The organism is Martinezella lusitana, from assembly GCF_014207095.1.
Lineage (GTDB): Bacteria > Pseudomonadota > Alphaproteobacteria > Rhizobiales > Rhizobiaceae > Rhizobium > Rhizobium lusitanum_B.
In genome coordinates this window covers 1-228,893 of the sequence record NZ_JACHBG010000004.1, presented here as the reverse complement: position 1 = coordinate 228,893, position 228,893 = coordinate 1, and the positions used below count along the sequence as shown (strand labels likewise).

The 228,893-nt window shown below is 58.9% G+C and carries 217 protein-coding genes, 2 tRNA genes, 2 other RNA genes, 1 pseudogene and 1 riboswitch (1 of these 223 running past the window's edge); of the genes and pseudogenes, 76 read left to right on the top strand and 146 right to left on the bottom strand.

Annotation, left to right across the window (positions count from 1 at the left end; genetic code table 11):
- The 10 genes from GGD46_RS11455 to GGD46_RS11410 all read right to left on the bottom strand — a co-directional run.
- Nucleotides 1–693, bottom strand: the 5' portion of a protein-coding gene (locus GGD46_RS11455) for an aminoglycoside adenylyltransferase domain-containing protein (RefSeq protein ID WP_246806274.1). 51 nt of this gene lie to the left of the window's left edge; only the first 693 of its 744 coding nucleotides appear in the window; it begins with the start codon at nt 691–693; the stop codon falls past the left edge of the window.
- Nucleotides 694–1,303: 610 nt separating this feature from the next.
- A complete protein-coding gene (locus GGD46_RS11450; protein WP_184703895.1) occupies nt 1,304–1,528 on the bottom strand; it encodes a hypothetical protein in 225 nt (74 codons plus the stop codon).
- A gap of 346 nt (nt 1,529–1,874) precedes the next feature.
- A tRNA-Lys gene (locus tag GGD46_RS11445) sits at nt 1,875–1,950 on the bottom strand.
- A gap of 124 nt (nt 1,951–2,074) precedes the next feature.
- Complete coding sequence (locus GGD46_RS11440; protein ID WP_184704252.1) at nt 2,075–2,992, bottom strand: PhzF family phenazine biosynthesis protein; 918 nt, start codon at nt 2,990–2,992, stop codon at nt 2,075–2,077.
- Nucleotides 2,993–3,060: 68 nt separating this feature from the next.
- Nucleotides 3,061–3,798 (bottom strand): NUDIX hydrolase, encoded by a 738-nt coding sequence (locus tag GGD46_RS11435; protein WP_184703894.1) that lies wholly within the window; start codon nt 3,796–3,798, stop codon nt 3,061–3,063.
- Nucleotides 3,795–4,910: an endonuclease/exonuclease/phosphatase family protein gene (locus tag GGD46_RS11430; RefSeq protein WP_184703893.1), complete on the bottom strand. Its 1,116-nt coding sequence runs from the start codon at nt 4,908–4,910 to the stop codon at nt 3,795–3,797. Before GGD46_RS11430 ends, GGD46_RS11435 begins: the two co-directional genes overlap by 4 nt.
- A gap of 41 nt (nt 4,911–4,951) precedes the next feature.
- Complete coding sequence (locus tag GGD46_RS11425; RefSeq protein WP_184703892.1) at nt 4,952–5,947, bottom strand: isopenicillin N synthase family dioxygenase; 996 nt, start codon at nt 5,945–5,947, stop codon at nt 4,952–4,954.
- Nucleotides 5,948–6,027: 80 nt separating this feature from the next.
- Nucleotides 6,028–7,059: an ABC transporter ATP-binding protein gene (locus GGD46_RS11420; protein WP_184703891.1), complete on the bottom strand. Its 1,032-nt coding sequence runs from the start codon at nt 7,057–7,059 to the stop codon at nt 6,028–6,030.
- A complete protein-coding gene (locus GGD46_RS11415) occupies nt 7,047–8,741 on the bottom strand; it encodes an ABC transporter permease (RefSeq protein WP_184703890.1) in 1,695 nt (564 codons plus the stop codon). The genes GGD46_RS11420 and GGD46_RS11415 overlap by 13 nt, the downstream gene beginning before the upstream one ends.
- Nucleotides 8,742–8,757: 16 nt before the next feature.
- Nucleotides 8,758–9,738: an ABC transporter substrate-binding protein gene (locus GGD46_RS11410; RefSeq protein WP_184703889.1), complete on the bottom strand. Its 981-nt coding sequence runs from the start codon at nt 9,736–9,738 to the stop codon at nt 8,758–8,760.
- 174 nt (nt 9,739–9,912) lie between these two features.
- Between GGD46_RS11410 and GGD46_RS11405 the strand changes: the two genes are divergently transcribed.
- Nucleotides 9,913–10,971 (top strand): aldo/keto reductase, encoded by a 1,059-nt coding sequence (locus GGD46_RS11405; RefSeq protein ID WP_184703888.1) that lies wholly within the window; start codon nt 9,913–9,915, stop codon nt 10,969–10,971.
- Between the two features lie 21 nt (nt 10,972–10,992).
- Here GGD46_RS11405 and GGD46_RS11400 read toward each other — a convergent pair whose 3' ends face one another.
- Nucleotides 10,993–12,222 (bottom strand): PLP-dependent aminotransferase family protein, encoded by a 1,230-nt coding sequence (locus tag GGD46_RS11400; RefSeq protein WP_184703887.1) that lies wholly within the window; start codon nt 12,220–12,222, stop codon nt 10,993–10,995.
- A 158-nt stretch (nt 12,223–12,380) separates the two neighbouring features.
- On the opposite strand from GGD46_RS11400, the gene GGD46_RS11395 reads away from it, so the two are divergent.
- Nucleotides 12,381–12,968, top strand: a complete 588-nt coding sequence (locus tag GGD46_RS11395; protein ID WP_184703886.1) for a bifunctional 2-polyprenyl-6-hydroxyphenol methylase/3-demethylubiquinol 3-O-methyltransferase UbiG — start codon at nt 12,381–12,383, stop codon at nt 12,966–12,968.
- A 97-nt stretch (nt 12,969–13,065) separates the two neighbouring features.
- Here GGD46_RS11395 and GGD46_RS11390 read toward each other — a convergent pair whose 3' ends face one another.
- The 3 genes from GGD46_RS11390 to GGD46_RS11380 form a co-directional block, all read right to left on the bottom strand.
- Complete coding sequence (locus GGD46_RS11390) at nt 13,066–13,821, bottom strand: hypothetical protein (RefSeq protein WP_184703885.1); 756 nt, start codon at nt 13,819–13,821, stop codon at nt 13,066–13,068.
- A 118-nt stretch (nt 13,822–13,939) separates the two neighbouring features.
- Nucleotides 13,940–14,959 carry a ketol-acid reductoisomerase gene (ilvC, locus tag GGD46_RS11385; RefSeq protein ID WP_184703884.1) on the bottom strand — a complete coding sequence of 340 codons (1,020 nt, stop codon included), beginning with the start codon at nt 14,957–14,959 and terminating at the stop codon, nt 13,940–13,942.
- Between the two features lie 44 nt (nt 14,960–15,003).
- A complete protein-coding gene (locus GGD46_RS11380; RefSeq protein ID WP_184703883.1) occupies nt 15,004–15,654 on the bottom strand; it encodes a TetR/AcrR family transcriptional regulator C-terminal domain-containing protein in 651 nt (216 codons plus the stop codon).
- Between the two features lie 177 nt (nt 15,655–15,831).
- Here GGD46_RS11380 and GGD46_RS11375 point away from each other — a divergent pair, with 177 nt between their 5' ends.
- Nucleotides 15,832–16,323 carry a hypothetical protein gene (locus GGD46_RS11375; RefSeq protein WP_184703882.1) on the top strand — a complete coding sequence of 164 codons (492 nt, stop codon included), beginning with the start codon at nt 15,832–15,834 and terminating at the stop codon, nt 16,321–16,323.
- Between the two features lie 19 nt (nt 16,324–16,342).
- On the opposite strand, the gene GGD46_RS11370 is transcribed toward GGD46_RS11375, so the two are convergent.
- Complete coding sequence (locus GGD46_RS11370) at nt 16,343–17,254, bottom strand: AraC family transcriptional regulator (RefSeq protein ID WP_184703881.1); 912 nt, start codon at nt 17,252–17,254, stop codon at nt 16,343–16,345.
- A 199-nt stretch (nt 17,255–17,453) separates the two neighbouring features.
- Here GGD46_RS11370 and GGD46_RS11365 point away from each other — a divergent pair, with 199 nt between their 5' ends.
- The gene (locus GGD46_RS11365) at nt 17,454–18,497 is read left to right on the top strand and encodes an NAD(P)-dependent alcohol dehydrogenase (RefSeq protein WP_184703880.1); all 1,044 of its coding nucleotides are present in this window, start codon (nt 17,454–17,456) and stop codon (nt 18,495–18,497) included.
- Nucleotides 18,498–18,536: 39 nt separating this feature from the next.
- On the opposite strand, the gene GGD46_RS11360 is transcribed toward GGD46_RS11365, so the two are convergent.
- From GGD46_RS11360 to GGD46_RS11350, 3 genes are all read right to left on the bottom strand, one after another.
- The gene (locus GGD46_RS11360; protein WP_184703879.1) at nt 18,537–19,799 is read right to left on the bottom strand and encodes an NAD(P)/FAD-dependent oxidoreductase; all 1,263 of its coding nucleotides are present in this window, start codon (nt 19,797–19,799) and stop codon (nt 18,537–18,539) included.
- Between the two features lie 107 nt (nt 19,800–19,906).
- Nucleotides 19,907–20,482, bottom strand: coding sequence for a PH domain-containing protein (locus tag GGD46_RS11355; protein WP_184703878.1), 576 nt, complete (start codon nt 20,480–20,482; stop codon nt 19,907–19,909).
- Between the two features lie 116 nt (nt 20,483–20,598).
- Nucleotides 20,599–21,063 carry an Lrp/AsnC family transcriptional regulator gene (locus GGD46_RS11350; protein WP_184703877.1) on the bottom strand — a complete coding sequence of 155 codons (465 nt, stop codon included), beginning with the start codon at nt 21,061–21,063 and terminating at the stop codon, nt 20,599–20,601.
- Between the two features lie 162 nt (nt 21,064–21,225).
- Between GGD46_RS11350 and GGD46_RS11345 the strand changes: the two genes are divergently transcribed.
- The 5 genes from GGD46_RS11345 to GGD46_RS11325 all read left to right on the top strand — a co-directional run bounded on the left by GGD46_RS11345 (nt 21,226) and on the right by GGD46_RS11325 (nt 25,539).
- Entirely contained in the window at nt 21,226–21,942 is a 717-nt protein-coding gene (locus tag GGD46_RS11345; RefSeq protein ID WP_184703876.1) for an aspartate/glutamate racemase family protein, read from the top strand.
- 72 nt (nt 21,943–22,014) lie between these two features.
- Nucleotides 22,015–22,944, top strand: coding sequence for a helix-turn-helix domain-containing GNAT family N-acetyltransferase (locus tag GGD46_RS11340; RefSeq protein WP_184703875.1), 930 nt, complete (start codon nt 22,015–22,017; stop codon nt 22,942–22,944).
- An 83-nt stretch (nt 22,945–23,027) separates the two neighbouring features.
- On the top strand, nt 23,028–23,534 hold the full coding sequence (locus tag GGD46_RS11335) for a GNAT family N-acetyltransferase (RefSeq protein WP_184703874.1): 507 nt from the start codon (nt 23,028–23,030) through the stop codon (nt 23,532–23,534).
- A gap of 110 nt (nt 23,535–23,644) precedes the next feature.
- Nucleotides 23,645–24,262 (top strand): TetR/AcrR family transcriptional regulator, encoded by a 618-nt coding sequence (locus GGD46_RS11330; protein WP_184703873.1) that lies wholly within the window; start codon nt 23,645–23,647, stop codon nt 24,260–24,262.
- Nucleotides 24,263–24,324: 62 nt separating this feature from the next.
- Complete coding sequence (locus GGD46_RS11325; protein ID WP_184703872.1) at nt 24,325–25,539, top strand: MFS transporter; 1,215 nt, start codon at nt 24,325–24,327, stop codon at nt 25,537–25,539.
- Here GGD46_RS11325 and GGD46_RS11320 read toward each other — a convergent pair whose 3' ends face one another.
- Both GGD46_RS11320 and GGD46_RS11315 read right to left on the bottom strand, forming a co-directional pair.
- Nucleotides 25,540–26,787, bottom strand: a complete 1,248-nt coding sequence (locus GGD46_RS11320) for an FAD-dependent oxidoreductase (protein WP_184703871.1) — start codon at nt 26,785–26,787, stop codon at nt 25,540–25,542. It lies immediately after the preceding gene.
- 8 nt (nt 26,788–26,795) lie between these two features.
- Entirely contained in the window at nt 26,796–27,212 is a 417-nt protein-coding gene (locus GGD46_RS11315) for a winged helix-turn-helix transcriptional regulator (RefSeq protein WP_184703870.1), read from the bottom strand.
- 138 nt (nt 27,213–27,350) lie between these two features.
- Between GGD46_RS11315 and GGD46_RS11310 the strand changes: the two genes are divergently transcribed.
- Nucleotides 27,351–28,238 carry an SDR family oxidoreductase gene (locus tag GGD46_RS11310; protein WP_184703869.1) on the top strand — a complete coding sequence of 296 codons (888 nt, stop codon included), beginning with the start codon at nt 27,351–27,353 and terminating at the stop codon, nt 28,236–28,238.
- Between the two features lie 342 nt (nt 28,239–28,580).
- Here GGD46_RS11310 and GGD46_RS11305 read toward each other — a convergent pair whose 3' ends face one another.
- The 3 genes from GGD46_RS11305 to GGD46_RS11295 all read right to left on the bottom strand — a co-directional run bounded on the left by GGD46_RS11305 (nt 28,581) and on the right by GGD46_RS11295 (nt 31,110).
- The gene (locus GGD46_RS11305) at nt 28,581–28,853 is read right to left on the bottom strand and encodes a hypothetical protein (protein WP_184703868.1); all 273 of its coding nucleotides are present in this window, start codon (nt 28,851–28,853) and stop codon (nt 28,581–28,583) included.
- A gap of 211 nt (nt 28,854–29,064) precedes the next feature.
- Nucleotides 29,065–29,817, bottom strand: coding sequence for a pyridoxine 5'-phosphate synthase (locus GGD46_RS11300; RefSeq protein WP_184703867.1), 753 nt, complete (start codon nt 29,815–29,817; stop codon nt 29,065–29,067).
- Nucleotides 29,818–29,982: 165 nt separating this feature from the next.
- Nucleotides 29,983–31,110 (bottom strand): ATP-dependent RecD-like DNA helicase, encoded by a 1,128-nt coding sequence (locus GGD46_RS11295; protein ID WP_184703866.1) that lies wholly within the window; start codon nt 31,108–31,110, stop codon nt 29,983–29,985.
- Nucleotides 31,111–31,262: 152 nt separating this feature from the next.
- Between GGD46_RS11295 and GGD46_RS11290 the strand changes: the two genes are divergently transcribed.
- The 3 genes from GGD46_RS11290 to GGD46_RS11280 are packed head-to-tail and all read left to right on the top strand — an operon-like array spanning nt 31,263 to nt 32,981.
- A complete protein-coding gene (locus GGD46_RS11290; protein ID WP_184703865.1) occupies nt 31,263–31,643 on the top strand; it encodes a hypothetical protein in 381 nt (126 codons plus the stop codon).
- Nucleotides 31,627–32,181, top strand: coding sequence for an RNA polymerase sigma factor (locus tag GGD46_RS11285; protein WP_184703864.1), 555 nt, complete (start codon nt 31,627–31,629; stop codon nt 32,179–32,181). Before GGD46_RS11290 ends, GGD46_RS11285 begins: the two co-directional genes overlap by 17 nt.
- Complete coding sequence (locus GGD46_RS11280; RefSeq protein ID WP_184703863.1) at nt 32,178–32,981, top strand: anti-sigma factor family protein; 804 nt, start codon at nt 32,178–32,180, stop codon at nt 32,979–32,981. Before GGD46_RS11285 ends, GGD46_RS11280 begins: the two co-directional genes overlap by 4 nt.
- Before the next feature lie 35 nt (nt 32,982–33,016).
- On the opposite strand, the gene GGD46_RS11275 is transcribed toward GGD46_RS11280, so the two are convergent.
- From GGD46_RS11275 to GGD46_RS11260, 4 genes are read right to left on the bottom strand one after another with little or no spacing between them, the layout of a single operon-like run.
- Nucleotides 33,017–33,388, bottom strand: coding sequence for a nitrile hydratase accessory protein (locus GGD46_RS11275; protein ID WP_184703862.1), 372 nt, complete (start codon nt 33,386–33,388; stop codon nt 33,017–33,019).
- Complete coding sequence (gene nthB / locus GGD46_RS11270; protein WP_184703861.1) at nt 33,375–34,034, bottom strand: nitrile hydratase subunit beta; 660 nt, start codon at nt 34,032–34,034, stop codon at nt 33,375–33,377. The genes GGD46_RS11275 and nthB overlap by 14 nt, the downstream gene beginning before the upstream one ends.
- Nucleotides 34,031–34,678: a nitrile hydratase subunit alpha gene (nthA, locus tag GGD46_RS11265; RefSeq protein WP_184703860.1), complete on the bottom strand. Its 648-nt coding sequence runs from the start codon at nt 34,676–34,678 to the stop codon at nt 34,031–34,033. The genes nthB and nthA overlap by 4 nt, the downstream gene beginning before the upstream one ends.
- 23 nt (nt 34,679–34,701) lie before the next feature.
- Nucleotides 34,702–35,295 (bottom strand): LysE family translocator, encoded by a 594-nt coding sequence (locus GGD46_RS11260; protein WP_184703859.1) that lies wholly within the window; start codon nt 35,293–35,295, stop codon nt 34,702–34,704.
- A 217-nt stretch (nt 35,296–35,512) separates the two neighbouring features.
- Here GGD46_RS11260 and GGD46_RS11255 point away from each other — a divergent pair, with 217 nt between their 5' ends.
- Nucleotides 35,513–36,358 (top strand): aldo/keto reductase, encoded by an 846-nt coding sequence (locus GGD46_RS11255; RefSeq protein WP_184703858.1) that lies wholly within the window; start codon nt 35,513–35,515, stop codon nt 36,356–36,358.
- A 3-nt stretch (nt 36,359–36,361) separates the two neighbouring features.
- Here the strand turns inward: GGD46_RS11255 and GGD46_RS11250 are convergent, their stop codons facing one another.
- The 3 genes from GGD46_RS11250 to GGD46_RS11240 form a co-directional block, all read right to left on the bottom strand.
- The gene (locus GGD46_RS11250; protein ID WP_184703857.1) at nt 36,362–37,393 is read right to left on the bottom strand and encodes a capsular biosynthesis protein; all 1,032 of its coding nucleotides are present in this window, start codon (nt 37,391–37,393) and stop codon (nt 36,362–36,364) included.
- 91 nt (nt 37,394–37,484) lie between these two features.
- A complete protein-coding gene (gene ilvN / locus GGD46_RS11245) occupies nt 37,485–38,057 on the bottom strand; it encodes an acetolactate synthase small subunit (protein WP_184703856.1) in 573 nt (190 codons plus the stop codon).
- Nucleotides 38,058–38,142: 85 nt separating this feature from the next.
- Entirely contained in the window at nt 38,143–39,936 is a 1,794-nt protein-coding gene (locus tag GGD46_RS11240; protein ID WP_184703855.1) for an acetolactate synthase 3 large subunit, read from the bottom strand.
- A gap of 328 nt (nt 39,937–40,264) precedes the next feature.
- On the opposite strand from GGD46_RS11240, the gene GGD46_RS11235 reads away from it, so the two are divergent.
- On the top strand, nt 40,265–42,301 hold the full coding sequence (locus GGD46_RS11235) for an ATP-binding protein (protein WP_184703854.1): 2,037 nt from the start codon (nt 40,265–40,267) through the stop codon (nt 42,299–42,301).
- A 9-nt stretch (nt 42,302–42,310) separates the two neighbouring features.
- Here the strand turns inward: GGD46_RS11235 and miaA are convergent, their stop codons facing one another.
- A complete protein-coding gene (gene miaA, locus GGD46_RS11230; RefSeq protein WP_184703853.1) occupies nt 42,311–43,207 on the bottom strand; it encodes a tRNA (adenosine(37)-N6)-dimethylallyltransferase MiaA in 897 nt (298 codons plus the stop codon).
- On the opposite strand from miaA, the gene serB reads away from it, so the two are divergent.
- Genes serB through GGD46_RS11215 form a run of 3 tightly spaced genes read left to right on the top strand, consistent with a single transcriptional unit; the run spans nt 43,206 to nt 45,266 of the window.
- Nucleotides 43,206–44,096 (top strand): phosphoserine phosphatase SerB, encoded by an 891-nt coding sequence (serB, locus tag GGD46_RS11225; protein WP_184703852.1) that lies wholly within the window; start codon nt 43,206–43,208, stop codon nt 44,094–44,096. The genes miaA and serB overlap by 2 nt on opposite strands.
- A gap of 31 nt (nt 44,097–44,127) precedes the next feature.
- A complete protein-coding gene (locus tag GGD46_RS11220; RefSeq protein ID WP_184703851.1) occupies nt 44,128–44,691 on the top strand; it encodes a GNAT family N-acetyltransferase in 564 nt (187 codons plus the stop codon).
- On the top strand, nt 44,688–45,266 hold the full coding sequence (locus tag GGD46_RS11215) for a GNAT family N-acetyltransferase (protein WP_184703850.1): 579 nt from the start codon (nt 44,688–44,690) through the stop codon (nt 45,264–45,266). Before GGD46_RS11220 ends, GGD46_RS11215 begins: the two co-directional genes overlap by 4 nt.
- 4 nt (nt 45,267–45,270) lie before the next feature.
- Here GGD46_RS11215 and GGD46_RS11210 read toward each other — a convergent pair whose 3' ends face one another.
- The 6 genes from GGD46_RS11210 to GGD46_RS11185 all read right to left on the bottom strand — a co-directional run bounded on the left by GGD46_RS11210 (nt 45,271) and on the right by GGD46_RS11185 (nt 51,586).
- The gene (locus GGD46_RS11210) at nt 45,271–46,986 is read right to left on the bottom strand and encodes a Do family serine endopeptidase (protein WP_184703849.1); all 1,716 of its coding nucleotides are present in this window, start codon (nt 46,984–46,986) and stop codon (nt 45,271–45,273) included.
- A gap of 194 nt (nt 46,987–47,180) precedes the next feature.
- Nucleotides 47,181–48,119 (bottom strand): protease modulator HflC, encoded by a 939-nt coding sequence (gene hflC / locus GGD46_RS11205; RefSeq protein WP_184703848.1) that lies wholly within the window; start codon nt 48,117–48,119, stop codon nt 47,181–47,183.
- Nucleotides 48,116–49,231, bottom strand: coding sequence for an FtsH protease activity modulator HflK (gene hflK / locus GGD46_RS11200; RefSeq protein ID WP_184703847.1), 1,116 nt, complete (start codon nt 49,229–49,231; stop codon nt 48,116–48,118). The genes hflC and hflK overlap by 4 nt, the downstream gene beginning before the upstream one ends.
- Before the next feature lie 163 nt (nt 49,232–49,394).
- Nucleotides 49,395–49,913, bottom strand: coding sequence for a dihydrofolate reductase (locus tag GGD46_RS11195; RefSeq protein WP_184703846.1), 519 nt, complete (start codon nt 49,911–49,913; stop codon nt 49,395–49,397).
- A gap of 96 nt (nt 49,914–50,009) precedes the next feature.
- Complete coding sequence (locus GGD46_RS11190) at nt 50,010–50,849, bottom strand: NAD(P)-dependent oxidoreductase (protein WP_184703845.1); 840 nt, start codon at nt 50,847–50,849, stop codon at nt 50,010–50,012.
- A gap of 170 nt (nt 50,850–51,019) precedes the next feature.
- On the bottom strand, nt 51,020–51,586 hold the full coding sequence (locus tag GGD46_RS11185; RefSeq protein ID WP_184704250.1) for a helix-turn-helix domain-containing protein: 567 nt from the start codon (nt 51,584–51,586) through the stop codon (nt 51,020–51,022).
- Nucleotides 51,587–51,876: 290 nt separating this feature from the next.
- Between GGD46_RS11185 and GGD46_RS11180 the strand changes: the two genes are divergently transcribed.
- Both GGD46_RS11180 and GGD46_RS11175 read left to right on the top strand, forming a co-directional pair.
- Entirely contained in the window at nt 51,877–52,404 is a 528-nt protein-coding gene (locus tag GGD46_RS11180; protein ID WP_184703844.1) for a GNAT family N-acetyltransferase, read from the top strand.
- A 13-nt stretch (nt 52,405–52,417) separates the two neighbouring features.
- Nucleotides 52,418–52,858 carry a DMT family transporter gene (locus tag GGD46_RS11175; protein ID WP_184703843.1) on the top strand — a complete coding sequence of 147 codons (441 nt, stop codon included), beginning with the start codon at nt 52,418–52,420 and terminating at the stop codon, nt 52,856–52,858.
- Between the two features lie 99 nt (nt 52,859–52,957).
- On the opposite strand, the gene thyA is transcribed toward GGD46_RS11175, so the two are convergent.
- On the bottom strand, nt 52,958–53,878 hold the full coding sequence (thyA, locus tag GGD46_RS11170; protein ID WP_184703842.1) for a thymidylate synthase: 921 nt from the start codon (nt 53,876–53,878) through the stop codon (nt 52,958–52,960).
- A gap of 197 nt (nt 53,879–54,075) precedes the next feature.
- Here thyA and ssrA point away from each other — a divergent pair.
- The 4 genes from ssrA (at nt 54,076) to GGD46_RS11150 (ending at nt 55,643) form a co-directional block, all read left to right on the top strand.
- Nucleotides 54,076–54,447, top strand: a transfer-messenger RNA (tmRNA) gene (gene ssrA, locus GGD46_RS11165).
- Nucleotides 54,448–54,568: 121 nt separating this feature from the next.
- Nucleotides 54,569–55,078 (top strand): SspB family protein, encoded by a 510-nt coding sequence (locus GGD46_RS11160; protein WP_184703841.1) that lies wholly within the window; start codon nt 54,569–54,571, stop codon nt 55,076–55,078.
- A 54-nt stretch (nt 55,079–55,132) separates the two neighbouring features.
- Nucleotides 55,133–55,327, top strand: a complete 195-nt coding sequence (locus GGD46_RS11155) for a DUF4169 family protein (RefSeq protein WP_184703840.1) — start codon at nt 55,133–55,135, stop codon at nt 55,325–55,327.
- Between the two features lie 103 nt (nt 55,328–55,430).
- On the top strand, nt 55,431–55,643 hold the full coding sequence (locus tag GGD46_RS11150; protein WP_184703839.1) for a ribbon-helix-helix domain-containing protein: 213 nt from the start codon (nt 55,431–55,433) through the stop codon (nt 55,641–55,643).
- A 136-nt stretch (nt 55,644–55,779) separates the two neighbouring features.
- Here the strand turns inward: GGD46_RS11150 and GGD46_RS11145 are convergent, their stop codons facing one another.
- The 3 genes from GGD46_RS11145 to GGD46_RS11135 form a co-directional block, all read right to left on the bottom strand.
- The gene (locus GGD46_RS11145) at nt 55,780–59,541 is read right to left on the bottom strand and encodes an AsmA family protein (RefSeq protein ID WP_184703838.1); all 3,762 of its coding nucleotides are present in this window, start codon (nt 59,539–59,541) and stop codon (nt 55,780–55,782) included.
- Nucleotides 59,542–59,902: 361 nt separating this feature from the next.
- Nucleotides 59,903–61,315, bottom strand: coding sequence for an FAD-binding oxidoreductase (locus GGD46_RS11140; protein ID WP_184703837.1), 1,413 nt, complete (start codon nt 61,313–61,315; stop codon nt 59,903–59,905).
- 163 nt (nt 61,316–61,478) lie between these two features.
- Nucleotides 61,479–62,375, bottom strand: coding sequence for an AraC family transcriptional regulator (locus tag GGD46_RS11135; RefSeq protein ID WP_409527677.1), 897 nt, complete (start codon nt 62,373–62,375; stop codon nt 61,479–61,481).
- A gap of 14 nt (nt 62,376–62,389) precedes the next feature.
- On the opposite strand from GGD46_RS11135, the gene GGD46_RS11130 reads away from it, so the two are divergent.
- Entirely contained in the window at nt 62,390–62,797 is a 408-nt protein-coding gene (locus tag GGD46_RS11130; protein ID WP_184703835.1) for a DUF2000 family protein, read from the top strand.
- 56 nt (nt 62,798–62,853) lie between these two features.
- On the opposite strand, the gene GGD46_RS11125 is transcribed toward GGD46_RS11130, so the two are convergent.
- From GGD46_RS11125 to GGD46_RS11110, 4 genes are all read right to left on the bottom strand, one after another.
- Entirely contained in the window at nt 62,854–63,522 is a 669-nt protein-coding gene (locus tag GGD46_RS11125) for an OmpA family protein (protein WP_184703834.1), read from the bottom strand.
- Between the two features lie 196 nt (nt 63,523–63,718).
- Nucleotides 63,719–64,693, bottom strand: a complete 975-nt coding sequence (locus GGD46_RS11120; RefSeq protein ID WP_184703833.1) for a flagellin — start codon at nt 64,691–64,693, stop codon at nt 63,719–63,721.
- 287 nt (nt 64,694–64,980) lie between these two features.
- Complete coding sequence (locus GGD46_RS11115; protein ID WP_184703832.1) at nt 64,981–68,115, bottom strand: efflux RND transporter permease subunit; 3,135 nt, start codon at nt 68,113–68,115, stop codon at nt 64,981–64,983.
- A gap of 29 nt (nt 68,116–68,144) precedes the next feature.
- Nucleotides 68,145–69,311, bottom strand: coding sequence for an efflux RND transporter periplasmic adaptor subunit (locus tag GGD46_RS11110; protein ID WP_184703831.1), 1,167 nt, complete (start codon nt 69,309–69,311; stop codon nt 68,145–68,147).
- A gap of 360 nt (nt 69,312–69,671) precedes the next feature.
- On the opposite strand from GGD46_RS11110, the gene GGD46_RS11105 reads away from it, so the two are divergent.
- On the top strand, nt 69,672–72,137 hold the full coding sequence (locus GGD46_RS11105; protein ID WP_184703830.1) for an ATP-dependent helicase: 2,466 nt from the start codon (nt 69,672–69,674) through the stop codon (nt 72,135–72,137).
- On the opposite strand, the gene GGD46_RS11100 is transcribed toward GGD46_RS11105, so the two are convergent.
- On the bottom strand, nt 72,138–73,208 hold the full coding sequence (locus GGD46_RS11100; RefSeq protein WP_184703829.1) for a type I restriction endonuclease: 1,071 nt from the start codon (nt 73,206–73,208) through the stop codon (nt 72,138–72,140).
- Nucleotides 73,209–73,426: 218 nt separating this feature from the next.
- Here GGD46_RS11100 and GGD46_RS34400 point away from each other — a divergent pair.
- Nucleotides 73,427–73,520 (top strand): annotated as a pseudogene (locus GGD46_RS34400) (GIY-YIG nuclease family protein); the annotation flags it as partial.
- Here GGD46_RS34400 and GGD46_RS11095 read toward each other — a convergent pair.
- Nucleotides 73,500–73,862: a helix-turn-helix domain-containing protein gene (locus GGD46_RS11095; RefSeq protein ID WP_184703828.1), complete on the bottom strand. Its 363-nt coding sequence runs from the start codon at nt 73,860–73,862 to the stop codon at nt 73,500–73,502. The pseudogene GGD46_RS34400 and the gene GGD46_RS11095 overlap by 21 nt on opposite strands.
- A gap of 149 nt (nt 73,863–74,011) precedes the next feature.
- Between GGD46_RS11095 and gstA the strand changes: the two genes are divergently transcribed.
- The 4 genes from gstA to GGD46_RS11075 all read left to right on the top strand — a co-directional run bounded on the left by gstA (nt 74,012) and on the right by GGD46_RS11075 (nt 78,234).
- On the top strand, nt 74,012–74,644 hold the full coding sequence (gstA, locus tag GGD46_RS11090) for a glutathione transferase GstA (protein WP_184703827.1): 633 nt from the start codon (nt 74,012–74,014) through the stop codon (nt 74,642–74,644).
- Nucleotides 74,645–75,050: 406 nt separating this feature from the next.
- A complete protein-coding gene (locus GGD46_RS11085) occupies nt 75,051–76,334 on the top strand; it encodes a sugar MFS transporter (RefSeq protein WP_184703826.1) in 1,284 nt (427 codons plus the stop codon).
- 110 nt (nt 76,335–76,444) lie between these two features.
- Nucleotides 76,445–77,068: a bifunctional nicotinamidase/pyrazinamidase gene (pncA, locus tag GGD46_RS11080; RefSeq protein ID WP_184703825.1), complete on the top strand. Its 624-nt coding sequence runs from the start codon at nt 76,445–76,447 to the stop codon at nt 77,066–77,068.
- 80 nt (nt 77,069–77,148) lie between these two features.
- The gene (locus GGD46_RS11075; protein ID WP_184703824.1) at nt 77,149–78,234 is read left to right on the top strand and encodes a glycosyltransferase family 4 protein; all 1,086 of its coding nucleotides are present in this window, start codon (nt 77,149–77,151) and stop codon (nt 78,232–78,234) included.
- Between the two features lie 5 nt (nt 78,235–78,239).
- On the opposite strand, the gene GGD46_RS11070 is transcribed toward GGD46_RS11075, so the two are convergent.
- Both GGD46_RS11070 and GGD46_RS11065 read right to left on the bottom strand, forming a co-directional pair.
- Nucleotides 78,240–79,637 (bottom strand): hypothetical protein, encoded by a 1,398-nt coding sequence (locus GGD46_RS11070; RefSeq protein WP_184703823.1) that lies wholly within the window; start codon nt 79,635–79,637, stop codon nt 78,240–78,242.
- A 128-nt stretch (nt 79,638–79,765) separates the two neighbouring features.
- Nucleotides 79,766–80,656: a LysR substrate-binding domain-containing protein gene (locus GGD46_RS11065; RefSeq protein WP_184703822.1), complete on the bottom strand. Its 891-nt coding sequence runs from the start codon at nt 80,654–80,656 to the stop codon at nt 79,766–79,768.
- Nucleotides 80,657–80,780: 124 nt separating this feature from the next.
- Here GGD46_RS11065 and GGD46_RS11060 point away from each other — a divergent pair, with 124 nt between their 5' ends.
- From GGD46_RS11060 to panB, 3 genes are all read left to right on the top strand, one after another.
- Nucleotides 80,781–81,485: an SDR family oxidoreductase gene (locus tag GGD46_RS11060; protein ID WP_184703821.1), complete on the top strand. Its 705-nt coding sequence runs from the start codon at nt 80,781–80,783 to the stop codon at nt 81,483–81,485.
- Between the two features lie 339 nt (nt 81,486–81,824).
- On the top strand, nt 81,825–82,700 hold the full coding sequence (gene panC / locus GGD46_RS11055; RefSeq protein WP_184703820.1) for a pantoate--beta-alanine ligase: 876 nt from the start codon (nt 81,825–81,827) through the stop codon (nt 82,698–82,700).
- A 1-nt stretch (nt 82,701) separates the two neighbouring features.
- A complete protein-coding gene (panB, locus tag GGD46_RS11050) occupies nt 82,702–83,523 on the top strand; it encodes a 3-methyl-2-oxobutanoate hydroxymethyltransferase (protein ID WP_184703819.1) in 822 nt (273 codons plus the stop codon).
- A gap of 7 nt (nt 83,524–83,530) precedes the next feature.
- Here panB and GGD46_RS11045 read toward each other — a convergent pair whose 3' ends face one another.
- Nucleotides 83,531–83,782, bottom strand: a complete 252-nt coding sequence (locus GGD46_RS11045; RefSeq protein ID WP_184703818.1) for a DUF2164 domain-containing protein — start codon at nt 83,780–83,782, stop codon at nt 83,531–83,533.
- A 242-nt stretch (nt 83,783–84,024) separates the two neighbouring features.
- Here GGD46_RS11045 and GGD46_RS11040 point away from each other — a divergent pair, with 242 nt between their 5' ends.
- Both GGD46_RS11040 and GGD46_RS11035 read left to right on the top strand, forming a co-directional pair.
- Nucleotides 84,025–84,747, top strand: coding sequence for an AzlC family ABC transporter permease (locus GGD46_RS11040; RefSeq protein ID WP_184703817.1), 723 nt, complete (start codon nt 84,025–84,027; stop codon nt 84,745–84,747).
- A gap of 2 nt (nt 84,748–84,749) precedes the next feature.
- Entirely contained in the window at nt 84,750–85,061 is a 312-nt protein-coding gene (locus tag GGD46_RS11035) for an AzlD family protein (protein WP_184703816.1), read from the top strand.
- 50 nt (nt 85,062–85,111) lie between these two features.
- Here GGD46_RS11035 and GGD46_RS11030 read toward each other — a convergent pair whose 3' ends face one another.
- A complete protein-coding gene (locus GGD46_RS11030) occupies nt 85,112–86,947 on the bottom strand; it encodes an aminopeptidase P family protein (RefSeq protein WP_184703815.1) in 1,836 nt (611 codons plus the stop codon).
- Between the two features lie 343 nt (nt 86,948–87,290).
- On the opposite strand from GGD46_RS11030, the gene GGD46_RS11025 reads away from it, so the two are divergent.
- Complete coding sequence (locus tag GGD46_RS11025; protein ID WP_184703814.1) at nt 87,291–87,431, top strand: hypothetical protein; 141 nt, start codon at nt 87,291–87,293, stop codon at nt 87,429–87,431.
- A gap of 212 nt (nt 87,432–87,643) precedes the next feature.
- Here GGD46_RS11025 and GGD46_RS11020 read toward each other — a convergent pair whose 3' ends face one another.
- Genes GGD46_RS11020 through GGD46_RS11010 form a run of 3 tightly spaced genes read right to left on the bottom strand, consistent with a single transcriptional unit; the run spans nt 87,644 to nt 90,296 of the window.
- On the bottom strand, nt 87,644–88,522 hold the full coding sequence (locus tag GGD46_RS11020) for a 50S ribosomal protein L11 methyltransferase (RefSeq protein WP_184703813.1): 879 nt from the start codon (nt 88,520–88,522) through the stop codon (nt 87,644–87,646).
- A 20-nt stretch (nt 88,523–88,542) separates the two neighbouring features.
- Nucleotides 88,543–89,685: an NAD(P)/FAD-dependent oxidoreductase gene (locus GGD46_RS11015; RefSeq protein ID WP_184703812.1), complete on the bottom strand. Its 1,143-nt coding sequence runs from the start codon at nt 89,683–89,685 to the stop codon at nt 88,543–88,545.
- 8 nt (nt 89,686–89,693) lie between these two features.
- Nucleotides 89,694–90,296, bottom strand: a complete 603-nt coding sequence (locus GGD46_RS11010) for an SCO family protein (RefSeq protein WP_184703811.1) — start codon at nt 90,294–90,296, stop codon at nt 89,694–89,696.
- A gap of 453 nt (nt 90,297–90,749) precedes the next feature.
- Here GGD46_RS11010 and GGD46_RS11005 point away from each other — a divergent pair, with 453 nt between their 5' ends.
- Entirely contained in the window at nt 90,750–91,214 is a 465-nt protein-coding gene (locus tag GGD46_RS11005) for a chemotaxis protein CheW (protein WP_034477031.1), read from the top strand.
- Between the two features lie 268 nt (nt 91,215–91,482).
- On the opposite strand, the gene GGD46_RS11000 is transcribed toward GGD46_RS11005, so the two are convergent.
- From GGD46_RS11000 to GGD46_RS10990, 3 genes are all read right to left on the bottom strand, one after another.
- Nucleotides 91,483–91,977, bottom strand: coding sequence for a CreA family protein (locus GGD46_RS11000; protein WP_184703810.1), 495 nt, complete (start codon nt 91,975–91,977; stop codon nt 91,483–91,485).
- Nucleotides 91,978–92,263: 286 nt separating this feature from the next.
- Complete coding sequence (locus GGD46_RS10995; protein ID WP_184703809.1) at nt 92,264–92,707, bottom strand: SRPBCC family protein; 444 nt, start codon at nt 92,705–92,707, stop codon at nt 92,264–92,266.
- Between the two features lie 37 nt (nt 92,708–92,744).
- Nucleotides 92,745–93,068: an ArsR/SmtB family transcription factor gene (locus GGD46_RS10990; RefSeq protein WP_184703808.1), complete on the bottom strand. Its 324-nt coding sequence runs from the start codon at nt 93,066–93,068 to the stop codon at nt 92,745–92,747.
- Nucleotides 93,069–93,386: 318 nt separating this feature from the next.
- On the opposite strand from GGD46_RS10990, the gene GGD46_RS10985 reads away from it, so the two are divergent.
- Nucleotides 93,387–93,923 carry a GNAT family N-acetyltransferase gene (locus tag GGD46_RS10985; protein ID WP_184703807.1) on the top strand — a complete coding sequence of 179 codons (537 nt, stop codon included), beginning with the start codon at nt 93,387–93,389 and terminating at the stop codon, nt 93,921–93,923.
- A gap of 41 nt (nt 93,924–93,964) precedes the next feature.
- On the opposite strand, the gene ligA is transcribed toward GGD46_RS10985, so the two are convergent.
- The 9 genes from ligA to aqpZ all read right to left on the bottom strand — a co-directional run bounded on the left by ligA (nt 93,965) and on the right by aqpZ (nt 106,359).
- Nucleotides 93,965–96,118 (bottom strand): NAD-dependent DNA ligase LigA, encoded by a 2,154-nt coding sequence (gene ligA / locus GGD46_RS10980; RefSeq protein ID WP_184703806.1) that lies wholly within the window; start codon nt 96,116–96,118, stop codon nt 93,965–93,967.
- 122 nt (nt 96,119–96,240) lie between these two features.
- Nucleotides 96,241–97,914, bottom strand: a complete 1,674-nt coding sequence (recN, locus tag GGD46_RS10975) for a DNA repair protein RecN (RefSeq protein WP_184703805.1) — start codon at nt 97,912–97,914, stop codon at nt 96,241–96,243.
- A 12-nt stretch (nt 97,915–97,926) separates the two neighbouring features.
- Nucleotides 97,927–98,796, bottom strand: a complete 870-nt coding sequence (locus GGD46_RS10970) for an outer membrane protein assembly factor BamD (RefSeq protein WP_184703804.1) — start codon at nt 98,794–98,796, stop codon at nt 97,927–97,929.
- 284 nt (nt 98,797–99,080) lie between these two features.
- The gene (gene lpxC, locus GGD46_RS10965; protein ID WP_184703803.1) at nt 99,081–100,037 is read right to left on the bottom strand and encodes a UDP-3-O-acyl-N-acetylglucosamine deacetylase; all 957 of its coding nucleotides are present in this window, start codon (nt 100,035–100,037) and stop codon (nt 99,081–99,083) included.
- Nucleotides 100,038–100,367: 330 nt separating this feature from the next.
- Nucleotides 100,368–102,092 carry a cell division protein FtsZ gene (gene ftsZ, locus GGD46_RS10960; RefSeq protein WP_184703802.1) on the bottom strand — a complete coding sequence of 575 codons (1,725 nt, stop codon included), beginning with the start codon at nt 102,090–102,092 and terminating at the stop codon, nt 100,368–100,370.
- Between the two features lie 103 nt (nt 102,093–102,195).
- On the bottom strand, nt 102,196–103,527 hold the full coding sequence (ftsA, locus tag GGD46_RS10955) for a cell division protein FtsA (RefSeq protein WP_092853246.1): 1,332 nt from the start codon (nt 103,525–103,527) through the stop codon (nt 102,196–102,198).
- The gene (locus GGD46_RS10950) at nt 103,524–104,456 is read right to left on the bottom strand and encodes a cell division protein FtsQ/DivIB (RefSeq protein WP_409527676.1); all 933 of its coding nucleotides are present in this window, start codon (nt 104,454–104,456) and stop codon (nt 103,524–103,526) included. Before GGD46_RS10950 ends, ftsA begins: the two co-directional genes overlap by 4 nt.
- Entirely contained in the window at nt 104,444–105,370 is a 927-nt protein-coding gene (locus GGD46_RS10945; protein ID WP_184703800.1) for a D-alanine--D-alanine ligase, read from the bottom strand. Before GGD46_RS10945 ends, GGD46_RS10950 begins: the two co-directional genes overlap by 13 nt.
- A 302-nt stretch (nt 105,371–105,672) precedes the next feature.
- On the bottom strand, nt 105,673–106,359 hold the full coding sequence (gene aqpZ, locus GGD46_RS10940; RefSeq protein WP_184703799.1) for an aquaporin Z: 687 nt from the start codon (nt 106,357–106,359) through the stop codon (nt 105,673–105,675).
- 254 nt (nt 106,360–106,613) lie between these two features.
- Between aqpZ and GGD46_RS10935 the strand changes: the two genes are divergently transcribed.
- Nucleotides 106,614–107,945, top strand: coding sequence for an MFS transporter (locus GGD46_RS10935; RefSeq protein WP_184703798.1), 1,332 nt, complete (start codon nt 106,614–106,616; stop codon nt 107,943–107,945).
- 92 nt (nt 107,946–108,037) lie between these two features.
- On the opposite strand, the gene murB is transcribed toward GGD46_RS10935, so the two are convergent.
- The 17 genes from murB to GGD46_RS10850 form a co-directional block, all read right to left on the bottom strand.
- Nucleotides 108,038–109,012, bottom strand: coding sequence for a UDP-N-acetylmuramate dehydrogenase (gene murB, locus GGD46_RS10930; RefSeq protein ID WP_184703797.1), 975 nt, complete (start codon nt 109,010–109,012; stop codon nt 108,038–108,040).
- Complete coding sequence (gene murC, locus GGD46_RS10925) at nt 109,009–110,424, bottom strand: UDP-N-acetylmuramate--L-alanine ligase (protein WP_184703796.1); 1,416 nt, start codon at nt 110,422–110,424, stop codon at nt 109,009–109,011. Before murC ends, murB begins: the two co-directional genes overlap by 4 nt.
- Nucleotides 110,421–111,542: an undecaprenyldiphospho-muramoylpentapeptide beta-N-acetylglucosaminyltransferase gene (gene murG, locus GGD46_RS10920; protein WP_184703795.1), complete on the bottom strand. Its 1,122-nt coding sequence runs from the start codon at nt 111,540–111,542 to the stop codon at nt 110,421–110,423. The genes murC and murG overlap by 4 nt, the downstream gene beginning before the upstream one ends.
- A gap of 171 nt (nt 111,543–111,713) precedes the next feature.
- The gene (gene ftsW / locus GGD46_RS10915; protein ID WP_184703794.1) at nt 111,714–112,868 is read right to left on the bottom strand and encodes a putative lipid II flippase FtsW; all 1,155 of its coding nucleotides are present in this window, start codon (nt 112,866–112,868) and stop codon (nt 111,714–111,716) included.
- Nucleotide 112,869: 1 nt separating this feature from the next.
- A complete protein-coding gene (gene murD / locus GGD46_RS10910; RefSeq protein ID WP_184703793.1) occupies nt 112,870–114,282 on the bottom strand; it encodes a UDP-N-acetylmuramoyl-L-alanine--D-glutamate ligase in 1,413 nt (470 codons plus the stop codon).
- Nucleotides 114,283–114,289: 7 nt separating this feature from the next.
- Complete coding sequence (gene mraY / locus GGD46_RS10905; protein WP_184703792.1) at nt 114,290–115,411, bottom strand: phospho-N-acetylmuramoyl-pentapeptide-transferase; 1,122 nt, start codon at nt 115,409–115,411, stop codon at nt 114,290–114,292.
- 11 nt (nt 115,412–115,422) lie between these two features.
- Nucleotides 115,423–116,883 carry a UDP-N-acetylmuramoylalanyl-D-glutamyl-2,6-diaminopimelate--D-alanyl-D-alanine ligase gene (locus GGD46_RS10900; RefSeq protein WP_184703791.1) on the bottom strand — a complete coding sequence of 487 codons (1,461 nt, stop codon included), beginning with the start codon at nt 116,881–116,883 and terminating at the stop codon, nt 115,423–115,425.
- On the bottom strand, nt 116,880–118,343 hold the full coding sequence (locus GGD46_RS10895) for a UDP-N-acetylmuramoyl-L-alanyl-D-glutamate--2,6-diaminopimelate ligase (protein ID WP_184703790.1): 1,464 nt from the start codon (nt 118,341–118,343) through the stop codon (nt 116,880–116,882). The genes GGD46_RS10900 and GGD46_RS10895 overlap by 4 nt, the downstream gene beginning before the upstream one ends.
- A 65-nt stretch (nt 118,344–118,408) precedes the next feature.
- The gene (locus tag GGD46_RS10890; RefSeq protein ID WP_184703789.1) at nt 118,409–120,163 is read right to left on the bottom strand and encodes a peptidoglycan D,D-transpeptidase FtsI family protein; all 1,755 of its coding nucleotides are present in this window, start codon (nt 120,161–120,163) and stop codon (nt 118,409–118,411) included.
- Nucleotides 120,163–120,687, bottom strand: a complete 525-nt coding sequence (locus GGD46_RS10885; RefSeq protein ID WP_184703788.1) for a hypothetical protein — start codon at nt 120,685–120,687, stop codon at nt 120,163–120,165. The genes GGD46_RS10890 and GGD46_RS10885 overlap by 1 nt, the downstream gene beginning before the upstream one ends.
- A gap of 1 nt (nt 120,688) precedes the next feature.
- Nucleotides 120,689–121,714 carry a 16S rRNA (cytosine(1402)-N(4))-methyltransferase RsmH gene (gene rsmH / locus GGD46_RS10880; RefSeq protein WP_184703787.1) on the bottom strand — a complete coding sequence of 342 codons (1,026 nt, stop codon included), beginning with the start codon at nt 121,712–121,714 and terminating at the stop codon, nt 120,689–120,691.
- Nucleotides 121,715–121,728: 14 nt separating this feature from the next.
- Nucleotides 121,729–122,169, bottom strand: coding sequence for a division/cell wall cluster transcriptional repressor MraZ (mraZ, locus tag GGD46_RS10875; protein ID WP_184703786.1), 441 nt, complete (start codon nt 122,167–122,169; stop codon nt 121,729–121,731).
- Nucleotides 122,170–122,599: 430 nt separating this feature from the next.
- An RNA gene (rnpB, locus tag GGD46_RS10870) (RNase P RNA component class A) lies at nt 122,600–122,999 on the bottom strand.
- Between the two features lie 67 nt (nt 123,000–123,066).
- Nucleotides 123,067–124,260 (bottom strand): NAD(P)/FAD-dependent oxidoreductase, encoded by a 1,194-nt coding sequence (locus GGD46_RS10865; protein ID WP_184703785.1) that lies wholly within the window; start codon nt 124,258–124,260, stop codon nt 123,067–123,069.
- Between the two features lie 80 nt (nt 124,261–124,340).
- Complete coding sequence (locus tag GGD46_RS10860; protein ID WP_184703784.1) at nt 124,341–124,898, bottom strand: lytic transglycosylase domain-containing protein; 558 nt, start codon at nt 124,896–124,898, stop codon at nt 124,341–124,343.
- 266 nt (nt 124,899–125,164) lie between these two features.
- Nucleotides 125,165–125,926, bottom strand: coding sequence for an N-acetylmuramoyl-L-alanine amidase (locus tag GGD46_RS10855; protein ID WP_184703783.1), 762 nt, complete (start codon nt 125,924–125,926; stop codon nt 125,165–125,167).
- Nucleotides 125,923–126,630 carry a J domain-containing protein gene (locus GGD46_RS10850; protein WP_184703782.1) on the bottom strand — a complete coding sequence of 236 codons (708 nt, stop codon included), beginning with the start codon at nt 126,628–126,630 and terminating at the stop codon, nt 125,923–125,925. Before GGD46_RS10850 ends, GGD46_RS10855 begins: the two co-directional genes overlap by 4 nt.
- 285 nt (nt 126,631–126,915) lie before the next feature.
- On the opposite strand from GGD46_RS10850, the gene GGD46_RS10845 reads away from it, so the two are divergent.
- The 3 genes from GGD46_RS10845 (at nt 126,916) to GGD46_RS10835 (ending at nt 130,161) form a co-directional block, all read left to right on the top strand.
- Nucleotides 126,916–128,127, top strand: a complete 1,212-nt coding sequence (locus GGD46_RS10845) for a pyrophosphate--fructose-6-phosphate 1-phosphotransferase (RefSeq protein ID WP_184703781.1) — start codon at nt 126,916–126,918, stop codon at nt 128,125–128,127.
- Nucleotides 128,128–128,247: 120 nt separating this feature from the next.
- On the top strand, nt 128,248–128,883 hold the full coding sequence (locus GGD46_RS10840; protein WP_184703780.1) for a LysE family translocator: 636 nt from the start codon (nt 128,248–128,250) through the stop codon (nt 128,881–128,883).
- Nucleotides 128,884–129,018: 135 nt separating this feature from the next.
- On the top strand, nt 129,019–130,161 hold the full coding sequence (locus GGD46_RS10835; protein WP_184703779.1) for a lytic transglycosylase domain-containing protein: 1,143 nt from the start codon (nt 129,019–129,021) through the stop codon (nt 130,159–130,161).
- Between the two features lie 27 nt (nt 130,162–130,188).
- Here GGD46_RS10835 and GGD46_RS10830 read toward each other — a convergent pair whose 3' ends face one another.
- The gene (locus tag GGD46_RS10830) at nt 130,189–131,577 is read right to left on the bottom strand and encodes a serine hydrolase domain-containing protein (RefSeq protein ID WP_184703778.1); all 1,389 of its coding nucleotides are present in this window, start codon (nt 131,575–131,577) and stop codon (nt 130,189–130,191) included.
- Between the two features lie 191 nt (nt 131,578–131,768).
- Between GGD46_RS10830 and GGD46_RS10825 the strand changes: the two genes are divergently transcribed.
- The 5 genes from GGD46_RS10825 to GGD46_RS10805 all read left to right on the top strand — a co-directional run bounded on the left by GGD46_RS10825 (nt 131,769) and on the right by GGD46_RS10805 (nt 137,113).
- Entirely contained in the window at nt 131,769–133,016 is a 1,248-nt protein-coding gene (locus GGD46_RS10825; RefSeq protein ID WP_184703777.1) for a DUF3419 family protein, read from the top strand.
- The gene (locus tag GGD46_RS10820; protein ID WP_409527675.1) at nt 133,013–133,687 is read left to right on the top strand and encodes a class I SAM-dependent methyltransferase; all 675 of its coding nucleotides are present in this window, start codon (nt 133,013–133,015) and stop codon (nt 133,685–133,687) included. The genes GGD46_RS10825 and GGD46_RS10820 overlap by 4 nt, the downstream gene beginning before the upstream one ends.
- Nucleotides 133,688–133,899: 212 nt before the next feature.
- Complete coding sequence (locus tag GGD46_RS10815) at nt 133,900–134,691, top strand: GH25 family lysozyme (protein ID WP_184703776.1); 792 nt, start codon at nt 133,900–133,902, stop codon at nt 134,689–134,691.
- Nucleotides 134,692–134,770: 79 nt separating this feature from the next.
- Nucleotides 134,771–136,015, top strand: coding sequence for a lytic murein transglycosylase (locus GGD46_RS10810; protein WP_184703775.1), 1,245 nt, complete (start codon nt 134,771–134,773; stop codon nt 136,013–136,015).
- Between the two features lie 162 nt (nt 136,016–136,177).
- The gene (locus GGD46_RS10805) at nt 136,178–137,113 is read left to right on the top strand and encodes a DMT family transporter (RefSeq protein WP_184703774.1); all 936 of its coding nucleotides are present in this window, start codon (nt 136,178–136,180) and stop codon (nt 137,111–137,113) included.
- Nucleotides 137,114–137,538: 425 nt separating this feature from the next.
- Here the strand turns inward: GGD46_RS10805 and metF are convergent, their stop codons facing one another.
- From metF to GGD46_RS10785, 4 genes are all read right to left on the bottom strand, one after another.
- Complete coding sequence (metF, locus tag GGD46_RS10800; protein ID WP_184703773.1) at nt 137,539–138,441, bottom strand: methylenetetrahydrofolate reductase [NAD(P)H]; 903 nt, start codon at nt 138,439–138,441, stop codon at nt 137,539–137,541.
- A 1-nt stretch (nt 138,442) separates the two neighbouring features.
- Nucleotides 138,443–139,468: a metalloregulator ArsR/SmtB family transcription factor gene (locus tag GGD46_RS10795; RefSeq protein ID WP_184703772.1), complete on the bottom strand. Its 1,026-nt coding sequence runs from the start codon at nt 139,466–139,468 to the stop codon at nt 138,443–138,445.
- A 190-nt stretch (nt 139,469–139,658) separates the two neighbouring features.
- Nucleotides 139,659–141,308, bottom strand: a complete 1,650-nt coding sequence (ettA, locus tag GGD46_RS10790) for an energy-dependent translational throttle protein EttA (protein ID WP_037151086.1) — start codon at nt 141,306–141,308, stop codon at nt 139,659–139,661.
- A 126-nt stretch (nt 141,309–141,434) separates the two neighbouring features.
- Nucleotides 141,435–142,181: a ribonuclease T2 family protein gene (locus GGD46_RS10785; protein ID WP_184703771.1), complete on the bottom strand. Its 747-nt coding sequence runs from the start codon at nt 142,179–142,181 to the stop codon at nt 141,435–141,437.
- Between the two features lie 165 nt (nt 142,182–142,346).
- On the opposite strand from GGD46_RS10785, the gene GGD46_RS10780 reads away from it, so the two are divergent.
- The 4 genes from GGD46_RS10780 to GGD46_RS10765 are packed head-to-tail and all read left to right on the top strand — an operon-like array spanning nt 142,347 to nt 147,134.
- Nucleotides 142,347–143,279 (top strand): alpha/beta fold hydrolase, encoded by a 933-nt coding sequence (locus tag GGD46_RS10780; RefSeq protein ID WP_184703770.1) that lies wholly within the window; start codon nt 142,347–142,349, stop codon nt 143,277–143,279.
- Between the two features lie 19 nt (nt 143,280–143,298).
- Nucleotides 143,299–144,258, top strand: a complete 960-nt coding sequence (locus tag GGD46_RS10775) for a DMT family transporter (protein ID WP_184703769.1) — start codon at nt 143,299–143,301, stop codon at nt 144,256–144,258.
- A gap of 18 nt (nt 144,259–144,276) precedes the next feature.
- Nucleotides 144,277–145,479, top strand: a complete 1,203-nt coding sequence (locus GGD46_RS10770; protein WP_184703768.1) for a CaiB/BaiF CoA transferase family protein — start codon at nt 144,277–144,279, stop codon at nt 145,477–145,479.
- A complete protein-coding gene (locus GGD46_RS10765) occupies nt 145,476–147,134 on the top strand; it encodes a thiamine pyrophosphate-binding protein (RefSeq protein WP_184703767.1) in 1,659 nt (552 codons plus the stop codon). Before GGD46_RS10770 ends, GGD46_RS10765 begins: the two co-directional genes overlap by 4 nt.
- A 40-nt stretch (nt 147,135–147,174) precedes the next feature.
- On the opposite strand, the gene GGD46_RS10760 is transcribed toward GGD46_RS10765, so the two are convergent.
- From GGD46_RS10760 to GGD46_RS10750, 3 genes are all read right to left on the bottom strand, one after another.
- Nucleotides 147,175–147,519 (bottom strand): RidA family protein, encoded by a 345-nt coding sequence (locus GGD46_RS10760; protein WP_184703766.1) that lies wholly within the window; start codon nt 147,517–147,519, stop codon nt 147,175–147,177.
- A 97-nt stretch (nt 147,520–147,616) separates the two neighbouring features.
- The gene (locus tag GGD46_RS10755) at nt 147,617–147,955 is read right to left on the bottom strand and encodes a TIGR01244 family sulfur transferase (protein WP_184703765.1); all 339 of its coding nucleotides are present in this window, start codon (nt 147,953–147,955) and stop codon (nt 147,617–147,619) included.
- A gap of 72 nt (nt 147,956–148,027) precedes the next feature.
- Nucleotides 148,028–148,867, bottom strand: coding sequence for a DUF4432 family protein (locus tag GGD46_RS10750; RefSeq protein WP_184703764.1), 840 nt, complete (start codon nt 148,865–148,867; stop codon nt 148,028–148,030).
- A 216-nt stretch (nt 148,868–149,083) separates the two neighbouring features.
- Between GGD46_RS10750 and GGD46_RS10745 the strand changes: the two genes are divergently transcribed.
- Entirely contained in the window at nt 149,084–150,529 is a 1,446-nt protein-coding gene (locus tag GGD46_RS10745; RefSeq protein WP_184703763.1) for a L,D-transpeptidase, read from the top strand.
- A 117-nt stretch (nt 150,530–150,646) separates the two neighbouring features.
- On the opposite strand, the gene GGD46_RS10740 is transcribed toward GGD46_RS10745, so the two are convergent.
- The 5 genes from GGD46_RS10740 to GGD46_RS10720 all read right to left on the bottom strand — a co-directional run bounded on the left by GGD46_RS10740 (nt 150,647) and on the right by GGD46_RS10720 (nt 157,292).
- Nucleotides 150,647–151,795, bottom strand: a complete 1,149-nt coding sequence (locus GGD46_RS10740; RefSeq protein ID WP_184703762.1) for an iron-containing alcohol dehydrogenase — start codon at nt 151,793–151,795, stop codon at nt 150,647–150,649.
- Nucleotides 151,792–153,177: an aldehyde dehydrogenase family protein gene (locus GGD46_RS10735; RefSeq protein ID WP_184703761.1), complete on the bottom strand. Its 1,386-nt coding sequence runs from the start codon at nt 153,175–153,177 to the stop codon at nt 151,792–151,794. The genes GGD46_RS10740 and GGD46_RS10735 overlap by 4 nt, the downstream gene beginning before the upstream one ends.
- A gap of 153 nt (nt 153,178–153,330) precedes the next feature.
- Nucleotides 153,331–154,701: a glutamine synthetase family protein gene (locus GGD46_RS10730; RefSeq protein ID WP_184703760.1), complete on the bottom strand. Its 1,371-nt coding sequence runs from the start codon at nt 154,699–154,701 to the stop codon at nt 153,331–153,333.
- 125 nt (nt 154,702–154,826) lie between these two features.
- Nucleotides 154,827–156,398 carry an amino acid permease gene (locus GGD46_RS10725; protein ID WP_184703759.1) on the bottom strand — a complete coding sequence of 524 codons (1,572 nt, stop codon included), beginning with the start codon at nt 156,396–156,398 and terminating at the stop codon, nt 154,827–154,829.
- 126 nt (nt 156,399–156,524) lie between these two features.
- A complete protein-coding gene (locus GGD46_RS10720; RefSeq protein ID WP_184703758.1) occupies nt 156,525–157,292 on the bottom strand; it encodes an N-formylglutamate amidohydrolase in 768 nt (255 codons plus the stop codon).
- 180 nt (nt 157,293–157,472) lie between these two features.
- Between GGD46_RS10720 and GGD46_RS10715 the strand changes: the two genes are divergently transcribed.
- From GGD46_RS10715 to GGD46_RS10685, 7 genes are all read left to right on the top strand, one after another.
- Complete coding sequence (locus GGD46_RS10715) at nt 157,473–158,345, top strand: MurR/RpiR family transcriptional regulator (RefSeq protein ID WP_184703757.1); 873 nt, start codon at nt 157,473–157,475, stop codon at nt 158,343–158,345.
- A 187-nt stretch (nt 158,346–158,532) separates the two neighbouring features.
- Nucleotides 158,533–159,636, top strand: coding sequence for an ABC transporter substrate-binding protein (locus GGD46_RS10710; protein ID WP_184703756.1), 1,104 nt, complete (start codon nt 158,533–158,535; stop codon nt 159,634–159,636).
- 72 nt (nt 159,637–159,708) lie between these two features.
- The gene (locus GGD46_RS10705) at nt 159,709–160,599 is read left to right on the top strand and encodes an ABC transporter permease (RefSeq protein WP_184703755.1); all 891 of its coding nucleotides are present in this window, start codon (nt 159,709–159,711) and stop codon (nt 160,597–160,599) included.
- Nucleotides 160,596–161,384: an ABC transporter permease gene (locus GGD46_RS10700; protein ID WP_184703754.1), complete on the top strand. Its 789-nt coding sequence runs from the start codon at nt 160,596–160,598 to the stop codon at nt 161,382–161,384. Before GGD46_RS10705 ends, GGD46_RS10700 begins: the two co-directional genes overlap by 4 nt.
- Before the next feature lie 11 nt (nt 161,385–161,395).
- Nucleotides 161,396–162,457: an ABC transporter ATP-binding protein gene (locus GGD46_RS10695; protein WP_184703753.1), complete on the top strand. Its 1,062-nt coding sequence runs from the start codon at nt 161,396–161,398 to the stop codon at nt 162,455–162,457.
- Nucleotides 162,458–162,563: 106 nt separating this feature from the next.
- Nucleotides 162,564–162,710: riboswitch (FMN riboswitch) on the top strand.
- A 90-nt stretch (nt 162,711–162,800) separates the two neighbouring features.
- Entirely contained in the window at nt 162,801–163,277 is a 477-nt protein-coding gene (locus GGD46_RS10690; RefSeq protein WP_184703752.1) for a 6,7-dimethyl-8-ribityllumazine synthase, read from the top strand.
- Between the two features lie 136 nt (nt 163,278–163,413).
- The gene (locus tag GGD46_RS10685) at nt 163,414–163,764 is read left to right on the top strand and encodes a VOC family protein (protein WP_184703751.1); all 351 of its coding nucleotides are present in this window, start codon (nt 163,414–163,416) and stop codon (nt 163,762–163,764) included.
- A 5-nt stretch (nt 163,765–163,769) separates the two neighbouring features.
- On the opposite strand, the gene phnF is transcribed toward GGD46_RS10685, so the two are convergent.
- The 4 genes from phnF to GGD46_RS10665 all read right to left on the bottom strand — a co-directional run bounded on the left by phnF (nt 163,770) and on the right by GGD46_RS10665 (nt 166,236).
- Nucleotides 163,770–164,498: a phosphonate metabolism transcriptional regulator PhnF gene (phnF, locus tag GGD46_RS10680; RefSeq protein ID WP_184703750.1), complete on the bottom strand. Its 729-nt coding sequence runs from the start codon at nt 164,496–164,498 to the stop codon at nt 163,770–163,772.
- A 1-nt stretch (nt 164,499) separates the two neighbouring features.
- The gene (locus tag GGD46_RS10675) at nt 164,500–165,186 is read right to left on the bottom strand and encodes a bifunctional 2-polyprenyl-6-hydroxyphenol methylase/3-demethylubiquinol 3-O-methyltransferase UbiG (RefSeq protein WP_184703749.1); all 687 of its coding nucleotides are present in this window, start codon (nt 165,184–165,186) and stop codon (nt 164,500–164,502) included.
- Between the two features lie 121 nt (nt 165,187–165,307).
- A complete protein-coding gene (locus tag GGD46_RS10670) occupies nt 165,308–165,718 on the bottom strand; it encodes a VOC family protein (protein WP_184703748.1) in 411 nt (136 codons plus the stop codon).
- A 92-nt stretch (nt 165,719–165,810) separates the two neighbouring features.
- Complete coding sequence (locus GGD46_RS10665) at nt 165,811–166,236, bottom strand: tautomerase family protein (protein ID WP_184703747.1); 426 nt, start codon at nt 166,234–166,236, stop codon at nt 165,811–165,813.
- A gap of 120 nt (nt 166,237–166,356) precedes the next feature.
- On the opposite strand from GGD46_RS10665, the gene GGD46_RS10660 reads away from it, so the two are divergent.
- A complete protein-coding gene (locus tag GGD46_RS10660) occupies nt 166,357–166,968 on the top strand; it encodes a TetR/AcrR family transcriptional regulator (protein ID WP_184703746.1) in 612 nt (203 codons plus the stop codon).
- A 66-nt stretch (nt 166,969–167,034) separates the two neighbouring features.
- On the opposite strand, the gene GGD46_RS10655 is transcribed toward GGD46_RS10660, so the two are convergent.
- The 5 genes from GGD46_RS10655 to GGD46_RS10635 form a co-directional block, all read right to left on the bottom strand.
- The gene (locus GGD46_RS10655) at nt 167,035–168,039 is read right to left on the bottom strand and encodes an ABC transporter ATP-binding protein (RefSeq protein WP_184703745.1); all 1,005 of its coding nucleotides are present in this window, start codon (nt 168,037–168,039) and stop codon (nt 167,035–167,037) included.
- Nucleotides 168,040–168,051: 12 nt separating this feature from the next.
- The gene (locus GGD46_RS10650) at nt 168,052–169,116 is read right to left on the bottom strand and encodes a Gfo/Idh/MocA family protein (RefSeq protein ID WP_184703744.1); all 1,065 of its coding nucleotides are present in this window, start codon (nt 169,114–169,116) and stop codon (nt 168,052–168,054) included.
- Nucleotides 169,113–169,952, bottom strand: a complete 840-nt coding sequence (locus GGD46_RS33765) for a carbohydrate ABC transporter permease (RefSeq protein WP_184703743.1) — start codon at nt 169,950–169,952, stop codon at nt 169,113–169,115. The genes GGD46_RS10650 and GGD46_RS33765 overlap by 4 nt, the downstream gene beginning before the upstream one ends.
- A gap of 12 nt (nt 169,953–169,964) precedes the next feature.
- Entirely contained in the window at nt 169,965–170,918 is a 954-nt protein-coding gene (locus tag GGD46_RS10640) for a carbohydrate ABC transporter permease (protein WP_184703742.1), read from the bottom strand.
- A 200-nt stretch (nt 170,919–171,118) separates the two neighbouring features.
- Nucleotides 171,119–172,378, bottom strand: a complete 1,260-nt coding sequence (locus tag GGD46_RS10635; RefSeq protein WP_184703741.1) for an ABC transporter substrate-binding protein — start codon at nt 172,376–172,378, stop codon at nt 171,119–171,121.
- Nucleotides 172,379–172,922: 544 nt separating this feature from the next.
- On the opposite strand from GGD46_RS10635, the gene GGD46_RS10630 reads away from it, so the two are divergent.
- Together GGD46_RS10630 and GGD46_RS10625 are read left to right on the top strand one after the other, a co-directional pair.
- On the top strand, nt 172,923–173,807 hold the full coding sequence (locus GGD46_RS10630; protein WP_184703740.1) for a BadF/BadG/BcrA/BcrD ATPase family protein: 885 nt from the start codon (nt 172,923–172,925) through the stop codon (nt 173,805–173,807).
- Entirely contained in the window at nt 173,804–174,568 is a 765-nt protein-coding gene (locus GGD46_RS10625) for a GntR family transcriptional regulator (RefSeq protein ID WP_184703739.1), read from the top strand. Before GGD46_RS10630 ends, GGD46_RS10625 begins: the two co-directional genes overlap by 4 nt.
- A gap of 120 nt (nt 174,569–174,688) precedes the next feature.
- Here the strand turns inward: GGD46_RS10625 and metH are convergent, their stop codons facing one another.
- Complete coding sequence (metH, locus tag GGD46_RS10620; protein ID WP_184703738.1) at nt 174,689–178,465, bottom strand: methionine synthase; 3,777 nt, start codon at nt 178,463–178,465, stop codon at nt 174,689–174,691.
- Between the two features lie 263 nt (nt 178,466–178,728).
- Here metH and GGD46_RS10615 point away from each other — a divergent pair, with 263 nt between their 5' ends.
- Nucleotides 178,729–179,985, top strand: coding sequence for an AGE family epimerase/isomerase (locus GGD46_RS10615; RefSeq protein ID WP_184703737.1), 1,257 nt, complete (start codon nt 178,729–178,731; stop codon nt 179,983–179,985).
- Between the two features lie 47 nt (nt 179,986–180,032).
- On the opposite strand, the gene GGD46_RS10610 is transcribed toward GGD46_RS10615, so the two are convergent.
- Both GGD46_RS10610 and GGD46_RS10605 read right to left on the bottom strand, forming a co-directional pair.
- Nucleotides 180,033–180,521 (bottom strand): heme-degrading domain-containing protein, encoded by a 489-nt coding sequence (locus GGD46_RS10610; protein WP_184703736.1) that lies wholly within the window; start codon nt 180,519–180,521, stop codon nt 180,033–180,035.
- A 59-nt stretch (nt 180,522–180,580) separates the two neighbouring features.
- Nucleotides 180,581–181,519, bottom strand: a complete 939-nt coding sequence (locus tag GGD46_RS10605; protein ID WP_184703735.1) for an ATP-grasp fold amidoligase family protein — start codon at nt 181,517–181,519, stop codon at nt 180,581–180,583.
- 92 nt (nt 181,520–181,611) lie between these two features.
- On the opposite strand from GGD46_RS10605, the gene GGD46_RS10600 reads away from it, so the two are divergent.
- Nucleotides 181,612–183,120, top strand: a complete 1,509-nt coding sequence (locus tag GGD46_RS10600) for an oligosaccharide flippase family protein (RefSeq protein ID WP_184703734.1) — start codon at nt 181,612–181,614, stop codon at nt 183,118–183,120.
- Between the two features lie 5 nt (nt 183,121–183,125).
- On the opposite strand, the gene GGD46_RS10595 is transcribed toward GGD46_RS10600, so the two are convergent.
- Entirely contained in the window at nt 183,126–184,286 is a 1,161-nt protein-coding gene (locus tag GGD46_RS10595) for a glycosyltransferase (RefSeq protein ID WP_184703733.1), read from the bottom strand.
- 326 nt (nt 184,287–184,612) lie between these two features.
- Between GGD46_RS10595 and GGD46_RS10590 the strand changes: the two genes are divergently transcribed.
- From GGD46_RS10590 to GGD46_RS10580, 3 genes are all read left to right on the top strand, one after another.
- Nucleotides 184,613–185,590: a polysaccharide lyase gene (locus tag GGD46_RS10590; protein WP_184703732.1), complete on the top strand. Its 978-nt coding sequence runs from the start codon at nt 184,613–184,615 to the stop codon at nt 185,588–185,590.
- A gap of 127 nt (nt 185,591–185,717) precedes the next feature.
- The gene (locus tag GGD46_RS10585) at nt 185,718–186,014 is read left to right on the top strand and encodes a hypothetical protein (RefSeq protein ID WP_184703731.1); all 297 of its coding nucleotides are present in this window, start codon (nt 185,718–185,720) and stop codon (nt 186,012–186,014) included.
- 304 nt (nt 186,015–186,318) lie between these two features.
- Nucleotides 186,319–186,525 (top strand): hypothetical protein, encoded by a 207-nt coding sequence (locus GGD46_RS10580; protein ID WP_184703730.1) that lies wholly within the window; start codon nt 186,319–186,321, stop codon nt 186,523–186,525.
- A 103-nt stretch (nt 186,526–186,628) separates the two neighbouring features.
- Here the strand turns inward: GGD46_RS10580 and GGD46_RS10575 are convergent, their stop codons facing one another.
- From GGD46_RS10575 to GGD46_RS10515, 13 genes are all read right to left on the bottom strand, one after another.
- Nucleotides 186,629–187,486 carry a sugar phosphate isomerase/epimerase family protein gene (locus tag GGD46_RS10575; RefSeq protein WP_184703729.1) on the bottom strand — a complete coding sequence of 286 codons (858 nt, stop codon included), beginning with the start codon at nt 187,484–187,486 and terminating at the stop codon, nt 186,629–186,631.
- Between the two features lie 149 nt (nt 187,487–187,635).
- On the bottom strand, nt 187,636–187,965 hold the full coding sequence (locus tag GGD46_RS10570) for a hypothetical protein (protein ID WP_184703728.1): 330 nt from the start codon (nt 187,963–187,965) through the stop codon (nt 187,636–187,638).
- Nucleotides 187,966–188,041: 76 nt separating this feature from the next.
- The gene (locus GGD46_RS10565; RefSeq protein WP_184703727.1) at nt 188,042–188,293 is read right to left on the bottom strand and encodes a hypothetical protein; all 252 of its coding nucleotides are present in this window, start codon (nt 188,291–188,293) and stop codon (nt 188,042–188,044) included.
- Nucleotides 188,294–188,459: 166 nt separating this feature from the next.
- Nucleotides 188,460–189,092, bottom strand: a complete 633-nt coding sequence (locus tag GGD46_RS10560) for a hypothetical protein (protein WP_184703726.1) — start codon at nt 189,090–189,092, stop codon at nt 188,460–188,462.
- A 787-nt stretch (nt 189,093–189,879) separates the two neighbouring features.
- Nucleotides 189,880–190,122, bottom strand: coding sequence for a hypothetical protein (locus GGD46_RS10555; protein WP_184703725.1), 243 nt, complete (start codon nt 190,120–190,122; stop codon nt 189,880–189,882).
- Between the two features lie 10 nt (nt 190,123–190,132).
- Nucleotides 190,133–190,801, bottom strand: a complete 669-nt coding sequence (locus GGD46_RS10550; protein ID WP_184703724.1) for a DUF4376 domain-containing protein — start codon at nt 190,799–190,801, stop codon at nt 190,133–190,135.
- A gap of 17 nt (nt 190,802–190,818) precedes the next feature.
- Complete coding sequence (locus tag GGD46_RS10545) at nt 190,819–191,238, bottom strand: hypothetical protein (protein WP_184703723.1); 420 nt, start codon at nt 191,236–191,238, stop codon at nt 190,819–190,821.
- Nucleotides 191,228–191,659 carry a hypothetical protein gene (locus GGD46_RS10540; protein WP_184703722.1) on the bottom strand — a complete coding sequence of 144 codons (432 nt, stop codon included), beginning with the start codon at nt 191,657–191,659 and terminating at the stop codon, nt 191,228–191,230. Before GGD46_RS10540 ends, GGD46_RS10545 begins: the two co-directional genes overlap by 11 nt.
- 4 nt (nt 191,660–191,663) lie before the next feature.
- Complete coding sequence (locus GGD46_RS33760) at nt 191,664–197,600, bottom strand: phage tail protein (protein ID WP_246806273.1); 5,937 nt, start codon at nt 197,598–197,600, stop codon at nt 191,664–191,666.
- Between the two features lie 98 nt (nt 197,601–197,698).
- Nucleotides 197,699–198,127, bottom strand: coding sequence for a DUF6950 family protein (locus tag GGD46_RS10530; protein ID WP_184703721.1), 429 nt, complete (start codon nt 198,125–198,127; stop codon nt 197,699–197,701).
- The gene (locus GGD46_RS10525) at nt 198,124–198,744 is read right to left on the bottom strand and encodes a hypothetical protein (protein WP_184703720.1); all 621 of its coding nucleotides are present in this window, start codon (nt 198,742–198,744) and stop codon (nt 198,124–198,126) included. The genes GGD46_RS10530 and GGD46_RS10525 overlap by 4 nt, the downstream gene beginning before the upstream one ends.
- A gap of 3 nt (nt 198,745–198,747) precedes the next feature.
- Nucleotides 198,748–199,395 carry a hypothetical protein gene (locus tag GGD46_RS10520; protein WP_184703719.1) on the bottom strand — a complete coding sequence of 216 codons (648 nt, stop codon included), beginning with the start codon at nt 199,393–199,395 and terminating at the stop codon, nt 198,748–198,750.
- The gene (locus tag GGD46_RS10515; RefSeq protein ID WP_184703718.1) at nt 199,395–201,905 is read right to left on the bottom strand and encodes a hypothetical protein; all 2,511 of its coding nucleotides are present in this window, start codon (nt 201,903–201,905) and stop codon (nt 199,395–199,397) included. The genes GGD46_RS10520 and GGD46_RS10515 overlap by 1 nt, the downstream gene beginning before the upstream one ends.
- 262 nt (nt 201,906–202,167) lie before the next feature.
- Between GGD46_RS10515 and GGD46_RS10510 the strand changes: the two genes are divergently transcribed.
- Together GGD46_RS10510 and GGD46_RS10505 are read left to right on the top strand one after the other, a co-directional pair.
- Nucleotides 202,168–202,653: a hypothetical protein gene (locus GGD46_RS10510; RefSeq protein ID WP_184703717.1), complete on the top strand. Its 486-nt coding sequence runs from the start codon at nt 202,168–202,170 to the stop codon at nt 202,651–202,653.
- A gap of 273 nt (nt 202,654–202,926) precedes the next feature.
- Nucleotides 202,927–203,328 carry a hypothetical protein gene (locus tag GGD46_RS10505; protein WP_184703716.1) on the top strand — a complete coding sequence of 134 codons (402 nt, stop codon included), beginning with the start codon at nt 202,927–202,929 and terminating at the stop codon, nt 203,326–203,328.
- Nucleotides 203,329–203,729: 401 nt separating this feature from the next.
- Here GGD46_RS10505 and GGD46_RS33755 read toward each other — a convergent pair whose 3' ends face one another.
- From GGD46_RS33755 to GGD46_RS10435, 14 genes are all read right to left on the bottom strand, one after another.
- Complete coding sequence (locus GGD46_RS33755; protein WP_184703715.1) at nt 203,730–204,035, bottom strand: hypothetical protein; 306 nt, start codon at nt 204,033–204,035, stop codon at nt 203,730–203,732.
- Nucleotides 204,036–204,058: 23 nt separating this feature from the next.
- On the bottom strand, nt 204,059–204,460 hold the full coding sequence (locus tag GGD46_RS10495) for a hypothetical protein (protein ID WP_184703714.1): 402 nt from the start codon (nt 204,458–204,460) through the stop codon (nt 204,059–204,061).
- An 83-nt stretch (nt 204,461–204,543) separates the two neighbouring features.
- On the bottom strand, nt 204,544–205,029 hold the full coding sequence (locus GGD46_RS10490; RefSeq protein ID WP_184703713.1) for a hypothetical protein: 486 nt from the start codon (nt 205,027–205,029) through the stop codon (nt 204,544–204,546).
- A gap of 3 nt (nt 205,030–205,032) precedes the next feature.
- Nucleotides 205,033–205,464, bottom strand: a complete 432-nt coding sequence (locus GGD46_RS10485; protein ID WP_184703712.1) for a phage tail terminator-like protein — start codon at nt 205,462–205,464, stop codon at nt 205,033–205,035.
- 36 nt (nt 205,465–205,500) lie between these two features.
- Nucleotides 205,501–205,893: an HK97 gp10 family phage protein gene (locus GGD46_RS10480; protein ID WP_184703711.1), complete on the bottom strand. Its 393-nt coding sequence runs from the start codon at nt 205,891–205,893 to the stop codon at nt 205,501–205,503.
- A 21-nt stretch (nt 205,894–205,914) separates the two neighbouring features.
- Nucleotides 205,915–206,142, bottom strand: a complete 228-nt coding sequence (locus GGD46_RS10475) for a hypothetical protein (RefSeq protein WP_184703710.1) — start codon at nt 206,140–206,142, stop codon at nt 205,915–205,917.
- A complete protein-coding gene (locus GGD46_RS10470; protein WP_184703709.1) occupies nt 206,139–206,495 on the bottom strand; it encodes a hypothetical protein in 357 nt (118 codons plus the stop codon). Before GGD46_RS10470 ends, GGD46_RS10475 begins: the two co-directional genes overlap by 4 nt.
- Complete coding sequence (locus GGD46_RS10465) at nt 206,495–206,992, bottom strand: DnaT-like ssDNA-binding protein (RefSeq protein ID WP_184703708.1); 498 nt, start codon at nt 206,990–206,992, stop codon at nt 206,495–206,497. The genes GGD46_RS10470 and GGD46_RS10465 overlap by 1 nt, the downstream gene beginning before the upstream one ends.
- A gap of 74 nt (nt 206,993–207,066) precedes the next feature.
- On the bottom strand, nt 207,067–208,038 hold the full coding sequence (locus tag GGD46_RS10460; protein WP_184703707.1) for a DUF2184 domain-containing protein: 972 nt from the start codon (nt 208,036–208,038) through the stop codon (nt 207,067–207,069).
- Nucleotides 208,039–208,041: 3 nt separating this feature from the next.
- Entirely contained in the window at nt 208,042–208,512 is a 471-nt protein-coding gene (locus GGD46_RS10455; protein ID WP_184703706.1) for a DUF2190 family protein, read from the bottom strand.
- 27 nt (nt 208,513–208,539) lie between these two features.
- Nucleotides 208,540–209,655, bottom strand: a complete 1,116-nt coding sequence (locus tag GGD46_RS10450) for a DUF2213 domain-containing protein (RefSeq protein ID WP_184703705.1) — start codon at nt 209,653–209,655, stop codon at nt 208,540–208,542.
- A gap of 101 nt (nt 209,656–209,756) precedes the next feature.
- Complete coding sequence (locus tag GGD46_RS10445; protein ID WP_184703704.1) at nt 209,757–211,097, bottom strand: DUF1073 domain-containing protein; 1,341 nt, start codon at nt 211,095–211,097, stop codon at nt 209,757–209,759.
- Nucleotides 211,098–211,143: 46 nt separating this feature from the next.
- The gene (terL, locus tag GGD46_RS10440) at nt 211,144–212,628 is read right to left on the bottom strand and encodes a phage terminase large subunit (RefSeq protein WP_184703703.1); all 1,485 of its coding nucleotides are present in this window, start codon (nt 212,626–212,628) and stop codon (nt 211,144–211,146) included.
- Complete coding sequence (locus GGD46_RS10435) at nt 212,585–212,938, bottom strand: hypothetical protein (protein WP_184703702.1); 354 nt, start codon at nt 212,936–212,938, stop codon at nt 212,585–212,587. Before GGD46_RS10435 ends, terL begins: the two co-directional genes overlap by 44 nt.
- A gap of 365 nt (nt 212,939–213,303) precedes the next feature.
- Between GGD46_RS10435 and GGD46_RS10430 the strand changes: the two genes are divergently transcribed.
- The gene (locus tag GGD46_RS10430) at nt 213,304–214,005 is read left to right on the top strand and encodes a methyltransferase (protein ID WP_184703701.1); all 702 of its coding nucleotides are present in this window, start codon (nt 213,304–213,306) and stop codon (nt 214,003–214,005) included.
- Nucleotides 214,006–214,069: 64 nt separating this feature from the next.
- Here GGD46_RS10430 and GGD46_RS10425 read toward each other — a convergent pair whose 3' ends face one another.
- From GGD46_RS10425 to GGD46_RS10415, 3 genes are read right to left on the bottom strand one after another with little or no spacing between them, the layout of a single operon-like run.
- The gene (locus tag GGD46_RS10425) at nt 214,070–214,735 is read right to left on the bottom strand and encodes a DUF6362 family protein (RefSeq protein WP_184703700.1); all 666 of its coding nucleotides are present in this window, start codon (nt 214,733–214,735) and stop codon (nt 214,070–214,072) included.
- On the bottom strand, nt 214,710–215,126 hold the full coding sequence (locus GGD46_RS10420) for a hypothetical protein (protein ID WP_184703699.1): 417 nt from the start codon (nt 215,124–215,126) through the stop codon (nt 214,710–214,712). Before GGD46_RS10420 ends, GGD46_RS10425 begins: the two co-directional genes overlap by 26 nt.
- Before the next feature lie 57 nt (nt 215,127–215,183).
- Complete coding sequence (locus tag GGD46_RS10415) at nt 215,184–215,471, bottom strand: hypothetical protein (RefSeq protein ID WP_184703698.1); 288 nt, start codon at nt 215,469–215,471, stop codon at nt 215,184–215,186.
- A gap of 661 nt (nt 215,472–216,132) precedes the next feature.
- On the opposite strand from GGD46_RS10415, the gene GGD46_RS10410 reads away from it, so the two are divergent.
- The 3 genes from GGD46_RS10410 to GGD46_RS10400 all read left to right on the top strand — a co-directional run bounded on the left by GGD46_RS10410 (nt 216,133) and on the right by GGD46_RS10400 (nt 218,087).
- Nucleotides 216,133–216,921, top strand: a complete 789-nt coding sequence (locus GGD46_RS10410) for a LexA family transcriptional regulator (RefSeq protein WP_184703697.1) — start codon at nt 216,133–216,135, stop codon at nt 216,919–216,921.
- A gap of 330 nt (nt 216,922–217,251) precedes the next feature.
- Nucleotides 217,252–217,638 (top strand): hypothetical protein, encoded by a 387-nt coding sequence (locus GGD46_RS10405; protein ID WP_184703696.1) that lies wholly within the window; start codon nt 217,252–217,254, stop codon nt 217,636–217,638.
- 53 nt (nt 217,639–217,691) lie between these two features.
- Nucleotides 217,692–218,087, top strand: a complete 396-nt coding sequence (locus GGD46_RS10400; protein ID WP_184703695.1) for a DUF4440 domain-containing protein — start codon at nt 217,692–217,694, stop codon at nt 218,085–218,087.
- A 69-nt stretch (nt 218,088–218,156) separates the two neighbouring features.
- On the opposite strand, the gene GGD46_RS10395 is transcribed toward GGD46_RS10400, so the two are convergent.
- From GGD46_RS10395 to GGD46_RS10375, 5 genes are all read right to left on the bottom strand, one after another.
- The gene (locus tag GGD46_RS10395; protein ID WP_184703694.1) at nt 218,157–218,819 is read right to left on the bottom strand and encodes a response regulator transcription factor; all 663 of its coding nucleotides are present in this window, start codon (nt 218,817–218,819) and stop codon (nt 218,157–218,159) included.
- Between the two features lie 3 nt (nt 218,820–218,822).
- On the bottom strand, nt 218,823–219,887 hold the full coding sequence (locus GGD46_RS10390; RefSeq protein ID WP_184703693.1) for a sensor histidine kinase: 1,065 nt from the start codon (nt 219,885–219,887) through the stop codon (nt 218,823–218,825).
- A 717-nt stretch (nt 219,888–220,604) separates the two neighbouring features.
- A complete protein-coding gene (locus tag GGD46_RS10385) occupies nt 220,605–221,936 on the bottom strand; it encodes an AAA-associated domain-containing protein (RefSeq protein ID WP_184703692.1) in 1,332 nt (443 codons plus the stop codon).
- A gap of 134 nt (nt 221,937–222,070) precedes the next feature.
- Nucleotides 222,071–223,831: an ABC transporter permease subunit gene (locus tag GGD46_RS10380; protein ID WP_184703691.1), complete on the bottom strand. Its 1,761-nt coding sequence runs from the start codon at nt 223,829–223,831 to the stop codon at nt 222,071–222,073.
- A gap of 91 nt (nt 223,832–223,922) precedes the next feature.
- Nucleotides 223,923–224,150 carry a hypothetical protein gene (locus GGD46_RS10375; protein WP_184703690.1) on the bottom strand — a complete coding sequence of 76 codons (228 nt, stop codon included), beginning with the start codon at nt 224,148–224,150 and terminating at the stop codon, nt 223,923–223,925.
- A gap of 869 nt (nt 224,151–225,019) precedes the next feature.
- Here GGD46_RS10375 and GGD46_RS10370 point away from each other — a divergent pair.
- Nucleotides 225,020–226,945, top strand: coding sequence for a hypothetical protein (locus tag GGD46_RS10370; protein WP_184703689.1), 1,926 nt, complete (start codon nt 225,020–225,022; stop codon nt 226,943–226,945).
- Nucleotides 226,946–227,020: 75 nt separating this feature from the next.
- Here GGD46_RS10370 and GGD46_RS10365 read toward each other — a convergent pair.
- A tRNA-Ile gene (locus GGD46_RS10365) sits at nt 227,021–227,096 on the bottom strand.
- A gap of 162 nt (nt 227,097–227,258) precedes the next feature.
- Between GGD46_RS10365 and GGD46_RS10360 the strand changes: the two genes are divergently transcribed.
- Nucleotides 227,259–228,002: an SIMPL domain-containing protein gene (locus GGD46_RS10360; RefSeq protein WP_184703688.1), complete on the top strand. Its 744-nt coding sequence runs from the start codon at nt 227,259–227,261 to the stop codon at nt 228,000–228,002.
- Between the two features lie 284 nt (nt 228,003–228,286).
- On the opposite strand, the gene GGD46_RS10355 is transcribed toward GGD46_RS10360, so the two are convergent.
- The gene (locus GGD46_RS10355; RefSeq protein WP_184703687.1) at nt 228,287–228,643 is read right to left on the bottom strand and encodes a hypothetical protein; all 357 of its coding nucleotides are present in this window, start codon (nt 228,641–228,643) and stop codon (nt 228,287–228,289) included.
- Nucleotides 228,644–228,893 lie beyond the last annotated feature (250 nt).

Below are 228,893 nucleotides of genomic sequence, written 5' to 3'. Positions count from 1 at the left end.
TTGCTGCGCTTCCTGTGGGCGGTCCGCCCAATCATCTCGTGATTTCCCCAGATAGGCATCGCGCGCTTGCGCAAGCGTTTCCGCGACATGATCCGGTAGCCGCGATATCGCCCAATCGGCAGCGGCGTCCTTTGAGACAAACTCGTTCGTGCTTGCCGTTCGCCACATGCGGGCAAGAGTGAGCAGCACATTTCGCTCGTCTCCATGTAAATTTTCCAGAAGCGCCGGCAATGCCTCGCGCATGGCAAGCCGAACCTGGTCGGAGGAAATTTCGGAAAGGATGGTATCAAGCTCAGGCCCAAGCAACGGTTGCGCCTGCTGCCGTGCCTGGGCCAGTATCAGAGTGTTTTCAGGATCGGCGTGAGCCTCAGGAATGCCGCCCGCCTCGAAATGCTCGCGCAACCATTCACCATAGACGAACTCGCTTCGCGCCGGAAAAGCCGGCTCGGAAAGGTCGGCCTTGAGAAACACCATGAACTCGATACAGCGCGGGCCGCCTGGGCTGGCCGGATGCGGGCCGGAAACCTCCATCAGTGCCGAAACCAATTCCACGCGCATCGCTTCGGTCATCGGTCGAGCGATGACTGTAAGCACGTCGACATCGCTCTGCGGCCGCAACCCATCCTTGACCGCCGAACCGTGCAAGTACATCGCAAGAAGATGATCCGCAAAGATCTCTTTCGCGATCGACATTGCCGACATCGCCTCGGCCGGAACCGTTCGGTTAGCGTTCCCCATCAACCCTCCGCTTTATGGTGGTGCTTTATAGCGAAGGAAATTCGCCTGCAAAATATTCAATCTTGCGGTGTCTCTCATTCTCCCAGACACCAGGTGGATACAACCCAGATAATTCGCCATACCCTCGAATAGATTTGCGATTATTTTCGTGCATGACTGCGTGAAACGATGCATTTCCCCTTCGCTCCCTATGTATTTTCCTCACAAGCCTCGCGCAAACAGCGCTTGAGACAATGCCCATTACAGATGAGACTCTGGACATGAGGAAATATAGTCATGGGATATGATTGGGACGGCGCCAAAACACGGCGAATACAGAAACTGAAATACGGGATCTCTCTATTCCTCTTCACGATATCCCTAGCCGCGCCAACGATCTTCTTCCTGCACTTCCACTGACGCCAAAAACTCCGCATCGACGCGACATCTGCGCCGGAGACAGATGTGCAGAGCGGTACCGCTCAAAATGCACGTAACCGGCCGGAGGGACGGATCACACGACCGGCGTGCTGGGTAAGGCGGGAGCGATCAGGTCAGCGGCAGCGCAGAGCCACTTAGAGCTCGCTTAACGTCGGCTGCTGAAGAAAAGCGTCGCAGCCAGAATAAGCACAGCCGGAACCCCGACGACACTGAAGAAAAGCGGTATCATCCAAATATCGCCATCTAGCCCGACGCATTTCTGAATAGGGCAACCAATCCGGGCGACAATGATCAGAACGAGAAACACCAGGGTGATGAGGCTTGCGACGATAACCGCGGCTATCTTCAAGAAATTGACCACAGCTTCCATCGTCAGGTCTGCCCCGCGCAGAGGAATGTTTCCGGCAATTTAGCCGGAGGCCGTTAAATCTCGTTTGTAACCGAAGCAATTATTGACCTCGATCGGCGCTGCAGCGTGGAGCCCTATGGCTGCATCAACCAAGCCGTCGATCCAGTGCATTATGGCGCAAGCGGATCGATTAAATCTGACCTGAGATACAATTAGCTTTGCGTAAGAGACCTGGACTGAGATTGAGCCGGCCGCTCTTAGAAACAGGAACGGAACGCGAATTGGAAACCATTTCCAATTCCTTGGAAACCGCGCAGCCGAAAACCCTTGAGACGTTTCAATTTATTCAACAATTTCAAGAGGTTTTTGGTGGGTGATGTAGGGCTCGAACCTACGACCCGCTGATTAAGAGTCAGCTGCTCTACCAACTGAGCTAATCACCCGTACCGCTTGCTGGCGGCGTGACCGGGCATATAAATAGGATCGGTTTGATTGTCCAGCGGCCAGATGAATTTTCTTTGATTATTTCTCAAAAAAATTTCGGCAGCCACGAAAAACCCTTTAAAATCAAAGCTCAAGAATTCCGGAGGCGATACGCACAGCTTGGCCGCCAATACGCGCATTGGTGATCTGACCGGCATCGATATCGAGATGAAGATGAATCAGTGAGGGTCGTCCCATCTCGATTCCCTGCTCGATGATCACGGGATGATGCCCATCCGGCAATCCGTCGAACTGATTGATGGCTCCGGAAAGCGCCGCGACCGCCGAGCCGGTCGCAGGGTCCTCGACAATGCCCATCCCGCAAGGAAACATCCGGGCATGAAACTTGGCAACATGATTGACGCCGCCGCGGCAATAGATGAAGGCGGAGGCAAGGGCGCCGTCGACGAAGGGCACCGTCTTTTCCCAAAGCTGCAGATCGAAATCCAGCCTCTCGGCAGCGCCGACATCATGCACCGGCACCAGGAGGAAGGGCACGCCGGCACTCCAGATGGACGGGACATGGTTCTCGAAACCGATCTCGGTGATCTTCAGACTGAGCGCATTGGCGATATCGGCCCTGTCGAGCGGCAAGGGAATCTGCTGTGATTTCCTCGGCAGATCGAACTCGGCAAAGCTCGCCTTGTTCTGGCGCAGCTTGATGGCGCAGCGAACGGGGCCGACGCGCTCGTCCAGCACGGAAACGAGGTCGAGATCGCCGCCATGGCTGGCATGAACCCTCTCCGCAAGCGCAACCGCCGTGCCGACCGTGGGATGGCCGGCGAAGGGCAGCTCGCGGCCCGGCGTGAATATTCTGAGGTTTGCGGTATGGGCAGGATTTTGCGGCGGCAAAACGAACACCGTCTCGGAGAGGTTCATCTCGCGCGCGATTGCCTGCATCGCCTCGTCGCTCAGACCCTCGGCGTCGAATATGATGGCAAGTGGGTTGCCCGCCAGCTTGCTGTCGGTGAACACATCATAAATACCGTATTCGCGCGCCAAACCTGCCTCCATTCACGCTTCCGCACTTAATTATTCATACCGGCAAGCGACTCCAGCGCAAGCCCAAGCTATTTATCCCCGCCGAAGTACCAGGCGAGGATTGGCAGCATCGCCGCGCTGTAGTGATGCGCGGACGGATCGGCCGAACGAATGGCGACAGCGCCGTCAACTTCGTCCTCTTCGGAAACCAGCATATGCGCTTCGATCCTCCGCAGCATATCCTCCGCCGTCCACGGGAAGCGGAAAATGCGAAAGAGAGTGACCGAACGGTTCAGATGCGTACCATAATAGCCGGGCTCGACCACGGCGTCATCGAGATCCAGGCCGGTCTCCTCCAACACCTCGCGACGCATATTGCCTTCGACATCGCAGTGCCCGTCGACGATATCGCTCTCGTCCATCGATCCGGCAGCGCAATAGACCTGACCTGGATTGGCCGTGTGCGGCGCCATGCGGATCGCAATCAATGCTCCGTCGGATGAAATCGCCACGGCAAAAGCAAAGAGGTGAAAGCCGCCCTGCGCCCTCTGCTTGCGCCACCACAGAAAGGTGGAAAACGGCGCGATATAGGCTTCGCCTTTCACCACGCCATCCCAGATCGACACATGATGCTGGAAGACCATGCGGCCGTCAAAAAGCGCCGGATTGGCATGAACCTCCCTCGCCCAATTCTCCCGCACCGCCGTCAGCTCGCGCAGATGAAACGGATGCTCGCCAGGCAATACGGCGAGATCGATGTGGGAAACCGGAAACACTGTGCCCTCGGGCGGCCAGCCGGCCATGTCGTTCTGTTCTGAAACGGTCATATCAAATCCAATGTCATGACGACGGGGCAATGGTCGGAGGCCTTCGGTCTGTCCCAGCCGACGCGCGGATAGCGCTCCACCTCCTGCCCCGCTGGGAATATGGTGCGGTAAGGCTGGCCCGAGCGGACGATATCGGGAACGCCTGACGCGTTGGCGCGCGCCAGAGCCGGCGACAGCCAGATGTAATCGAGCTGGCAGAGCCGTTGCTCCTGCGGCCCGCGGGCATGATAGAGCGTCCAGCGGTCGAGCTCGTCGCGCCGCCGCGTGACGTTCTCCGCGAAACCGTCATGGCTGAAAATGTCGAGCGCGCTTTCTTTGTCTTCCCTGCGCGGCTCGAAACGATAACCGGTATGGCGGGTGCCAATGACGTCTATCCACTCCTGATAGTCGTTCATGTCGCCGCAGATGGCGAAGTTCTTGGATGCCGTATGACCTGCGCCAAAGCGATCTTCGATGATGCGGCGAACTGCCATCGTCTCCGCGCGACGGATCGGCATGGTCGCATGGCGCCCGTCCATTCCTTCCCGAGCAGGCCCCATCGATTTCAGATGGACCACATAGAGAGAAAACGGCACACCACCGATATGGAGATGCAGCTCGAGGCAATCGCGCTTGAAGATCTTGTCTTCCGCGTGGTGGCCAAGCTCGGCCAGTTCGTCGTTGAAAAGACCGAAGTCGTCGTAAGTCACCATGGCGTGACTTTTTATATCGTTGAGCACGATGGGCTGACCATCGCGCGTCTGCTCACGCATCATCACGGCAACATCGATGCCGCGGCTGTCATTGCCCTCGATCAGGTATTTTTGGCGATAGCCATTGCCGACCATGCGATAGAGATAGCCATATTCGAAGGCCTGCAGCGCCGCCATGTTGTCGACTTCCTGCAGGCAGATGATGTCGGCGTCCGCATCGGCAATCGCAAGCGCCGTCATCTGCCGGGTGTCGTCGGTCGCGGCAACCACGCGCGCCGCTTCCAGCTGCTGATAGACTTCCTCGTTGCGGACATCGAATAGCTGCAACACGCGATCCTGGCGCAGCTGGTTGCGAAAACCGGTATAGTCGAAACGGGTCAAAAGGTTTTCGACGTTGAATGTCGCAAGGCGCAGAGACATGAAGCATTCCAGTTTACAAAGAAGATGTGAGCCGGCTTATATCAGCCGGCCTTGGCGGTAACGGTCGACCTGAATTTGCCCATCAGATAGGGGCCGGAAAGAACTGGAGCATATTTCGGCTCTTCGCCTTCCTTCAGGCATGAAGGCAGGCAGGCAATCTCGGCAAACCAGTTCGGCTGATGGAAGAAGGCAAGGGATTGCCGCCGCTGCATGCCACCCTCTTCCGGCGGCGGATTGACGACGCGATGCACGGTGGAAACCCAGCGATCGTTGGTCCAAAGCGCCATCAGATCGCCGATATTGATGACGAAAGCGCCTTCCACCGGCGGCACTGGCGTCCAGTTACCATCCGGCGCGATGATCTCAAGCCCTTTCGAACCTGGCTGCGGCAGCAGGATCGTTAGACTGCCGTAATCGGTATGCGCGCCGGCGCGAAGCTGGCCCGGCTGCGGCGGTACATGCTGTTCGGGATAATTCAGCGCCCTCAATGCGCTGATCGGCGCATCGACATAGGAATCGAAGAAGTGCTCGTCGAGGCCGAGCGCCGTTGCGAAGACGCGCATGATGCGGGCCGCAAGATCTTCCATCGCCCGGTAGTACGCCTTCCACGCCTCCACGAAGCCATCCGGCCCTTCCGGCCAGATGGTGGCGGCATAACAGAAGCCGAGCGCGTCCGCATCGCTCATATCAGCTGGAACGGAAAGCGGGCCGCCATTGAAGCTTTCCTTCAGATCCGGCGGCGTGTCGACATTGCGCGATTTTGCCAGCGCCTCCGTGCCCGGCCCGAGATAGCCATAGGGATAGCCCGGATAGAGGGTCCTGGCGCGTTGCTTGACGTCGGGTGACAGGTCGAAGAATGCCTGCGTCTTCCTCCAGACCTCGGCGATAACGGCGTCGGCGACCCCGTGGTTTGCGATCGCCAGGAAGCCGGTCGAGCGACATATCCGATCCACTTCCGCGCCGAGGCGTTGTTTCTCGTTGTTATCGGCCCCCTCGAAGGCACCGAGATCGAAAATCGGAAAACTATGATCGGACATATGCGCGACTCCCCCTTCATGACATCGAGCAAATCAAGCATACGAGACGGCGGGGAACAACCATCTTGTCCCCTGCCCGATCAAAGCCGCCAGGCCGAGCGGATGGCGACCGGATATGTATCTCCCACCGCGACCGCTTCGCGGCTATAGGCGCGCAGCACCTGCCCATCCGGCATCGACAGCCTCATGGCATAGCGCTCGCCCTCATAGAGAACGGAATCGACCCGGCAGGAAATTCCCTCAGCATCTGCAACCACATCCTCAGGGCGCACAAGTATATCAGTATTCGCTGTGCCGCCTGCCCGATTATGCCAGAGACCGCGGAAGGACGACCAGTCGATGCGGCGCGGCCCGCCGTCTGGAAAAGCGAGCGAAACAATAGCTCCCTGCCCGACAAGCTCTCCGACCATTTTACCTTCGGGGCGTGCATAGGTTTCCGCCGGCGGCGCCACCTGCAGGAGCCGTCCTTCGGACATGACGGCAACGTCAGTGGCGAGTGCCATCGCCTCGCTCTGGTCGTGGGTGACATAGACCATGGTGGCGCCTGAGCGCTGGTGGAACTCGCGGAAGGTCTCCTCCATCTCCTTCTTCAGGTGGCGATCGAGGTTCGCCAGCGGCTCGTCCAGCAGTACGACGTCAGGCGATGTCACCAGGCAGCGAGCAAGAGCGACGCGCTGACGTTGACCACCTGAAAGGTCGGCGGGCCTGCGTTCGGCATAGTCGCCAAGTCGCACGGTCGCCAGAGCCTCACGCACTTTCTCGCGGTAGCGCTCGCCGGAGATGCCACGCACCTTCAAGGGATAACCGACATTGTCGGCAACGTTCATATGCGGCCAGAGCGCGTAGGATTGAAACACCATCGCCATATTGCGCCGCTCCGGCGGCAACATGTTCGCCGCATCCGCAAGCAGCCGCTCGCCGAGATGAATGGAGCCATCCGTCGGCTGTTCGAAGCCGGCTATCATTCTGAGCACAGTCGTCTTGCCGCAGCCGGAGGGACCGAGCAGCGCCAGGAAACCGCCCTCGCGGACATCGAGCGACAAAGCATTGACGGCCGCGCGGCCGCCCGTACCGAAATCCTTGCTGATGTGATTGAGGATCAGCTTCGCCAAGGCACAACTCCCTTCGGCAGGCGCTTGGCCATGATTTCCAAAAGCATCATCATGATGACGACCATGGCAATGACGATGACCGACATGGCCGAGGCTAGATCGGCGCTGCCGCCATCGTCGAGATTGTAGATGACGACGCCGAGCGTCTGCGTACCGGCCGACCAGAGCAGCGCCGAAACGGTGAGCTCGTTGCAGGCAATCAGGAAAACGAGGATCACCGAGGCGCCCGCCGCCGGCGCGATTAACGGCACGATGATGTCGGTCAAGCGTCTGAAGAACCCTGCCCCGGAAAGCCGCGCCGCCTCTTCCAGCACCGGATCGAGCTGCAGAAAGGCGCTCATGACCGGCTTCAGGCTGACGGCGAAATAGGCGGAGAAATAGGCAAGCAGGATGATCCAGATCGTCCCGTAAAGCGTGACGTTGAGGATCGGTAGCGGCGCTGCAAACACCAGAATGAAGCAGACGGCGATGATGATGCCCGGAAGTGAATAAGGGATCTCGATCATGCCGCCGACGATGCGGCTGAGCGCATCCTTACGCCGCGTCAGCGCATAGGCCGCGAGCACTGTCACTAAAAGGAGACCCAGTGACGTCATGCCGGCAAGGAACAGCGAATTGGAAAAGGCCGTGCGCGTTATGCTCTGCCGGAACAGGATTTCGGTGAATGCGTGCAGCGATGCCGTCTTGAAGGTAAGCGGCACGCCATAGGCCGGCACCAGCGCGCCTGCGACGAGCGCCAGAAAGGGAGCGACAAGCATGACGAACAAGATGGCGTAAAGCACCGGCAGGGCAAGAAAGCCCCAGCGGCCAAGCGAAAAGGCAGCCGTCGCTCCGGAAATGCCGATGACGCGATAATCGCGGCCCTTCAAAGCCATGCCCTGCACGGCAAGACCGGCAACGGCGATGACGGCGATCATCGTCGACAGCACAGCGATATCGCCGAAGGTGCGCGGACCGAAACTGGAGAACTTCGTGAAGATCAGCGTCGACAGCGTATAGATCGAGGCGGGTATGCCGAGGATCGCGGGTATGCCGAAATTGCCGATCGAGGAGACGAAGGCGATCGCAGCTCCGGCAATGACGCCGGGCAGTGACAAGGGCAGAATAATATCCCTGAAGACACGCAGGCCGGACGCGCCGGAAAGCCTTGCGGCCTCGACACCATCGCGCGGTAGCGCCATCAGGCCGGCACGCAGAGCGAGATAGACCAGCGGCGCGTGTTGAACACCGTAGAGCAGCGCAATGCCGCCAACCGAATAGAGTGGCTGCGGTGAGCCGAGCGGCGGCGCAATGTGCAACGCTTTCAGCAAGGGGCTGGCCGGCCCGGACATCTGCACCCAGGCAAGCGCCGTCACTTGCGGCGGGATCATCATCGGCAACACGAAGAGGAAACCGAGCAGCCCCCTGCCAGACAGGTCCGTCAGAGTCAGCAGGAATGCAAAGAGGCAGCCAAGCAAGACGGAAACGATGGTGCCGAGCACGGCCGTCTCGATCGTGTACCAGGCCGAGCGCCAGAGAGCCGGATCGGTGATCAGCTCATAGGTGCCGCCTCGCAGCAGCGCCTCGATGCCCGCAAGCGCCAGCCGCGCCAGCGGCAGGACGCTGAGCAAAAGCACGACGGCAACAACAAAAGGAAACAGCCAGGCCGGCTGGCTGTTTCCCCTACGCACATGTGAGTACATTCCAAATCCGGGCGGATTACTTCGACTTGAAGTAGGTGGAGAAGGTCTTCAGATCCTGATCCGTGTTCTTGAGCGCATCAGCTGCATTCAACGGCAAAACCTTGATGCTGTCACGTGCCGGGAAGCCCTCCGGCAGCGGCGTGCCGTTGCGGGCCGGAATATAGCCGAGTTTGAGGAAACCTTCCTGCCCCTTTTCCGAGAGGACGTAGTCGACGAACTTCTTGGCGGCAGCGGCATGCTGCGTGCCGGCGAGGATGCCGACCGGCTCGGTGACGGCCGAAACGCCTTCCTTCGGGAAGACGAACTCCAGCGGAGCGCCCTTGGCCTTCTCGCGGATCGGCATGTAGTCAACGATCATACCATAGGCCTTCTCGCCGGAAGCGACCGACTTCAGCACGGCACCGTTGCCGCCGGACGCAATCGCGCCGTTCTCGGCGAGGTTCTTGTAGTAATCCCAGCCGAGGCTGCCGACGCCGGCCAACGTCTGCGCGTGAATGAGAGCGGCACCCGAAGCGAGCGGGCTCGGCATGGCGACGAGGCCCTTGGCTTCCGGCTTGACCAGATCCTGCCAGCTCGCCGGCTTCAGCGAAGCGGCAGTGTTATAAACGATGCCGGTCGTGATGAGCTTAGTAGAGTAGTAATAGCCGTTGGCGTCATAAAGCGAGGCGGCGTAGTTCGCAGCTTCCGGCGACTTGTAGGCGAGCAGCTTGCCGGCTTCCTTCAGACGCTCGAGCGTCACCGTATCGGCGATCAGCAGAACGTCGGCAACCGGGGCGCCGGCTTGCATTTCAGCCTGCAGCTTGGCAATGATCTGCGGTGTGCCGTCACGAACCCAATCGACCTTGATGCCGGGATTGGCCGCCATGAAGCCATCGACGGTGGCCTGCGCATCGGCATTCGGCTGGCTGGTATAGAGGACGAGATCAGCGGCGTTGGCGCTACCGGAGAAAAGAGCGATGGCCAACAGGCCGGCAAAGGCGGAAACAACGGTCTTCATAAAAACGTCCTCGGCTGGGTTATAGGAGGGTTCTCTAGACGTCCGGCTTAACATGATTGTGACAGTTGAATTTGAATAGTTTGCTGTTCGTATGATGATTGAATCTTGACCGCCGTCATCCGGCACTATTTCCTGACGCACGTATTTCAGATTGAGATCGAGGAGGACAGATCTATGGAATATCGCCTGCTTGGCCGCTCCGGCCTTAAAGTTTCCACCATCACCATGGGCACCATGACCTTCGGCGGCGTCGGCTGGGCGAAAGCGACCGGCGATCTCGGCGTCAAAGAGGCGAAGAAGCTCGTGGACATGTGCGTGGATGCAGGCGTCAACCTGCTCGACACGGCCGATGTCTATTCGCAGGGAGCATCGGAAGAAATCATCGGCGAGATCATTGGCGGCCCGCGCAAGAACGGCGTCCTCATCGCCACCAAGGCGCGCTTCTCGATGGGACCTGGCGTCAACGATGCCGGCTCATCGCGCCTGCACCTCATAAAGGCCTGCGAAGCAAGCCTGAAGCGCATGAAGACCGATGTCATCGACCTCTACCAGCTGCACGAGTGGGACGGACAGACGCCACTGGAAGAGACGATGGAGGCGCTCGACACATTGGTGCGCCAGGGCAAGGTCCGCTACATCGGCTGCTCGAACTTTTCCGGTTGGCACATCATGAAGGCGCTCGGCGTCAGCGAGCGCGACAAACGCGAACGTTTCGTCAGCCAGCAGATCCATTACACCCTGGAAGCCCGTGACGCCGAAAACGAGCTGGTGCCTGTCAGCATCGACCAGGGCCTCGGCATCCTCGTCTGGAGCCCGCTCGCCGCAGGCCTGCTGTCTGGTAAGCATCGTCGTAACCAGGCAACGCCGGAGGGCACGCGCCAGTTTGTCGGCTGGACGGAGCCGCCGATCCGCGATGAAAATCGCCTGTGGAACATCGTCGATGCGCTGGTGGAGATCGCCGACGGTCGCGGCGTTTCGGCGGCGCAGGTCGCGCTTGCCTGGCTTATCGGCCGCAAGGGCGTGACCTCGGTCATCGTCGGCGGCCGCAACAAGGCGCAGTTCAAGGACAATCTCGCCAGTGCCGAGCTGAAGCTGACGGATGAGGAGCGCAAGCGGCTCGATGACATCAGCCTGCCGCCGCTGATGTACCCCTATTGGCATCAGCGCAATACGGCCAGCGACCGGCTCAGCGAGGCCGATCTCTCACTGATCGACCCACACCTTTCCAAGTAGAGAAAAAACGGTAATGGCGGCTTAGGCCGCCATTACCCCGATCTCGCTCGCAATCAGCTTGCCGAGCCGCGAGATGCCTTCCTCGATCATTTCTTCATTGGCACAGGAGAAGCTGACGCGGAAGGTGTTCGCGCCGCTACCGTCGGCAAAGAAGGCCTGCCCCGGCACGAAGGCAACCTTCGTTGTCTCGAGCGACCGCGCCAGCAGCTTGGCGCCGTCCATACCCTTCGGCAGGGTGACCCAGACAAACATACCGCCTTCCGGCTTCGTCCAGCTCGTGCCTTCTGGCATGTATTTCGCAAGCGCCGCCAGCATGCAGTCGCGGCGATGACTATAGATCTTGCGAATCTTGGCAACCTGCGCGTCAAAGCCGCGCTCGGCGACCTGATGGATGGCGATCTGGTTGATCGTCGAGGAATGCAGGTCGGCTGCCTGTTTCATCAGGACAAGCTTGCGGATGACAGGCGCATTGGCGACGACGAAGCCGACGCGAAGGCCAGGCGCCAGCGTCTTGGAGAAGCTGCCGCAATAGATCGTCCGCGTGTCGTTGATGCTGCCCTTGCGCGCGATTTCCAGCGCCAGAATCGGCGCAACCGGCTCGCCGTCATAGCGCAGCGATTGATAGGCGGCGTCTTCGATGACGGCGATATCGAGCTCTTCGGCAAGGTCGAGCAACTTCTCGCGACCGGCCAGATCGACCGTCTCGCCCGTCGGGTTGGCGAAGTCGGCCGAAAGATAGGCGAATTTCACCCTGCCCCCCGCCTGAGCAGCCGCGGCGCGATAGGATTCGGGCGTGCGGTTACCGTTCGGCGTCAGCTGATCGTAGGCCGGCTCGTAGGCGTTGAAGGCCTGCAGTGCACCGAGATAGGTCGGCGCCGTCACCAGCGCCGTATCCTTCGGCGACAGGAAAAGCTTGCCGAGATAGTCGAGCCCCTGCTGCGAGCCGGAAACGATGAAGACGTTTTCCAGCTCGCAGGGAATGCCGAGCGCACCCATCTGGCCGACAAGCCATTCGCGCAGCGGCTTGTAGCCTTCGCTGACCGAATATTGCAGCGCTGCGTTCACCGTCGGGCCAGAAAATATATCGGCATAAGCCTGCTTGAACTCGGCATCGGGAAACAGTGCCGGATCGGGAATGCCGCCGGCAAACGAGATGATATCCGGCCGCTCCAGCAGCTTCAGCAATTCGCGAATTTCGGAGGCGCGCATACGGCTCGAACGCGTCGCAAAGATATTTTCCCAATTCAACATGGGGCTTCCTCGTAATTTTTGGTCTTTCCAGCACAAGATCACGCAATAAAAGATAAGTCAACAATGCTGACCTAATTTGTTTCAACCGTGCCGGATATTCGCCATCTTTCCCGATAGCACTGCGCATCTCCATTAAAGAGAAGTGAGCGACAATACGCATGAGCACGGACCCGACATCGTCTTTCTACACCGACAACGCGACCCTCTATGCCGCGCGCGACCGCAATCTGCCGAGAAAGCGGCTGGATGCCTTCCTCGACACTTTGCCCGCTGGCGCATCCATCCTCGAGCTGGGTTGCGGCGCTGGCCAGGATGCCGCCTACATGCTCTCGCGCGGCTTCGACGTCGCGCCCACGGACGGCTCTGCCGAACTCGCCAGGGAAGCCGAAAAGCGCATCGGCAGACCTGTTCGAATCATGCGCTTCGAAACCTTGGATTCCGATAGCGCTTTCGATGGCATCTGGGCGGAGGCAAGCCTCCTGCATGTGCGGCGCTCGACTCTACCGGATGTCTTCAGTCGCATTCTGCAAGCTCTGAAGACCGGCGGCATCTTCCATGCCAGCTTCAAGGCCGGAGACGCAGAGGGACACGACAAGTTCGGGCGCTACTACAACTATCCGTCCGCCGCATGGCTTGAAGACAAGCTGAGCGCCGCAGGATGGAGGACCGTCGCCATGACCGAAGCCGACGGCGGCGGCTTCGACGGCGAGCCGACACGATGGCTCTATGTGACCGCTCGAAAATAGAAAGCCAGAATTTAATCGACACCCTACTGACGGCGCGCGGCGCAGTATAGGCGACACGACCAAGCACAAATATGCGCTTCAGCGCCGTGCCGCCTTATTAGCACCAAGACGCCGCGTGCAATTTGGCCAAAGCCGCCTCGACGGAGTTGAGGCGCCACATGTCCCTGCCAGCAATCTCGTCGACAATAGTGATGATTGCGATTTGCAACGCGTCGCTACACAGCCACTCCGCAACGATTCGCCGACTTTCGAACATGACGTCCTCCCAAAGGGCGTCCCCGCGCAGCAAGCTGTCCGAACGATTGATGATTTCCGTGAGTTGCAAGGCAGAATTCGGTGTCAAGTTGACGCGCCATGACTCAAGAATGGGATTGATGTCCCTTCTTAGGCGAATTGCGCAGACGAACCAGATAGTTGCGTCAAACTCATCGGGATGTTGCAATCGCACCCAGTGCCACGACGCGTCATAAACGTTCTGTATCGCTAGTTGCTCCGGTGCAGGCCATTTGCGCCAATTGGCATATTCCAGCTTAGAAAGGATTGTGACCGGATCGAAGCCAGGCTCGTTCGGTGTCATCAAGGCGTGTTGCAAGATGCGTGGAAGATAATATCTGTATTCGTCGACGCCCCCGGCCGTGGTCATAGCTGCAACTGCATATCCCCCCAAAGCTTCGCCGCTTAGGTCAGCTAGCGATGCTGAACGTAGGTCATGCATAATCTTCTCAGGATCCCACAACGGCGATACGTCCAAAGCTTCAGGACATAGATAGTCTGCAAACGCTGCGTAACCAGCCTGCCAACATCTCTGCAGCTCTGCGACCACTCGACTCAATTCGGTTTCATCGGAATTCATATGCAACCCTATAGCGAATCTTCGATCATTTCGCCAGCGGCTCCTAGTAGCGCAAAAATGAAAGGCCGAGGAAGTTTCCTCCCTCGGCCTGTCTTCAATATTTCGCTATTTGGAAAGCTTAGTTGACCGACTTGTCGACCAGCTTGTTCTTGCCGATCCAGGGCATCATGCCGCGCAGCTTGGCGCCGACTTCTTCGATCTGGTGGCTATCGTTCAGGCGGCGGATGCCCTTGAAGCGGGCAGCGCCGGAGCGATATTCCTGCATCCAGTCCGAGGTGAACTTGCCGGTCTGGATGTCCTTGAGGACGCGCTTCATCTCAGCCTTGGTTTCTTCGGTGATGATGCGCGGACCGGTGACGTATTCGCCCCACTCGGCTGTGTTCGAGATCGAGTAGTTCATGTTGGCGATGCCGCCTTCATAGATCAGGTCGACGATCAGCTTCACTTCGTGCAGGCACTCGAAATAGGCCATTTCCGGAGCGTAACCGGCTTCGACCAGGGTTTCGAAACCAGCGCGGATGAGCTCGACGAGACCGCCGCAGAGAACGACCTGTTCGCCGAAGAGGTCGGTTTCGCACTCTTCGCGGAAGTTGGTTTCGATGATGCCGGAACGGCCGCCGCCAACGCCGCAAGCGTAGGAAAGAGCGAGTTCAAGAGCGTTGCCGGACGCGTTCTGATGAACGGCAACGAGGCAGGGAACGCCGCCGCCCTTCTGGTATTCGCCGCGAACCGTATGGCCGGGGCCCTTCGGAGCGATCATGACGACGTCGACGGAAGCCTTCGGCTCGATGAGGCCGAAGTGAACGTTGAGGCCGTGTGCGAAAGCGATCGCAGCGCCGTCGCGGATGTTCGGAGCGATATCGGCCTTGTAGATGTCAGACTGCAGTTCGTCCGGAGTCGCCATCATCATCAGGTCGGCCCAGGCAGCAGCTTCGGCAACGGTCATGACCTTGAAGCCGTCGGCTTCTGCCTTCTTGACCGTCGGCGAGCCGGCCTTCAGTGCGATCACAACATTCTGTGCGCCGCTGTCCTTCAGGTTCAGCGCGTGCGCGCGGCCCTGGGAACCGTAGCCGATGATGGCGACCTTCTTCGACTTGATGAGGTTGAGATCGGCATCACGATCGTAATAGACGCGCATTGTTTGTCCTTCCCTTTGCTTGTCTGGTGTAAATTTGGATCTGCTCAGACGGTCGCCGCTGCTTCCGCCAATACTTTTTCCGTGCCGTAGAGCTTGAGGAAGGCAGTAATAGCCTTCTCTGCCTGACGGCTGGAATCCCTCAAACCGGGTTCGCCGAGCAGCATGCGTACATGCAGATCGGAAACGATGAGCCCGTAAAGCGCGTGATATGCCTCGTCGGCATCGGTAAAACGTAACAGCCCTGCCCGCTTGCCGGCATCGATGAGGCCGATGGCGCGGCGGTCGATCTGCCGGCGGCCGCGCTCCAGCAGCAGCTTGCCGAGCTTGGAACCGTCGCGGTTCGACTGGCCGATCGCCAGACGGTTCAGCGCAAGAGAAACATCGCCGGCCAGAACTTCCAGCAGATCGCGCGCAAAAATCACGAGATGATCATGCAGGCTTGCGGTATTCAACCGTTCGCCATTGCGCTCGAAGGTGCGCACCTTGCTGGCCTGATAGGTTATCATCGCCGATAGCAAACCGTCGCGGTCGCCGAACCACTTGTAAAGGCTTTCTTTGGAGCAATTGGCAGCGCGCGCGACACCGGAGGTCGTCAGCGCCTTTTCGCCACCGTCGACGAGCAGACGCAGCGCCTGTTCCAGAACGGCGTTCTGGCGCGGCGAAAACTCGCTCGACTGTCCTACTTCGCTCAGCACGATGCTACTCCCAAATGCGTACCGTACGGTACGGTTCGTGAGCGTTATGCAGCACGCCGCAACGAGCGTCAAGCGGAATTCGTTGCTGCACTGCGCTAAAAATATGGAGAGCGCTTGTCATGGCTAACACGCAGCGGATAGACCATGTCGGCCCCTCCATCGCTGTCGAGATTTCTGATGAAACCCGTAATCAATTCCTCAGATAAGGTATCGCCGGCGCGGCTCGACGGGTGCATGGAAAACGGCAAAGGCCGGGCAATCGCTCGAATCGTGGGGATCTGCCTTGCGGCCGGACTGTTGCATCCACCGATGTCGGCGGACGCAGCATCCAAATCCGTCATCCGCCCGGCCGGGCACTATTGTGGCAAGCTCCTCTCCAGCGACCGGCTGGTCGATGTCGAAACGTCTATACAGGCTGATGCGGAAGGTCACTTATCGGGGACTTACCGTTTCAACGACGATGGCAACACCACGGTCGGCACTCTTTCGGAGATCGGAACGAAACCCGGCAAGATACGAACGCTGCGCTGGTTCGACAAATATGGAATGGGCTCGCTGACGGTCCGCTTCGATGCCGGCTATCACCGTTTCGAGGGTCTATGGGGACCGCAGGGCACCGCTCCGAGCTACACCTGGAATGGCGGCAGCTGCAACGCGCCCATCAGCTAACTTCCGTTAGTACCAGGACCTACTCGGCAGCGACCACGCTATTGCGCATGGCCTCGACATCCTTCAGTGGCGGCAGACCGTAGAGACGGCTGTACTCTCGGCTGAATTGCGAGGGGCTCTGATAGCCGACACGATGGCCGGCCGATCCTACGTCGAGCTGTTCGACGATCATCAGCCGCCGCGCTTCATGCAGTCGCAGCTGCTTTTGATACTGCATCGGCGACAGGGCTGTAACGGTCTTGAAATGGTGATGTAGCGAGGAAACGCTCATGCCGACCCGCTCGGCCAGCTCTTCGATGCGCAGCGGCTGCGTATAATTGCCGCGAAGCCAGGCGACCGCACGCGCCACCCTGTTGCTCTGGCTCTCCGTCATCGCGATCTGCAGAAGCCGAGGACCGTTCGGACCGGTCAGCAGGCGATACAGGATTTCCTGCTCGATCAACGGCGCCATGGCCGGAATATCTTCCGGCCGATCAAGCAATCGAAGCAGTCGCAGCGAGGCATCGAGCAGTTCCGGCGAGGCCGCATTGACTGCGATCCCGCGCACAGGCTCGGCAGTGACCGCTTGACGCGGAATGCTGACGCGCGACAGCAGCTCCTTCAAGCGTTCGCTGTCGAGCGCCATGCCGAAACAAAGATAAGGCGTATCGCTGCCGACATTGGTCACTTGCGTCGATACCGGCAGGTCGAGCGCGGTCAAAATATACTCGCCGACGCCATAGTGATATGTCTCCGCACCGATCGTCAGGCTCTTGCGGCCCTGGACCACGATTGCAAAGCACGGTCGGTAGGCGCCATGCTGCCAAACGGTCGCGGCCGACTGCCGATAGAGATGAAGGCTGTCGATCGGCGTTTGGTGTTCCCCGTCTCCCGTGGCGAAACGTGCAACGATGGACGCGAGTTCCTGATTGGGATTGAAAGGCAGCGTCATGTGCAACCGATTGTTTTGGAGTAGGTATCGAGGCTTATCTAGGTAACATCGTTCGATCGTGAAAGACCCACCGCGTATTTAGATTCGCAGGATCGTACATAAAGCTTGCAGGATCGCTCTAACGCTTCGGCCTATTCCCAGTGCATAGTCGGCCATCCCAATTTCATTCCCACATCTCCTAGAAACAAGGAAGTCTCCCATGACTATCGCAAAGGGTTATGCCGCGACCGACGCATCCAAGCCACTTACTCCGTTCACCTTCGAGCGCCGCAATCCCAACGAAGACGATGTCGTCATCTCCGTCCACTATTGCGGCGTCTGCCATTCGGACATCCACCAGGCCCGCAACGAATGGGGCAATTCAAGATACCCGATGGTGCCAGGCCATGAAGTGGCAGGCGTCGTGACTGCCGTCGGTTCGAAAGTCACCAAGTTCAAGGTCGGCGACCGCGTCGGCGTCGGCTGCTTCGTCAATTCCTGCACGACCTGCGCCACGCGCGACCTGGACTACGAGCACTACATGCCCGGTATCGTTCAGACCTACAACGACGTCGAAGCAGACGGCGAGACGCCGACCTATGGCGGCTACTCCGATAGCATCGTTGTCAAGGAAGGCTATGTCCTCTCCTTCCCCGATAATATCCCGCTTGACGCAGGCGCGCCGCTGCTTTGCGCCGGCATCACGCTCTATTCGCCGCTGCGCCATTGGAAGGCTGGTCCCGGCAAGAAGGTTGCGATCGTCGGCATGGGCGGCCTTGGCCATATGGGCGTCAAGCTGGCCCATGCCATGGGCGCCGATGTCACGGTTCTCAGCCAGACGCTGTCGAAGAAGGAGGACGGCCTCAAGATCGGTGCCGACCATTACTATGCGACCAGCGATGCCGAGACCTTCACGAAGCTCGCCGGCACCTTCGACCTCATCATCATGACAGTCGGTATCGCCGTCGACTGGAATGCCTATCTCGGCCTCTTGAAGTTCGATGGCAGCATGGTCGTCGTCGGTGCGCCCGAGCATCCGGTTCCGGTCCATGCCTTCTCGCTGATCCCCGGCCGCCGCAGCCTCTCAGGCTCCATGATCGGCTCGATCAAGGAAACCCAGGAGATGCTCGACTTCTGCGGCGAACACAACATCGTCTCCGAGATCGAAAAGATCAGCATCCAGCAGATCAACGAAGCCTATGAGCGCGTGCTGAAGAGCGACGTCCGCTACCGCTTCGTCATCGATATCGCCTCGCTGGCATAAATAAAAAAGGCGGCGTCCTCAGCGGGCGCCGCCTGTTTGTTATTCCTCGCGCATGGTTTCCTTTTGCGTGATCAGCCGGGCGCTGTGCTGCCGGCTGATATAGATCCACAGCCAGCTCCAGGCGACCGCGATGCGCCAGCGCACGCCGATCAGGAAGTAGATGTGGGCAAGCCCCCACACCCACCAGGCGAGCCATCCCCTCAGCTTCAGCCAGCCGAAATCGATGATCGCGGCACTCTTGCCGATCGTCGCGAGACTGCCTTGATGGCGATAGTGGAACGGCCCGGGAGCGGGTTTGCCGGCCAACTTTGCCTTGATCACCTTGGCGACATAGGCTCCCTGCTGCTTGGCGGCCGGAGCGATCCCCGGCACCGGACTGCCGTCGTCGCGCATGACGGCTGCCGTATCCCCGATCACGAAGACATCACCCTTGCCCGGTGCCCGCAAATCCTTGTCGACCAGGGCACGGCCGGCGCGGTCCGCGGCAATATCCAGCCATTTTGCTGCCGGCGACGCCTCTACGCCGGCCGCCCATACGATGGTGCGGCACGGGACGAAAACGTCGCCGATCGTGACACCCTCGGCCGTGCACGACGTCACCGGCTTGCCGAAGCGCAGGTCGACACCATGCGATTCCAGCTCCCGGCGCGCATAGTCGGAAAGATCCTCCGCGAAAGCGGCCAACACCCGTGGACCGGCTTCGACGAGAATGATCTTCGCCTTGCTCGTATCGATATTGCGGAATTCCTTCGGCAAGGTCGTCCTTGCCAGTTCCGAGATGATCCCGGCCAGCTCCACCCCGGTCGGCCCTGCCCCGACGATGGCGAAGGTCAGGAGCGCCTCGCGAACGGCCGGATCCGTTTCCATCTCCGCTTGCTCGAAAGCCAACAGCACGCGACGGCGAATGGTCGTGGCATCCTCCAGCGTCTTCAATCCCGGCGCCACCGGCTCCCATTCGTCATGGCCGAAATAGGCATGGGTAGCGCCGGTCGCCAGCACCAGCGTGTCGTAAGGGATCCTCTGTCCGCTCTTGAGGAGTACTTCACGCACATCACTGTCGACACCGACCACTTCGGCGAGCAACGTCGTCACTTCCGGCCTATCCCGGAAGAAATTGCGGATCGGCCAGGCGATCTCCGATGTTGCAAGTAAGGTCGTCGCGACCTGATAAAGAAGCGGCTGAAACAGGTGATGATTGCGCCGGTCGATCATCGTTATGCGGACGGGCGCGCCTTTCAGATCGTTAACGACCTGCACCCCGCCGAAACCGCCCCCGACAACGACAACACGATGATCCTGCATGGCAACACCTCATGGCAATGTTTCGCTAGGAAACGTAGGGTTGAGGCGACCAAGCAGCAACTCTCTTTTCTGCATGGCACCCCTGCGCGATCACCTCGCTCCACGGATCAAACCGCCTTCGTCGATTGCGCCCTCTCGATGAGATCAAATACTTCACGCACATTCGCGATGCCCAGAAATCGAGGGACTTTTGACAGTGCCGGCGTCCAGTTGCTCATACCACCATGATGACCTTGGCCAGCTTCGGGATCGGTTCCAAAGTTGATCGTCCCCGTTCCATCGCCCTTCTGATCAAGATCCATAGACGGCAATCGTTCGAGCGAAAGGGTCAGAAGTTTCGAGAACCAACCTTCGCGCAAAATTATAATGCGTCGATTTGTGACCGCATATTGCGTCCGAGCACGAACGAACGCATCGATTACAAAACGGCCAATGATGAGATAGAGGCCTATCAATACAAACGGCACGCCCCACAATTTGAAAAAGAATGAGGCGTTGACTTGCGTTATGACCGTACCTTCCCAAAAAATCGCGAAACCACCCCACATTAGTGAGAAGGGGATAAGCAGAAGATCGCTATTGTTAAGCATGAATCCTTGCTGTGGCTGACCATGCCACAATAATTTCTCACCAGGTAGGAAGTAGCTTTGAATGTCAGTCTTGCGATTGTTTGTGTTACGCATGACACATTACCTCAAAAGCGATAGACGCGAAGGCGATTATACAATTTAAAAGCTTGCGATCTCCTTGACGCTTTCACAGCCTAATCCGGCGTTTGAGCCTGTTACTGGAGAGAAGCTCAGTGTGCATAGCCAACGGGAATGGCAGCGCCGCCTTTCAGTTCCTCCATGGAGATCGAGGCAGAGACGTCGAAAAGCTCGATCTTGCGCACGAGCATCTTGTAAATGACGTCGTAATGCTCCACCCGCGGCAGCACGATTTTCAGAATGTAATCGTAATTGCCGGTGAGCCGGTGCGCCTCGACGATTTCCGGAATATCACCGATCGCCTTGCGGAAGGCCTCAATCCATTCGTCTGCATGATGCGCCGTCTTGATCATCGCATAGACGGTGGTCGGTACGCCCATCTTCTCGCGGTCGAGCACAACGATGCGCCGGGCAATATGGCCGCTTTCCTCCAATCGCTGGATACGGCGCGAGCAGGCCGAGACCGACAGTGCCACGCGATCGGCAAGCTCCGTCACTGATGTGCCGGCATTGGCCTGCAAAATTTCGAGAATCTTTCGGTCACGTTCGTCAAGCATGTGCGGCACCTTTTCATTATTGCGCTGCAACTTTGCACAAAATGCGATTTATGCGCAAATTATTGCAGATTAAATTGTCGATCCCACAAAGATTGCAAACACAAGGCGCATGAATCGCAACACTATTGCCCTACTTACAAACAGGAAGCGGAGAACAGCATTATGCGCACCATAGGTCTCATCGGCGGCATGAGTTTCGAAAGCTCGGCGGTTTATTATCGCCAGATCAACGAGATGGTTCGCGATCGGCTCGGTGGTCTCTCCTCCGCCGAAGTGCTGATGTACTCCGTCAACTTCGAAGAAATCGTCACCCTGCAGAAGGCCGGGCGCTGGGACGATGCGGCCGCTCACCTTGGCGGCGTCGCTCATCGCCTGCAGGTAGCCGGCGCCGAATGCGTGCTCATCTGCACCAACACCATGCATCTAATTGCCCCGGAAGTCGCCTCGCGCATTTCCGTGCCGCTCATCCATATCATCGACGAAACTGCCGCAGCGCTGAAGGCTGCAGGACGAGTAAAGCCGCTGCTGCTCGCCACGCGCTATACCATGGAGCACGGCTTCTATGCCGAGCGAATGGCTCAGAACGGCATCTCCATCATGGTCCCCGGCCCCGAAGACCGTACCGTGACGCATGACATTATTTTCAACGAGCTTTGCGCCGGCATCATCAAGGCCGAGTCCCGCAGCAAGCTGCATGACATCATCGACCGCGCCAAGGCCGAAGGCGCCGACAGCGTTATCCTCGGCTGCACCGAGATCTGCCTCATCCTCGATCCCAATGCGCTGGTTCTGCCGGGTTTCGATACGACGACGATCCATGCCGAAGCCGCCGTCGACTTCGCTCTTGCGGATGAAAGCGCACGCAGTCGCGCTGCCTAAGTCAATCCATATACTTGACTCAGTCAAATAAATGACGAACATCGTCTCCTATAACCGAGGAGACGATGTCCCATGCCCCCCGATGCAGAATTCGCAACCATTGACGCCGTTCGTGACTTCAATCGCTTCTACACGAACTTTCTCGGCGTTCTGAACAAGGCCTATCTCGACAGTCCCTATACGCTGACGGATGTCCGCGTGCTGTTCGAAGTTGGCTTTCGCGGTGGCGTCGCCGCATCGACGCTGACACGCGAACTGCATCTCGATCCCGCCTATCTCAGCCGCATCGTCAAGCGCTTCCGTGAGGACGACTTGATCGAAACGAAGCCCGATCCTGACGATGCCCGCAGCCAGGTGATAAATGTCACCGAGAAGGGACAAATTCAGTTCCAGGAATTCGTCCGCCGCTCCCGCGCCCAGATCTCCGAATATTTCGACAGGCTTGCCATAGGTGAGCCCGAACGGATCGTCGAAGCGATGCGGACGATCCAGGATACGCTCGGCGCAAACCGCGCCTCTCCACCACCAGCCATCATCCGCCTTCACCGGCATGGCGACATTGGCTGGATCGTGCAAAGCCAGGCGCGCTTCTACTGCGGCGAACTCGGCTGGGATCATCGCTTCGAGGCTCTCGCCGCCGAAGTAGCCGGAAAATTCCTGGCCAACTTCAATCCGGAAAAGGAGCGGTGCTGGATTGCGGAACGGGGCGGATTGAACGTCGGCTCGATCATGGTCGCCGACGGCGGCAACGGCGTCGCCAAGCTTCGGCTTCTCTACGTCGACAAGACTGCGCGCGGCCTTGGCCTCGGCAAACTGCTGGTCGACGAATGCATCCGCTTCTCCCGCGAGGTCGGCTACACCAAGCTCTCGCTCTGGACCAACGACATCCTCGATACTGCACGGGCTATCTACATCAAGGCGGGCTTCAAGCTCGTCTCGGAAGAAAAGCACCGCATGTTCGGACCGGAATTGAACGGCCAAACCTGGGAACTCGATCTCTAGAGTTGGGTCTACGCAGACATGGACAAGGCGCAAGTTGAGTTCTAGTCTCGATGCATCCCTGATTTGCATCGAGATATCCACCTATGGCCGACAGCACCGACATCCTGATCCGCCCCATCGCCGGCGAGCACATTGAAGGTTTTCACAAGGCGCTCGACACGGTCGCGCGCGAACGGGAATATCTGTCCATGCTTGAAGCGTTCCCGCTGGAGCAAATCCGCGCTTTCGTGCTCGAAATGATCGCCAAAGGGAACCCGCAATTCGTGGCGCTTGCAAATGGCGAGGTGGTCGGCTGGTGCGACATCAGCCGGCATGCGTTCCCTTCTCATGCCCATGCGGGCCGACTTGGAATGGGGATCTTACCGGCCTTTCGTGGTCAGGGTATTGGTCGCAGGTTGATCGAGGCAACGCTTAAGGCCGCACGCGACGTCGGCATCGAACGCGTAGAGCTCAGCGTTCATGCCGATAACAGCCGGGCCATAGCACTCTATGAAAAAGTCGGCTTTGTTCGCGAAGGGCTTGCTCGCAAATCCGTGCGCATAGACGGACGTTACAAAGACGCGATCCACATGGCCGTCATCAATCAATAGAGGCAGCCAAACCAAGTCCTGAACAGTCCGCAGCCGACAACTACTGCGCAAATCATGCTGCGTTGCAAAATTCGCTTGATTTGGAAACGATCATTTCCTAAAAGAGTCGCATGATGACTGATACCATCGATATCGCCCCCAAGCTTCGCGGCCGCCCGCGGGAATTCGACATGGATGCAGCCCTCGACGAGGCGCTGCGGGTCTTTTCCGAGCGCGGCTATCATGCGGCCTCGATCAGCGAGCTGACGGAGGCTATGGGCCTGACCGCAGGCAGTGTCTACAAGGCCTTCGGTGACAAGCGCGGCATCTTCCTCGCCGCCTTCGATCGCTATCGCCAAGTCCGCCAACCGCTGATCGAGGCGTGTCTTGCCGAAGCTGCCAACGGCCGTGCAAAGCTTTTCGCATTGACGGCCTTCTTTGCCGAATCGTCCTGCGGCGAGATCGGTCGTCGTGGCTGCCTCGTCGTTGGCAGCGCGACTGAACTGGCACTTTTCGACGAAGAAATTGCCGGCCGCGTCGCCACGGCCTTCAATTTGGATGAAAGGCGCATCCTCGATCTCATTCGGCTGGGACAGGCGGATGGATCGATATCGCAACATGTCGACGCCGAAGGCATCGCCTGCGCGATACTGTGCCTTACCAAAGGGATGCGTGTCATCGGAAAGACCGACCCCAAACCGGAACGCATGCTCGCCGTCGCGGAGGCGGCGATGAAACTGTTGAATTAATTTTCTTGAAATATCCGGGTAAGCCCTCCCAAGAAGCCCCACGCCCGCACCGAGGACAAGACATGTCTGCAACTGCCGCTGCCAGGCGGGAGAGCGCGCCGCTCCCCGAAAAGACTATTTCACCGCTGATGACTTTCATGTTCGCCGCCGCCTGCGGGCTAGTGGCAGCCAATATCTATTATGGCCAGCCACTCGCAGGGCCGATCAGCCAATCGCTCGGCTTTTCGCCGGCCGCGACCGGCCTCATCGTGACTTTGACCCAGATCGGCTATGGTCTTGGCCTGCTGCTGATCGTGCCGCTCGGCGATCTGCTTGAGAACCGAAAGCTGGTGCTGATGCTGGTCGCGCTGGCGGCGCTGGCGCTCGTCGGCGCCGCCTTCGCCTGGTCGCCATCGCTGTTCCTGTTGGCTTCGCTCTGCATCGGTCTCGCCTCCGTTTCCGTGCAGGTTCTCGTGCCCTTCGCAGCTCATATGGCGCCGGATGCCAGCCGCGGAGCCGTTGTCGGCAATGTCATGAGCGGCCTGCTCTGCGGCATCATGCTGGCTCGTCCGGCAGCCAGCTTCCTCTCCGAACTGTTCTCCTGGCATGCGGTCTACCTCATCTCGGCCGGCATCATGATCGGGCTGATCGTCATTTTGCGCATCGTGCTGCCGACCCGCGTGCCGCATACCAGGCTGCGCTATACCCAGCTGCTGTCTTCCATGGGCCATCTCGCGCTCCATACGCCCGTACTGCAGCGGCGGGCGCTCTATCAGGCCTGCATGTTCGGCTCGTTCAGCCTCTTCTGGACGACGACGCCGCTGCTTCTGGCAAGCCCGGCCTTCGGCCTGACGCAGAATGGTATCGCCCTCTTCGCGCTTGCCGGCGCGGCGGGCGCGATCGCCTCGCCGATCGCCGGCCGGGTTGCCGACCGTGGCTGGACGAAGCTCGCGACAGCTTTCGCGATGACGCTTGCCATCCTCGCCTTCCTGATCGGGCACCTCTCGGGCGGCGGATCACTGCTGGCGCTGATCATGCTGACCATCTCCGGCATCATGCTCGATTTCGGCGTACAGACCAATCTTGTGCTTGGCCAGCGCGCCATCTTCGCCCTCAGCGCAGAGCACCGCAGCCGCCTGAATGGCCTCTACATGGCAACCTTCTTTGCCGGAGGCGCCATCGGTTCGGCGCTTGGCGGCTGGGCCTATGCCACCGGCGGCTGGAGCCTTGCCTCTTGGTTCGGCATCGCCTTCCCGGTGATCGCGCTGCTCGCGTTTCTGACCGAACCTAGGGACTGATCAGGATGGCTGCGGCGCAATCGCCCGCAGCCAATCGCTTTCCCGGAGGCCGGCAGCCGCGAAGGGATCAACCAGCGTGCCCGAGACGATCGCCGCCAGGATCTGCGGTGCCGGCGGCACTCTGACGATGGTGGCGACCAATCGATCGCGGATCCAGGCCAGTGCCGCCGAATCCGATTGGTAAAATGGGGTGAAGGCGGCCGAAAGCAGCTGGAACAGCCGCACATGCATCCGTCGCGCCCTTACATAGGCGGCAAGCGCGGCATGCAGGTTCTCATGCTCGGCCAGCGCATGAGCCAGCGCCGCCACATCGAGCAACGCCATGTTGGCGCCCTGCCCGAGCTGAGGGCTGGTGGAGTGAGCCGCATCGCCGACGAAAACCGTTCGCCCGCTATAGGGCATTTTCATTGTGCGATGGGCGTAGCGCGCCAAGGTCAGTTGATCCCAGTCGCTGATCTGCTCCAGCAATGGCTCGCATTCCGGCCAATAGCCGCGAATCCTGTTCTTCCAGCGATCGAGGCCACGTCTGCGCACCTCATCAGCCTCGGCGACCTTCAGGCTCCAGAACAAGGCAGCCTGCCTCGGCACGTCAGGCCTTCTGCTGCCGATCGGCAGCACGCCAATCATGACGCTCGCCTTGTCATATCGCTGCGTCAACGCGGCCTGATCCACCAGCCCGTCCGGACAATCCAGCGTCGCCCAAAACGCGCCGTAGGCAAGATTGCGCACCGAAGGTGCCATGGATGACGCAGCAACCAGTTCCGACCGCGCGCCGCTGGCATCGATGACGAGATCATAGGGTCCGAGACGATCGCCACCCTCTATCGAAAGATAGCTGCGGTCGCCCTCCTCCATCACGCCCATCACCCTTTTGCCGGTCAGAATCGGATGCTTGCGGGCGGAGACTTCGTCGTAAAGCGTATCGAACAGAGCCGCGCGGTGAACGGCAAGCCCATAACGACCGCCCGAAAGCGCGCTGTAGCGCACATCCAGCACGATGTTGCCACGGGTGTTTTCCGTGCCGAACAACCGGTCGATCCGATTGCCGGCCGCATGAATGGCGGGACCGAGCCCGAGCGACTCCAGCACGGTCAGGCCGGTCGGCTGCAACATCAGCGCCGACCCGACTGGCGCCGGGTTGTCGAAACGCTCGATGATGTCCGTGGCATGACCCGCGCGGGTCAGGAAGAGGGAAGCGGCAAGACCGGCGGGGCCGGCGCCGACAACGGCGATCTTCAGAGGCTTCACGGCAAGGCTCAGTCCGGGGATTGATCGAATTTGGCGCGTGCAGCACGCACCGCCTCGTGATTGGCCTCGGCCCAGTTCAGAAGCTGCGCCAGCGGATCGTAAAGCGAATAGCCGAGATCGGTCATGCGATACTCGACACTTGGCGGCTTGGTGGGAAACACCTCGCGGGCGATATAACCGTCGCGCTGCAGGTCACGCAGCGTCTGCGTCAGCATGCGTTGGGAAATATCAGGCACCATGCGTCGCAGTTCACCAAAGCGATAGGGCCGCTTTGCCAGCGTTTCCAGCAGCAGCACCGACCACTTTCCGCCGATCTGCGAGATCAGATCGCGCACAGGACAATTGCCGAAATCCAGATTGCTAAGATCGACATCGCGTAGCGGCGGTTCCACACTGCGCAGATTGACGACGGTACTGGCGCTCATGCTGGTTCCCTTTTGGTAACTTGGAGCCGAAAAACTGCCTCCTTTACACCGTGAAGTCAATTCCTATTCTAGTGCTAGTCTCTTTTTGAGAGTAATCGGACCACCGCAAATCCGCAGCGGTCAAACAAGGAACAGGACATGAGCAGCACTCTTCTCGTCACCGGCGCCGCCGGGCAGCTTGGCCAGCGCATCATTCATCACCTGCTGGAGACTTACAAGGTCGCGCCAGAGCGCATCGTTGCCGCCACACGCAGCCCGGAGAAGCTTGCCGAACTCGCTGCCAAGGGTGTCGTGACACGCAAGGCCGATTTCGATGACACCGCCAATCTGCCGGCCGCATTCGCCGGCGTCGATCGGCTGCTGATCATCAGCACCGATGCGCTCGCCGTTCCCGGCCTGCGTCTGAAGCAGCAGACGGCTGCCGTCGAGGCTGCCAAGAAGGCCGGCGTGACGCACATTCTCTACACTTCCATGCCTGCGCCGGAAGACTCGCTCGTCACCTTCGCCCCTGACCACATCGGCACGGAAAACGCCATCAAGGCCAGCGGCATCGGCTACACGATCCTGCGTGACGCCTGGTATTTCGACAACTATCTGCATGGCCTGCCGCATAGCCTCGAAACAGGCAAGTGGTATACCGCAACCGGCAACGGCCGCGTCAGCAATATCAGCCGCAACGATTGTGCGCTCGCCATCGCCGCAGCACTCGCTTCCGCCACCGCCGACAATGCCACCTATACGCTGACGGGCTCCACTGCCCTGACGATCGAGGACGTGGCAAACGTCGTCAGCAGGATCACCGACCGTCCGCTTGAAGTGGTGCAGGTCAATGACGAGCAGTTCGCCGCAGGTCTCGCCGGCGCCGGCCTGCCGCCATTCGTAGTCGATATGCTCGTTTCCGCCGACGCCAACACCCGCGCTGGCAAATTCGATATCCTGACCAACGATTTCCAAAAGCTGACCGGCAAGGAGCCGCAGACGCTGCGCAGCTTCATCGAGGAGCACAAGGCCGCATTGCTCGGCTGAGCTTGCGGGAGGTCAGGCGAGGTTCTCTTTGCCACACCTTCACGCGTGGCCCCTCACCCCAACCCTCTCCCCGCAAGCGGGGCGAGGGAATTTTCACACCTCACGCATGATCTCCCCAAAAGTGATGCAATCACTTGGCTTACGCAGCCGTGTCTTCTCTCCGCAGTGCGGGGAAAAGGCTTGGATAAGGGGCTAGACTGAGGGCACGGCAAAGATAGTTGCGCCTGACCAGCCGTAGAGAATCGCCTGACAGCCCAGCGAAGGCAAAGCATGATGCAGTAAGCCTTGTTGACAAGGCACGGAAACAAAGGGCAAAACCGACAATCAAAGCAACGCTTTAGCTCACCATTGGCGAGTTGTGGCCGATACGGCCTTCATCCGAGACGAAATCACTCGCATGATTGCGCGAATTGAGAATATGCATGCTGCCGCAATCACGGGCAAAAGCATTGAGTAGATGATCAGCATCGTGTTCGCCTTGTTGCAACGATTTCCGTCAGGACATTGCTCCAATCCGTCCATAAAAGCCGTATAACCGGCAAACCCAACGCCAACGGCGTCGATTAGACTCAACAAACAGAGCGCAACAAGAAAAGCTAATTTAACAGCGTTCATCGCACGCAATTCCCCGGTGTCGGACCTACGCCGGCCGCGACGGCGAGCCTCCGCAGCCTGAGGCTGGAAAAGCAAACCTTTTCAGCACTCTCCATGCGTGCAAAATGCCTGCGAATAATACTGAAAACAAGAAGCGTTCTGTCGTTGTTTAGACCAGCGACAACAACGACATCGCGTACGTCAAACCAAGAATGTGCGCGCAGTTGCTAGTTCAAACCGTCTGGCCGCAAGCCCGGCGGAAACGGCGCACCGTTTCGGCCATGCCGTATTCCAGCGCATCCGCCGTCAGCCCATGGCCGATGGAGGTTTCGGCAAGCTTCGGAATGCGCTTCATGAGATCAGGCAGGTTCGCGACTGTCAGATCGTGACCGGCATTGACGTCAAGGCCGTTGGCAAAGGCTGCATCGGCCGTCTTCCCCAGCGCTTCAAGGGTAATCGCGGCCTTCGCCGGATCATCATAGCAGCCGCTATACGGACCAGTATAAAGCTCAATGCGGTCGGCGCCTACCTCCTTGGCGATCTTCACCGCGTCGGCATCGCCGTCGCCATCGGCAAACAGCGAGACGCGGCAGCCGATCTTCTTGTACTTGGCGACGACATCGGCCAGCAGCGCCCGGTTCTTGCGGAAATCCCAGCCGTGATCCGAAGTCGCCTGGGTGGGATCATCCGGCACGAGCGTCACCTGTTCGGGCTCCGCAGCGGCGCAGAGATCGAAGAACTCGTCGGTCGGATAACCCTCGATATTGAACTCCGCCTCCGGAAACTCGTCGTCGATCAGCGCACGGATGGCGGGAAGATCGGAAAAGCGGATATGCCGCTGATCGGGACGCGGATGAACCGTCAAACCGCTGGCGCCGGCGGCAAGCGCGATACGGCCAAGCCCGATAACGCTCGGCCAGGGAAGATCACGCCGATTGCGCAGCATCGCGATGGCATTGAGGTTCACGGAAAGCTTGGCAGGCATGATCGAAATCCCTGATTTTCAAAGCGGATGATATCAGCTGTTTTATGCCATTATGCCCAGCAAAACCAACGAGATTCCGACATTAACCCATGCAAAACTTTGATGGGCGGGCTCGCGCCAAGTCACCATACAGTGACGGCTCCAAGATTAGCTCTAGACGAGATGTCAGCGGACGATGGTCAGCGTCTCGGCGGCGCGCGTAATGGCCGTGTAGAGCCAGCGCTCGCGGGTATCTCGAAACGCCCAGCTTTCATCGAACAGCACGACATTGTTCCACTGCGAGCCCTGCGCCTTGTGCACGGTCAGCGCGTAACCATAGTCGAATTCGTCGTATCGCTTGCGCGTCGACCATGGGATCTCGCCCTCAACGTCCTCGAAGGCTTGCTTCAGGAGCTTGATCTTGGCCGCGCCCCTGTCCATGTCGTCATCTTCCGGGCGGATCAGAAGATTGATACCAGGCTTCGTCGTTTCCCTGGAAGAGGTCATGACCTGCCAGAGCGAGCCGTTGAGCAGCCCCTTGGCGGGATCGTTGCGCAGGCAGACCAGCTTGTCGCCGGATTGCGGATAGTCCGCCGTAAAGCCTTTCAGCTCGCGCAGACGCTGATTGTAGCGCCGGCGCGTCCTGTTGGTACCGACCAGAACCTGATCGGCCTCCATCACGAGCGGCTGCGTGACCTCGTTCTTCGAGATCACCTGCGCGGCGCCATAATCGCCATGCATGATTTCCTTGCCCTCACGCACCTGCATGGCGAGCTGGATGATCGGGTTGTCACGGGCCTGGCGATGAATATCAGTCAGCAGATAGTCCGGCTCGTCATTCGTGAAGAAGCCGCCACCGGAGACGGGCGGAAGCTGTCCGGGATCGCCGAGCACCAGAATCGGCGTGCCGAAACTCATCAGATCCTTGCCGAGCGCTTCGTCCACCATCGAACATTCGTCGACGATGATCAGCGCAGCCTTGGCAACCGGGCTCTGGCGATTGATAGTGAACATCGGCGCGATCGACGTCTTGCCGGTCTCTTCATCTTCGACGGCCTCTTCGCCGCGCGGCCGATAGATCAGCGAATGGATGGTCTTGGCGTTCGAAGCACCGCGCGAGCGCAGCACCTGCGCCGCCTTGCCGGTAAAGGCCGCGAACAGCACATCCCCATCAACATGCTCGGCAAAATGCCGCGCAAGCGTCGTCTTGCCCGTGCCGGCATAGCCGAACAGGCGAAATAGCGGCGAGCGCCCCTCCTTCAGCCAGTTGGCAACGGCCTTGAGCGCTTCATCTTGTTGCGGCGCGAATTGCATGCGCCGAAATGGCAGGATTCGGCCGATGGAAGCAAGCAGTAAAAAATACCCGGCGAGCAGGGAATAAAGTGGGAGGCACCTGTGTCTCATGTCCGGCAACGCAAAAATGCGAGGCCTGGGCTACCATCGCCCACCACCCGAGGAGAGATATCATGAAGACCTTGAGTTTCCTGGCCGCCCTCGCTGCGGCATCGGCCTTTGCGACAGCCGCCTTCGCCGCAGCCCCCGTCAAGACGGTCGAAAGCGCCAAGGGCAAGGTCCTTGCCGGCGAAAACGGCAAGACGCTCTATACCTTCAAGAACGACAAGGCTGGCACGTCCAATTGCAACGGCGATTGCGAGAAAGCCTGGCCTCCGTTCATGGCCGATGGCAAAGCCAAGGCCGAGGGTGCATATTCTATCATTACCCGCAAGGACGGGATGAAACAGTGGGCAAAGGACGGGATGCCGCTCTACTTCTTCGTCAAAGACGCAAAGTCCGGTGATGTCGCCGGCGACGGCTTCAAGGGCCTCTGGAATGCCGCACGGCCCTGACCGGACCGAAAACGGCGCGGCGGGAGCCTCCCCCGCGCCCTATGATTTCGAGGCGGAGGTGCTGGCGCTCCTTCCCTCGTTGCGGCGCTATTCCCGCAGCCTCACCCGCTCGGATACCGATGGCGAAGACCTGCTCCAGGATTGCGTTGAAAAGGTTCTGACCCGCCGCGGCCAATGGCGCGGGCTGAACCTGCGCGGCTGGGTCCTCACCATCATGACCAATCTCTATCGCAATGGCCGGCGCCAGCAAGGCGGCCGCAGTTTCGTCGATATCGATGACAACAGCCATCTAGCCGCGGCTGAAACAGACAATGACCCGTTGCAACGGTCACGCCTGGAAACGGCGCTCAACAGCCTCGGCGAAGACTATCGCACCGTGCTGATGCTCATCGTTGTCGAAGGTTACAGCTATCAGGATGTCGCGGACATGCTCGATATCCCGATCGGCACAGTCATGTCGCGCCTGTCGCGCGCGCGCCAGAAGATGACCAGCCTGCTGGCCGCAGACAACGTTGTCACGCTTCGGAGACCAAGATGAACGAAAGCAAACCGACCGTGACCGAAGCGGACCTTCACGCCTTTGCTGATGGCCTCCTGCCGCCGGAAAAGCATGAGGAACTGGAAATGTGGCTCACCGAGAATCCTGAGGACGCCGCCGCCATTACGGCTTGGCGTACCCAGAACGACGAAATCCGGGCAATGTTCGCTCCCTATGCCGTGTCGAAGGACAGCGACGCCAACCTGATTTCCAGAAGCCGGAGCACGTCTTCGGCACAAGCGCTCCCGCCGCAGCGAAGCCGCAGGCTGATGATGTTTGCCGCCTCGCTGACGCTCTTCATCGCCGGCGCAGCGACAGGCCATTTCGGCCCGGATCTCCTGGCACCGCGCGAATTGCAGCTGACATCGATCGAAGCCCTGCCGCAGCAGGCGCGCTCGGCCTTCATCGTCTATGCCAGCGATGTCCGCCATCCCGTCGAAGTCGGCGCCGATCAGGAAGCACATCTCGCCACATGGCTCGGCAAGCGCATGAACGTGGCCGGCCTCAAGGTGCCGAGCCTGCAGAAGCTGGGCTTCCAACTTGTCGGCGGCCGACTGCTGCCGATCAACGGCACGCCTGGAGCGCTGTTCATGTATGAAAATGCCAGCGGCCAGCGCCTGACCGTGCTGGTGGGGCGCAACAGCAGCAACACCACGACCAGCTTCCGTTTCGCCAGCGACAACGCCGTCGAAACCTTCTACTGGATCGACGGCAACCTCGGCTATGCCGTGACAGGTGAGATTTCACGCGACATACTGCGGCAGGTGGCCGACGAATGCTACAAGCAATTTTCGTCCTAGCTTGCCCTCAGCAGTAAAGCCACCCTCGGATTGCCCTATCGTTGCGGATCGTTTTCGAGCGCGATCGGTTTGCCATGCGGTGTTGCCTCGGCCGCACGTTGCCAGCTTTGCTGCAGAGCCACGATCGCATCGGCATCCGCAATCCCCTTAGACACGAGCAAGCTAGACAGCGCCGCCACCCAGCAATCGAAATAGTCGCTGCCGTCAACGGCGCGGCCGGGCTTATGTAACTCGCCAGACAGCTGCTCCGCCCATTCGCTCCAGGCGAACAGGCCCTTCTCATGCAAATGAACGGTCATCGCGAAAGCATCCGCCGCCCAAGGCTCCGGAAAGACTGGCTCGCCATCGGTTGATTTCGGCAAACCCGGTGATTGCGCCAAAGGCGATGCGACCTCACACGCGCTCAAGATAGCTCTCCCAAGCATCAATCGAAACGGTCAGCGAGGGATCTGCGCCCTCGCCCCAGATCTCGGCGCCATCGAAGACAACCGTATAGACCCATTGCGGATTTTCGCCGCGGCCATGGGCGTTGTCGTCCGGGAAGACGAATGAGCCCTGTACGGCCTCAACGATACCCACCTTGGCACGGGCATAGCGCGGCAATCTGGTATGGCCGGTTGGATTGAAGTTCTTCGTCCGCACATGATCGCCGGCGACAAAAAGAGGCGTGGTATCGAGTGGCCGGTCGCACGGACCGCCCTTGGCCAGAACCCCATCGACCATATCCGCCTTGAGGACCCGCTTCGGTGCTCTGCCCTGTTCGAGCGAGTGGCCGATGCGCAGCTCCTCGGCCGTTGCGAAGCCGTGCCGCTCGAGCAGCATGTCGATGCCCCGCGTCCAGACCTCGTAATAGCTGGCGGCAAGATAATCGGCCGGCGGAATATTTTCGCGCGCATGCCGGCTCTCGTCGATGCTCCAGGCACCGAAGGCACCGCAGGAGAGCGTAATGCCGAGCGCGCGCTTTTCCCATTCGGCATGAAAATAAGGCTCATTCTGCTCGGGCGCGACGGGACCGAAGCCCATCTGGCCGCCGAGATCATGCGGGCCATTCATAGCGCAGCCTCTGGCGTTTTTGCCACTGCCGTTCCTATCATGGCGTCACGGCTGACGAGATCAGCAAGCGCCCCTTCGTCCATGCCTTCGGAACCGGCAGGACGCTCCGGGATCACCAGATAGCGAAGCTCAGCCGTCGAATCCCAGACGCGAATCTTCGTTTCCTGCGGCAAAGTCAGGCCGAACTCTGCGAGGACACCACGCGGATCGATGACAGCACGCGAGCGATAGGCGGGCGCCTTGTACCAGACCGGCGGCAGCCCGAGCACAGCCCAAGGATAGCAGGAGCAAAGCGTACAGACGATCAGATTATGCGTTTCGGGCGTGTTGAACACCGCGCGCATGTGCTCGCCCTGTCGCCCGGTAAAGCCAAGGCTTGCAATCGCCGCCGTCGCGTCGCGCCGCAACCAGTCGGCAAAGTCGGGATCGCTCCAGGCTTTCGCTACCACCTGCGCGCCGTTGCGCGGCCCGACCTTCGTCTCATAGGTCTCGACGATACGGTCGATCGCCGCCGGGTCGATCAAACCCTTTTCCGTCAGCAGCGTTTCCAGCGCCTTCACCCGCGCCTGCATGTCGGAATAGTGATTGTCATGGTGATGGTGATGGTGGTGATCGTCGTCATCATGCGGGTGTCCGTGCGACATGGCTGCCTCCTGTCTCTTGCCCGTTACTTTAGCATCGGCCAGAGACTGAGTACCAGCAGGACGGCCATGGTTATGTTGAACCATTTGAGCCGAACGGGATCGGAGAGCCAGTCGCGCAGCGCCGAGCCGAAGCCGGCCCAGGTCGAAACGCTCGGGAGATTGACCGCGGCAAAAGCCAGCCCGACGAGAAGGACGGTGACGAGGTAGAGCTGTTCATTGGTATAGGTCGCCATGGCGGTGACTGCCATCACCCAGGCTTTCGGATTGACCCATTGGAAGGCGGCGGCGCTCATGAAGCTCATCGGCTGCGCTGAGCCTTCGCTTTCGCTGAGGCTGCGCGAGGTGCCGATCTTCCACGCGATCCAGACGAGATAGGCACCACCTGCAAATTTCAGCACGGTGTAGAGTATCGGCACGGTATGCAGCACGGCGCCAAGGCCCAGGCCGACGCCGAGCAGCAGCGACAGGAAGCCGACGCCGATGCCGAGCATATGCGGAATGGTGCGGCGGAAACCGAAGTTCACACCGGATGCAAACAACATCATGTTGTTCGGCCCAGGCGTGATCGATGTGGTGAATGCAAAAAGTAAGAGTGCCAGAAATGTATCCAGCGCCATAATGCCTCCTTGGACACCGTATGTGACGAAGGGCGGTATCCAAAATTCTTCTCATGATGTGGTTCATCCCCGCAGACTACGGCGACGCATGGTCGATCCGACATTAGTTCGCAGGCAATACTAAAGCCATAGGACGATTGTCACGGTGACATCAAGGTCGCCGATTGCAATCGCTCGGAATGAACCTATCCTTGCCTCTGAAAACCGAGGACATGCCATGCGAGACCCTATCCCGACAGTCACCCTTCCCTCCGGCATTGCCGTTCCCGCGCTTGGGCAAGGGACGTGGAACATGGGGGAGAGCGCCACCAAGGCCAGAGACGAGATCACCAGCCTCAAGACCGGCCTCGACCTCGGTATGACGCTGATCGACACGGCAGAAATGTATGCCGATGGCGGCTCTGAGGAGATTGTCGGCAAAGCGATCGAAGGCCGCCGTGACGAGGTTTTCCTGGTCAGCAAGGTCTATCCGGCCAATGCCAGCCGCAGGGGTGCCGTCGAAGCCTGCGAACGCAGCCTGAAGCGCCTGAACACCGACCGCCTGGACCTCTATCTGCTGCATTGGCGGGGAAACTACCCGCTTGAGGAGACGGTGGAGGCTTTCGAAGGATTGAAGGCAGCAGGCAAGATCGAGGCCTGGGGCGTCTCGAATTTCGACGTTGACGATATGGATGAGCTGCTTTCCGTGCCGAACGGCGGCAATGTCGCCACCAATCAGGTGCTCTACAATCTCGGACGGCGCGGCATCGAATACGACCTACTGCCTTGGTGCCAGGAGCGCAGCATTCCGATCATGGCCTATTCGCCGATCGAGCAAGGTCGCCTGCTTCACGATCACGAATTGATCCGCATCGCCAAGACCTATCAGGCCACGCCGGCCCAGATCGCCCTCGCCTTTCTCTTGGAACGCGACGGAGTGATCGCCATTCCGAAATCTTCAAACCCGCAGCGTATCGAGGAAAATCGCGACTGCATCGATATCGACATGACGGACGAGGATTGGGCAGTGCTCGACGCCGCTTTCCCGCCGCCATCGCGCAAGAAGTCGCTGGATATGCTGTAGGATTCAGGCAGCAGCCTTCTGTTGCGCGACGATCAGCTCAATTGCCTGGAAGACGTCGATCTCTCGCCAGTCGGCCGGATCGCGATAGGTCGGATAAAGCGAGAAGGCCGCAGCGGCGATCTGATCGACCGTCCGCAGCTTCGTCCGGCGCCCGGCAAGTGCAGCTTTGGTGTAGACGCCGAAACGATCTTCGGTCACACCCCAGCCGGCATAAAAGGGGGCGGCATAGCAGCGAACCGGAATGCCACGCAGCAGCGCATCGAAGCCGAACTGGCTCGAGACCGTCCAGACCTCGTCGACAACGTCGAGAATGGACGCCACCGATACCGCATCGTCGAGCAGCACCGCATCGCCCTTGGCAACACCATCCGTAAGATATCCCTTACGGAGTCCGGCCATGACATCCGGATGAGTGCGAATAATACAATGCGCGCCACTCGCCAACCCATCGGCAAGCATCTTCTCGAAGGAAGCCTTGGAGCCGAGCGCCCTGCCAACCGAAACGTCACCAACGACCTGATCGACCATCAGGATGCGGCGCTTGCCGGTCCGCTCGATGTCGGGCGGTCGATGGGGAAGATGATTGTATTTGGACAGCTTGTTGAGAACGATCTGCTCACGAATGCTACGACCAAGCTCTCCCGCCTCTCCCGCACCTTCAATGAGGCGCTCAAGCCGTGACGGCCGCCCCGCATCGACCGGCAAGCCGAGATCGTCAATAACGATGGAAAGAGGAATGGCGCCGGATTTGCCGAGCCCCATGGACCGCAGGAAACCGTCTTCCAAATGCCAATGGCGCAATCGGCGAAACCGCGCAATCCTCGCCGCGATTTTCGCCGGCGCGCGGCCGCCCCAGGAAACGATGCCGCCTATACCAGGCGACAGCGCCGGGGCAAGTCTACGCGAACCGAAATAATGTCCGAGCCAGGGAAAGTCGCCGCGCACGAAAAACGCGGCGCCGAGAGGCATATCCGCCGGCGGATGCCACGGCTTTTCGCCGATATCAGGCAAAGTCTCGCCGGCAACGACTGCCACCTTCTACTCCCGCTGCAAACAGAGCCGACAATCCGGACCGGACATCGCAGAAATTAAGCGACGCCTGCGAACCGGTCAACGATACAGGCTCTTACATCCCCTGCGGGCCGCGGTTCATCGCAGCGATGCCGGTGCGGCACACTTCGATGAGGCCAAGAGGCTTGATGATGGCGATGAACTGATCGATCTTCGAGGACTTGCCGGTAATTTCGAGGATGAAATGTTCGACGGTCGCGTCAACCACCTTGGCGTGGAAAGCGTCCGCCAGCCGCAGCGTCTCGGCGCGGGTCTCCCCGCTTCCAATCACCTTCATCAGCGCCACTTCGCGCTCGATCGGCCGCTCCTGGCCGAGTTCGCGGGCACGTACGGTCAGATCGACGACGCGGTGAACGGGAACGATGCGCTCAAGCTGAGCCTTGATCTGTTCCAGCACCTGCGGCGTGCCGCGCGTGACGATGGTGATGCGCGACAGATGGGCCTGATGCTCCGTCTCCGAGACGGTCAGGCTTTCGATGTTGTAGCCACGGCCGGAGAAGAGGCCGATGACGCGGGCGAGAACGCCGGGCTCGTTGTCGACCAGTACTGAAAGCGTATGGCTTTCGGCCGCCGCGGTTTCGGGCGAAATGAAGTAGGCGGAGCCCGTGGGTTGAAGGTGTGCGTTCATTATTCCTGTTCCGTTTCCTCGGTTCTTGTTCGATGGGCCAGCAAGATCGGCCCGGGCGCAGCATCAGCCACGCCCGGGCTGTCGATCAAACCAGCGCGCGCCCCTTGGCGTCGATGGCGTTGGCGACGGCCTCATCGGTCGCTTCATCAGGCAGAAGCATTTCGTTATGCGCCTTGCCCGAAGGGATCATCGGGAAGCAGTTGGCGAGATTGGCTACGCGGCAATCGAAAATGACGGGCTTCTTGACGTCGATCATTTCCTGAATGGCGGCATCGAGTTCGCCCGGCTTTTCGCAGCGCAGGCCAACGGCGCCATAGGCTTCAGCCAGCTTGACGAAATCAGGCATCGCTTCCGTATAGGAATTGGACAGGCGGTTGCCGTGCAGCAGTTGCTGCCACTGGCGAACCATGCCCATATACTGGTTGTTCAGGATGAAGATCTTGATCGGCGCGTCGTGCTGGATTGCCGCAGACATTTCCTGAATGCACATCTGGATCGAGGCGTCACCGGCAATGTCGATGACCAGGCTTTCCGGATGAGCGATCTGAACGCCGAGCGCCGCCGGCAGGCCATAGCCCATAGTACCGAGGCCGCCCGAGGTCATCCAGCGGTTCGGCTGTTCGAAACCATAGAACTGCGCTGCCCACATCTGGTGCTGGCCGACTTCCGTCGTGATGTAGGTGTCGCGATGCTTCGTCAGCTCATAGAGACGCTGGATCGCATATTGCGGCATGATGACGTCATCACTCGGCTTGTAGGCGAAGGAATTGCGCGCGCGCCAGCGAGCGATGTTCCCCCACCAGTCGCCAAGCCGATCCGCCGCCGGCTTTTGCGGCAGAGCCCGCCACAGGCGAACCATGTCTTCCAGAACATTGCCGACATCGCCGAGGATGCCGATATCGACGTGAACGTTCTTGTTTATCGACGACGGATCGATGTCGATATGGATTTTCTTCGAATTCGGCGAAAAGGCATTGAGGCGGCCGGTAATGCGGTCGTCGAAGCGCGCGCCGATACAGACCATGACATCGCAATCATGCATCGCCATGTTGGCTTCGTAAGAACCATGCATGCCGAGCATGCCGAGCCAGTTCTTGCCCGAAGCCGGATAAGCGCCGAGGCCCATCAGCGTCGAAGTGATCGGGAAACCTGTCAGCTCGACGAGTTCGCGCAGCAGCCTGGAAGCTTCCGGACCGGAGTTGACGACACCGCCGCCGGAATAGATGACCGGCTGACGTGCATTCTTCATCAGTTCGATCGCCTGGGTGATCTTGTTGAGATCGCCCTGAACCTTTGGCTGGTAGCTCTTCTGAGCGTCATGCGCTTCCGGCGGCGTATAGGTACCGGTGGCGAACTGAACGTCCTTCGGAATATCGACGACAACAGGACCAGGACGGCCGGTCTGCGCGATGCGGAAGGCTTCATGAATAACGGCGGCCAGCTGGTTGACGTCCTTGACCAGCCAGTTGTGCTTGGTGCAGGGCCGTGTGATGCCGACCGTATCGCATTCCTGGAAAGCGTCCGAGCCGATCAGCGACGTCGGAACCTGGCCCGTCAGGCAGACGAGCGGGATGGAATCCATCAAGGCATCCTGCAGCGGCGTGACGGCATTGGTCGCGCCCGGACCGGAAGTAACCAGCATGACGCCGACCTTGCCGGTGGAGCGGGCATAGCCTTCGGCCGCGTGGCCGGCGCCCTGCTCGTGTCGAACGAGAATATGCTTGATGTCGTCCTGCTGGAAAATCTCATCGTAGATCGGAAGCACGGCGCCGCCCGGATAACCGAAGATGTGTTCGACGCCATTGTCCTTGAGCGCCTGCAACACGATCTCCGCGCCTGTCATTCGATTGCCGCTCGCCTGATTATCTGTGCCGGTCATACGTTTGTTCCGCTATCTGCTGGAGGTTTGGAAAGGTGAAATCTCGATTTCGGGCATAAAAAAAGGCCCCTTAGGGAGCCTGTCATCTAGCGCATGGGTGGCTATCGCCGGACGGTTACACCATCCTGCCCATGCGCCTTCCCACCACGATAAGAATAATCGAGTTTTTCATGGGCCGAATTGATAGACAGAAAATTTCGAAGCGTCAACGCGTGAAGCAATAAAAAATCGCGGCGCCACGCGAACCCTATAAAATGCGGGGCTGACCGACAGGATTTTGTTAAGCCACCGCCTCTATGCTCCAACATCTAGCGCTTGGGGTAACCTTTTGCTCAATAACGATCTGCAGACATCAGGCAAAGCGGGAGATTTTGATCGCCGCGATAAACTGACGCCGGGAAATCGATTCCTCGGCCGTGTCGTCGCGTGTAGCGGTTCCAAAGCGACGATTGCAGCTGTTGCAGAAGCGGGCGGTACCGACCTGACCGAACTCTGGTCAGTCGGAAAGCTGATTTCCATCAGCGTCGGGAAGAATCGCGTTGCTGCCCTGGTTTATTCGATGAACACAAACGGCGTCGGCTGGGGCGAAGGGCAAGACAACCTCTTCCGCATCGAGGTTGAGTTGCTGGGTGAAGTTCGCGTCGAGCCCGATGGCCGTGAGGAATTCTCCAGCGGCATCTCCGCCTACCCCTATCTCGGTGCCATCGCGCATCGCATCCGCGCCAGCGATCTGATGCGCATTTTCGATGCGGGCAAAAGCAATAGCTGCGTTGTCGGCAAGCTGACGCAAGACACAAGCATCGACGCCACCATCCATATTCCCTCCATGCTCTCGAAGCACTTTGCCGTCGTCGGTTCGACCGGCGTCGGCAAGTCGACAGCCGTCTCGTTGCTATTGCACAAGGCGATAAGCGCGGACCCGAAGCTACGGGTGCTGATCCTCGATCCGCATAATGAATTCGCCGCCGCTTTTCCCCGGCATGCAGTTGTCATCGATACAGATACGCTCGACCTGCCCTTCTGGCTGATGCGGCTGGAGGAATTCGGCGAAGTCGTCTTCCGCGGCCGCCCGGCAGTGCCGGAGGAGCTGGATGCGCTGCGCGATCTCATTCCGGAAGCAAAGCGCGCCTTTCGCGGAAGCGACTCGGGTGTCATGCGCCGTCAGGCAGATAAGGCGTCCGTGACGGCGGACACTCCGCTGCCCTATCGCATGGCCGATCTGCTGGCGCTGATCGACGAGCGCATCGGCCGGCTGGAAGGCCGCCAGGAAAAACCGCATCTGCGCTCCTTGAAGATGCGCATCATCTCCGCGATCAACGATCCGCGCTACCACTTTATGTTCTCCAACAATACGATCACCGACACGATCATGGAGACCATCGCCAAGATTTTCCGCATTCCGGGCGATGGAAAGCCGATCTGCACCTTCCAGCTCGCCGGAATCCCGTCGGAAGTCATCAACTCCGTCGCCTCGGTGTTGTGCCGCATGGCATTCGAGTTGGCGCTTTGGAGCGACGGCGCGATCCATATGCTCGTCGTCTGCGAGGAGGCACACCGCTATATCCCGGCCGATCAGAGCCTCGGATTCTTCCCGACGCGTCAGGCCATTGCCCGCATCGCGAAGGAAGGACGCAAATACGGCGTCTCGCTCGGGATCATAACCCAGCGTCCTGGCGAACTAGACCAGACGATTCTCTCGCAGTGTTCGACGCTTTTCGCCATGCGTCTCGCCAACGATCACGACCAGGAAATCATTCGCTCGGCCATACCGAATTCGTCGATCTCGACGACCAGCTTCCTCTCATCGATCGGTAATGGCGAAGCGATCGCCTTCGGTGCGGCCATCGCCGTGCCGATGCGCATGCGCTTCTCGCGCGTCGACGAACAGCTGGTGCCGAAGGCCAGTGGCGCTCTGACCAAAATGAGCGAGGAATCGCCCGACACGGTCGACCTGCGCACCATCGTCAACCGCATGCGCGCCACGTCCGGTCCTGACATCAGCGCCCTGCAACAAAGCTACAGCACCGCAAGTGAATTCGCCGCCGATGTCAGGAGCAATCCCGGCGGCATGTCCGAGGAACAGGCTGGCTGGCGCACGGCGGACGCCGAGACATCTCTAAACGAACCCTATCGTCCGGATATGCTGCCCCGTGCCGCAAGCGCACAGCCTGCTGCATCGACACCGACATCACTCGACAGCAGGCTTGCGGAGCTGCGCCGGGAATTCCGCAGCGAGGATACGGCATCCATCGCGCGCCCCGCCCCGATCAGGGAAACATCGCCATCCCCGCGGCGAGAACCGGGCCTTTCACTTCGGGACAGTATCCTGAAGAAGCCGTTGAGCAGCCTCTACGAAAAGGACTGACCCCTCAAGTCAAGGGCTGAGGCGCTCCCAACTCTCGTCCATCTGATTGCGAAACCACGTCATCTGCCGTTTGGCATATTGCCGCGTTGCCGCAGCTCCGGTTTCAAGAACGGCGGCGCGCGCCATCTCCCCCTTCAGCATGGCAGCGATCTGCGATACGCCGATCGCCTTCATCACCGGCATCTCAACTGACAATTCCAGCGCCAGAAGAGATCGGACTTCTTCCTCCGCGCCCATTGCAAGCATCTTCTCGAAACGGCCGTTGATGCGTTGATGCAACACCTCACGATCAGGCAGCACGATGATCTTCCGCGCACGCTCGGGATCAATCACGACAGGCCCCGCCTTGCCTTGAAAGGCGGCTATCGACTGGCCTGTCGCTTCGATGACTTCCAGAGCGCGGACGATGCGCTGACCGTCCTGAGGGTTGAGGCTCGCAGCCATGGGTTCGTCGCGACCTGAAAGCTCGCGGTGCAGGACCTCGGCTCCCTCCGCCAGCAATCGCGCGCGCAGACGACCGCGAATCCCGGAGGGGATAGAAGGCATATCCGAAAGACCACCCGTCAGCGCCTTGAAGTAAAGCCCTGTTCCGCCGACGAAAACGGGCAATCGCCCCTCGCCGCGCAAGCGCTCCACCAATTCGGTCGCCTCGCGCAACCAGACGCCCGTGGAATAGGCCTGTCCCGCCGGGACATGCCCGTAAAGATAATGCGGAATGCCTTGCATATCCTCTTCGGAGGGTCGCGCCGTCAGCACGCGCAAAGTGTCGTAGACTTGCATGCTGTCGGCATTAATGACGACGCCGTCATGCGAACGCGCCAATTCGACCGCAAGCGCGGACTTGCCGCTGGCGGTCGGCCCGGTTATCAGGATCGCGTCGATATTGCTCATAAGGTTTCTGCTCATGACCTTCGTTGCCACGCTTATTGCCAATCCGTCAAACCCCGTTCTCGTTCCGGCCATTGCCGAACAGGCGGCGGAAGCCGTGAAAGCCTCCGGGCTCTACTGGCTGGCGGATGGTATCGCTTGCGATATCGCCCTGCGTGACGGCACCGACCTCCAGGCAGCAGAAGCCAGTATCCTGGCCGTGATCGGCAGCAAGCCGATCGATCTGGTGATTCAGGATGCCGAAACCCGCCGCAAAAAGCTGCTGATCGCCGATATGGACTCCACCATGATCGGCCAGGAATGCATCGATGAGCTCGCCGCCGAAGTCGGCCTCAAGGAGAAGGTTGCCGATATTACGGCACGTGCCATGAACGGCGAGATCGCCTTCGAACCGGCGCTGCGCGAGCGCGTAGCACTGCTCAAGGGACTGCCGCTTTCTGTCGTCGACGAAGTCATCGCCAAACGCATCACCCTCACGCCGGGCGGTCCCGAGCTGATCGCCACCATGAAGACAAAGGGCTACTACACGGCACTCGTCTCCGGCGGCTTCACGGTCTTCACCAGCCGCATCGCGGCGACGCTGGGCTTTGATGAAAACCGCGCCAATATCCTGCTGGAAGAAAACGGCTTTTTGACCGGCTTCGTTGCGGAACCCATTCTCGGCAAGCAGGCCAAAGTCGATGCCCTGAACGAGATTGCAGAAGAACTCGGCATCTCCACCGACGACGCCATGGCCGTTGGCGACGGTGCCAATGATCTTGGCATGCTACAGCTTGCCGGCTCCGGGGTCGCGCTGCACGCCAAGCCGACCGTTTCCGCACAGGCCAGGATGCGCATCGACCATGGCGACTTGACCGCCCTGCTCTACATCCAGGGCTATCGGAAGACAGACTTCGTCAAACCGTAACATCGGCAGGCTGCTGAAATCGGAGGCACTGATGATCATCACCGAAACCGAGCGCCTGATTATCCGTAACTGGCGCGAGACAGATCGCGATCTGGCCTACGAGATCAACTCCGATGAAGCCGTCATGGAGTTCTTCCCCTTCCGCCGCAGCCGCGCGGAAGCCGACGCCTTCTTCGATCGCGTTCATTCCATGATCGCCGAAACCGGGCTTGGTCTCTACGTACTGGAGTTGAAGGCCACTGGCGAGACGATCGGCTATTGTGGTCTGATGCGGGCGGATCACCTGGAGCCATTCATTCCGGCTGGAACGGTCGAGATCGGCTGGCGGCTGGTGGTCCGGCAATGGGGCAAGGGCCTCGTCAGCGAAGCGGCGCGCGCTCTTCTGGCGCACGGCTTCGAAACGCTCGGCCTCGATCAGATCGTTTCCTTTGCAGTACATAACAACGTCAGATCGACCTCTGTGATGCAGAGGATCGGCTTACAGCGCGTCACCGGCGGCGACTTCGATCACCCGGGCGTGCCCGACACCCATCCTCACCTCAAGCCTCACGTCCTCTATCGTCTGACGGCAACGGAGTGGCGTTCCGGGCGATGACATCAATCGAAACATCAAGGCTGGTATTACGCCCCTGCCGCGAGGAAGATCACGATCTGTTTTTCGAACTCAGTTCCGATTCCGAAGTCCTTGAATTTTTTCCGTTTCGCCGCAGCCGCGAAGATGCCGATGCAATCTTCACGATGATCAGGGATATGACGCCCGAACCCGGTTTCGATCTTCTGGTGATGACCTTGAAGGAGAGTGGCGAGGCGATCGGATTATGCGGCCTCTCGAAGCCGAAGCTCGAACCCTATCTGCCCGCGGAAACGGTGGAGATCGGCTGGCGCATCGCGGCACGACATTGGGGCAAGGGTTATGCCACCGAAGCCGGCATCGCTTTGCTGCACTACGCCTTCAACACGTTGAAACTCAACGAGATGGTGGGGATCGCCGTGGAAAGCAATCTCGCGGTGCTGGCGGTCATGCGGAACATCGGCATGAAGTCGGATCCTGCCTGCGATTTCGACCATCCGCAGATTCCGGACACACATCCCCATTTAAAGCGGCACACGGTCTATCGCCTGAGCGCCGCCGAATGGCACGCGCTACAGGCGGGGCAAGCGCCGCGCTGAACCGCTATTCCAGCGCAACGGCAATGAACCGCAAGTCACCATTCGGAGACGCGATCATCAATTGGGCATTGCGCCGCCCTTCGCGCTTCAGCGAAGAAACCTTGTCCGAAGCAGCACTTGGCGTCTGGACGAACTCCTGCGCCACCTCGACCACGACATCTCCCGCCTTCAAGCCCTTTTCGGCAGCCGCCGAACCCGGTGCAACTTCGGTGATGACCACGCCATCGACGCTATCGGCGATGCCGAAGCTTTTGCGATTTTCGGCGGTCAGCTTTGCCAGCTTCATGCCAAGCACGGTCGAGCTTGCCTGTGCCGGCGGCTGGGCTTGCGGCGATTGCTGTGGATTGTCGCCCTGATCCTGGCCATCCATGCCGTCGTCATCGCCGTCATCGCTGCCGTTGGGATTGATGACCCCGTCGTGATTGCCGTTGCTGTCAGGCGCCAGCTGTGGCTTCTGGCCACCCTTGTCGCTACTTGCAGCGGCGGCCTGGGTGCTGTCTTCCTGCCGGCCAAGCGTCACCTTGACGGTCTGCTCCTTGCCTTCACGGTAAATGACGACATCGACTTCCTTGCCGACCGGGCTTTCGGCAACGATGCGCAACAGGTCGCGCATCTCGTCTACTTCCTTACCATCGAATTTCAGGATGACGTCGCCAGCCTTGATGCTGCCATTGTCGACCGGGCCGCCCTTGATGATGCCAGCCACGAGCGCGCCCTTGGCGCTACCGAGACCAAGGCTGTTGGCGACATCGTCAGTGACCGGCTGAATGCGCACGCCAAGCCAGCCGCGACGCGTCTCGCCGAAATCCCTGAGCTGATTGACGACACCTTCGGCCAGCTCAGACGGAACGGCAAAGCCGATACCGATCGAACCGCCGCTCGGAGAGATAATGGCCGTGTTGATACCGATCACCTCACCCTTCATGTTGAAGAGCGGGCCGCCGGAGTTGCCCTTGTTGATCGCCGCATCGGTCTGGATGAAATTGTCGTAGGGGCCGGCATTGATATTACGACCGCGGGCCGAGACGATGCCGATCGTCACGGAACCGCCAAGGCCGAACGGATTGCCGATCGCCATCACCCAGTCGCCGATCCGCATCTTGGAGGAATCGCCGAACTTGACCGCCGTCAACGGATGCTTCGGCTCCACCTTAAGCACGGAAAGATCGGTCTTCGTATCGGTTCCGATCAGTTTGGCCTTGAGCTTCGTGCCGTTCGGGAAGATCGCTTCGATATCGTCGGCGCCTTCGATGACGTGGTTGTTGGTGACAATATATCCCGAAGGATCGATGACGAAGCCCGAGCCGAGCGAGCTCACCTTGCGGTTGCTGTCGTCGTCCTTCTTGTTGTTGAAGAGGTCATTGAATTCATTCTGGTAAGGCGAATTCTCCGGCAACTTCGGCGTCGCCGGACCGTTCCCCTCATCCTTCACTTTCTGCGAGGTGGAGATATTGACGACAGCATCGAGCAGACCGGCGGCCAGATCGGCAACGGAAGCTGGGCCGGCGTTCATTGCCGGGTTCATCGTCATCGTTGGTGCGGCCGCCTGCGTCGCTTGACTGCTGGCGGTTGCCGGCACCTGAGCGCCAGCCGCCGCACCGCTATTTTGCACCTGAGCGAAAGCCTGTTCCGCGCCGCTCGCAACCGGCCCGACAGTCAAGGCTATGCTGGCCAGCAAAGCAAACGAACGGCTGAAAGGCAGGCGATAGATCGGGGCCATCAGGCATCCTCATCAAAAAAGGGAAATCTTGAATAAGCATCAACATAAGGCGGAATGATGAAGCGTGAAATCACCTTTTTGCGATATCCCCGAACCTCAGTCCATTGCGCGGAAGCTATGGCAACGGCGGCACTGCGTCTAACGGAAAAGGGCCGCCGTGAGGCAGCCCTTCGAGTTCACTATGTTTGACGGGATCAATTCGCTGAAGCCGCCGGATTGGCCAGTGCCGGTGCACCTGTATTGGCCGGGGAGCCCGCGGGACTGTCAAAGAACTTGAAGAAGTCCGACTTGTTCGGCGGCAGGACCAGCGTCTTGCCGCCGGAGGCGAATGCCTTGTTGTAGGCCGCCATCGAGCGATAGAACTCGTAGAAGCCAGGGTCGCGTTTCGAAGCATCGGCGAAGATACCGTTGCGCTCGGCTTCACCCTGACCGCGCAGAACTTCCGACTCCTTTTGCGCATCCGCAACGATCTCGACGACCTGGCGGTCTGCAATCGCACGGCGGCGCTGGCCTTCTTCGTTACCCCGCGCACGGATCAGCTCGGCTTCAGCCAGACGCTCCGCCTTCATGCGGTCGAAGGTCTGCTGCGAGACCTCCTGCGTCAGGTCGGTCCGGCGGATACGAACGTCCTCGATATTGAGGCCGAGCGTTTCGGCATCGCGATGCAGGTCGTCGCGCACTTCCGTCATCATCGATGCACGTTCGCTGGATAGCGCAGCATCGAAACTGCGCAGACCGTAGACGCGGCGCAGCGAGGCATCGAGACGGGTTCTAAGCCGTGATTCCGCTGCATCGCGATCACCCGATACCGTTTCGCGGAACTTCCGCGCATCAGCGATCTTGTAGAGGACGAAAGCATCGACCTCGTAGAACTTACCGCCCGAAACCTGAACGCGGATATTGTCCAGATCGAAGCGCAGTTCCTGCTGCTGAATATATTGAACCCGATCGGCGTCCATGAAGGCGAACGGCAGCTTGAAGTACAGACCCGGCTCCGTCTTGACCGCACGAATCTGGCCGAAGCGAAGGACAATCGCCTGTTCGCGGGCATTGACCACGAACACCGAAGAATAGATGAGTAGCAACACCACCGCGAACGCGATGAGGATGGCTGGCAAACGGCTGGACGTCATTGTTTGGCCTCCGGCTGAGTTGCATTGGCAGGCTTGTTGACCTGCTTGCCGACTTCATTCAGAGGCAGATAGGGAACAACACCCTGCTTGTCGTCGATGATGACGCTGTTGGAATTGCCGATAACGGACTCCATGGTTTCAAGGAACAGACGCTTGCGGGTCACTTCCGGCGCCTTGGCGTATTCGTCGTAGATCGAGATGAAGCGCTGAGCCTCACCCTGTGCTTCCTTTACGATACGATCCTTGTAGGCGGCTGCCTCTTCGCGGATCTGTGCTGCACGACCACGCGCCTGACCGAGCTTCTGGTTGGCGTATTGATTGGCCTCTTCCACCTGCTGGTCTTCGTTCTGCTCGGCACGCTGCACCTCGTCGAACGCGTCGGCGACTTCGCGTGGCGGCGAAACGTCTTCGATCGGGACGGCATTGATGGAAATGCCGGCATCGTAGCGGTCCATCGTGTCCTGGATGATGTTTCTGACCTGAACGGCGATTTCCTGGCGGTTGTCGCGATAGATATCCTGCGCGGGACGGCGGCCGACGACTTCGCGCATGGCACTTTCAGCCACCTGCTGCAGCGTCTCGTCGGGGCTCTCTATCTTGAACAGATAGGCCTGCGGGTTGGTTACCGCGTAGAGAACGGAAAACTGGACGTTGACGATGTTCTGATCGCCGGTCAGCATCAGGCCGTTATTAGCCGAGCTGGCGCTCGAGCGGCTGCCGATGTTGCGCTGCTGCTCAGTCACCTTGACGAACTCGACGCGGTCGATCGGCCAGAAATGGAAATGAAGGCCAGGCATGGAGACTTCTTCGCGCGGCTTGCCGAAACGCAATTCCACGCCACGCTCGTCCGGCTGTACCGTATAGACGCACTGGATCAGCCAGAAAACACCGATAATTGCCGCAATAATGAGAAAGACGCCTGCATTGAAGCCACCGGGGACGAGACCCTTCAGACGATCCTGGCCGCGGCGAATAATATCCTCGAGATCCGGAGGTCCTCCGTTGCCGCTTCCGCGCGGCCGGTTTGGTCCTTGCCCCCAAGGTCCCTGGTTATTTCCACCGCCGCCGCCCCATGGGCCACCGCCGCCGCCATTCTGATTGCTCCAAGGCATCAAAACCTCTTTGTTTGTTGACTCCCAGCATCGCGCCAAACCCACGAAATACGTGAGTGGCAGCGATTGCTTCCCGTTATAGGTATCGACGCACCTGCTTTCAACGCGACTTCAGGAACTTCGTCGGAATAACTGGAAAATATTTGATTTTTCGGGGCAGCTTTTACGCTTTTCGCCTGAGATAAACGACGAAACGCGTCGGATATGTGTCTTTCTCGCCAGCCGGTACGGCAAGCTCGCTCTCGACCTGCCAGAGGACGGGATCGATCGTGGGAAAGGACGTATCCCCTTCCACTTCGGCCTCGACATGCGTAATCAGCAGACGGTCCGCCACTGCGATCGACTGCCGATAGATTTCTCCGCCGCCGAGAATGCAGATCTCGTCTGAACCGCTCTCCGCAGCGAGCAGCGACGCCATCTCTATGGCTTCGTCCAGTGAATGCGCCGCCGTCACCCCTTCAGCAGAAAAGCCTGCATCGCGGGTGATGACGACATTCGGCCGGCCGGGCAGCGGCTTGCCAATCGACTCATAGGTCTTGCGTCCCATGATAACGGGTTTGCCGAGGGTCATGGCCTTGAAACGCTTGAGATCGGCCGAGAGCCGCCAGGGCATGTCGCCGTCACGCCCGATGATGCCATTGCGCGAAACGGCGACGACGATGGTTTTAATCGGTTGGCTCATGCTTTCCCCTCAGACGACAATCCATGCCAGTACGAATCGACCGACGACAGCGCCATACGATAGTCGCGACGGCGCAGAAAAAGCACCCCTTTCGATTTACCGTCCGCCATTGTTCAGTTTGTCGAGCTGCTCTGCCAGCAAGCCGCCATGTTCCCGGTCCTCTGCCATCTTTCGATAGAGACCGGCCATGCCCTTGAAGATCAAGGCGGCAGGATCGTCTTCACCGAGGAACTCCGAGATCTCTTCCATCTCGGCAACCCAACGATAGGCTTTAGGATACATGTCCGGAATGGCGCTTGCCAGTTTCGCATCAAGATCCGGTAAGCTCTCCTGCAGCTCGCGTTTCAGGGCCGCATCGGCTCCCGAACGGATCGCGGCAAGCAGCATGGCGGTGCCGAGACCGGTCACGCCCTTATTGATACCGGCATAGCACATTTTCAACGCCGACGCCGCGCCGATCGGTCCATCGATGCGGCGCACCTGCAGGCCGTGTTCGGCGAGCACGGCGCTACTGTCGCCCGCATCGCCGCAAACATAGAGTTTGGGGCCTTTCTGCCCGGCTTTCGGCGGGCCACCGATAATGGAGCCATCAAGAACCGTGCCGCAATCGCTGCCGAAAATTTCCGCGACCTGCTTCATCGTCTGCGGCGAAATCGCATTGCAGTCCATGAATGTGGTTTTCAAGCCGCGCCTGCGGATCGCAGCGGCGGTTTGTTCGGCAACAGCAATCGCCGTGGCAGGCGGTACAATGGAGAGGATGAGTCCTGCGCCCGCGACGGCGTCAAGATCGGCAGGCTGCATGCCGGCCCTCTTTGCCCGCTCTATCGTCACTGCCGAGCGCCCTTCCAGATAGGTCAGCACGCTTACGCCGTTTTCGACAAGGCGTTTCGCAATGGCGCCGCCCATCGCGCCCGCTCCGATGACTGCGATCTCCACGGCCGATCTCCTCTTTTGATATAGGGGAACGGCAGGAGCATAGCGCCTCTTGCTCGACCGAACGAGCGGAATGCCATGCAGTAACGGTAAGTTTAGCTCAGCGCAGATCGCTGGCGCTGCTGATCTACCCAGCCTTATGCCAAGACATCTAAAGGCCTACGTACGACACCTCACGCGTTGCGAAGCACGAGAACGGCATAAATGCATGGCTCCCCGGTCTCGTTTCTGAAAACACAATCCGTCGGCGGACCAAGCTCCAGGCAATCTCCTTCCGACATAACGTGCCGGACATCCCCTTCAAGAAAAGTCAGCCGCCCTTCCAGCACCCATATGAGCTGCCGCATGAAGGCATAGGCCGATGCGGGCATCGGGACTTCAGCTCCCGCAGGCAATTCGATGCGAACCAGATCCAGCGGCAGATCGGACTTCGGGGAGACGTGCCGACGCTTGTAACCAGTCTGCGGATCGATCCAGACGGGTTGCTCCTCCTGGCGCAGAAACCGGCCCTGCTGCATCTCCGCACGCGCCATCAAAGTCGACATGCTGAGGCTGAAGGCACCGGAGAGCTTACCGAGGAGGGTCGCCGTGGGGCTGCTCTCGCCACGCTCGATCTTATGGATCATCGCACGCGAAACGGCAGATCGCTCGGCAAGCTCCGTCAACGACCAGCCGCGGCTCTCGCGCTCGATGCGAATGCGGGCGCCGATGCGCCTTTCGATATCGTCATATTGAGACATATGTAAACTATAGTAGACAATCTCGGAGAGAGCAATCGGCACTGGATGACTTCCGCCGACTACATCACAGGAAGCCATCGACAATATAATGGTCTCGACGCTTTGCGATTTCAGGCCACTTTCCGATTGATAATCAAATCGAATTTCATAAAACCCGTGGAAGCTGCGCCGCTTTTAGCCTTTGGATTCCCATAATAAGATAGTGGACAGACCTATAAATCGGTGTATGACAGTCTGAAACAACAGGATAGGTATCCGTCCAATTTAGTGGATGGCCAATGGGGTTGCCGATGCAAATTCGCGATGCAAGAGAAGAAGATCTCCCGGGGATTACCGCGATCTACAATGACGCCGTCGCCAATACCGCAGCGATCTGGAACGAGACGCAGGTCGACATCGCTAATCGCCGGCTATGGCTGCAGGATCGGCACAAGCTGGGCTATCCGGTGCTGGTGGCGACGAACGATCGAGGCGACGTTATCGGCTATGCCTCCTTCGGCGACTGGCGCGCCTTCGACGGTTATCGGCACACAGTGGAGCATTCCGTCTATGTCCGAAACGATCAATATCGCGGCGGCATTGGCAAGGCACTGATGATCGAGCTGATCGAGCGTGCCCGCGCGATTGGAAAGCATGCGATGGTCGCAGGCATCGAAGCCGGCAATGTGGCTTCGATCAGGCTGCATGAAAAGCTCGGCTTCCAGCAGGTCGGCGTCCTGCCCGAAGTCGGAACCAAGTTCGGACGCTGGCTTGACCTCGCTTTCCTGCAACTGCTGCTCGACAAGCGCTCGGATCCCGATAACGGGCCTGCTGCTTAAAGGCGCACACATCATGCCGATTACGGTGGCAACGCTCATTCTCGCCGGCATATCGCTGGTCTTGCAGAACGCATTGATGGTGCGGATTACCCAGTCGGCATCGACGGTGCTCATCGCGCTGGTCATCAACTCCTCGGTCGGGCTGACGGCGCTGATGCTGATCCTGATTTCCCGCAACGGCCTTGCCGGTCTTGCGGAGGCCGTCGGAGCCATCAGGCCCTGGGCGCTGCTGCCCGGACTGCTGGGCTCGTTCTTCGTCTTTGCGGGTATCCTTGGCTACCAACGGCTCGGCGCCGCTCCCACCATAGCCGTGCTCGTCGCCAGCCAGTTGCTGGCCGGCCTGGCATTCGATGCCACCATCTCGGGAAAACTGACCAACCTCAGCGCGTCGCAGCTTGTCGGAGCATTCCTGCTCGTGACCGGCGCCGTGCTCGTTGCCGGCCGGAATGCCTAAAGCGCTTCGCGATCTTTCAGATACGCTCTCCGCGCTTTAAGCCCTTATTTTGCTCATGTCGTTGTCGCAAAACCGCTGCACGCTTTTGTGCGGCAAGCTTCAGACTGCAACTTCCGCTGCGATCGCAGCATGCGGCTCGTAGCCGGTGACCTCGAAATCCTCGATGCGGTAATCATCGATGCTGTCTGGCCGGCGAAGCAGACGCAAGGTCGGGAAAGGTTTGGGTTCACGGCTGAGCTGTTCGCGGATTGCATCCAGGTGGTTGAGATAGAGATGCACATCGCCGCCGGACCACACGAGCTCGCCCATATCCATATCGACCTGCTGCGCAACCATGGCCAGCAACGCCGCCTGCTGGCAGATATTGAAGGGATTGCCGAGGAAGAGGTCGCACGAGCGCTGGAAGACCATCAGGCTGAGGCGCGGACGCCGACCATCCGTGCCGGATATGTTCGAGACGTGGAACTGATACACCATGTGGCAAGGGTGCAGCGCCATATCGGCCAGCTCCCCGACATTCCAGGCGTGAAAGATCATCCGCCGGCTGCTCGGATTGGTCTTCAGATCATTGATGACCGTGGCGAGCTGGTCGTGCACCCGGCCCTCCGCATCGCGCCACTGCCGCCACTGCTTGCCGTAAACCGGGCCGAGATCGCCCCATTGCAGCGCGAAGGCCTCATCCTCCAAAATCCGCTTTTCAAAGGTGACCTGATCGATCTCTTCTCCGGTCGCCTTACGATATTTGGCGAGCGGCCAATCGGTCCAGATGCGCACATTCTCCTTGAGGAGATTGCGGATATTCGTGTCACCGGTCAGGAACCAAAGCATCTCCTTGACGGCAAGCTTCCAATAGACACGCTTGGTGGTGAAGATCGGGATCTGCCCCTTCGAAAGATCGAAGCGCATCATCGCACCGAGGCCACTCAACGTGCCGACACCGGTCCGATCGATCCGGCGGTCGCCATGTTCGAGCAGGTGCTCCATCAGGTCGAGATATTGATACTCTGGGTGACGAGCCATCTTCCGCTCCGAAATCGCTTGAATTTTGCGGACAGCCAAATGCACCGACGATTATCTACCGTCGCCTGCCCGGCCGATTCCCTTTTCGCGATTTTAGTGACAAGCGGGCATGAAACCAACCGCAACGCAAAGTAATTCAGGCAAATCTCGCCTGAGCCACCGCAAACCGATGTTTCGGCGAAGCATTTATGACAATTGCCCTTCCCTTCGCCTGCGGAAAACACTATATCCACCCTTGCCGGTCTTCGGGCCGGCTATGGCGATAAATGAGCGGTGTAATAAACCTATTGGACCCGGGGGCGGTACCCGGCGCCTCCACCAAAAACCGGCCGGCAAGACTGGCGACAGACCGGCTTTTGATGGGGGCGAAACAGGATCGACAAGGGTGTAAAGATCGACTTTTTGCTCGGCATTGTACCGCCGTTATCGGGCTAAAATTGTAGTTGCAAACGACAACTATGCGGAAGCTCGTCTCGCTGCTTAATCGCGGTGTGACACTTCAAATAAAGTCCTAAGGGGTCGCACTCTTAGGCGGGGTTCGAAGGCACCTGGCAACAGAAGCCTTCACCTTATCTTTCATTGCTATATTATAGTAAGACCGAGCGATGACTCGCGCACGGGGCTTTCCCCTTGGCGTCGAGCGTGGCATAAGCCTTAGAAAAAGCATGGGCTAACGAAAGACAGGAAAGTATGGCGCAGGATCATATCCGCTACGATATTTTGGCACAGGACGCCCTGCGTGGAGTCATACGCAAGGTGTTGACCGAAGTCGGCGCGACCGGCCGTCTGCCCGGCGATCATCATTTCTTCATTACCTTCCTGACAGGCGCTCCCGGCGTGCGCATCTCGCAGCACCTGAAGTCGAAGTACCCGGAGCAGATGACCATCGTCATCCAGCACCAGTTCTGGGATCTGAAGGTCACTGAGAGCCTGTTCGAGATCGGCCTCTCCTTCTCCGACGTTCCGGAAAAGCTGGTTATCCCGTTCAACGCCGTTCGCGGCTTTTACGATCCGTCCGTCAACTTCGAGCTGGAGTTCGATGTGCCGCTGGCAGACGACGAGGAAATCACCACCAGCGAGATCACCGCCTATCCGGTACCTGCCGAAGGCGCGGACGAGCCGGCTGCAGCTCCCAAGGATGGCGAGGAAAAGAAGCCCGGCTCCGTCGTCTCTCTCGACGCATTCCGCAAGAAGCAATAGGCATATCCGGGGGAGCATCTGCTTCCCCTTTTCATATGGAAAAGGGATAGACCGATGAGCGCGGAAATTGTCAATCTGCGTCAGTTTCGCAAGAAGCAGGCCCGCTCCGAGAAGGAAAAGCAGGCCGAGCAGAATCGCATCAGCTTCGGCCGCACCAAGACGGAAAAGAACTTGACCAAGGCGCTCAACGAGAAGGCGGAAAAAGCCCACGAAGCCGGTCACATCGAGACGCCAAAGCCCGATAAGTGATCGCGCCAAGAGTATAAAAAACTTCCAAAATCAGTTGCTTACTTCAGCATTTTGAATCATTTTGAGAAATACCCCCGTCTTTTCCGATTTGATCGATTCACCGATGATCCGTAAACATTCCGCGACGCTGCATGGCCATCGCACGAGCTTTTCCCTTGAGGATGCCTTCTGGACAGAACTGAAGGCGATTGCAAATGCGCGCAGCATCTCGCTTGCTGCGCTGATCTCCGAGATCGACGACGGCCGCGAAGCGGGCAGCAACCTCTCGTCTGCACTTCGCCTCTACGTTCTCAAGTGGCTGAAAGACCGCCATTAGGCCAGGGCTGCAAGAAACCAAAGACGTTGTGCCGTGCGCGACGTCGCGCTTATGCACGCCTTGGCCAAGTGCATGGACAATTCAGGAACGCACCATCGGATGTAGCCCTCCGGTATCCCGTGACCAAGCTACGGTGCTATTGAATGCCGCCAGGCAACTCGTTGAAATTGAGGGGAGCAGGAGTTTTCGGTGTCTGCGCGTTGGGCGCAGGTGCCGGCTGAGCCTCAGCTTTGGCGCGCTGCTCCGCCGCAGCCTTTGCCTTCGCGTCCTCGGCCGCCTGCCTTGCCTTGGCTTCCTCCTCAGCCTGCCTGGCCTTGACGTCTTCTTCGGCCTGCTTTTCCGCAGCGGCTTGCCGAGCTATATCACGCAGCCGCGTCTCTTCGGCGCGGCGCTGCTGCTCGATGGCCGCATCACGTTGGCGCTGGGCCTCGCGCACGGCAGCCGTATATTTGTAAAGCGACACCTCACGCCGAAGCCGCTGCTTCTCCAGCACATTGGCCTGTAAGCGCTCGACACGCCGCCGTTCGCGCTCGAAGGCCCGAACGGAGAGGAAGCTGGTAATGTCGGTCACATCCATCGTTCGCCCCGGCGTTGCAAGCGGCCCGGCGAAATCGAGGCGTAGAGCCGGCTCAGCGCCACTCTGCGCTTCGCTTCCGGCCTTAAAGCTAATCCCAAGGGATCCGCGCATCCGCTCGTCCGACAGGCTGATTTCTGCATTGCCCGAAAGCTTCGCCATGTCGTTGCTGACAACAATGTTGGTGGCGCGCGCAACGCCCGCAGAAATATTGAAGGGTATGCTGGTCGGCGCCAACACCGCCTCGCCATTGTTGAGCAGCGTCTGCACGATCGGCAAAACCTTGTCGGCTGTGATCTCGCCCTGAATTTGATCCGTGGCCGATAGCAATGGCGACAGGACGGACAGATTGAGGCCACGCACATGCGCCTCACCGAGCTTGATCTCGCCCGAGCCGCTGGCGTTTGCAGCAAGCTCGGCAATGCTCTTGCCGCTCGCCTCGACATTCATCCCCAGACCGAAGCGACCGCTGGCAAGCGGCGCGCCATCGCGTTGCCAGACAACAGCGGCCAGATCACCGTTGACGAGGTTGAGCTTCGTCTGCATCAGGCCCGTGCCGTCGGAATTGGCGAGCATCAGGCTGCCGTTCAACGTGCCGCCATTCCAGCCGCCGGCCAGATCGTTCAGACGAAACTCCTCGCCCTTGTAGACCACATTGCCGGTGAAGTTCGAAATCCGTCCGAATATGCCGGGCCACACCTGCTTTGCCGAAAGCTTGAGCGCAATATCAAGCCCTGTGAAGGCCGGCAGACCAAGCTTCTCCTTAGAGAGATTTCCCGTTTTGGGATCCTCCATCGGCCCGTAGATCGCCTCCGCGAGCCAGCCGAGATCCATCTTGTCTAGCGCCAGCTCGCCCGTCGCCTTGATATTGGCAGCCTTTCTGTCGAGCGTGAACACGCCCGACACATTGTTGTCTGCGAGCAGCCCCTTCATGTCGGACAGCACGATCTTGTCCGGGCTCAGAGCTGCATTGGCCTGGAACTTGACGGGCAGTCCGCTGCCCATCTGCGGCACCCCAATGCCGTTCATCACGAAATAGGGATCGATATCGGCGCTTTCGAGAGACAAGGCGATATTGCCGTTGAGGAAACTGTCGGGGCGCACATCGACCTTGCCGTTCGCCGTAAACGACGTCTTGTCGGTGGCAAAAGTCAACGCAGCGTCAGCCGGATCCGTACCGCTGGCGGAAACCTTCAGCGTCAGGCGGCCATTGGCATCGGCTTCGACCGGCAGCGGATCAAGCCCGGCTTGGCCAAACACAATCGAGGTGATGGAGTTTTCGAGCGTCCCCTCTAGCGTCGTCGTCCCCTTGCCGGTGAAAGCCGAAAGATCCGACATGCGGTAGTCGAAATTAACGCGGCTGCCGTTGGAGACGCCGGCCAATGTCACGGTCAGCGCATTGTCCTGATCGCCGCCAAGCGTTACCGCGCCACGAAGAGCGGTATTCCCATACCATGCAGCATTGCGCACCAACCTGTCCATTACCGGGTGATGCGGTAGATGCTGGCGCAGCATCTCGAAGAACGGCCCAGGGTCCGCGGCCTTGAAAGTGATTTCGCCCGATCCCTTGTAGTCCGACGGCGAGCCCTCTGCCCGCCCGGTCGCGGTGATCTCGGCGCCGGCAACATTGCGAACGGCCAGCTTATCGAGTGTGAGCGAGCCGTCGGCAATCGAAAACGAAGTGTCGACATTGTCTGCCGGCACGCCGAAAGCCATGAACTTCCCGGCTTGCAGATGCGCAGTGATGTGGTGATCGAACAGAGATTCGTCGCTGTTCTGGCCAGTCAGAAGCCCAGTCAACGCCCTTAGCGCGTCGAGATCGAGTGCGTCGCCCGAAAGGTCAACGGCAAGCTTCGGAGTGGTTTTGCCGCCTGGCGCCACGCGATCGAGCCTGCCCTTCAGCGTCGCAGCGCCGATCGCGATCTCTAGATTCTCAAAGCGCTGCGCATCGTGGCGCAGGCTGACATCGGCGGAGAACCCGGCCTGCCGCAACTGGCGAATGGAGGGATCGACGGATCCCACCAGCCAAGAAGCAAGCCCGGAGGGCTGGTTCGACGCAACAACCAGATTGCCGACGAAATTCGGCTCGCCTTGCAGCACCAGATTGCCACGCGCTTCAACCTGTGTGCGCCCCGGCAGCATGCCGATAGAATGATCGATCTTCCATCCCGTTCCCGCCGGTTCCAGATCGAGCTGAACGTCACGGATGGTCGTATCGCCGGCAACGATCGCCGGCAGGCGGAATGTCGCCTTGCCCGGTACCTGCGGCACCGGAATCTCGGCCGCGATCGCGATCAGATTGTTGAGGCGCTGACGAGCCGAAACCGCCGGGTTTCTGTTGGTCTTACCATTGGCACCCTTGCTGTTGCCAAGCCGATTGACGTCGATCTGCTGCCCGTCAGCAGTCAGCAAGAACTCCGGCTTGGAGCCGGTATCCAGCGTCGCCTCGCCCGTGACCACATAGGGATCATCATCTGCACCGACTTCGAGGCGGTATTCCGGCACGCGAATACGATCATTCGTCAGTTCGAAACGACCCTTGATGCGGGGCTGTGCCTTCTGATCGCCAGAATTGCGCGACTGCTTGTCGTTGACCCCCGCCGTGAAGGATCCCATGTAGTCGGGCTTGCTGTTGACCAGCTTCAACTCGCCGTCGAGATCGACATTGAGGGGATGGCGGTCAGGCATCAATCGCGTGCGGACGCGCAGGACGCCATTATCATCCGGCTGGCTGCTCGAAACCGTGAAATTGCCGTGCTCGCCATCGAGTGCTGCATCACCTTCGATGCGCCACGGGCCGGCAAGCGATCTCGCGGACATCTGGGCATTGAGGTTTGCCACGTGCCGGGTGCGGCCCGACTGCTCGTCGATAAAGACGATATCGCCGTTTTCGACATGCACGCTTTCAAGCACCACGGACTTTGCCGGGATCTCGGGCTGACTGCCGCGCATCCAGTCCAGCGTGCCGTCCTTCAGTAGCCGCAGACGCACTTTGGGCTTCGATACCCGCATGTCGAAGATCAGCGCCTCGCCGGAAAGGAAAGGCGCGAGCTCGGCATCCATGGAGAATTCGGCAATCTGCACCAGCGGCGTGCCATCGGCCTCCTGGCCGACTCGCACATCATGCAACGTCACGGATGGAAACGGCAGCAGGCGCGCATCGACGGTGCCGTGAACGGTCACCTTCTTGCCGATAATACGGCTCGCCTGATCCTCGAAATTCTTGCGAAAATCGGTCCAGTCTATGAAGAGCGGAGCAAGCAGTGCCAGAAACAGCACCACCACAAGCAACCCACCCAGAAAAACCAGGACCCTTCCCAACAACGCTAGCCGTCTCCAATCTTCATTCCGAATAGACGATGAACCTCAGTCTATCCAAGCACATACACTACATCGCCCCGGATACGCACGTCTCTATTGTCTCTCAACCAAGAATCGCACCCATTTCCCGAGGCTTGCCGCAGAATTCAGCCCTTCCTGGCCGCTTTCCATGACATAAATTGGGAAAAGTCGCTGCAGCCTAGAGCATGATGCCGAAAAGTGTAAGCGGATTTCCGACGACATTATGCCCTACTCCCTTGATTCTAGGGCGAATTCGGATCTCGGATCGATTTGGCCTAAAATCGGCCGGCTGCGGCGCCATTCCGGTGCATAGCAGGCCAGAATCATGGGAATGCTTCACTTTTCAATGCGGGTGGAAAATCTTTCCTGGGTTGAAGATGGAATCGGGATCGAGGGCTTCCTTGACCTGTCGCATCACGTCGACGGCATTGCCGAGTTCCTGCTCGAGAAACGCCATCTTACCCTGCCCTATGCCGTGCTCACCCGTGCAGGTGCCGTCCATGGCAAGCGCTCGGGCGTTGAGGCGCCCCACGAAATCCTCGACAACGGCAATGCCTTCCGCAGTCTTGTCGTCGAAGAGCACGAGCACATGGAAGTTGCCGTCGCCCGCATGGCCCACGATAGGGGCCAGCAAACCATGCGCTTCGATATCGGCCTGGGTTTCCGCGACGCATTCCGCAAGCCGCGAGATCGGCACACAGACATCCGTCGACAATGCAGCGAGTTCAGGTGCCAATGCGCGGCAGGCCCAGTAGGCGTCATGACGCGCTTTCCAGAGCTTGTTGCGCTCCTCGGCATTGTCCGTCCAGAGAAACTCGCCGCCGCCGCACTCCGCCGCAATCTCTCCAAATTGCGCCGATTGCAGCGCGACTGTCTCGTCCGTGCCGTGGAATTCGAGGAAAAGCGTCGGCTTTTCTTCGTAGGTCAGGCCGGAATAGCGGTTAGAGGCGCGCATCTGCACGGCATCGAGCAACTCGATGCGCGCGACCGGAATGCCCATCTGAATGGTCATAATGACGGCATCACAGGCAGCCTTGATATCCGGGAACGCGCAGGCGCCACCGGCAATCTTTTGAGGAATGCCCTGCAGCCGCAGCGTAACGGACGTCAACACGCCAAGCGTGCCCTCGGCGCCGACGAAAAGCCGCGTCAGATCATAGCCGGCGGAAGATTTCTTGGCACGGCGTGCGGTGCGGATTTCCTCGCCATTGGCGGTGACGACGGTCACAGACAGCACATTGTCCTTCATCGTGCCATAACGCACGGCATTGGTGCCAGAAGCGCGCGTCGACGTCATGCCGCCGATCGAGGCATTGGCACCCGGATCGATCGGAAAAAACAATCCGGTGTCGCGCAGATAGACGTTGAGCTGCTCGCGCGTCACCCCAGGCTCGACCGTGCAATCCAGATCCTCGGCATTGACTTCGAGAATGCGGTTCATGCGGCTGAAATCGATGGAGATTCCACCATTCGGAGCGTTCACCTGCCCTTCGAGCGAAGAGCCCGTGCCAAACGGGATGATCGGAACCCGATGCTCGGCACAAGCCTTGACGACGGCCTGCACGTCGTCGCACGTCTCGGCGAAAACGACGCCGTCTGGAAGCTGCGGAGGAATGTAGGTGGTGGTATGGGCGTGCTGTGTACGAAAACTTTCACCGGTCTGGAAACGCTCCCCGAAAGCCTGCTTCAAGACGCCGAGAACGGCTGATATCCCAGCCTCGTTGCGTTTTCCCGCCTTCGCATCAGCCAGAACCATAGTCCGAATCTCCCATCGCGAGCACAAAGGACGTTAACCTTTTGCGGTTCTATGGGACATAGAAACAGCCGTGTCCAGCCATGAAAAGGGCGAAACCGACCTCCCTTCCTCAGAGGGGTTGATGACGACTTCAAACCGCTTGAAGGCGCACCGCCAAAGCCGGTCAGCCGGGCGTTCCCGCCGCGCGAACCATGCTGCTCCAGGCGCCTGGCGCAATACCGAATGCCTTCTTGAAATGCCGGGTCAAATGGCTCTGATCGGCAAAGCCGGTCGCAGCGGCAACTTCAGCAATCGGTTCGCCCTCGACGATCAACGCCTTCGCCTGCTGCAGCCGGCGCATCAGCAGAAATCGATGCGGGCTGGTGGCGAAAGCGGCTCGGAAATGCCGAGCAAGCGCAAACCGGTCGAGGCCAGTGATCTGCTCCAGCTCCTGGGAGCGAACACCGCGTGTGACGTGCGCTTCCAGATATTCCCGCGCCGCTTTCGCCTGCCCCCAAGCAATGCTGCCCAACGGCCGCTGCGGCAGGCGCGCATGCTGCACGAGGCCATCGGCCAGGCGAGAAACGAAGTCGTCGACGAAGAGCTCATCGAGTTCGCGATCAAGCTCGCCCAGCGCCGCCAGCAGCAAACCGGCAAGCCGATCGTCTTCAACGATCGGGTCATCGACGAAAGGCAGGCCGATGCGCGCGGCCTCCAGGCACTGGAAGAGCACCGAAGGCTCCAGATAGAGCATGCGATAGACGAGCCCGTCCTCTGTCGCAGCTCCGCCGTCGTGCAACTCGTCCGGATGAAGGATGATCACCCGCCCCGGCTGGCTATAGCGCCGCTCGCCGCGATAGCGGAACGTCTGCACGCCTCGCATGGTGACGCCAAGCGCATAGGTATCGTGTCGATGCAGATCGAACGCATCGCCTCGAAACTGCGCCTGGATTCGCTCGATGCCGGGATAAGCTGGCGCCGACAGGATGCGGTTGGCATCGGGCGTCACGCACAAACGTTCAAGACCCTCGAAGATCTGTCCGGCTACATCGTCGCGCAATGTCCCATTTCCAGGCTGCATGAAAGTGACCATCGATGTTCGATACTAAAATCGCGATCGTTCTGCGGAGCGATCTTCAATCCTGGCAGAAGCTGAACGTGACTGCCTTCCTGTCGACAGGCATCGCCGGGCAGCATCCCGATATCATCGGTGAAGCCTATCGCGATCGCACCGGCAACGTCTACAATGCTTTGTCGATCCAGCCGATCATTGTCCTTTCAGCCGACCAAGACAAGATCTCCGCCATCCATCGCCGCGCGCTGGAACGCGGCGTCACCTCTTCCGTTTTCATCGAGGAAATGTTTTCAACCGGCCATGACGTGGCCAATCGTGCAGTCTTTTCCGAGTTCACCCCTGAAGACGCCAAGGTCGTCGGCATCGCCTTGCGTGCGGAAAAGAAGATCGTCGACAAGATCACTAAGGGCGCAAGCATGCATGCGTGACCGTGCAAGTAAAAAGAACGGCCGGATCGTGAGACCCGGCCGTTTCATTGAACAGGTTAGCCGTTCTGCGTGATCGGCGCGATCTGGATCTCGACGCGGCGGTTCTGGGCGCGGCCAGCCTCGTTCGCATTCGTTGCAACCGGCTGCGAAGGACCGAAGCCGATGGCCGACATGCGACGCTGATCGATACCCTGGCTGCTGAGATAGGAAGCAACCGAGCCGGCACGGCGCTCGGACAGATCCTGGTTATGCTGCAGACTTCCGGTCGAATCGGTGTGACCGTTGACGTCGATGAGGGTGCGGTTGAATTTGCGCAGAACGATTGCGACGGAATTGAGCGTCGCGAAGAATTCCGGCTTGATCGCATCCCTGTCGATGTCGAAAGTGATGGCCGACGGCATGTTGAGGATGATGCGGTCGCCGACGCGGGTAACCGAGACCCCGGTGCCCTGCAACTGCGCACGCAGCTCGGATTCCTGCTGGTCCATGTAGTTGCCGATACCGGCACCCGCGAGAGCACCGACGCCTGCACCGATCAGCGCGGCATTGCGGCGCGACGATGGCGAATGACCGATAAGAAGACCGGCGACCGCACCGACGCCGGCGCCGATCGCCGCACCGCCGGCCGTGTTGGACACCTTCTGCTCGCCCGTATAGGGATCAGTCGTGGTGCACGCGTTCAAAAAGGCTGCCGCTAGGGCAAGAATGGCAATTTTCTTGATCATAGAATCGTCGCTCTCCGGTTCGATGTCCGCAGCAGATATGAAACATTGCGGCAAGATGATGAAGAGAAATATTCACCAATTCTCTGTTCCCTGTGTATAGAGCATATACACAACTCCTGCAGAAAGCGCGGGCTACCGGCGCTCTGCGGGGTCGATGGTAACCCCGCCCCACCTTGCTTGCGGCGCCGATTGGCGATCACGCGGCGTGGAAAAGCTGAAGCACGGCATTAAAGCTTGCATTGGCGATCGACAAAGACTGCAGGCCGAGCTGCTGCTGTGCCTGCAGCGCCAATACTCTGCTCGACTGTTGCTCCATATCAGCGTCCACGAGTTTGCCCACACCGGTCGTGAGGGAATCGTTGAGATTTTTGGCGAACTCAGTCTGAAGACTGATGCGGGACTCAAGCGAGCCGAAAGCAGATCCGATCGTATTGAGCTGCTTCAACATCCCCGTCACCGTGTTGACCATGTCGGTGATCGCCCCCTTCGTCGTATTTGCATCAAGGGAGATTTCGGTCTGGCCGCTGGTGCTGCCGTTTTTGCTGCTGATCAGGACGTAGTTCTTGGCCGCGCCGGCCGCCGTCGCAAAGGCGGTCGATGTCAGCACGCCGTATCCGCCCGAACCACTCGATTGATCGTCGATCAGATATCGGGCATCCGCGGGAACGATGGGGCCGCCGGTCGAGGTCACGCCTTCGTAGTTCAGCATGCCGATCGAGATGCTTCCATTGGTGTTGCGGATAAAGGACCCGGGAATCTGATGCGGCTTTGTCGGATCCGTGCCGTCCTGCAACACAGTCCAATTGACGCCGTTGAAGGTTGCCGATTCACCGACGCTGCGCAGTTGCTGCTTGAGCTGGGTGATTTCGTCGTTGAGCTTGGTTTTGTCGACGCTCGTCTCATAGGCGCTGACAAGCTTCGTGCGGATCTGCGTCACGACATCGATCGCACCCTCCACGCCTGTGGAGGCCGTGTTGACGGTCGAGGCAGCAAGACCGAGTGCATCCTGCACCGACGATATCGCGCCGACGTCGGTGCGCGTCAAAGCGGAGATTCTCCAATAGGTGGCGTTGTCCTTGACCGTCTGCACTCGCAGCCCGGACGACATCTGCCGCTCCGCATTGGCCAATTTGGTCTGGGTGTCCCTCAGCACTTCCAGTGCTGTAGTCATAGAGGGAGTGACCCTGATAAAGGTCGAAAAAATACTCACGGCACACGAACTCCGGACGCAACAATACGCAACAAATACAAGGAAACATTGCAACCTTGCCGCGGGCAATCATGCACACGGGCCGATCGTGTCGGCGCACGGGGAACCAGGCAAAAACAACGCCAAAGTTCCAGCGGTTACTCGCCGCTATGATTAGCAAACACACTTAAAAAAGCGCTAAGCCACACGCATAATTTACCATAAATCAGCGTGCAGCCTGAAATCTGCGCAATTTATCCGTGTCGACTTCATTCAGCCGCGCGAAGATTGGCCAGCTTTGTGCGCAGCACCGCATCGGACATTTCTTCGTGCAGACGCTGCTCTTCATGCGTCTGCGGCTTGGCGAAACGGGCGATGAGGAGATAGGCGACCGGCGTAATGTAGAGAGTGACCAGGGTCGCGAAACCGAGGCCGCCCACGATCACCCAGCCGAGCGCGATACGGGCTTCGGCGCCTGCTCCTTCCGCGAACACAAGCGGCACGCCGCCGAGAATGGTTGCGATCATCGTCATCATGACGGGGCGCAGCCGCAGCGCACAGGCCTGCTCGATCGCCTCTCGAACCCCCTCGCCCTTGTCGCGAAGCTGGTTGGCAAATTCGACGATCAGAATGCCGTTCTTGGCCATGACGCCGACAAGCAGCACCAATCCGATCTGGCTATAGATGTTCAGGCTCGAACCGGTGACAACGAGCGCAAACACGGCGCAAGCGAGACCGAGCGGCACGGTGGACATGATGATTAGCGACGACAGCACGCTTTCAAACTGGGCTGCTAGGACCAGGAAAATGATGACGATGGCGAAGCCAAAGGTCAGCGCCATGCCGCTGGAGTTCTCCTCCAGCGTCGCGGCTTCCGCGAGCGGCATCAAACGCGAACCCGGTGGCAGCAGAGGTGTAGCTATTCTCGTCACCTCCTCCACGGCCTGTCCGAGTGACATGCCATCCTTGAGGCCGGCGGTGATCGCCACAGACGCCAGCTGCTGATCGCGGGTAAGCTGCGGCGCGACGGCATTCTCTTTAAGCGACGCGATGACGGACATCGGCACGATCTTACCGTCGCCGGTCTTCAGAAAGACGTTTTCAAGATCCGTGGGATCGTCGATCGGACGCATCGTTGACGTCAGCAGAACCGGATAGGATTCGCCCGCGACAAAGACATCGACCACGGAGCGTCCTTCAAGCAGGGACTGGAGCGCCGTCGACAGCCCGGATATGTCGATGCCGAGATCGGACGCCCGCTCCCGGTCGATATTGACGGAGACCTGCGCCTGCGTCGGTTCGTTATTGAGCCGCGGCGTGTCGAAGCGACCGGTCTCATCGAGCGCGCGAACCAGCTTCAGGGCCGCTTCAGTCAGCGCTTCGTGATTGCTGCCAATAAGGGCCATCTGCACGCCGCTACCGGCGCCGCGAATGCGAAGGCTGTTGGCCTGGATGACATTGCCGCGCAGAGCCGGAACATCAGCCATGACGCGGTTGATATCGGCGACAATCTCTTGTTGCGTGCGATGCCGCTCATCCCAGGGCGCCAGCGTCAGCACCGTGAAACCGGTGTTCTTCTGGCTGTTCAGGCCGGAAATCGCATAAATATTGCGAAGATCGCCGCTATCCATCAGTGGCTGCAGCCGCTCCTCCACACGCTGCAGCTGATCCTTGGTGTAGTCGAGGCCAGCCCCTTGCGGCGTGGTCAGCCGCAGCATCACCATGGCCCGATCTTCATTGGGCGTGAGCTCGCTTTTGACATTCGTGAAGGCGAAGATGGCGGCGGCCGAAAACAGGGAGCAGAAGACGATGACCACGAGCGGCGCATTGAGACAGGCAAGCAGCGTGCGGCGATAGACATCGGCAAACAGCTCGCCGAAACGGCCGAGCATGCCGTGATCCTCGCGCATCTCCTTGGTCAGCATTCTCGAGGCGAGCATCGGACAAAGCGTCAGCGCCACGATCGACGACAGGCCCACAGAGAAGGCCAGCACGAATCCGAACTCACGGAACAGGCCACCTACCTGCCCCGGCAGGAATGACAGCGGAATGAACACGGCGGCAAGCGTCGCCGTCGTGGCGATAACGGCAAAAAAGACCTCACGCGTCCCAAGCACCGCGGCGGCCCGTGGTCCGATCCTCTCGGCACGGCGACGAACGATGTTTTCCAGCACCACGATGGCGTCATCGACCACAAGGCCTGTGGCAAGCACGATCGCTAGCAGCGTCAGGATGTTGATCGAGAATCCGACTATATAGAGGGCGGCAAGCGTGCCCGTCAGCGCCACCGGCATGGTGACGACGGGGATCAGCGTTGCCCGCCAGTCCCGCAGAAACAGATAGATGACGATGGTGACGATGACAGCCGAAAGGACGAGCGCCAGCATCACCTCATGGATGGCGCCTTGAATGAACACGGCATCGTCGTTGGTAACGACGATACGCGTCCCCTCCGGCAGCGATTTCGAAAGCTGCGCGACGACCGCCTTGATACCCTTCGAAATATTCAGCGTATTCGACTGTGCCTGGCGGATGACGCCAAGCCCAACGCCCTGCACGCCATTGGAGCGCAACACGGTCGTCCCGTCGCGCGGGCCGAGCGTGACGGTCGCGACATCGGAAAGCCGAACGCGATCCTTGATGATGAGCCGCGAGAAATCCTCCGGCGTCTGCAGCGCGGCCGTAGCGCGCACCACGATATCCTGGCGCACGCTCTTCAGCGATCCCGCCGGCACATCGAGCGCCGCAGTCGCAAGCGCCTTGGTGAGGTCGCCGATCGTCAGACCTCGCCCTGCAAGCGCGGCCTGATCGACATCGATGCGGAAGACCTTTTCCTGCGAACCGTAAAGCTCGACATCGGCAACACCGTCGACCGAGGCGAGCCGGCTGACGATTTCCTTGTCCGCAAGCTGGGTCAGGTCGTCCATCGTCATCGTGCTGGAGGTGACCGCAAGGCGCATGATCGGCTGCGAATCCGAATCCGCCTTGACGATCTGCGGCGCATCCGCCTGATCGGGCAGCTGTTCGGAGATGCGGCCAATGGCATCGCGGACATCGTTGGCGGCAACCGAAAGATCGATGGCGTCAGAAAACTCCAGCGTCACCCGGCTCTGTCCGAAGGACGAGCTTGATGATACCGATTTCAGACCGCTGACGCGGGCAACCGCTCCTTCGATGACCTTGGTCAGTTCCTGATTGACAGTCTGCGGCGACGCGCCTTCGAAGGTGGTTCGCACGGTAACGACGGGGCGATCGACATCCGGCAGTTCACGCACCTCGACGCCGAAATAGGCGGCAAGGCCGGCAACGACCAACAGCGTATTGAAGACCAGTGCCAGAATAGGCCGCCGTACGAAAAGTGCGGTGAAGGACTGCTTGCCCGGGCTCGCACCGGTTTCGTTCATATCGCCGCCGTGCCCTGTCCCATGCCCCATCATTGCGTCATGACCTCCGCCGCCTGGGCGACATCACGGGCGAAACGAACCGAGCCACCCTCTGTCACGCGCTGCAATCCTTCGACGACGATGAGATCGCCGTCGCGAAGATCGCCCTTCACCAACACGGCATCCGGATTGCGCTGCACGATGCTGACGCGCACCTTCGAGGACTTGCCGTCGGCAACGCGCCAGACATGCGCGCCCTCCCCATCCCATTGGACGGCGAGCGGATCGACGGAGGGATAGGAATTGCCGGCAAAGCGCATGGCGACATTGAAAGACATGCCGGCACGCAGTTCGTCGGAAGCATTGTCGATGCGCGCACGCACGCGCAGCGTCCGGCTCGCGCCATCGACGCGATTGTCCACGGCTTCGACGGCGCCGGTGAAGATCCGCCCCGGCAGCGCGACCGATGTCGCCTCGACAGGCTGATCGACCTTGACCGTATTGGCAAAACGCTCGGGCACCCAATAGTCCACCAGAATCTCGGAGCGATCGTCCAACATGACGATGTTGGTCGACGTCGTGACGTTATCGCCGACGACGACGGGAACGATGCCGACGATCCCGTCGATCGGAGCGACGATCTCGCGGCGCTTCAGGGCGAGTTCAGCCGATTGCAGCGCGAGCTTCGCCCCCTGCTCGACGATCTCAGCATCGAAGACATCCATGCGCGACACGGTAGATTTGATGTTGCGATAAAGCTGGAATTTCTCCGTCGCACTCTTCAGCGCCACTTCAGCCTGTCCGCGGGCAATGATCTGTTCGTCGTCATCGAGACGCGCCAGCACCTGCCCCTGCTTCACCCTGTCGCCCGATTTGATGAGGATCTCCCGGATGGTCCCTGCTGCCTGCGGCATGACCACGACCGAGCGGATGGCATCACCGGTGCCGATCGCGCTGAGACGATCATTGACGATGCCGCCCTTGACCGGTTGCGTGACGACGAGCGGCGTATTCTGACCGCGCCGGGCGCCGCCATTTGCAACCTTGCCGGCCTGACCATCCTTTGCGGCATCGCTGGCCCCAAGCATCGCAACGACAGAGCCGGGAATACCAGCTTTCTGTAATAGGCCGGCCGCACCGGGCACGAATGCCACGGCAGCTGCAAAACCTGCTACCAATAAAAGAAAACATAAGGAAAGCTGCTTCCAGGCGGTCATGCACGTCTCCGGCTTGTTGTGTCAGAGGCGATGAAATCGCGTCGTTGGTTTGATATGGCCTCGTCTCTTCAGGAGCATGTGTTGAGGCCGGCTTCGGGTTGGTGGCGATATAACGCACGATTGTGCCCGATTTGCTGCAATATCGTTTTTTTGAGCATGAGCGGCAAGATTTGCCGCGCATTATGACAAAGTTGTAATCTTTGCGTGGACAACGATGCGTTTTATCAACGGCCTGACGCACCGCTTGCGGCACGAAAATCCGCCTTCCCGATGACTTACTCACCTGTGAATGTGCACTTTTTGTTCTAGTTTCGGCCCGTTTCTTTTGCCTTTCGGGGTAGAATCATTACATTGGGCCGCATGACTATCGGACACGACGACATTCCCTTCTTTGACGAGGAGCCGGAGCATCTGGCGCCGCGCCGTCCCGCGCCGGCTACCGGCAGCCTTGGCGGCGGCATCGCCGCCCGCGCCATGGCTGCACGCGACAGCGGCCGCCGGCCAGACTATCTTTCGGGCCTCAACCTCGAACAGGCTGAAGCGGTCGAGACGCTCGACGGCCCTGTTCTGGTGCTTGCGGGCGCCGGCACCGGCAAGACGCGCGTGCTGACGACCCGCATCGCCCATATTCTTTCCACCAACCGCGCGTTCCCCAGCCAGATCCTCGCCGTCACCTTCACCAACAAGGCGGCCCGCGAGATGAAGGAGCGTATCGCGCTGCTCGTCGGCGGCGCGGTCGAAGGCATGCCCTGGCTCGGCACGTTCCACTCGATCGGCGTCAAGCTGTTGCGCCGTCATGCCGAACTGGTCGGCCTCACCTCCAGCTTCACCATTCTCGACACCGACGACGTCATTCGGCTCATCAAGCAGTTGTTTCAGGCCGAAGGGCTCGACGACAAGCGCTGGCCGGCCAAACAGTTCGCCGGCATGATCGACACCTGGAAGAACAAGGGTCTCAGCCCCGCCGATATTCCGGAAGGCGATGCCCGCGCATTTGCCAACGGCAAGGGCCGCGAGCTATATGCCGCCTACCAGAACCGCCTGAAGACGCTGAATGCCTGCGACTTCGGCGATCTGCTGCTGCATCCGATCAACATGTTCCGGCGGAACCCGGACATCCTGAAGGACTATCATCAGCGCTTCCGCTACATCCTGGTCGACGAGTATCAGGACACCAACACGGCGCAGTACATGTGGTTGCGTCTGCTGGCACAGCGGCAGAAGGGCGAACCGCAGAACGTCTGCTGCGTCGGCGACGACGACCAGTCGATCTACGGCTGGCGCGGCGCCGAGGTGGATAATATCCTGCGCTTCGAGAAGGATTTTCCCGGCGCCAAGGTCATCAAGCTCGAGCGCAATTACCGCTCCACCGAACATATTCTCGGTGCTGCCGCGCATCTGATCGCCCATAACGAGGGCCGGCTCGGCAAGACGCTGTTCACCGATCGCTCCGATCCCGACGACATCAAGGTGCAGGTGCACGCCTCCTGGGATTCCGAGGAAGAAGCCCGCGCCATCGGCGAGGAGATCGAGCAGCTTCAGCGCAACAAGCACAATCTCAACGACATCGCCATCCTCGTGCGCGCCTCCTTCCAGATGCGCGAATTCGAAGACCGTTTCGTCACGCTTGGCTTGAACTACCGCGTCGTCGGCGGCCCTCGCTTCTACGAGCGCCTCGAAATCCGCGATGCCATGGCTTATTTCCGCCTCGTCTGCCAGCCGGCCGACGATCTTGCCTTCGAGCGCATCGTCAACACGCCGAAGCGCGGCCTCGGCGACACCACGGTGCGCACCCTGCACGATTATGCCCGTGTCCGAGATATCCCGATGCTGGCGGCAGCGGCCGATATCATCGAAACGGACGAGATGAAGCCGAAGGCACGCAAGGCGCTGTTCGACGTCGTGCAATCCTTCCGCCGCTGGCAGAGCCTGCTCGAAAACACGCCGCATACAGAGCTTGCCGAGCAGATCCTCGAAGAGTCCGGCTATACGGACATGTGGAAGAACGACAAATCGGCGGAAGCGCCGGGACGCCTGGAAAACCTGAAGGAACTCATCCGCTCCATGGATAGTTTCGAATCCATGCGCGGCTTCCTCGAGCATGTTGCCCTCGTCATGGACACCGAGCAGAACGAGAATCTCGACGCCGTCTCCATCATGACGCTACACTCGGCCAAGGGTCTCGAATTCGAAACCGTGTTCCTGCCCGGCTGGGAAGAAGGCCTGTTTCCGCACCAGCGCTCGCTCGACGAAAGCGGCCGCGCCGGCCTCGAGGAAGAGCGCCGCCTCGCCTATGTCGGCATCACCCGCGCCAAACGCCGCTGCCACATCTGGTTCGTCTCCAACCGCCGCATTCACGGCCTCTGGCAATCCACAATCCCCTCCCGCTTCCTCGACGAGTTGCCGGAAACGCATGTTCAGGTCGCCGAAGTCGAGCAGTCCTATGGTGGGTATGGCCGCGGCGGCTACGGCCAGTCACGTTTCGACAAGGCCGACCCTTTCGCCAACTCCTATTCCACGCCCGGCTGGAAACGTGCCCAGGCAAACCGCAATGACGCGACCCGCGACAACTGGGGCAGCCGCTCCGGCCATGCCGTCGAACGCATCGGCTACGGCGAAAGCGGCCCGAAGGTGCGCACCATCGACGGCGAGCTGGTAGCCAAATCCACATCCTCCGAACCTTCGAAATTCATGGTCGGTGACCGCGTCTTCCACATCAAATTCGGCAATGGCAATGTTTCCGAGATCGAAGGCAACAAGCTGACGATCGAATTCGACCGCGCCGGGCAGAAGCGCGTGCTGGACGGGTTTGTGGAGAGGGTGTGATTAGGAGCCGACGTAAGACTGGATTACAGCCTGAATTTGCGCCTTAGCCTTAAAGATATCTGTCGTCTGTGTGATATCAAACCGAGATCCAGCCTTCTCCGCATCGAAGATTGTTAGAAACTTCGTTTTGGAGTTAAAATGTAATCTGACAATTGGTTTGCGATTGTTGTCATCGAAGTTGATGCCGCAATAAGATTTTTGATCGCGCATGACAATTCGAGAAACATCTGCGAGCTCTGCTCCGATAGCTCGCACGATATTGAATCCGTCGATCTCCTCTTGAGTGGTTTCAATACCATCCCCATCGTCGTTGATTTGAGTGACGGAATCTAAGTCCTTAATAGTCGGTATATTCACATTCTCATTAAATGCGGCGCTCAATTTCTTCTGGATTTTCTGACGAACGAGATCATCAAATGCGCGTTTGATTATCGGTTTGAACTCGGCGACAACGGCCGCGGTAAGCTTGCCATCATGTATTTCTTTGGAAATGAACCGAACAAATTCGTCATCGGGATCATTAAATTGCGCTTCTATGCAGCTAATGGTTGCTTTCATTCGCTTCAAAGTGCTGGCTGAGCTCTTAATATCTTCAATCGAAAACTTTTCTTTGTGAAACTTTTCAAGCTCTTTCAAATCGTTATCGTCATAATCAAAAAGATCGAATTTAAAAAATGGATTGCTATCAAGTTTATTGGGTGCATCAAGGTCAGTAAAAAACCAGACTTGTATGCCGTTTGTAAGAATCGCAATTGAGCAATCTGTGGTCGAAAAATATCGATAAAGTTGGCTGTATTGAGCTTGGGAGAGATTGGCACTAACGGCCTTCGCCTCTAGAATAAATTCAATTCGGTCATTTATTTTTACGGCGTAGTCGACCTTCTCTCCCTTTTTTAAGCCAACATCAGCTATAAATTCCGGGACAACCTGCGTTGGATCAAAAACATCGAAACCAAGCGTACGCAAAAACGGCATCACAAGGGCGTTCTTTGTCGCCTCTTCAGTAAGAGCAATATTTTGCGCAGCGATTGCGCGCTTCGACAATTCTGCAACCTGTTCTTTGAACGACATAATTACCCCTCAAATCGATCCCCAGGCCAAACAATATTATATTCGCCGCCGGATGCAATCGATGCGAGCGTATATTTTTGATTGAGTTCAATTTTCGAGTTCGCCTAAGTCGAAAGCCCAATTTCCGGCTATAGGAAAATCTGCAAGGGAGCCAACGTCCGCTGGACGCTGTAGACTTAGTGCGAAACCAGGTACGACATCGTTTCAGCCATACAATGCAGAAATCCCTGAAACGCTGGTATCGCCAGTGGAAGATCGAGTTAATTGAAAGACGATCCCGATTGGCGTGATCTATACTACGGGCTCTGGTGAGGCCTTACGCTCTTCGATCATCTGAGCATCCCGACCCTTCAGCCACAAGCCAAACTCCTTGACCACGGCCACCACCTTCTCCAGGCGGCTCCCATCTTCCGTCAGCGAGTACTCGACTTTCACCGGAACAGTCGGATAGACCGTCCGCCTGATAAGACCCGCCTCCTCCAGCGCCCGCAGATCAAGCGTCAGCATTCGCTGCGAAATGCCAGGCATCAGCCGCCGTAACTCGTTGAAACGCTGTGGCCCATCGACCAGATATGACACGATCAGCAGCCGCCAGCGGCCTCCCAGCAAATGCATCGCCTCCTCGACGGAGCAGCCTGTCACAGTCTTTTTCATGGTGCATACCTCATGGTTGCGGCGGTATAATTTTTGTACCTAGATGTCAAACTTTTCCGTTCTTACTATTACATACCAAGGAGACTACATGGTTCAGCGGCGGCCATTCCACGCGAAGGCTGCACTGGAAAACACCATGGAGCCCACTCGTGAAACTGTATTACCTGCCCGCTAGCTGCTCGCTCTCTCCCCATATCGTCATCAACGAACTCGCCCTCGACGTCGAACTGATCAGGGTGGATCACACCACGCACAAGACCGAAGCGGGATTGGATTTCCATGACATCAACCCGCACGGTTATGTCCCCCTACTCGAACTCGATAACGGTGATCGCCTGCGGGAAGGACCCGCCATCGTTCAATATCTGGCGGACTTGAAGCCTGAGGTTGGACTCGCCGCGCCGGCTGGCACGATGGAGCGATACCGATTGCAAGAAATGCTCGGTTTCCTGTCCACGGAGATCCACAAGGGCTTCATTCCACTTCTCTATGCGCGATTGGCTGGAAACTATGTCGAGACGGCAAGGCCGAAGCTTGAAAAGCGTTTTCAATGGATCGATGCACATCTCGCCGATCGCCCCTTCCTGATGGGGGATCACTTCACGGTTGCTGACGCCTATCTATTCGCGCTGACGGGATGGGGCCAGGCCGCCTGGCTCAAGTCCTATTACAAAGCCGGCATCCATTTTGACGAATTACACAATCTCGAGGCCTGGTATGCCCGCATGAGGCAACGCGATGCGGTTCGAAAGTCGATCGAAGAAGAGGGCCTAGCCTTCTAAGTGCCTCCCCGTTTGGCTTACCGGGGCACACTCAACTTGCAAGAGATCCAAATCCGGAGTGACCTCGCCTCGGGCCATGGGTTTTGCAGTTCAATCCCGGCGTGCGCCGGAAACGCCCGATTTACCCCATCAAATGGACGCAAAATCTCCACTGGAGATGGAAAAATGATTTGCGCGACGCAATCCTGCTTTCGCTGCGACGGCGTCCCGCCATATACATTGCTGCATTGCAAAATCCGCATCGCTAGCACGCTACCAATATGGCTCTAATCGATTATATCGACCTTAGCGGCTTCGAGGTTTCGCGTCTCCCGTGACACCTCGGCAAGCCGCTGCCAGCTCGTATCTCGGTCCGTTCCCGGTCGAATATCGCAGCCTGGCAACAACAATAACCGAGGATAAGAAAGTGGCTGGACCAGTAACAAGCTCTGCGACCACCAGCGCCCGTGCATCCGCACATCAAGGCCAGGGCAATTATCAATTCGCGCTTATCGCACTCACCTCACTCTTTTTCATGTGGGGCTTCATCACCTGCCTGAACGACATTCTGGTCCCGCACCTGAAAAGCGTCTTTCAGCTCAACTACACGCAAGCGATGCTTGTCCAGCTCTGCTTTTTCGGCGCGTATTTCATCGTGTCGCTGCCGGCTGGCGCACTCGTAAAACGCATCACCTATAAATGGGGCATCGTTGTCGGCCTCTCGATTGCGGCGGTCGGCTGCGCCCTTTTCATTCCGGCCGCCAGCTATCGCGTCTACGCCCTTTTCCTGGGCGCACTCTTCGTGCTCGCCACCGGCATTACGATCCTGCAGGTCGCCGCCAACCCCTATGTCACCGTATTGGGACCTCCCGATACCGCCGCCAGCCGCCTCAATCTAACGCAGGCCTTCAATTCGCTTGGCACGACGATAGCACCTTACTTCGGGGCGCTGCTGATCCTGTCCGCTGCGACGGTCGCAGCCACCAACGCCACCCCTGAACAGATCGACGCCATGCGGCTTGCCGAAGCAGACGCAGTCAAATTCCCCTATCTGTTGCTCGCCGTAGCCTTCCTGATACTTGCCGCCATCTTCGCAGCATTGAAACTGCCCGAAGTCGAGGATGAGGAAACTGTCGAGCCCATGCGCGGCGGCGGCTCAGCCTGGCAGTATCGTCATCTCGTGCTCGGCGCAGTCGGCATCTTCCTCTATGTCGGCGCAGAAGTCAGCGTCGGCAGCTTCCTCGTCAACTTCCTCAGCCAGCCCGATATCGCCCATCTTTCCGAGGCCGATGCCGCCCACTATGTTTCCTATTTTTGGGGTGGCGCAATGGTCGGCCGTTTTGTCGGCTCGGTGATCATGCGTCAGATAGACGATGGCAAGGCACTTGCTTTCAACGCTGCTATCGTCATCATCCTGCTAGTGGTAACCGTGCTCACCACGGGCCACGTCGCCATGTGGTCGGTGCTGGCGATCGGCGTGTTCAACTCGATCATGTTCCCGACGATCTTCAGCCTGGCGCTGCATGGGCTCGGCAAATATACGAGCCAGGGATCCGGTATTCTTTGCCTCGCCATCGTCGGCGGCGCCGTTCTGCCCGTTATCCAGGGCGGCCTTGCCGATACGATCGGCATCCACCTCGCCTTCCTGATGCCGATCATCTGCTACGTCTATATCGTCTTCTACGGGCTGAAGGGCCACAAGCCTGCGTAAGGCTTTGCCAACCATTGTGCCTCGCCGCGTCATCGGCGGGGCGCATGGGGCTTGATCCGAGCCGCGTCGCTTGGCATCGTGCAGTGCAACAAGACGGAAGGACAGGCCTCATGAAAGCACTGCTGCTCATTGACATCCAGAACGGCTTCTGCCCGGGTGGCAACCTGCCCGTCCCGGAAGGAGATCAGGTGGTGCAAGTTGCCAACAAGCTGATCGACAGCGGCAAATATGACCTCATCGTCGCATCGCAGGACTGGCATCCGGCCGGCCACGGCAGCTTCGCATCGGCCCATTCCGGCAAGAAACCTTTCGAAATGGGCACGCTCTCCGGCAAGCCGCAGATGATGTGGCCCGACCATTGCGTGCAGAATACCGAAGACGCTCGTCTCCATCCCGGTCTCCATATCGATGCCGTCGACTTCATTCAACAAAAGGGTCAGAATCCGGCAGTCGACAGCTATTCGGCTTTCCGCGACAACGATCAGGCAGCGCTCACGGGCCTGGCCGCCTATCTGCGCGGCAAGAGCGTGACCGAGCTCGACCTTTGCGGGCTCGCGACCGACTACTGCGTCAAGTTTTCTGCAATCGATGCGGTCGAGATGCTTCCAGGCGTCACCGTCCGCTTCATCGAGGATGCAAGCCGCGGCATCGATCCCGCCGGCGTCAAGGCTGCGATCGAGGAGATGCGGGTGCGGGGCGTCGCCGCGATCGACAGCAGGGACGCGCTTGCCTAATATCAGGCACGCGGAGCTAAACCTTCTCTAAGGAAAATGATGCAGACTGCTCCCGATCAATGAAATACCGGGGCGTTCGCGTGCAATCGATTACCATCAACGGGCGGTTTCTTGGCCAGCCATTATCCGGCGTGCAGCGTTTTGCACGCGAATTGACGCTGGCGCTCGATAGAAAGGTCGCGGCTGGCGCCGTGCCGGCCGCATTGAAGGGCGCGAGATGGCGCTTGGCTGTGCCGCGCAATACGCGCGTCGACATCGATCTTTCAGCCATAGAAGTCGATTCCTTCGGCTCTGGCCCCGGTCATATATGGGAACAGACATCGCTGCTTTCTCGCTCACGCGGCAGCCGGCTGATCGGCTTCGGCGGCAGCGGCCCTCTCCTGCATCGCCGCCAGGTGGTGGTCATCCATGATGTGACCATCTTCCGGCACCCACAATCCTTCAAGCGCAGCTACCGTCTGCTGCATGGCGCGCTCGGCACGGTGCTCACCCGCACGGCGAAGATCGGCACGGTTTCGGAATTTTCGCGCGACGAACTCGCCTCCGTTTTCCGGGTTCCCGCGGGCGGCATCGATGTCGTCTACAACGCCGTCGATCATTTCGCCGCCATTGAACCCGATCAAGCTATCATCCAGCGCCTCGGATTACAAACCAACGGCTTCTTCCTTCTTGTTGGCACGATGAAGCCGAACAAGAATCTCGATTTCGCCATCCGGGCTTTCGAGGCGCTCGGCGACGAAAATCAAAAGCTCGTGGTGGTCGGCGGCACCGCACCAACCGTATTCAAATCGGAAGGTCCGCAATCCAACGACCGACTCCTCTTTCCCGGCCGTCTGACGGATGCTGAGATCGCCGCCTTGGAACGGCACGCCACTGCCTTCGTCTTCCCAAGCCTCTATGAAGGTTTCGGCATCCCGCCGTTGGAAGCCATGACGCAGGGCTGCCCGGTTCTGGCGGCTGATATCCCCGCAGTCCGCGAAGCCTCGGGCGATGCGGCGCTCTACTTCGATCCCACCCAACAGAGCGAGCTTGTCGCCGCTATGCAGAAGATTGCCGCAGATGGCGCCTTGCGTGACGATCTACGCCGACGCGGCCACGAGAATGTCAGGCGCTTTTCCTGGAACGGCAGCGCGGAGCGCGTGCTGTCCATGCTGGCAGCGCTTTGACGGATCTAGGTTCGGGCCTGCGGCCGAAACATCGTGACGAAATAGCAGTGAAGGCCGAGCAGGCAGAACAGAGCGCCGCCGCCGACGCCGATCGCCACCGAGATCCAGAGCGAATACGTGAATCCGATCGTCGCAAGCACCGGCACAGCAAGACCAATTGCGGAGAAAATGACTGGCCGCCAGTTGAAGTTGAAGGGTAGTAAGGCGAGTATCCTCACCCCGATCACCAGTGTCACCAGCGCCCCGATCATGCCACCGCACATGAGGGCGCCATCGTCGAATGAGCCGAAGTAGCCGCCGAGCAGCGTCCCGGCGTTCAGCAGCACGCAATCGATCAGCGCCAACAGGAAAATCGCCAGCAATCGGCGCTGAAGATGCGCAGGTGTCGGCAACATGTTCAACGTCAGCGCGCGACACACCGAAAGGCCGATGATAAAAGGTGCACTCGCAAGAAATCCGTCGCGCAAGCCCGCTGAAATGGCCAATTGCGCTATGGGTTGCAACAAGGCGAAAATCCCTGCTGCGGTCATCAAGGTCAGACCGGTCAGCAGCGAATAATAATCTCCAAGCAGCTTACTGAACGCAGGAGTTACCCCTTCGCGATCGTGGGAGGCAACCACATCCGGATATTGGATGGCCTGCAGCGCAGAAACGATCAGCACGAACGGACGCTGCAGCAAATCGAGTGCCAGCAGTGCGCCTGCAGCCCCTCCTGCCCCCAAAGCGGCCGTCAGAATCGACTTCAAACCCAATGGTGCTAGTAGGCCGAGCACCGAGGCGCTGGCCGCAACGCTGCCATAGACAAAATGCTTGCGGATCAGCGGCGACTCCAGGCGCGCTGCCTCGCGCAGACTGTCCCTGGTCAGAAACGCCGCCCATAAACCGTAAGCAAGATAGCCGGCGAGCAGTCCGACGATGGTGCTTGTGAAGTTCGGAGCTGCGATTGCTCCTGCAAGCGTACCGACAGCAAGAATGGTGGCGCGCGATCCCTGTAGTCGTGAAAAGGCACGAAACTCCTGACGAAAGCGCAGCATGGTGAGATGAAGATCGCTTCCGCCCTGCAGAACCGCAACAACGCCGCCAAGCATCGCAGTCTCGGCAGGAACCGAAAAGAAGATCGATGCGGATGCGGCGACCAGGCAAATCACTGCGCATGCAGCAAACTCTACCATCAGCGCCTTTCGCTCCGGGGCTTCGCTCCCGGGCTCAGAGCCCGGATAGAACCGGCTGCAGGCATGGCGGATCCACTCGAAGCAAAAGATCGCGGCAAACTGGCTGATGGTGATGAAAAGCGAATAGGCCGCATAATCCGCCGGCGTAAGCAAATGCGCGACCGCGATCAGCAGCCCGAATGCCACTGCCGCCTGATAGAAATATGCTGCCAACGCTACGATCTTTGCCATGCGGGCAGCTAACAGTAAAAGATTGAGAAAAGCGCTAATCCGGAACGGAAGAGTCCGCAGCCGGGAGATCATCGCGTCGGCTGCACCCGACCAGGAAAGCGGCGCCGCCAGCGTCGGCACAGGCTACCCTATTTCCGTCTTGCCTCCTCGCCCACCCAGGCAATGACCGTTTCCAAGGCTGCCGATTTCCGATAGCGCGGCCACACGAGGTAGAAATCGGAAAGGCCGCTCAGCGATCCCTCGATGATCTGCATCAGCCGCCCCTCAGCCAAATCTCGCGCAACGAAATCGCGATTGGCAAGGACGATCCCCTGCCCGGCAATGGCCGCCTCGATGGCGTGCGACGTCTGATTGAAGCTGATGCCCTTATAAGGCGCCTGTGCCGCGCCGCCCAAATGCCTGTCGATGAATTCCGGCCAGGAATTATGCGCGTCATGGAGAAGTACGTAAGCCGCGAGCTCCTCAGATGTCCTGGGCGACTCCCGATCCCGCAGCAGCACAGGGCTGCAGACAGCGATGATCTCCTGCTCGAAGAGCAGCTCTACCGCCAGTCCCGGGCCGAATGGCGGCCGTCCATAACGCACGGCAAGATCGACTCCATCGGCCTGAAAGCTGGACATGCGCTCGGTCGCGAGGATGTGAAGATCGAGGTCGGGGTGACGGGCCGTAAAGTCCGGCAGGCGCGGGATCAGCCATTTCGACGCAAAAGTCGGCGTCGTGCTGATGGTAAGCCTGACGGGTTGCGGCCTGAGATCGCCGGTCGCTTGCGCGATAATTTCAAAGGCGCGCCTGATGTCCGCGAAATAGCCGCGCCCCTCGCCCGTCAGGACCAGGCTCCGCGGCATCCGCTCGAACAGTTTGACGCCGAGCTCCGCCTCAAGCCCTCGCACCTGCTGAGCCACCGCCCCTTGCGTGACCCCGAGTTCCTCGGCGGCAAGCCTGAAGCTATGATGCCGCGCCGCCACCTCGAACGCCTTGAGGCCATTGAGAGAGGGAAGTTTACCGACCGAGCCATCCATGTGATAGTTTTTCTACTGTCAAATAAGAACGCAACTGCTTCGCTCGCGCGCGAGAAAGATGATATTCCACCGGTAAATTTGAAGCAATCAACTCTACCGTAACGAGACAACGGAGGAACCGAAAATGTCGATAGAAAAAGTGGCTGTTATCACCGCAGGCGGCAGCGGCATGGGTGCCGAAAGCGCCAGACGTCTTGCAGCCGATGGCTTCAAGGTGGCGATTTTGTCGTCCTCCGGAAAAGGCGAAGCGCTGGCGCAAGAGCTCGGTGGCCTCGGCATCACCGGCTCCAACCAGTCCAACGACGATCTCAAGCGGCTGGTCGAAGCGACCATGGAAAAATGGGGAAGAATCGATGTGCTCGTCAACAGCGCCGGCCACGGCCCGCGCGCGCCGATCCTGGAGATCACCGACGAACAATGGCACACCGGCCTCGACGTCTATCTGATGAATGTCATCCGTCCGACACGCCTCGTCGCCCCCATCATGCAGAAGCAGAAGTCCGGCGTCATCGTCAATATCTCTACCGCCTGGGCCTTTGAACCCTCGCCGATGTTCCCGACCTCCGCAGTCTTCCGCGCGGGCCTTGCCTCCTACACGAAGATTTTCGCCGACACCTATGCCGCCGACAATGTGCGGATGAACAATGTCCTGCCCGGCTGGATCGACAGCCTGCCGGCCACCGAGGAGCGCCGCGAGAGCGTGCCGATGCAGCGCTACGGCACCAGCGCCGAAATCGCCGCCACGGTCGCCTTCCTCGCCTCCGACGGAGCCGGCTACATCACCGGCCAGAACCTAAAGGTCGACGGCGGATTGACCCGCTCGGTGTAGTCTCCTTGAGACATGACACCATTTCGCTTTCGCTCCCCTTTTGGGGAGCGTTTTTATGAGGAAGGGATAACCGAATTAGGTCGCTTCGGATCGAAGGCATGCCATCGCTCCGCAACCCTTGCAGCGCACCATTTGCTCGCCGGATGACAGCTAACGGTCCCGATAGTTTCTCTAGAATTCAGTGCTGTAAGGTGCGAAAATGGAAACAAACACCCGGTTCGGGATGGTTTGACGTCCCCAGAATTTGCTTTTTTGCACTGCACACGTTAGAAGGCCCCCGCGAATTCGAGGGACGGAAACGGGTGGTGTGAGGCGGCACTGCTTGGGAGGAGGGTCACTATGGATGTCATCAGCACGATAGCCACCTTGCGCGAACGGCTTGCCGAGCATCGCAGATCCGGTCGCCGGATTGGCCTGGTACCAACCATGGGTTATCTGCACGCAGGCCATATGGAACTCGTTTCCCGCGCCAAGACAGAGAACGACGTTGTCGTCACCTCGATCTTCGTCAATCCCTTGCAATTCGGTGCCAATGAGGATCTGGCGAAATATCCACGCGATCTTGAGCGCGACAGCGCCATGCTGCGCCAGGCCGGTGTCGATTTCCTCTTCGCGCCCGAAGTTGCGGACATGTATCCACGCCCCATGGAAACCGTGGTCGACGTGCCCACTCTCGGTGCAGAGCTGGAAGGCGCGGTGCGCCCCGGGCATTTTGCCGGTGTCGCAACCGTCGTCACCAAGCTCTTCAACATCGTCCAGCCCGATAGTGCCTATTTCGGCGAAAAAGACTATCAGCAGGTGGCGATCATCCGCCGTATGGTCGAGGATCTTGCGCAGCCGGTGCGTGTCGTGCCCGTGCCGACCGTCCGCGATGCGGATGGTTTGGCTCTGTCCTCGCGCAACGTCTACCTCTCGAAGGAAGAGCGTGCCGCCGCCGCCATCGTGCCAAAGGCGCTTGCGGAAGCCGAGAGGCTCTACGCTCTGGGTGCAGACGATCCGGAAGCTTTCGAGAATGCTCTGCGCGGTTTCATCGAGAGCGAGCCGCTCGCGACTGCCGAAGTCGCCGCCGTCCGTCATCCCGACACGCTGGAGCTCTTGACGAAACTTCAGGGGAATCCTGTCCTCGTCGCGCTTTTCGTGCGCATCGGCACCACCCGCCTGCTCGACAATAGCGTCATCGGCCGCAAACCGTCCGCCAACGAAAGGACTGCCTGAGATGAGCACGGTCGGACATACCAGACGCCGGACGCCCGCCGCCATTGCAGCCATGAAAGGCACGCGTCCCATCGTCAGCCTGACGGCCTATACGACGCCGATTGCCCGCCTCCTCGATCCCCATTGCGATCTCCTTCTGGTCGGCGATTCCCTCGGCATGGTGCTCTACGGCATGGAGACGACCGTCGGCGTCACGATGGAAATGATGATCGGCCACGGCCAGGCTGTCATGCGCGGCACTAAGCACGCCTGCATCATCGTCGACCTGCCGTTCGGCTCCTATCAGGAATCAAAGGAACAAGCCTTCCGCAGTGCCGCACGCATTCTGAAGGAAACGGGCTGCGATGGCGTGAAGCTGGAGGGCGGTGAGGAAATGGCCGAAACTGTTTCCTTCCTTACCTCGCGCGGTATTCCGGTCTTCGGCCATGTCGGCTTGATGCCGCAGCAGGTCAATATGACCGGTGGCTACCGGTCTCTTGGACGCTCGGATGAGGAAGCGGACAAGATTCGCCGCGATGCCAGAGCAATCTCCGAAGCAGGGGCTTTTGCAATGGTGATCGAAGGCACAATCGAGCCGCTGGCACGCGAAATCACTGCCGCCATCGCGATTCCCACCATCGGCATCGGCGCATCCGCCGCCTGCGACGGGCAGATTCTCGTTTCGGACGACATGCTCGGCTTGTTCAACGATTTCAAACCGCGCTTCGTCAAGCATTTTGCCGAGCTGGCACCTTTGGTTTCGAAAGCCGCCGAAGCCTACGCCGAGGAAGTAAGGGCACGCACCTTCCCGGCCACGGAGCACACTTTCCAGCCGAAGAAATGAGATCCGGTCAGCCCTTTGCAGGCTCCTTCTCCAGCAGATAGATCGCCTCGCCGAAGTCTTCCATTTTACTCATAAACGTCGCATGCGCGTCGCGCAGACCCTGATTGTAATAATATGGTCCGATCTCCGCTGTGAGGAAATCAAGCAGGAATTCGGCCGGCAGCGCGCCGAGCGTCTGGTCGAGTTCTTCTGAAAAATAGCGCTGCAGGCGCCCGGTGATGACCAACTTCTCTTCCTTCGTGAAGGTGATCTTCTTCATGCTTCGTATCTCCTATTTCACAAGCAGGTTCAGGGAACTGCTTCAAGAAAATCAATTAATCCATCAAGTAAATTGAATTGCTGCTTCCACTCGCACGGCTTACAGCTCCCGCCATTGAACAGCGCTCGGGGGCAGATTCGCAAGGGGCGAGGCATTTCACCTGGCGCTTGATCTGCGGGCCGGACTGCAAAAGCGGCATCCGGGCGAAAGCACCGGGTTTTCCACAAAGGATAGAGCGGACGATGAGTCGCGCGGATTTTCTCGAAGGCATGAAGGGCGGCATCGCCGTCGGTCTTGCTGCGGCGCCCTTCGGTGCCTTGTTTGGCGCGTTGGCGCGCGACCAGGGCATGTCGCTCGGCGAACTGACGCTGATGAGCGGCACCGTCTATGCCGGCGCCAGCCAGATGGTGGGCCTCGACCTCTTCGGTCATAACGTCGAGGCGTGGCTGATCGTACTGTCGATCCTCGCCGTGAACTTCCGCCATGTGCTCTATTCGGCTGCCATCGCGCGCTATATCAGGCACTTCTCGGTGGTGGAAAAGTTCTTCACCTTCTTCCTGCTCGTCGATCCGCAATTTGCCGAAACGATCAAGCGGCATGAAAGCGGCAAGGCAGTGACCTTCGCCTGGTACATGGGCTTTGCCGCGATGGTCTATATTCCCTGGGTGGTGATCAGCTTCATCGGCGGTCTGCTCGGCAGCCTGATCGGCGATCCGAAAGCCATCGGCCTCGATATCCTTTTGCCGATCTATTTCCTTGGCATCGTCATGGGCTTCCGCAAGCGGGACAACTTCCTGCCCGTCGTGGCCGCCAGCGCCGTGGCGTCGGCCATCGCCTATCGCTATGTCGGCTCGCCCTGGCATGTCAGCCTCGGTGCACTGGCAGGCGTTGCTCTTGCCGCGGTGCTGCCGCCGGTGAAGGCGAACCGCAAGCCCGATATAGCCCACGAAAGCCACGAGGTCTGACCATGTTCGATTTCAATTCGCATATGGTCCTGCTGATCGCCGCCGCGGCCGTCGTGACCTTCCTGACGCGAATCGGCGGCTACATCCTGATCGTCAAGATGACCCGCATTCCACCGCGTGTCGAAGCGGCGCTGAACGCTGTTCCTGCAGCCGTCCTGACGACCCTCGTCGCGCCCGCCTTCTTCATAGGCGGTTGGGATACGAAAGTGGCCATGCTCGCAGCCCTTCTTGTCGGCCTGCGCTTTCCCTCGACCTATATGCTGGTCGGGGGCTGGGTCATCGTGATGGCATGGCGCCATTCTATCGGCGCCTGAGACGTTAAAAAGCCCCATCCCGCTTTGTGCCGGGATGGGGCTCGCGCCTTTTAGTGCTTCAGCTCGAGCGTGGCATTTTCAAGCCATGCGCGGATGTCGTGATCGTGGATCAGCGGCATCAAGGCTTCGCGTGTTCTGGTGTGATACTCATTCAGCCAATGCAGCTCCTCATGCGTCAGCAATTCGACGAGAACCAGGCTGCGGTCGATCGGGCAGAAGGTCAGCGTTTCAAAGCCGAGCATCGGCATGTCGCCGCCTTCGATTTCCTCCGGATCGCGGATGTAGATCAGGTTTTCGATACGGATGCCGAAATGACCCGGGCGGTAGTAGCCGGGTTCATTGGACAGGATCATGCCGGGCAGCAGTTCCTGCACGGCAAGCCGGGCAATGCGTTGCGGCCCTTCATGCACGGAAAGATAGGAACCGACGCCATGGCCAGTGCCATGGGCATAATCGACGCCCGCCTTCCAGAGCGCTATGCGCGCCAGCGGATCGAGGTCGCAACCGCGTGTGCCCTTCGGGAACCGCGCCATGCTGATGGCGATCATCCCCTTCAGCACCAGCGTGAAGAAGCGCTTCTGCTCTTCAGGGACCGCGCCGATACCGACTGTACGGGTGATATCGGTGGTGCCGCTGATGTATTGCGCGCCTGAATCGATCAGAAACAATTCGCCCGCCTTAATCAGCCGGTCGCTCGCCGTCGTCACGCGGTAGTGGATGATGGCGCCATGCTCACCGGCGCCGGAAATCGTATCGAAGGAAATATCCTTAAGCGGATTCTGCATGCTCTCGCCGACGCGGGCGCGGCAGGCTTCCAGGCGTTCGGCGGCGGCAATTTCCGTCACCGTTCCCGGCTTGCTCGTCTCGAGCCAATAGAGGAACTCCACCATGGCGGCGCCGTCTTGCAGATGCGCGGCTGCGGAGCCGTTAATTTCGGCAGCATTCTTGCAGGCGCGCGGCAATTTGGCGGGATCGCTGCCTTCGACGATCTCGCCGCCCTCGCCGCGGATGATGTCCGTGAGAGCATAGGGAGCCAGATCCGGATCGACGAGAATGCGTCCGCCATTGGCGGCAGCCGCAGCGAGGCGCTTGGTGAATTCAGCAGGCGGCAGCTGCTTGCATATCTGCGCAAGATAGGCTTCGGCCTCGACCTTGGTCTTGCGCTTGTCGAGAAAGAGCTCCGCTGCACCCTCGGCATGGATGATGGCACGCGCCAGCGGATGCGGCGTATGCGGAACGTCGCTGCCACGAATATTGAAGATCCACGCGACCGACGACGGATCGGTGATCAAGACCGCCTTGAGGTTCTTTTCTTTGAGATTGGCCGCGATCGTCGCGAGCTTGTCCTTGGCGAGAACGCCCGCCTGACCGATATCCTGAATGATGACGCCGCCGAGCGGCTCTGCGGGACGATCCGACCAGAGCTTATCGAGTGGATTATGCGAGAGGAACACGAGCTTGCCATCGATCTCGGCTAGAGCCTTTTCCAACCGCCGCACTTCCGCGCCCGTATGCAGCCAAGGATCTATCCCCAGGCGGAATCTCTTCTTTGCATGGCGCGGCAGCCAGACATGCGGCGGCTCGTTCACCAGATCGCCGCCTGTGAAGACGCTTCCATCGACCTGCTCGGCAAGCTGGGTGACATAGCGGCCGTCCACGAAAACCACCGCCTGGCTATGTGTCACAAGCGCAACACCTGCCGAACCAGTGAAGCCGGTCAGCCATGCCAGGCGCTCCGAGCATTGGGGTACATACTCGCCTTGATATTCATCGGCACGCGGCACCAGGAAGCCGTCAATACCGAGATCGCCGAAGACGGCACGCAGGCCGGCAACGCGCTCGCGGCCGAATTGCGGGGTGGAGGTGACGTCAAAAGACTGAAACATAGCTTGATCCGAGACTGATGGAGAATCCGTGAAACTGAATGGTGCCAGTATGTTAGAGCATCAATGCTCGAAGTGCGACGTGATTTTCCAAGCTCTGTGAAAACTATCGATGCGGTAGCTATTCGGCAGCCCTGCCCCGCTCGTATCCTTCACGATGCCGTTAACGAATCCGCCCATTTCATGAGCATCGTCTTCTGATTGTGACATCTTCACGGCAGACAATATGCATATGGCGCATAGCTCCCATGAAGCCTCCCCCCTGCCACTCAGAGGAACGAGTCGCTATATCCGCCGCATCAAACGGGGTTCACGAAGAACCAGCTCGAACTAAGGACTAAAGACAATGCCTATCACTCGCTCCGCATATGTTAGCCCGGCGCTGGCTGGCGAGCGTCGCACCGTACGCCACTCCGTCGGCGCACTTCGTCAGCTCGAAGTCGAAACCGCACGGGCAATCGGCGCAAGCCGTGGCGATCGCCGCTAAGAGTTTATGCGCTACGCGTTCTAAGCAGATCGCGGTCCGGTTCTCCTCCTCCCTCCCGGATCATGATCAGAACGCTAGAGCCCGCTTGAGCACTCCTCCACACACGCTCGCGGGCAAGATCGGCGAAAGCCGATCTGAAGGCGGTGCTTCGGCACCGCCTTTTTTGTTTCCTCTGGCCAGAATCACGTCACGTCAAGAAAAAGCCGGCCGGCTCAGGGCCGGTCGAGATGAATGGTGACCCAGCCGTTGCGCCAGATCGTCCGGACGTGACGCAGCTTGGCGCCGTTGTAGGCGGCGAGTACCTTCCAACGCTGCTCAGCCAGGATGCCCGAAAGAATGACCGAGCCGCCCGGCGCCAGATGCGCGACCAGCTGCGGTGCCATCTTGATCAACGGACGCGCCAGAATGTTGGCTATGATCAGATCGAAAGGCCCATGACGCGAGAAAGCCGTGGAATGAAAGCCCGGCGCAGTCTCTAGCGTAACGCCTGAGGCAATCCCGTTGCTGCGCACATTCTCGCGGGCAACGCGAACGGCAACCGGATCGATATCGGTCGCCAGAACCGGAATATTGCGCAGCTTGCGCACGGCAAGCGCCAGCACGCCGCTGCCCGTGCCGAGATCGAGCGCGTTGCGCACGCGCCGGCTGGCAAGAACCTTCTCGATCGTTTCGAGGCAGCCGGCCGTGGTCCCATGATGGCCCGTTCCGAACGCCTGTCCGGCTTCGATCTCAATCGCGATATCGCTCGCGCCGACCTTGTCGCGATCATGCGAACCATGAACGAGGAAGCGCCCGGCACGGACGGGCTTCAGTCCCTCAAGCGATTTTGCGATCCAGTCGATATCGGGAATGACTTCCTTTTGAACGGATAAACCCGGAAACGTCGGCTTCAGGAGCGCCTCGAAACGGCTGCGGACGTCCTCTTCGTCATCGGCATAAAGATAGATGGAGGCTTCCCAAATATCTTTCTTCTCGTCGATCTCGGTCGTCGCGATCGGCAGTTCCTCATCCTCGAAAACCGGCGTCATCAGGTCGAGGATCTCTCCTGCCTCTTTCTCGGTCGTCGTCACATAAAGGCGGATTTCGCTCAACTCGTCGTTCTTTCTTGTTCTTACTCGGCCCAATCGATCCACGGCGGCCTTGGCGTATCGTAACCGGCTATGCTCCGAAGCAGGGCTCGTCGCACTGGTCCGAAGCCCAAAAGCAGCGGCGCAAAGAAATTGCGCGCCGCAATTGCCAGCGGATTTGTCATGGTGATCAGTCGCGTCAGGCCATAAGTCTGCTTCAACACTTGTTTTACGGCGGGAATTCTCAAGGCCGAATACTCTTGTTCGCGGCCTTCCGCAATGAGCCAGGCAAGCCAGCAGGCATCTTCGATACCGAGATTCATGCCGCGGGCGCCGGCTGGCGAATGGATATGAGCGGCATCGCCTGCCAAAAACACGTTGCCTTTGGCCATCGGTTCGACATGGCGAAAATGAATGCGAAACTGCGAGGCCCAGATCCTCTCGGCAATCGCGGCCGGATGAACGATCCGGTTTTCGAAATCCTCCAGCGTCGAAATATAGCGAATGACATCGGATGCCACCGGCAAGCGACCGATCATGCCAGGATCCAACACCGAGACATCACCGAAATGGGTATCGACAGGCTCCGCATAGCGAAAATCGACAAGATAGAAATAGGCCTCCAGCGCCTCGCCCGGAAAGCCTGCGCCCATGGCCTTCCGCACGACGGAATGGGCGCCATCGGCACCGACCAGAATATCCGGGCGAACCGTCTCCATTGTACCGTCCGGATGTCGAAGCGTAACCTCCGGCCTCTGCAAGTCGGCGATCTCGCCTGCAACGATCGCCGTTTGCCATTCAGGCGCGATGCCGTAGCTCGCAAGCGCTGCCATCAGCAGGCGCTCCGTATGCCCTTGGGCCAGGCAGCGAATGGCACTGAAGCGGCCGCTCACCTGCCTTGGATCCAGCTCGAAAAGCGTCTTTTCGCCGGAATGGAAACGGAAACGATCGATGGATTGGGCAGCTTCGATAATGCGCTCCGCGACACCGGAGGGAGAAAGCAATGTCAGCGTGCGGGCGTTGACCCCAAGAGCGCGGCTCTCTTCAGCGGGCGTGGGGCCGGAGCTATCATCGACGATGCGTGGTACAAAGCCGCGCCGGGCAAGCTCGAGCGCCGCGGTGAGACCGGCAGGCCCGGCTCCTGCAATCAAAATGGATCTTCTTTCTTTGCTAGCCGCGGTTCCCATTCAAGCCCCTATCCCTTCTTGATCAGCTTCTCCAGCTTTTTCACTGCCACATCCGGATCCTCTTGATAGGCAATTGTTCCGGCAAAGCCGCCGGAAGCATCGAGAAGGAAGACCGAGGCCGTGTGATCCATCGTATAGTCGCCGTTCGGCTGCTTCTCATCCGCCGGCACCTTCTTAGCATAAACGCGGAAGCCCTTGACCATGTCCATCACCTTGGCCGGATCGCCGGAAATACCTGTGATGCGCTTCGAAACGTTGGAAACATATTGGTTCATGATTTCAGGCGTATCGCGCTCGGGGTCGACGGTGATGAAATAGGCATTGAGCTTGCTGCCATCCGGGTCGACCTTCTCCAGCCAGCCGTTCAGCTCGAACAGGGTCGTTGGGCAGACATCCGGACAATGCGTATAGCCGAAGAATACGGCCGAAGGCTTGCCGCGAAACGCCTGCTCGCTGATCGGCCGCCCACTCTGCGAAACCAGAGTAAAGGGCACGCCGTACGGCCCTGTTGCAGCGACATTCGGCGCCTTGCCGCCCCCGAAGCTCAGCCAGCCCAATATGCCGGCGACGATCAATACGGCCACCCAGACACCAATTCGCACGCTTCTCATGACTGCCATTCCTCATCCAACCCCGGCGACGGCACCCGAATGAGGGTACGGCCGATATACCAATCGGTGTAGCCGCTCGAAGTTGAGGACGCAATTCAAGAAGATGTGCCGAACACGCTGAAATTGCCGCAGCAGGCAGCCTTACCCCTACCGTTGCATCCCGACACCCGCGTTCGCTCCCCCGCCAGGCTAGCACAGATAAATTCCGTTTCAGTGTTAAAGCAATCCTAACCTGTCCACGCGAACATCTACGGCAGATGTCGCGTTCGACTTCGGCCATGCCGGAATACGCGGCAAGCCGATTTACGTCAGAAGGGCATGACGCCCGCCGGAACAGCCAGGCGTTTCCCGCCGACGCACCGGACGCTGTCGCTGCTCAAGCCGCGCCAGCCGATCTCTCTTTTCAATTGCCAGCGCCTCCTGCCAGCGGCGCCAAACGGGAAACCCTCAATCATGACGAACGCCATCAAACAAGCCGGCGCTTATCTGGAAATCGTCTCCTTCCACCTCGGCGATCAGGAGTTCTGCATCGACATCATGGCCATCCGCGAAATTCGCGGCTGGGCGCCGGTGACGCCGATGCCGCACACGCCACCCTACGTGCTTGGCCTGATCAATCTGCGTGGCGCGGTGATCCCGGTCATCGACATGGCCTGCCGTCTCGGCATGAAGATGACCGAGCCGTCCGAGCGCTCTGCCATCATCGTCACCGATATCGCCGGCAAGCTTGTTGGCCTTCTGGTCGAACAGGTTTCCGACATGATGACCATCAAGAGCGAGGATCTGCAGCCGGCACCGGAAATCATTCCCGAAACGCAGCGCGCCTTCTGCCGCGGCATTGTGGCTCTGGAAAAGTCGATGGTCTGCTTCCTCAACCTCGACACGATCATTGCCGACCAGCTGGCACAAGCTGCATAACTTCAATAAGTTAGCGCAAACAAAAATCGCCCTGGAGCCTCGCTTCAGGGCGATCGATTTTTGTGTGACCAGCATTGGCAGGGGTGTAGCCAATGCGCCAGTCATGCAGGCCGTGAACAAGCGGAAGAGTCACCTCCCTTGTTCGTTTTCGAAAATGCATCAAAAAAGTGCAAACCGAAAGCAACCAGAAGGAATTCGGCAACCCAAGAGTAAGACTTTTTTTGGTATTTATTGCCCTGTCGGCCAGGACCGAGATGCTCGGGCGGCTCTATTTCGGCTTGCCATTCTTCCAGTTCACGTTCTGACCGAAGAGCGGTATGGTCGAGATAGCCATCTTGGCAGACCCGTCCGCCAACTGGCGCGAATGGATGAGATAGACCAGCGTATCGTTCTTCTTGTCATAGATGCGGGTGACGACCAGCTTCTTCCAGATCAGCGACAATCCGGCGCGAAACACCTCTTCGCCACTCTGCGACAGATTGATATTGCCGATCTCGATCGGTCCGGTTTGGCGGCAGGCGATGGAGTTGTTCGAAGGATCCTCGAACCAGTTGCCCTTTCGCAACCTGTCGATAACGCTGCGGTCGAAATAGGTCACGTGGCAGGTGATGCCTGAAACTTCCGGATCCGGCACGGCGTCGACCAGAATATCGTTGCCAGTCCAGTCCACGCCGACCTTGCCGACAACCTCGGCGGACGCGGAAAAGGGAGCAAGGGCCAGGAACGACGCAGCAATGGCGGCACAGAACTTCAGTGAGATCATCGATCATCCTCCATCATCAGCCGCCGGGAGCTTGCGCGGCACCGCTAACGTAAGATGGCAAATGACCGATGCAAGGGACCCCAGCCCACAAGCAGGCTTGTCAATGGGCAGCGACGGCAGCTGCGGTCATGAAGCGCCGTCGCTCAACATATTCAATACGGAACTTTACAGTGGCTTTGAACCAACGACACGCGTGAAAACGAAAGCCTAAAGCGCCGGAAGCGAATCTCGGAGATCGCGATGCGCTTTAGACAAAATTGCGCTTCTCGACATGCGAGGATGACTCTCACTTGTTCGCGATGGCAACCTTTCCGGTCTCCAACAGCGACTTGAGATTGGACAATATCTTCGGCCAACCGCCGGAAACGGCCTCGATGAACTTGGAGTTCTCGACGTCGATCGTGTGAGTAACGGTCAGCTTCACGGCGTCGTCCGCCGGCTCCAGCTCCAAAATACAACGCGACCAGCCTTCGACCTTCAAATCCGAACGCCATTCGTTCCGCCATTTGAAAGCGAGGCGCTTCGGCGGATCAAATTCCGAGATTTCTCCAAGATCGGCAACGCGGCCATCAGGAAAAAGCATCTTCCAGGGCGAGCCAACCTTCCAATCGGTCTCATGCGTCATGTCGAACCAATATTGCCTGATGAATTCCGGCGTCGTCAGCGCCGACCAGAGTTTCTCCGGCGAAGTGCAGATGAATGTGACGTAAACGAACTTGCTTCCAGTCATGTCATTTCTCCTTGTTTCACTATTCTTGCTTTGGTGGTTACGAACCGCCCTCGCCTTCGAGAGCCCGTTTCAAGGCCGAAAGCGCGCTTAGCTGCCGGCGCTCGAACTTGTTGATCCAGCGCTCGGCAATCTCGTTGATCGGCACCGAATTGATGAAATGCAGCTTCTCCCGCCCCTGCTTCTCCGTCGACACAAGATTGGCCTCCTCCAGAATGGCGAGGTGCTTTGCCACCGCTTGTCGGGTCATAGCGAGATCCTCACAAAGCGCGTTCAGCGTCTGGCCGTTTTGCTCATAGAGCCGGTCCAGCAACTGCCGCCTGCTGGCATCCGCCAGAGCTTTGAACACTGCATCGTCATTCATAGAAATACGGAACCATTTGGTTGCCTATTTTCTTCTTATAAGCAACCAAATGGTTGCCTGTCAAGATGCCATCCAGGGACACTCTTGCGAACGGCGGGAGCAAAATTGACGAGATGCAATTGACAATAGTGGCATAGCATCCGATCATCGCCTCATGATCGCACTTCGCGCCACAGTCATGCATCTTATCACCATCTCTCCCCTTGCAGGGCGAGTGGAAGCTGTGTTGCGCTGAGCTGACTGCGATCCATCTCAACCCTGCCGAGGCGAGCAGGGTTGACGCTCCCTAGCTCTCCTCCCCAAAACCAAGGAGAGCCAATGTCTTTTGAACAGCAAGAGCCCGTCAAGCGACGATCCGGCGCAGTGCGTCCGGTCACGATCCGCGCGACCCGGGTGTCCGATGCCGAAGCAATTGCGGCAATCGCCAATCTTCCCGGCTTTCGCGCCGGCACCCTGCGCCTGCCGTTCCAAAACATCGAGGAAACCCGGCAATGGCTGGAGAAGCCGTCACCCAACTCGACCGGCATCGTCGCTGAAGTCGATGGGCAAGTCGTCGGCAGCGCCGGCCTGACGCGGCTTTCCGGCCGACGCATTCACATCGGCCAGATCGGCATGGGCGTGCACGACGATTTCACGGGCAGCGGCATCGGTTCAGCGCTTCTGGGCGCGCTGATTGACACCGCTGACAACTGGCTGGCGATCAAGCGCCTGGAATTGACCGTCTATGCGGACAACATCCCGGCGATCGGCCTCTATGAGAAGTTCGGCTTCGAAACCGAAGGGCGGCTGCGCGCCTTCGCATTCCGCAACGGCGAATTTGTCGATGCGCTCACAATGGCACGGTTGAGATTCTGATCGATCAACGGCGGCAGGATATGGTCACGCCATCCTACCGCCTATCCGCCGATCAGATCCAGCCACTCGTCCTCGGTCAAAACCTGGACGTTGAATTCCCGGGCCTTGTCGAGCTTCGAGCCGGCCCCCGGGCCAGCCACGACGATGTCGGTCTTCTTCGACACGGAGCCGGAAACCTTTGCGCCGAGGCTCTCTGCCTTGGCCTTGGCTTCGTCGCGCGTGAACTTCTCCAGCGAGCCGGTGAAAACCACCGTCTTGCCGGTCACTGGACTGCCCGAAGTCACCGGCTGTTCGGCTTCCTGCGGCTGCACCTGCTCAAGAAGCTTGGCAATCACCTCGGTATTGCGCGGCTCCTTGTAGAATTCGACGATGGCGCGCGCCACCACCTCACCAATGCCCTCGATATTGTTGAGGTCGTTCCATGCATCGCCTGAAAGCGGAGCTGCTTCCTTCATGCTGGCTTCGAAGGCATCATAGGTGCCATAGGATCGCGCCAGCAGCTTGGCCGTGGTCTCACCGACATGGCGGATACCGAGCGCGAAAATGAAGCGATGTAAGGCGATCTGGCGCCGCTCATTGATGGCCGCGTAAAGCTTGCCGACGCTGACTTTGCCGAAACCGTCGATGTTCTCCAGTTTTGCCAGCGACGTCTGCTGTCGCGTCTCGAGAGTGAAGATGTCAGGCGCGGTCCTGATCTGCAGCGCCGGATCCTCGCTCTCGAAAAAGAAGTCGATCTGCTTCGAACCGAGGCCTTCGATATCGTAGGCATTGCGGGAGACGAAATGCTTGAGATGCTCGGTCGCCTGCGCCCGGCAGATGAAGCCGCCGGTGCAGCGGGTGACGGCATCGACCTTGCCGGTCTTTTCGTTGATATCCCGCACTGCATGGCTGCCGCAGACCGGGCAAACCTTCGGAAACTCGTAGGACACGCTCGACGGCTCGCGTTTCTCCATCACGACATCGACGATCTGTGGAATGACGTCGCCTGCCCGTTGGACGATGACCATGTCGCCGACACGAATATCGCGGCCATCGCGGATCGGCTCGCCCTTGTTGCCGATGCCCTTGATGTAGTCGGCATTGTGCAACGTCGCATTGGTCACGACCACGCCGCCAACGGTAATCGGCTCCAGGCGCGCAACCGGTGTCAGCGCGCCCGTGCGGCCGACCTGGATATCGATGCCCACAAGCCGCGTAAATGCCTGCTCCGCCGGGAACTTATGCGCTGTCGCCCAGCGCGGCGAGCGCGAACGGAAGCCGAGGCGCGCCTGCAGTTCCAGGCTGTCCACCTTGTAGACAACACCGTCGATATCGTAGTCGAGGTCCGGCCGCTGAAGACCGATCTGCTCGTAGTGGCCGAGAATATCGGCTACGGAGTTCAATCGCGCCATGAGTGGATTGACCGGGAAGCCCCAGGATTTGAAGACCTGCACCATGCCATATTGCGTATCGGCCGGCATGTCCGACATCTCGCCCCAGGCATAGGCGAAGAATTTCAGCTTGCGGCTGGCCGTCACCTTCGCATCGAGCTGGCGCAAGGACCCTGCCGCCGTGTTGCGCGGGTTGACATAGGTCTGCTTGCCCTCTGCCTCCATCTGTGCATTGAGCGCGAGAAAGTCGCTCTTGGCCATATAGACCTCGCCGCGCACCTCGACGATAGCAGGCGCGTCTGCGGGCAGTGTCTGGGGGATTTCCTTGATGGTTCTGATATTGGCGGTGACGTTTTCGCCGGTCGTACCGTCGCCGCGTGTCGCTGCGCTCACCATGCGGCCATTCTCGTAGCGAATCGACATGGAGAGGCCATCGATCTTCGGCTCAGCTGTAAAGGCGATGGAGCTGTCCGGCAGGCGGCCAAGGAAGCGATAGACGCTGGCAACGAAATCCTCGACATCCTCCTGCGAAAACGTGTTGTCGAGCGACAGCATGGGCCTGGCATGCACAACGGGTGTGAAGGTCTCCGACGGAGCCGCACCAACCCTTCGCGACGGGCTGTCGGCACGAATCAAAGCCGGGAACCGCGCCTCGATGGCATCGTTGCGCCGCTTCAGCGCATCATAGTCCGCGTCCGAAATCTCCGGCGCGTCCTTGCCATGATAGAGCGCATCGTTGCGTGCGATCTCGGCGGCCAGATAGGCTAGCGCCGCAGCCGCTTCTTCTTCGGTCAAATTCTCGACGGGCTTCTGTTCGGCGCTCATGAATCTACACTCCCCGATTTCGAAGATGTTTTAGAGCACTTCGAGAAAAAGTGCGAAGCGGTTTTCCGTTCGCAGCGCGCAAATACAACGGGAAAATTCAGGTTGGAAAACCTGCTTGGAGATTAACCGTTACCGGAAAGCAAGCGCTTGGCGGCGGCCCTCGCCTCTTCCGTTACCGAAGCACCTGCGAGCATGCGGGCGATTTCCTCGGTGCGGTCCTTTGGTTCCATCGTCGCAACACGCGTCGAAATCTTTTCTGAGCCGTCCGCGACGGGCCCCTTGGAGATCAGCAGATGCGTCGCGGCGCGCGCGGCGACCTGCGGTGCGTGGGTGACAGAAAGCACCTGCACGCGACCGGACAGGCGCTTCAGCCGCTGGCCGATAGCATCCGCAACGGCGCCGCCGACGCCGGTGTCGATTTCGTCGAAGACGAGAGTTGGCGCCGAACCGCGATCGGCAAGCGCTACCTTCAATGCAAGCAGGAAGCGCGAGAGTTCGCCGCCGGAGGCAACCTTGGTGATCGGACCTGGGCGCGTGCCCGGATTCGTCTGAACGTGGAATTCGACGACGTCGATACCGTCTGAGGTGCCCGCTTCCGGATCGGTCGTGATCTCCACCATGAAGCGTGCCCGCTCGAGCTTCAATGCCGGCAATTCCGCCATGACGGCGCCAGCAAGCGCCTCGCCCGCGTGGCGGCGCTTCTCCGAAAGGCTGCGCGCTGCAACATCATATTCCGCCTTGGCGGCGACAAGCTCGGCGTCGAGCTTTGCAAGCCTTTCCTCGCCGGCGTCGACATCGGCCAGATCCGAGACCATGCGCTCTGCGAGAGCCGGCAGCTCGCTGACCGGCACCGAATATTTGCGGGAAGCGCCGCGTAGTGCAAACAGACGCTCCTCGACCCGCTCCAATTCGCGGGGATCGTATTCTGTCTTGCGCAATGCGGCTTCGACTTCCATCTGCGCGTTGGAAAGCTGGTCGAGGGCAGCATCGAGCAGCGCCACGGTGTCTTCCAGCAAGCCGGGCGCTTCATGGCTCTTGCGCTCAAGGCGTCGAACCAGCGACGCGATATGCGGCACGGGCGAGGCATTGCCGTTCAGGAATTCCGACGCTTCGGCGATATCGCCGGCGATACGCTCGGCCTTCATCATTCGCGAGCGCTTTTCCGCAAGCTCATCTTCTTCGCCGTCTTGCGGCGAGAGTTTCTGCAATTCTTCGACGGATGCACGAAGGTAATCCGCCTCGCGTGCCGCCTTCTCCACCTGCTCCCTGTGCTTCTTCAGGGTGCGCTCGTTGTCGCGCCAGACCTTGTAAAGTCTGCCCACCCCTTGAGCCTCTTCAGCAAGACCGGCGAACGCATCGAGCAACATGCGATGCGCATCCGTGTCGACCAGAGCCCGGTCGTCGTGCTGTCCATGAATTTCGACGAGGTGCTGCCCGATCTGGCGCATGAGCTGAACGCTAAGCGCCTGATCGTTGATGAATGCCTTGGTGCGGCCGTCAGCCGACTGGACGCGGCGGAAAATCAGATCGCCGTCGTCATCGATGCCGTTTTCGCGCAGAAGCTTGCGGGCAGGATGTTGCGTGCCGACATCGAAGACCGCAGTCACCTGGCCGCGATCTTCCCCATGACGCACGAGCCCTCCATCGCCGCGCCCGCCGAGGGCCAACGACAAACTGTCAAGCAGGATGGATTTGCCTGCGCCCGTCTCGCCGGTCAGCACCGAAAGCCCGGACTCGAAGGCAAGATCCAGCCGCTCGATCAGAACGATATCGCGGATCGAAAGCTGGATCAGCATCTGCGCTCAATCTCACGTCCCAAGAAGAAGTTTCTTACCTGCTCTGGAAATCCACGAGCCGGAGTTTTCGCTCGGATCCACGCCGCCCTTTTTCAGCAGCTGATAAGAATCCTTGTACCAGCGGCTGTCCGGATAGTTGTGACCGAGAACAGCGGCTGCCGTCTGCGCTTCCGGCACGATGCCCATCGCGTAGTAGGCCTCGACGAGACGTGCCAGAGCTTCTTCGATCTGGTTGGTCGTCGGATACTGTTCCACGACGATGCGGAAGCGGGAGATGGCGGCAAGATAGTCCTTGCGCTCAAGATAATAACGCCCGACCTGCATTTCCTTGCCGGCCAGCTGATCCTTGGCGAAACGGATCTTTTCCTGCGCGTCGCTGACATATTGCGACTTCGGATAGTTGTTGACGAGCTTGGTCATCGCCTCGATCGTCTGCTGCGCCGCGCGCTGATCCTGCGTGACATCGACGATCTGCTTCGCATAGGAAGAGCCGACCAGATACTGGACGTAGTCTGCGTCTTCTGAGCCCGGATACTGCTTCAGATAGCTGTTGCCGGTCTGCACGGCATCGTCGTAGCGACCTGTGCGGTACTTGACGAAGGTGCTCATCACCATGGCCTTGCGCGCCCATTCTGAGAAGGGCTGCTGCTGGTTGATGGCGTCGAACTTCTTGCCGGCTTCGGTCATGTTGCCGGCCTTGATGTTGGCAAGGCCCTGATTGTAGAGCAATTCTGGCGGATCCGTCTCGACACCGAGCTTGGTGATGTCGATATCCTTCTTCGTATTACAACCCGTCACCACAGCACTGGTACCGGCCAGAAGGAGCGATACGAGCAAAACCCGCGCTGCGACATTCATGCTTTCAGACCTTGCAAAACTCATCGGATCACTGTCCCACTAGCCGTCGTTGCGAAGACGGCGTTCTCTCGCTGGCGTTTCTAGCCGCAAAAACACCATCAGGGCAACGCATTGATGATGCATTAACGCATTTTTGTGGCAAAGACCGGATTTCGGCAGGCTTAATCACTGTTTTGACAGGGAATTCTTTGCGGGCTGCCGGATTTTCACGTCTAGCAACAACCGCAGGCAAAGCCGCGAATCGCCAGTCAAAAAAAGAGCCGCCCCTCATCGGAGCGGCACTCTCATCTTGCTTCGATTCCGAAAGTTCACGCCGACCAGGGCGCGAATTCCGGAGCGTTCACCGGGACGAATTCGCGGCCATGAGCGCGCTGACGCTGCGCCGGTGCTTCGACGACATCATAAGCTGTCGGATCGCTCAGCAGTGCCTTCAGGGCGTTTGCATTCATGCGATGGCCACCCCGATAGGAACGATAATGGCCGATGAACTGCGCGCCTGCGAGCGCGAGATCGCCAACTGCATCCAGCGTCTTGTGACGAACGAACTCGTCCTCGGGATAACGCAGGCCCTCAACGTTGATAACCGTGTTGTCGTCCGAGATGACGACGGAATTTTCGAGCGATGAACCCAATGCATGGCCGGAAGCCCAGAGCGGCTCGACGTCGCGCATGAAACCGAAGGTACGCGCGCGCGACAGTTCTGTCTTGAAGGTCTCGGCAGTCAGATCGCCTTCCCACTTCTGGCGGCCGATCAGCGGGCAGGCAAAATCGATCTCGACTTCGAACCGCGTGCCGTCATAGGGGCGGAACTCCGACCAGGAGCCACCGGCTTCGATGCGAACCGGCTTGGTCACGCGGATGTAGCGGCGCTTGACGCCGAGCGACACGATGCCGACCTGCTCGATCGCTTCGATGAAAGGATAGGAACTGCCGTCCATGATCGGCATCTCGGCGCCCGTTACTTCGATCACGACGTTATCGAGGCCAATTGCATAAATCGCAGCCATCACGTGCTCCACGGTCGCGATAGAACGCGCCGGCGAGAAGCCGAGAACGGTGCAAAGATCAGTGTTGCCAACCTGCGAGGAAACGGCGCGCAGCTCGGTCACTTCGCCATTGCCGTGAATGCGCTGGAAAACCACGCCGGTGCCGGCCTCTGCCGGATATAGAGTAATAGACACATTGGCGCCGGAATGAACGCCGATACCCGAAAGTGTCACAGGGTTTGCAATAGTGGTCTGAAAACCCAGCAATCCGATCGCCATATAATTCTGCCTTCGTCTATCTGATCCATGCCGGGCGGTCATCTTCGAACACTTACCCTTATCGCCGGTCCAGTCTGTTAACTATGCCGCGCATGCCACATACGTTCATTGCCGAATGTGATTCCGCAGCCTTGCTTGCTATCTACATACGCGCCGAGGCACCGCATTCCAAATCACTGTTTCTTTCGCATTGTTACGAAAGCAGATGATTGAATTTGTTGGGTAATTCCAGATATGACAACAAGTCTAAAATAAGGAAATCCGGAGCTTTTCAGCCCCGGATTTCATCAGGATGGTTAGCAACCTATTAAAAAGTTGCCCGATACTAGGTCAGTTCGACTGGCGGCGCAGGAAGGCCGGAATTTCGAGCTGATCGTCCTCATGGCTCGCCATACGGGCCTGCGGAACCTGACGGCCCTGGTCGTCGAGGTTGCCGCGACGCGGAGCGTAGAGGCTTGCTTCCGGCGACGGCGCGCGGCGCTGCTGCGGAGCCGCAGCCTGGGTCGGAGCCATCATGTCGTCGAAAGCCGGGTCTTCTTCGCGGCGGCCGAGCGAGTTGGTAATGCGCTTCAGCAGGCCCATCGGGCCACGCTCTTCAGCGGCCTGCGGAGCAGCCGGCTGTGCGCGATGTTCCATCTCTGCCTTAACCACCGGCGGGAAGTCTTCCACCTTCGGCATACGAACCTGCTCGGGAGCCTGACGGATGATCGGCTGCTGATGCATGACCGGAGCCGGCTGGGGCTGAACCGGGGCCTGACGGACCGGCTGAGCTTCCGGTGCCGCCGCGAAGATGCGGCTCTGCGGACGGAAACTTTCTTCCTGCGCTACAGGCTGCTGCTGTTGCTGCACATGAGCCTGACGGGCCATCTGGATTTCGAGTTCACGTTCCAGATCGGCTTCCGCTGCACGAATGGTCTGGGCGACCGGATCGATAGTGCGAGGAGCCGGAGTTGCAGCCTGTGCGGTATGGGCCTGCGCGACATGGACAGGCTGAGCTGCGGCCGCTACCGGAGCGGCGGCCGCGGACGGACGGATAGCCGGCTTCGCGACCGGGCGGAATTCCATACCGCGGTCGGCTGCTTCGTTCATCGCACGGTCGATGCCGGTTGCGACGACGGAGACGCGGATGATGCCTTCGAGCGATTCGTCGAAAGTAGCGCCGAGGATGATGTTGGCGTCCGGATCGACTTCTTCGCGAATACGCGTCGCAGCTTCGTCGACTTCGAACAGGGTGAGGTCACGGCCGCCGGTGATCGAGATCAGCAGGCCCTGTGCACCCTTCATCGAGGTTTCATCGAGCAGCGGGTTGGCAATAGCGGCCTCAGCAGCCTGCATTGCACGGCCCTGGCCGGAAGCTTCACCGGTACCCATCATCGCGCGGCCCATTTCGCGCATGACCGAGCGAACGTCGGCGAAGTCGAGGTTGATAAGACCTTCCTTCACCATCAGGTCGGTGATGCAGGCAACGCCCGAGTAGAGAACCTGGTCGGCCATCGAGAACGCGTCGGCGAAAGTCGTCTTGTCGTTGGCGATACGGAAGAGGTTCTGGTTCGGAATGACGATTAGCGTGTCGACCGACTTTTGCAGTTCCTGGATGCCCTGCTCGGCGAGACGCATGCGGCGGCCGCCTTCGAAGTGGAACGGCTTGGTGACGACGCCGACGGTCAGGATGCCCTTGTTGCGAGCGGCCTGCGCGACGACCGGAGCAGCACCCGTACCCGTGCCGCCGCCCATGCCGGCGGTGACGAAGCACATATGCGTGCCATTGAGATGGTCGATGATTTCATCGATGCACTCTTCGGCAGCTGCACGGCCGACTTCCGGCTGCGAACCGGCGCCGAGACCTTCCGTGACGTTGACGCCGAGCTGGATGATCCGCTCCGCCTTCGTCATGGTCAGCGCCTGTGCATCGGTGTTGGCGACGACGAAATCGACGCCCTGCAAGCCTGCCGTGATCATGTTGTTGACGGCATTGCCGCCACCGCCACCAACACCGAACACGGTGATACGCGGCTTAAGCTCGGTGATATCTGGCTTATGCAGCTTGATAGTCATTGTACCCGTTCCTTCTCTTTATGGCCGCATCGCCACGCCGGCCAATTCACTGATTTCACTTGCCTGACGCTTACCCCGGAAGATTTTTTCCGGGATCAGGCACTCAAAAACTCTCTTTCAGCCACTGGCCGACACGACCGATCCGGCTGTTGTTACCTCCAAGCGACGAGAGCAGGCCGCTGCTCGGCGCATGTGTCTCCATGTCCGCGACCTGCGGATAGATCATCAGACCAACCGCGGTCGAGAAGGCCGGCCCCTTGGCCGCCGTCGGCAAGCCGGATACGCCCATCGGGCGACCGATGCGGACGTTTCGGGCAAGGACCCGGCGCGCCACGTCAGGCAGGCCGGTCAGCTGGCTGGCACCACCCGTCAGGACGACGCGCTTGCCGACGATCGGGCTGAAGCCCGAACGCTGGATGCGATCGCGAATGAGTTCGAGGGTTTCCTCGATACGAGCCTTGACGATGCGCGACACCAGTGCCTTCGGCACCTGTGTCGGCTGGTCACGCTCGTCTTCGCCGATCGGCGGGATGGAAATCAGTTCGCGCTCTTCCGAAGAATTTGCGAGCGCGGAAGCATGAACGACCTTCAGACGTTCCGCATCCTCGATGCGGGTGGAAAGGCCGCGGGCAAGGTCGGTGGTGACGTGATGGCCGCCAAGGCTGACAGCATCGGTGTGCACCAGCTTGCCTTCGGCAAAGACCGAGATCGTCGTCGTGCCGCCACCCATGTCGATCGCTGCGCAGCCGAGTTCGACTTCGTCATCGACGAGAGCGGCAAGACCGCTGGCATAAGGCGTTGCCACCATGCCTTCGACCGAAAGATGAGCGCGATTGATGCAAAGCTCGAGATTGCGAAGCGCAGCGCGCTCAGCCGTCACCACATGCATGTCGACACCAAGAGCATCGCCGAACATCGCCAGCGGATCGCGGATACCGCGCTCGCCATCGAGCGAATAGCCTGTCGCCAGCGAATGCAGCACAGCACGTTCCTGACGGACCGACTGCTGGCAAGCGGCGGCCAGCACCTTCTTGAGGTCGTTGGATTCGACTTCCTGCCCGCCGAGATCGATGGTCGCGGTATAGATGTCGCTGCCCAGCCTTCCGGCGGAGACGTTGACGATCAGGCTGTCCACGGTGAGGCCCGCCATGCGCTCGGCCGCATCGACGGAAAGCCGGACGACGCCTTCCAGAGCGTCGAGGTCGGCGATCACGCCGGTCTTGATGCCGCGAGAACGCTGATGGCCGATGCCGATGATTTCGATGTTATGCGTGCGGTTCGGGAGAACCTGACTCTCCTCGCGCGGCGTCAGCCGGCCGATCATGCAGACGACCTTCGTCGAGCCGATATCGAGAACCGACACGATGTGCGACCGCTTGGAGGACAGCGGCTTCAACCGCGGCAGGCCGAAATGAGACGAACCGAATAAGCTCATGTATCCTGCCCTGCTTTCTTCAAAGCCTTGTTTCTTGCATCCACCGCGGCCTGGCGGCGAAGCGTTGCATCCGAGGTCAATTCTATTGCGGTACGATCTGCAAGACGAAGATCCACCGCGGCGATATCGCGCTGCAGGAGATTCTGGTCCTTGTCCAGCTTGGTAAGCCGAGCCAGAGCGCCATCGATATTGTCTTCCGGCAACCGGACTATCACACCATTGTCGAGATAGAGATCCCAGCGGCGACCGGCGACGCGAACGAATGCCTTCACGTGATTGCGGACATCCGGCCACTTGGCGAATGCATCATCGATGGAAGCGGCCGCAGTCTCGGCGTCGCGACCAACGAACAGCGGCAGCTTCGCAAACTTGTTGTCGCGCAGCGGCGCAATCACGCTGCCATCCTTCTGGATCAGCGAGAGCTCGGCGCCGTGCTGCCAGATGGCATAAGCCTTGCGCTCTTTCAGCTTCACTTCGACGGTCTTCGGATAGACCTTGCGAACCTCGACATTCTGAACCCAGGGCAGATTGGCGATCTTCTGGCGAGCGGCATCCGCATTGAGCGCGACGAGCGATGTCGTCCCATCAAGGCCAAGCAGCTGCAGGATCTCGATTTCGGAAGTCTCATCGTTGCCGGAGACTTTGACATCCTCGATCGCAAACCCGACAGCCGACGTCGTCGCCTCAGCAACTGCCTGGCTGTGACCGCCAACCGACATGCCATAGAGAGCGGTCGCACCGAAGAGCATGAACGTCGCGACCGTGCCGGTATGCGCAGGGATGTTGATGCGACCGGAGCCGAGGCTCACCAGGAAGCGCACTGCACGACGCAGAGGGCGCGGCAATACGAACGCATCCTCCACATCGTCAATAGCGAGCGGGACGCGATGACGGGACCGCCTCATATTTTTGACCGTCAGCGCAAACAAGACGCGTCCTCCACCATCCACCGGAGAAATTCACCAAACGAGTAGCCGGCATGAGCGGCCATTTCGGGCACCAGCGAGGTAGGGGTCATACCGGGCTGAGTATTGACCTCCAGCCAGACAAGCTCACCCTCTTCGGAAAAGCGATCATCGAAGCGGAAGTCAGATCGACTGACGCCGCGGCAGCCGATAGCTTCATGCGCCCTTAACGATAATGTTTGTATCTTTTGGTAAAGATTCGGTGAAATTTCCGCCGGAAGGACGTGTTTTGATCCACCTTTGGCATACTTGGCGTCATAGTCGTAGAAGCTGTGGCCGAGCGGCACGATCTCGGTAACCCCAAGAACCTTGCCACCCATGACTCCACAGGTCAGTTCGCGACCATGGATGTAACGCTCAACCAGAACCTCATCACCATAGCGCCACTCCGAAGACGTAACGATCTGCGGCGGATGCGCCTGATCTTCCTTGACGATCACGACACCGAAGCTCGACCCCTCGCGCACCGGCTTGACGACATAAGGCGGCTTCATGGGATGCTCGCCAACGATGCCGAAGCGATCCATGACGAGCGAGGTTGCGACCGGAATACCGGCGGCGGCCGCAACCGTCTTCGCTCGCGCTTTATCCATCGCAAGGGCAGAAGCAAGCACGCCGGAATGGGTATAGGGAATCTGCAGATATTCGAGGATGCCCTGAATGGTGCCGTCCTCGCCGAACGGACCATGCAGCGCATTGAAGACGACATCCGGCTTCAACTCGGTCAGGCAGCTGGCAACATCATGGTCGACATCGACGCAGGTAATTCGGAAGCCTTCGGCTTCGAGGGCATCAGCGCATGCCTTTCCCGAGGAAAGGCTGACGGGCCTTTCCGAGGAAAATCCGCCCATAAGGACAGCCACATGCTTGGCACCCATTAATACCCCCGACCTCACGGTCTCTGCTCTGCTTTTGCGAGGCCTCGCCTAACAGCGATTCTCGCCCCTCTTTCAATAGGTCGATTAGAACGACATTAAGGTTAATGAAGCGTTTACTTTCGTTAACTTTCGGCCGTTCTGCCGACGTTCGAACCATTCGAATCAAATGGATATAAAGAATTCTGCCATTAGATTCAGAGAGTTGCTACTTTTGAAATCGCTACATTTAGTTTTTTTAAACAAAGAGGCCCGCACCGGATTCTCCGATACGGGCCAGAACCCCTTAAAAACGCAGGCTGATTTTATTCGCTGTCGTCGACCAGCTTCCAGACAAGGCCACCCAGCGCTCCGCCCACGATCGGGGCGACCCAGAACAGCCAAAGCTGCTGCAACGCCCAACCACCGACGAACAGGGCCTGCCCTGTCGAACGGGCCGGATTGACCGACGTGTTGGTGATCGGGATCGAAATCAAGTGGATCAACGTCAGGCTCATGCCGATTGCGATCGGCGCAAAGCCGGCCGGCACCTTGCTGCTCGTCGATCCGAGAATCACGACCAGGAAGAACAAGGTCAGCACTATTTCGGCCACCAGGGCCGAGACCATGGAGTAGCCGCCGGGTGAGTGCTCGCCATAGCCATTGGCAGCAAAACCGCCGAGCTGGAAATCTGCCTTACCGCTTGCGATCAGATAGAGCACGGCCGCCGCGGCGATGGCACCGATAACCTGCGCGATGATGTAGGGAATGAGCTGTCCGCCGGGAAAGCGGCCAGCCACAGTCAGGCCAACCGACACGGCTGGATTGAAATGCCCCCCGGATATGCCGCCGACCGCAAAAGCCATGGTCAGCACGGTCAGACCGAACGCAAAAGCGACACCAAGAAAACCGATACCGAGGCTCGGAAATGCTGCTGCGAAAATTGCACTGCCGCAGCCGCCAAATACGAGCCAGAATGTTCCAAGAAACTCAGCTATAAGCTTTTTCTGCATGAAGACTTCCCCTTTGCCCCCAATCGCAACGAAAATCAGCCGTTTATAAAAAAGATCCCGGAAAGACTCGCCGGAAACACGCCTACGCCGTGGCAGACAATCGCTCAATTGCTCGCGAATCAACAATTACGGCTAAATAATAGCATACAACCATTGATTTCTTGCGTAGTTGGCGTTTGCGTCGAACAAAAATTACGCTAGGACACGATTTGTCCGCTAAGCAGCCCTTAGCATCGTCCAAATTTGGTGGGATCATGACTGACGCGATATCTCCTTTATCGCCGACCCCCTCGTCGTCGAACAACAACGTTGCCAATTCCCCGGCACGTGTTCTGATCGCGAGCCTCATCGGCACAACGATCGAATTTTTCGATTTCTACGTTTATGCGACGGCGGCGGTTATCGTCTTCCCGAAGCTGTTCTTCCCTGCAAGCGACCCGACATCTGCAACGCTGCAGTCCTTCGCAACCTTCTCCATCGCCTTTTTCGCACGCCCGATCGGCGCGATGATCTTCGGCCATTTCGGTGACCGGATCGGCCGCAAGGCAACCCTGGTCGCCGCTCTCATGACCATGGGCCTGTCGACCGTCGTGATCGGCCTGCTGCCGACCTTCGCATCCATCGGCGTTCTCGCCCCAATCCTGCTGGCGCTGTGCCGTCTCGGCCAGGGCCTAGGCCTGGGCGGCGAATGGGGCGGCGCCGTGCTGCTCGCCACGGAAAATGCTCCGGAAGGCAAGCGCAGCTGGTACGCCATGTTCCCGCAGCTCGGTGCGCCGATCGGCTTCATCCTGTCGGCAGGTCTCTTCCTGATCCTGCGCGAAAGCATGACCGACGCGGACTTCCTCAACTTTGGCTGGCGCGTTCCCTTCCTGATCAGCATCGTGCTCGTCGCTGTCGGCCTCTATGTCCGCCTGAAGATCACGGAAACTCCGGAATTCCAGCGTGCCATCGAAAAGGAAGAACGGGTTTCCGTTCCGATCGCGGTCATCTTCCGCTCACACTTCCGCAGCCTCATCCTCGGCACGATCATCGCCGTCGCGACCTTCGTGCTGTTCTATCTGATGACGGCCTTCACGCTGAGCTGGGGAACCCGCGCTCCTGGCACCGGCCCATTGCCGGCAGGCCTTGGTTACACGCAGGGGCAGTTCCTCGTCGTTCAGCTCGTAGGCGTAGTGTTCTTCGGCCTGATGATCCCCGTTTCGGGTCTATTGTCGGATCGCTATTCGCGCCGGCTGGTCCTGATCCTGACGACGATCGGCATCCTGATCTTCGGCCTGTTCTATTCGTCGCTGCTGACCGCCGGCCTTGCTGGCGCTTTCGCCTGCTCGATCATCGGCCTGGCATTGATGGGCTTCACCTATGGTCCGATCGGCGCTGCACTCGCAGCCCCCTTCCCGACCACTGTGCGCTATACCGGCGCTTCGATGACCTTCAATCTCGGCGGCATCGTCGGTGCCTCGCTGGCGCCTTACATCGCCACTTGGCTCGCGACGACCTATGGCCTCGTCTATGTCGGTTACTACCTGGCAGCAGCGGCCCTTCTCTCGCTGATCGGCATCCTGCTTTCGGGCAATGATGAGATCTGAGAATTTCAATACAACCAATTGAAAAGGCCGGGTGAAAACCCGGCCTTTTTCTTGATTCGCTTTATGAAGTCTGCGTCAGTCGCAGCGCCTATCTACTCGGTCGTGACACCCTGGAACGGACGCACTTCGCGGCCGGGCATAAAATGACCGAGGCGCTTGATTTCCCATTCCAGCTTGACGCCGGAATTCTCGAAAACCTGACGACGTACTTGCTCGCCGAGATACTCCAAATCGTAGCCCGTCGCCTGCTCCATGTTAATCATGAAGTTGCAGTGCAACGACGACATCTGCGCACCGCCGATGACAAGTCCGCGGCAACCGGCTTCGTCGATCAGTTTCCAGGCGGAAAGACCCTCCGGGTTCTTGAAGGTCGAGCCGCCGGTCTTCTCACGGATCGGCTGTACCGTTTCGCGGTGGGCACGTACGGCGTCCATTTCGGCGCGGATCTTGGCGCGATCTTCCGGATAGCCTTCAAACAGAACATGCGTGAAGATCAGCTCTTCGGAAGCATCCGAATGCCGATAGCTATAGCCCATCTCGGCATTGGTAAGCACATGCTTGTCGCCCTTGCGGTCGACCGCATGCACTTCGACAACGCGCTCGCGGGTCTCTGCGCCATTGGCACCCGCGTTCATGCGTGCAGCACCGCCGATGCTGCCGGGAATGCCGTAGAAGAAATGGAAACCGCCGATGCTGTTATCCATGGCCATCGCCGCGACATGCTTGTCCGGGCAGATGGCGCCGGCCAGAATGCGGTTTTCGCCCGCAAGCTCGACCGCGCCGAAGCCCTTGGCCGAAAGCCTGAGCACGACGCCCGGAATACCGCCGTCGCGCACCAATATGTTCGATCCCACGCCGACGACCGTCAGCGGCACCTCTTCCGGCAAGATCTTCAGAAATGCGATCAGATCGTCGGTATCGTGCGGTTGGAACATGAGTTCCGCCAATCCACCGGCACGGAACCACGTGACGCGATCCATCGGCGCGTCCGGCGTGAGCCGTCCCCTGATATCCTTGACGCTGTCGCCGAGCGACGCCAGAAGCTTTTCTCCGTTAACCTGTTTCATGCGGACTTACCCGATAGGCCTTCCAATTCCTTTGGCAATGACGCTGCCCAGTATGTGATGCTGCCAGCCCCCAACAAAACCACAAAATCACCCGGTCGCGCAATCTCTGCAACCATCGCGGCAAGATCTTCCTGCGACGGCAGATAACGCGCGTCACGGTGACCGCCCGCCTTGATACGCGAAACCAGCGTCTGCGAATCCGCGCCCTCGATGGGATCTTCACCGGCCGCATAGACCGGAGCGAGGAAGATGCTGTCAGCATCGTTGAAGCACGCGGCGAATTCTTCGAAGAGGCTCGACAGGCGCGTATAGCGATGCGGCTGGTGCACGGCGATGACGCGGCCCTTGCAAGCCTCGCGCGCAGCCTTCAGCACAGCCTTGATCTCGACGGGATGATGACCGTAATCGTCGAAAACCTTCACCCCGTTCCATTCGCCGGTCAGCGTGAAGCGGCGCTTGACGCCACCGAAGGACGCCAGCCCCTTGGCAATCGCCTCGCTGGAAATGCCGAGCCGGTTGGCAACAGCAACGGCTGCCGTCGCATTCGAAATATTGTGGCGCCCGGGCATCGGCATCACGAGATCCTTGATATGGATCACCTTGCCGGTGCGGCGCCTGCGGATTTCGACATCGAACAGCGATCGCGTGCCATCGATGCGCACGTTCATGAAGCGCACGTCTGCCTGCGGGTTCTCGCCATAGGTGATGACCTTGCGGTCCTCGATACGCCCGACGAGTGCCTGCACTTCCGGATGGTCGATGCACATGACGCCGAAGCCGTAGAACGGCACGTTCTCGACGAACTGCCGGAAAGCGGCGCGGACGGCATCGAAATTGCCGTAATGGTCCAGATGCTCCGGATCGATATTGGTAACGACTGCGATGTCAGCAGGCAATTTCAGGAAGGTGCCGTCGGATTCATCGGCCTCGACTACCATCCACTCGCCCTCGCCCATGCGCGCGTTGGTGCCATAGGCGTTGATGATCCCGCCGTTGATGACGGTGGGATCAAGCCCGCCGGCTTCCAGCAGCGTCGCCACGAGCGACGTCGTCGTCGTCTTGCCATGCGTGCCGCCAATGGCGATCGCATTGCGGAAGCGCATCAGCTCGGCCAACATTTCGGCGCGGCGCACCACCGGCAGCAGCTTTTCGCGCGCAGCCACAAGCTCGGGATTGCTCTTCTTGATGGCGGTGGAAACGACCACGACTTCGGCGTCGCCGAGGTTTTCCGCCTTGTGACCGATATGAACCGGAATACCCTTGTCGCGCAGCCGTTGCACGTTGGCACTTTCCGACTGGTCGGATCCCTGCACGCGATGGCCGAGGTTATGCAAAACCTCGGCTATGCCGCTCATCCCGATACCACCGATACCGATAAAATGCACAAGGCCGATTGCCTTCGGCAGCTTCATACGCCTGCCCCCTTGAATTGCTGAATTGAACGTCCCCCGGCAATAGCTTCAACCATGTCGGCGAGCAAGTTTGCCGCATCAGGCTTGCCGGCCTGCTTGGCTGCTGCCGCCATCTTGGCGAGCTTTTCCGGCATTGTCATGGAACCGCGCAGGATCGTGGAGAGCTTCTCCGGCGTCAGCTCGGATTGTGCGATCACCTTGACGCCACCTGTTGCGGCAAGTGCGGCCGCATTGGCAGCCTGATCATGATCGAGCGCATGCGGATAGGGCACCAGGATTGCCGGACGGCCGATCACCGCGAGTTCGGAAACCGTGGAAGCACCGGAGCGGCAGAGAACCAGATGTGCAGCACCGATACGCTCGGCCATGTCCGTGAAGAAGGGCGCGACATCGGCACCCATCTCCAGCCGCCTGGTGCAGCTGTTGACCGTCTCCATATCCTCCGGGCGCACCTGCTGCGTGATGCGCAGCCGCTTACGCAGGGGCTCTTCCAGCAGACTGATCGCTGTCGGAACCGCCTTCGAGAAATATTGCGCACCCTGGCTGCCGCCAAACACGACCAGATTGAACGGATCGTCAGGAACAGAAGGAATATAGGGCTGTTTCGCAGCCTCGATGACAGCGGGACGCACTGGGTTGCCCGTCGTGACAGTCTTTTCCCCAAACGGTCCCTCTTCCGAAAGGAAGCCGCCTGCGATGGCACGCACGCGCGGCGCCAGCATCTTGTTGGCGCGGCCCATGACGGCATTCTGTTCGTGCAGCATTGAAGGCACGCCCAAACGTGTCGCAGCGAGCAGCGGCGGCACCGTGGGATAGCCACCGAAGCCGACGACGCAGACGGGCTTGATTCTCTGGATCAGCTTGCGCGCAGCGCGCATACCCTTCCACAGCGTCCAAAGCGCGCTTGCGACCTTCAGCGGGCTCTTCGAGCCAATCGTTGCCGACGGCACGACATGGATTTCGTCGGCCGGGAATTTGCCGGCATAGCGTTCAGCACGGCTGTCCGTGACGAGGTGCACGGAATAGCCGCGCTCCTTCAGCTTATAAGCCAGCGCTTCAGCCGGAAATACGTGACCGCCGGTTCCGCCGGCGGCAAGAAGGACAATGCCTTTACTCATAATTTTCGCTCCCGCGAACACCCCAATACTCGAGGCATCCCCTTAATATAGGAGGTCGCCCCGACCGCGTCATCGGCACGGACCAAACCTCCTCATAGCCCGCCGCCTTTGGAAAAGCGACCGGAGAATGAACAGGGAAAACGAGAGGGGGTAAAGGCAAATCCAAGACGATTACTCCGCAGGCAGCCCATGCGTCACGCGGAACTGGCTGCGATCCTGCGCTCGTTTTTCCGGGCGATGACGCGTCAGTGCCAGAATGAAGCCAGCCGTCACACAGATCGCCGTCATCGAGGAACCACCGTAGGAAATCAGCGGCAGAGTCATGCCCTTGGCGGGCAGAAGCTGTAGATTAACACCGATGTTGATGATCGACTGAATGCCTATCTGCAGCACCAGGCCCGCAACCGCAAAGCGGTTGAAGTCGTTCTTCTCCTTGTAGGCATGCGACAGGCCGCGCAGCACGAGGAAGGCAAAGATGCAGACGAGCACCATGCAGAAGATCACGCCGAATTCTTCAGCCGCGACGGAGAAGATGAAGTCCGTGTGGGCGTCGGGGATGATGCGCTTGACGACGCCCTCGCCCGGGCCGACGCCGAACCAGTTACCATGGACGATCGCCTGCTTGGCGGTGTCGACCTGGAATGTGTCGCCCTCACCGGTCATGAACTTATTGACGCGTTGCGCCACGTGATCGAAGACATAGTAAGCGGCGACGAAGCCACCGGCGCCGAGGCCGCCAAGGACAATGATCCAGAGCCAGGGCATGCCCGCCATAAAGAACATGCCGCCCCAGACGGCCGTCGTCAGGATCGTCTGCCCAAGGTCAGGCTGGGCGACCAGCAGCGCGACGACGATGCCGAAGAGAATGATGGCAAAGAGGTTTCCGGGAATTTCCGGTTGGCGTGCGTGCTCGGCAAACAGCCAAGCGCAGACGACCACGAAAGCCGGTTTCATGAACTCCGACGGCTGAATGGACAGTGCTGCGATGTTGACCCAGCGTCGCGAGCCCTTGACCTCAATACCGAAGAACAGCGCGAAAAGCATCATTGCCAGCGAAACGATCAGCAAGATCACCGCCGTGCGCCGCACCTGACGGGGTGTCATGAAGGAAATGCCGATCATCGCCGCGATCGCCGGAACGAGAAACAAGGCGTGACGCTTGACGAAGTGGAACGGCTCAAGCCCGATGCGTTCCGCCACCGCCGGCGACGCCGCAAAGGACAACATGAAACCAATACCGATCAACAGGATGAAAAGGGCAAGGAATACGCGGTCGATGGTCCAGAACCATTCGGCCAAGGCCCCACGTTCAACGCGGCTTACCATATTATTTGCCTCCAGTTGCTGAACCGATCAGCATGGTAACGCCCTCGATCGCTGCCACATGGCTGACGAACGCGTCACCCCTGACCTCGAAATTCTTATACTGATCGAAGCTTGCGCAAGCCGGGGATAACATCACAGCTGCGGATTCATGCTCATCCCCAGCCGCATCTTCGGCAGCATGAGCAACGGCGCGCTCCAGCGTACCCGAGATCTCATAGGGCACCTGCTCACCGAGCGTCGCGGCAAAAGCCGGTGCTGCCTCGCCGATCAGATAGGCCTTCGTGATGCGCGGAAAGAGCGGCGAAAGGGTCGTGATGCCACCCTCTTTCGGCAAGCCGCCGGCAATCCAGTAGATGTTCTCGTAGCTCGAAAGCGCCGGCGCTGCCGCATCCGCATTCGTCGCCTTGGAGTCGTTGACGAAAACGACGCGGCCACGCCGCCCGACCGGCTGCATGCGATGCTTGAGACCCGGGAATGATCTCAAGCCAGATCGAATCTCATCGGCCGTGATGCCTACCGCAAGGCAAGCGGCAATCGCAGCCGCTGCATTTTGCGCATTATGGCCGCCCCGCAAGGTCTGGATACCATCCAGGTCGGCGATCTCGCTCGCTGCACCGTTGGATGCCTGCAGGATGCGGCTCCCCTCGGCATAAAGACCGTCCGCCAGAGCATGGCGGCGCGATATCCGCACCACCTTGGTCCCTGCCCGTTCGATGCGATCGGCGATCAGGGACGAATGGCTGTCGTCGACACCAACGACGGCAACGCCGCTGCCTGCAACAAGCCGTTCCTTGATATCGGCATAATGCTGCATCGTGCCGTGCCGATCGAGATGATCGGGCGTCAGGTTCAGCAAAATACCTGCCGACGGGTTAAGCGTCGGTGCGAGATCGATCTGGTAGGACGAGCATTCGACGACATAAAAGCGACCGGCCTTCGGCGGGTCGAGCGTCAGAATAGCCGTGCCGATATTGCCGCCAAGCTGCGTATCGCGTCCGCTCGACTGCAACACGTGCGCGATGAGCGCCGTCGTTGTCGATTTACCGTTGGTGCCGGTGATGGCAATGAACGGGCAATCCGGCGCATGCGCTCGGCGCTCTCTGACGAACAGCTCGACATCGCCGATGATCTCGACACCTGCAGCATGTGCGAGATCGACGGTCCAATGCGACTTCGGATGCGTCAAAGGCACACCCGGAGACAGGACGAAGACCGACAGAGCATTCCAGTCGATCGTCCTGAGATCCACGACCGGTATTCCCTCGGCACCCGCCTTGACCACGCTGTCGGGATTGTCGTCCCAGGCCATGACGTCGGCGCCGCCCGCAACGAGCGCACGCGCCGTGGCAAAGCCGGAACCGCCAAGGCCGAAGAGAGCGACCTTCTTTCCTTTCAGCGTGGTGACGGGGATCATCGGCGCCTCACCGCAGCTTCAGGGTGGAGAGACCGATCATCGCCAGGATGACCGCGACAATCCAGAACCGCACGACCACCTGGCTCTCCGTCCAACCCTTCTTTTCGAAATGGTGATGAATCGGAGCCATGAGGAAAACGCGGCGCTTCGTCAGTTTGAAGAAACCGACCTGAATGATGACCGAAAGCGCTTCCAGCACGAACAGACCGCCGATAATCGCCATGACGATCTCATGCTTGGTCGCAACCGCGACCGAGCCGATCATGCCGCCGAGCGCCAAAGAGCCCGTGTCGCCCATGAAAATGGCGGCTGGCGGCGCATTGAACCAGAGAAAGCCAAGGCCCGCCCCAATGACCGCGCCGAGAACGACGGCCAGTTCACCCGTGCCCGGCACGAAATTGATCGCGAGATAATCGGCAAACACGAAGTTACCGGCAAGATAGGCGATGACGCCAAAGGAGGCAGCCGCGATCATGACCGGCACGATGGCAAGTCCGTCAAGACCGTCGGTCAGGTTGACGGCATTGCCGGCAGCCACGATGACGAACGCACCGAAGAAAACGAAGAACATGCCAAGATTGAGTAGCAGGCTCTTGAAGAAGGGGAACGCGACCGACGAGCCGAAGGTCGAACCGGCGGGGCCGGACGACAGCGCCGTGGTCATCATGAAATAAACGGCGATGGCCGCAATGATGAACTCGATGCCGAGGCGCGCGCGACCGGAAAATCCCTTGTCGCTCTGCTTCGTCACCTTGAGATAATCGTCATAAAAGCCGATCGCGCCGAAGCCGAGGGTGACGAGCAGCGTCGCGACCACGTAGACATTGGCCAGATCAGCCCATAGCAGCGACGACACGACGATGCCGGCAAGGATCATCAGGCCGCCCATGGTCGGTGTGCCGGCCTTTTTGAAGTGCGTCTGCGGACCATCGGCACGAATCGGCTGCCCCTTGCCCTGACGCACGCGCAGCGATGAGATGATTCGCGGTCCGAACAGGAAAACGATCAACGCAGACGTGAAGAGCGAGCCGCCGGTGCGAAACGTGATGTATCTGAACAGATTGAGGAATCTGAAATGGGTACTGAAAAATTGAATATGGTCCGACAGTTCGGCTAGCCAGATCAGCATAAGAGCCCTTTCTAAAGCCCCTGATGGGTGTGGGGGCCCGTGTCGGAAAATGCGGGAAACTTGTCAAGCAAGCCGGCCACGATCTTTCCAAACTTCATCCCCAACGACGATTTCACCATCAACACGTCGCCCGGGGCGACCGAGTTGAGCGCGAATTCCGAGAGTTCCTCCGTCGTCTCACGATATTCGACATGAACACTTTCCGGCAGCTCATCCCTCAAAGCCGCCATCTCCGGACCCGCCAGCCAGACATGCTCGATACCGGCCGCCAGAAGCGGTCCTGCAAGGTTCGCATGCACTTGCTGGGCATAATCCCCCATTTCCAACATGTCGCCGAGAACGGCGATCCGCCTACCCGTCCGGCCGCCGACACCCGAATTCGGCGAGGTCGTCGCAAGCAGCCCGATGGCCGCGCGCATGGATGCGGGATTGGCATTGTAGCTTTCGTCGATCAGCGTGAAGTAGCCGTTGCCGATCGCCCGCTTGTGACGCTGCCCACGGCCCTTTTCCGGCTGCAGATCGGCCAGCGCCGCGACGGCCTTGTCGAGATCCGCCTCGACCAGCATGACCGCACCGAGCACGGCGAGCGCGTTTTCGGCGATGTGACGCCCGGGCGCACCGATCGCCACTTCCAGCGTCTCGCCACCGATGGTCAGCCATAGGGTCGAATTCTCTTCCGACGCATTGAATTCGGCTAGGCGCACATCGGCCTTGGCATGCTGACCGAAGCTGTGGATGTGCTCGATGCCGGCCGCCGCTGCAGCACGCTCCAGCATTTCGAACTGGTCGTTGTCGTGATTGAGGATGGCATGGCCGCCTGGCACGACGCCCTCGAAAATCTCAGCCTTGGCTGCGGCAATCTCGCCGATACTATTGAAGTTGCCGAGATGCGCCGGCGCAATGGTCGTGATGATGGCGACGTCCGGCTGCACCATCTTGACCAGCGGCCTGATCTCTCCCGAATGGTTCATGCCGACTTCGAAAACGCCGAAATCCGTATCCTGAGGCATACGGGCAAGCGTCAGCGGCACACCCCAATGATTGTTGAAGGAAGCGACGGAAGCATGCACCTTGCCTGAAGGCGACAGCGCCCGGCGCAGCATCTCCTTGGTGGTCGTCTTGCCGACGGAACCAGTCACGGCGATGATCTTGCCTTGCGTACGCCGGCGCGCGGCAACACCCAATCGCGCCAGCGCGGCCAAGACGTCATCCACCACCACCTTCGGCACGGTCAGGCTGCCCATTGCCGGCAGACGCGCCTCGCTGATCACGATAAAGGCGGCACCGTTCGCCATGGCGACATTGGCATAGTCATGACCGTCGACACGATCGCCCTTGATGGCGAAAAAAGCCTCGCCGGGCTGGATGGAACGACTGTCTATGGAAATGCCCGTAATGCCGGCGGGCAGCGTTCCGACGAAGCGGCCCGAGATTGCAGCGATCAGTTCCTCAGTTGTCCATAGCCAATTCAAGACTTCAATTCCTCCAATGCCTTGCGCAGTTCTGCGTGATCAGAGAAAGGCAACGTCACGCCGCCGACCGTCTGGCCTTCCTCATGCCCCTTGCCCGCAACGATCAGCGTATCGCCGGATTTCAGCATGCCGACGCCCTTGCGGATTGCTTCCGCACGGTCGCCGACTTCCGTGGCGCAGGTGGCTGCTGCCATGATCTCCGAGCGGATCGTCGCCGGATCCTCCGAACGCGGGTTGTCGTCGGTGACGATAACGACATCGGCGAGACGGCAGGCGATTTCGCCCATGATCGGGCGCTTGCCGCGATCGCGGTCGCCGCCGCAGCCGAAAACGACGACGACGCGGCCGGTCGTAAATGGTCGTACCGAATTCAGCACGTTTTCCAGTGCGTCAGGCTTGTGCGCATAGTCAACATAGGCGAGCGCACCGTCATGGGTGTGACCGACAAGCTCAAGGCGACCGGATGCGCCGACTAGCTTTTCGAGCGCTGCCATCGCGACAGACACCGCAACTCCCGTCGAAATCGCAAGGCCGGCAGCGACGAGCGCATTGGCAACCTGGAAATCGCCAGCGAGCGGAATGTGAATCTCGAAGATCTCGTCGCCGACGTGAACCTCGGCGATCTGCTTGTGGCGAAAATGCTCGACGCGCTTAAGCGTCAGAAAATCGCCTTTGCGTCCCACGGTCCGGACATCATGACCGGCAGAGCGCGCAGCGGCAATCGCCTGGTCCGACCAGGCATCGTCGGCAAAAATCACCGCCGGCGAACCTTTCGGCAGCAGATCCTTGAAGAGCCGCATCTTGGCGGCCATGTAGTTCTCGACCGTAGGATGATAATCCATGTGATCGCGGCCGAGATTCGTGAAGGCCGCGGCGGCGAGCCTGACGCCATCGAGCCGGAACTGATCGAGCCCATGGCTGGATGCTTCCATTGCCGCATGGGTCACGCCTTCGTCGGCGAGTTCTGCAAGCAGTTCGTGCAGCGACGCCGGATCGGGCGTGGTCAAGGAGCCGTAGTCGTTGCGGGTCGGCGATACGACACCCGTGGTTCCGATCATTGCGGCCGCATGGCCGGCAAATGCCCAGATCTGTCGGGTGAAGGACGCGACCGAAGTTTTGCCGGCGGTGCCGGTCACGGCCACCATGACCTCAGGCTGACGACCATAGAAATGAGACGCGGCGATCGCCAAAAACCGACGTGGCTCGGAAACCTCGAGCAAAGGCACACCGTTTGCGACGGCTCCAGGGCCTGTGACAATAACGGAAGCACCGCGCGAAATCGCATCTGCAATAAAACTCGCGCCATTGGCTTTCGTACCGGCAACCGCAACGAAGGCCATACCCGGCGACACCTGCCGGCTATCGGCAGAAATCCCGGTTATCTCAAGATCGCCGATTGCTCCGCCGATCTGTGTGTTGACTTCCGGAAACCCATCTCCGGCGATATCCCGCAGCTTCATCGAATATACTTTTCGTTGTTAATCCATCCGCCCTCTCGCGAATCGACCCGTGTATTCTTTCACGCTTAATAAGACGCCAGCAAGGCCGAGTTATCTTTTCCGAAGCTGGGCTGTACCCCGAGGATTGGTGCCGCTCTGGCAATGATATCACGCGCGATCGGCAGCGCTGTGAAGGCCGAGATGGTACCGCCGCCACGCTCACCGCTCTTCGGCTCGTCGATGAAGGTCATGACAATGTATTGCGGATTGTCGATCGGGAATGCGGCCAGGAAGCTGTTGAAGTTCAGCGTGTGCGAATAGCGGCCGTTGACGACCTTGTCGGCCGTACCGGTCTTGCTGCCGACATTATAGCCGGGGACGCGCGCATTGCGGCCGGAACCTCTGGTGCCGTTAAACTCCAGCAGGTAGCGAATGTCGTCGCTCGTGCTTTTCTTGACCACCATCTTTGCAATTGCATCGGCCTGATCGCGCGTGCGCGGCAGGAAGGTCGGCTCGATCAGCTTGCCGCCGTTGATGAGCGCCGATGCTGCGACTGCGGTCTGCAATGCTGTGGTTGAGACGCCGTGACCGAAGGAAATGGTGATCGAGTTGATCTTCTTCCAGACGCGAGGCTGTGTCGGCATCTTCACTTCCGGCAACTCGGTGTCCATCTTGTTGAGCAGACCCAGGCGCGTCAGGAATTCCTTATGCGCATCGATGCCAACAAGGTCGGCGATCTTGGCAGTACCGATGTTCGAGGAGTACTGGAAGATTTCCGGAACGGTAAGCACGCGGCGCTGACCATGGAAGTCGTGAATGGTAAAGCCTCCGATCCGGATCGGGGCAGAGGCATCGAAGGCGTCGCGCAGCGAAATCTTGCCGGAGTCGAGCGCCATCGCCATGGTAAAGGTCTTGAAGGTCGACCCCATTTCGAACGTACCGTTCGTCATGCGATTGAGCCATCCCTCGCTCGCCCCTTCGCTTGGATAGTTCGGATCGAAATCGGGCGCGGAAGCCATGCCCAGCACTTCGCCAGTGTGGACGTCGAGGATCGCGGCACCCGCGCCCTTCGCCTGGAAATTCTTGACGGCGTTGACGACGGCATCGCGAACGATACCCTGCACGCGCAGATCGATGGAGAGCTTGACCGGCTGCAGCGGCTGGTCGTTGGTCATACCGGCGGCGGCAAGATCGGCAAGACCCTGGTCGTCAATATATTTCTCCATGCCTGCAACGCCGCGGTTGTCGATATTGACGTAGCCGAGGATATGCGGCGCGGTCGTGCCGCCCGGATAGAAGCGACGCTTCTCGGGACGGAAGCCGATACCGGGAATGCCGAGCGCCAGGATCTGGCTCTGCTGCTTCGGCGTCAGCTGTCGGCGAAGCCAGGCAAAGTGCGAATTCTTGGAGGATAGCTTTCTGTAGGTCGATTTCGCGTCGAGATCCGGCAGGACCTTGCGCAGTTCCTCAACAGCTTCATCGGCATCGATGATCTTGTTCGGTTCCGCAAAGAGCGAGACGGTGCGAATATCGGTCGCCATCAAAGCACCGTTGCGATCGACGATATCCGGGCGCGAAGCCATCAGGCGGTCGGGCGGCAGAATGCTGGAGGTGACATCCGGTGGCGTAAGGGCGAATTGGGCGAGCCGCCCGCCGATGACGCAATAGATGGCAATGAAGCTTCCAACCAGCAGCACGACACGGCTCTTGGCTTGGTTGGATTTGCGCTTGCGCGCGCCCTCGAATTTCGAATGAAAGAAGCCGTCGCTCGGACGATTGTTGCCGTCGGTGGAGAAATGCGCCTTGCTTTTCAAGACCATGATGCGAGAAAGGAAAGACATTAGTGCGCCACCGATCCCGTTGCGATGTTATCGATATCCGACTTCTTGCGCTTGGCCACGACCGGCGCCTTGGGCCGAGGCGCCGGCGCAGACGCCACATCGGCAATCGCTTTCCTGATCTGTGCATCGGTCGTGTCGCCCCCCTTGGAAGCGACTGCGGCACCACCCTTGGAACCGGTCGACTTGCCGCCCTTGCCACTGTCCTTGGCGTCCGCCACAACCGGCGGCGGAACCTGCGAACGCAGCATCGGCAGCTCGCTTGGCTGAACGATGGCCGTCGACAGGGTCGGCTGCAGCTGAAGCTCGTTGCTATAATTGTTGACCAAACGCTCGAGCCGGTTCGGCTGCGAGACTAGAGCCCAGTCCGCCTTGAGGAGTTCGATCGTATCTCTCTCAAGCTTGATATCGGCCTCGAGGCGACGAACCTCTTCCAGCTTCAACTCGGCGCGATGCTTGATCGTATAGGTCACGCTGGCCATCGCCGTCATGACACCAATCAGCACGATGTCAAAGGTCTTCAGCATTCTACCCCCCGAGCTTTCCGAGACTGGCGAGACTTGGCAGATCGAAGATCGAAAGATCTGCCTCTTCCGCTGGCGCCGAAGTGCGAACCCCCGCTCGCAGCTTGGCGGAACGCGCGCGTGGATTGACTTCCGCCTCAGCCTCGCTCGCTGAAATCATCGACTTGCCGACCGTCTCGAAGGTAGCAAGCCGCTCATGCACAACAGGCATATGACGCGATCCGGTCGCACGGCCGGAGCGATCGGCAAAGAATTTCTTGACGATCCGATCCTCCAGGGAGTGGAAAGTCACGACGACAAGACGCCCGCCCGGCTTCAGTGCGCGTTCGGCAGCAAACAGCGCCTGAGCAAGCTCGCCAAGTTCGTCGTTGACGAAAATCCGCAACGCCTGAAAGACGCGCGTAGCCGGATGGATCTTGTCTTTGGCCTTTCGCGGCGTCACAACCTCGATCAGGCCGGCCAGATCGCGAGTGGTCACGAACGGTGCTTCGGCGCGACGCTTCTCGATCGCATGGGCGATACGCGGCGCCTGCTTCTCTTCCCCCAGAAAAACGAAGATGCGAATGAGATCCGCAAGCTTGGCGCGATTGACGACATCGGCCGCCGACACACCGCTTGCCGACATACGCATGTCGAGCGGGCCGTTCTTGCTGAAGGAAAAGCCGCGCTCGGCCTCGTCGATCTGCATGGAGGAAACGCCGATATCGAGAACGACGCCGTCCAGACCACCATCGGGCGCATACTCGGCCAGCTGAGAAAACTGCGATTGGATGAGCCTCAGCCGGCCGGCATGAGCTGCGACGAGAGCCTGCCCCGCTGAGATCGCAGTAGGATCGCGATCGAGCGCGATGACATCTGCGCCACCAGCCAGAATGGCCGACGTATAACCACCAGCCCCGAACGTGCCATCAAGGATGACCTTACCGGGCTCAGGCGCCACCGCTTCGAGCACCTCGGAGAGAAGAACCGGAATGTGACGAACAGGTCCGCCACCGGCACCAGAAGAACCTCCGCCTGAATTCGCCACCATTCCGCTTCCCCGTTCTATTCCGAGCGCCTGCCCGCCAGCCTGCGCTCCTCTCGTGCCTGCGCCTGCAAAGCCAGAAAGGCCTCCGGTCGCCACAATTGAAAATGATCCGCCCGACCGACGAAGGTCACCTCGCCCGTAATTCCGGTGAAATCGCGGATGAAATCCGTGACCATCAACCGTCCTTCGGCATCGAGCCTCATGAAGACCCCGCCCCCATGAATCAGGAGCGACATCTGGTTTGCTGCCGGCGAGAAAAGATCCTCCGCCGCAATCTGCTGCTCGAAGCGATCGAGCAGATCGAGACCGCCGACGCTGATCGCCGGAAACACAAAATCCTGGAAGCAGTAAAGCTCCTGAACGTTGCGCTCGACTAGCACGGAACGAAACGCCGCAGGCACGGAAACCCGCCCCTTGGCGTCGATCCGGTTGGTCGCATTTGACAGGAAGCGGTTCATGACGCGAAACACCCGTCCCCCATGACCCACAAGCACTCATGCGCTCGCGGACACAGCCAAAATCGGACACAGCGTCGCAAGCCGAAAGAGCCAACACCCCTTCGACACCCCCGAAGCGGGAGCAATCATGGCTTTGCGATGATTGGGCTCTGATTTGCCCGTTTACAGTGTTCTTTTGGGATACCATGGGACCATATGGGCGTCAATGGGATGAAGCCGCATCAGGCGCGACCACAGCCTGAATATTCATAAGACGTTAAGTTTAACGAAAGGTTAGGATTGCCTTGAACAGACGTCCCAAAGCGGATTGTTTTCACAGGCGAAAACTTGCATCCGCAACAGTCGAAAACCCCGGAAAACCAGGGCATCCAAAAGCTCTCGAAATAATTTGGAGAGAGCGAAAGGCGCCTCCGTTGAAAAGGCGCGTAGATTTGCCAGTTGGCCTGTAAGCCGGGTTCTGTATGGCTCCGGCCGAGGCCGGAACGTGGCAGCCATTCATCTGGGACGGCGCTTGCGCGACGCCTCTTGCAACCCACCCGGATGACCGGCCCGGAAACGGGCTGGAGCGCTTGCGCGCTCCGCGTCATCCCTATTCGGTTTTGCTCCCGGTGGGGTTTTCCGTGCCGTCGCTGTTTCCAGAGACGCGGTGGGCTCTTACCCCACCCTTTCACCCTTACCCGGTCCTGAGACCGGGCGGTTTGCTTTCTGTGGCACTTTCCCTGAGGTTGCCCTCGCCGGACGTTATCCGGCACCGTGTTTCCGTGGAGCCCGGACTTTCCTCACCTCATCGCCTTTCGGCATTGATGAAGCGCGGCTGCCCGGCCAACTGGCACTGGCTCATTAACCGAGACCGCCCGCAAATGCCACCTAAATATATGGCTTTGCCCAAGCAGGATGTCAGTTACGGAAATGCGCAGAGAAATCCGTGGCGTAGCCCTCGTCCTTGATTCGACCTGCGAGCAGCAGTTCCGCTCCGAGTCGGCCGAGCTCATCGGAACTCTTGGCGGAGGTACCGTTGCAGCCCATCAGGACCGCGACACGCGAGGAAGACGTATAGCCGATCATCGGATAACCGGACGGAGAATAGGAGACGGCGCAGGAATTGGTGAAAGACGGCGGTCGCTTCACACCGGGAACGAGCTCGTGGAATATCCGCACCAGATGTTCGCGTGCCTTGTCGCGGCCCGGTGTACGAAACCAGGCACGCAGCTCCGCTTCGCTCTCGAATTGCAGATCGTCGGGATCGCCGCCGATCTTGATGTAATATTTGCCGTCGGGATAGCGGATCGGCGGCAGCATATAGATGCTGTCCACATCGTCCGGCTTCACGGAAATCAATGACGGCATACCGGACAGGGCCTCGGCTTCCGCCTCGCTCACCTCGAAGAAAGTGACCGTGCGGCCATAAACCTTCATCTCAACAGGCTTCTGCAAGAGATTCTCGGCAATGGAGAAACTGCCGGTGGCAAGCAGCACCTTTTCGGCGCTGAACGTCTCACCCTCCGCGGTCGTGACAACGGCACGACCGGCCTCATCGCGGATCGACAGAGCAGTCTGTTTGATCACCCGCGCGCCTGCTTTTTCAGCAAGCAGGGACTGCGCCTTCACCAGCCGCCTCGGGCTGATATGACCGGCACCGCGAGGCTCGTAGACCCCTTCGCTTCCCGATGAGAACGAGAAGAACGGAAACTTCGCCTTGAGCCCGGCATCATCGAGAAGATCTGTCTCAACGCCCAATCGCTGCGCAGCATTCACGACGTCGCCGACATAGTCGTTCTCCCCACCTCGCTTCGGACCGGTGACGAGGCAGCCGACGGGCGCATAGAACTGAATGCCGCTATCCCGTTCGATTTCCGCATAGCGGCTGATCGAACGGTTTGCGAGGCGCGCCCAATCCGTGTTCGGATCGATCGTACGGGTGATGCGGCCCTCATCGTAGTGGCTGCCGAAGACGCCTTGATGGCTGGCGCGATCTTTCGGCTCATCCGGCCCGATGACCGCAATGCCATCCGTCTGCCTGGCGAGATGGCGGGCAGCGGCGGCCCCCATCATTCCGCGACCGACGACGATGAACCTGAAATCCGCTGCCATGCTACAACCCTCGCTATTCAAAGGCTTTCGATAGCATGGAACGCGATTCCGCCCTACCCGTTATCTAGGATGGAGCGAGGTCAATCCAGAAGCGCCAGCACCTTGCCGCAGTAGCGCTTGGAAACCGGATTCATGCGCGTGGCGGCGTGGCCGGCATTGTATTTGAGGATGGTATTGCAGGTCGGACCGCCGCCTAGATTCTGCGCCATCGCAAGATATTTCATGCCGAACTTGATGTTCGTCTCGGGATCGTAAAGCCCCTTTGCGCGGCCGTTATATCCCATCATGCGTGCCGTCGCGGGCTTGATCTGCATCAGACCGATTTCACCGGCGCTGCCCCGCGTCTTCGGATTGAAATTGCTTTCAATCTGGATGACGGCGGTCGCCAGCTCGACGGCAACGCCATTTTGCTTGGCATATTTGGCGATGAGAGCGGAATAGCCATTTGGCCGGACAAAGGCGTTTTCGGCGCGGCGTATATCGGCGGGAACGTTAGGTGCCGGAAAACCGGTGGTACGGCTGACAGTCTTGAGAGGAACCGTGCGCTGCACCGCATCTCGCTGGCCTGCAAAGGCACTATTATACCCTGCCAGCAGCATACCTACGCACGCTGCAGCCGCAACAATCAAATTTTTCATGTAGTCTTTTGTCTCCAGGGGCGGGACCGCGGGCGGCACAAGCCGTCACGTCCGGCTGGAGGCAAAAAGAGCCGCCGGAATGCACAGTCCCCATTAGTCGTCTACGGCCGCGCGACACACAAACACAGACGGCGCGACCGCCGTTCAGCGAGCGCCGTTAGATCAATGCAATGCGGAAATAATAGGGAAAAGCTGTGGCGCAGCAGGGAGTTACGTCTTTTACGGATTATAGCCGGCTATAGAAATCGCCGGCAGCGGTGCCTTGCCTACGAAAATCGGGGCAATCCAGACAGAAGCCGGTGGAGCGTATCGATCGTGGAAAAATCGGCAATGCCATCGACGCGCTCGGGGCGGAAATGCCGCTGGAACGCCTCGACATCACCCTTCAGTTTCTCGGAGAATTCGCCTGTAATTTCAGTTCCGTAACCGTAGAGCGAGAGCATGGACTGAAGCGCCTCGATCGGCTGCCCCACATCGCCCTTCTGGAAAAAGCGGCCGCCGGTAATGGCAGCCGGCTCAACCCAGTGCCCGACACCCGCGGCGGCAAGCCGCGCCCAGGGGAATCTCTCGCCCGGATCGACCTTGCGCACAGGGGCAACATCGGAGTGCCCAAGCACTCTTTCAGGCGCGATTGCCCAGCGTTGGCCGCAATCACGACACAGTTCGATGACCGCTTCTATCTGCGCATCAGGGAATTCGGGCAGCCCGCCCGGATGGCCGGCATTGGCAATTTCGATGCCGATCGACCGTGAGTTGATGTCGATATCGCCATGCCACGAACTCTTGCCGGCGTGCCATGCTCGCCGCTCTTCCGGAACAAGTTGAACGATCCGTCCGTCCTCGAAAATGAAGTAGTGGCTCGATACCTGACTCTCCGGACGACAGAGCCAATCCAGGGCGCCTTCGGCCGTTCCCATGCCGGTATAGTGTAAAAGAATAATGTCCGGGCGAACACCATCACGCCGCTCGCCGTGGTTTGGCGACGGCTGTACCTCGGCGCGAGCGAAATCGGCCTTGAATGCAATCATGCTGCGCGGCGTTCTTTCTCGATCTCGGCGTAAGCCGCATTCAGTGCCGCCATGCGCTCGTTGGCAATGGCATGAAACTCCTCCGGCACACCGCGCGACACGAGGCGATCCGGATGGTTCTCATAGACGAGCCCATGATAACGGCGGCGAATCGTCGGGAAGTCGTCCTGGCGCGACACGCCAAGCACCTTGTACGGGTCCCGGCCGCCGCTCACATGCCGCGCCATGATCTGCTCGAAGCGCTCTTCGCTCATATGGAAGATCTGCGCGACGTGCTGCAGGAAATCCATTTCCTTCTCGTGAATAAGACCGTCGGCCTTGGCAATGTGGAACAACCCGTCGAGCACGTCCTCCAGCACCGGGCAATTCTCGGTGCACGTTTCGCAAAGCATCGACAAGCGCTCGGCATAGGCTTCGTAGCCCGCTACGTCCTGCCGCGCCAGATTATAAAGACGGGCGACATTCTTGGCCTGATCCGGAGGGAATTCGAAGATCTCGCGAAACGCGTTGACCTCGTTCTCGGTCACGATCCCGTCCGCTTTCGCCATCTTGGCCGAAAGCGCGATGATTGCTACGGAAAAGGCCACTTTGCGACGCGTTTCTGGGTCGCCCTCGAACACGGTGCGAATGGCCTCGACCACCGCCGACAGGGCATTGCCAGCGGTGCTACCAATAGCATTCAGCAATTTTTCCCAAAACGACATCACGGTTCCGCAGGCCTCATAAACTATAGAACACCTTGACCAAATAATGCCCGGCTTTGCAAGCAGTCCATTCGTCGCACGCCTGAAAACACTTTTCACAATTTGGTAATGATGACGTGTTTCCAGCCTACGCCTTTCGCGGCATGCGGCCTCGTCCAGACCATGCTCCAGCCAGAAAACAAACGCTGGTTTCTTAAATTCTTTACTTTACAGCCCTGCGCGCCTGTCGCATCCATTCCCACGGCAATCATGAAATAAAGCAGCCTGTCTGCAAGGAGGATCCCCATGGCCAAACAGAAAGTCGCAATGCTCACCGCCGGCGGATTGGCGCCCTGCCTTTCTTCTGCGGTTGGGGGTCTGATCCAACGCTATACGGACGTAGCGCCGGAAATCGACATCATCGCCTATCGTTCTGGTTACCAGGGAGTTCTGCTGGCGGACAGCATCGCGGTGACGCCGGCGATGCGCGAACGCGCCCACCTTCTGCACCGCTATGGCGGCTCACCGATCGGCAACAGCCGCGTGAAGCTGACCAACGCCGCCGACTGCGTGAAGCGCGGCCTCGTCAAGGAAGGCGAAAATCCGCTGCGTGTCGCAGCCGAGCGTCTCGCTGCCGACGGTGTCACCATTCTCCATACGATCGGCGGCGATGATACCAACACGACGGCAGCCGATCTTGCGGCCTACCTCGGCGCCAATGGCTACGACCTGACCGTCGTCGGTCTGCCAAAGACCGTCGACAACGACGTCGTGCCGATCCGCCAGTCGCTCGGCGCCTGGACGGCGGCGGAAGTCGGCGCCGATTTCTTCGACAATGTCAGCAACGAACAGACTGCCGCCCCGCGCACCTTGGTCATTCATGAAGTCATGGGACGTCACTGTGGTTGGCTGACGGCTGCCACTGCCCGCGCCTACATTCAAAAGACCAGCGCCAATGAATATGTCGAAGGCTTCATGATGAATGCCGGACTGAAGAACATCGATGGCCTCTACCTGCCCGAAATGGCGTTCAATATTGAAGCCGAGGGCGAACGGCTGCGGACGATCATGGAGAAGACCGGCCAGGTGACGCTGTTCGTATCGGAAGGCGCCGCACTCGACGCCATCGTCGCCGAGCGCGAAGCCGCTGGCGAAACCATCAAGCGCGACGCCTTCGGCCACGTGAAAATCGACACCATCAATGTTGGCGGCTGGTTCCAAAAGCAATTCGCCTCGATCATCGGCGCCGAGCGCTCCATGGTACAGAAGTCCGGCTATTTCGCCCGCTCGGCTCCGGCAAACGGCGATGATCTCCGCCTGATCCAGGGCATGGTCGATCTCGCTGTCGAAAACGCCCTTAACAAGGTATCCGGCGTCACCGGCCACGACGAAGGCCAGGGCGGCAAACTGCGCGTTATCGAATTCCCGCGCATCAAGGGCGGCAAGGCATTCGATATGGCCGCACCCTGGTTCGCCGAGGTGATGAACCATATCGGACAGAAATACGTGGAAGCCTGATCGTTCTGCAATCAACCGGCTGGATCGATGATCAAGCCGGTTGATTCATAATCAGGCGGATTGACGGATCGTTAATCCGATGTCTTTGCTGGCAGCGAAAGAGGAATAGAGGAGGATTCCATGTCCATCGAAACCTGGCTCGCTTTCGCCGCCGCGTCCTGTATCATGCTGGCCATACCGGGGCCGACCATTCTCTTGGTCATCTCCTATGCCCTTGGTCACGGCCGCAAAACGGCGCTGGCGACCGTAACCGGTGTGACCCTCGGCGACTTCACAGCGATGACCGCCTCCCTGGCTGGCCTGGGCGCCCTCCTCGCCGCTTCGGCGAGCCTGTTCACGATTCTCAAGCTGATCGGTGCAGCCTATCTCGTCTTCCTCGGAATCAAGCTCTGGCGAGCCCCGATCGTGACCGGTCCGATGGGTGATAATGACAATCTTCCCGAGGAAAAACCGTTAAAGATTATGTTGCACGCCTATGTTGTAACGGCGCTCAACCCAAAGAGCATCGTTTTCTTCATCGCCTTCGTGCCTCAGTTCCTCGACATGTCGAAGCCATTTCTTGAGCAAACGCTTATTTTGGAGGCAACTTTCCTTACTTTGGCGGCTTTGAATTCGCTGATCTACGTCTTCGTCGCCGACATGGCGCGCGGTTTCATCCGCAAGGCAAGCGTGCAACGCGCCGTTAACCGAACGGGCGGAACCCTGTTGATTGCGGCCGGCGCAGTGACCGCCGGATATCGCCGGATGGCCGCTTAACGCCGTCTAGGGTTGCGGCGCGATCACGGATAGGTTAATGGGGATTCATAATTTTATCGATCCTGTGACCGAATTGTGAGGTCCTGTGACCGAATTGCATCGCAAATTAGGTTTGGTTTTTTCGAAAGTGACAGAATGGTAACGATCGGATTTCCCAGCCTGAAGCGCAGCGTTGCCTTATCGGCAATGATGTGCGGCGCTCTCGCCGGGTGTGCTAGCACTCAGCAGCAGGCGTCTCAGGCAGAACTCCCGTCGGCACACACCAACGTGCCGCATCCGAATACGACCCTGATCGCCAATGGAGCCGCTGCGCCCGTTGGCGGTGTCGCAATGGCCGCAGCAGCTCCGGATTTCATCGGCCCGCGCCAGCCGCAGCAAGTCGCAATGGTAAAGTCCGGACGCGTGTCGCCCGGTGCCGTCAACCAGCAGCAAATCGACGCCGCGCAGTCCCGCTTCGGCCAGCCAACGGTGGCTGGGGCAAACGGCGCCAACCAGGGAACCGTCGCTATTGCGGCTGCAACGGGTGCCCCTGCCGCGAATACTACGACGGCAGCTGCCTATGCATCCTCGGATGTGCCGCTCGTTCCTTCCGTAGTCGCAATTCCGATGCCCAATCCGGCTCGCCCCGGCGATGCCGCGCTGATGCCGGCTTCCGGTCCGCTTGCGCAGGCAGAGCCGACCATTCCGATGACCTCGGATATGGCCGCCATCCAGGTTGCCGTCCCGACCCCCCGTCCAGATCCTTCGGCACAGGCGGAAGTCGCTTTCGCAACGCCGGCACAGGTCGGCTTGGGACGCTATGTTGATAATCGCGCCCACTATGATTTCAATTTCGACAGCAGCGGCCCGACGGTTGTTCCTGCCGTCCTGACCACCCAGAATTATGACTCTGACGTGCCGTCCGCAGAAAAGAGCTATGTTTCGAAGCTTATCCAGAAGTACGCCAAGCTCTATGAAATACCGGAGTCGCTGATCCATCGCGTCGTTCATCGCGAAAGCCGCTACAATCCAAAGGCCTACAACAGGGCCGGATATTTCGGCCTGATGCAGATCAAGTACAACACGGCCAAGTCGATGGGTTACGAAGGTCCGGCGTCCGGCCTGCTCGATGCCGAAACCAACATCAAGTATGCCGCCAAATATCTGCGCGGCGCATGGATGACAGCTGATAGCAAGGCACAGAACAAAGAAGCCAACGCAGTGCAGCTCTATGCTCGCGGCTACTACTACGATGCCAAGCGCAAGGGCCTGACGGACGTCGCCAACGGCAATTACTAAGTTTAATGTGAGATTTTGAAAGCCGGCCTAGTTTGTGGCCGGCTTTATCACATCCATGATCCGCTTCAGCAGGATCTGCGGCCGATAATCGGCCCAGGAGGGCGTCAGCCCCATGCGCACCACCACCAGATTGGCAGAGGGAACGATGGCGACCGATTGGCCATCGTGACCACTCATCCAGAATGTGTCCGTCGGCAGGCCGAATTGCGCGTTTGAGCCGCCGGGACCGGCAACCCATGCCTGAACCTGCGAGTAAACGCCTTCTGACGCCTTCGTCGGCGTCCGCATGGCGCCCACGAAGCCTTCCGGCAAAAGCCGGTTCCCCTTCCAGACGCCATCTTGAAGCAGGAACTGGCCGAAGCGCGCCCAATCGCGGGCATTGGCGTAGAGGTAGGAGCTGCCGACATAGGTTCCGCGCTCATCGGCCTCGAAAACCGCGCTATACATGCCGAGCGGCGCGAAAAGCGCCTCGCGCGGATAGGAAATCGCAGCGCTCAAGTTCGGGAGCTTGTTCATCCAGAGCCGGGAAAGAAGCACGGCGGTGCCGCTGGAATAGCTGAACCGCTCTCCGGGTGCGGCCGCCTGACGCGCATTGGCCGCAATGCTCGTCGTATCCGGATCGAGGTAGAGCATACGAGTGACGTCGGAAACGTTGCCATAGGACTCGTTGAAGGCAAGCCCGCTCTCCATCGCCAGCAGATCGCTAAGCCTGATATCCTTGCGCGCATCGTCACTCCATAACGGCAGCAGATGCTGGTCATCGAAAGACATGCGGCCCGCCAGCATGAGGCGGCCGATGATGGCGGCATTGACCGTTTTCGTCATGGACCAGCCGATCAGCGGCGTTGCCTTGCTGAAACCCTCGCCATAGCTTTCCGCGACGATCCGCCCATCCTTGACCACGACGATGGCGCGCATGGCGGGGCCGGCCAAATCCGGGTTCGCGACGATGCTGGCGAGCTTGGCATCCTGTTCGCCTTGGCCGAGATTGACGCTATCTCCATCCGGCCATAGCGCGTCGTTCTTCGGTGCCTTGACCTTGTTGAGGAAAACCGCACTGCGCGCCGCCTGCAGATCGCCGTCGGGCACCGTCGTACAGCCGAGCGCGCCGCGATAGAGCGCATAGTTCGGAGCAAACATTCCGAGGAAACGCGCCCTGACCACGCCATCGTCCCGATCGACGGAAACCCGGATGAGCTTCAGCGCCGGATTTCCCGGAGCCTGTACGTCGTCGGCCAAAACCTGATCCGGATCCCGCTTGGCGACGAATGTGTTGGAGCACACGATCTTGGCGGCGTAGCCATCCCCGACCTTCAGCAGCTCCGGCGGAGAAACGGAAAGCCACACAGCTCCGCCTGCGACAATGATCAGCAGCAGCATGAAAACTGCCCCGATCACTCTCGAAATCAAACGCATATCACATACCCTCCAAAGGTAGGCGGAGACAATCAGGAAACACAGCAAGATGAAAGAGGTATCGTCGCCGGTTGCCCCTCAAATAGCGGCAAGGGCGCAATTCCGCCAGATGTACCAACAGTCCACGTCATCAGACTGTAGCATTGCCGGGTTACACGCCCAGAACCTTAAAAATCGGTAACAAGACTCAGATGACGGAAATCGCCCCGGATGCCGGCCTCCAGAAGAACCGGAAACTCAAGGACGCTCTGCTACAGCATAAGGCACTCTCCAAAGCCGGCCTCTCAGAGCGGCTGTTCGGGATGCTGTTTTCCGGCCTCGTCTATCCGCAGATCTGGGAGGATCCGGATGTCGACATGCAGGCGATGGAGCTCCAGCCGCATCACCGCATCGTCACCATCGGCTCCGGCGGCTGCAATATGCTCGCCTATCTCTCGCAGAACCCTGCATCGATCGATGTCGTCGATCTCAATCGCCATCACATCGCACTCAACAAGCTGAAGCTCGCCGCGTTCCGGCTGCTGCCGGACCACGTTGATCTGGTGCGTTTCTTCGCGACGCCGCACGTTGCCGCAAATAGCCAGGCTTATGACCAGTTCATCGCTCCGCGGCTGGATCCGGCAACGGCCTCCTATTGGGATGGCCGCGACCTCTACGGCCGCCGACGCGTGACGGTCTTCAACCGCAACATCTACAAGACCGGCCTGCTCGGCCGCTTCATCGGCGCAGCCCATGTGCTTGCACGCCTGCACGGCGTCCGACTTGCAAAAATGACCGATGCGCGCACACTTCGCGAACAGCGCCAGTTCTTCGAAAACGAAATCGCTCCGATCTTCGATCGGCCGGCGGTTCGCTGGCTGCTCGGTCGCAAAAGTTCGCTCTTCGGCCTCGGCATCCCGCCGCAGCAGTATGACGAACTCGCAAGCCTTGCTGGCGACGATTCCATCTCGGCCGTGCTGAAGCACCGCCTGGAAAAGCTCGCCTGTCACTTTCCGATGCGCGAGAATTATTTCGCCTGGCAGGCCTTCGCGCGCCGCTACGCCGGTCAACATCAGGGTCCCCTACCGACATATTTGAGGCCGGAGCACTATGCTGCGATCCGCGCCAATGCCGACCGCGTCGACGTGCACCACGCCAATTTTACAGAGTTGCTGGCGTCCAAGCCCGCTGCCTCGCGTGATCGCTACATTCTTCTTGATGCTCAAGACTGGATGACCGACGAGCAGCTCAACAGCCTCTGGGCGGAAATTACCCGCACTGCACGCGAAGGCGCCCGCGTGATCTTCCGCACGGCCGCGGAAAAGAGCATCATCGAAGGCCGGCTGTCACCCGCCATCCGCGACCAGTGGGTCTATTTCGAAGAACGCTCGCAAGAGCTCAATGCGCTCGATCGTTCTGCCATCTACGGCGGCTTCCACATCTACGGGAAAAAAGCGTGAGCCAGGCTGATACCGGTATAGAGACCAGCGCCAACAACCATGCCAGGCTGATGGACGGCATGTACCGCTATCAGCGTCACATCTACGATCTGACGCGGAAATACTACCTCTTCGGACGTGATCGAACGATCGCGCATCTCAACGTGCCGGTCGGCGGCTCTCTGCTCGAAGTCGGTTGCGGCACCGGACGCAACATGCTGCTCGCCTACAGAAAGTTCCCGTCCTCGAAGCTGTATGGCCTCGACATCTCGCAGGAGATGCTGATTTCGGCCCGTAACAATTTTCGCGGCCTGAAGCAGATGCCGGATTTCCGCGTCGCCGACGCCACGGCATTCTCTCCGTCCGACTTTCATGTCGATGGCTTCGACCGCGTGATGGTTTCCTACGCCCTGTCGATGATCCCAGACTGGAAGAACGCGATCGACGCATCGCTGGCCGCCGTCGCACCCGGCGGCGAGCTCCATATCGTCGATTTCGGCCAGCAGGAGGGCTTACCGGGCTGGTTCCAGGCTCTTCTCAAAGGGTGGCTGAAGAAATTTCACGTCACACCGCGCGCCGATCTCCTCACAGTGCTGGAAGAGAAGGCACAAGCTCGCGGCATGTCGCTCAAGACCGAGAAGATCGGGCGAGGCTACGCCTGGCGAGCCGTCATCACCAAGCAAGGCGCTTGAGCTCAAGCTGATTTCAGCGCGAAACCAGTGTCGAAGAGGCTTCAAGCATAAGAATTTGCTTGAAGATAACGCATTTTTTACGTTGATATGGTGAACGAAGCGGCAAGATCGGCTGTCTGCAGCGCGGTCTACCGCTCTTTCAGATACGGGAACCCTCAAGCGGAGACCCGGTCTCAGGGCAATTAGATCACTCGGTTGTTGACGGGATAAACATGCGCAGGCTTCTGTTGTGCCTATTGCCGCTCGCCTTTCTAGTGAACGGCTGCACGACAGGCTACGATGCCTTCTCGGACGTATCCTCCGCCAAGACCCGGTTCAGCGATACGAAACCACAGGATTTCGGCAGCGATCATCCGCAGCGACACGCCATCCACGGCATCGACATTTCGAAATGGCAGGGCGACATCGACTGGCGGGCCGTCAAGGCTTCCGGGGTTGCTTTCGTCTTCATCAAGGCAACGGAAGGCAAGGATCGGATCGATCCGCGCTTCACCGAATACTGGAATGAGGCCAGCACCGCGGGGCTTCTGCACGCGCCCTATCACTTCTTCTATTTCTGCTCGACTGCCGACGAACAGGCCGATTGGTTCATCCGCAACGTACCGAAGGATGCCATGGCGCTTCCCCCCGTTGTCGATGTCGAATGGAACCCCGGCTCGCCAACTTGCCGGACAAGGCCGGCCCCGGAGGTCGTGCGGACGGAAATAAAGCGCTTCATGGATCGCCTGCAGGCCTATTACGGCAAACGGCCGATCATCTACACCTCGGTCGATTTCCACCGGCAGAACCTTGTCGGCTACTTCAAGGACTATCACTTCTGGGTGCGCTCGGTCGCAAAGCACCCCAAAGAGATCTATGCGGACCGCACATGGGCCTTTTGGCAGTATACGTCCACGGGCCTCGTCCCCGGCATCAAAGGGCCGACGGATATCAATGTCTTTGCCGGTTCCGAGCAAAATTGGCACAACTGGGTGGCGGCAGTACAGAAGCAAGGAAATTCTTGAGACTGAGCCCACTTCTCTCTTGCTAATGTCACAATCTTCTGTGAAAGCGACCCTATTCTATCACTAGAGAGGATCGTTCATGGACCGTCACACCCTTCGACGCAGCACGCTCGGGTTGATCTTCGCTTCAGCCATGGCCGGCTCTGCAATCGCTCAGAGCGCGGCTCCTGCAGCAGTACCGCCCGCAAGCAGCGCCGCCAATCCGAAGCCAGCCTGTGGCGGCGATCTGGCAGCCTTCCTGGCCGGTGTGAAAGCCGAAGCAATTACCGACGGTGCAGACGCCGCATCCGCCGACAAGACGCTGGCCGGCGCGCAGATCGACCAAAAAGTTCTCGCCATGGACCGAAGCCAGGGCGTATTCCGTCAGACCTTCCTCGAATTCTCGCAGCGCACCGTCAGCCAGGGCCGCCTCGATATCGGCCGGCAGAAGATGAAGCAATATGCCGACGTCTTCGCCAAGGCTGAAAAGGACTATGGCGTTCCCGCCGGCGTGATCACCGCCTTCTGGGCGATGGAAACCGACTTCGGCGCAGTTCAGGGTAACTTCAATACCCGCAACGCCCTGGTCACCCTCGCTCATGATTGCCGCCGGCCGGAGTTCTTCCGCCCGCGCCTGATCGCGCTCATCGAACTGGTGCAGCGTGGCGACGTCGATCCCACGACGACGACAGGCGCATGGGCCGGTGAAATCGGCCAGACACAGATGCTGCCGCCCGACATCATTGCCTACGGCACGGATGGCGATGGCGACGGCCACGTTAATTTGAAGACCAGCGCGCCCGACGTGATCCTGACCACGGCGCGTTTCCTCCAGCATCTCGGCTTCATTCGCGATCAACCCTGGCTGCAGGAAGTCGCCGTACCAGATAATCTCCCCTGGGAAAAATCCGGCATTGGCGGCACGCTGACGGCTGGTGATTGGTTCAAGCTTGGCGTCAAGCCGCGTGATGGCGATACCAAATTCGCGTCTCTGCCAGCTGCGCTCATCCTGCCGCAAGGCCGCAAGGGACCGGCTTTCCTGACCTATCCGAACTACAATACCTATCTCGGATGGAACCAGTCGTTCATCTACACGACCTCGGCCGCCTATTTCGCCACGCGTTTCGCCGGCGCTCCTCCCTATAACAAGGGCGCGCCTGAGGTTGGCCTGAACGATGTCGACATGAAGGCGCTTCAGACGAAGCTCGTTGCGCGCGGCTACGATGTCGGCAAGATCGACGGCATTCTCGGTTCGGGCACGCGTGTCGCCATCCAGAAGGAGCAATTCCGCCTCGGCATGCCTGCAGACGGTTGGGCGACATCCGCTTTGCTCAACGCACTCTAAGATCCTTCAAAGATCTATCGAAAAGGCGGCCAAGGAGCCGCCTTTTTGTTTGCCAGGACGTTGCCGATCGTTCGCTTATGCCCATTCTGTCCCGTAGCGCAGGAAACGGGTGGAGGTAGCGCCTATTCTCGGGCTACATAGGCAGGAACCGGAGGAGACGCGATGAGCAGCGAAAATCGAATGAGTGCCTTGACCTGGAGCCTGCTGCTATTGCTCGGACTCATATGGGGCGGATCTTTTTTCTTCGCGCGGATTGCCGTTCACTACGTCCCGCCCTTCACGCTTGTTCTTCTGCGATTGTCGCTGGCAGCCCTCGCCTTGCACCTGTATCTCGCCGGTCGCTTCGGGGTCTATGAGGCGCTGCGGCGCCATTGGTGGCAATTCCTGCTGCTCGGCCTGATCAACAATGCCGTGCCCCACACATTGCTCTTTGTCGGCCAAACCCAGATGGGGGCCGGGCTTGCGTCGATCCTCAACGCCACGACACCGATCTGGACGGTTCTGATCGGCAATCAGCTGACGACCGACGAGCGCCTGACATCGGCCAAACTCGCCGGCTGCCTTACCGGGCTTGCCGGCACGGTCGTACTACTTGCCCCGAGCGTGACCGCCAGCGCCTCGGTGCCGTTATGGGCGGTCACGCTGCCAATCCTCGCAGCCATCTCCTACGGCTTTGCGGCAATCTATGCGAAGCGCTTCAAGGGCATCGCGCCACCCGTCATCGCCGTTGGCCAATTGACCGGCTCCTCGCTCATCATGCTGCCGATTGCCTTGAGCATGGATCAGCCTTGGCACCTCGCAATGCCACCGCTAACGGCAATTGCAGCCATCCTGGGTCTGGCCCTGCTGTCGACGGCCTTCGCCTATATCCTTTTCTTCCGCATCATGGCGCTTGCCGGCGCCACCAACACCTCCCTCGTCACGCTGCTGGTGCCGCCCTTCGCCATTTTGCTGGGCTTTCTCTTCCTCGGCGAGCGGCTCGGCTTCAGTGAAGTCGCAGGCATGGCGCTCATCGCCGCCGGACTACTCATTCTCGATGGCAGGGTTTACACGTGGCTCAGAGGTGGCGCGCGCCCGGGCCTGACGCGACCCGAATAACGACCCTCGGGGCGGTATTCCCTACCCGAGGCAGGCTGCTTGGTAATATTTATTCACAATCCGTTAGCGAGACAGTTGCGAGCGATTTCCAAATAAAATCAACACGCTGGTGCCGGACCATGAATCCGAATGGCAATCTCGTACCGCATCGCAGCAACGAATTTCCTTTCCAAAGGACACATTCTGGACATAAAACTTACTGGCTGACTGAGGAGGAAGACATGGGATTGACGCGATCCATCAACGTCCTAGTGGTCGGTGCAGCCTTTGCCTTTGTCGTAACAATGCTCTTCATCTGACGACTTGGGTAAGCCTGCAAACGATCGAACTCCGAAAGCTAACAAAACACCTATTCCATTAGAAAAGCGCATGTCCGGGTTGGACATGCGCTTTTTCATGAACAGATATTATATCCACCACGCCCGTCAGGCAGCAGCACCCGCGCGCGTATCAGCCTTGCGCTGAATTCCCAGCCGTTCAAGAACGGCGGATACAAGCGGCGAACGGTTCATCGTGTAGAGATGAAACTCGTCTATGCCACGGCGCACCAGATCCTGGATCTGCTCGGCCGCAACTTCGGCCGCAACCTGTGCACGCAGCTCGATATCATCGTCCGTACCTGCAAAACGCTCGTCGAGCCAAGACGGAATGCTGGTGCCGCAGGCGCCCGCAAAGCGCTTCAGCTGCGTCAAATTCTGGATCGGCATGATTCCCGGCACGACCGGAATTTTGATCCCGGCAGCGCGCACGCGGTCATGATAGCGCTCGAACGCATCATTATCGAAGAAGAACTGCGTCAAAGCCCTGTCGGCGCCGTTATCAGCCTTGCGCTTCAACATATCGACATCGGCGGAAGTATCGCGGCTCTCAGGATGCTTTTCCGGATACGCCGAAACGGAAATATCGAAATCGCCGCGCTCGCGCAGCGCAGCCACCAGTTCGGCTGCATTGGCATAGCCGCCTGGATGCGGCTGATAGGCAGAGCCGACACCACCCGGCGGATCGCCACGCAGGGCCACGAAACGGCGAACGCCAGCCGCTAGAAACTCATCGATCACCCGATGCGTGTCCTCGCGCGTGGCGCCGACGCAGGTCAGGTGCGACGCGGTGGTGAACGGCGTCTCATGAATCATCTTGCGCACGGCGGAAAGCGTCGGCGCCTTGGTCGAGCCGCCCGCTCCATAGGTAACCGAGACGAATTCGGGATCCCACTCGGTGAGATCAGCAACGGTGTTCCACAGCTGCTGTTCGGCCTCCTCCGACTTCGGCGGAAAGAACTCGAAGGATATACGGATGCCGCTTTGGCCGTTTTCCGTTTTCGAAGACATATCAAACTCTCCCAGCAAGAATGGGGGACGATTGGCGATCCTGCTCGGCCGCGATCAGCAGCCGCGGGTCGCGCGCCAGCCAAATGGTGACTGTCAGCGCCTGACCGCTTTCCTTCCCTGAATGAAGATCCTGTACCTGCTCGACATCGAGCCCCGCCAATTTCAGCCAATCCGATATGGTCTGGTGCGAGAAGCCGAGACGCAGATGCGCATGCTCATCACGCAAATATTCAAGCCCGTGCGGCGCCAGATCGATAATCACAAGCCGACCGCCGGGCCGCAGCATTCGTACGGCCTCCACAATCGCAATCTCGGGCTGATCGAGAAAATGCAGCACCTGGTGAATGGTGATCAGATCGAAATCCTGCTCTTCGAGGGGCAGGTTGAAAATGTCGCCTTGGCGCACCGAGGCTGCGGTAATGTTGGAACGGTCGAGATTGGCCCGCGCGACGGCAAGCATGTCACGGCTGGCGTCGATGCCGATCGCGCGCCTGTAATGCCCTGCCAATAGCTGCAGCATGCGCCCGGTGCCGGTTCCTAGATCAAGAAAGGAATCGATCTGCTGCGGGCCGATCAGCTCGATCAGCGCCTTGTCCACATCTTCATCAGCGGCATGCAGACGGCGCAACTCATCCCACTCCGCCGCATTCCGGCTGAAATAGGCTTGTGCCCGCTCGGCACGGACCCGTTTGACGGCACTAAGACGCTCCGCATCGCGCAACAGCACCGGATCCTTTTCAGCAGTGTGGCGCAGAAGAGTATGCGCAAGCGTTACCGCCTTGCCCTCTTGCTTCAGACGGAAATAGGCCCAGGCGCCCTCCTGATAGCGGTCGATCAGACCTGCCTCGCCCAGCAGTTTCAGGTGACGAGAAATGCGGGGCTGCGATTGGCCGAGAATTTCAGTAAGGTCGGTGACAGTCAGGTCGCCTGCGGCAAGGAGCGCCATGAGACGCAGCCGTGTCTGTTCGCCGACGGCCTTCAGCACGTCCACAACCTCTTCCAAGCCGAGCTTCACCAGATCCGTCATTCGACACCCAATCAAGATATAAAGATATCTTTATGTGATTTGAGCGCGATCTGCAAGAGCCAATCTCTCGCGACGCTAATTCGACGTCGGAAATCTCTTAGTTTCTGACGAAAACGGAATATCCGGATACTCGGATGGGCAAACAAAAACCCCGAACAAGCCGGGGTTTTCGAATTGCAAAACCGAGAGGTTAGCGCGTCAGCCGCTTGTGCGCCTGGCTGCCCGGATTGAGGGCATCGGGGCCGAGACGGCGGATCTTGTCCTGCTCGTAATCCTCGAAGTTGCCTTCGAACCATTCGACATGGCCTTCGCCTTCAAAGGCTAGGATATGCGTGGCAAGACGGTCGAGGAACATGCGATCATGGCTAATGATGATGGCGCAGCCGGCGAAGTTTTCGAGCGCGCTTTCCAGAGCCCCCAGCGTTTCCGTATCAAGGTCGTTTGTGGGTTCGTCGAGCAGAAGCACGTTGCCGCCAGCCTTCAGCATCTTGGCTAGGTGAACACGGTTGCGCTGACCGCCGGAGAGATTGCCAACCTTCTGCTGCTGGTCACCGCCCTTGAAGTTAAAGGCGCCGCAATAGGCGCGCGAGTTCATGTCGAACTTGCCGAGCTTGATGATTTCGGCGCCGCCAGAGATTTCCTCCCACACGGTTTTATTGCCGTCAAGCGCATCGCGGCTCTGGTCGACATAACTGAGATGCACCGTCTCGCCGATGCGGACCGAGCCGGAATCCGGCTTTTCCTGCCCCGTGATCATCTTGAACAGGGTGGTCTTGCCGGCGCCGTTCGGGCCGATGATGCCGACGATGCCGCCCGGCGGCAGCTTGATCGACAGATCGTTGATCAGCGTGCGGCCTTCGAAGCCCTTGGTGATGCCCTCCATCTCGATCACTACCTGGCCGAGACGCTCGCTGACCGGAATGATAATCTGCGCATCGCCTGGACGCTGATTCTCGGCAGCATCGACCAGCTGTTCGTAAGCGTTGATACGCGCCTTGGACTTGGCTTGACGGGCCTTGGGGCTGGAGGCGATCCATTCCTGTTCGCGGCTGATTGCCTTCTGACGGCCGGCTTCTTCGCGGGCTTCCTGCTGCATGCGCTTGGCCTTGGCCCGCAGATAGGCGGAATAGTTGCCTTCGTAGGGAATGCCACGGCCGCGGTCGAGTTCGAGAATCCAGCCGGTAACATTGTCGAGGAAGTAGCGATCGTGGGTGATCATCATCACGGCACCCGGATAGTCGCGCAGGTGCTTTTCCAGCCAGGCGATGGTCTCGGCGTCGAGATGGTTGGTCGGTTCGTCGAGCAGCAGCAGGTCCGGTTGAGAGAGAAGCAGGCGGCAAAGCGCGATACGGCGGCGCTCGCCGCCGGAAAGGCTGGTGACTTCGGCATCGCGCGGCGGGCAGCACAATGCTTCCATCGCCATCTCGACCTGACTTTCCAGATCCCAGAGATTCTGGCTGTCGATGATGTCCTGAAGCTTGGCGCCCTCTTCCGCCGTCTCGTCGGAATAGTTCATCATCAATTCGTTGTAGCGATTGAGGATTTCGGTTTTCTTGGCAACGCCTTCCATGACGTTTTCGAAAACCGTCTTGTTGGGATCGAGCTGGGGCTCCTGCGCCAGGTAGCCGATGGTGGCGCCTTCGGCCAGCCAGGCTTCGCCGGTATATTCCTTGTCGAGGCCGGCCATGATGCGCAGCACCGTCGACTTACCGGCGCCGTTCGGGCCGAGAATACCGATCTTGGCGTCAGGATAGAAGGAGAGATGGATATTCTCGAGGATCTTCTTGGCGCCATAGGACTTATTCAGTCCGGCCATATGATAAATAAACTGACGTGCCATAGCTTGGGTTACTCCACGGGCGGATAACATTGCGAATTGTGCCGCTATGTAGGCGAAACCCGGCCCTCGGGCAACGGCGAAACCTTGTCCGAGGGCATTTATCCGCGACTGAGAGGCCGGATTAGCTTAGAAACCAGCCGCGTCGACGACGCCGCGATCGCAGCCGAACGACGTGCTGCCCGCACCCTGAATGAGTTTTGCGAGCCGCGGCTCGTTACCCTGTTGCGGATCGATTGCATCTTCCGACAGGCCTATGGTCAATTCCGAGATCATCCGGACATTGCCGACGCGGCGGCAGCTCATCTTGATACGTGCATTGGCATCCTCGCCGAAACTTTGGTCGAAGGCGGCCTTGATGCTTTCCGCATCCAGCTCCTTGCCGATATTCTTGGCGAAGAGATCACGCACGGCAGAGGCATTGAGCTCAGTGATCAGACCGGCGGCGATGGAGAAATATTGGTCGGCAGTCAGTTTCGCGCACGTGCCGTGCTTGACCCATTCATGCCGCTCGAGGCCGGATTGCGTGCCCGGCATGACCTTGTCCAGCTTGGCCTTGACGTCCTGGGACAACTGTACCGCCGGCAGGTCCTTCCAGTCGCGGCCGCGATCCGCCTGCTTCAGGTCATCGGAAACGTCGCAATATTCCTGCCGCATCGGCCAAAGGCCATGCAGCGAAAAATTCGTAGCATCGTAATTGCTTGACGACTGGTTCCGGCATTCCGCCTTCTTCTGGTTTGTCGCACAGAATGCCGGCTCCCAACTTGCCGCCAGGATGAAGCGTGTACGCCCCCTGCTGTGTTCCTGCGCCGCCGCGCTCGCGATTGTCCCGACCGAAAGGAGCACAACCGTAAATACTCGAAGCAAATGCTTCATTCCACGCCTCCAACTAGAACATTATGGGAACAAATAAGCAGTTTGATCGAGCCTATGCAACCCTGAATCACGGGACGGGAGAGATTTATTTCTGTGGGCCTCAACGACTATCCATTGCAATCCGGCCGCCGATCAACTCTCATCCGAGATGGGGAGGAATGGTGCATGTTCGCCGAGACGCAACGCCTGAAAAGTCCGACGGGCGCGACGATAGCCTATCATCACACGCCAGCGTCTGGCACAGCGCGCGGCATCCTCCTGGTATCCCATGGCCTTGCCGAGCATTCGCGCCGTTACGAGGCCTTCTCGGACGCGATGGCCTCGCATGGCTTTCATGTCTATGCCCATGATCACCGCGGTCACGGCGAAACCATCGCCAGCGATGCTCCAATCGGCCGCTTCGCGCGCAGAAACGGCGTCGAGCACGTGATGGCGGATGTTCTGGCCGTGCGCGAACGCGCCGCCGCGGCTCATCCCGGTCTGCCGATCATCCTGTTCGGTCACTCCATGGGCGGCCTCATCAGCCTCAACACCGCCGTTTCCTATCCCGACAAGTTCGACGCCGTCACTGTCTGGAATTCCAACTTCAATCCCGGCCTTGCCGGCCGCGCCGCCCAGCTTATCCTGAAGACGGAGCGCATGTTCAAGGGCTCGGATGTGCCAAGCGGGCCGCTGCCGAAACTGACCTTCGGTGCTTGGGGAAAATCCATCCCAATCCACCGCACCGAGTTCGACTGGCTATCGCGCGTACCCGAGCAGGTTGACAAGTACATTGCCGACCCTCTCTGCGGCTTCGATGCCTCCGTCTCGCTGTGGCTGGATATATTCGAACTGAGTTTTCGCGCGCCGCAAAAAGCCTATCTCGACCGGTTGAAGCGCGATATGCCGATCCATCTGGTCGGAGGCGGCAGGGATCCGGCAACGGAGAATGGAAAAGCGATTTCCTGGCTGTCAAACCATTTGAAGCGCGCAGGCTTCTCGCATGTTACGACCACCATCCATCCAGACATGCGGCACGAAACGCTGAACGAAATCGGCGCCGATCAAGTCATATCAGACTTTGCCGGTTGGTGCGGAAAAATAGTGATAAAGAATTGATAATAAAAGGAATATCCCAATGAATGCCAATGGCGGTTCCTCGCTGCGCTTGCCGCAGTCGGAGCTGACTTTCGGTCTAGCGATGATGTTCATCTCCGTCATCTTCTCGCCGATCATCGATATCTTCTCCAAGCTTGCAGCAGTCACCGTCCCGCCAGCCGAAGTCACGGCCGCACGCTTCATCCTGCAGGCGTTTTTTGCCCTGCCGATCATGGCCATGCGGGGACAATGGGGCGTCTGGTCATGGCGTCGCAGCGGCGTGCATGCCATCCGTGCCGGCGTACTGACGCTATCCATGGTCTCGTTCGTGACCACCCTTCAGGTCATGGAGGTCGCCGATGCCATTGCCATCTTTTTCGTCGAGCCGATCATCCTGACCGTCCTCAGCAGCATCTTTCTGAAGGAGACCATCGGCTGGCGGCGCTACACCGCCTGCGCGGTGGGATTTTTCGGCGCGATGCTGATTATCCAGCCGAGCTTTCAGGAAGTCGGCTTCGTCGCTCTGCTGCCTGTCGTCGCCGCTTTCTGCATCGCAGTCTATGTGATGATCACTCGCGTCGTCTCTCACAGCGAGGACGCGTCCTCGATGCAGTTCCAGACCGGAATATGGGGCATCGTTTTCAGCCTTATCCTGCTTGCCATCGGCCGGGCGACCGGCGTTGCGATCCTCGGTTCGGTCGTCCCGGACCTGACGGCCGCGCTCTACCTGCTCGGCGTCGGCATCAGCGCGGCCATTACCGGCATTCTCACGGTATATGCCTATCGCGCCGCGCCTGCCTCCATGCTGGCGCCTCTGCAATATTTCGAAATCGTCTCGGCGACGATCTTCGGATGGCTCGTCTTCGACAATTTTCCGGATGCGATCAAATGGCTCGGCATCCTCATCATCATCGGCTCGGGGCTCTACATTCTCTGGCGCGAGCGGCGCTTTGCTTCCAAGCCGGTATCCGATACATCTGAAACAGCATTCACGCCGTAAGCGAGAGAGCGGATCGACATGACAGAACAAAAGACCAAGAAACCTCCACTTTTCGGTATCCGCGTCATCGAGCTTGCCCGCGTGCTCGCCGGCCCCTGGGCCGGGCAGATGCTGGCCGACCTCGGCGCCGGTGTGATCAAGGTGGAAAATCCCGATGGCGGCGACGATACGCGCCAATGGGGGCCTCCTTTCGTCGAAGGCAAGGACGGTGAAAACCTCTCCGCCGCCTACTATCACTCGGCAAACCGTGGCAAGCGCTCCATCGTCGCCGATCTCAAGACGGAAGAAGGACAGGAGCTGGTGCGCCGGCTGGTGAAGACCGCCGACGTGGTGATCGAGAACTTCAAGCTCGGCGGCCTCGTCAAATACGGGCTGGACTACGAGAGCCTGAAGAAGGTCAATCCCCGCATCGTCTATTGCTCCATCACCGGCTTCGGACAGACCGGTCCCTATGCCGGCCTCGCGGGCTACGACTATATCGTCCAGGGCATGTCCGGCTTCATGTCGATCACCGGCGAGCCGGACGGCCAGCCGGTGAAGGCAGGCGTTGCGATCGCCGATATCTTCACCGGCATCTATGCCGTCTCGGCGATAGAGGCGGCGCTGATCCATGCCCTGAAGTCCGGCGAAGGCCAGCTTGTCGATATGGCGCTGCTCGATGTGCAATCAGCCGTGCTCGCCAATCAGAACATGAACTATCTGATCTCGGGTAAGCCGCCCGTGCGGCTCGGCAACGCCCATCCCAATATCTCGCCCTACGAAGTCGTTCCGACGGCAGACGGCTATCTCATTCTCGCCGTCGGCAATGACGGGCAGTTCCGCCGCCTGTGCACCATTCTCGGCCTCAATGCGCAAGCCGACGACGAGCGCTATGCCACCAACAAGGCCCGCGTCCTCAACCGCAACGAGGTCCGGGCATTCATATCGGCAAAGACGTTGACCTGGAACAAGGCCGGCCTGCTGAAGGCCTGCGAGGACAATGCCGTGCCTGCCGGCGCCATCAACACGATCGAGGATATGTTCGCCGACCCGCAGATCAAGGCGCGGGGCCTGCGCATCGATCTTGAGGACGCTGCGGGCACCATGATCCCAAGCGTCCGCACGCCGATCGTCCTGTCGGAGACACCGTTGACTTATACGCGGCCAAGTCCGCGCCTTGGGGAGCATCAGGAGGAGGTTCTTGCCGAATTGGCGGAACTGGAGGGAAAGGCAAGGATATGAAACGAACGGGCGGCCAACTCATCGTCGAGGCTTTGAAGGCAAATGGCGTCAAGCGCATTTCCTGCGTGCCGGGTGAGAGCTTTCTTGCGGTGCTCGATGCGCTGCACGATAGCGACATCAACATACTCGTCTGCCGTCAGGAGGGTGGTGCGGCGATGATGGCGGATGCCTGGGGCCGGCTGACCGGCGAGCCGGGCATCTGCATGGTGACCCGCGGCCCCGGAGCCACCAACGCATCGGCCGGCCTGCACATTGCCCGGCAGGACTCGATCCCGATGATCCTGTTCATCGGCCAGGTCCAGCGCGATGCCCGCGAGCGCGAGGCGTTCCAGGAGGTGGAATTCCGCCGGGCACTGACCGAATACGCGAAATGGGTCGGCGAGATCGACGATGCTGCCCGCATCCCGGAATTCGTCACCCGCGCCTTCGCGGTCGCGACCTCGGGACGTCCCGGCCCCGTCGTGCTGACGCTGCCGGAAGACATGCTGCGCGACGAAGTCGAAGCGCCGGAAGCCAAGCCCTATACGCCTGTCGCCGCTCACCCCGGTCGCAGCGAGCTTGCCGATCTTCAGCGGCGCCTCGCTGCCGCAGAGCGCCCGATGATCATTCTGGGAGGCACACGCTGGAATGACGAAGCCGTTGCCGGCATCCGGCAATTCGCAGAGCGCTTCAACCTACCCGTCAGCTGCTCCTTCCGCCGTCAGATGCTGTTCGACCATCTTCATCCGAGCTATGCGGGCGACGTCGGCATCGGCATCAATCCGGCACTGGCAAAGGAAATCAAGGAATCCGATCTGCTGATCCTGCTCGGCGGTCGCCTCTCCGAGATGCCTTCCTCCGGCTATACGCTGGTCGATATCCCCTACCCGCGCCAGCAGCTCGTCCATGTCTATCCCGATCCGTCGGAGCTGGGCCGCGTCTATCGTCCGGATCTGGCGATCTGTGCCAGCCCCACCGATTTCGTCGCCGCCCTTGCTGATCTGGAGGCTCCGGGCAAAGCCCGTTGGGCAGAGCGGACCGAGCACATGCACGCGGCCTATCTCGCCTGGTCAACGACGCCGGAGAAAAGCCCTGGCTCGGTTCACATGGGTCGCATCATGGATTGGATCGAAGCCAATACGGCGGCCGATACGATCTTCACCAACGGCGCCGGCAACTACGCGACGTGGCTGCACCGCTTCCACCGTTTCCGCCGCTTCGAAACCCAGGCAGCGCCGGCTTCGGGATCAATGGGGTATGGCCTGCCGGCAGCAGTTGCCGCCAAGCAGCTGTTTCCGGAACGGGAAGTCATCTGCTTTGCCGGCGACGGCTGCTTCATGATGCACGGGCAGGAATTCGCAACCGCCGTCCAATACGGCCTGCCGCTCATCACGCTGGTCATCAACAACGGCATGTACGGCACGATTCGCATGCATCAGGAGCGGGATTATCCCGGCCGTGTCAGTGGCACGGAACTCAGGAATCCGGATTTTGCAGCGCTTGCTCGCGCCTATGGCGGTCACGGAGAGACAGTAAAGGCGACGGAAGACTTCGCCCCGGCCTTCGAGCGTGCCCGCGCCAGCGGCAAGCCAGCCATCATAGAGATTGCACTCGATCCGGAAGCGATCACGCCTTCACGCACTTTGACGGAAATCGCCCAAACGAAAGGCCGGTGAGCGCAAGCTCCCCGGCCTTCCAAACACATTGTGCGCTGACTTAGTCGACCGCGGCGGTCACGATGAACTCGACCTTGTACTTCGGCGCAGCGAGCTTGGCTTCGCTGGTTGCGCGAGCAGGCGTGTTGGCCGGATCAACCCAGGCTTCCCAGGCAGCGTTCATTTCTGCGAAATCGGAAATGTCTGCGAGGTAGATGAGCGTCTGGAGGACCTTCGACTTGTTGGTGCCGGCCGCTGCGAGCAGGCGGTCAACTTCGGCCAGCGCCGACTTGCACTGATCCGTAACGCTCGCGCCTTCGCCGACCTGGCCAGCGAGATAAACGGTGTTACCGTGAATGACCGCGCCGCTCATGCGGGCGCCGACGTCGATACGCTTGATGCTCATGGCTTTCTCCTGATGTTGTTTTGACAGGTAAAAGGGGCGAGGCACTTGGCTCACCCCGCAATCTCAAGGGCTGCAAGAGCCGCTCGGCCGCGTCGGCTTAGCCGCGAATATGATGGGTCTTCTGATAGATCGCCGTTGAACGGGCGCCGGACCGGCAATAGCCGAGCATCGGGCGCGGAAATTCGTCGAGCGCATCGACCATGCCCTGCACGGCCTCTTCTGTGACGCCCATCGGGCCGACGGGCACGTGGGTGATCTCAAGGCCCAGCTCCTTGGCGCGTGCCTCGATCACGCCAAACGGTGTCTGGTCCGGGCTTTCACCGTCCGGACGATGGCATACGATAGACTTGAAACCCATGGCCTTGATCTGGTCGAGATCGCCTACGCTAATCTGGCCGGATACCGAATACTCATCGTCGATCGGGCGGATATCCATGGTTCATGTCCTCTCTAAAACCGTGGCATTGATCTACGCCGCCCGGCATCCAGCGTCAACCGCCACGCGCGCTCAAACGAAGGCAAAGTTGAGCATGAAGTTGCGGGCTTCACCGGGCTGAAGAATATTGAATTCACCCGCCTCTTGAAGCTCCGCACGCGAGACCCAGCGGTGTGAAACCGGCTCGATGCCGAGCACGTTCGCCGGCTCTTGCTGATTGCGCCAGACCTGCAGGAAAGGCAGGGTTTCCGCGCCAAAGCGCACCCTTAGAGACTTCCCGCCGATAGCAGCGACAGGTCCAAGGCTGACCTGTGCCCAATCCTGTTCCTTCTCCCGCGCAGGCACGCAGAAAATATCACCACCCTCTTTGCCGAATGCCCAGGGTAAGCTCCCATCTTCAAGCATCTGCCCGGTAAGGCGGGTACCGTCATCGAACCATTTGCCGCCGATATTCATGTGGTACATCAGGAAAACCGGCATCGCCTCGCCGCTGGTGTTGATGACGCGGTCAACCAGGGAAACCTCGCCGGTCGAACCGTCGATCCGCCAATGGCGCTCCAGCCTCGCCGCCCGTCCCTCGGCGGTGACAACATTGATATCAGCACGGCACTCCGCATTGCCATTCTCAAATTTGGTCCAGAGAACTTTGGCCGGATTGGAGGAGAACGAACCATGCAGCGGATAGCGCTTGCCCTCGAAAGCACCCGTCATCGGCTGCGGATGGCGGATATGATCCGGTCCACAGGTGAAAAGGAAACCCTCGAGCGAATGGTCGACGCGGGGATCGCCGTCATCGGGAATGGCGCGTCCGGGAGCAAGATCATTTCCGTCTACGATGCAAGCACCGATATCCAGAACCGAAGTCTCATCAAGTGCAAGTCTCGGCCCTTTTGCCGCGGCAAAATCTATCATTCCTAGGAATCCCCCCTGATCGGTCCTGCGCGCGAACGTTGCTCCATAATGGGACGCGCCGCAAATAAATGGTGATTTACCTTACCGAATGTTAACTTGAACCCTTGATCACACAAATTTTTATATTTTATTCAGCATGATAATCTAAATATCCATACTGGCGTCAAATTTGCCATGTGTGTGTCAGCCGAACGACTACCCGAGGATTCGACAGACGTGAACCGGTTCGTAAGATTGAGTTTTGTCCTGGCAATGACAGCCAGCGTGTCTGTGCTCGCGCTCACCGACGCGCAGGCGCAGTATTATCGCAGCGGCAACCGCGGCACGGTTCTGGTTACACCCGACGGGCAAATACTTGAGCAGTATCCCTACGGGAGCGGATACTCGATGGCCCGCGACGGACGCGGGCGGCGAGTGCTGGTCGATGCCTATGGCAACGTTGTCGCCACCGAAATGAAGGCGAGCACCTATTACCCCCGTGCGCCGGCTCGCGATGCCTACAATAACAATGGAAACGGGAACGGCGGTCGCTACGGCGATACGCAGCTTTCCAACAGTGGCGGCTATCGTGACTATCGCCAATATCGCAACGATGGCTATGGTCGCTACGATCCGCAGGATCAGGATGTCGTGACCGGCGCCATCCCGCGCGATGGCGATATACAGAGCCAGCCGCTTGACAATCAACCGATGCCGGACCGGAGCCAGGGTCAGATCAATCCGAGCGGCAACGACTATGCTTCGATCGACCCGCAGCAGGCGACGCCGGATATCATCCGCAAACCGGCGGCAGAGCCGGTCATCACGCTCAAGGGCAAGTCAAAGATGGAAATCACCGCGCTCGAGGTCTTCCTCGCGCGGCAAGGCATTTCGCCGGGCGCCATCGACGGCCGTATGGGGGCAAATGTCACGAAGGCGATCTACGCCTATCAGCAGATGACGGGACAGACGCTCGACCCCAACAATACCGATGCGATCCTCGAGCAGCTGCGCATGTCCGGCGGCATGCCGATCGTCAATTATACGATCACCGCAGCCGACGCAGCAGGCCCCTATGTTGCATCGATCCCCGAGGATTATGCCGCGAAAGCCCAGATGCCGTCGCTCGGCTATACCTCGACGACCGAAATGCTGGCAGAGCGCTTTCATATGGATGAGGGCTATCTGAAGGCACTCAATCCAGGCGTCGATTTCACTATACCCGGCAACACCATCAAGGTCGTCAATACCGGCCCCAGCAAGACCGGCTCGGTCGCAAAGATCCTTGCGGATAAGGGGCGCAAGCAGGTTTTCGCCTATGATGCCAACGGCACGCTGATCGCCGCCTACCCGGCCAGTATCGGCTCTGCCGACACGCCTTCGCCGTCAGGCACGGTGACTGTCGAGCGCGTCGCCTTCAATCCAGGCTACACATACAATCCAAAAATCAACTTCCAACAAGCCGGAAACGACAAGGTTCTCAACATCCCGCCTGGTCCGAACGGTCCGGTTGGAACGGTATGGATGGCCCTGTCGAAACCAACCTACGGTATCCACGGTACGCCTGATCCCTCCAGAATCGGCAAGACGCAGAGCCATGGCTGTGTGCGTCTCACAAACTGGGATGCGACAGAGCTGGCAAAGATGGTCAAGCCCGGGGTGGTCGTGGAATTCGTCGACTGATCGCCAGACAAGGCTGAACGAAAAAGCCGCCGGGCTCACCCGGCGGCTTTTTTGTTGTCCAGAAGCGCTCGACGCACCGCAACTTTCGTCCGGCGCGTCAAGACATTCCGCAATGCCTCAGAAGCAGTCGCGGAAAAGAACCTTCGTGTTTTCCAGCGTCATCGGTACCGGATTGCCACCGGCGCTCGGGTCTTCGATTGCCATGGCAGAAAGCTCGTCGATGCGGTCGGGCGTGATGCCCATGGCCGAGAGGCTTTCCGGAACGCCGAGTTCGGCGCGCAGCTGCAGCACGTAATCGTAGAAGCCGTCGAAGCCGCCAGCGATGCCGAGGTAAGCTGCCGCACGGGCAATCTTCTCCTCAATGGCCTTGCGGTTGAAGCGCAGGACCGCCGGCATGACGACGGCATTGGTCATGCCGTGGTGCGTGTTGTACACGGCGCCGATCGGATGCGAGAGCGCGTGAATGGCGCCAAGACCCTTCTGGAAGGCGACAGCGCCCATGGCAGCCGCGCTCATCATGTTGGCGCGGGCTTCGAGATCCGTTCCCTCGCGATAGGCGCGCGGCAGGAATTCCTTGACCAGGCGCATGCCTTCCAGCGCGATGCCGGCCGACATCGGGTGGTAGAAGGGCGAAGAATAGGCTTCCAGGCAATGGGCAAACGCGTCCATACCCGTGCCGGCAGTGATGACTTTCGGCATGCCGACGGTCAGCTCCGGATCGGCGATGACGACGCCCGGCAGGAACTTCGGATGGAAGATGATCTTCTTCACATGCGTCGCGGAATTGGTGATAACGCTGGCGCGGCCGACTTCCGAACCGGTGCCGGCGGTCGTCGGCACGGCGACGATCGGCGCGATGCCTTCGACGCTGGCGCGGGTCCACCAGTCGCCAATATCTTCGAAATCCCATACCGGCCGGGTCTGGCCGGCCATGAACGCAACGCATTTGCCAAGGTCGAGACCGGAGCCGCCACCGAAAGCGACGACGCCATCGTGACCGCCATCCTTGAATGCCTTCACGCCGGCTTCGAGGTTCTTCTCGTTCGGGTTCGGATCGACATCGGCGAAGATCGCGCGGCCGAGACCTGCCTCTTCCAGAATATCCAGGGCCGTCTTGGTGATCGCCATCGAGGCGAGTCCCCGGTCGGTGACCAGGAGCGGCTTCTTCATGCCCAGGCTTTTGCAGGCGTCCGCCAGTTCCTTGATACGGCCGCGGCCGAGCTTGAAGGCGTTCGGATAGCTCCAATTGGCTGAGATGTTGCTCATGCTGTTACTTTCTTCAGGTGATAGGATTTCGGGCGCGTCAGATTGTGGAAGCCGATGATCGACAGCGAACCGCCGCGACCGGTTTCCTTGACGCCGGTCCAGCACAGTGCCGGATCGAGATAGTCGGCGCGGTTCATGAAGACGGTGCCGGTTTCGATCTCGCGACCGATGCGCGAGGCGCGCTCGACATCCTTGGTCCAGAGCGAAGCAGTCAGACCGTAGGGGCTGTCGTTCATCAGCTCCAGCGCTTCAGCGTCCGACTTCACCTTCATGATGCCGACGGCCGGGCCGAAAGTTTCTTCGCGCATGAAGGCCATCGAATGATCGACATTCACGAGAATCTGCGGCGCAAGATAAGCGCCGCCGTCGTCGGCCGGGAACAGCTTCGGGTCGACCAGTGCCTTCGCACCCTTGGCGACCGCATCGGCGATCTGATCGCGCACGACCTTGGCGAAACGCTTATGCGCCATCGGACCGAGCGATGTCTCGGGATCGAGTGGATTGCCGAGCTTGTAGTTCGAAACCCAGGCGACCGACTTTTCGACAAAGCTGTCGTAAAGCGATTCATGCACATAGATGCGCTCGATGCCGCAGCAGCACTGACCGGAATTGAAGGTGGCGCCATCCATCAGCGTGTCGACGGCGGCGTCGAGATCTGCGTCCTCCATGACATAGCCCGGATCCTTGCCGCCGAGCTCCAGCCCGAGGCTGGTAAAGGTGCCGGCAGCGGCACGCTCGATCGACCGGCCGCCTTCGACAGAACCGGTGAAATTGACGAAGTTGAAGCTGCCGGCGGCAATCAGCGCCGATGTCGTATCGTGGTCAAAGAAGACATTCTGGAAGACGTCGGCAGGAACACCCGCTTCGACAAAAGCCTGAACGAGCCGCTCGCCGACGAGGAGCGTCTGGCTTGCGTGTTTGAGAATGACGGTATTGCCGGCCATTAGGGCCGGAGCAACCGTGTTGATCGCCGTCATATAAGGATAGTTCCAGGGAGCGATGACGAAGACGACGCCATGCGGTTCGCGCTCGATACGGCGGGCAAAATTGGCGCTGTCTTCCACGACCAGCGGCGCCATTGCATCGGCAGCGATCGAGGCGACATAGTTCGAGCGCTCGTTGAAGCCGCGATATTCGCCGCCATACTTGATCGGGCGCCCCATCTGCCAGGCAAGCTCCGGCACGACTACATCGGCCATCTCGTTGAGCCGGGCGACACCCTTCAGCACGAGCTGGACACGATCTTCCAATGGGCGGCGCGCCCAATCCTTCTGCGCCTTGCGGGCGCGGGCCACGACTTCCTTGGCGGCTTCCAGCGACAGCGCCGGACGCTCGGCATAAACCTCTCCGTTTACCGGTGAGACGCATTTGATCATCGTCATGATCGAATTCCTGTTTTCTTGGTCATCAAATTGATTGCCGGATGTTGCACAACCTGTGGCCGCATTCAAAGCGGAAATATCAGGCGAGCGGGCCATCCTGACGCCCTGCCCGATCATGAAATGGAAATCGGACAGGGACAGCTTGCAAAAGCCTTACGCTCTTTCGAATCCGCGCGCCACTTCCCAATCGGTGATGCGACGATCATACTCTTCCTGCTCCCATTCGGCAGCACGGGTATAGTGATCGATCACCTCGTCGCCGAAAGCCGCACGCAGCATTTTCGAATTGGTTAGGGCTTCGGTCGCACCACGCAGCGTGCGCGGAATTTCTCGAACCTCGCGTGCGCCATAGGCGTCGCCGACAAAGGGCGCTTCCAGTTCGAGCTTATTCTCGATCCCGTCAATGCCTGCGGCTATCAGCGCCGCAAAAGCAAGATAGGGATTGAGGTCGGAGCCGCCGACGCGGCACTCGATACGGATGCTCTTCGTGTCGGCACCGCACAGACGATAGCCGGCCGTGCGATTATCCGTGCTCCAGATCGCCTTGGTGGGGGCGAAGGTGCCGGCCACGAAGCGCTTGTAGGAATTGATATAGGGCGCCAGGAAGTAGGTAATTTCGCTGGCATGCGTCAGAAGGCCGGCAACGTAGTGCCTCATCATCGGCGTCATGCCATGTTCTTTTTCCTTGTCGAAGAACAGCGGCGTCTTGCCATCGGCGCTCCAGAGCGACTGATGGATATGGGATGAACTGCCGGCAGCGCTGTAATTCCATTTCGCCAGGAAGGTAATGGCCTTGCCCTTCGACCAGGCGATCTCCTTGCAGCCGTTCTTGATGATGGCATGACGGTCGGCCATGGTCAGCGCGTCGGCGTAGCGGACGTTGATTTCCTCCTGGCCTGCAGAAGCCTCGCCCTTGGAGTTTTCGACCGGGATATCGGCGCCCTGCAAACCCTTGCGGATCGCGCGCATCACATCTTCTTCCTTGGTGGTTTGGAAGATGTGGTAATCCTCGTTGTATCCGCTGACGAGATTGAGGTTGCGATAGCCGGCTTCGCGGGCACTGTCGTAGCTCTGATCGAACAGAAAGAATTCGAGCTCCGAAGCCATATAGGCCTTCATGCCCATCGCCTCGAGGCGCTTGACCTGCTTCTTGAGGATAGCCCGCGGCGAATGCGCGACTTCCTCGTGCGTGTGATGGTCGAGCACGTCGCAGAGGACCAGCGCCGTGCCTTCCAGCCACGGAATGCGGCGCAGCGTGGCAAGATCAGGCTTCATGGTATAGTCGCCATAGCCCTTCTCCCAGCTTGTCGACTTGTAACCGGAGACGGTTTCCATCTCGATGTCGGTCGCCTGCAGATAGTTGCAGCTATGCGTTTCCTTCCAGGCGCTCTCGACGAAGAATTCTGCCTGGAAACGTTTGCCCATCAGGCGGCCCTGCATGTCCACCTGGCATGCCAGAACCGTATCGATGCGCCCTTCGGCCACATCCTTCCTGAGGTCATCGAACGTATAGCTTGTGCTCATGATTAATCCGCCTGAAAGATAGAAGAGTGATCGGCTGACAGCTTAATGGGGCGTATAACCCGAAGCCGCGCATCGAGTGGGGGGGCCGCAACAACGGCCCCCGCCGGATTGAAGACGAACGAGGATTATACTTCGCCAACGGCCCGTTCAGCGGCGGCGATATCAGCCTGACGCTTGGCGATGACGTCGCCAATCGGCGGTCCCTGGAAGCGCCGCTGTTCGAAGGCAAACCAAACCACCGCGGTCAGGACCAGGAAGCCGATGGTGATGTAGAGAGCCCATTCGTTCGGCGGCTGCACGCCGATGATGAAGATGATCGCCATAGCAATGATCACCAGAACCGAGACCAGCTTATAGGTACCGATACCCATGTTCCACGGCCCCATTTTCGGCCATTTCGCTGTTCCGATCGCCTTGATGCCGAGGACGATCGGCACAGTGAACGAAAGGAACAGGAAGATGACGGTGCACGACACGACGATGGTGTAGGCCGAAGAGCCGGCGACCGGGACGAGCGAGGCGCCCCAGACGAACAGGACTGCAAGAACCGCGCCCGTCCAGATGGCGACGGAAGGCGTGCGGAACTTGGGGCTGACGCTGGCGAGCGATTTCGAGAACGGCAGGCCGCCGTCGCGCGAGAAAGCATAGATCATGCGCGATGCGGATGTAACGGTCGCAAGGCCGCACAGCAGCTGCGAGATGAAGATCGCGACATAGAGGATATTGGCGACGACAGGGTGGGTGACACTGTTGATCGTCCAGAAGAAGACGTTCCAGCCCTGCTTCGAGGCTTCGTTCATGTCCGGGATCGCCAGGAGGAAGGCCAGTAGCATGATGTAGCCGAACAATGACGACCACCAGACCGAAGATACCATCCCGCGCGGCACCGAGCTGGATGCCTTGACCGTCTCTTCGGACGTATGTGCCGAAGCGTCATATCCGGTGATCGTGTAGATCGGCAGCAACAGCCCCAGAGCAAAGACGTACCAGATATTGTCCATCTTCGGCCAAACCGATGCATCACCCTCCGGCGTGCCGGAGTAGTTGGTGAAGGTCCAGATGCGGCTGATGTCCCAGCTCTTGACGCCGATGAGGCAGACGACGGTCAGCGCGATCGCGGCGGCGAAGATCAGGTAGCCGGACATATCGGTCAGCTTTGCCGTCAGCTTGATGCCGAAATGATTGATCAGCGCCTGCAGGCCGGTGATGATGGCGACGAAGATGATCTGGTTCGCAAAGCCGGCCGAAGTATTGGTATCGACGGCGATGCCGAACCACGGGGCGATGGAGCCGCTGAAGAAGCCCCAGGTCCCGACATTGATCGCGCCAAGCACGGTGATGAGACCGAGCAGGTTGAGCCAGGCCGTCAGCCAGCCGGTGAACCGGTTACCGAGGATCGAGCCCCAGTGATAAAGGCCGCCGGCTGTCGGATAGGCTGAGGAAATCTGCGCCATCGAGAGCGCGAATACACCGGAAATCACGCAGCCGATCGGCCAACCGATGCCGATCGCGGCACCACCGGCACCCGATGTCGCCTGCGCGAGCGAGTTGATACCGCCGGATAGAATGCAGATAATGGAGAAGGAAATGGCGAAATTCGAGAATGAACTCATGCGCCGTTCCAGCTCCTGGGCATAGCCCATGGAGTGCAGGATATGAACATCCTGCTTTTTGTCTAACTCTGTATAATCAGACATGCCATTCCCCCTTAAGCCCGGTCGTCCGCGGGATTGCGGAGAACCATGTGTCACATGAGCCGCCGGCTTTTTGCCGTGCGGCCCTATCGCAGTTGAACTGCTCCCCGGGGTCTTTTTCTTTTTAGCTCAGGCTTCCAGGCTGTTCTGGAGAAGCCCTGTCAGATAGTCGGCCATGACCCCTTGGCCAACGTCGTCTCCGATGAGATCGTTGCGGATCTCGATCATTACATTGTGCAGACCATTGGCGATCCCATGCAGTTTCAGTGTATGGGTGACGCCGTCTTCAGGCCCGTAAGGCTGGTTGCGGTCTGTCTGATAGAGCGGCGCCTCCGCCGCTGCATCCAGCATGCGATCGCCCAGCCAATGGTCGTCGTCATGCAGAATTCCGAGCTCCACCGCCCTCGGCTTGCCGTTATAAACCGGCGTGAAGCTATGCATCGTCACGATCACGGTTTTTTGCCCGCGTGCAGCCCGTTCCTTCAGCAAGGCCCGGATGCGATCGTGAAACGGTATGTAGAGACCTTCGGTGCGCGCCCGCCGATCCGCTTCGTCCAGATGCTGGTTGCCCGGAATCGTGTAGATCTCGCTTGTCTCCGGCATCGCACCGGCGCTTTCCGGCGGCCGGTTGCAATCATAAATCAGGCGGGAGAAGCGCTGATAGACCAGTGTAGCATCGAGGCTTGCCGAGATCTTCCTTGCAACCGCCAGTGCGCCAGGATCCCACGCGATATGGCTGGAAAGCGCCTCGGGAGAAAGCCCAAGGTCCCCGAAACGTTCGGGCAAAGCACGAGAAGCATGCTCGCAGATGATGAAAACCGCGCTGCTTCCGTCTGGCCTCTCGACCGCGACACAATCGCCGTCCGCCTTCGTCAAAATGCCTTGCTGTGCAAGCATCCGGGGCGCCCCATTGCCGATTAATAAAATCTTTATAAGAAAAGAATTCTTCAGCTTTTGGTCGCTGTCAACCGGAAACTGAAATTATTTCTTCATTTGTGACATTGACTCGAAATGTGACAGCGTTGTTATATCGTTGCAGGAGATCGGCATAAGACCGGCCCGGGGAGCTAAAATCGATTGAACAATGCGTCAAAGACAGTTTCTGACGTGATCAACGCTCGCTTCGACACGTTGACGCGCGCCGAAAAGCAGCTGGCTAAGAGCCTGCTCGACAACTACCCCGTTTCGGGGCTGGGCAGCATCACGACGGTCGCGGAAAATGCGCGGGTGTCGACGCCGACCGTTGCGCGCATGGTGCAGAAGCTCGGCTACAAGGGTTATCCGGATTTTCAGTCGCACCTCCATCAGGAGGTCGAGGCAACCATCTCCAACCCGCTGACGAAGCATGATCGGTGGGCATCGAATGCACCGGGCACGCATATTCTCAATCGCTTCGCCGATGCCATCATGGGCAATCTCCGGCAGACCCTCTCCGATCTCGATGCTGCGACGTTCGATAGTGTTGCAACTTTGCTATCGGAGCGCAAACGCGGGCTTTACTTCGTCGGCGGCCGTATCACGGGCGCGCTTGCCGAGTATTTTTTCACTCATATGCAGGTGATCCGCCCCAACACCACCCTGCTCTCCTCCAATTCCAGCACCTGGCCGCAATATGTTCTGAATATGAATCCGGGCGATCTGCTCGTGATCTTCGATATCAGGCGCTACGAGCAGGAAATGGTCAATCTTGCCGCCGTCGCCCGCCGCCGCGGCGCAGAGATCATCGTCTTTACCGACCAGTGGGCATCGCCGGCTACCAAGCACGCCAAGCACATCTTCCGCGTGCAAATCGAGGCGCCGTCCGCCTGGGATTCATCGGTTGTCACACTCTTCATCGTCGAAGCCCTGATCGAGGCCGTACAAAGTTCGACCTGGGACGAGACAAGCGAGCGCATGAAAACGCTCGAAGGTCTTTTCGAGCAAACGCAGTTGTTCCGCAAACTGAGCTAGAGGGGAGCGAAAATACAAAATTGCGTGAGGTTGAGGGTGTGAAATGCAGTAGCTGTCACACTTGGCGCCTAGAAGAAAAATCAATTGCGTTCACAGGAATTGCAGCACTTTGAAGCCGTCACACAACCTTCATGTTACGTCATTAACAGCAACGCCAGACACTGAAAACCCAAAAGGAGGAAATGCAGTGATCTCGAAAATTCACCGTCTTCTGACCATCTCGACCGCGATGCTCGTCGCCTCGAGCGCAATCGCCGCCGCAGAACCGAGCGCCGACCTCATCGCTGCCGCCAAGAAGGAAGGCACGCTGACCACGATCGCCCTGCCTCACAACTGGTGCGGTTATGGCGACGTGATTGCAGCATTCAAGGCCAAGTACGGCATCGAAGTCAACGAGCTCAACCCGGATGCCGGTTCGGGCGACGAAGTCGAAGCAATCCGCGCCAACAAGGGCAACAAAGGCCCGCAGGCTCCTGACGTGATCGACGTCGGTCTCTCCTTCGGCCCGACCGCCAAGAAGGAAGGCCTGCTGCAGCCTTACAAGGTTTCTACCTGGGATTCCATTCCGGACAGCAACAAGGATGCCGAAGGCTATTGGTACGGCGACTACTACGGCGTTCTCACCTTTGTCACCAACAAGGACATCGTGAAGAACCCGCCGAAGGACTGGGCCGACCTCCTGAAGCCGGAATATGCCAACACCGTTTCGCTCGCTGGCGACCCGCGCACCTCGAACCAGGCTGTTCAGGCCGTCTACGCCGCTGGCCTAGCTGCCGGCGAAAAGGATGCCACCAAAGCAGGCGCTGCCGGTCTCGACTACTTCGCGAAGCTCAACAAGGCTGGCAACTTCGTTCCGGTCATCGGCAAGTCCGCCTCGCTCGCCCAGGGCGCAACCCCGATCGTCGTCGCATGGGACTATAACGGTCTTGAATGGCGCGACGGCCTGAAAGGCAATCCGCCGGTTGACGTCACTGTTCCAGCTTCGGGCGTTCTCGCCGGCGTCTACGTCCAGGCGATCTCGGCCTTCGCTCCGCACCCGAACGCTGCCAAGCTCTGGATGGAGTTCCTCTATTCCGACGAAGGTCAGATCGGCTGGCTGAAGGGCTATTGCCACCCGATCCGCTTCAACGATCTGGCGAAGAACAAGAAGATCCCGCAGGAGCTTCTCGACAAGCTGCCGCCGGCTGCCGCCTATGAAAAGGCTGTATTCCCGACGCTCGACGAGCAGGCTGCCGGCAAGGCCGCCATCACCACTAAGTGGGATTCTGTCGTCGGTTCGAACGTACAGTAATCAAACGAGACATCGCCTCCCCGTTTCGACGGGGAGGTTTTCCATTTTCTCGGCGCCGCGGATTGGACCATCATGAGTATCGTCACAACATCAACGGTCAGTTCCACTCCGATGATCAACAAGCGCGTGGTTGTCGACTGGATGGGCATCGCGCCCTTCCTCATCTTCGCATTGCTGTTTCTGATTCTACCGACGGTCTATCTGGTCGCCGGCGCTTTCCTGACGCCGGACGGAAGCTTTACGCTCAAGAACATCGCCGACCTGTTCACGCCGACGATCATGAGCGCCTATTTGATCAGTATCAAAATCTCTGTCGCTTCGGCGCTCGGTGGTGCGATTATAGGCTTTTACCTGGCTTGGGCGCTTGTCCTGGGCGGGCTTCCCACCTGGATCCGTCATGCCTTTCTGACCTTCTCGGGGGTCGCATCGAATTTCGCCGGCGTGCCGCTGGCCTTCTCGTTTATTGCCACGCTGGGCCGCCAGGGTCTCGTTACGATATTGCTCGCTCATTTCGGCTTCAATCTCTATGGCACAGGCTTCAACCTGCTGAGCTTCTTCGGCCTGACCATCACCTACATGTACTTCCAGATCCCGTTGATGGTGCTGATCATTACGCCGGCGCTCGACGGCATGAAGAAGGAATGGCGTGAAGCGGCCTCCATTCTGGGCGCAACCAACGGACAATATTGGCGGATGGTCGCCCTGCCGATCCTGTGGCCGAGCCTGCTTGGCACGACGCTGCTGCTGTTTGCAAATTCGTTCGGCGCCATTGCGACGGCAATTGCACTCACCGGCAGCTCACTGAATATCGTTCCGATCGTGCTCTATGCGCAGATCCGCGGCGACGTGCTGCACAATGCCAATCTGGGCTATGCGTTGGCGCTCGGCATGATCGTTATCACCGGCATTTCGAACGTCATTTATATTTTGATGCGCATGCGCGCTGAACGGTGGCAGAAATGAAGCTGCAAAAATTCTTCGCCTGGGTCGCGGTTGCCATCGGCCTCATCTACTTCCTGGTGCCGCTCATCGGTACAATGGAATTCTCGCTGCGCATGCGGCGCAACGCCTACAGCTTCGACGCCTATGCGTCCGTCTTTTCGGATTTCGGCTTCATAACGGCCTTTGGCTTCTCGATGCTGATGGCGCTCCTGACCATTATCTTCGGCATGCTGCTCGTCGTGCCCACCGCATACTGGGTAAGGCTGCGGCTGCCGCAGCTTCGCCCTGTCGTGGAATTCATCACCCTGATGCCGCTGGTCATTCCCGCCATCGTCATCGTCTTCGGCTATCTGCGGCTCTATAATTCGTCGTCGATTCTGCCGCTGACAGGCTATAATTCGACGACGAACATTCTGCTCGTCTGCTCCTACATTGTGTTATCGCTGCCCTATATGTATCGTTCTGTCGATACGGCGATGCGTACCATTGATGTCGGCACGCTGACGGAGGCTGCCGAAAGCCTTGGTGCAAAATGGACAACCATCATGTTCAAATGCATCTTTCCAAATGTCATGAGCGGTGTGCTTTCCGGAGCGTTCATCACACTCGCGATCGTCATGGGCGAATTCACCATGGCGTCGCTGCTCAATCGTCCGGCGTTCGGGCCCTATATGCAGCTCATGGGCGCCAATAGAGCTTACGAGCCCTCCGCCCTTGCCATCATCGCACTTGCCGTTACCTGGCTCAGCATGGGCCTGTTGCAGCTCGTTTCCCGTTTCTCAAAATCTGCTCCGATTAAGGCGTAAGGCTTCTCACCATGGCTTTTCTCGAACTCACCCACATCAAGAAGTCCTTCGGCGACATTCAGGTCGTTCACGATTTCAACATGCAAATCGAAAAGGGGGAATTCGTCTCCTTCCTCGGCCCATCGGGCTGCGGCAAGACGACCGTGCTGCGCATGATCGCCGGTTTCGAAACTCCGACTGCCGGTACGCTGATGATCAACGGCAAGGATCAGCGGCCGTTGAAGCCGAACCAGCGCAACATCGGCATGGTGTTCCAGGCTTATGCCCTGTTCCCGAACATGACAGTGCATGACAACGTCGCCTTCGGCCTCAAGGTCGCCGGCATGTCGAAGCCCGACATCGACAAGCGCGTCAAGGAGATGCTTGCTCTCATCAAGCTCGACCATCTCGCCGGCCGCTATCCTTACCAAATGTCCGGCGGCCAGCAGCAGCGCGTGGCGCTTGCCCGCGCCATCGCCGTCAAGCCGCAGGTCCTCCTGCTCGATGAGCCGCTCTCGGCGCTCGATGCCAAGATCCGTATCTCACTGCGCGAAGAAATCCGCGCCATCCAACAGCAGCTCGGCATCACCACCGTCTTCGTCACTCACGATCAGGAAGAAGCGCTGTCCATCTCCGACCGCATCGTCGTGATGAACGCGGGCCGCGCCGATCAGATCGGCACGCCCTTTGAGATCTACAACAAGCCGGCAACGCGTTTCGTCGCGTCCTTCGTCGGCACGCTGAACCTCATCGAAGGCAAGGTTATCGATCCCGACAGCAACCGCATCATGATCGGCGACCAGGGCGTCACCCTGAAGCAGTCGGTCACGGCCTATAAGGCAGGCGATACCGTATCGCTCGCTCTGCGTCCGGAAGCTGGCTCTCTGGCGGAATCGGCCAAGGGCGACACGGCGCTCACCGGCGAGGTTTCCTCGGCACACTTCCTAGGCTCGGTCATCCGTACCCGCATGAATGTCGCTGGCAACACGATTTCCTTCGACATGTTCAACAGCCCGGGCATGATGCCTCCGAGCGTCGGCGAGAGGGTCACGTTACGCTTCGCCTCCTCCGATCTGCTGGTCATCCAGGATTGAGAGGTAGCCCTGTCTGACGGGGCAACTTTGGAAAAATAATCGCGAACGTCGGCTCAAAAGGCCGGCGTTTTTCTTTGATTTCCCTGTCGAAATGCATTTATAGTCCACGCGTTCTCAGGGCGGGGTGCAATTCCCCACCGGCGGTATGGGGATTTTCCCCGAGCCCGCGAGCGCCTTCCGAGCTTTCGGAAGGGTCAGCAGATCCGGTGAGAGGCCGGAGCCGACGGTATAGTCCGGATGGAAGAGAGCAAGCTGTGTCGCACCCTCTTCCGCGCGAGGGGTGCTGCGACTCTGCGTGTTCGCCCAAGGGATATTTGACAACAACCCTTGAAAGGCAAAACTGATGACTATCTCTATCTCAACCCAACCGAGCCGCATCGCATTGATCCGGGCTCGTTGGCACGCCGACGTCGTCGACCGTTGTGTCGATTCCTTCGTTGCCGAATGGCAGACGACGGAAGGCGCGTCGCCCATCGATATCTTCGATGTGCCGGGCGCGCTGGAAATCCCCCTGCATGCGCAGACGCTTGCCCGTAACGGCCGCTATTCGGCGATCGTTGCCACCGCTTTCGTTGTCGACGGTGGCATCTATCGTCATGAATTCGTTGCCAATACCGTTCTCGACGCCATGATGCGCGTTCAGCTCGATACCGGCGTGCCGATTCTCTCCGCAGTCTTGACGCCGCATCACTTCCAGGAGTCGGACGCGCATATCCAGTTCTTCAAGGAACATTTCATCATCAAGGGCCGCGAAGCTGCAAGCGCCTGCCGCCATATCCTCGCGGAACGCGCCAAGCTTCTGCCGTCGGTAACGGTGTAAGCCGTCTCGGTGGAGGCGCGGCGCAAGCCCGCCTCCATTTTCCAAAACGCCCTTCCCGGCGAAATTGCGGGGATCAGGCAGATGGAGCGGCCCGGAGCCTCCGTGGCATGCAGAGCAGCCCTGAAGGGAGAAGTCAGTGACCGTTCTACGTATCATCCCAAATCTGTCAGCCGCCGACCCTGCTAGCGCCCGCCTCTTCTATAGCGAGCTGCTCGGCCTCGACATCGTCATGGATCACGGCTGGATCCTCACCTTCGCCTCCGAGTCGGCAACCGTCCCGCAGATCAGCGTCGCCAGCGAAGGCGGCTCAGGAACGATCGTCCCAGATCTCTCAATCGAGGTCGATGATGTCGATACGCTCTATCAACGAGCCACATTAATGGGTTTGAGCATAGTCTATGACCTGACGGACGAACCCTGGGGCGTCCGTCGTTTCTACGTCCGCGACCCATTTGGGAAAATCGTCAACATCCTCTCACATCGCTGACTTCACTATCTGAGTTCGGCGTTGAATATCACGCGGTCCGCTGACCACATCGATTCGGCAAAAGCGATCGGTATGCCGCCGGCGTCGACGTCGACCTTGCGCGTGATGAGCAGCGGAACGGACTTCGGTTGCCGCAGCAATCGAGCCTCCTCTGCCGAGGGCATGCGTGCCTCGATCTCGGTGGACAGCCGCTCATAGTCTGTAACGCCATAGCTCGCGAGCGCCGCGGTTATCGTCGGATACAACAATCGCGCCTTGTCGAAATCAGGAAAACGCTCCGAAGGATAATAGGTATCCCCTAGCTCGACCGGGACACCGTCCGCCGTCATGACACCACGGCGATGGATAACCGGCGCACCTGATGCGATCTTCAACTGAGCCGCCACTCGCTCCGTTGCCGGCACGATCTCGTGAACGAGCAGTTCGCCACCCGGTTCGAAGCCCTGTTCGATCAGGTTCTTATGAAAGCGTGTGCGCTTGGAGAGCGTATAGTCGAGCACGCCCCTGTGGACGAAAGTTCCCCGCCCCTGTTCAGCACGCACAAGCCCGCGTTGCTCCAGATGCCCCAGCGCTTGCCGCACGGTGAAACGGCTGACGCCGAAACGCTGCATCAGTTCGGGCTCCGTCGGTAATCTCTCGCCGGGAGCGAAAGTCCCGGCAGCGATATCAGCCGCCAGGATCTCGCCGATCTGACGCCAGAGGGCGCTGCCGCCCTTGCGATCGATCATTTCCATATCAGACCCGCTTTTCGAGCCGGAAGAGAAGCTTGTATTCGGCCGGATAGCTCAGCGCATCGAGAATGCTCGGATAGTATTTCCGATCCTTCGTCGCACGCACGAAGCCATCATAACCGAACCGTTTAACGGAGACATCGAAGCCAGCGGCTGAGAAGGCATCGATATAGTCCTGGGGGGAACGATCCTGTACCGGCGCGTTGCTGTTATTACCGATCAACTCCTGCCATTTCGGCCAGAGCGGCATCTCATTGTGGCAACCGGTCACGGCATAATAGACGCCGCCATCGCGCATCACCGCAAACATCTGTTCGGCATGCCTCTTCAACTCCGGCAGGAGATAGACGACCTCATAGCTGAAGGCCACATCAAAACTATCGGCAAATGGGGAAAGATCGGTCGTCACATGGAACTGCAACGGCATGTTGCCAGTGGCCGATGCGGCAGCAGCCACCGACTCCGAGGCAATATCGATGCCGATGCCACGGCGAAATGGCCGCATGCCGTAAAGCAGTCGCAGGAAGCCGCCGCGATTACAGCCGAAATCCAGGATCGTCTTCGACGAGAAATCCCGCTCCGGGATCGTCTCGATAAAGTGCCGCCAATAGGGGCTATGCGATTCCGCCATCGCAATATCGCCCTGCGGTTCCGTATGCCAGGTTGCATAGATGGATGCTGCATTTGTCATGATGCGCTCGCTGTTGGAGTGGAACGCAATATTGCTAGCATCGTTCCGTGACAGTATTGCAAATTCGTCCGGACGACTGGACTAATTTTCAGCGATCGACCAACGCCAAAGCCTTACATCGTCAGAGGTCGGCATTACTTTGCGCGCAATCCAACATCCATTGCACTCCAAACCGATCCGTCAGCTTGCCGTAGTAGCTGCCCCATGGCTGAACGGCGAGCGGCGTGGTCACTACACCGCCTTGTGCCAATAAGGCAAAAATCCTGTCGGTACTCTGCCGATCGTCCATCATCAGCATATGAGCCGAGCCGCGCATGGGTTCGGCATCATGATTGTCGGACGCGAAGAATAATACGCCCGGCCCCTCGAAGCGGGCATGCATCACCCTGCCCCGCATCGCTTCGTCAGCAACGGGTATCCCGCCCGAGCCGTGACGGACCAATAGCGTCACTCGACCGAGCCCGCACGCGGTATAGAAGGCAAGCGCCTCCTCGCAATGCACCGTGAAGAACAGATAATTTGCGAGTTCCACGTCTTGCCTCCCATTTCAACACTATCAAGGCTGCTTGCGCTCACCCAATCGGTTTTCGCCTAGCTTCACCACTCATGGCAGTGAGCATCTCGTTAGGATAGTGCAGAATTCTGAATGGCGCCTACCAGATCAGCATTGCTATAGCTCTGCCCGGCGATGCCCCAAGCTCCTTCTGGCGCATAGACGATATTCGACCAGATGTGCTCGCGCTTGATCCGTCCACCGGCCGCCTGCTCGATAACGTCGGTCGCCTTTTCGATGAAATCTCGCTTGGCTTCCGCGGTCGCGAGTGCGATCTCGGGCAGTTTGAGCTCGACAAAGGCCGCCGCGATAGGCTTCCCGGCGGCAAGAACGTGCCCGGCGGGAAGTACGTTGATCGAGCCAATGACATTGGCAGTCATGAAAGCGTTCCCGGTCAGACCGGCGACATCGAGCACCGCATCGGTCAGGCGGGCAAAAGCACGAGCTTGCGCCTCGGACGAGAGCAATCCTTCAGGTATGGTAAGCGTAATGGGCATGGGACATCTCCTTGTTGAACCAGTGGCAACAGCTGATATATACCGTTTGCTCTTTATGCATACACACCGATTACTCTCTATGCAAGCCATAAAGAGAGATCGCTCTTAATGGAGTTTGCGATGCGCTATAGCGCCGAACACAAGCAGGAGACCCGGACACGGGTCATCGCCGCCGCCGGACAAGTCTTCAGACAGGAAGGCTATGGAGGTGCGGGGATCGATGCCTTGACGAAGGCAGCCGGGGTCACCAACGGCGCCTTTTACGGGCACTTCAAATCCAAGGGTGAGGCATTCCGCACCGCAGTGGTGGAAGGCCTGGAGGAACTGCGTCAGGGAGTTGCTGGTTTCATCCAAAGGCAGCCGAACGACTGGCTGAAAAGCTTCGCCAGTTTCTATCTCGGCTACAAGCGCACGTGCGAGCTCGGCGAGAGCTGCACCCTGCCCAGCCTCTCCCCGGATGTCATGCGCGCGGACGAGGAAACGCGAAGCGCCTACACTGTAGAACTTAAGAAGCTCATCGCCGCTGTGGCAGCCGGCCTGCCCGAAAGCACGGGAGCAGGCCGGAGTGAGATGGCCGCCGAGGATCGAGCGATTGTTCTGCTGTCGCTCTTGAGCGGCGGCGTGACGCTTGCCCGCGCGGTTTCCGATCCCGCCCTCTCCGCACGCATCGCTGAGATCGTCGAACAGGCCGCGCTGATATCAGGCGGCCTGTCAAATACTCTTGATCAATAATTCACTCGAACATCTCTAGCGAAGGATGAAGGCGAGGTCTCTCCTCGCCATTGCCACCGCAACGACCTAAGCGCGGATCGCTTTGTCATTCGCATCGAAGCGATGCATACGGTTCGTGTCAGGCGTGACGAAGACTGCGTCGTCAGGCGCGTACTGGTGCTCACCGAAAAGACGCACGGTCAGCAGGCCGGTGGTTTCGGATTCGAGATAGATGATCGTATCGGCGCCGAGATGCTCGACATGGATGACTTTGGCCGCCCATGTGCCCTGATCGCGCGACAGCGTGATATGCTCCGGACGGATGCCGACCGTCTTGGCACCGCTTTGGCCCAGCCGTTCGGCCGGAATGAAGTTCATCTGCGGCGAGCCGATGAAGCCGGCAACGAAGACGTTGGCCGGGCGATTGTAGAGTTCCATTGGCGAGCCGATCTGCTCGATGGCGCCGGCATTGAGCACGACGATCTTGTCGGCAAGCGTCATCGCCTCGACCTGGTCGTGGGTGACGTAGATCATCGTCGCCTTCAGGCTGCGATGCAGTCGGGCGATTTCCAGGCGCGTCTGGACGCGCAGCGCCGCATCGAGGTTCGACAGCGGCTCGTCAAAGAGGAAGAGTTCAGGCTCGCGAACAATGGCGCGGCCAATCGCAACGCGCTGGCGCTGGCCACCGGAAAGCTCAGCCGGGCGGCGCGCAAGATAGGGCGCAAGCGATAGCATGTTGGAAGCCTTCTCGACCCGGCTCTCGATCTCGGCTTTGGCCGTGCCCGCCTGCTTGAGGCCGAGCCCCATATTGTCCTTGACGGTCAGATGCGGATAGAGCGCATAGGACTGGAACACCATCGAGATACCGCGCTTGGCGGGTGGCGTCACGGTGACGTCCTCGCCGTTGATCAGCACGGCACCGGATGTCACATCTTCCAGACCGGCGATGCTGCGCAGCAGGGTCGACTTGCCGCAGCCCGACGGGCCGACGAAGATGACGAATTCGCCATCCTTCACTTCGAGGTCGATGCCCTTCAGCACGTCGTGCGAACCGTAGGCCTTGCGAATGGATTTCAGTAGAAGCGATCCCACAGTCTTTTATCCTTACAAATAAACGGGCTTGCCAGTGTGCACGCTCTCATCGGCGGCGAGACATATGCGCAGCGATTGAACGGCGTCGTTCATGTGGCGATTGAGGTCCAGATCCTCGCGGATGGCTTTCAGCAGGAAAGCCTGCTCGAAATCGCAAAGCTCCTGGTGACCTGGTTCGCCATCCATGTGCAGGTCCTGATCAGGCCGGATGAACTGGCCGTTCGGTCCCGTTTCGGCGCTATGCAAGCGGATGACCGAGGTCTTGGTGTGCATGTCGATATCGTCAGACTTGGCATTCTGATCCATGACGATCGAAACCGAGCCGTTCGGCGACATCACGTCCTTCACGAAGAAGGCCGTTTCCGAAATCATCGGACCCCAGCCGGCTTCGTACCAGCCAACGGAGCCATCCTCGAAAATCACCTGCAGGTGACCGTAGTTATACATATCCGCCTTCACGTCGTTCGACAGACGAAGGCCCATGCCGCGCACCTCGACGGGCTTGGAATCGGTGATTTGGCACATGACGTCGACATAATGCACGCCACAATCGACGATCGGCGAGGTCGTGCGCATCAGCGCCTTGTGCGTCTCCCAGGTCGGACCGCTCGACTGCTGATTGAGGTTCATGCGGAAGACATAGGGGCCGCCGAGCTTGCGCGCTTCGGCGATCAGCCGCATCCAGGACGGATGATGGCGCAGGATGTAGCCGATGACTACCTTCTTGCCCGCCTTCTTCGCGGCGGCCACAACACGCTCGGCATCTTCGACCGTCGATGCCAGCGGCTTTTCAACGAAAACATGGCAGCCGGCTTCCAAGGCCTTCACCGCAAAATCGGCGTGACTGTCGGAATAGGTATTGATCGAGCAGACATCCGGTTTCAGCTCGTTCAAAGCGGCGTCGAAATCCGGATGGATCGTATATCCCTGCAACTCCTCGGGAAGCTCACGCTTGGAGCGATTGACGAGGCCGACAATCTCAAAACCCGGATTATTGTGATAGGCGAGCGCATGGCTGCGACCCATATTGCCAAGACCGGCAACAAGAACGCGGATAGGCTTTTCTGATACGCTCACTTGACTGCTCCGGAAGTAATGCCGCGAATGAGTTGACGCGAAAAGATAACGTAAAGGATGAGGATCGGCAGGATCGCCAGCGTCAGCGCAGCCAAGACGGCGTTCCAGTTGGTGACAAACTGACCGATAAAGATCTGCGAGCCGAGCGTCACGGTTTTTGTTGCTTCGCTCGGAGCCAGGATCAACGGGAACCACAGGTCGTTCCAGATCGGGATCATGGTGAAGACGGCAACGGTCGCCATTGCCGGACGAACCAGCGGCAGGACCAGGCGGAAGAAAATCGCATACTCGCTAAGACCGTCGATACGGCCGGCATTCTTCAGATCGCCGGATACGGTCCGCATGAACTCCGAGAGAATGAAGATCGCTAGCGGCAGGCCCTGCGCGGTATAGACGAGGATCAGCGCCGTCAGCGTGTTGACGAGACCGGCGGCGACCATACCCTGCAAGATCGCAACCGTGCCCAGCCGGATGGGGATCATGATGCCGATCGCCATATAGAGGCCTGTCACCGTATTGCCGCGGAACCGGTATTCCGACAGAGCGAAGGCAGCCATCGCGCCGAACAGCAGCGTGAAGATGATCGAGACGATTGTCACGATGAAGCTGTTCTGGAAGTAGGTAAGGAAATCCCCCTGCTTCAGAACGGTGTCATAACCTACCATGCTGAAGGAGGACGGTGTTGGGACGCTCAACGGTGCACGGAAGATCGATGCACGATCCTTGAAGGAATTGATGACGGTCAGAAACACCGGGAAAATGGCAACCAGCGTATAGGCGATGAGCGCCAGATGCACGAAGCCGGTGCGGATAGGGGAGGTGCGGGCCTTGGACATGGTCGCCTCTCCTCAGAACTGGTAGCGACGGATACGTCGCTGCACGATGAAAAGATAGAATGAAACGCCGGCGAGGATGATCAGGAACATCACCGTCGCAATCGTCGCGCCCATCGAGCGGTCGCCCAACTGCAGCTGGAAGCCAAAGAAGACGCGATAGAGAAGCGTACCGAGAATATCGGTGGAGCCGTCCGGTCCGGCCAACGCGCCCTGTACGGTATAGACAAGGTCGAATGCGTTGAAATTGCCGACGAAAGTCAGGATCGAGATGATGCCGATCGCCGGCAGCACCAACGGCAGCTTGATCTTCCAGAACTGGCTCCAGCCCGTGATGCCGTCACATTCGGCGGCTTCGATGACCTCTTCGGGAATGTTGAGCAGGGCCGCATAGATCAGCATCATCGGGATGCCGACATATTGCCAGACGGAAATAAGCGCGACGGCGATCAGTGCCGTGCTCGGCTTGCCGAGCCAGGGCGCGAAGAACGACTTCATGCCAATCACGCTCAGCAACTCCGGCGCCACGCCCCACAGGGGCGACAGGATCAGCTTCCAGATGAAGCCGACGACAACGAAGGAAAGCAAAGTCGGCAGAAAAATCGCGGTTCGATAGAAAGCGACGAAGCGCAGCTTCGGCAGCGACAGAAGCGCTGCCAGTGCGACACCGATCGGATTCTGCACGCACATATGAATAACGAAGAAGATCAGGTTGTTACGCAGCGCGTTCCAGAAATCATGGGACCAGCGCTCATCGCCAAACAGCACCTTGAAATTGTTGAGGCCTACGAAGACGGACTGATTGTCGACGACATTATAAAGCGACAACCGCAGGGTCTCGATCAGCGGCAGGATCATGACTGCCGTGTAGACGACGAAAGCGGGAAAAAGAAAAACGAGAATATGCCAACGTTTGGAGCGCCGGATCGGCGTGACCTCAAGAGTATTTAATGTCGCAGCGTCGCTCATGGCTTTCTGCCTGTTCTTGTTGGCTGGCGATTGAGACGACAGCACTAAGGTTCAAATCCACCCATTGTCCCGGTTCTGCTGCCGGATGGAACGACGTCGGGCGTGTCGCAGTATATTGAGATGGGACCCTCGATCCGATGATCCATCATAAGGATATAAGGCGAGGAGCCGGAAGGCCCCTCGCCCGTATTAGACGACGATTACTTGGCCGGCTTGTACCAGCTGTCGAGGCCCTTCTGCAGCTTCGCACCAGCCTGATCCGGCGTATCCGTGCCGTTGATCACGTTCGCTGATTCGGTCCAGGTTTCGTTTTCCAGGTTCGGCTTGCCACGCGACAGGATCTGATAGGTGGAACGAACGGTCGGCTTGTGATCATTGCGCCAGGAGACGAATTCCTGGGCAAGTGCATCGCTCATCTTCACCGGGTGCGAATTCAGGCTGAAGAAGCCCGGCAGCGCGTTGGCGTAGATGTTGGCGAACTCGTCGGAAGCAACCCAGCTCAGGAACTTCTTGGCTTCTTCCGGATGTGCGCCCTTCGCATTCAGACCGACGCCGATATCCGGATGGTCGGAGATGTAGCCGGTGTCACCAGCCTTTGCGACCGGCGGCGGGAAGGCGCCCATCTTGAACTGAGCCTGCGTGTTGAACAGGCCGATTTCCCAGGAGCCTGCCGGATAGATCGCAGCCTTGCCGAGCGTGAACAGGTTCTGGCTGTCGGAGTAGCTCTGAGCCTCAAAACCGTCGCCGAGATAGGGCTTCCATTTTGCGAGTTCCTTGTAAGGATCGACCCATGCAGCATCCGTCAGCTTTTCCTTGCCGGAAATCAGAGCCTTGCGGCCGTCTTCGCCCTTCCAATAGTTCGGGCCGATGTTCTGATAGCCCATCGTCGCGGCTTCCCACAGATCCTTCGTGCCCATGGCCATGGGGATGTAGGTGCCGTCGGCCTTGATCTTGTCGAGAACGGCGAAGAACTCGTCACGCGTCGCCGGAACCTTCAGGCCGAGCTTGTCGAAGGCGTCTTTGTTGTAGATGAAGCCGTGGACGACAGACGCCATCGGCACGCAGAAGGTCGACTTGCCGTCGTCGGTGGACCAAGCGGCCTTGGCGACAGCCGAGAAGTTCTCAATACCAGGCAGGCTCGTCAGATCGGCAAGACGCTTCTTGTTGAAGAGATCGAGCGAGGCGTCGAACGGCCGGCAGGTGATGATATCGCCTGCGGAGCCGGCATCGAGCTTGGCGTTCAGCGATGCGTTGTATTCGGTCGGAGCCGTTGGCGAGAACACGATCTTGATGCCGGGGTTCTTCGCTTCGAAAGCCGGAATGATCTTTTCCTGCCAGATTTGCAGGTCGTCGTTACGCCAGCTTTCAACCGTCAGCGTTACGTCGGCCGCATGCGCCAGGCTGACGGAGGTCAGCAGGCTCGACGCAAGAAGCAAACCCTTCAGAACATTGGTTTTCATTTCCCTCTCCTGTTTTCCGCGCCTGTAGCAAGGCGCTGTTCTCGATCCGAAAATCCGCTGACCAGCCTCGAAAGGCGGTCAGCGCCCCATAGGGACCGCCAACGTTGCCGACCCCTCATGCAAAAGGCTTCAAAGGCTACCGCCCAATCCACCCGATCAATTGCTGCCCGCCGCCGAAAGCGGAGGTACTGCAAGAATCATACGGGAGTTTCGCGACGAACGACGAGATGCAGATCCTCCTGATCCGGGCGACTTTGAACAACGGCGAGATGCACGCTTTCCGCCTCACCTACCGGCCGTTGTTGCCATGCCGACTTTACCGATGTCTGTTCGCACTGTTCCCTTGGAGTGGATTAAGGCCAAAAAAATACCAATTGTCCAGCCGATTTTAACACTCGACCAAGAAAAGAGGTCACAAAAAATTTTTCCATATATATTTCAAATAGATACCAAAGATCAAAAATGACGGCATTGGCTATTGGTAAATGGTATTTTTTTGGTATTGTATAGAAAAGCGGGGAACAAGGCTGCATTCGGAGGCATGATGGGACAGTTTGCAATTGGCATCGACGGCGGCGGAACGAACTGCCGGGCGGCCGTGATAGACTCGACGGGTAAAATTCTCGGCACAGGAAAATCCGGTGCCGCAAACATCCTCTCCGATCTGGAAAACTCCCTGATCAACATCGTCGAGGCAGCCCGCCAGGCCTTGGCAAGTGCTGGCCTCGATCCGGAACTTGTCGGCAGGCTGCCCGCTGTTATCGGTACAGCAGGTGCCAATGTCGGCAACTATGGCAAGCGGTTGGAAAGCGCGCTTCCTTTCGGCAATTCTCGTGTGGTCACGGATGCAACAATCGCGCTTCAAGGAGCGCTTGGCGACGCCGATGGCATCATAGGCGCCTTCGGCACCGGCTCCGTCTACAATGCACGCCGCGACGGCAAGATATGGGGCATTGGCGGCTGGGGTTTCGTGATAGGCGATCAGGCGAGCGGCGCCCGCCTAGGCCGCGATCTGCTCGAAAGATCCGTTCTCGCCTATGATCGTGTGACGACGACCTCACCGTTGACAGACGTCATCATGGCCGAATTCGGAAACGATCCTGAGCGGGTCGTCGAGTTTGCCCATGCATCCAAACCAAAGGACTTCGCTCGCTATTCGCCGGTCATCTTCGAATATGCAGCAATGAACGATGTCGTCGCCATGGACATCGTCAGGACGGCAGCAACAGCCATAACAGAAAGCTTGGACGCGTTGCTTTGGCCTGAATGCCCTTCGATCTGCCTCCTCGGCGGCCTTGCACAAGCCTATCGTCCGTGGCTGGATACACGGCACAAGGCGCTTCTCGCCGAACCGAAGGGCGACGTGCTGCGCGGGGCGGTGGAACTGGCTGTAAAACTGCTGCTGGACAGGGAAGGAAGCCAGGGATGACGGAGGATTTGAGTACCATCTTCTCGCCGCAGCGCTTGTCAGGCGGTGGCACAGGCCCGCTCTATGTGAAGCTGCGACGCACACTTGAGGATGCCGTGAAGGTGGGGAGGTTGAAACATGGCGACGCACTCCCCCCCGAGCGTGACATAGCCGAATTCGCCGCCGTCAGCCGTGTCACCGTCCGCAAGGCGATTGACGATCTCGTCGCCGAGGGAATCTTGGTGCGCCGGCACGGCTCCGGCACTTTCGTCGCCAAGCCGGTTTCCAAGGTGGAACAGCGATTGTCTCAGCTCACCTCGTTTACGGAAGATATGGCGCGGCGCGGCATGACCGCTCGTTCGGAGTGGCTGCATAAAGGCATCCATACGCCATCCCCCGACGAAATGATGATTCTCGGCCTGGCTGCCGACACCAAAGTGTCGCGGCTGAGCCGCCTGCGTATTGCCGACGATCAGCCGCTGGCGATCGAGCATGCAAGCGTCTCTGGCGAGTTCCTGCCGGATCCATCGGTCGTAACGACATCGCTCTATGCTGAACTGGAGAAGCAACATGTGCGCCCGGTGCGCGCCGTGCAGCGCATATCGGCGACCAACATGAAGGAAGCAGACGCAGGATTGCTCGGCGTTCCGGTCGGAGCTGCCGGCCTTTCGATCGAACGCATTTCCTATCTTGGCTCGGGACGCGCTGTGGAGTTTACCCGCTCGCTCTATCGCGGCGACGCCTATGATTTCGTTGCAGAACTCACGATCGGCGCGAACTGAATCCCATTCGAAAGCGCTGGAATCAAAAAAACGCCGCCCCGACTGGAACAGTCGGGGCGGCGTTTACATGTGGAGCGAGCTTCTAAGCCAAAGGCCATAAGCCTCTGAAACAACCCGCAATCAAGCTGCGTCGTCGATTTCCAAGTCAGCCTTCGCCGGCACATAGTTCAGCACCGGACCCAACCAGCGCTCAACTTCTTCGATGGGCATGCCCTTGCGGGCGGCGTAGTCCTCAACCTGATCACGCTCCACCTTGGCGACACCAAAATAGTAGGAGTCGGGATGGGCGATATAAATACCCGACACCGAGGAACCCGGCCACATCGCATAGCTTTCGGTGAGCTTGACGCCCGCTGCAGCTTCAGCATCCAGCAGCCGGAAAAGCGTATCCTTCTCGGTATGATCCGGCTGCGCCGGATAGCCGGGTGCCGGACGGATACCTGCGTAGGCCTCCAGAACGAGTTCATCGCTGGAGAAATGCTCGTCCTTGGCATAGCCCCAGAACTCACGCCGGACCCGCTCGTGCATCCGCTCGGCGAAGGCTTCGGCGAAGCGATCCGCGAGCGCCTTTACCAAGATCGACGAGTAGTCGTCATTGGCACGTTCGAAACGCTCGGCAATAGCGACCTCCTCAATGCCGGCGGTAACGACGAAGCCGCCAACATAGTCCTCCACGCCGCTGGAAACCGGCGCCACGAAATCCGAAAGGGCGACATTCGGGCGGCCATCGCGCTTGGATAGCTGCTGGCGCAGCGTGTAGAAGGTCGCCAGCTCATGCGAGCGACCCTCATCCGTAAACAGCCTGATATCGTCGCCGATAGTACCCGCCGGCCAAAAGCCAATGACGGCGCGAGGGCGGAACCAGTTCTCGGCAATGATCTTTTCCAACATTGCTTGGGCGTCGCTATAGAGCTGCCGGGCGGCCTCGCCCTGCCTCTCGTCCTCAAGGATCGCCGGGAAGCGGCCCTTCAACTCCCATGTCTGGAAGAACGGCGTCCAGTCGATATATTTCGCAAGCTCCGCCAGATCGTAGTTTTCGAACACCTTTGTTCCAAAAAACTGCGGCTTTACAGGCTTGTAACTTGTCCAATCAACCTTCTCGGCATTCTCACGCGCTCTCGCAATCGGCAGGCGCACCTTCTCCGCTTCGCTGCGCGCATGAGCGGCCGCGACCTTGGCATATTCTGTCCTGATCGTGTCGACGTAGCCCTGTTTGGCATCCGGCGACAGCAACGACGAGACAACACCGACCGCACGGCTGGCGTCAGTGACGTAGACCGCCTGTCCCTTTTCGTAGCGCGGATGGATTTTGACCGCGGTATGGACACGACTGGTGGTCGCGCCACCGATCAGCAACGGAATGTCGAAGCCCTGCCGCTCCATTTCGGAGGCAACGTGTACCATTTCATCCAGAGACGGCGTGATCAGCCCGGACAGACCGATAATGTCGACCTTCTCAGCGATAGCCGTTTCGAGAATCTTCGTCGTCGGCACCATCACGCCGAGATCAATGATCTCGTAATTGTTGCAGGCCAGCACGACGCCGACGATGTTCTTGCCGATGTCATGCACGTCGCCCTTCACGGTCGCCATCAGCACCTTGCCGGCGGATTGACGTTCACTGCTGCCGCCATTGGCAAGCTTCTCGGCCTCCATGTAGGGTAGCAGCACAGCAACGGCCTGCTTCATCACGCGGGCGGACTTCACCACCTGCGGCAAGAACATTTTTCCGGCACCGAAGAGATCGCCGACTACATTCATGCCGGCCATCAGCGGACCTTCGATGACATGCAGCGGGCGCTCAACCGTCAGGCGCGCCTCTTCCGTGTCGGCCTCGATGTAATCGGTGATGCCATTGACCAGCGCATGCTCGAGACGCTTCGCGACGGGCCATTCGCGCCACGAAAGGTCCTGTGCCTTGGCCTCCTTGCCACCGGTTCCACGGAAGCGTTCGGCAATTTCAAGCAGCCTTTCCGTTCCGTCGGGGCGACGATTGAGGACGACGTCTTCGCACGCCTCACGCAGTTCGGAATCGATATTGTCGTAGACCGCAAGCTGACCGGCATTGACGATGCCCATGTCCATACCAGCCTGGATGGCATGATATAGGAACACGGCATGCATCGCTTCACGCACCGGCTCATTGCCGCGGAACGAGAACGACAGGTTCGACACACCGCCGGAGATATGCACCAGCGGCATGGTCTGACGGATCGTCCGTGTCGCCTCGATGAAGTCGACGCCATAATTGTTGTGCTCTTCGATACCGGTCGCAACCGCGAAGATGTTCGGATCGAAGATAATATCTTCCGGAGGCAGGCCGGCCTTTTCCGTCAGCAGCTTGTAGGCGCGCGAGCAGATCTCGACCTTGCGCTCATAGCTGTCCGCCTGGCCGGTCTCATCGAAGGCCATTACCACAACGGCGGCGCCATACATGCGCATCAGCCGGGCCTGCTTGAGGAAATTCTCCTCACCTTCCTTCAGAGAGATCGAATTGACGATCGGCTTGCCCTGCACGCATTTCAGACCAGCCTCGATGATCGAGAATTTCGAGCTGTCGATCATCACGGGAACGCGGGCAATATCCGGCTCGGCAGCGATCAGGTTCAAAAACTCGACCATGGCCTTTTCGGAATCGATCAGACCCTCGTCCATGTTGATGTCGATGACCTGCGCACCGTTCTCAACCTGATCGCGGGCAACGGCCAGCGCTGCCGAATAGTCGGCATTGGTGATCAGCTTGCGGAACTTCGCGGAGCCCGTGACGTTCGTGCGCTCGCCGACGTTGACGAACGGAATGTCCTTGGTGAGCTCGAACGGTTCGAGGCCAGAAAGCGACATGAACGGGCGATGTTCTGCAGGCGTGCGCGGCGGATATTTCGAAACCGCCTTGGCGATCGCGGCAATATGCTCCGGCGTAGAGCCACAGCAGCCACCGACGATATTCACCAGGCCTTCGCGCGCAAACTCCTCCACCTGAGCCGCCATCATTTCGGGCGTCTCGTCATACTGGCCGAACTCGTTCGGCAGACCGGCGTTGGGATAGGCGCAGATGAACGTGTCTGAAGCCGCCGAAAGCTCCTGCAGATGCGGCAGCATCGCATTTGCGCCGAGAGCGCAGTTGAGGCCCACTGTGAAAGGGCTGGCGTGGCGGACGGAATTCCAGAACGCTGACGGAGTCTGACCCGACAGCGTGCGGCCGGAAAGATCGGTAATCGTGCCCGAAATCATGACGGGCAAATGAATGCCCTTGGCCTCAAAGCGCTCCTCGCAAGCGAAGATCGCCGCCTTGGCGTTCAGAGTATCGAAAATGGTCTCGATCAGGATGATGTCCGCGCCGCCATCGATTAGCCCGTCGATCTGCTCGCCATAAGCCTTTCGCAGATCGTCAAAGCTGACAGCGCGATAGCCGGGATTGTTGACATCGGGCGAAATCGAAGCCGTGCGGTTTGTGGGGCCGATGGCGCCAGCGACGAAGCGGCGCTTGCCGTCTTCGCGTTCCGCGCGGATCGCGGCGCGACGGACGATCTCTGCGCCCTCCTTGTTGAGGTCGTAGACCGCACCTTCCATCTGATAGTCCGCTTGCGCGATGCTCGTCGACGAAAAGGTGTTGGTTTCCAGGATATCGGCACCGGCCTTCGCGTAGCGATAGTGAATCTCTTCGATCGCATCCGGCTGGGTCAAGATAAGAAGGTCGTTATTGCCCTTCTGATGACAGGCACAGCCTATGAAGCGGTGACCGCGAAACTGGTCCTCGTCGAAGCCAAGCCCTTGGATCTGCGTGCCCATGGCGCCGTCAAGCACAAGGATGCGCTCACTCGCGGCCTTTCGCAGGGCCGCGAATACCTCGCTGCCATCACGCTTCGTCGTCTCGGAACCAAAAAGATCGTCAAACATTGGGTGAATTCCTCGGGCCTGATTACGACTCCGCAACCAGATCACATAAAGATATCTTTATGTCAATATATCTATGCTCTCGTTACGCCTAACGCAAGCTCGCTGGTTCTATAGACTACCTCGTTTGCGAAAAAACGGATAAAGCGATTTACAACCTCGCCCATGGACAATGCGTAGCCAGCGACACAGTTCATCTATTATGCCATGACAGCACTTCCGGGCAGCGCTATACGGCTTGCGGAAAAGAATCCAAGGAGGATGGTATGAACATTCAGGTTGAACCGGCGGCGCTCGGAAATTGGACGACGCGCGACTATCATCGGCGCTGGCTGCTCGATCAGGCGAGCGCACTCTTTGATTTCTTCCAATATCGTGCCGTCAACCCTAAAGGCGGCTTTTATGACATAGATGATGCCGGCAAGCCGCTGGATGCCATTAATCCAGTGCGCGGTATCCACTCGACTGCTCGCATGGTGCACTGCTTTTCGATCGGATCATTGCTCGGCCGTCCCGGCGCAAACGAGATCGTCGACCATGGCATGAACTATCTATGGAATCGTCATCGCGACACCAAACATGGCGGTTACGTCTGGTCGCTGAACAATGATGGTCCTGTCGATTCCAGCAAGCAAGGCTATGGTCATGCGTTCGTGTTGCTGGCAGCCTCCTCCGCCAAGACAATCGGCCACCCCTTGGCTGACGGCATGCTTGCCGATGTCACGGAAATTCTGAATACGAAGTTCTGGGAAGAAAAACACGGCGCGATCGCCGAGGAGTTCAATCAGGATTGGTCGCTCATTGATGGCGGCACCTATCGCGGCCAGAACTCCAACATGCATTTGACGGAAGCGCTGATGGCGGCTTTCGAGGCAACGGGTGAAAGATCGTACCTCGATAAGGCCGAAAGCGTCGCCGATCTCGTCATCAGGCGGTCGGCGGGATCGGTCGGCTGGCGTGTGGCCGAACATTTCAACACCGATTGGGTATTGGACAAGAATTACCGCGGCAACGAGATGTTCCGCCCGTCGGGCACAACGCCGGGCCACTGGCTGGAATGGGCACGTCTTGTCCTGCAGCTTTGGTCGCTGGGCGAAAAGCGCCACGACTGGATGCCGGAGGCGGCAAAGGGCCTCTTCTCTCAATCAATGTCACTAGGATGGGACAACGAGAAGCACGGGTTCTTTTACACGCTCGATTGGGACGATGTGCCCGCAAAGCGCAACAAGCTCTGGTGGCCCGCTTGCGAGGGCGCCGGCGCAGCTCACTACCTGAATGAACATGTTCCGAGCGATTTCCACGAGGAAAGCTATCGCAAGATTTGGAGCATGATCGGCCAGAATTTCGTCGATCGCGCCAATGGCGGCTGGCATGAGGAACTAACAGAAGACCTCGTTCCTGCCCATACCCTGTTCCCGGGCAAGGGCGATATCTATCACGCCCTGCAGGCCTGCCTGATCCCCCTCTTCCCTGCAACGGGCAGCTTGACCAAGGTCATCGCCGAAGCCGGCGGAAAGATCTGAAGTCAGCGCCGCCGCCCTCGCTTTAAACGCGGCGGCGCCTCACCTCATTACGCGAGGCTGAGATTGTGCAGTTCGTGGCCGAGCGTCAAAGCCAATGCTTCGACGACCAGGTTGTGATCCTCCCTCTGGGGAAGACCTGAAACTGTGACCGCTCCAATGCAGCCGGTGCCATTGACCAAAATAGGGAAGCTGCCTCCGGATGCAGCATAGTCGGCGCTGGACAGCCCGTTTTCCTCGATGGTCTTGCCCTGCTGCTGCAGTCGTAGCGTGCTTGCGTAGCTACTGCGGAAATAGCGCAACACCATATTGCGCTTGCGTCGTATCCAGTTGGAATTGTCTGGCGTCGATCCCGGCAAGGCTATGTAGAAGACTGGCATGGAGTGCAGCGTAATGTCGATGGCAACACCAAGATTGCGCTCACTCGCGAGATCACGCAGCAGCTTGCCGAGCACCCAGGCTGTCGACAGGTCAAAGGCGTCGAAACGTAACATTTCCTCTTGCAGGGCAATACGGCTGAGGTCCTGATCGATCGTCATAGAAAACCTTCCCTAAAAGTAGATCAGCCTATCAAACGCTGAAGGGCTGATTTGTCCACCTATCTCTTTGGTATTTCAAAACCCAGCTGCCACTTCTGACCCAAGAGAAGATCATGCTCTTCCGGCTCGAGCACTTCAAAGCCCCCACCCGGATAGAACGTCAGCTCTCCTATACGGACCCACTCCGAGGAGGCATAGAAATCGACACGAACGAAATCGATGTCGTGAGCAACGGCTTCCGCAACTGAAATCATCTCGTCGAGGCGCGCGGGGCGCGCGACGTCGCCGGGATAGAGACCAAGATAATCCCGATCAAAAAACGGAAGCTTTTGCCAGTCCGGCGTATAGTTGCAGGAGTAGCCTCGGCCATTCTCGCGTATGTCGATCTCGATATGAGAAACCTTGCCGTTGAAGGTGAATAGCCGATAGTCCCAGGGAACGCGCCCCTCGACGAGCAGCATGCTTTCAATCAAAATCCGGGGCCTGATATGCCGATAAGCCCACTCCCTGTTGTAGGATGCGTGATCGATCGCCAGCCACTCGGAAGAAGGGTTATTCGTCAGCAACCGATCCACGTCGCCCTGTCCGTAAAGAAACTGCCCTACCCCGCTGGCATGGGTCGGTTTGACGACAGCGGGTAACGAAATCTTGGACCAATCAACGGCGGCAAGGTCGGTGCCGACCCAGAGTGTCGGCACAACATACTGGTTGCCTACCCTTTCCGCGATCAGCTCTTTCGCATCGGCCTTGTCCACGAAACGCGGAAGAAGCGGATTTCGGTCATAAAGCTTGCGAGCTTGAATCTTCTCCGTGAGGGTTCTTGGCTGTTTCAGATTGGGAAATCTGCCGCGGATCACGCGATACTTCAATGCACAATAGGCCCGGTCCGGTAACGGCGATATGAGGCGCCATAGAAGATTATGCGCCCGCTCGCGCAATCCCTTCTGCAAATATCCCGGAATGAGAAACCCGTCCCGGTCGACGGTTCTATCTGTCATGGCGGCCATCTTGAATTTCAACTAGAACGCAAGTGAAAATTATCAGCCGGCCTTTAACACAAGGTTATGCCACAGCCTTCTAGATAAACAGCATGAGCGCTTCCGTGTCCAATCTGCTTAAAAGTTCACTGATCAGCCTGGCGGCAACTTTGATTTCGCTGGTCGCCGGCTTCGCCAGCAGCGTCATCGCAGCTCGCCTGCTCGGCCCTGCTGGATCAGGCAAAGTCGCCTACGCATTGTGGATCGCGACCTCTGCTGCTGCCTTGGCGGATATGGGACTTCCCCAAATGCTGCTCCGCAACACAGCCAGCCTCTCGGGCAATGGCGAAACGTGGAAGACGTTGGTGCGGACGGCATTCCGCAGCTTCCTGATTTCAGTCGGCATGGTAGGCGCCGCCATACTGGTCTTCGCTGCAATCGTCTACGTTCAACGCGACGCGCACCACGCCTGGCTCTGGGTTGTCACAGGCCTACTGTTTCTCAGCTACGCATTCCACGTATTTTCGACGGCGGTCGCCCGTGGGAGGAATAGATTCGGTCAAACGGCAAGGACCACCGCTCTTGGTGGCATTTTACAAATTCCCCTGGTTTTTGCCGGCGCGTGGCTGCTTGGCCCAACGGGCGCTTTGATCGGTTATGTCGCTCGCTACCTGCCGCAGGCGCTGCAACTGCGGGAGTACATCGATCGTGGCGCAGAGCCCTCCCCTAAGGTTTTAACCCCCGAAATGCGGCGCTACGGCCGCCACATTTGGCTGAGCGATCTTATCGAAATCCTGGTGCTGTCGCGCATAGAGTTTCTATTTCTCGGCTTCTTTCTTTCATCGAGCAGCATCGGGTACTTCGCCGCCGGCCTCGGGTTGGCCGGCTTGATCGAACAAGTCATGCTGCAGATATCGCCTGCTTTGATTGTCAGCTTTACCGAGGTTCACGCGAAGAACGATCGACGGATACTCGACGCTGCATACAGCCGCGTTATTCGCATCGTCGCTCTCGTGATGTTGCCCATCAGCTTTGGCGGCGCTGCAATCATGCCGGATCTCATGCCGCTCATATTCGGCGATGCCTTTGACCCCGCGATACCGGCTTCGGCGACTCTGCTCGCATTTGTTTGGTTGGCCGGATTATCCGTCATTCCCTGGGGCATCATAGGCGCATCCGGGCGCAGCATTCTTTTGCTACGCGTGCAGATCACAAGCGGCATCTTGATGATATTACTACTGACGGCTTTGGTGCCGCTGATCGGGCTGCAGGGCGCTGCTATTGCTCGAGTCGCGATCGTGACGTTGACTTTTGTCCTGCTTGGCTGGACCGCATGGAAATATGCAGGGGTCTCCGTTCCAGTCGCGGCGCTGGCAAGAACTGTGGTGGCAGCACTCTTTTGCGCTGCAGCGGCCGGGGTCGGCATATACAGTCTCGACGGAGCCGTCGCGCTCGCGACTGCGATTCCGGCAGGAGCTGTCGTCTACATGTTGGCTGTCCGCTTCCTGCGTTTAATTACGCAAGAAGACGTGAAGATACTGATCGACACGATCGGCACCAAGTTGCCCGGCACCTCACGCCCCATCGCAGACAAGCTCCTGACCTTTCTGGCGCCGCGATAAGCTTGTCACACCGTCTCGAACACAGCGGCCAACGTTCTTCGGGCCACTTCGTCCCAGGTCATGATCCCGTCACGAAAAGTCGGTGAACGCTGCATTGTCAGCGCGGCATCGATCTTCTTACTCCAGTCGGCCTCGCCTTCGAGGCTGTATGCGATGCCGTTGGCCCGTGTAAAGGGAATGAGATCAGGCAGCAGGACAGGCAAGCCGCAATAGCTGTATTGCGCCAACTTGAGACTGGATTCTGCAAGGTAAACCTCGTCGGACGTAAGCCGATAAGGAGCGATACCAAAGTCGGCATGCTGCAAATACGGCACAATGCTCTCAAAGTCTCTCTCGCCGTAGATCACGACATTAGGCGGCGCCCATCCATTCCAGGCCGCGCCAAAAACATGGAAATTCACATTCGGCGCAGCCGCCGCCATTGCGGCAACGGAAACCTGATCAAAAAGCATGTTGCCGATGGAGACGGCATTACGGCTGCCTGGTTGATACGGAGAAGGCTGGATCCGGTCGAACAGCTCGGCGTCAACACCCTGAGGAATCACCTTCACCCTGCCTCCCGGTGGAAGCAAAGCGCCCAGTCGTTCCGACGGAACGCAAACAGCATCGAACCGGTCGATCTGGGTGGCCTGGATGTTTTGCAATGCCGGGGCAGCCCCAATGCTCCTCAGCAGGTCACGACAAAAATAGAGCGTGCGCGCCTTTGGGTTAAGTCTCTTTATTTTGCGAAAAAAGGCTAGAGCTGACCCACTTTCGGCCAAAACCAGATCCGCATTGGCAACGCGGCGACGAGCGAAACGCGGCAAATAGCTACCATAGACACGAAAAAACAGCGTATTTGCTGCATTCAGAAAGCGATTGTTCGAGCTGAAGGCATGTACTGGCGGAAGATAGGCGCCCGCACTCAAATTATTGCCAATCGCTTGAAATCGGTTTGCCTGCTCCTGCGACAAGTCCCGGAAACGTGACCGATCCTTAAGCAGGGTCAGCCAGCTATGGCCTATCGTGAGAACATGGACTTCGTGTCCCTGGCGAGCCCAACAGGATGCAATGAAATGGATCGACGCCTTGCGATAGCCGCGTAAGAACGCGTGCGCCGTTAGAATCACGATTTTTCGTCGCGGCTCGACCTGCTTTGCGGCCGGCTCAGCTTCATTTTGTGCCAAAGGCTGCCCCCAACAGCGCCTTCAGTCGGTTTTCTCATAACCGACATCAAAAGATCAATAGGGCTGCGGCAACGAACCATCATGTCCGGAACCTTGATAGCTGCAGCCACGGTTCAACTTGCAGGATATGAACCGCAAAGCGTCTAACAGCAGGTTAAAGTTGAGCCCCCGACGATAGAATAGATGGAACAAATATCCCAAGATCACGCGCGATCGATCGCAGCAGCCATTGATGACGCGAAGCAGCATAGCTCCTGCTTGCCTGCGAGCAGTGAACAGGTCATTGATAACGCTTCGCGAATGTCCCGCCATAGGAATATCCCGGCATGAATGCAAAATACGCGCTTCCCGCCATTCTGGCCTGCACTTGCCCCAGCATAGCAACGCCAGCCTTGGCTGAAGATCCGGCGCAATTGGTTCTGCGCGACGGCTTCGACGGTAAGGACTTCGCTCCGTCTGGTCATCTCTATTATCGCGAGAATTTCGAGCAGAAGGCGGGATCCATAGAATTTCAATCTGATGTGAAGCGCTCGGGTACGGGAGCCTTGAGACTTAGCGTCAAGCCCTTCTGCCCTCCGGGCAAGGCAAATTGCAGCGAAAGAGCGGAGATCTGGGAACATACAAAATACCGCGTATCCTACGATCAGGGAGTTTGGTACGGCTTTGCCGTGAAGTTCGCGGACCCCGTTCCCTCAGGCGATCATCGCTACCTTATAGCGCAATGGAAGCGAGAGATCGGGCCGAATGCAGAGGGAGACTTCAGTCCCTTCCTGGCTCTCCGCCTCAACAACGGCAAGCTCTTTGCCACCGTGGAAACCAACTATGTCGCTCCAGTGCCGGAGAAGGACAAGCACGAGGATGGCGGCAAAGCTTGCGATGAAAGTGAAACGCCGGTTTGGTTCCGTCCAGACACCAACCAAATGCGCGCGCTGGTCGCCACCGATGGCAATTGGGCCGCTGGCGATGGCGAAGAATTCGCAGGCTGTACCAGCGCAATTAAGGTAACAAATCGCGGCAACCAACTGCCAGCACCGGCATCGGGCTGGATAGACTTCGCAATATATAGCAAACCAGGACCTGATGGCTCGGGGCACATCGAGATATTCGCCAACAATAAATGGATTGTCTCGGTTACGGGCCGTATTGGACACGCAGATCATGGGCTTGGCAAGAATCAATATTTCAAGTTTGGCCCGTATCGCGCCGCCGATACCACACTATGGACACTTTACTACGACGATTTTCGCCGCTCTCCGCATTGTGCAGACGTTCTTGCAGATCCCAGTCTCTGCCCAATGAAATAATTGGCAACCGAAGGCTGTTGTCGATGAATAAAATTCGAAAGCACTGTTGACCTAAGATTTTTCGGGGACCGGGCTGAACTTTTTTGCTTCTCGTTGGTTATCCTTTTTCGTGAAGGAGGCCACGAAAATGCTTACCACCCATCGCGATTGCAAACATCACGTCAAAAGAAACGCAATTCCATCTCTCGGAGAGATAGAAGGCCGCGTTGCAGTGCTGGAGATTGTTGCTCAATCAGCGTTGATCCACGTCTTCGACGAAGGTGAAGTGGACATCGATGCCGCATTTTTGTCTCAGATGCGCAGAGCATTGCATCGCAAATGCAAGGAATTGAAGTTGGATGGCGAAGATACGGCTTCAGCACTTTCATACGCCGAAGAGTTAATCGAGGCGGCGGTGAATTCGTCTCATCCAATTCATCAGTAACATCCCGTAATCTCAGAATTGTTCTGTCTCTTATAGTGGCGCTGACGCTTAAGATCGGCGTCCTTTTCTTGTCTGCACTAAATAAGGCAGGCGACAGACTTCAACACCCACTTAAGTCTTTGGTTCGCGGAGACCGTCAGTGATGTATCATAGGGAAACTGCGTCGCATTACGGGACAATATGGCTGTATCATCTCAGTGGCATATTAACGCCGACAGCCGAACGCGATTGCAAATTTGGAAATTCAAAGCAGTGTTCCCTACACCCGCCCTGGTGCAAGCCCTAACCATGAATGGTCTAGCGAATGTCTGCGATGATGCGCACGCTTTTTTTCTCCGACGATATCGATGTTCTCGCCAGCGCCCTCTTTGCCTGGTGCGCGGAACGCAGCATTAGATTGCAGAGCCAAGAGGGCCTATCGGCCGCGAACGTAGCCATCAACCTTTACGACGCAGGCTACCAGACCCAGGACCGACTTCTTGGCGCTCTGCACGATCACGAATTTCGCTAGCGCATAGGCCGCCAGTCGGGTTGTTCTCCCTGGACGAAGGAGAACAACCTGTCCCTGGGCTAGGCTCCGGTAACCAAGGTCAGCGGCTTTACAAGATCCGATCTCAATTCGTTGCTGCCTGCCGCAACGCGTCCGCGATGCAAGCTCGCTCCTCAAGGATCCCGGCCCACTCGTCCTTATGGTAAGGCGAGTCATAGATGAGCGTGAATGGACCACAATAACCCGCGGCTTCGGAAAGCAAGACGCAGCGAACATAATCCTCCTCATCGAGACCGGCAATGGAGTAGTGTCCCTTGGCGTGACATAGCTCAGCCCTTCCCATGATCTTCGCGAGGTCTTTATATTTGCCGGCGCCTTGCCAATTTCCAAAATCGCCGTTCAGACCAACCCTTCCCTCCAAGGCGTCTAAGACATGGTTGACTTCAGCCGGCCCTGGCAGGAGATCGAACCAGTTTTCGATTAAGAGGCGTACGCCCGCCGCCGTGGTGATTTCAGCCAATTTACGCAGATATCCCTCGGCCATAGTCAGGGCGGCATCGGTCGGTAAAGCCTTGCCCGCAATCACCCGCATATTCTCCGCCCCGAGAGAGGCGGCGATATCCGCCCAACCAGCCATCCACTTCGCATCGCGTGGAGCGGTTTCGGGATCGCTAAGGTCTCCGTCCTCGATCAGTAGCGTTTGAACCGCCACACCAGCCTCCTCAGCAGCGTTACGAAACCTTGCGACATAGCCAGGTAACAGGCTCGGCAAATGGAAGGAGCATATCTCGAGCCGAAATATACCGCGCTCCGCACATTGCTGCGGCAGATCAATCAATTCGATGCTGCCTGCACCGTAAGTTGGCTGGCAAGCGCACGACATCGAATCGGAAGGCCTGTAGGGATAGGTACGGCCCAATGCCCGATGCAAAGACCACGTCGAAACGGCAAAGCGATGCGTTAAGTCAGCGGCTATAGTCATTTTGTTCCCTCCCTATGTCATCACTCGACACAGCATGGACGAAACTAGATCAATCGTGAACGCTAGCAATCGGAATCAGAAGGACTGCCGCCTTGAATTGTCGTCGCGCAACGAGTTCAAGCAAACAAAGATCCGGAACGAATGAAATACTATCTGATCTCACGTCCACCTTTGACCCAGCGCGATATGGCATCGAAAGCGAGATCGGCGATCCACATAGCACACATGCCGACGACAAAAGCAGTCGCGTTCATCGCCGCGACATGCTCCTGCGGCAAAGGCCAGTTGACGGCCCGCAGGTAGAAAAGCGCCGGCTCTGTCATGTAGGTCGCGGCAAGGGCTCCGCAAATCGGCGAAGCCACGATCTCCCGTGTCGTATATCGACGCCTCGAAAGACCCCGTAGAATCCCGCCAGAGAGACCGGCCATGACGACCCCGGCTTTGATGCCCAACGCATCCAGAAATTCGTGCATCGTCATTGCTCTTTTCTATCAGACCTTACGCTTCTGAAAATCGGACGCCTTATCGTCCGAGGCATCAGGCAGGAAGTCTGTCTCACTTGTTGACGGGTGGTTGAGGCTTTACCAATCCGACAATGCCGTCCCTTATGATGTTGACGGTAATCTTCAGCACGCTTAGAGCGGCAATTGCCCCTGCGGTATAGCTGGGAGCGACGAAGGATTGCGAACATTCCAATGAGCCATCGGCGAGCTGCACGCAGCCCGTCGCCAGAAGAATGGCAACGGTCAATGCCGACAAGGTGATCAGAATATTCAGAACATTATGCAGCGCATTTGTGTTGAGCATTTTTTCCTCTTAAGGATGGTATGAGGTTCAGAGCAAAGCACATACCAGCCACTGTGGTCCAACTCGCGATCGTCGCGGCGAGCCGCATCAAAGCGCTCGTTGTTCGAAAAGCGATCTCGTTAGAACATGACGACTGGCGATACAGATGGGCTACCCTGCGCGCCGATTAGCGCGCAGCTTCCAGAGCAGCAGCGAATTTCTTTGCGTAGCCTGCAATTTCCACCGCTCGATCCCTGCCGTTGATAATTTTTCGGGCACCAACCCAATCGGTCGCCGTGGCGCTAAAATATTCGTCGAGCCTCCTGCCGGTAAAGAGACCATTGATCATGCCGTCAAAGAGAATCTGGATGGCCTTGAGAGGATCGAGAGCCATATCGGGATCGGCGGCAATGCCATACTTCAGATAGTTGTCGTGCCCGGTGATCTGAACCAAACCACGTCCGCGGTAGCGCCACCCATCGCCACTTGCCTCGCTGCCGTTGCCCATTCGATTCGCATAGGCTCGATTGGCAATTCGCTGTGGCTGTCGGGCATAATCAGCAGCCTGCTTTGCCGTGAAGTATTTGTGAAAGGTCGCGAGCAACCCAGACGCCGAGTAGTTGAGATTTTCCACGACGGCACACATCGTATTGTCTGTCTCGTGATAGGCCGTCGCCAGCATATATGCGAGCCAACGATTGTCGAAAGGCCGGACCTGCCATGCCCCTAGAATGGCCTCCATACCTTTGACCTGATTTGTCGACAGCTGACCACCAAACAGCGATGTACGCACCGCCGCGAAGAATTTCGCGTGATCCATATTGTTTCCTCTGTGGATGAGACCCGCCGGGACCTTGTTCGAAATCGAAGCGGATCTAATTTTCGAATTCCCAATGATTCTCAGGAGTTAGTGAGTTTGAGTTATGACTGGAGTGGCGTCAGGACACGACGCATCAGAGCGCTTAAGATTGGTGTTTCCGCGATAATCACGACCACAGCACTTGCCGTCCCGGCGGCGATCTTGCTTGGCGGACTGCACTGGGGTTGATGCGCAGTTGAGGTTGGTATCTGCTTGCTGGGCGTTCAACGGTGTTGCGGATGGCGAGCAAGTGGGAGGCTTGCCGACTGATGAATTTGGTCGGGGCAAAGGATTACTCTCTCCTACCTCTTGGTTGGGATGAAGTACTGTGCGCCAGCAGCATGTCGGTACGTTTAGAGATTACCGATATATTGCATTCGAGCGGGACCAAGGACCCGCTCTTCTATGGATCCACCCACGACCTGCGATAGCAGAAACCGACAGAGCCGGCAGGATGCGCTGCCGGCGTGCCGAGCAAGCGGACCGATGTGATGCCGTTCCACTCATACCCGCGAACAACCTTTCCATCAGCTGTCCATCTTTCTGTCGTCCTCGTTGGAGGGGCCCAGGCTGATCTAAGCCGAAGCCTGCAGAGAGGCGTCAAAACAACCAAAGCAAGTAGCATTTCTCAGACAAAAACCTGCACAGCAATGTCTACCGCATTTCATTTATTATTTTGCTTCTCATGTCCGAGGCAAATTGGCCAGTGCGATCCGAACAACCATGGCGGCGCCAACAATACCTATATTCAGGCAGCAGACTGCGATGGAGCTCCGGTGATCTCCGCATGAATACCGTCGACCGGCTCGATCTCGACCTTACCTGCTGTCATTTCGGGAACACTCTGGCGATCGGGTGCCTCATGAGCTGCCAACTGAGTCCTCGCGCTCGCCAGTTCGCTCGCAAGACTATCGATGGCATTGGCATACAGCTCGACTTCGGCCTGCAGCATCTCAATTTGCTTCTTGAGAGATTTTACGAACGTCGACATTCAACGCTCCTCAAGCTGCAGGCGCTGTAACGCCGTTAGAGGGCCACGCGAAAGCATCAATCTCCGCCTTCGTGCTGATCGTGCCGGCGACGATCGCGGCGTCGATAGCGCTTTCGGCCGCAAAGCTCGCCTGCACATGCGCGCCGACCACATTAGCGATCGCCGTCATTTGCGTGGCGGTCAGCTCCACGAAGCCGACCGCTGTCTTGAACTTCACCAGTACGCCCGGATTTGCCTGAACGAAATTGTAGGCTCCGGTAATCAGCGACTGGCTGGCGCGATCGGTCATGACCTGCGTGGTGTTGAGGACAATGCCACCCGTTTCGACGGCATAGCGCTTGGAGGCAGCATAGGCATAGAGATCGACCGGAGGCGGCTCGGGAGACCAGCCGGCGACGATCGCCAGCAGGCTTGCCGGCGGCTCGGGCCAATCGGCTACCGAGGCAACCAGGGCGGCTTCCTTGTTGCTCAGCTGATCGAGAATAGCTTCCTTGTCCGCTGCATCCAGCCCGGACGTGATCTTGGCTGCGAGCGCCAGCCAGAATTCCGGCACATTATAGATCTGCTGCCGACCGAGCCAGAAGGCGACAGACGCCATCCAGCGATCCGCCTTGCTCTCCGAGCGAGCCGCAAGCAGCGCCTCGACCATCGGTTCATACATGCTGTCAATGCGATACATGGCAGTCCTTTCTTGCATTAGTTTTTGGCAAAGGCCCGCACAGCCTGCCAATCGATGGCAGCAGCAGCGCGGATTTCGGGAGCGGTTTTGGCGGCGGCAAGGGCAGCGCCAGCCGATCGGCGCAGGGCCTCGACCATCTGCGAGCCGACCTTCCAGTGTTGATCTCGCGTTAGGATGTCGGCAGCCTTTTCGAAACGGCTAACGCCATCTTCGATCGCTTCGGCTGTGATGTGCGGCGTCTCGCCCTCTGGCACGCCCACGCCTAGCTGCGGGTCGGCCACGATCGACAGCGCCTCGTTGACCTTCAGCGCATAAACGGCGTCCTGACCGGGAATGAGCGTGACGAACAGCATGCGCGCCAGCCGCACTTGCCGATCGATGTCAGTCTGCGCCTCGATGCGCTCCAAGGTGAGATCGGCGGCAAAATTAAACCGCATGAATGGTCACCTCGAAATGATGGAAAGCGGCGGGCACGAGGAAGGAGAACCGATAGTCGCCCAGGGCGTCGGTAGTGAATTCAAAGGTGCCATCCTCGATCGTGGTGATTTCATTGCCGTGCATCACCGACGTCCCGGCCGGCACCTCAAAGCGAACCACGTCCAAGCCATCGGCCTGAATGGTGTATTCGGTGACATCGAGCACGCGGCTCTTCGGCGTGACGACCCCATTCAGGACATAAGAGGTCGCGTCGAGGTCGAAGGAATAGCACTCGGCAGGCACCGTCATCACGACGTAGCCCTCACCATGAAGCGAGGCAAAGCGCGACAAGATGCTTGGAGCACAATTGCCATGCTGCCGGATGCGGCCGTCAGAACCATAGATAATGTAGTGAATAGCCGTGTGTTCTAACGCGGTCATGAATTTACCTCTTGAAGGCGGTGGCAACGATGTTGGTTTCTCGCCAGCCGACGTTGTTGCCGGGTGGGACGTAGATCTGGAAGGTGTAGACGTGATAGCCGGGTCCGGGGGCGTCATAGAGTGCCGGCAAGCCGACAAGGCCGGCCGTGTAGGTCGCCTGATTGGCGGTCTGACCGGTGCCGTTCGGGCTACCGCCACCACTCAGAGTAACGACAGTCTGAACAACACCGAGGTAATAGGTCTGGCTGAAGATCGCCAAGCCGTTGCGGAAGATGTTGCAACCGATCGCCTGCGCGCCTGTGCTGCTGTTGTTCTGGCCATACTGGCCGAGCGACATGGCGTTGATCATGACGCGGCTATCGCCATCGACAGAGATCCCGACCGCAGCGAGATTGATGGTCGAGCCGGAGCCGATTACCTGCAGATCGGCAACGCGGCCGGCGTTCATGGCCGTGACCGCGCCGGGCGCAATCTTGTCGACGGTGACGCCGTTCAGGATCAGCTTTTCGGTGGTGATTGCGCCAGTGGCGATCTGAGCGGCCGTGATCGCGTTCGCAGCTATCTTGTTGCCGGTGATCGCGCCGTCAACGATCAGCTCACCCGAGGTGGCGCGACGCATGACCGGTTTCGACCAGTAGCACGAATTGCCGGTACCGGCCGTCTTGTCGACCTGGAGCAGCATTGCAAGCTTCACATAGCCGCTCGGGATCGTGTAGCGGCCCTGTAGGCGAACCCAGCCGTTCTTCGAGGTTGTGCTGACAACCGCAAAACCCGCCCACCCACCGGATGGGGTTAGAAGGGCCGCGTAGATGTTCGCCTGCCCAGCGTCGACGTTGTAGACCCAGACGTCGAACGCATAGGTTTCGCCGGCTGTGACTTGGATATACTTCGAAGTGGCACAGTCACGGCCGAGCGATTGCATGACATAGCCCGCCGCATCACCTGATGTCGTGTCGAGATAGAAGGCCTGAAGGTTCTGGATCGTCCAACCGTCGAGGTTGCCACCCTGCCAGCCGTTATCGACCATGTTGCTGAAGTCGGTCAGGACAAGCGACTTGGCGGTGATCGCGCCGGCCGCGATCTGGTTGACCCCGATGGTGTTTGCGGCGATCTTGTCGCCGGTGATCGAGCCGCCTGCGATCGTGGAGGCCGTCACCGCGCCGGCAGCGATCGTGCCGGCCGTGACTGCGCCGGCAGCAATCTTGCCTGCGGTTATGGCGTTAGCGGCAATCTTGTCGGCGGTGACGGCGTTAGAGACGATATTGCCGCCAGAGATCAGCGTCAGGCCGCCGTCGCTCCACGGCGTCGGTTCGGTTTGATTGGCGTTTGCTTCTCCAAAATACATCCGCGTCAGCCAAAGATAGCTATCGCCCTGACCCGCGACCGTTCCCATCGATCGGAAGAAGACGCGAACCGTGGCAGCATTCGCGGGCATCTGATATTTGCCCCAGAAGCGGTCAAACTTCGAAAGAGACTTCAAGGGGTCGATGTTCTGATAAGCTGGGCCGTCGCCCCACTGAACCCACGCCAGCCAATTTCCCGCACCATCGTAGACGCCAAGATATGGTCGAACGCCCTTGCAGCGATGGCCCAAGTAGTAGACCGAAAGCTCGTACCAAGCATTCGCCTTGACCGAGATGAATTGCATATTCCCGTAGGCATCAACCGACCCAACGCCGTACTCGATGTTTTGGGTACCGTTGATCTGATAGATCTCGATCGCGCCCGGCGCAGGCGCGAAGGTGTCAGTGCGTAGCTTCACTCTGAAACTGGCAGGTTCGTTTGACCATTCATAAGCCCAACCCGTTAGGCCGGCCAACAGATCGGTATTCGTCAAGAGATTGCCGCCGTTGCCAACAGCCAAGGCCTTCGCCGAGACAGAACCGGCTGCAAGTTTGTCGGCTGTAATCGCGCCCGCCGCGATCGTGCCAGCCGTCACGGCATCCGCAGCAATCTTGCCCGCCGTCACCGCACTGACAGCAATCATGTTAGCCGAGATCGAGCCATCCACGATGAGGCTGGCCGCGTTCGCACGCCGGATCACCATGCTCGCAATGTCGAGGTTCTGCGCGCCGGAGTTTACCCAGTTGATGTATTGCATCCGGAAGAAACGGGCATTGGCCGGCGACGTGATCTTGCCAGAACGATTATTCCATCCCGGCGTCGTGTTGCTGTTGCCTACGAGATCGGTGTATCCGGCGCCTTCAACAAGAGTTAGCTGGTTCTGGTTGGCGTCGTACCAGAGGATACGGATAAAGACACCTGCAGGTGTTGCTTGTGTGTCACCCTCGACTTTGAAATACACAACCCATTGAAGAGGGGTGCTGCCCCCGATGGGAGAGAACGTCTTCTGAACGCAATCAGCCGGCTGACCCAACGCAGGCTTTGAAAGCCGCAAGTAGGATTTGCCCTCGACGGCGTTGGCGGGGTCCACAAGCCAGGACATGAAGCCGCCAGTTGCTGTGAAGTAATCGGTAGGCGGGCTGGAGGTGTCTTCCCACTTGCCGTTAGGGACCATGTTCGACCAGTCCTGCACGACAATGTTCTTTGCAAGGATGGCGTTCGCTGCGATCTTGTCGGCGGTGATGGCATTCGCAGCGACCTTGGCGGCTGTAATCGCACCATCAACGATCAGCTCCACGCCAGACGCACGGCGCATGACCGGCTTAGACCATGCTATTCCAGGCACTGCCAACACTCCAGCATGGGCATTGTAAAGCCCCATACGAACCTTGACGACGCCCGCGGGAACCGTGGCTTGCCCCTTCAGCCGCGCCCACTTGTTCTGAACGGAGGTGACTCCATCAATATACGAATTGTAGACGTTGGCATTGTTGGCGTCGTAGCCGAACAGCCAGATCGAAGCCCCCTCAGGGGAGGCATTGTTCTGCACCCAAACGTCAAGGAAGTACTGTTCGCCGGGGTTCACGGCGATCATCCGGCTCAAAAATTGGCTCCACTGCGCAGTGGAGCGTGCGTAGTAGCCAGAGGCATCCCCTTCGCCGGCCGAGTATGCATAGGCGTAAAAGCCGGCGACCTCCCAACCGTCGAGGTTGCCTGCCTGCCAGCCGTTGTCGGCCATGTTTGACATGTCGGCCAGCACGAGATGCTTTGCGGTAATGTTGTTGGCGGCAATCTGTTCTGCCTTCACAGCACCGGCAGAGATTGCCCCTGTTATGATGGCATTGGCCGCAATCTTATCGGCGGTGATGGCATTCGCGGCGATGATATCAGTGGTTACCGCGCCCGCCATGAGCTTCGGCGTGCTGATTGCGCCGTCCGAGATCTGTGTGGACGTAATCTGCCCGGTGAGATCTGTGGAAGGGACGACGGAGGTCCATCCCGTCGGCGTGTAGCGGAAGAGCTTCTGCAGCCCTCTGTGGTATACGACCATACCGGGCGTGGGGTCTGTCACAATGCTGAAGGTGGTAACAATCTGGATGGGGGAAAGGTTAGAAGCGAACTTCGTTAGGTCGACTGCGCCCTGGGCGAGCTTCGTGGCGCTGACGGAGCCGTCGGCGAGCTTGCTGGCATCTACGGCGAGAGCGGCCAGTTTGTTGGCGGTTATCACACCGTCGGCGATCTGCGCGTTGCTCAGCGTGCCATTGACATCTCCGGCCGCGACCGCCGCCGTCCATGCGCCGTTGTGGTAGCGATAGAGCTTGCCATCCGTCGTTAGAAAAACCTGCCGTCCTTCCGTGTTTCCGGCTGTCGGCAAGGCGTTCACCACTTCGACGGCTTTCAGGCCACTGGCAAACGCCGTGGCATCAACCGCGCCCTGGGCGAGCGCCCGAGCGGTGACCGCGCCATCGGCGAGCTTGGACGCAATAACGGCATTGCTCGCGAGCACGTCAGCGGTGACGGCTGCCACCTCAATCTTGGCTGCCGAGACGGCCTTGTCGGCGAGTTTGAGGCTGGTAACCGCCTCATCCATGATCTTCGCAGCGGTAACGGCAGCGTCGGCGATCTTTGACTGGATGATCGCGCCGTCGAAAATATCGGCCGCATTGATGAGGACATTCGGCGTTTTGAGCGTCAGCCAGGCGGACCAATCAGTGGGTCGGTTCGACTGCGGGAGATAGCGACCTCGCGCTTCGTAGTCGGCGTTCGGGAGCGTCCATTGGCCGGAAAGGACCCACGAATAAGGCGTCGCATAGGGATTGCTATCGCTATCGAAGACCATGTCGCCGCTGGCCTTCACGCGAACCTGCACCCAGACGCCTACGACATCATCGAGATCCGGCGCGCAGCTGATCTTGATCGCAGGACGGCGATCGATCCCGCCGGCATCCTTGATGGTGGAGGGCTCGACGGTCCAGCCGACCATCGGTTGCGACGGAGGAGTGATAGGACCAAGCCAGCCAATGGAGGTCGGCAATTGCAGTCCCGGATGCCAATCGTAGTCTGCGGGGTCGATCTCCTTAAGAGTAACGACGATCAGGAAATTGGGTTGCGGTTCGACTTTGACGACGAGGAACTTCTTCTCATCATAGCCATTGCGTGCCGAAGACCAGGAAACGACGTCGTTCGGCTCTAGCGGATAGGCGTCCGGCGGCAGTGAGACCTGGTGTACGCGAAAGCGTCGATAGTCCTGAATCATTGCCACAGCGACGCGCTGCACCTGATTGGCGAACGGAACAGCGAGCAGCTGAACCTGGGCAGGCAGACGCCGGTAGCCATCCTGAGCTTCGAGATCGGCGTTGTAGCGCCCCGGCGCATCCTTCGTTGCCCACTTTTCGGCAGGTTCGGGATAGGTGGCTTCGATGGCGTTGAATGTCGCGGAAAGCGAAGGGAACGGCTCGAAATCCTGCGCCTCGGTGACGACGATATCGTCATCGGTGAAAGAATAGACTGCACCACCCGGCGCACCCACGAGCATCTTGAAGACGCCGCCGACTTCGGCCATGCGGCCATTGCAGCCCTTCAGCAATTCAGAAATGACATCAAGGGGCTCGCGGTCGCACTGAACGTCGTAGCCGGCGCGAAAGGCCGGCTCGCTGTTGCCGTCGCCAAGTCCAACCGCCGCGTCGCAGGCATTCGCCGCGGCCATCCAGTTGGCTGCCGGCAGGCAGAAGGCGCCGATATTCTGGCCGCCATAAACCCATTCCGGGCCGTAATAGACACCGCGGACAAGGTTGTAGATCATCACGGCCGGGTTGGTGCTCCGCTCCCAGGTCGACCGATCATTCCAGCGATGCGCGCCATTGCCGCCCATCGAGGAATCCTTGCGGATATCATAGAGCGGCAACGGATGCGGCTCGAAAAGGCCCGAAGGCACGCCGGAAAAAAGGTCCCGATTGTAGCGCGAGGTCAGGATAGCGATCTGGCAGCCGCGACCGACCATGCTCTGCCGCCACTGCCGGTCGCCGAGACTGCCGAATTTGGCCATCAGAAACGGATCAGGCGCCTCTTGCGTACCGTCGAGGAACTTGACCCATAGATAGTCCTTGCCCTTGACGCGATACTCGATCACCGGAAAGCCACGGCCGTCAGGATGCGGTTCTTCCCACAAGACGCCAACCTTCCGATCATCGATCCAGAGACTGCTGAGGCCGCGCTCACCGGCACGGTTGGGAAGACTGCCGATCTCGATGACATCGGTGAAATAGGCATTCGGCGTCTTGCCGTCCTCACCCCAGGTGCCAGCATATTTGCGCCGGCCGGCGGTCGCGTAGCTTCCGATGATGAAGGACATGGGGTGATCGTCCCCCATGCTGATCTCGAGCTTGGTGCCAGCCGGCTGCTGATCCTTCTTCGCCATCGCCCTTTCGATCAGGGACAGGCCGATGTTGAGGGCGACGGTCAGTACCAGTTTGCCGATGCTGATCGAGCCGAGAAATTCACCTATCGCAGCAATTGCCAAGGTGATTGGTTCAGCATGCGCCACATCTGCCATCAGCCAGAAGCTGAGGACATTCAAAAGCAGAATGAGATATTTCATGGATCGGACGACCTCGATTGGCGCATGGAAAAGGGCCGTCGCAGGCAAAGCTGCGCCGACCTGTCACCGGTCAGAGATAAAATTGATGTCGAGACTGGCTAGCCGACCTTGAAGGCCCGCTTGGCGTCGAGCAGATCGACAGTGCCGAGGCCGCTCTCACGCAACACGAAGATGCGTTCGCCATTGACGACGCCGAGCGCGTAGCCGAAGGGACCTTCGTGCGGGATGGCGGCGATGTCGCCAATGCCGGCCGTACTCGGATGGATCTCGGGCAGCATGCTGGCGACGAGATCGGCGAGATTGTCGAAACCCGCCGCCTTCATCGTTTTCAGCGCGCCGGCGGCAGTGGAATATTCGCCGCGAAACTGGGCGGCGCAATCGACGCCGGTGATCGCTAGCACCAGATTGCCGGCAAGGCCTGGCCCGCAATCATGACGGCCCCAGGCAAAGGGCGTGCGCTTCAGCCGATCGATCTCGGCGACGAAGCAGGCGCGCCAGTTCTTGACCCTGACAAGATCGCTGATCATTTCTGCCCCCAGGGGATCTGCCAATTGGCGACGGTGCTGGAATAGAGGCCGAATTCATCGCCGCTGCGGCGCTTCTGGCCTTCGTAGGAAGATTTGGCCGGGTTGGTGCGCTCCAGCATGGCGATGGCGGCGGAGATGGCGGATATTTCGATATCCCCATCCTGTCCCACGGCCGGCGTCTTCACCGGCGCGCCATCTGCAACGCCGAGAAAGGCGATTTCCGGGGCCGCACTCGGCTGCCGGGTGCCGGTATCGAACGTCATGTCGTGGATTTCGATCGGCGCCAGCCGCAGATCGTAGCCGCGCACAAGCTGCTGCGCGACGGGCGCGATCTGGCCGATGGTGATGGTCACGGTCTGGATCGTGAGATCGGCCGTGCGCGGTATCGGGCTCACCTTCAGATTGAGGCCGCCATAATAGGTGCGCGCCTCGGCCAAGCCGGTGACACCCGAGATGACGGTGATGTTGATGTCGTCATCGCCGGTCCAGAGGCCGATCGAGGCAGGCGCGTCGCTGGCGATATCCTTGCCGGTGATCCAGACGAAACGACGGGGCACGAGCCCCTTGTCGCGCGCGCCGGTCAGCGCCGCGAAGAAGGCGGAGGTGATGTTTTTCATCGTCTATTTCTTCTGGATGATCTTGAAGGTGGCGCCTGAGGTGATCGGGCCGCTCGCGGTGCCGGGATTGTGGCTGCCCGGCATGACCAGGCATTTGCAGGCCGGTAGCAGAAGCGTCACGCCGAGACCGGCGGCAAAGCCCGCCGGCAGATGTGGGAAGACGCCGAAGACGGGCGTCACCCCCTGCCCGTCGGCACCAACCGTTTCCGAGACTTCGAGAAAGGCGGAGCGTGCGCCGCCATAGCCGACCTGCAACTTGTCGCCGACCGTCAGCCGATAACCCGCCGGCAGGCCCTTGAGGCTGAGCGAGGCATTGTCGGCTCCGAGCGCTGCAACACTGACCGCAGCGCTCCCGAGCTTCGTCCCGTCGGGATCGGCCTGCGGATATTTCGACAGCGGATCATAAAGAAAAAGCGCCTCCTGGGCGCCGTGTAACTTGCGGATGCGGGCGGCGATCTGTTTCGCCTCCGCATTGTACATGTCGGAGAGCGTCACCGTGCCGGTCCAGAGCGGCGGCGCCAGCTCCGCCTGCCAGACCCGGCCATCGCCGGAGCCGGAAAGCTCGTCATTGCGCTGAATGTCCCAGACGATGCTGGAGATCTTCAGAAGATCGGCAAAAGCCGGCAGGCTGTAGGGATAGGAAACGGCCATCAGCGCCTCCGGGGATTGCGGTTGATCTGCGCGACGCGATCGGGAAGCTGCTGATTGAAATCATTCAGCCCCTGCCGCGTCGAACTCTGCGCTTCTGATTGCGCGACATTCTTCACATAGGCCTTGAGATTGCCGTCCTCATCGACGGAAACGCCGACCGTGACATGCACGCCGGAAGCGGAACCGGTGCCATCGTTCTGGTTATCGGCCCTGAGGCGACGAACGGGAACGGCAGCATCCGGCTGCGCCGGCACCAATTGCGGCCCGCCCTCGCCAACCACCCCGCCATCGGCATAGCCACGTCGGCCAAGCCGCATCGCCTCGACGACGCCGACGCCTCCTGCCCGGGCGATATCCTTCTGGCTCCAGACGACCTCGCCGGCATGAACGATGCCGACTGGCTCATAGACGCCGCCATAGCCGGTGTAGCCACCGTTTGCAAATCCGCTGGGGCGTGGCATCGGGATCGGAATGTTTGAGCCGGTTGGCAAGGTTACCTCGCTCCCTCCTCCGAACCCCAACAAATTGAGAAGGCCACCGAAGAAACCGCCACCTCCGCCACTGCCAGCGGCACTGTTGACCTGGAACAGACTGTTGAGCACATCGTTCAGCAACCTGTCGGAGATCTTTTTGAGTACGGTGACCGCAGCGTTCCCCATGGACTTCCAAAAACCCTCACCGCTGCGCAAGCCGTTGACCAGCGTCGTGGTGAAATCGCCGGCAAGCTCGCGGGCATATTTCAGCTGCTCATTCGTTCGCACTATCTCCGCGCTTTTGGAATCCATCTCGACGGGCAGACCACGATCTTTAAGCGTCTTTGCAACAGTCTGGTCGATGGTCGAGCGACCGATTTGGGCGCGTTCGAAATCCATGTCAACAACCAGCTTCTCTTGTGAGGCCGCAAGTTGATCATTAGTTGCAGCTTGCTCTTTCGTCATTTTGGTCAGTTGTGGCAATTGCTGCAGGCGTGCGGCACAGCTTTTTTGGAGACTGTCTTGGCTTTGCTTCAGTGTGACGACCGTTAACTTCACGTTATCCGTCGCGGCAGCGGATTGAACGGAAGCCTGAGTTCCGAGTGTGGTCTGTTCGGTATTGGCTTGGCGGGATTTAGTGTTTTCTCGAAAACTCCGGTCCAATCTTTGTTGTGCGTCTACTTCGGCATTTGCATCTGTTATTGCCGACCTAAATTGTCCAAAGGAGAAACGATCTGTAACAGCTGTTAAAGAAGTAAATCCCTTTAGTGCTCCGGAAATATTTGGCGCTACCAGACCCGCAGAGGCGATAATTTGGTCCCAAAAGTTTTTAGGCATCGAAACGTCATTGGTTGAGGGAACAACTCCGCCATTTCCACTTTGATTATTCGCGCCACTCAAGCTGCTTGCATTCGGCCCGCGCTGGCTGGCAGCGCTTCCGTCAGTTGAAGACTGTTTCACCATGACACTCAGGGCATTCTGCGCTTGCTCTCGCAGTCGGCCTATCGACTCCAATCCCGAAATCATCTCATTACTCGGACTGGTAAACGCATCTCGCATCGCTCGGAGTCGAGGCACAAACTCAGCGTTTTTAGGCATACTTAACGCCTCATCGAAACTTTGCTTTACACGATTAACATGCTCCTCCGTTAAGTCTCTATTAGCCAAAGCATTTTTCATTTCTTTATACGCAACCGCGATCTTATCAAAAGGACCATTTGGTCCGATGCCCAATGGATCTTTAGTAATAACCGAAGCATAGCTGTCGAAATCTTTGTATTCTCCGCTAAATAATCTTAAAGAATCGTCAATATCATCATACTTTTTATTTATGTCTATCCGTGGAGTTATAATTATATCAGACAATCTTTTCTTTTCACGCGCTATTCTAAGATCATCCTTATACTGTGGAATTTCATCGCCGGAGTCTTCATTTCTTTTTGCAGCGTACGTGTATCGGGCATCTGTTTCGGACTGAAACTTCAGTAGCCTATTATAGACGGTTTTATCGATCTCACCGTCCAGAAAGCTGGATACAATTTGAGACCCAATCTTCATGTCCTTCCTGGGAATGAAGCCTGCACTTTCTTTCAAGAACCCGCTAATAAGCTCCGCGCCTTTCTGCTCATCTGTCTTAAGGAGCGGCTGTCCCGTTTGGGACGATTGATCAAGCACAAACTTGAGGGTTGCGCCACCGCGGAGAGATTCGAAATTCGCCGAATTTGACGGCACCATATTGGATGCCTTGCCGACGCCATTGGCATGCTCTTGTACCGCTTTCAGTGAAACTACTAGCTGAGTGGACTTCCCAATTGTTTTTGCAAATGCTGTCCCAAGATCAACAATTCCTGCGCCTATTTTGGAAATCGAGCTGCCACTCAAACGACTATTGTCACTCAAGACACCCATTGCGCGCGCAGCCGCTCCGATCGCCTTCTCTGTTCGCATTGCAGTTGCAGCCCAAGCATCTAAATAGCTCGTCGCGGCGCGCAAGTTGGACGTGTCGACCCCAACTCCCAATGTGGCAACATCGGCCATATTCTTTCCTTTCGGTGTATCTCGTTTTAAGGGCAAACAGAGAAAATCGGGAATAACAATGAATAGAAGGATGCTTCTCACGGCATTCTGCGGGTGCACGGTCGTCACATAAACTTTAGCCGACTACGTGAGAGATCAGCGCCTTATCCAGGAACATTTAGAGAACGCATCATTGACACGCTAAATCTTTGCGTGCAACATTCGTCAGAGTTGCAAATATACCCATCTACCACCCAATTAACCTATCGAGCATCTTCATCCAATGAAGCCCATAACAAGCGTCATAAGCCTGATGACTGCGACATTGCTTGTAAGCGGTTGCAATGATTCAGATTCAAAAATGGTCATGGCATGCGAGACGGCTCTCAAGGAGCGTCTTTTGGCGCCGTCGTTGTATAAACGTATTGAAATTGATGAGAGAAAAATGCCTGTCGACCATGAGTCGTATGAAGCTAGGCTTGTTAAAAATGGCCAACGCGATCCCAGTTTTACCGATGATCCCAGCTTTACCGATGAAAAGATAAAGGATCGTCTACGCAGATTCGATAAGGGCTTATCAACTCCCGTCCTCCTGGCCGTTTTTATTAGATACGACAGTCCAAATATCTATGGAACACCTATAAGGTATCACGCCGCGTGCGCGTATTTGGATGATCCTGAAGTTCACTCAGAGCCGAAGCAGTATAACGTGGAAGTTAATGGTAAAACGGACGATGAATGGAGAGAAAGCAAAGAGGCACGCTACTAAAGCGCACCGCAGAAATCCGCTGCCTTACCTGCGCCCCGATGGCCTCAGCCTCTTCCTACACCGCCTGGAATACGATGAAAGTGCCCTCAAATAAGAATGCATAGTCTATATAGTTCGCCGATGGTCATCTTGTCTGGCCAAAGCAAAGCTATCACGGACAGAAATTAGTGCACGTCACCGTAATTCTATCCTGTTATCTGGCGCAGCCACTTCAATCATAAGATTTATTTTTTAGAAGTCGCGTTATACGGTTGAATGGGAACAATCAGAGGTATGGACATGAAGGCGTGGCGAATTATTTTAGCACTCTCTACTTTGGCATTTGTCACACAAACCGCCACCGCTGCGGATCAAAAGCTCGTTCAGTTGGTAGATGACATCAAAGAGAAGGCCTCAGCGACATTTTTGATGGCATATGCATGTAAAGATGCTCTTGGCGTGACCTATTATCATGCAGTTCGGGCATATGGAGAAAGAGCCTTTCAGAGGACTGGCGCTTCGCCCCAAAATACAAAGTTTACATTTGAAATTCTTGAGAACAGATTCAAAGACGATAAAGAGCTAGTGCAAGAAACAGACGCAATGAAGTGCGTGTGGACGACAACAGAGGCTAATAAACGTCTTCATAAATCAGAGACCGCCCTTGTAGATTACACTCTCTCTGCAAAACCGTGAACTGTTGTCGGCGGAATATAAACGCATCAAGGTTTCCGAGCTGGACGAACTAGAATTGGATAGAAGATTGCTCGAAAACTATCTCGTGACGAAACAACAGCGATCCAAAGCGTCGGGCTATCCGCTAGCCATGGACGATGCATGGATTCAAACCGAACTGAAGGCGTTTGATATTGGCATCTCAAGGCCTTCTTTTTTAGCTCGTCGATAGTTTATGAAACGCTCAATGATCTTCAAGAGCCGGTGAGGCGCCTTGCGAAGTGTGGATATGTTGGCAACAGGAGCGACTCGTCTCTCAGGTGGGAAGTTGAAACCACCGTGGATGGGCTGACTGCACTTGAGTGGAGTTACAGCAACATAAAGTCACATTAGGCTCATTAGTCATGGAGCAGCCTGACCCTTTACTCCGCCTCCCGCGCCCTGATCGCCTCCGTCTCCTCCTCCACCGCCTGGCAATAACGCCCGTCCATCGCCTTCAGCACGGCGATGTCTTCACGGCGTAGGAGATTGCCGGTCAGTTGCACCCAGGCGAGCATTTCCTGGTGGGAGAGCGGCGCCGGGCCGGAAAAGCCGGGAGCCTGCGCCGAGCGCAGGTCCCAGAACCAGTCCCAGAGCGCATGGCCGGCCTCCGGCACCTCGGCCTCCGGGCTTAAAAGCTCGAAGGCCTCGTTGCGTTCGCGCCGGGTCTCGCCGTTTGTATCGCGCACGCAATCATAGCGCGCGACGATCCCTACAGCTTCTGAAAGCCCTTCGGCAAGCTCTTCATAAAATTTGCGCGGTCCTCCGAGGCGCCGGCCACCTGATCGTAGATCCAGCCGGCTTCCTCGACGACTTCACGGGCCTTCTCGAAGGAGAGCACGGGCTGCTCGCCCTTCCACTGCTGCTCGCCCCAGCTCCAGGAAGCGATGGCGGCGGCCGCCTTGTCGAGATATTCGGCCTCGACCTTGCTGGTGGTCAGCTTCTTCTTGCGGCTGGCGAGAAAGCGGTCGCTATGCTGGCGAACGATCTTCTTCACCTCGTTGCTCTCGGCCGAGCGGATCATGAAGGAGATGCCGAGCGGCTCCTCGGTGGCCGGATGCAGGAGCTGCAGCTCGAAGAGATCTTCGGAATTGACGAGACTGGAGATATCCAAGGAAACACCTTATCGGTTGGGACATGTGAAAGTAGCCGCGCGCCGCAGGAGAGCGACGCGCGCAAGGTTCCGAAAGACCGCGCTTACGGCGTAGTGACGGGATCGACGCGGATCGGCAGCTGGTTGAGGCCGACCTTGAACTTCTCCAGATCGAAATCATCGGAGCCGCCGCCGGGATAGAGCGGGCCGGAAACGACACCACGCGAGTAGAACACCGTGTTGGTCTTGCCCTGCGGCGCGTCGTTGCGCTCGACCTTGATCGCCATATTGTTGACGTTGAGGGGGGTGCCGAAGGTGCGCAGGATCTCCTGGCCGGGATCATCGGCGATAGAGGCGACCTCGAGCTCCGGATCGCCGGCGTTGGAAACGCCCTTCTGCTTCTGCTGCACCGGCTCATCCAACGTATTGTAGTTGTTGATGGTGGATTCCGAGCCGAAATCGCCCACCTTGCCGACCTTGCCCACCTGCACCCAGGTCAGCGCGGCATAAGCGCTGGCCGTCAGGTCGGTATTCTGGGGCGTCTCGCATACGTAGACTTTCGAGCCCTTCTTCGTGCTTTTATTCGCCATAGATCATGTCTCCGGTTCAAAGGCGGTGTAGGGAATGGTGACCGGTATCTGCACCCGGTCATCCTCTTGGATCGGGCCTGCGGCCCACGGCTCGCTGCTGATCGTGATCTTCACGCCAGAGGCGAATAGCGTCTTGTTGTTGAAATGGTCGATGACCCGGCCGGCGGCATCGAGTGGCTTGATCAGCCCGCCGCCGGCCTTCCAATAGACGGAAACCTGCAAAAGCCCGAGCTTCTGCTGCGGATCGTCGCCAAGCGTCACCTGCCGAGGACGGTTGGGCAGGAAGCTGACGGCCAGATAGTTATCCGGCTTATCTTGCCCCGCCGGCGGAAAGGCAATGCCCGGCTGCGCCACCGGCAATGGCGGCTGAAATTGGAGCACTGCCAGATGATCCAGCAGTGCCGCCAGAATGAGAGCGTCCGTCGCCGTCGCCATATGTCACCTTGTCTAGATTGTTGGGATTTCGAGGGATCAGTCCGCCGTGTCGCGCGCAGCGCGCTCGACGATGTCAGGCCATTGGCGCGCCGCAAGCCGCACCATGCCCTGCCCCGCCTGCCCATCCTTGCCATATTCGACGGCGGCGGCGTGCGGCGCGGTGAAACCCATATGGATCATGCCGCCCAGCGGCGCACTGAGGCCGGCCAAATTGACCGGCTGGCCTTCATCAGATCCCTCCGTATCCCCGCTTTGCCGTGGCGGGACGGAGACCCGGAAGGAATTGACAAGTTCGCCGGAGGCCACTGGCGTCGCCTCGACGATCGCCTCGGCCAGCCGCTGCGTGGAAAGGTTCACCACCTCTTCCATGCGCTTCTTGGTCCGTTCGGCCCAGGCCGCGATATCGACGGAGAAATTGGAGGAAGCCATATCGATTGCCCCTTGATAAGGTTAGGCGTCATCAGCGGCGTTGCCCGGTAAAGAGCCACGCCGCTCGAAATTCAAAAGGGTGAGATGGCCGTAACGGGCACGAACCGCAGGTTTGGCCGTTGGGGGTTCGGCCCCCGCCCCGCCACTTCGCTCAATCCCAGGCAATGGCGAGACACGGTTGAGCAGCAGGATGACGCGCGCCAGCAGCCAAAGCGTCAGGATCGTCTTGAAACGCACAAGCGCCGTCATCGCCGCACCTGCAGCTGCCAAAAGACGACCATCCCACCCGGCGACAGCGGCTGGAGATCGACAATCGAATGCTCGACATCGCCAATCAGCACCTTGTCGGCCAATGTCGGCGTGATCGATAGTCCCTCTGTCGAGAGATAGACCGTGCGATCCCCACGCTGCACCTGCGTGTCGGCAACATGCACCTGACTCTGTTCGAGATCGACGAACGAACAGGCAAACTCCTCGCTCGTCTGCACCGGATCGTAATCCGGTCCGGCACTCCTGATGCGCAGCAAGCTGCCCTTCTGGCCGAACTTGGCAATCAATCGCTCGGCGGTCGCTCGCGCCTTATCGTAATCGAAAGCGGCCATCACACCACCAGAATGCCCGGCAGCACCGGGCGCAGGAGTGGATAGAGCAGCCCGTCAAGCATCGTCAGCACCGGCCTTGCGGAGGCGATCATGTCGTCGCTCGTATCGGCAACGGCATATTCAGTCTCCAGCGGCCCCACTTTTTCGCGCTTCACCGTGCAAGCCGCGACGATAACAGGCGTCAGGCTGCCGGGCTCCGACAGCTCAAGCGCCGCCGCTTCGTAGGCCGCATAAGTCACGGCCAGCGGCAATGCATCGTCAGCGATTACCTCGCCGTTCACCGTCGTCGCCTCGCTACGCGGCCACGACAGCACCTGATCGTAACCGCCGGTCCGCCGCCCGACGAATCTCGGCTCATAGAGGCCGTCGACCGCGTGGGATCCGCGCACCAGCGCCGCCAGGCGGTCACCGTCGTTCGCCACCGCCCAAGGGGCATTCGCACGATCGGCGAAATAGGCATCGGCTGCAGCGAGCGTGCCGTAGAAGGATGCGGACATGAAAGCTCCGTGTCGATCGTTGGGAAGACAGATGCCCTCTCCCCGCACGAAGCGGAGAGAGGGCAATCACAGCGTCAGGCGGCAGCCGTGATTTCGTCGCCATAGGCCATCGCCGCCGGCAGACGCACTTCGGTGCCGCCCGTGCGGGCCATGATGCCGGTCTCGAAGCTCATGATCGACTTCTGGCGCGGCTGCAGCACGCGGCGCGGCATCGGCAGATGGAAGCGCAGCACTTCCGGATCGCGGCGATAGACGACCATGCGGCCGCCGCCATCCTGCGACGCCGTCGCAAGCTCGCGCAGCGGCTGGATATCGAGCGGCTGGCCCGTCTCGGCCGTGTAGACGTTGCCGCGCCGCAGGAAGTCAAGCACGGTGATGTAGCCATCGCCGTCGGCAAGCCGCTTGGTGGCAATCAGTCGGAAGGCTTCGGGCGGCAGGCGGAGGCTGTCGATCCACTCGACTTCGCCGGTCCGCTTGCGCACGCCGCCGATAAGATCGTTGACATCGCGCAGAATCTGGTCAGCCGTCTTGGCAGACCAGAGAGCCGAGCCGCCCGTACCATCGGCAGCGACGTCGACGCGCGACACCTTCGGATCGTTGACGAAACCGGTCCAGCCCTTTTCCGTCGAGCCGATCATGGCGACGGAATTGAGCAGGCGTTCGATCTTATCGGCGGCGAAAATGGCGTTGGATGCGTTGAGATCGAGATTGTAGAGCGCCGCCTGGTTGACCTCTTCGAGGTTCCACTCCCAGCCAGAACCGATCATCGCGAAATCATGGCTGGCGCTGTCACGGGTCGACTGGTTGAACGGCATGTCAGTGCCGGCAGCCGAGAGGAACTTCGCCTCGCCGGCGCTGTCGACGGTGAAGAAGGTCGTTCCCGACGCCCATTCATTGCCTTCGGTGACGACCGGAACATGGAGGCCATAATTGAAAGTCGGATAACGGCGCTGATAGATGCGGGTTTCGATATTGCGCCCTTGCGCGATGACGAAGGAATAGGCGGCCTGGGCGTCGGCAAACTGCTGTCGAACGAACTGGTTCATGAATTAGGCGCTCCTGTGCTTGAGCGAGATCTCGACGATGTCGCCGTTGCTGCCGCTCGTATCGAAGAAACAATCGGGGATTGGGCCAACGATGCCGGTGCCGGCAGCGTTGACATAGGCATCGGTCGTCGAGTTGTAGTAGACGGCATCGCCATCCGAGACGGCGCCGCCGGCTCGCACATACATCTGACCCGAGGTCAGGAATGCCCCTGTCACGAACTGGGCGTAACCGCCGGCCGGTGCCACATCCGGCAGCACGTTCGGCGTCAGCACCGCAATGCCGATGAACTTGCCGCCAGCGGCAAAGGGCGCCACGCCATGATCGGCGAGGCCGCGCTGCACCGGCTGTCCGAACTTGATGCCGGCGGCGGCTTCAACCGTACGGCTGATCTTGTTGGCCTTTTCCTCAGAAGCGATCTGCCCATGCAGGCCCTTCCGAGGAGAGTTTCCATAGGTGGTCTGATAAGTCGCCATTGAAGCGTCTCCTTTTCGTTGACCTGGTTAAGTGGGATTGGCGGCCAGATGTGCGCTCTCGAGATCGCGCACCATGGCGACGTAAGCGGCGGAGGCTAGGGATGGGAATGTCTGCGTCGGGTTGATGCCGTCCTTGATGGCATCGGCAAAAAGATCCGGCTTCTTGCGCAGCCCTTCGGCGAGCATATCGAAGCGCGCATCGATATAGGCCTCCGAGCGGCCGTGAACCGCACCCTCGCCGGCCTTGGCGATCACGACGGCCTTACGGATCGCAGCATCAGAAAGACCGGATGTCTGCACGTTACCGGCAATCGCCTTGGCAAGACCGATCAGATCGGCGCGAGCCTCTGCCCGGCGTTCCACCTCAGCCTCGTCGAGAAGAGCTGCCTTTAGCGTATCGAGTTCGGCATCCCGGACCGCAACGGCCTTCTGGTGACTGGCCTCCGCGTCAGCAAGGCGCTGCCGCAATGTCGTGATGATCTCTGCGGCCTGATCGGAAACTTCGATCTCGATGCCGTCGACCATGATCGTCTTCGTGGGCATCATTCCTTCCTTGTTTTGCTTGTCATCGAAAAGGGGACGTGGGGCTGCGAGAGGAGAGCAGCCCCACGGTGCGGCTGCATCGCCGATGCGGACTTTCGAGCCCGCACGGCCACGGCGCACAATGGCGATATGGTTGATGCGAATGTTTCGCTGGATGGCGTCGTAGGCTTCTCCGGTGGGCGTTACGCCCGCCGTAAAATCAACATCGCAGACGTAGCCGGCCGAAAGCTCCTGCTTGCCGCTTTCGATGTCTTGAATGGCTTCTTCGTCGCTGACCATCAGCGGCACACGCAGGAAAATACCTTCGCCGGTGATCTCGTCCCCGGTCTGGCCGACCGCGTATTTCTTCCAGTTTTCCGAGGTGACCATCTCCGGCGGATGCTCGTTTGTCACCGGACGGTGAGCGGCACTCTTGAGTGTGTCTTCGGAAAAGACTTCGCCTCCGGGACGATAGATGCGCACTGAGGGCATTTCAGGCCTTCCGATCTCAGCCCCGGCATAGCTTTGAATGCCCGTGCGCGCGATGCGGGCATCGGCGACAAGATAGCCGTCTCCGGTCCGTCGCGTTCCAGCGACAGTGACAATGTCTGTGAAATTCATGTTGGGATTTCTCCTGGCCGAAGCCGATATGGTTCGGATGAAAGCCGCGCGCCGTGACAAAGCGGATCCGTTAATAGCGACGTCACAACGGTATCGGGTCGTTAAGTCGCGTCGGCGCCAGTTTCAGATTGTTCGACATCGTCCGGCTGACCAGATGACTTTGCCGCCGCCTCCAATCCCGGCAGCGACCCATCTTCCACAAAAGCATTCAACAGAGCTTCCGAGAGTGCCGGACGGGGAATGATCTCCTCACCCGCAGTTGAGCCAAACAAGGCTCGCGCCGCTTCTGCCTTCGTCTTGAAGATATCGGCCCGCTCCTTCTCACTCATTTGTTCCAGCGGCGTCCAAGTCGTGTATATGGCGGGATCGCGCGCACCTGTGGCGGAGCGGATGAGGCATTCGTCGAGTCGGGACATCGCCGGCGTATAATCGAGCTCCTGGATAGCCTGGATCCGATCGTGATAATTCTTCATGTCGGCCGTCCCCGTCGCATTCATGCCCGCGGGCGATTGACCGAGCAATCGAGTGACCGGAATATCTGCCGCACCGGCAACGATCTGCAGGAAAGCCATCAGAATATCCGTGAGACCGGAGAGCGGCGCGCCCTTGCTGTCGTATTCCTCCTCAGCATCGAGGATCAGCGTGCCGTTGACCCCTTTGATCGTGTTTGCGAGGGCATAGCGGCGCAGCACCGCATCTTCATAGGCCTGATTGCCGATGTTGGCGGAAAACTGCGGAACCTTGATGATGTCGATCTTCGCCTCGAAGACGAGGCTGGCGATATTGGCCGCCGTGCTGTCGGCGTTCTTGATCGCATCGAAAGTCGCAGTGAGCACGCTTTCGCCCCAGGCGTGATTGTTCAATCCGCCAAATTCCTCACCGGGCGTCATGGCACCTTTGAAGATGACGAGCCGAGATGGATGAATGGTCACCTGCACCCCGCTGGCGCCGGTCAGCCTGTAGAATTTCGGCTTGCCGTACCATTCCGAGGCCGGATCGCTGTCGATGTCGCCGGCAGCCAGGTGGCGGCGTGTCAGCACGGTCAGGTGCTTGATACCCCCCTTCCCGATCCACTCCGCCTCGAGCGGCAATTCCGGATCGGCATCATCGGCACCGATGAAAAGAGCGGCACCGCCGAAGAGACGTGCCTTTGTCGACGCTTCCAGCACTTTGCCGCGTAAATTCAGCCGGCGTTCTTCAGCATCGATCAAGCCGATTTGATTGCCCGCCGCCTGCCAGCTCCGCCACTTCCGACAGCTATCCAGCGCCGGAATATCGACGATCTTGCGTGGCAGCCAGGAGCCGCGATAGGCCGCAACGATCTGCTCGTCCGTCAGGATCGGCTGCGTGTAGAAAACGGATGCCGCCTTGTCGCGTTCTGTGCCCATGCGGGATGCAAGGCTCACCAATCCGTCGCGAACCATCGAGAATACCTGCCCCATGGATTATCCTTTGATAGCAATGTGATGAAAGCCCGCACCAGCGGGCCTAGAAATTCGTAAAGCTGAAAGAGGAACTCAGCGCGAGCTCGTTCAGCGCATCCGCAAAGGCATCGACCTGATCGTCGAACTGCCCATTCGGAAAGGCGCACACTTCATCGAGAAATGCCTCGTTCCAGTCGCCGCGCAAAAGCTTGACGTTCCCTGCCTCCGCCTGCGCCGACGCCGGCTTGGCACGCGTCGCCTTATCACCGGTCGGAGATATGACTTTCACCGGAAAACCCGCGAGCAGTTTGACCTTGGTTTCCGCATCAGCCTTGCCAGCGGCACCTGGGTCCTGCGGTATCCGGATCGTCACCGTCGGCCCATCCTGTGATGCGACGTTCTTCAGATTGCGCTCCACCTCGGCAGGTGACCAGCGCCCTCGCGCAATGGTCTCGACATAGAAAGCACCGCCGACCAGAGCCATGCGCAAGCCAACAGTCCAATCAGGCTTTCGACCAGCACGCGCCTTCGAAGCGGCAAAATCCCACGCACGGCAACGTTTTGCGCCGGTCGGCACGGCCTCGACGATTTCAAAGTCGCCACGTTGAAACAGGCCGCCGGATCGCGGCGCTGGCCGCTGCTGGAACTGACCGGCGACGGCGTAGCTACCCAACGGTACCTTATCGCGCTCGACGACCACTCCAGGGAAACGCTCAGGAAAGAGCAGTTCGCCTTCCTCAGTCCTCGGATCGACAAATCCGATTGACGTCCGGCAACGGCGCTCCGGCTCAAATTCCATCGGTAGCATCAGATGCTCGTAACCCAGTCCAAGCCCCAGGATCGTGCCCGAAACATCGGCCTCATGCAGCCGTTGCATGACGACAACGATAGCCGAACGTTGCGGGTCGTTGAGCCGTGTCGGCACGGATTCACGAAACGTGCGCACCGTCGACAGCCGTTCCGCCTCGGATTCGGCGCCGTCGACCGAATGAGGGTCGTCGATAATCACCCGGTCGCCCCGACCGCCTGTCAGTCTTGAGAACGGCACACCTTGCCGCGAGCCCGTTCGAGCATTGGCAAATGCCATCTCTCCGGTTGTCGTCAGCTTGACCTGATCGCCCCAAAGCGCCTGATACCACTCCGAGGCGACAAGATCGCGCATGCGCCTGTTGTCACGCTTGGCATAGTGCTCGGAATAGGAGGCGCCGAGATAACGCATCTGCGGTTTACCCTTCGGCCCCCATTCCCAGGCCGGCCAGAAGACGCCGCAGAGCAGCGACTTCATCGTACCGGGCGGCACGTTGATCAGTAGCCGCGTGATCTCGCCCGAGGTGACGGCTTCGAGATGAAGACAGATCGCATCGATATGCCAACCATGGACATAACCAATCGAGGGCTCCACAACATGCCAAGCCTCTCTGACAAAGCCTGCCAAGGACTGGCAATTGGTGCGAATTCGTTCCGCATCAACCGCAATCTGCCGGGCGCGCGCTACACCATCACGCTCAGTCGTCCGTCTCGCCCTCTCCTCCCGGATCGCCGCCATCATCGTCGCCGGATCCGGCAAGCGGAGCGAAGAGGGTTTCGAGTATGGCAAGCTGCTCATCCGTGGCGTTTGTTAAGTCGATGGTGAGGCCTCGCCCCCCTTTGGCGCCGGCCGCAGCGCCGGTACGTTCGCTTGGCTTTTGATGAACGTAGGAGGCTGCGATCTTCGCCATTTCGTCGCGCCGCTTCTGATCCGCCTCATCGTCGCGCATCACTTTCAACATGTAGTCGAGCGGCGTGTCGCCTGCGGAGACTGACTTGTGCCGGCGCGCACGCGTCTTGCGCGGCACGACCGGCTTGTCGGCATTGGTCATGCTTGAAATTTCCGATGAACCTTGAAAGAAAAAAGCGGTTTAAGACATCGCTTGCGGTCAACAGTGCGTCGCTGCAACTGTTCTCATCATGCCAAAATGAATACCCTAATTCGGCGGGTTTGGCGACACCCCTCGCGGACGATGGCTCTGCAACGAATGAAGGCCTTGACGAGACTGGCGGTTAATCATCTGAAATTATTAGGAAATATTGTGATCGACCATCCGACGATTTGAGTTAGATTGTCGTCAGATCTCCCAACTGCGAGAAAGGTGGCACAAGGATGCGATGGAATGCCGGACGGCGCGGAACGCTCTGACTTCGGTCTGCGGAGATCTGCGCACACCGACTGTCCACGATGCCTTTGATGAAGAGCGAGCGAGAGAAGATATTGGAAGATGACCGAAAAAGTGTCGTGGACTTCAACCACGTTCGGCAGTTCATTGCCGACAACCTTCCCATTCTGCCGGTTCCCGGCATTCCTGAGATTCGGCTCCACAAGGCAGCACCGCATAGCGGCCTGCGCCGCCTTGCAGAGAAGGATCCACAATTCGGATCGCCCTATTGGGCGCATTATTGGGGAGGGGGCCTAGTCTTGGCTCGCCATCTTCTCGACAGGCCGGAAACTGTTGCGGGGCGCGATGTCGTCGACTTGGGCGCCGGTTCAGGGATCGTCGGCATCGCCGCGGCAAAAGCAGGCGCTGCGAAAGTGGACGCAGCCGATATCGATCCCTATGCCATCGCAGCGACCGGACTCAACGCAAAGCTGAATGACGTCGCCATCCAAACCGTCCTCGCCGATCTCACAATCGGCCGGCCTCCATCAGCAGACGTTATATGCGTCGGCGATCTGTTCTACGACGCAGCTCTTGCAAAAGGTGTTACGGAATTTCTGGATCGCTGCCTGGCATCAGGCATCACGGTTTTGATCGGTGACCCATGGCGTGCCCACCTGCCCGCATCGCGGCTCCGCCTTCTGGCTGAATATATCGTCCCGGATTTTGGCGTGAGCAGGAGAAACCCTGCGCGAGGCGGTGTTTTCGCGTTTGAAAGTGGTGAGCAATCGTAGAAAGGAGATTCAGATCGAAGCATAGCGGCAAGTGCGGGTTCGGACCGAACGATGTCGCTGCCATCTAGGCTTTCAACTTCGCGCGACGGCGGTTTGCGCGCTCCAGTCGCTTGGCAAGTTCAGCAAGCTCCGGGCTCGCCGCGTCGAATACAGGTCGGGCATCGTCCGGCAGCCAATGCGTTTCATGTTTGATCGCCGGTGGTTTAATCCGTTCCGAGCCGCTGGCCGAATTCGGCATCATCGGTGAAATGCGCGACCAGTCCGGTTCCTGCAATATCGGCGAAACAGCGAGAAGAATGCTGGCTATATTCTGAAATTCGCTCTGAATACGGCGTTCCGCCGTACGCCGCACGCGACCGGTTCGAGTGCAGAAATCCCGAAACGATCCGGCGACGAAGGGCGCCGCAAGGCAAACGGACCAATGTGAGAGCAGAATGCGCCGCTCTTCGTCGCGAACATGGATCCGCAACCAGCCCTGCAGGACTTCTTCGGCTCGGCTGATCGCAGCAGCGCTCGGACGATAGCGAATGCGGACATCCGCATGGTCCATCTGTTCGGGCAGAACCTCTGGCCAGAGCGTGCGCATCCTGTCCGGACGAACGCCACGAACGTCGAGATGGACCAACGTATCCGCCGCCTCAACGAAACGAGCGCGGATAATGAGGCTCAAATTGGCAATGTCAGCCGCTTTGCTGGAAAGACCGTCAAACTGCAAGGCGTGTCGATGCATCAAGTCGTCTCTCCAATTCCCAATAGATCAAGGTCCGCAACGTTGCGCGAACCGGCCATGGTCGCCGTGCCACAGCGTCCCCGCGCAACGAGGCAAGCGCGATGTCGTCGAAAGCACCGAGCAAATCGCTCGGACGTTGAAGCGCCCAATCCTGGCGTTGAGCGAGAACATCGGAAACCGCGCCAATCGTATCGGACCAAAGCTCATCCCGATTGTTGGCGGTCTGACGAATGCAGCGCAGCACGAAGATCAGATGACCGTCGCCATAGCGCCCGCGAATTTCCTGCATCGTCCCGCGCGCATGGCTCTCGGCCGGCGCGCGCCGACGATGAACCGGGACAAGCTTTATACCGAGACTATCGAGAAGAAGATCAAGTTTGCCTTTGCTCATTGACCCAATTGCCTCCTGTCACATGAAGTGTTCGCCGCTCCGTTGCGGGAAAGGGGATCACATCGCCGTCCCAGAGGTTCCGGCAGCAGAGTCGATCGATCTTGGCTTGAAGAAGGCTTCAGCTTTGGAGAGCGCTTCGACTTTGGCGCCGTCACGCAGCATCGGCGTATTGAGATAGGCGACCATAGCCTCCCCTGCGGCGGCCTTTGCAGCATCCTGTGTCGCAAAGATGATCGGCTCTCCTCGCCGGTCTCTGAGAATCTCGTTCGTCGCTCGGTGGACCTTGCGAATCCACCCAAGATAGCCGTCGGCCACGGTCTCGGTTCCAATTTGAAATTCATTCATGGCAAACTCCTCCGGCCGGCAAAGGCAAGCCGCTTGTTGGGTTTCTGTTTTGTTTTCTGAAGAGACGACACCTATTGCCGTCGGCGCTATTTTGTCTGGTGTACCGGCGTGTTCGGATGGCTGGTATTATCTCTGGCCGTTCGAAAGTGCATCTGGTCACTCTCCGGGGCGCCAGAATCCTCACCATCACGCCTGGATGCCAATCTCGAAACGACCCCCTTCATCTCAGCCAGCATCAAGCCGAGAAAAAGAGCAGCTCCGAGACATGCCAAAAAGCCCTCGAGCATCTCAATCATGCCGACCTCTCATCTCTGGACTGTGCTGTGGCAAACTCGGGGCCGAAGGTTTCCGTCGGATTCACGGTCGCATTGCAGCCCTCACAATGCAGCTCGATGACCTCGGCGATCGACAAGGTCCGATGGCAGATCGGGCAGCCCCAGAAATGATCGAAACCGCCTCCGTGGAAATTTGGTCTCCTGCTTCTCCTGTGCACACTCATGCTGCCACTCCTTCGAATTCCCATCTCCGCCGGACGCCGAGGAAGCCTCAATGCCGACGCCGCAGCGAAATTCATCGCCTGCGGCTTGATAAACACTAATTATGTTGATAAAGATGTTCGTGTCAACATGATTTATGTCGTTAAATTTGCAAAGGTCGAAAAATGCAAAGATCAATGGGCGAACGACTGAGAGCGGCGCGAGAAGCCGCAAATTATCCATCGGCAACGAAGGCAGCAGAAGCGCTGGGGGTGAGCCTTTCCACCTATCGCGCCCACGAGAACGGCCAGAACGAGTTCAGTGCCGAAATCGCCAATCGCTACGCCAAGAAATTCGGAACGACCGCCGGCTACCTGTTGACGGGAGAAGCATCGAATAAGACAGCCCACCCCGCTGTACGCATCGTCACATCCTTCGATCCTGACGAACTGGACAATGAAGGTTTTGCCGAAGACGGCGGAGAAAACAGCTATAGCAGGGAGCATTGGCAGCCACAGATCGCCGGCGCAACACCCGAGGTAGACGTCAAGCTCGGCGCCGGTAGCGGCGTCGTTGGAGAAGTCATCAATCTGCCCGTAGGCTCCGGAAACGTCACAGGACACAAGATCGTCGCGGAATGGCTTATTCCTACGGGCTATCTACGGAATGAAGCGAAGGCCTCGCCGAACCACACCATCATCATGGAAGTGATCGGCGACTCGATGCAGCCAACCTACATGCCCGGCGACCGGGTCATCGTCGACCTCTCGCAGAACCAGATGACGACCGATACCGTCTACGCCATCAGCGACGGCTACTCCGAACCACAGATCAAGCGGCTCCAGCGCGTGCCCTTCAGCCAGCCGGGCGAGGTCAAGATTATCTCGGACAATCCAGCGCTGGAGACATTCACAGTGGAGCTGGCGCGCCTGACGATCATAGGCCGCATCTGCGGACATATCGCCCGCAAGTAACAGCGCCATCCCCGGATCAGCCACGTGGGACATCTAATCTCCCTTGCGGGTAGAGATGTGGATGCCGCTGTGTTGAACATCTTTAATGTTTGCCTCAAAGTGAATAAACATAAATAATGTTGACATGAATTATGTTTGATGACAACCTGCTCTGTAGAGCCGATCGGCCCTGAAGGAATGGGTCCGAGCAAGTCTCAAAGGCCTGCGCGAAGTCAGCGAAACCCGAAGGAACGGCGGATAAGGACGCAAGAGGAGTAGACCGCCAATGCACGTAAGGATCGACGCTATTGCGGCAGACTTACCGGAGGCATCGAGCGCGGAGACGAAGCGATGACGATGCATGCCATGGCTTTTTCCTGCGAATATTCATTCGATGAACTCAGCATTCGCCTCTGCGATCGCTGGGAAAGCGGGCTGCTGCTCTACGGGTACGCGGAGCTGACCTCGGCAGGAGCCGACTATGAAGACGAGTTCTATGTCTCGGCAATCCGCCTGAATGGCGGCGCGCGACTGACAAGACCGAGTAGCCAAGCTATCGCCAGCAATTTCGAAGCCGAGTTGTTTCGGAGGATAGCGGCGGTCATCGAGGACGATAAAACCCATCCCGGTCGTCACGCCGCCGAGCTTTTTGCCGACGAATTGGAGCAGTTCAGGGAGACCGATTCCAATCACTCAGATAAAATGAAGCGGCAGCAACATCTCGAGGCCTCAGCCTGAGGCCGCCGCCCCTCCCCGGGATGAGATCGAAAGAAACGGAGGCAACAATCGCTATGGACATTGCCCGGCAGGAATTCGAGGAAATTCGCTCGCTCGAGGAGAAGCTGCATCGCCCGGAAATTCGCCAATCTCCCAATGCGGTCGCAGGGCTACTCGCCGAAGGCTTTGTCGAATTTGGCAGTTCGGGCACGATATATGACGATCGGGCAGAACTCATCGCGCTCCTGACCGAGGAAGAAACGGCGCAAACCTCGCCGCCTGTAATCGTGTGCAATTACGCTTTTCGATCCATCTCACCCGATGCCGTTCTGGTGACCTATCGGACCATTCGCACTACTGACGAGACAAGCGGGCAGCGGCACGTTTTGCGTAGTTCGATCTGGCAGCGGATCGATGGCCGCTGGCAGATGATATTTCATCAGGGCACGCCCATCACGCCACGCCCTTGAGGCGCAAGAGAAAAATCCGGGCAGCAATGCAATGCCGGCGGTGATCCGGTCGCGTTTAGTAATCGGGGCTCAGCGCGACCGCGAAGCGTTGCCACTGCCCTTCCCGTCGATGACCATTTCGGCCAGTCCAAGGCTGTCGGCCATTCTGATGAGGTCGGCGACGGAGTCTGCGTGCATTTTGCGCATGACCTGACCGCGATGAACCTTCACCGTGATCTCGCTCAAGCCGATCTCCGCTGCAATCTGCTTATTCAAAAGACCGCGCGCGACGAGAGCCATCACCTCGCGCTCACGCGGCGTCAACGAGGCAAAATGCTCATGAAGGTCGACTGCGGCAGCTTCCTTTCGAAGACGAGCGCGATCCAGTTCCAGCGCCTGCCGGATGGCATCAAGCAGATCCTGTTCGCGAAAGGGCTTGAGAAGAAATTCCACCGCACCAGCCTTCATCGCGCGCACGGACATGGGAACATCACCATGGCCTGTCAGAAAGATGATCGGCGTCAGATAGCCTGACCTTACGAGTTCGTCCTGAAAATCGAGACCGCTTGCATCCGGCATTCGGACGTCGAGGACAATGCAGGCCGGGCCGTTTGAACGAGGATGCTGCAGGAAATCCCGTGGCGAGGCAAAGCCGCGCGTATCATAACCGACGGAGCGCAGAAGGCTGTCGAGCCCGTCACGCACGGAAGGATCGTCATCGATCACGTAAACGGCTGGTCGCTGATCTTGCATGTTCTATCCCCTCGATTTTCCGTCCAGCGGCAGCGTGAAGCCGAATACTGTCCCGTGCGGAAAATTGGGTGCCGCATACACGGAGCCACCATGCGCCTCGATGATCGAACGACTGATGGCCAATCCCATTCCCATACCGTTTGGCTTGGTCGTGTAGAACGCCTCGAATATTCGATCGAGCCTGGCTGGCGCTATGCCGATGCCCGTGTCGCGCACGCTGACGGTAATCTTGCTTTCGGCGGCAGCAGCACTGACGAGCAACTCGCGCACATCGGCACTGACATCCGCCAGAGCCTCTATCGCATTCATGACGAAGTTGAGGATCACCTGCTGAAGCTGCACGCGGTCGCCGGCCACCAGCGGCAGGTCATTGGCGAGCTCCGTTCGAAGCAATATCTGATTCTTCCGGATTTCGCTGCGCACAAGCTCCAGCACGTTGTCAATCGCCTCGCCCAGATCGACCATGTCACGCGAAGGAGACGATCGCGAAACGAGCAACCGGACACGACCGATGACATCTCCCGCACGGCCAGCATCCGCTACGATCCGCTCGATAGCTCTTCGAGCCTCGTCGTGATCGGCGGGTGCGGCTGCCAGCCAACGAAGCGCAGCGTTGCCGTTCGCCGTAATCGCCGTGATCGGCTGGCTGACCTCGTGGGCAATGGAGGTGCCGAGTTCGCCGACGATCATCAGGCGTGACATCCGCGCGAGTTCGGACTGGGCTTCCCTTGCCCTTGCGTCGATCGTCTCGATCCTGATCGCCAGATAGGTTGTCGCACCGATGGCAACGATGCTCAGGGCACTGTTGATCAGGCCGGCCTGAGAGGCGCCGTGGCGCGTCAGAAAATAGCTCAGAATGGTAAGGGCGGCGCAGGCAATGCCGACAACGGCGATCGCGCCGGTTCGACCTGAGCGAACCGTTAGCAGGATCACCGAGACATAGAGAACTGCAAAAGCAATTTCCAAGTCCGTGACGGTGTCACCGATGAAAATAAGGCCGACGAGAACCGAGATACCGAACCAAAGCACGGGCATCTCGGAAAGATATTTCAGAAACTCGCGTCTCATGTCTCTCGTCCTTGCATCCTCGTCCCGGCACCTGCATGCGCGAATGGCAAACTGCCTCAGCCCAAGTCCGAAAACAACCGCAGCCTTTATAAACCTCGCCGGAGCGAGAGGCCTATTCGTCCGCAAGCCGGCAGCGTTGCCGAGCGAAACCGATAGTGACGCCGAACTCAAAAACGGTCCCCATGTTGGGTAAGATCTGATCAAGCCCCGCAGTCATGGTTGTCGGTTTCGGCATAGCGATTGAGGAGACGCCGGCCCTGGCGACGTCGGAGAATTGCAAGGCTCTTTCTGTTGAGCCATGCTGCCCGCCGAAGCAGCATGCGCGTCTGGTTCGCAGATAGGAAACCGCGAAAAAACAACCGTGTAGCCGATCGCATGAGTGCATGGGCGCCCCAAAGCAGCGCCAGCATGGCTAACAAACCGACGCGATCCTTGAAGCGTTCCGCTCTTGTTTGGGCGCCACGCTTTCCGCTGGGTTGGCGGAGCTTTCGCACATCGGACTTGTTTCGGTTGCTTCTACCGCGAGCCTCCAGGAAACGGCCAAGTTCTTCGTTGTCTCTGGGCATAGTGATCCGTCCCGCAGCCGGACAGGCCGCGCGAGCGCAAATCGCCTATGCTGGCGATCTGCCGGAAGCCCATGCGCTAAGTCCTGCCTTGGCTGCCTATCAAATTCCAAGGTTCAATTGGGTCGGTCGCCACCTCAGCCGGCAGCGTGCATCAACTCGGGTTCTCCAGCGTGAACAGATCCGCACTCTCGTCATAGGCGAAGTATTCGGCGTAGCGAGCCCAGTTTGTCACGGCCTTGATGGTTGTGTCGGCGTAGTCTTCGGACATGTAGTCTTCCAGCTCGTCGCGGAACCGCCGCGCCGGCGCGCGGTGGGTCGGCCGCTCGTCGAGCACGCGGCGAATATGCGCAGCAAGCGGCACGTAGGTAGCCAGATGCTGCTCGAAGAGCTTCTTGCGCTCGTCGACATCGCTGTCGGAGAAGCGCAGGCCAGGTGCGGTCAACTTGATGTCGCCCCCTTCCAGATCGGCAAAGCGCAGAAGCTGCAGCGTTTCGGCGACGGGGAAGAGATCGTCGATGCCAAGATGCAGCTGTGTCGCCAGCGGCGGCAGGTCAGCCTGACCACGATAAGGCTCCGCGGCCAGCGTCTCAATCAGACCGGACATCAGATTGGTCGACACCCGCGGCAGCTCCATGGCGATACCGGTCCCGGGGAACAGACCCTCGCGCGATGGCGCACCGCTCTTGACCGTCATCCGGGCATAGATGTCCTCGACCAGCATGCGGAACGCCGGGTCGAGGCGGTTGCGCGGCTGCGGCAGATCCACCTTGATTTCGGCGATGACTCGACCGGGATTCGATCCGAAGATCAGAATGCGGTCGCACATCAGGACGGCCTCCTCGATGTTATGCGTCACCATCAGAACGGACTCGATCGGCATACGGCCTTCGCACCACAGGTCGAGAAGGTCGGTGCGCAATGTTTCGGCGGTCAGGACGTCGAGCGCGGAAAAGGGCTCGTCCATCAGCAGGACCTTCGGGCGGACGACGAGCGCACGGGCAAGGCCGACACGCTGACGCATGCCGCCCGAGAGTTCCTTTGGATAGGCACTTTCGAAGCCGTCGAGGCCGATCAGGTCGATGGCGGCAAGCGCGCGCTTACGACGCTCCGATGAAGCGACACCCTGAGCCTCGAGACCGAGTTCGACATTTTGCAGAACCGTCAGCCACGGAAACAGAGCGAAGCTCTGGAAGACGACGGCAACATCGGAATTGGGGCCAACTACCGGCCGGCCGGCAAAGGTGATCTCACCCTTGCTCGGGCGGATCAGGCCGGCAATCGCACGCAGCAACGTGGACTTGCCGGAACCGGAACGGCCGAGCAAACCGACGATTTCGTTGGGATGGAGCTGAAGGTCGACATTATCGAGGACCACGAGCGAGCCCGAGCTCCCCTTGTCATAAGTCTGGCAAACCTGCTTGGCCAGCACCAGCGGCGCAGCTTTTACAATTTCGGCCTTCTTGGAGACGACAGCGTTTTCCATGTTCATTTCTCCGATCTTTGATTAGAGCATGATGCCGAAAAGTGTGTGCGGTTTTCGGACGACATCATGCTCTACTTCTTTGATTCTAGGGCGGATTCAGATTTTAGGTCGACCGGACCTAAAATCATCCGGCTCTAGTCGAGACGCAGGCGACGTTCAGCGAAAACGTAGAGCGGCCGCCAGAGCGTTCTGTTGAAGAGCGTGACGAAGATCGACATGACGACGATCCCGAGGATGACCCGCGGAAAATCTCCGGCTGCCGTCGCCTTCGCGATGTAGGAGCCCAACCCAAAGGCTTCGAGCTTGGTGTCGCCCCAGCTTGCCAGCTCGGCGACGATGCTTGCATTCCATGAGCCGCCGGAAGCCGTCAGTGCTCCCGTGACGTAATAGGGGAAGATCCCCGGCAGGATCGCACGGCGCCACCAGGTCCACGAACGCAGCCTGTAGACAGCGGATGCCTCGCGCAGATCGGTGGGGAAAGCGCTCGCCCCGGCGATCACGTTGAAGAGGATGTACCACTGTGTGCCCAGCACCATCAGCGGCGACAGCCAGATATTGGGGCTGGCCCCCGTCGCGACGATTGCGATCACCGCCACCGGGAAGAGCACGTTCGCTGGAAACGCAGCCAGGAACTGCGCGATGGGTTGCACCCGCTCCGCAACGGCGGGCCGGAGACCGATCCAGACACCGAGCGGAACCCAGATTACGCTCGCGACCGCAATCAGAACGGCGACTCGGATGAGCGTGACGAACCCGCCGGCAAAGGCGATCCGGACATCACCCCACGACAGCGTCTGGCTGAGGTAAGAAACGATGTCCCAGATGCTCCAGGCGCCAATGGCGGCAATCAGAGCAAACCAGGCGTAATCGATGACCCGGCTGACGACCTGCCGCTCGCCCTGCTTGATGGTGATCGCCTTCGACGCGGGGCGCAGCCGCAGCAGAAACAGCGCGTTCCATACGGTGGTAAATGGCGCAGTCACATACTTCAGAAGACGCGTGCGGCGGATCAGCGAATAGACCCAGGAACGCGGCTTCTGCTGGCCGGCGGTCTGCTCGAAACGGAACTTATCGGCCCAGGCGACGATCGGCCGGAAGAGCAGCTGATCGTAGAGCAGGATCACGATACCCATGGCAAGCACGGCCCAGCCGACGGCAACGAAGTTCTGCTTGTCGATCGCAACGGCGAGCCAGGAGCCAAGCCCCGGAAGCTGCACGGTGGTGTCACCCACAGTAATCGCCTCCGAAGCGACAACGAAAAACCAGCCGCCGGACATCGACATCATCGTATTCCAGACGAGCCCCGGCGCGGCGAAAGGTGCTTCCAGCCGCCAGAAGCGTTGCCAGGCGGAAAGGCCGAACCCACGGCTCACTTCATCAAGATCGCGCGGCACCGTCCGCAGTGACTGATAAAAGGAGAAGGCCATGTTCCATGCCTGGCTAGTGAAGATGGCGAAGATCGACGCGCACTCGGCCCCCATCTGGCTTCCGGGAAAGAGGCCCATGAAGAACGTGACGGTGAAGGTCAGGAAGCCAAGCACCGGCACGGACTGCAGGATGTCGAGAGCGGGAATGATGATCTTTTCAGCGCGGCGGCTCTTTGCAGCAAGCGTTGCGACCAGGAAGGTGAAGATGAGCGAGGCGACGATTGCCGCCATCATGCGCAATGTCGTGCGCAGCGCATATTCTGGCAAATAGGCCGGATCCAGCGAAATCGACCCCGTGGAAAGCCCGGATAGCGGCGCACGCATCTCTCCGACCCCATGAAGGGTCAGGTAGGCTGCGGCAGCGATGAAGGCGAAGGCGGCAAAATCATAGCCGTTTGGCAAGATACGTGCACCGGCCAACGCGGCTACGGCGCTACGCTCGCGTCGATCATTGGCGAGGAAAACCATGTATAACCCCTTGAAATCAGGATGTTACCAATGTGCGCCCCGCGGAGCGCCGCATTTGTGAGGCGGCGGGGCGCTTGCTTGGAGAAAAGGGCTAGGCCGCCCGACGACTATGATCCTCATCGGAGCCGGCGGCTCCTTCGGTCGTCCAAAAGCACTCCTGCTTCCCGGTCTGAGAATTGGTGTGCCAGACGGCGATCAGGCGTGGACGCGGAAGGGACGCGACCTGAACGACCGGCGCAAACGCTGCGGCGTTGAAAGTGCGCGCGGCGGAAAACTTGGTGGCGAATCTGCGTTCGCGGAAGAGAATGATGTTGTTCATGGCTCACTCCTTGGTCTGCGTCTCGGCAGATCCTTGGGCAAGCCGGAAAGGACGAACTAAGCCCTACCGTCGCCTGCCCGGCGGTTGCCGGCAGCGTTACAGGTTATTGCAATGACTGTCCGGATTCGGGCCAAGGCCGCGGCCGGACAGCGGTTAGGGTAACTGTCCATTTGCTTCTTGATTTGTTGTTTCGTTCGCCGGCACGTCGTGTCGCGCAGGCAAGGCCCTCTTGTCACACCCCCTGAGAAGGGTCAATCAAGCGATGGTGCAGGGCAACTATACCAAGGTATAGGTTCAGGAATTCGGCGACGAACGCGCCCGGTCGGTTGTGGCAAAAATCCCGACTTGGGAAGAGCTTATCAAGCTTCCGGCGCTCGGACCCCTCGCCGCACGGGACACGGGAAATATCTCCCGTTGGACACCTCGCCTTCGCAATAGAACAGGGTTTATCGGCAAAGCCTCGGCCTCCCGGCTCTATAACATAGTAGATTGAGAAATCCGCTTTCATTGCCGGCAGAGGCTGATCGAGCTCGATACCAAAACCTCGCCCCTTCAATCCGGATAACAGTCAGAATTCAACGATTGAAAGAGTCCCGTGCGGCCCCGATGGTCCAGCCCTGCGCTTCACTTTGAGAAGCGAAGCGGCCTCCACTCCAGTATTCATGCGAATTTTGTGGGCGCAGCTGATGCGTCATGCAACAGTTTCTTTCAAAATGAAGCATGATAAGCCATAGGTTGAATTTAAGCGTGCATACCGGAAGAAATATAGGATAGCTTCTACCTGCCGTATCGGACTCAATCTGTTCAGAAGGCACCGGAATTCCAAAAGAAGGCGGCTATTACACACGAAAATAAATATAGAAGGCGCGATGCAATTTTCACTCAGAACATTCGGACAGCTCGTTCTTCTCGACGGTGAAGGACAGGACGTGGCATTTCCGGAAAAAGCCCTCCTGATACTTGCCTATCTATTGGCAACCGGCAGCCAATACAGCAGCAGAGCTACCATAGCGCGATTTCTGTGGGGCGACGATGACGTTGCCAACTCTCTGACGAATCTGCGCAAATTGATATCCCGCATCAAGAGCAGGCAAGCGAACCTGGGTGTTGAATTCCTAGGATTCGACGACACTGATATTCACCTGATCACACGCTCGCTGGCCACTGACATCGCTTCCATCTCTGCAGCGACAACACGGCCCTTGCTCGAGAATCTTGCCATCCTCGCGCAGAACATACGCTCGAAGTTCCTTGCAAAAGCAAATTGCCAGAGCCGGATTTTCGTTGATTGGCGTGAAAGCGAAAGGAAGAGGTATCTGGTGCTTTTGAAGGAAATGCTGGATGAGGCTACGCATCTTCCTGCCGCAACCAGGGGTGTTGCTCTGGTCAAAGAGGCGGCACTCGTTCTTTTCGAAGCCGATCCGCGGAACGAAGACATCCATCCCGTTTTGCTCAGAGCATTCGAAGCCGACGGCGGACTTGAACAGCTTAAATACCTGTTCGAGCAGCGCAAAACTCGCATGCCCGGCCGGGCGACGCCTGCGCCGGCGTCGCCGTACAGGGTCACGCCGATCGCTGCGAACAGTCCGCCCAACGACGCTGCCGCAGAATATGCCTCACCCACACACTCCATCTTGCGCATACCGCGCGTTGCTCTGCTGCCTCCCGGCAATGACAGCATCAATGCTGCGGCGGCAATGGTGGCGTCCTCTTTGATCGAGGACATCACCCTCGGTTTTTGCACCTTGCATAGCCTAAGAGTCATCGCTCCCTACTCCGCCATGCACATGAGCCGGCAGAGCGAAAATCGGCATGCGCTCCTCCGGCGCTACGACATCGACTATGTTCTCGATACGCGCCTGAGCGGGTCGGGCAACGATCTCTCCCTGTTTGCACAGCTCATCCATCTGCCGGACAGCGAGGTCGTGTGGGCCAACCACTTCGCCTTCGGCAATCTGGACCTGGCTCGTAATAAGCGGGATATTTCACGCCACATCGTTCTCAAGGTTGCCGGGCACGTCGAGCATCATGAGCTGGCGCGCGCTTATTTCGGGAAAAATCCAGCCGCCTATCACCAATACCTTGTCGGCCAGCAATATCTCCATCGCTTGACAGTGCCGAACATGCATCGCGCCCGCGCGCAGATGAACACTGCTTTGCGCGAGAGCAACGATTTCGCCCCCGCGCTCAGCTCAGTCGCCCGCACCTATTCCAAGGAATGGTTGCTGACGGCCCGCGGAGATACCGATCTGCTGAAATCGGCGCAGGCTTACGCGACACAGGCCATCGCGCTTCGCAGCGATCTCGCCGATGGCTATCGCGAGCTCGGCGTCGCCAAGCTATTCCAGGGATCGATCGAGGAGAGCATCGAAGCGCTGGAATTAGCGGAAACGCTCAGTCCGCACCATGCGGACCTCATCGCCGATCACGCCGATACGCTGGTTCACGCCTCGCAGCCAGTGTTGGCATTGCAGAAGATTCAGCAGGCCATGGAGCTCAATCCCATCAATCCGGATTCCTACATATGGATCGCAGCCGGGGCGCATTACGCGCTCGGCCAATTCCAAACCTCGCTCGACTGCATCAACCAGATGGTTGATCCCAGTCTCGCGGATCGGCTTTCGGCTGCCAACTTGGCGATGCTTGGCCACGCGGACGAGGCACGCGCCACGGTACGCAGGATCCACGAGACCAACCCCGGCTTCGATATCGACCGATGGCTGTCCGTCATTCCCTTCAAGGAACAGTGGCACAAGGATCTCTATCGCGAAGGTTTGAAGAAGGCTGGTTTCTGAGACCATTTATGCGAGCGCCAATCCGGCAAACGCCGGCGCCACATGATTGGATCTCGCTGACAACCAAGAAGAGAATGGTGGGCCCGGAGGGACTCGAACCCCCAACCAAGCGGTTATGAGCCGCCGGCTCTAACCATTGAGCTACAGGCCCGGCACGAGAAAAATCCCCGCACTCGCGACTCCGAAGCAATGGTTCCCCGGAAGCCGACTTGGCTCTAACTCAATTTCTCTTTTCCGACAAGGGACTGCCGTAATACGTTCACAATCAATCCGCAAAAGCGAACCCGAGGGATTATCAACCAAGGAACGAACCATGCTACTGACGAAAACCAGAGATTTTGCTCTTGCCGCCCTTGTCAGCACGACATTCTTCATGCCCGCGGCTGCCGCCTTCGCCGAAGATGCCAAGCCGCGCGAAGCCGTTATCACGGTCACCGGGGAGGGGCATGCAACGGTTGCACCCGATATGGCTGTGGTAACGCTCGCAGTCGTTCAGCAGGCAAAGACGGCCCAGGATGCACTCGACCAGAACAATAAGGCCATGGGCGCAGTTCTGGCGACGCTGAAGGAAAACGGTATCGCGGAACGCGATCTGCAGACCTCGGGTTTCTCCGTCCAGCCGCAATATATCTACCCGAATGATAAGGATGGCCACACGCAGCCTCCGGTATTGAACGGCTATCAAGTGACGAACGGCCTCACCGTTCGCGTGCGGGACCTCACCAAGCTCGGTGGATTGCTCGACCAGGCGATCAAGCTCGGCGTCAACCAGGGCGGCGATATCCAGTTCACCAATGACAAGCAGGACGCGGTTCTTGCCGAAGCGCGTAAGAATGCTGTCGCCGACGCTGCCACCAAGGCGAAGACCCTTACGGAGGCCGCCGGTGTCAAGCTCGGTCGCATCGTCTCGATCCATGAGGGCGGTGTTGCGGCCCCGCCGCAGCCCTACATGCGCGCTATGGCCGCGTCAGCACCAATGGACAAGGCCGTCCCGGTCGCCACGGGTGAGAACGAATACAACGCATCGGTGAGCATCACCTACTCGATCCAGCAGTAAGCATAGCATCGAAATGCTGGAGCGCATTGCGAGCCTGAAGGCTCACGATGCGCTCCAAGCAATTCGAGGAAAGCCGCGCTGCCGCTTTCCGTTCGAAATCGAGTGGAGGCCATGGGCTGAAGCGGCGCTTGGCTCTCTTGAAGAGCGAGTTGCTCCAAAAAACAAAACCGCCCTTCGCTCAGACACCGATTGAGGTCGAGCAAAGGGCGGTTCCGCGGCCCCCGCCAATAAGGCGAAAAGGTCAGGCAATGAAGAGCGGATGCCTTGGGCGCCCGCAATCCCTATCAGCGGCCAAGCAGCGGGCAGCCGCGAACATTTGCAAACATCATCGTATCCGGACCACGGCGACCGAAGCCATCAACGATGACGCGGCGCGGCGTCACATCCACGACACGGGCGCGGCGCAGACCGTAGCTGCGCGCAACATCCAGCGCATCGCGCGGATCGCAGCCGCGACGATCGTAACCACGACGGTCGTAGCGCGGCGGCGGCGGACGGTCATAGTCCGGCGGTGGCGGACGATGACGGCCAGGGCCGACATAGATGTCCAAATTCTGGGCGGAAGCAAAATTCGCCGTGCCGGACAGCGCAGTAACTGCGATGGCGGCGGCGACCCCCAACTTTGCCAGCAATTGTTTCATTCTGTTCTCCATAGTGCAAAAGGCTTCTCTCATACCAGCAAGATGCATTGAGCGAGTGCCCGAGAGGTAAAGGCGAGATATTGAACGGATTCAGAATCAGCCATTCATCTAGGCGGCGTGGACAAATTTGCGTTTAACGTCGACCATGGTGTGAAGCGCTGGGGATCAAAGTATGGCCGTTGATTGGGATCAGATCGGAACGCTGAGCAACACTGTCGGCGGCTACGACATTCGAACCGATCCGCTATGG

Coding starts and splice junctions, on each gene's coding strand:
- GGD46_RS11450 (WP_184703895.1), bottom strand. CDS start 1,528: ATGGAAGCTGTGGTCAATTTCTTGAAGATAGCCGCGGTTATCGTCGCA.
- GGD46_RS11435 (WP_184703894.1), bottom strand. CDS start 3,798: ATGACCGTTTCAGAACAGAACGACATGGCCGGCTGGCCGCCCGAGGGC.
- GGD46_RS11430 (WP_184703893.1), bottom strand. CDS start 4,910: ATGTCTCTGCGCCTTGCGACATTCAACGTCGAAAACCTTTTGACCCGT.
- GGD46_RS11425 (WP_184703892.1), bottom strand. CDS start 5,947: ATGTCCGATCATAGTTTTCCGATTTTCGATCTCGGTGCCTTCGAGGGG.
- GGD46_RS11415 (WP_184703890.1), bottom strand. CDS start 8,741: ATGTACTCACATGTGCGTAGGGGAAACAGCCAGCCGGCCTGGCTGTTT.
- GGD46_RS11410 (WP_184703889.1), bottom strand. CDS start 9,738: ATGAAGACCGTTGTTTCCGCCTTTGCCGGCCTGTTGGCCATCGCTCTT.
- GGD46_RS11405 (WP_184703888.1), top strand. CDS start 9,913: ATGGAATATCGCCTGCTTGGCCGCTCCGGCCTTAAAGTTTCCACCATC.
- GGD46_RS11400 (WP_184703887.1), bottom strand. CDS start 12,222: ATGTTGAATTGGGAAAATATCTTTGCGACGCGTTCGAGCCGTATGCGC.
- GGD46_RS11395 (WP_184703886.1), top strand. CDS start 12,381: ATGAGCACGGACCCGACATCGTCTTTCTACACCGACAACGCGACCCTC.
- GGD46_RS11390 (WP_184703885.1), bottom strand. CDS start 13,821: ATGAATTCCGATGAAACCGAATTGAGTCGAGTGGTCGCAGAGCTGCAG.
- ilvC (WP_184703884.1), bottom strand. CDS start 14,959: ATGCGCGTCTATTACGATCGTGATGCCGATCTCAACCTCATCAAGTCG.
- GGD46_RS11375 (WP_184703882.1), top strand. CDS start 15,832: ATGAAACCCGTAATCAATTCCTCAGATAAGGTATCGCCGGCGCGGCTC.
- GGD46_RS11370 (WP_184703881.1), bottom strand. CDS start 17,254: ATGACGCTGCCTTTCAATCCCAATCAGGAACTCGCGTCCATCGTTGCA.
- GGD46_RS11365 (WP_184703880.1), top strand. CDS start 17,454: ATGACTATCGCAAAGGGTTATGCCGCGACCGACGCATCCAAGCCACTT.
- GGD46_RS11360 (WP_184703879.1), bottom strand. CDS start 19,799: ATGCAGGATCATCGTGTTGTCGTTGTCGGGGGCGGTTTCGGCGGGGTG.
- GGD46_RS11355 (WP_184703878.1), bottom strand. CDS start 20,482: ATGCGTAACACAAACAATCGCAAGACTGACATTCAAAGCTACTTCCTA.
- GGD46_RS11350 (WP_184703877.1), bottom strand. CDS start 21,063: ATGCTTGACGAACGTGACCGAAAGATTCTCGAAATTTTGCAGGCCAAT.
- GGD46_RS11345 (WP_184703876.1), top strand. CDS start 21,226: ATGCGCACCATAGGTCTCATCGGCGGCATGAGTTTCGAAAGCTCGGCG.
- GGD46_RS11340 (WP_184703875.1), top strand. CDS start 22,015: ATGCCCCCCGATGCAGAATTCGCAACCATTGACGCCGTTCGTGACTTC.
- GGD46_RS11335 (WP_184703874.1), top strand. CDS start 23,028: ATGGCCGACAGCACCGACATCCTGATCCGCCCCATCGCCGGCGAGCAC.
- GGD46_RS11330 (WP_184703873.1), top strand. CDS start 23,645: ATGATGACTGATACCATCGATATCGCCCCCAAGCTTCGCGGCCGCCCG.
- GGD46_RS11325 (WP_184703872.1), top strand. CDS start 24,325: ATGTCTGCAACTGCCGCTGCCAGGCGGGAGAGCGCGCCGCTCCCCGAA.
- GGD46_RS11315 (WP_184703870.1), bottom strand. CDS start 27,212: ATGAGCGCCAGTACCGTCGTCAATCTGCGCAGTGTGGAACCGCCGCTA.
- GGD46_RS11310 (WP_184703869.1), top strand. CDS start 27,351: ATGAGCAGCACTCTTCTCGTCACCGGCGCCGCCGGGCAGCTTGGCCAG.
- GGD46_RS11305 (WP_184703868.1), bottom strand. CDS start 28,853: ATGAACGCTGTTAAATTAGCTTTTCTTGTTGCGCTCTGTTTGTTGAGT.
- GGD46_RS11300 (WP_184703867.1), bottom strand. CDS start 29,817: ATGCCTGCCAAGCTTTCCGTGAACCTCAATGCCATCGCGATGCTGCGC.
- GGD46_RS11295 (WP_184703866.1), bottom strand. CDS start 31,110: ATGCAATTCGCGCCGCAACAAGATGAAGCGCTCAAGGCCGTTGCCAAC.
- GGD46_RS11290 (WP_184703865.1), top strand. CDS start 31,263: ATGAAGACCTTGAGTTTCCTGGCCGCCCTCGCTGCGGCATCGGCCTTT.
- GGD46_RS11285 (WP_184703864.1), top strand. CDS start 31,627: ATGCCGCACGGCCCTGACCGGACCGAAAACGGCGCGGCGGGAGCCTCC.
- GGD46_RS11280 (WP_184703863.1), top strand. CDS start 32,178: ATGAACGAAAGCAAACCGACCGTGACCGAAGCGGACCTTCACGCCTTT.
- nthB (WP_184703861.1), bottom strand. CDS start 34,034: ATGAATGGCCCGCATGATCTCGGCGGCCAGATGGGCTTCGGTCCCGTC.
- nthA (WP_184703860.1), bottom strand. CDS start 34,678: ATGTCGCACGGACACCCGCATGATGACGACGATCACCACCATCACCAT.
- GGD46_RS11260 (WP_184703859.1), bottom strand. CDS start 35,295: ATGGCGCTGGATACATTTCTGGCACTCTTACTTTTTGCATTCACCACA.
- GGD46_RS11255 (WP_184703858.1), top strand. CDS start 35,513: ATGCGAGACCCTATCCCGACAGTCACCCTTCCCTCCGGCATTGCCGTT.
- ilvN (WP_184703856.1), bottom strand. CDS start 38,057: ATGAACGCACACCTTCAACCCACGGGCTCCGCCTACTTCATTTCGCCC.
- GGD46_RS11240 (WP_184703855.1), bottom strand. CDS start 39,936: ATGACCGGCACAGATAATCAGGCGAGCGGCAATCGAATGACAGGCGCG.
- serB (WP_184703852.1), top strand. CDS start 43,206: ATGACCTTCGTTGCCACGCTTATTGCCAATCCGTCAAACCCCGTTCTC.
- miaA (WP_184703853.1), bottom strand. CDS start 43,207: ATGAGCAGAAACCTTATGAGCAATATCGACGCGATCCTGATAACCGGG.
- GGD46_RS11220 (WP_184703851.1), top strand. CDS start 44,128: ATGATCATCACCGAAACCGAGCGCCTGATTATCCGTAACTGGCGCGAG.
- GGD46_RS11215 (WP_184703850.1), top strand. CDS start 44,688: ATGACATCAATCGAAACATCAAGGCTGGTATTACGCCCCTGCCGCGAG.
- GGD46_RS11210 (WP_184703849.1), bottom strand. CDS start 46,986: ATGGCCCCGATCTATCGCCTGCCTTTCAGCCGTTCGTTTGCTTTGCTG.
- hflC (WP_184703848.1), bottom strand. CDS start 48,119: ATGACGTCCAGCCGTTTGCCAGCCATCCTCATCGCGTTCGCGGTGGTG.
- hflK (WP_184703847.1), bottom strand. CDS start 49,231: ATGCCTTGGAGCAATCAGAATGGCGGCGGCGGTGGCCCATGGGGCGGC.
- GGD46_RS11195 (WP_184703846.1), bottom strand. CDS start 49,913: ATGAGCCAACCGATTAAAACCATCGTCGTCGCCGTTTCGCGCAATGGC.
- GGD46_RS11185 (WP_184704250.1), bottom strand. CDS start 51,586: ATGTCTCAATATGACGATATCGAAAGGCGCATCGGCGCCCGCATTCGC.
- GGD46_RS11180 (WP_184703844.1), top strand. CDS start 51,877: ATGCAAATTCGCGATGCAAGAGAAGAAGATCTCCCGGGGATTACCGCG.
- GGD46_RS11175 (WP_184703843.1), top strand. CDS start 52,418: ATGCCGATTACGGTGGCAACGCTCATTCTCGCCGGCATATCGCTGGTC.
- thyA (WP_184703842.1), bottom strand. CDS start 53,878: ATGGCTCGTCACCCAGAGTATCAATATCTCGACCTGATGGAGCACCTG.
- GGD46_RS11160 (WP_184703841.1), top strand. CDS start 54,569: ATGGCGCAGGATCATATCCGCTACGATATTTTGGCACAGGACGCCCTG.
- GGD46_RS11155 (WP_184703840.1), top strand. CDS start 55,133: ATGAGCGCGGAAATTGTCAATCTGCGTCAGTTTCGCAAGAAGCAGGCC.
- GGD46_RS11150 (WP_184703839.1), top strand. CDS start 55,431: ATGATCCGTAAACATTCCGCGACGCTGCATGGCCATCGCACGAGCTTT.
- GGD46_RS11140 (WP_184703837.1), bottom strand. CDS start 61,315: ATGGTTCTGGCTGATGCGAAGGCGGGAAAACGCAACGAGGCTGGGATA.
- GGD46_RS11135 (WP_409527677.1), bottom strand. CDS start 62,375: ATGCAGCCTGGAAATGGGACATTGCGCGACGATGTAGCCGGACAGATC.
- GGD46_RS11130 (WP_184703835.1), top strand. CDS start 62,390: ATGTTCGATACTAAAATCGCGATCGTTCTGCGGAGCGATCTTCAATCC.
- GGD46_RS11125 (WP_184703834.1), bottom strand. CDS start 63,522: ATGATCAAGAAAATTGCCATTCTTGCCCTAGCGGCAGCCTTTTTGAAC.
- GGD46_RS11120 (WP_184703833.1), bottom strand. CDS start 64,693: ATGACTACAGCACTGGAAGTGCTGAGGGACACCCAGACCAAATTGGCC.
- GGD46_RS11115 (WP_184703832.1), bottom strand. CDS start 68,115: ATGAACGAAACCGGTGCGAGCCCGGGCAAGCAGTCCTTCACCGCACTT.
- GGD46_RS11110 (WP_184703831.1), bottom strand. CDS start 69,311: ATGACCGCCTGGAAGCAGCTTTCCTTATGTTTTCTTTTATTGGTAGCA.
- GGD46_RS11105 (WP_184703830.1), top strand. CDS start 69,672: ATGACTATCGGACACGACGACATTCCCTTCTTTGACGAGGAGCCGGAG.
- GGD46_RS11100 (WP_184703829.1), bottom strand. CDS start 73,208: ATGTCGTTCAAAGAACAGGTTGCAGAATTGTCGAAGCGCGCAATCGCT.
- GGD46_RS11095 (WP_184703828.1), bottom strand. CDS start 73,862: ATGAAAAAGACTGTGACAGGCTGCTCCGTCGAGGAGGCGATGCATTTG.
- pncA (WP_184703825.1), top strand. CDS start 76,445: ATGAAAGCACTGCTGCTCATTGACATCCAGAACGGCTTCTGCCCGGGT.
- GGD46_RS11070 (WP_184703823.1), bottom strand. CDS start 79,637: ATGGCAAAGATCGTAGCGTTGGCAGCATATTTCTATCAGGCGGCAGTG.
- GGD46_RS11065 (WP_184703822.1), bottom strand. CDS start 80,656: ATGGATGGCTCGGTCGGTAAACTTCCCTCTCTCAATGGCCTCAAGGCG.
- GGD46_RS11060 (WP_184703821.1), top strand. CDS start 80,781: ATGTCGATAGAAAAAGTGGCTGTTATCACCGCAGGCGGCAGCGGCATG.
- panC (WP_184703820.1), top strand. CDS start 81,825: ATGGATGTCATCAGCACGATAGCCACCTTGCGCGAACGGCTTGCCGAG.
- panB (WP_184703819.1), top strand. CDS start 82,702: ATGAGCACGGTCGGACATACCAGACGCCGGACGCCCGCCGCCATTGCA.
- GGD46_RS11045 (WP_184703818.1), bottom strand. CDS start 83,782: ATGAAGAAGATCACCTTCACGAAGGAAGAGAAGTTGGTCATCACCGGG.
- GGD46_RS11040 (WP_184703817.1), top strand. CDS start 84,025: ATGAGTCGCGCGGATTTTCTCGAAGGCATGAAGGGCGGCATCGCCGTC.
- GGD46_RS11035 (WP_184703816.1), top strand. CDS start 84,750: ATGTTCGATTTCAATTCGCATATGGTCCTGCTGATCGCCGCCGCGGCC.
- GGD46_RS11030 (WP_184703815.1), bottom strand. CDS start 86,947: ATGTTTCAGTCTTTTGACGTCACCTCCACCCCGCAATTCGGCCGCGAG.
- GGD46_RS11025 (WP_184703814.1), top strand. CDS start 87,291: ATGCCTATCACTCGCTCCGCATATGTTAGCCCGGCGCTGGCTGGCGAG.
- GGD46_RS11015 (WP_184703812.1), bottom strand. CDS start 89,685: ATGGGAACCGCGGCTAGCAAAGAAAGAAGATCCATTTTGATTGCAGGA.
- GGD46_RS11010 (WP_184703811.1), bottom strand. CDS start 90,296: ATGAGAAGCGTGCGAATTGGTGTCTGGGTGGCCGTATTGATCGTCGCC.
- GGD46_RS11005 (WP_034477031.1), top strand. CDS start 90,750: ATGACGAACGCCATCAAACAAGCCGGCGCTTATCTGGAAATCGTCTCC.
- GGD46_RS11000 (WP_184703810.1), bottom strand. CDS start 91,977: ATGATCTCACTGAAGTTCTGTGCCGCCATTGCTGCGTCGTTCCTGGCC.
- GGD46_RS10995 (WP_184703809.1), bottom strand. CDS start 92,707: ATGACTGGAAGCAAGTTCGTTTACGTCACATTCATCTGCACTTCGCCG.
- GGD46_RS10990 (WP_184703808.1), bottom strand. CDS start 93,068: ATGAATGACGATGCAGTGTTCAAAGCTCTGGCGGATGCCAGCAGGCGG.
- GGD46_RS10985 (WP_184703807.1), top strand. CDS start 93,387: ATGTCTTTTGAACAGCAAGAGCCCGTCAAGCGACGATCCGGCGCAGTG.
- ligA (WP_184703806.1), bottom strand. CDS start 96,118: ATGAGCGCCGAACAGAAGCCCGTCGAGAATTTGACCGAAGAAGAAGCG.
- recN (WP_184703805.1), bottom strand. CDS start 97,914: ATGCTGATCCAGCTTTCGATCCGCGATATCGTTCTGATCGAGCGGCTG.
- GGD46_RS10970 (WP_184703804.1), bottom strand. CDS start 98,796: ATGAGTTTTGCAAGGTCTGAAAGCATGAATGTCGCAGCGCGGGTTTTG.
- lpxC (WP_184703803.1), bottom strand. CDS start 100,037: ATGGCGATCGGATTGCTGGGTTTTCAGACCACTATTGCAAACCCTGTG.
- ftsZ (WP_184703802.1), bottom strand. CDS start 102,092: ATGACTATCAAGCTGCATAAGCCAGATATCACCGAGCTTAAGCCGCGT.
- ftsA (WP_092853246.1), bottom strand. CDS start 103,527: ATGAGCTTATTCGGTTCGTCTCATTTCGGCCTGCCGCGGTTGAAGCCG.
- GGD46_RS10945 (WP_184703800.1), bottom strand. CDS start 105,370: ATGGGTGCCAAGCATGTGGCTGTCCTTATGGGCGGATTTTCCTCGGAA.
- aqpZ (WP_184703799.1), bottom strand. CDS start 106,359: ATGCAGAAAAAGCTTATAGCTGAGTTTCTTGGAACATTCTGGCTCGTA.
- GGD46_RS10935 (WP_184703798.1), top strand. CDS start 106,614: ATGACTGACGCGATATCTCCTTTATCGCCGACCCCCTCGTCGTCGAAC.
- murB (WP_184703797.1), bottom strand. CDS start 109,012: ATGAAACAGGTTAACGGAGAAAAGCTTCTGGCGTCGCTCGGCGACAGC.
- murC (WP_184703796.1), bottom strand. CDS start 110,424: ATGAAGCTGCCGAAGGCAATCGGCCTTGTGCATTTTATCGGTATCGGT.
- murG (WP_184703795.1), bottom strand. CDS start 111,542: ATGAGTAAAGGCATTGTCCTTCTTGCCGCCGGCGGAACCGGCGGTCAC.
- ftsW (WP_184703794.1), bottom strand. CDS start 112,868: ATGGTAAGCCGCGTTGAACGTGGGGCCTTGGCCGAATGGTTCTGGACC.
- murD (WP_184703793.1), bottom strand. CDS start 114,282: ATGATCCCCGTCACCACGCTGAAAGGAAAGAAGGTCGCTCTCTTCGGC.
- mraY (WP_184703792.1), bottom strand. CDS start 115,411: ATGCTGATCTGGCTAGCCGAACTGTCGGACCATATTCAATTTTTCAGT.
- GGD46_RS10895 (WP_184703790.1), bottom strand. CDS start 118,343: ATGAAGCTGCGGGATATCGCCGGAGATGGGTTTCCGGAAGTCAACACA.
- GGD46_RS10890 (WP_184703789.1), bottom strand. CDS start 120,163: ATGTCTTTCCTTTCTCGCATCATGGTCTTGAAAAGCAAGGCGCATTTC.
- GGD46_RS10885 (WP_184703788.1), bottom strand. CDS start 120,687: ATGCTGAAGACCTTTGACATCGTGCTGATTGGTGTCATGACGGCGATG.
- rsmH (WP_184703787.1), bottom strand. CDS start 121,714: ATGGTGGCGAATTCAGGCGGAGGTTCTTCTGGTGCCGGTGGCGGACCT.
- mraZ (WP_184703786.1), bottom strand. CDS start 122,169: ATGAACCGCTTCCTGTCAAATGCGACCAACCGGATCGACGCCAAGGGG.
- GGD46_RS10865 (WP_184703785.1), bottom strand. CDS start 124,260: ATGGCAGCGGATTTCAGGTTCATCGTCGTCGGTCGCGGAATGATGGGG.
- GGD46_RS10860 (WP_184703784.1), bottom strand. CDS start 124,898: ATGAAAAATTTGATTGTTGCGGCTGCAGCGTGCGTAGGTATGCTGCTG.
- GGD46_RS10855 (WP_184703783.1), bottom strand. CDS start 125,926: ATGATTGCATTCAAGGCCGATTTCGCTCGCGCCGAGGTACAGCCGTCG.
- GGD46_RS10850 (WP_184703782.1), bottom strand. CDS start 126,630: ATGTCGTTTTGGGAAAAATTGCTGAATGCTATTGGTAGCACCGCTGGC.
- GGD46_RS10845 (WP_184703781.1), top strand. CDS start 126,916: ATGGCCAAACAGAAAGTCGCAATGCTCACCGCCGGCGGATTGGCGCCC.
- GGD46_RS10840 (WP_184703780.1), top strand. CDS start 128,248: ATGTCCATCGAAACCTGGCTCGCTTTCGCCGCCGCGTCCTGTATCATG.
- GGD46_RS10835 (WP_184703779.1), top strand. CDS start 129,019: ATGGTAACGATCGGATTTCCCAGCCTGAAGCGCAGCGTTGCCTTATCG.
- GGD46_RS10830 (WP_184703778.1), bottom strand. CDS start 131,577: ATGCGTTTGATTTCGAGAGTGATCGGGGCAGTTTTCATGCTGCTGCTG.
- GGD46_RS10825 (WP_184703777.1), top strand. CDS start 131,769: ATGACGGAAATCGCCCCGGATGCCGGCCTCCAGAAGAACCGGAAACTC.
- GGD46_RS10815 (WP_184703776.1), top strand. CDS start 133,900: ATGCGCAGGCTTCTGTTGTGCCTATTGCCGCTCGCCTTTCTAGTGAAC.
- GGD46_RS10810 (WP_184703775.1), top strand. CDS start 134,771: ATGGACCGTCACACCCTTCGACGCAGCACGCTCGGGTTGATCTTCGCT.
- GGD46_RS10805 (WP_184703774.1), top strand. CDS start 136,178: ATGAGCAGCGAAAATCGAATGAGTGCCTTGACCTGGAGCCTGCTGCTA.
- metF (WP_184703773.1), bottom strand. CDS start 138,441: ATGTCTTCGAAAACGGAAAACGGCCAAAGCGGCATCCGTATATCCTTC.
- GGD46_RS10795 (WP_184703772.1), bottom strand. CDS start 139,468: ATGACGGATCTGGTGAAGCTCGGCTTGGAAGAGGTTGTGGACGTGCTG.
- ettA (WP_037151086.1), bottom strand. CDS start 141,308: ATGGCACGTCAGTTTATTTATCATATGGCCGGACTGAATAAGTCCTAT.
- GGD46_RS10785 (WP_184703771.1), bottom strand. CDS start 142,181: ATGAAGCATTTGCTTCGAGTATTTACGGTTGTGCTCCTTTCGGTCGGG.
- GGD46_RS10780 (WP_184703770.1), top strand. CDS start 142,347: ATGTTCGCCGAGACGCAACGCCTGAAAAGTCCGACGGGCGCGACGATA.
- GGD46_RS10775 (WP_184703769.1), top strand. CDS start 143,299: ATGAATGCCAATGGCGGTTCCTCGCTGCGCTTGCCGCAGTCGGAGCTG.
- GGD46_RS10770 (WP_184703768.1), top strand. CDS start 144,277: ATGACAGAACAAAAGACCAAGAAACCTCCACTTTTCGGTATCCGCGTC.
- GGD46_RS10765 (WP_184703767.1), top strand. CDS start 145,476: ATGAAACGAACGGGCGGCCAACTCATCGTCGAGGCTTTGAAGGCAAAT.
- GGD46_RS10760 (WP_184703766.1), bottom strand. CDS start 147,519: ATGAGCATCAAGCGTATCGACGTCGGCGCCCGCATGAGCGGCGCGGTC.
- GGD46_RS10755 (WP_184703765.1), bottom strand. CDS start 147,955: ATGGATATCCGCCCGATCGACGATGAGTATTCGGTATCCGGCCAGATT.
- GGD46_RS10750 (WP_184703764.1), bottom strand. CDS start 148,867: ATGATAGATTTTGCCGCGGCAAAAGGGCCGAGACTTGCACTTGATGAG.
- GGD46_RS10740 (WP_184703762.1), bottom strand. CDS start 151,795: ATGAGCAACATCTCAGCCAATTGGAGCTATCCGAACGCCTTCAAGCTC.
- GGD46_RS10735 (WP_184703761.1), bottom strand. CDS start 153,177: ATGACGATGATCAAATGCGTCTCACCGGTAAACGGAGAGGTTTATGCC.
- GGD46_RS10730 (WP_184703760.1), bottom strand. CDS start 154,701: ATGAGCACAAGCTATACGTTCGATGACCTCAGGAAGGATGTGGCCGAA.
- GGD46_RS10725 (WP_184703759.1), bottom strand. CDS start 156,398: ATGTCTGATTATACAGAGTTAGACAAAAAGCAGGATGTTCATATCCTG.
- GGD46_RS10720 (WP_184703758.1), bottom strand. CDS start 157,292: ATGCTTGCACAGCAAGGCATTTTGACGAAGGCGGACGGCGATTGTGTC.
- GGD46_RS10705 (WP_184703755.1), top strand. CDS start 159,709: ATGAGTATCGTCACAACATCAACGGTCAGTTCCACTCCGATGATCAAC.
- GGD46_RS10700 (WP_184703754.1), top strand. CDS start 160,596: ATGAAGCTGCAAAAATTCTTCGCCTGGGTCGCGGTTGCCATCGGCCTC.
- GGD46_RS10695 (WP_184703753.1), top strand. CDS start 161,396: ATGGCTTTTCTCGAACTCACCCACATCAAGAAGTCCTTCGGCGACATT.
- GGD46_RS10690 (WP_184703752.1), top strand. CDS start 162,801: ATGACTATCTCTATCTCAACCCAACCGAGCCGCATCGCATTGATCCGG.
- phnF (WP_184703750.1), bottom strand. CDS start 164,498: ATGGAAATGATCGATCGCAAGGGCGGCAGCGCCCTCTGGCGTCAGATC.
- GGD46_RS10675 (WP_184703749.1), bottom strand. CDS start 165,186: ATGACAAATGCAGCATCCATCTATGCAACCTGGCATACGGAACCGCAG.
- GGD46_RS10665 (WP_184703747.1), bottom strand. CDS start 166,236: ATGCCCATTACGCTTACCATACCTGAAGGATTGCTCTCGTCCGAGGCG.
- GGD46_RS10660 (WP_184703746.1), top strand. CDS start 166,357: ATGCGCTATAGCGCCGAACACAAGCAGGAGACCCGGACACGGGTCATC.
- GGD46_RS33765 (WP_184703743.1), bottom strand. CDS start 169,952: ATGTCCAAGGCCCGCACCTCCCCTATCCGCACCGGCTTCGTGCATCTG.
- GGD46_RS10640 (WP_184703742.1), bottom strand. CDS start 170,918: ATGAGCGACGCTGCGACATTAAATACTCTTGAGGTCACGCCGATCCGG.
- GGD46_RS10635 (WP_184703741.1), bottom strand. CDS start 172,378: ATGAAAACCAATGTTCTGAAGGGTTTGCTTCTTGCGTCGAGCCTGCTG.
- GGD46_RS10630 (WP_184703740.1), top strand. CDS start 172,923: ATGGGACAGTTTGCAATTGGCATCGACGGCGGCGGAACGAACTGCCGG.
- GGD46_RS10625 (WP_184703739.1), top strand. CDS start 173,804: ATGACGGAGGATTTGAGTACCATCTTCTCGCCGCAGCGCTTGTCAGGC.
- metH (WP_184703738.1), bottom strand. CDS start 178,465: ATGTTTGACGATCTTTTTGGTTCCGAGACGACGAAGCGTGATGGCAGC.
- GGD46_RS10615 (WP_184703737.1), top strand. CDS start 178,729: ATGAACATTCAGGTTGAACCGGCGGCGCTCGGAAATTGGACGACGCGC.
- GGD46_RS10610 (WP_184703736.1), bottom strand. CDS start 180,521: ATGACGATCGATCAGGACCTCAGCCGTATTGCCCTGCAAGAGGAAATG.
- GGD46_RS10605 (WP_184703735.1), bottom strand. CDS start 181,519: ATGACAGATAGAACCGTCGACCGGGACGGGTTTCTCATTCCGGGATAT.
- GGD46_RS10600 (WP_184703734.1), top strand. CDS start 181,612: ATGAGCGCTTCCGTGTCCAATCTGCTTAAAAGTTCACTGATCAGCCTG.
- GGD46_RS10590 (WP_184703732.1), top strand. CDS start 184,613: ATGAATGCAAAATACGCGCTTCCCGCCATTCTGGCCTGCACTTGCCCC.
- GGD46_RS10585 (WP_184703731.1), top strand. CDS start 185,718: ATGCTTACCACCCATCGCGATTGCAAACATCACGTCAAAAGAAACGCA.
- GGD46_RS10580 (WP_184703730.1), top strand. CDS start 186,319: ATGTCTGCGATGATGCGCACGCTTTTTTTCTCCGACGATATCGATGTT.
- GGD46_RS10575 (WP_184703729.1), bottom strand. CDS start 187,486: ATGACTATAGCCGCTGACTTAACGCATCGCTTTGCCGTTTCGACGTGG.
- GGD46_RS10570 (WP_184703728.1), bottom strand. CDS start 187,965: ATGACGATGCACGAATTTCTGGATGCGTTGGGCATCAAAGCCGGGGTC.
- GGD46_RS10565 (WP_184703727.1), bottom strand. CDS start 188,293: ATGCTCAACACAAATGCGCTGCATAATGTTCTGAATATTCTGATCACC.
- GGD46_RS10560 (WP_184703726.1), bottom strand. CDS start 189,092: ATGGATCACGCGAAATTCTTCGCGGCGGTGCGTACATCGCTGTTTGGT.
- GGD46_RS10555 (WP_184703725.1), bottom strand. CDS start 190,122: ATGTCGACGTTCGTAAAATCTCTCAAGAAGCAAATTGAGATGCTGCAG.
- GGD46_RS10550 (WP_184703724.1), bottom strand. CDS start 190,801: ATGTATCGCATTGACAGCATGTATGAACCGATGGTCGAGGCGCTGCTT.
- GGD46_RS10545 (WP_184703723.1), bottom strand. CDS start 191,238: ATGCGGTTTAATTTTGCCGCCGATCTCACCTTGGAGCGCATCGAGGCG.
- GGD46_RS10540 (WP_184703722.1), bottom strand. CDS start 191,659: ATGACCGCGTTAGAACACACGGCTATTCACTACATTATCTATGGTTCT.
- GGD46_RS33760 (WP_246806273.1), bottom strand. CDS start 197,600: ATGAAATATCTCATTCTGCTTTTGAATGTCCTCAGCTTCTGGCTGATG.
- GGD46_RS10530 (WP_184703721.1), bottom strand. CDS start 198,127: ATGATCAGCGATCTTGTCAGGGTCAAGAACTGGCGCGCCTGCTTCGTC.
- GGD46_RS10525 (WP_184703720.1), bottom strand. CDS start 198,744: ATGAAAAACATCACCTCCGCCTTCTTCGCGGCGCTGACCGGCGCGCGC.
- GGD46_RS10520 (WP_184703719.1), bottom strand. CDS start 199,395: ATGGCCGTTTCCTATCCCTACAGCCTGCCGGCTTTTGCCGATCTTCTG.
- GGD46_RS10515 (WP_184703718.1), bottom strand. CDS start 201,905: ATGGCCGATGTTGCCACATTGGGAGTTGGGGTCGACACGTCCAACTTG.
- GGD46_RS10510 (WP_184703717.1), top strand. CDS start 202,168: ATGAAGCCCATAACAAGCGTCATAAGCCTGATGACTGCGACATTGCTT.
- GGD46_RS10505 (WP_184703716.1), top strand. CDS start 202,927: ATGGACATGAAGGCGTGGCGAATTATTTTAGCACTCTCTACTTTGGCA.
- GGD46_RS10490 (WP_184703713.1), bottom strand. CDS start 205,029: ATGGCGAATAAAAGCACGAAGAAGGGCTCGAAAGTCTACGTATGCGAG.
- GGD46_RS10485 (WP_184703712.1), bottom strand. CDS start 205,464: ATGGCGACGGCGACGGACGCTCTCATTCTGGCGGCACTGCTGGATCAT.
- GGD46_RS10480 (WP_184703711.1), bottom strand. CDS start 205,893: ATGGCTTCCTCCAATTTCTCCGTCGATATCGCGGCCTGGGCCGAACGG.
- GGD46_RS10475 (WP_184703710.1), bottom strand. CDS start 206,142: ATGACGGCGCTTGTGCGTTTCAAGACGATCCTGACGCTTTGGCTGCTG.
- GGD46_RS10470 (WP_184703709.1), bottom strand. CDS start 206,495: ATGGCCGCTTTCGATTACGATAAGGCGCGAGCGACCGCCGAGCGATTG.
- GGD46_RS10465 (WP_184703708.1), bottom strand. CDS start 206,992: ATGTCCGCATCCTTCTACGGCACGCTCGCTGCAGCCGATGCCTATTTC.
- GGD46_RS10460 (WP_184703707.1), bottom strand. CDS start 208,038: ATGAACCAGTTCGTTCGACAGCAGTTTGCCGACGCCCAGGCCGCCTAT.
- GGD46_RS10455 (WP_184703706.1), bottom strand. CDS start 208,512: ATGGCGACTTATCAGACCACCTATGGAAACTCTCCTCGGAAGGGCCTG.
- GGD46_RS10450 (WP_184703705.1), bottom strand. CDS start 209,655: ATGAATTTCACAGACATTGTCACTGTCGCTGGAACGCGACGGACCGGA.
- GGD46_RS10445 (WP_184703704.1), bottom strand. CDS start 211,097: ATGGGGCAGGTATTCTCGATGGTTCGCGACGGATTGGTGAGCCTTGCA.
- terL (WP_184703703.1), bottom strand. CDS start 212,628: ATGATGGCGGCGATCCGGGAGGAGAGGGCGAGACGGACGACTGAGCGT.
- GGD46_RS10435 (WP_184703702.1), bottom strand. CDS start 212,938: ATGACCAATGCCGACAAGCCGGTCGTGCCGCGCAAGACGCGTGCGCGC.
- GGD46_RS10430 (WP_184703701.1), top strand. CDS start 213,304: ATGAAGAGCGAGCGAGAGAAGATATTGGAAGATGACCGAAAAAGTGTC.
- GGD46_RS10425 (WP_184703700.1), bottom strand. CDS start 214,735: ATGCATCGACACGCCTTGCAGTTTGACGGTCTTTCCAGCAAAGCGGCT.
- GGD46_RS10420 (WP_184703699.1), bottom strand. CDS start 215,126: ATGAGCAAAGGCAAACTTGATCTTCTTCTCGATAGTCTCGGTATAAAG.
- GGD46_RS10415 (WP_184703698.1), bottom strand. CDS start 215,471: ATGAATGAATTTCAAATTGGAACCGAGACCGTGGCCGACGGCTATCTT.
- GGD46_RS10410 (WP_184703697.1), top strand. CDS start 216,133: ATGCAAAGATCAATGGGCGAACGACTGAGAGCGGCGCGAGAAGCCGCA.
- GGD46_RS10405 (WP_184703696.1), top strand. CDS start 217,252: ATGACGATGCATGCCATGGCTTTTTCCTGCGAATATTCATTCGATGAA.
- GGD46_RS10400 (WP_184703695.1), top strand. CDS start 217,692: ATGGACATTGCCCGGCAGGAATTCGAGGAAATTCGCTCGCTCGAGGAG.
- GGD46_RS10395 (WP_184703694.1), bottom strand. CDS start 218,819: ATGCAAGATCAGCGACCAGCCGTTTACGTGATCGATGACGATCCTTCC.
- GGD46_RS10390 (WP_184703693.1), bottom strand. CDS start 219,887: ATGAGACGCGAGTTTCTGAAATATCTTTCCGAGATGCCCGTGCTTTGG.
- GGD46_RS10385 (WP_184703692.1), bottom strand. CDS start 221,936: ATGGAAAACGCTGTCGTCTCCAAGAAGGCCGAAATTGTAAAAGCTGCG.
- GGD46_RS10380 (WP_184703691.1), bottom strand. CDS start 223,831: ATGGTTTTCCTCGCCAATGATCGACGCGAGCGTAGCGCCGTAGCCGCG.
- GGD46_RS10375 (WP_184703690.1), bottom strand. CDS start 224,150: ATGAACAACATCATTCTCTTCCGCGAACGCAGATTCGCCACCAAGTTT.
- GGD46_RS10370 (WP_184703689.1), top strand. CDS start 225,020: ATGCAATTTTCACTCAGAACATTCGGACAGCTCGTTCTTCTCGACGGT.
- GGD46_RS10360 (WP_184703688.1), top strand. CDS start 227,259: ATGCTACTGACGAAAACCAGAGATTTTGCTCTTGCCGCCCTTGTCAGC.
- GGD46_RS10355 (WP_184703687.1), bottom strand. CDS start 228,643: ATGAAACAATTGCTGGCAAAGTTGGGGGTCGCCGCCGCCATCGCAGTT.